Raw genomic sequence first — 225,076 nt, forward strand, 5'->3', positions numbered from 1 at the left:
GAGGGCCGACAGGCTTGCACAAAGGGTGGTGGTCTTAAGCCAGGTCACCGTCGATGCCCTTGCAGGCTTCCAGCAGTTCCTTGACCGCGTCGATCGACACCTGAAGGTTGCCCTTCTCTTCGTCGTTCAGTTCGATCTCGATGACTTCCTCGATGCCGTCGGCACCGATCATCGCGGGAACGCCGACATAGAGACCGTCAACGCCGTACTGGCCCGACAGGTGCGCTGCGCAGGGCAGGATGCGCTTCTGGTCGCCGAGGTAGGCTTCGGCCATCGCGATCGCCGACGTGGCGGGCGCGTAGTAGGCCGAACCGGTCTTGAGCAGGCCGACGATTTCGCCGCCGCCTGAACGGGTGCGCTGAACGATGGCGTCCATGGCTTCCTTGCTCGACTTGCCCATCTTGACGAGGTCGTCGACCGGGATGCCCGAGATCGTGGTGTAGCTGGTGACGGGAACCATCGTGTCGCCGTGGCCGCCAAGGACGAACGCATTCACGTCCTTCACCGAAACGCCGAATTCCCATGCGAGGAACGTGGCGAAACGGGCCGAGTCGAGCACGCCGGCCATGCCGACGACCTTGTTGTGCGGCAGGCCCGAGAATTCGCGCAGCGCCCAGACCATCGCGTCGAGCGGGTTGGTGATGCAGATCACGAACGCGTCGGGACAGTTGTTCTTGATGCCTTCGCCAACCGACTTCATGACCTTGAGGTTGATGCCCAGAAGGTCGTCGCGGCTCATGCCCGGCTTGCGCGGAACGCCGGCGGTGACGATCACGACGTCGGCGCCTGCGATGTCGGCATAGTCGTTGGTGCCGGTGATCTTGGCGTCAAAGCCTTCGACCGGGCCGCACTGCGAAAGGTCCAGAGCTTTGCCCTGCGGCATGCCCTCGGCGATGTCGAACAGGACGACGTCGCCCAATTCCTTTTTGGCGGCGAGATGGGCGAGCGTTCCGCCGATCATGCCGGCGCCGATAAGGGCAATCTTCTTGCGTGCCATTGACTAGGCTCCTCGTATCGCGCTGCGGGCGGCAGTCGAAAACCGATTAAGCGCACGGCGACGGCCCGCATTTCGTCGCTCATCGCGGGTTCGAAAGGCGACCTAGGCCTCTGATGTGGGGATTGCAACCAGCAAAAAGTCGAGGAATCGAACTATCTTTGCAATTGGTTCGCAATATCAAAAGGGCGGTTTCAGCAGTAACTGTTGCCAATGCTGCACTGCCGTTCTAGGGGCGCGGCGACGTTACGGGTTCGCCGATCCCATCCGGGTGAAGCGCTAAGAGGGAAGTCCGGTGCGCATTGTGCTTCATGTGAAGCCTGCCACTCCGGCGCTGCCCCCGCAACTGTAACCGGACAGCGCGCCCTTCACGCGCCACTGGCTGCCGCTTCATCGCGGAACCGGGAAGGCGAAGGGACGTGCGATGACCCGGGAGCCAGGAGACCTGCCCGTAGCTGTCGTTCACGTTTCGGGGCGGGGTGTACCTGGAGCAGCGAGCGGTCTGTCGGTTTTGGTCCGACCGGCTTCCCGTCTGGACGACGTTTCGTTCCATACGGGAGGTTTGATGTACAAGTACCTGTTTCTTTTGAGCTCCGTTTTTGCCGCTCCTGCGCTTGCGCAGGACGTGGATGGTAACGACGCGGTCGAATATGCAACCGCCGCACCGCCGCCGATGATTGAAGAAGTTCCGACCATCACCGTTACCGCGACGGGCCTGCCGCTCGACGTGTCTCAGACCGGTCAGCCGGTCTCGATCATCTCGCGCGACGAGATCGAAGCTATCCAGGGGGCGGATATCACCCGCGTGCTTCAGCGCATGCCCGGCGTTTCGACGACGCGTAATGGCGGCGCTGGCGGTTTTACCGGCGTTCGTGTGCGCGGCGCGGCCTCGGAACAGCTGCTCGTCCTGATCGACGGCGTGAAGGTCAACGACGTTGCCTCTCCAGGCGGCGGCTTCGATTTTGGCAACCTGCTTGCCGGCGAAATCGAGCGGATCGAGCTGCTGCGCGGACCGAACTCGGTCGCATGGGGTGCGGACGCGATGGGCGGGGTCATGAACCTCACCACTCGTGCACCCGATGGCGTGACCGCGAGCGCCGAATATGGCGCGCGCGAGACCGTGTACACGACGCTCGGCGGTGGTGTCCGTACGGACGCTTTCGAACTGGGTCTTACCGGCAGTTATTACGACACCGACGGGTTCAGCGCGGCGGCGGATGGTGCCGAGGACGATGGCTATCGCCAGTACCAGGTCACGGGCCGTGCGCGCTATCGCGTCACTGACCTGTTCAGCATCGTTGCCAATGGGCGCTATGCGGACTCGAAGCTGGAACAGGACGGCTATCCGGCACCGACTTTCATGTTCGGCGATACCGCCGACCTTCAGGACACCAGCGAATGGTCGGGCCGGGTCGGGGCTGAATATCTCGGCGACCGTCTCTCGCTGCGCGCAGGCTATGCACTTTCGGATACCGAACGGACTTACACGGGCGAAAGCTACGGGGAATATCCCTATGCCACGAAGGGGCGCGCGGAACGCGCCGAGATCTTCGGGCAGTACGCGCTTGCAGGCCCGGTGCGTCTCGACTTCGGTGCGGACCGCGAATGGTCCGAGTTCGAGGACAGTGGCACGACCGAGGATGCCTCGATCAACAGCGGCCACGCTATGCTGGGCATCTATCTGCCATTCGCATCGGTCGCGGCTGGCGCGCGCTATGACGATCACTCGACTTTCGGGGACGAATGGACGTTCGGTGCAAACGCAGCCGTCTCTATCGCGTCGGACCTGCGCGTTCGGGCTAGCTATGGCGAGGGTTTCAAGGTTCCCTCGCTCTATCAGCTCTATTCCTTCTACGGCGATACCTCGCTGCAGCCGGAAACCAGCAAGGGCTATGACATCGGGTTGGAGAAAGGTCGCCGCGACGGCGCGTTCTTTGCGGGTGTTTCGCTGTTCCGCCGCGACAGCCGCAACCTGATCGACTTCGATCTGGTGTCTTACGCCTACTACAACATCGGCAAGGCGCGTTCGGAAGGCGTTGAACTGGAACTCGGCGCACGACCGGCGGACAACCTGCGGGCAGGGTTGGTCTATACATACGTCAAGTCGACCGACCGTACGGCGGGCGGCATATACGAAGGTAACGACCTCAACCGCCGTCCGCGCAACACGATCACGGCCAGCCTCGACTGGACCGCTCCGGTGGCGGGCATTGCGCTTGGCGGAGACATTCGCATGGTCGGCGACAGCTTCGACGATCGCGGCGAATGGACGCGGCTCGATGGGTATCAGACCGTCGATCTGCGCGCCTCGGTGCCGCTTGGCGAGGTCGAGGTGTTCGGGCGTGTCGAGAATGTCTTCGACGATGGTTACGAGACCGTGGCCGGTTACAACACTGCCGGACGCAGCGCCTATGTCGGCGCGCGGCTGAGCATCTGATCCGTGCGGCGCGGCGCGCATATCGCGGTGCTGGCGAGTCTGCTCGCCGCCGCGTGTGCACCCGCGCCGGACAGCACTGCCGCCAAGGCTCCGCGCATCGTCTCGCTGAACCCCTGCGCCGATGCTATCCTTGCCGAAGTCGCGCCCGATCACTTGGTCGCGGTTTCGCATTACAGCCACGATCCGGCGTCGAGTTCGATGGGCGTGGCACAAGCCGGGCGTTTTGCCGCGACAGCGGGCAGCGCCGAGGAAATCGCAAAGCTCGACCCCGACATCGTCGTTGCGGGCACTTTCCTGCCGCCCGCTACCGAACGGGCACTCTCCGCGATGGGCTACCGCGTCGTGAAGACCGGATCGATTGCCTCTCTCGACGATGCGCGGCAACAAGTGCGCGACCTTGCTGCCCTTGCCGGCGAGCAGAAGGCGGGAGAGCGGCTGGTGACGGAAATCGAGGTGAGCGTACTGGCCGCCATGCCGCTGGAGCAGGAGCCGGTTTCGGCGCTCGTCTGGCAGTCTGGCGGTCTGGTGCCGGGTGAACAGACGCTGGTTTCCGATCTCCTCCACCACGCCGGATTCACCAATTTCTCGGCAGGTCGCGGGCTGGGGCAGGGGGCGGTCGTCCCGCTGGAAGACGTGCTTGCCGATCCGCCGCAAGTCATTCTCAATGCAGGAAGCGGGCGGATGCAGAACCATCCTGCGCTGGGCGCGCTCGCCGATCGGACTGCTCAATTCGACACGAAGCTGACGTGGTGCGGCGGACCGACGATCATCGCCGCTGCCGCAAGGCTTGCCGAAATTCGCGAAGGCGCCGTGCGGTGAAGCGGCTCTCGCTCCTACTTCTGGTCGCGCTGGCGATTGCGCTGCCGCTCTCACTTCTGGCGGGCCGCGTCTGGATCGCGCCTTGGGCAGAGCCAGTACCCCACGCGACGACAATCCTCATGGAGCTTCGCCTGCCGCGCGGGTTTTTGGCCGTGGTGATCGGTGCGGGCCTTGGCGGGGCGGGTGCGGCGATGCAGGGTTACTTGCGTAATCCTCTGGCCGATCCGGGACTGTTCGGCATCGCTCCCGGCGCTGCGCTGGGGGCGGTCATGGCGCTTTTCCTAGGGCTGGCCGCGATCCCGTTCGTCCTTCCGGCCTTCGCCCTGATCGGCGCTGGCGGCGCGATGGCACTGCTTGCCCTGATCGCGGGGCGCACCGGAGGAATCGCACTGTTCACGCTGGCGGGCCTGATGATCGCCAGCCTTGCCGGCACCCTCACCAGCCTAGCCATTTCGCTTTCGCCAAATCCCTTCGCCACCAGCGAGATCGTCACCTGGCTGATGGGCGCGCTGACCGATCGCAGCTGGACAGACCTCTGGATCGCAGCACCGCTGACGCTGGCGGGCCTCGTCGTTCTCTGGTTCACTGGCCCCTCACTCGACGCGCTGACGCTGGGCGAGCAGGCTGCGGTTTCGCTGGGGGTCGAGGCAAAACGGCTGCAATGGTGGATCGTGCTGGGCATCGGCCTTGTCATCGGGGCAGGTGTCGCGGCGGCGGGCATTATCGGCTTCGTGGGCCTGATGGTGCCGCACCTCGTTCGGCCGTTCACCGATCGCCGCCCGTCCAGCCTCATCGTGCCGAGCGCGCTTGCGGGCGGGCTTCTGGTGCTGGTCGCCGACACGGTCTGCCGCGTGCTGCCGATGGCGAGCGAACTGCGGCTGGGCATTGCACTCTCGCTGCTGGGCGCACCGTTCTTCCTCGCGCTGCTATTGCGACTTCGCAGGGAACTGGCCTGATGCTCTCCGCACGGGATCTGGTGGTGAAACGGTCAGGCCGCACAGTGGTGGAGAGCGCTTCGCTTGTGCTCGAGCCCGGTGTGCTGACCGCGATTTGCGGTCCGAACGGTGCCGGAAAGTCGAGCCTTTTGGCGGCGCTCGCCGGGCTTTTGCCGATTGCGTCCGGCGAGGTGGCGCTCGGCGATCGGCAGGTCGCTGCAATTCCGGCGCGGGAAAAGGCTCGAATGATCGGTTTCCTGCCGCAACAGGCCGATGTCGCATGGGACATCTCTGTCGAGACGCTCGTGGCGCTGGGCAGGCTCCCATGGCGCTCTGTACCTGGGCGGCCTGCACGGGCGAGCCGGGAAGCAGATAGTAAGGCCGTAGCGTCTGCCATGGCCGCGATGGAACTGGAGGCGCTTGCCCATCGTCCCGTCTCGCAGTTGTCTGGCGGTGAAAAGGCTCGGGCAGCCATGGGGCGCGTTCTGGCCGGAGAGCCGGACTGGATTCTCGCCGACGAACCGCTCGCCAATCTGGACCTCTCGCACCAGCAGGCGCTGTCAGCATCGCTCAAGCGAGAGGCCGGCAAGGGGCGCGGGGTCGTCGTCGTCATGCACGACTTGGCCGCGGCGATGAACCATGCCGAACGCGTGATCGTGATCGAAAACGGGCATATCGTTGCGGACGGAGCGCCGGAGCAGGCGCTGTCGCGCGAAGTTATCGAAGCGGTGTGGCAAGTGCCTTGCCGATGGCTGGGCAAAGCGGGAGCGCGCGCGCTCGCTATGGGACCGGCGGACGCAGAAACTTGACTGCTACCCTTGTTACGGCATGAATTGAGTCATGAAGCGCGCAGCACCCTATATTGCCGTCCTTGTCCTCGGCCTCGTTACCATGCCGGTCGTGCCCGCTGCGGCCGAAGAGTTGCGCGATCCGCGTGCAATCCGTCAGCTTCAGACGCTAGACTGTACCTTCCGGCTGACCAACGATCACGTGAAAGACGTCATCATGATGCAGGATGCGACGCTCTCGCCCGATGCCTGCGTCGCAGCTTGCGCAAAGTTTGCCGAAGAGTCCGTCGTGTCGATGCGCGATGCGGTCACTATTCTTCGCTACACCTGCGAATACCGAGGAAAACGGGTCGCGGACGTCAACCTTAAGGTCACTTGAGGTTTTCTTTTTTGCCCAGCGGAAACCTGACGACGGGGTCGTAATGCGACCCGTTCGGCGTCAGCGTGCTTTCATAGAGCAGGAAGTTGTCGACGCGCATCGGCCCTGCGTGAAAATCTCCGAAACGCGCCATCCAGTCGCCGATCGGACCGCTTGACCGGTTGAGCCTAGCGAGGGTCACATGCGGCAGGAAACGACGCGTCTCCGCCTCGCAACCCGCAGTGACGACCGCACGCTCAACCTTTTTCTGCAAGACCAGCAGTTCCGGCGAATGTGCCACGCCCGTCCAGACCGCGTGGGGCCAGTGCGACTTCGAGAAATGCCCGAGCCCGCGCAGTTCCAGATTGAAGGCCGGCGCTTCGATGCGCGACAGGGCATCGGCAATGTCGTTGGCCAGTGGCGTGTCGACCTCGCCGATATAGCGTAGGGTCAGGTGAAGCTGCGTCTCGTCCTGCCAGCGCGCGTCCTCGATATCGTCCATCACATCGAACATGGCGTCCATTGCGTCCTCACTGGGACGGATGGCGACGAATAGGCGGTGGCTCATGAGCTTTGTTCGATAGCGCGGAAAGGAGTTCCCTCCACGAGCAGCCAGCTTGCGATTGAAAACAAAGGCTGTGGCGCATTGGTTTTCGCGATCCACTCTAAACATTCAAAGGGAAGGTTCATGTGGTCGTGTTAGCAGGCGCTCTTGCCGGACGAAACTACCGGGGCGCGGAGCACCAAGAGGCCGCATTCTCGCTAATTCAGCCAGCCCCTCTGGTCTGACCGGCGTTGCAATCGGGCGGGGCGTTACCACATCGACCGTAACTGGCCACGCGCCATGGGCCCAGAGGTCTTGACGGCGCGGAACATTTGCGGAACATCATTCTCCCATGAGTCTTACCAAGATTTCCGTGCGCGGCGCGCGCGAGCACAACCTGAAGGGTATCGACATCGATCTGCCGCGTGACGCGCTGATCGTGATCACGGGCCTGTCAGGTTCGGGCAAGTCGAGCCTCGCCTTCGACACGATCTATGCCGAAGGGCAGCGCCGCTATGTCGAGAGCCTGTCAGCCTATGCGCGCCAGTTCCTCGAGATGATGCAGAAGCCGGACGTCGAACATATCGACGGACTCTCGCCCGCGATCTCGATCGAGCAGAAGACGACGAGCCGCAACCCGCGCTCGACCGTGGCGACCGTGACCGAGATTTACGACTATATGCGCCTGCTCTGGGCGCGTGTCGGCGTTCCCTACAGCCCCGCAACTGGCTTGCCGATCGAGGCGCAGACCGTGTCGAATATGGTCGACCGGGTGATGACCCTGCCCGAAGGCACACGCGCCTACCTGCTCGCGCCGGTCGTGCGCGGCCGCAAGGGTGAGTACCGCAAGGAACTGGCAGAGTGGCAGAAGGCGGGCTTCACACGCGTGCGCATCGATGGCGAGATGTACGCGATCGAGGAAGCGCCCGCGCTCGACAAGAAGTACAAGCACGACATCGAAGTCGTGGTCGACCGTATCGCTGTGCGCGAAGGGATCGAGACGCGGCTGGCCGACAGTTTTGAGACCGCGCTGAAGCTGGCCGAGGGGCTGGCTTACATCGACCTTGCCGACGGCGTGGTGCCGGGGCGCGAAGACGAGGAAAAGTCGGCCAACGTCACTGGCGGGCAGATGAAAGGCGCGGGTCTTCCCGCCAACCGGATCGTCTTTTCCGAGAAGTTCGCCTGCCCGGTTTCTGGCTTCACGATCGAGGAAGTCGAGCCGCGCCTGTTCTCGTTCAACGCGCCGCAGGGTGCCTGCGCGGCCTGTGACGGGCTGGGCGAGAAGCTGCTGTTCGATCCGCAACTCGTCGTCCCGAACGAGGGGCTCAGCCTCAAGAAGGGCGCCATCGTGCCCTGGGCCAAGTCCAACCCTCCGTCGCCCTATTACATGCAAGTGCTGGCCAGCCTTGCGCGGGAATACGAATTCGACCTGACGACCCCTTGGGAGGAGTTCGACAAGGAAATTCGCGGCATCATTCTTTACGGCACCAGGGGGCGCGCGATCCCGCTGACGTTCAAGGACGGGCGCAAGGAATATACGGTAAAGAAACCGTTCGAAGGCGTGATCGGCAACCTCAATCGCCGCATGCTCCAGACCGAAAGCGCGTGGATGCGCGAGGAACTGGGCAAGTACCAGACCGCGCAGCCGTGCGAGGTTTGTGACGGCAAGAGGTTGAACGAGAAGGCGCTGGCGGTGAAGATCGCGGCAACCGACATTGCCGAACCGACCAAGATGAGCGTCTCGGATGCAAAGGACTGGTTCCTAGCATTGCCGGAAAAGCTCAACGAAACGCAGAACCAGATTGCCAAGGCGATCCTGAAGGAAATCAACGAGCGGCTGGGTTTCCTCGACAATGTCGGGCTCGACTACCTCAACCTCGACCGTACCAGCGGCACGCTGTCTGGTGGTGAGAGCCAGCGTATCCGCCTTGCCAGCCAGATTGGGTCGGGCCTTTCGGGCGTGCTCTACGTTTTGGACGAACCGTCGATCGGACTGCATCAGCGCGACAACGACCGCCTGCTGGAAACGCTGAAGCGGCTGCGCGATCTCGGTAACACGGTCATCGTGGTCGAGCATGACGAGGATGCGATCCGTACCGCCGACCACGTCGTAGACCTGGGCCCCGGCGCGGGCGTCCATGGCGGCGAAGTCGTGGCGCAGGGCACGCTGAAGCAGGTCCTGAAGTCGAAGACATCGCTGACCGCGGCCTATCTCAACGGAACGCGCGAAATCGCGGTGCCGGACAAGCGTCGCAAGGGTAACGGCAAGAAGATCACGGTCCACGGCGCGCGGGCAAACAACCTGCGTAACGTTACAGCCGCGATCCCGCTCGGCACGTTTACCTGCATCACGGGCGTGTCGGGTTCGGGCAAGTCGAGCTTTACCATCGACACACTTCATGCGGGAGCCGCGCGTACGCTCAATGGCGCACGCATTGTGGCGGGCGCACATGACAAGATCACCGGCCTCGAACACTGCGACAAGGTGATCGAGATCGACCAGTCCCCGATCGGTCGCACGCCGCGTTCGAACCCGGCGACTTATACGGGCGCCTTCACCAATATCCGTGACTGGTTCGCGGGCCTGCCCGAGGCTCAGGCGCGCGGCTATAAGCCGGGGCGCTTCAGCTTCAACGTTAAGGGCGGCCGCTGTGAGGCGTGCCAAGGTGACGGTCTTATCAAGATCGAAATGCACTTCCTGCCCGACGTTTATGTCACGTGCGAGGAATGCCACGGCAAGCGATACAACCGCGAAACTCTGGAGGTGAAGTTCAAGGGGCACTCGATCGCTGACGTGCTCGACATGACGATCGAGGACGCGGAAGAGTTCTTCAAGGCTGTCCCGCCGATCCGCGACAAGATGCACATGCTGAACGAGGTCGGCCTCGGCTACGTAAAGGTTGGCCAGCAGGCGACGACGCTCTCTGGCGGCGAGGCGCAGCGTGTGAAGCTCGCCAAGGAGCTGTCGCGTCGGTCGACCGGACAGACGCTGTACATTCTCGACGAGCCGACGACCGGCCTGCACTTCGAAGACGTGCGCAAGTTGCTCGAAGTGCTGCACAGGCTGGTCGAACAAGGCAACAGCGTCGTCGTGATCGAACACAATCTCGACGTCATCAAGACGGCCGACTGGATCGTCGACCTCGGTCCCGAAGGCGGCGTGCGCGGTGGCGAGATCGTTGCCGAAGGCACGCCCGAAAAGGTGGCGGAGAACCCGCGCAGCTTTACGGGCCAATACCTCGCCCCGATGCTTGGCAAGCCTGTCCTTGGGCGCGAGGCGGCGGAGTAGAGGTACGCTGCCCGTCGTGCTAAGCCTGTCGGCAGGAGAAGGAGTCGCGAAGTCATGAAAAAGCTCATCGCCCTTGCTGCCATCGCTGCAGCCACCCCGGCCATTGCCGGACACCATGAAGAGAAGGCCAACGGCCATTCCAAGATGCTGATGGCGGGCCTGCTTGGCACAAACCAGGTCAACGGCGGAGACGAGGATGGCCGCGGTCAGTTCATGGCCTGGCCCGATGCCGAAGGGCAGCTTTGCTATCGTCTCATGGTTTCGAACATCGCGGCTCCGACCGCTGCGCACATCCACAGCGGTGCTGCGGGCGTGAACGGCGGCGTCGTGGTTGGCCTGTCGGCTCCCACCGACGGCAAGGTCGAAGGCTGCGCCACGGTCGATGCCGAAACGATGGCGGCGCTCTGGGCAGAACCGGGCGCATACTATGTCAACGTGCACAATGGCGAACATCCCGCCGGCGCCGTGCGCGGCCAGTTGATGAGCCACTGACCCGGCTTGCGGCTGCCCGAACAGCCTTAGCGACCAATTAACCAATGGCGTGCCATGCAACCCCCTGAATCCAGGGGGTCTGCATGAGCAACGGTGCCAAGAAGCTGATTATCTTCCTCGTCCTCGCTGTGATCGCGACGGTCGTCTCGTTCTTCTTCGCCGAGGATATCCGCACCTGGCTCAACCAGCGGGGCGGGGGGCAGAACGATGAAGTGCGCACCCAGTGCATCGCCGAATACACGCAGGTGCCACTGACCGAACGGCGCGCAGGACTGGTTTGCGACTGCCTGATCGTCGAGACGAAGCGGCAAAAGCTGCAACTCGAGGACCTGCTCGGCACGGACGCGCCCGAGATGCAGTCGATCTCGAGCGCATGCATGCAGATGCATGCCGGCTGAGGCGCCAGCCCGCTAACGAGCGTTTCGCAGTCGCAGGATCGTCTGCTCAGCCGCGGAAAGCGCGTGCTCGGATCGATCATGATCGTCCACGTGCAGTTATTTGGTCGGTAAGATTAACAACGCAGGTGCCAAGGCTGCTCGATCACAGGGCGACGCTTCATCGCGTGTCTTCATCGCTCGGCGCCCGTGGACGGCGACAAGCCGCCTCTTGCGGGTGGGGGGCAATCGGGTGACTATGCCCTTGGCCGACCCTGTGGCCGATGAAGAGGTAACCTGCTCTTCACCATCAGGGTTTAGGGATCGGGCCGGACGGACAGAATACGGAGGCGGTTGATGACGGCGGTCAGGCTTGCAGGCGCGATGGCGCTGGCGACATTGGCACTTGCGGGGTGCGAGGATCCCAAGCCGGGTCTGCAGGACGAACAGCGTGTCGAGAAGGTGAGCGACTGCAAGGCGGTCGTCGGTCACTTCGCGCCGACTGAACGCAAGAAGGACCAGCTTTGCGAATGTCTGACCGGCAGGCTGGCGCAGCAGCAATTGACCGTTGACGACCTGCGCGGTGCCAAGCGCGACCGCGCGATGGAGCAACTGCGCTGGTGCGGTCAGCAGGTCGGTATTTTCAGCAAGAGCACGGCGCCCGCGCCCAGGCCTTCGGCGAGCGAGCCCGAAGTCGAAGGTCCCGGCGATGCCGAGCCGATCATGGATGAACCGGCAGCGGAAGCTCCGGCTGCCGAATAATCAAATTCTAAAAAATCAGTCCTGAAGCAGGCTGAGGGCGACGCGGTCCTGGCCGCGAGCCTTCATGCCGATCGCGTCGGCGGCGGCTTCGGAAAGGTCGATCACGCGTTTGCCGTGGAACGGGCCGCGATCGTTGATGCGTACGATGATCGACTTGCCAGTGCGCTGCGAGGTCACGCGGACCTTGCTGCCGAACGGTAGAGTGCGATGCGCGGCGGTATATTCGGTGGGGTCGAACCGTTCGCCATTGGCCGTCGGGCGCCCGGCAAAGCGCGGACCGTACCAGCTGGCAAGACCGATACCGAGTTCTTCGGCTACATCGGACAGTTCGGAAATGACGGGTTCCGGCTCCGCAAAACCGGGATCGTCAGTCCCCATGCCGGGCAGTTCGGGCAGGGCATCGTCGGGCGTGGCCGTATCGATTTCGAAGCCCGGTGCGGTCACCTGGATGTCTTCCGACACGGCGAGCGCAGCTCCGGGAACGAGCGAGGCGAGGGCGAAGCCCACGGCCAGGCGCGATACGCGGCGGCGGCGATCCGTCACACGATGGCGGCGGATGAAGCGGTGCAAAGTAGTCCCGTCCATGGCGTGGCTTATACCATGGAAAAGTAGCCCAAAGGTTTCGACCCGTCTCAATTCGGCCACAATCGGGCCGGGATCGGGGAACGCTGAAACGATTCAGGGGAGGGTGCGACTCGACGCTTGAAGCAATTTTGCCGGGCCCGAACGCAAATGGGGCCAGCATCGCTGCTGGCCCCACTCTCACCGACGCGTGGTCCACTGGGGAACTTGGCGCCTGGCGTTTCGGCTTCCTTTCCCGAAGGTCGGGAGGCCTATGTCGCCCGGCGCTCGCGCCGGCATCCGGTTCCTGGCGGGGGTTCGGTTCGGTTCAGAAGAGCGTTCTCTTCTCCCGTTCCGTTCTCACCCGGATCCGAAGCCTTCCTTCCATGATGGTCCGTCGCTTCAACCGATCCAGCATTTCCGCAAGGGATTTGCCATTTCGTCCACGCCGGTCCGGAATTCCGGCCATGCTGATGCGCCTTTCGCGTCTATCCGGTCTTTCCTCATCCGCGGCCTTCGAGAGGCCTGCCGGACGCTGGTCCGTCCATCTGTCGCGCGGCTTTCGCCAGCATATCGATCGGTTCGATTTCCTTTACGTTTCAGAGCCTTGCGGCCCGATCCGAGAGGGCTTCATCCCCGTTCGACAAGTTCAAGGTGACTCTGATGACCGAGTCGTTCAAGCAGGCAAGCGGCGATTTATCCACAGAACGCGATCTTCGTGGTGGACAAGAGTGGATAAACCCGTCATTTGGCGCGGTTCGCCGCGATCGCGAGCGAATCTCGCGACTGCGGCACGCCCGCGAAGGCGTTTAGCGGCCCTGCTTGGCCAGCAGCTTCAGACGAAGCGCATTCAGCTTGATGAAGCCTTCCGCGTCCTTCTGGTCATAGGCACCGGCATCGTCCTCGAACGTCACGTGGCGTTCGGAATAGAGCGAGTTCGGCGACTTGCGCCCGACGACCGAGACCGAGCCTTTGTAGAGTTTCAGGCGAACGGTGCCGTTCACGCTAACCTGCGAGTGGTCGATCGCGGCCTGAAGCATCTCGCGCTCGGGCGCGAACCAGAAGCCGTTGTAGATGAGCTCTGCGTACTTGGGCATCAGCTCGTCCTTGAGGTGCGCTGCGCCGCGGTCGAGCGTGATCTGTTCGATCCCGCGATGTGCCGCCGCATAGATCGTGCCGCCCGGGGTTTCGTACATGCCGCGCGACTTCATGCCGACAAAGCGGTTCTCGACGAGATCGAGGCGGCCGATGCCGTGCTTGCGGCCCAGCTCGTTGAGCTCGGTCAGCAGCGTGGCGGGCGAAGTTGCCTTGCCGTTCAGCGAAACGCCATCACCCTTTTCGAACCCAATTTCGATATATTCGGGCGTGTCGGGCGCGTCCTCGGGGTTCACCGTGCGCGAATAGACGTAGTCGGGGGTCTCTTCCCAAGGATCTTCCAGCACCTTGCCCTCGGATGAGGTGTGCAGGAGGTTCGCGTCGGTCGAGAACGGGCTTTCGCCACGCTTGTCCTTGGGAACCGGGATCTGGTGCTGTTCAGCCCATGCGATCAGCGCGGTGCGGGAATTGAGGTCCCACTCACGCCACGGAGCGATAACCTTGATGTCGGGGTCGAGCGCATAGGCCGACAGTTCGAAGCGGACCTGGTCGTTGCCTTTGCCGGTCGCGCCGTGGGCGACGGCGTCGGCGCCGGTTTCGTGCGCGATCTCGATCAGGCGCTTGGAGATGAGCGGGCGGGCGATCGACGTGCCGAGCAAGTAATCGCCTTCGTACTTCGCATTGGCGCGCATCATCGGGAAGACGAAGTCGCGCACGAATTCCTCGCGCAGGTCGTCGATGTAGATGTGCTCGTCCGGAATACCCATCAGCTTCGCCTTGGCGCGCGCGGGTTCGAGTTCCTCGCCTTGGCCGAGGTCAGCCGTGAAAGTCACGACTTCGCAGTTGTAGGTGACCTGCAGCCACTTCAGGATGACCGAGGTGTCGAGGCCGCCCGAATAGGCCAGCACAACTTTCTTGATGGAATCGCTCATGCGCGCCGGTTAGGCGGGACTTGCGCCGCCTGCAAGTGTCTCTGCGGGTTTGATCGATCTGAGGAGACCCGGAAGGTACGCGCCAAGGGTCACTGCGCGCAGGATATAGGTGGCCGTAAAGGCGATCCAGACGCCCAAGTTGCCGTAAGGCCGCAGCAGAAGGTCGAGCGCGATATAGAGCGCTGTGGTAGCCACGGCGGCATTGCGCAGGGCCTTGCCGCGCGTTGCGCCGATGAAAACCCCGTCGAGCATCCACGAAGGGGCGCCCAGCAGAGGGACAAGGGCGGCAAAGGGCAGGAAGATCACTGCCGTCTTGTAGGTCGCATCGTCGGTGATCATCGCGTCGATGATGCCCGGCCCGACCAGCCAGTAAGCCAGCGAGATCAACGCACCGCCCAGAAGCGCGAATTCGCTGGTGAGGCGGATCGCGCGCAGGAACCTCGGGCGCGATCCCGCACCCAAAGCCTGCCCGACGCGGGCTTCGGCGGTAAAAGCGAAGGCGTCGAGCACGAAGGCGGCGACCGAAATGAACTGCAAGAGCACGTGATTCGCCGCCAGCGTCGTCGCGCCGAGCCTTGCGCCGGAACTTGCCAGCCATGTGAAAACCAGCAGCAGCGCGATGGTGCGGATCATCAGGTCGCGGTTGACGGCGAAGAGTTTGGCCAGTTCCTCGCGGTCGAGCAGGTGCGACTTCGGAACGCGCTTCAGCATGGCAAGCGGGCTTGCCCCTGCCACGCGTGCGCAGATGACGAGGCCGGTGACGAGCGCGATCCATTCCGCCCCCGCCGTGCCCGCACCGATGCCGCCCGCGCCCATTCCCGCGCCCCAAACTAGCCCGACATCGAGCAGGGCGTTCGACGCGTTCATCACGATCTGCAAAACGAGCGCCGCCCGCGTGCGGCCAAGGCCCAGCAGCCAGCCGGTGATCGCAAAGACCGCCAATGCGGCAGGCGCGCCGAAGAATCGGGCCGAGACATAGGCGTCGGCTTCGGCGCTGACCTGTTCCCCGCCCGACATCACGGCAAGCGCGAGGGCGGTGAGCGGGATTTGCAGGGCCAGCAGGACGAGCCCCAGTACCACACCGATGCCGATCCCGCGCAGGAACAGCGCCTCGACCTCGCGCCGCCGCTCTGCCCCGTGGGCCTGTGCCGTAAGGCCGGTCAGGCCCATACGCAGGAAGCCGAAGCTCCAGAAGACAAGATTGATGATCGTCGCGCCCAAAGCCACGCCGGCCAGCGCGCCTGCATCGCCGGTGCGGCCAACGACGACAGTATCGACAATGCCGACCAGCGGCACAGAGGCCTGACCCAGCATGATCGGCCATGCCTGCGCAAGGATGGCTTTTCGGGTGAGTGGGGCGGCTTCAGTCACTCTTGCGCCCATGCCCCGCCGCCGTGGGCAGGGCAAGCCGCGTCAGGCGAGCAGCTTTGCCTCTGCCTCTCCCATGTAGTCGCGCGACAGCGGCAGGGCGCGGCGGTCGCGGATGTACTGAATCTGGAAATTGCACATCCCGCCGTTTTCGAACGCGGCGGTCGCACCGGAGAGGTAGAACGTCCACATCCGGAAGAAGCGGGGGGCGTACATCGCTTCGATCTCGGACTGGTGCGCCATGCAGCGGTCGTACCAGCGGCGCAGGGTCCTGGCGTAGTGAATGCGCAGGTTCTCGACGTCGCTGGCGATCAGGCGGACCTTCTCGCTCGCCGCGATCGTTTCGGATAGGGCCGGAATATAGCCGCCGGGGAAGATGTACTTGCGCGTGAAGGCGTCGGTCATGCCCGGCTGGCCCATGCGCCCGATCGTGTGGATCAGTGCCACGCCGTCCTGGTGCATGAGATTGCCGACCGAGCGGAAATAGGTCTCGAACTGCGGCTGCCCGACGTGTTCGAACATGCCGACTGATACGATCCGGTCGAACTGGCGGCCCGATGAGGCAAGCTCGCGATAGTCGACAAGCTCGAAGCTGACCTTGTCGGCAACGCCTGCCGCCTCCGCCCGTTTGCGGGCGAGGGCCAGCTGTTCTTCGGACAGCGTGATGCCGGTGACGTGAACGCCTGCCTTCTGCGCAAGGAAGATCGCCATCCCGCCCCACCCGCAACCGATGTCGAGCACTTCCTGCCCCGGTTCGAGCGCGAGCTTGGCCGCGATGTGGGCCAGTTTTTCATGCTGCGCTTCCTCCAGCGTCATGTCCTCGCGCGGCCAGTAGGCGCACGAATACTGCATGTGCGGGCTATCGAGCATTAGTTCGTAGAGATCGTTGCCGATGTCGTAGTGATGCGCGACGTTGCTCTTGGAACTCGATGCCCGGTTGGTTGCGGCGCGCAAGTGGGCCACGCGGTCCTTCAGCCGGCGCAGAAACGTGGGCGGGCGCAGGCGCTGTCCCTTGTCCCACGGCTGATTGGCGCGCAGCAGGTGGATCAGTTCCATGATCCCGCCGCCTTCGATGGTCAGCTTGCCGTCCATGAAAGCCTCTGCCGCCCCCAGACGCGGGTCGGTCAGGATTTGGCGGGTCGCGCCGTCGCGCAGATTTACGGAAAGATCCTCGAAACCCGGGGCAGGAGTACCAAAAGTCTCAGTGCCGCCACCTTCGAAGTGAACCTTCAGCGTTCCATGTTTGACAGTGCTTGCGAAGAAGCGGGCGATGATCCGGTCGGAAGCGCTCATGTGGCTGAATGTAGAAGCATATCGGTTGCAGGAAGCAAGCTACAATCTTCGTCTATTTCAGCTTTCCTCGCGTGCCAGAAACAGCACGTCGCGATCCTGCTGCATGAGGTGCTGGCCCGAATCGACGTAGAGCACTTGTCCGTTGGCCGCCGCGCCACTGGCGAGGAATAGCGCTGCATCGGCCAGTTCGGCAGGATCTGTCAGACGCTGCATCAGGTTCATGCGTCCGCTCGCTTCGTGCTCTGTTTCAGCTTGGTCAAAGCTGGGCAGCATTGCGCCGGGGCACAGGCCATAGATGCGGTCGGCGGTCGTTTGCCGATCCATCGCGAGCATTTCGGTCGCTGACGCAAGCGCGGCTTTCGACATGGTGTAACTGAAGAAATCCGGGTTCATGTTCGCCAGCTTCTGGTCGAGCACGTTGATGACGCGGCGACCCGAAGTTGCGCGGGCATGGGCGAGGTAGGCCTGCGTAAGAAGGGCTGGCCCTTCGGCATTGGCCTGAAGTGCACGGGTAAAGGTCGCGTGGTCTAGCGCCTCGGCCGTGTCGAGTTCGAAAAGAGAGGCGCAGTTGACGAGTGCGCGCCAGTCTAGCAGGCGCGCGCCCAGTTCACGCACGGTCCCGACGATTTCGTTGCTGCAGGCGAGATCGAACCGCACCGTCTCAGCGCTCTCGAGGCCTGAGGCCAGCGCCTCCGCCTCGTCAGCGGAACTGCGGTAGTGGACAACGACGTGCCAGCCATCGGCGGCAAATCGGCGCGCCATTTCAGCGCCAAGGCGGCGGGCGGCACCGGTTATGAGAACGGCGGGACGATCGGTTCCGGACATGGCAGGGCTTGGACCACAAATCCCCCGCACTCGCAAATCGTTGGCCGATAAAAACGACGAGGGCCGGACACCACATTCGGTGCCCGGCCCCGGCTGGCATTCGGATCAAGTGATCAATTGCAGCGGGCGTCGCCCTTGTCGATCGCACGGCCGATGATCGCACCGGCTGCTGCGCCGAGGATCGTGCCGGTCGTGCGGTCGCGGCCGCCGTCGATTTCGCGGCCGAGCAGCGCACCGCCGGCAGCGCCGATGATAAGGCCCGTCGTGCCGTCATTGCGCTTGCAATAGTAGCGGCCATCGTCGCCGCGCCAGTAACGGTCACCGCGGCGCATGACGCGCGGTTCGTAATGATGGCCACCCTTGTGCTTCGCACGCGCGCCGTGCGCGGGCGCCCAAGGCGGCGGGTCGGCGAGAACCGGGGCGGGAATGGCTACGCTTGCTGCCACGAGGGCCCCCATCAGCGTCTTTTTCATGGTTCGTCCTTTCTTCAGTCCGACTGGTCAATCGGTCAGATCGCTCAGCACTTACCCTCGTGAGTGCAATCCGATCCCGGAACGGGAGATGAACCGCCTCTTCAGATTTTAGCTTATGGACGAACTGTTTCCGAGAAACGACGAAACGCGATTAACTTGGAATTAGGCACGTTTCGCCGATCTCGATTCAAGGCGCTTAAAGCTTGGCGATTTCCTCTTTGGCCTTCTCGATCGCGCCTTCGGGGCCGGTCATGCCGACACCAGTCGCGCGCACGAAGGTCATGTCGGTAATGCCGATGAAGCCGAACATCGTCGTCAGGAAATCCTCGATCAGGCTCAGCGGCTGTGTACCGGGTTCGTAAGGGCCCCCAGCTGCGATGGCGAAGATCACGCGGCGACCGCCGGCAAGGCCTTCGGGGCCCTCTTCGGTATAGCGGAACGTGGTGCGCGGCACGCCGAGACGGTCGATCCAGCTCTTGAGGTTCGAGGGAATCGCGAAATTGTACATCGGCACGCCGATGACGACGGTGTCGGCGGCAAGGAATTCGTCGAGGATCGCGCGTTCGGTCGCGGCGGCGGCCTTCATGTCGTCGGTCTGGTGCTCTTCCGGGGTGCGGATAGCGCCTGTCGTAACAGGATTGAGGTGGGCGACCGGTTCGGTGCCCAGATCGCGATAATTGACGCTGGCGTCCGGATTATCGGCGGTCAGCTTGTCTACGACGGCCTTGGTGACAGCGCGGCTGACCGAGTCGGCACCCGATGTCGAACTGTCGATGTGCAGGATATTCACGTTGCTATACTCCGGTATCAAATGATAACCGGGTCCATATGGAAATGATCGACCCCGACCTTCAAGAAGGCACAGAAACGTCTGCTGGTCACATGGGTGTGACCGCCGCCATCGAGGCGATCGGCGCATGTCCGGCGGTAACCGACATGATGTCGCGCGTGGGCGACAAGTGGTCGATGCAGGTCGTTATGAAACTGGGCGAGGAGCCGCGCCGCTTCAACGAATTGCGCCGCGCGGTCGACGGCATTTCACAGCGGATGCTGACCCGCACGCTGCGCAATCTTGAACGCGACGGGCTGGTCAGCCGCAAGGTCACGCCCTCGGTCCCGCCAAGGGTGGACTATTCGCTGACGGCGCTTGGCAAGTCGCTGTGGGACCCGGTGACGATGCTCAGCCGCTGGGTCATGGACAACCGGATCCAGATCGAAAGCGCGCGCGCCGAATACGACGCGCGCGACGACGAGGACTGATCAGTCCTCCAGCGCCGCCTGCTTTTCGGCGGCGATCCGGTCCAGTTCGGCCCGGCTCTTCTTTTCCGCAGCTGTCTTGAGCTGGCCGCAGGCCGCATCGATGTCGCGCCCGCGCGGGGTGCGCACCGGCGCGCTGATGCCGGCCTCGAAGACGATGTTCGAGAACGCGCGGATACGGTCCGGCGTCGAACATTCGTAAGCGGCGCCCGGCCAGGGGTTGAACGGGATGAGGTTCACCTTGGCGGGAAGCTTGTACTTCTTGATCAGGCGAACAAGCTCGCGCGCATCTTCGTCGCTGTCGTTCTTGTCCTTCAGCATCACGTATTCGAATGTGATACGCCGCGCATTCGATGCGCCCGGATAGTCGGCGCAGGCCTGCAGCAGTTCCTCGATGCCGTACTTCTTGTTGATCGGCACGATTTCGTCGCGAATGTCCTTGGTGACTGCGTGGAGCGAGACGGCAAGGTTCACGCCGATCTCTTCGCCGCACTTGTCCATCATCGGCACGACGCCGCTGGTCGACAGCGTGATGCGGCGCTTCGACAGGGCAAGGCCATCGCCGTCCATCACGATCTTCAGCGCATCGCGCACGTTGTCGAAATTGTAGAGCGGTTCGCCCATGCCCATCATCACGATATTGGTCAGCAGGCGTCCGTCGGCGGAGTAGTCGCCTTCGCTTTCCGCATCGTCGAGGCCGTCCATCCGGCCCTTCGGCCATTCGCCCAGCGCGTCGCGGGCCAGCATGACCTGTCCCACGATCTCGCCCGGCGTCAGGTTGCGGACAAGGCGCATCGTGCCGGTGTGGCAGAACCGGCAGTTGAGCGTGCAGCCGACCTGGCTCGACACGCAAAGCGTGCCACGGTCCGCGTCGGGGATGAAGACCATCTCGAAATCGTGCTTGTCCGCCGTGCGCAGCAGCCACTTGCGGGTGCCGTCGCTCGAATGCTGGGCCTCGACCACTTCGGGGCGGGCGATGACGAAACGTTCGGCCAGCCACGGGCGCATGGTCTTGGCGATGTCGGTCATCGCCTCGAAGTCGGACACGCCGCGATGGTAGATCCAGTGGAACACCTGCTTGCCGCGCAGCTTCGCCTGGCGCGCGTCGAGGCCCGCCTGTTCGAACAGGGCGGCAATCTGCTTTTTCGGCAGGCCGAGGAGGTCGATGCGACCGTCTTCGCGCGGGGTGACCTCCCGCGGAACGGGAACGGGATCGATGTGACCGGGAATTTGCATGGCGCGCCATATAGAGACGAAGCGCACGCACGCAAAGGGCGCGCGAACCCCGCTTTCAAGATGCGGTTCCGCATCGAAGTGTATCTCCTTGGTGTTCATCGCAAAATCCGCACGACGAACCGTCCAGATGTGACAGATTTTCGACCAGCCGCATTGTTGTCTGGCGTTCATGAAACAAGGGTCGCTGGCCGATCATTTCCGTGGTCCAAGCCCCGCCGCGGGGCATCGCACCTCACGAGAGGGCGAATGAGGGAAATGATTGGAGTTACTATGAAAAAGATCGTTGCAATTCTCGCCGCAGGCACCGCGTTTGGTGCGGTTGCCATGCCCGCCGCTGCAGAGGACTTCAGTGGTCCGCGCGTCGAAGCCATCGTCGGTTACGACGTTTCGCAGGCAGGTTCGGACGCCGATAATGACTTAAATGACATGGACGACCAGGACATCGACGGCCTGCTCTATGGTGTTGGCATCGGCTACGACTACGACATGGGCAACGTCGTGCTCGGCATCGAGGGTGAATATACCGACTCGACCGCGAAGACCGAGTACAGCGATGGCATGGACTATGAAGGCTTCGGCCTTGGCCGCGTCGATACCGGTCGCGATCTTTACATCGGCGCCCGTGTCGGTGCGAAGGTAGCGCCCGACTTGCTGGCATACGTGAAGGGCGGTTACACCAACGCGAAGTTCAACGTGCTGGCCGCAGATGGTGTCAGCGAACTGAAGCAGGACATCAACGCAGACGGCTGGCGCGCAGGTGCAGGCCTTGAGTATGCGCTTTCGGACAACACCTTCACGAAGATCGAATATCGCTATTCGAACTACAGCGAGGCCGAGTTCGAGAACGGCGACCTGCCCGACAGTGACCGTTTCGACATCGATACGGACCGTCACCAGGTCGTGGCATCGGTCGGTATGCGCTTCTAAGCGCTGGCCGAAGCGAAAGCATGAAAGCGCGGGTCGGGGAACCGGCCCGCGTTTTTCTATGGACGACAGGCGATGATGGCTGCGTCCATCGCGGTTGGCGCGCCAGCCAGCTTGTAGGCATCGCGAAAGAAGCGACCTTTGGCATCTCGAGCACCAACGGTCATTGTGTCGCGGCTGCGTATTGCGGCGAGCACCGCGGCATGGCCTGCCGCATCGCGTGTCCAGGCGCTGTCTCCACCACCGGCGAGCCGGAAGCGTTTGTTCCCGACATCAAGAGTGACGACGGCATCGCGGGCCAACGTTCGCGACAGGCGCAATGTCAGGCGCGGCTCTCCGGGAGAGACGATGACACTGGCGAAGGGCTGTCTTTCGCGTGAGAACGGCGAAGGTTCTGCCTGCGCAATGGCATAGCAGCGTACCCCGTCACGAAATGCACCCCAGCCCGAATGCACCGAAACAGCCTCTGGCGCGGCCTGTAACGGCACGGCGAGTGTGGCGAGCAGTGCAAGCGGGACAAGCGACCATTTAGCCATAGGTGATCTCGATCACTTCCCACTCCTTGTCGCCCGCAGGAAGCCGCACCGTGCGCAAGTCGCCGACACTGGCCCCGCGCAGCGCACGGGCGAGGGGGGAGCCCCAGCCGATGAGACCCGCACCAGCGTCCGCTTCGTCGTCGCCGACGATGGTGACAGTGCGGTGCTCGTCCTCCTCGTCCGCGATCGTGACGCGGGCCCCGAAGAAGACCTTGTCCTTGCTGGGCTGTTCTGCCGGATCGACGACGCGCGCTGCCTTCATCCGGCGGGAGAGGTGTCCCAGTTCGCGATCGATCTCGCGCAGGCGTTTGCGACCATAGATATAGTCGCCGTTCTCGCTGCGATCGCCATTGCCAGCGGCCCAGCTGACGATGTCCACTATTTTCGGGCGTTCTTCGCCCAGCAGCACATCGTAACGCGCCCGCAGGGCGGCAAACCCTGCGGGCGTGATGGGATTACCCTTTACCTTTACCGGCTCGCTCATGCCCCTCTCTTAGCGAGAGGACGGGGCCGGGGCCATTACTGCCCCGGACGTTTCCCGAGATAATAGCTGAGCGGATAGTCGCCGCTGCGGTTGCCGGCATCGGGGTACAGCGCGTCGTAATAGGCCGCGTTTTCCAGAACGCGCGCGACATAGCGGCGGGTTTCGGTGAACGGAATATCCTCGATCCATTCGACCCAACCGATCTCGCCCTTGCGCGGATCGCCATTGGCGCGCAGCCACTTGCCGACATTGCCGGGGCCTGCGTTGTAGGCAGCGACGGCCAGCGGATAGCTGCCGCCGAACACGTCCATCATGCGCGAGAAGTACCCTGCGCCCAGCCGCATATTGTACTGCGGATCGTCGATCAGCGAGCTGCGGTTGTAGCTCATGTACATCTTGCCCGCCTGTTCCTGCGCGGTACCGGGCATGAGCTGCATGAGTCCGCGCGCACCAGCATGGCTTACCGCGTCGGTGGCGAACTGGCTTTCCTGGCGGCTGATCGCGTGAATCATCGACCAGGTGTTGTCGGTTCCGGCCGGAACGTCGATGCGCGGGAATGCATAGGGCGCAAAGGCATGGACCTGCGAAGTCGAAGCTTCGCGCCCGGTGATCACGCCAAGGTCGCGGCGGCCCGTTTCGCGGGCAAGTTCGGCTATCAGGGCCCAGTCCTCGGGCGTTTCGGCTTGGTAGCCCAGTTCGCGGAAGAAATAGACCGCCGTACGCCAGTCCCCCATGCGGCCAACCTCGCGGGCGGCCTGAACGATGGGCTTTGCGTTGAACTCGGTCCGCGCCGCGATCGAGGGCATCGGCAGAACGCCTGCCGGCACTTCGAGCGCGCGGCCCAGCTTTTCATGCGCAAGCTGGCCGTAGAACTGGTCGGGATAAGCAGCCGCAGCCTCGTAATTGCGGCGGGCGACATCGCGTAAATTGGCGCGGTCGGCGGCGAGGCCTGCGAAATAGAAACCCTTGGTGCGGGCAGGGGCCGTGCGCTGGCTCTTGCCGTAGATCTCGAACATTTCCGCCGCGCTGCGTGCATCCCCGCGCGACAGGGCTGCTTCGCCCACGTTATAGAAAAGCTTCTCGTATTCGTCGCGGATGCCGCTCGACAGCTTGGAAACGTCGGTATCGGGCGTGAAGGCCTGCGTTGCGAGGCGTCCGATGCGAACCGCCGTGCCGATGTCGCCCATGGCGACGGCATCGGTTGCCTGCTGACGCATTTCGGTGACGAACGCCTCGGCATCGGTCGGGCGGTGCGAAAGTGCCGGCGCATTCATCAGCAATCCGCGCGCGGCCATGCCCTGACCGCTAGTGCGAAGCTGTCGGGCGCGGTTGTAGAGATAGCCCGGATCGCCCGTCGCCTCAGTGGGCACGGTAAGGCCGATCGAGGCCGGGTTCTGCCCTTGTGCCGCGGCAAGGCGGGCCATCAGAAGCGGGCGCGCTGCGCCGCGAATGTAGCTGATCTGGCGCTGTGCGGCGGTAAGATCGGCCTGCCAAAGCAGTTCGTCCATGCGCGCGACGTGATCTTCTTCGGAGAAGGTCGCGCCGAACATCGAATAGATCGTGGCCTCTGCCACCGGCGACATCGTGCCGCCGCGCCATGCCTCGTGCGCGATTTTTGCGGCTTCGGGGCGACCGACGGCCTTCAGGGCAAGCGCATACTGCGCCCGTGCCGTGTTCGACAGCGGCGGGTTGCGGTCGAAAAAGGCGACGATGCGTCCTGGTTCGACATACGAATCGGCCAGTGCCTTTTCGGCCTTGCCCTGCAGGTAGTCCTGCCGCGGGAAGCCGGGATACTGGTTGATGAAGCCGGCGAATTCCTCGAACGAGCCGTTGTTCTGCGAAATAAGCTGGTTCCAGCGCGTGACCGCGTAAGTCATCGGGCCCGGACGGGATGCAAGGCTGCGCATCCGCGCCTTGTCCCAGTCGGAAGGGTTCCACTGGATATTGCCGAAACTTTCGGTTTTCGAAGCCTGCTGCGCGGCGGCGGGCATGGCCCAAAGTCCGCCAGAAGCGAGGCCAAAAACAGAGGTTGCGACAACACCGGCCCTGAAAAGGGGCGCGGAACGGATCAGTGATCGACGTTTGCCCATGCTGGACATAATAGGTGGTCCCTCCTTATCAGGCGGTGAACGGTTAACCTGCGAGTATTGTTCCTTCTTAATCAATCGCGGGTTTCCCACTGCAAAATTGTATCAATCCGGAGCCTTATCGATGTTTTCTGGGTCAATTCCTGCCCTTGTCACCCCGTTTCGCGACGGCAGCGTCGACGAGGAAGCCTTTCGCCGACTCATCGACTGGCAGATCGAGAACGGCTCCAAGGCGCTGGTTCCGTGCGGCACCACGGGCGAAGCGTCCACGCTCACCAATGCCGAACACCACCGTGTAATCGAAATTTGTGTCGAACATACGGCAGGTCGCGTCCCTGTCATCGCTGGCTGCGGGTCCAACGATACCGCAAATGCGCTGATGCACATGACCTTTTCGAAGCGTTACGGCGCATCGGCGGCACTGGTCGTCGCGCCCTATTACAATCGGCCCAGCCAGGACGGCTTGATCGCCCACTTTTCGCACCTTGCCGAGAACTGCGACCTTCCCATCATCCTTTACAACGTGCCGGGCCGCACGGTGACCGACATCGAGCCCGAAACGGTATGCGAACTGGCCAAGCGTTTCCCCGGTGCCATCGTCGGTATCAAGGATGCCAGTGGCGACTTGTCGCGTGTCGTCGATCACCGGATGGGTATCGGTGCAGACTTCTGCCAGCTTTCGGGCGACGACGAACTGTCGCTGCCCGCTAATGCGGCCGGCGCTTCGGGGTGCATCTCGGTCACCGCGAATGTCGCGCCCAAGCTTTGCGCGGAATTCCAGCAGGCCTGCGTCGACAACGATTTCGCCAAGGCGCGCGAGATCAACGACAAGCTCTATCCGCTGCACTACGCCATGTTCGAGGATGCGAGCCCTGCGCCGTGCAAGTACGCCCTGTCGCGCGTGCACGAATGGATGACCGACGACCTGCGCCTGCCGCTGGTCAAGGCATCGGAAAAGGCGCGCAAGGCCGTGGACGAGGCGCTGGAGCACGCAGGCCTCGTCTGACTGTGCAGGTCGCGCAGTAGGGAAATACGCAGGAAGGGGATACGGCGCGCGCTGCCCCTTCCGTTTTCGGCGCGTCATCCCTACATGCGCGTCCCATGGCACGACCGAAGCCCTCTACTTTCGACAAGGTGAAGACCGTCGCCGAGAACCGGCGCGCGCGGTTCGACTATTTTATCGAGGACACGTTCGAGGCCGGCATTGCTTTGACGGGCACCGAGGTGAAGTCGCTGCGCTTTGGCGAGGGTTCGATTACCGAGGCTTACGCCGAAATCCGCGACGGCGAGGCCTGGCTGGTCAATGCCAACGTCCCCGAATTCACACACGGGAACCGCTACAACCATGAGCCGAAGCGCCCGCGCAAGTTGTTGCTGCATTCGCGCGAGATCGAGCGTCTTCTTGGCGCGGTTGAGCGCAAGGGCATGACGCTGGTTCCCCTGTCGGTTTATTTCAATTCCAAGGGACGCGCGAAAGTCGAACTCGCGCTGGCCAAGGGCAAGCAGGCTCACGACAAGCGCGCGACGATCAAGGAGCGTGATTGGAAGCGGGACAAGGCGCGCGTCATGCGCGAGCACGGGTAATTTTTCGGCAGGAAACGTGACAATTCGTGAAACAATGCGCCGAAAAGATGACCTCGTTCACGGCTTGTGTATCTAGTTCGGTCTAATGGGGGTGCCGAGGGCCCGGGCACGGGCGTCGGCTGGTTTTTGGAAAGAGTTTATGGCTGAGCGGATGGCACGGCGGTTGGCGGGCTGGACGAAGTCCAAGATGCCGACGCGTGAGCAGATGGAGCGTAATCGCTTCATCCGCCCTTTCGCGCACCGTGTACTTCGCTCCGAACTCTGGCGCTTTACACGCCGGTCCGTGCCGCGCGGCGTCGCGCTGGGGATCGCGGCTGGCATCATCATTCCGCTTGGCCAGATTTTCGTCGCTGCGCTGCTGGCATTGCCCTTTCGTGCCAATGTTCCCGTAGCGGCTGTCACGACCTTCATCACCAATCCTGCGACGATCCCCTTCGTCTGGTGGTTTGCGAACTGGCTCGGCGGCTGGCTGCTAAAGGTTGATCAGAACACATTCATCGCCCCGGTCAGCACAGCCATGCAGCAGACCGAGTTTGACCGTTTTCTTGAATGGCTGACGGGCGAAACCCTTGTCACGGCCTTCGGTCTTGTCACGCTGGCTTCCGTTTGCGCGTCGCTCGGGTATCTCTTGTCCTCATGGTTCTGGCGCTGGTGGGTCGCGCGTAAGCGGCTGCGCGTGATACGCTTGCGGCGTGAGCGGATGGAAAAGGCGCGCAAGGCGGAGGCTGACTAAGTGGATTTCGCAAGGCTGAAGGACTCGCGAAGCAAGGCGCTACCCGATTGGGCGCTGATCGGCCTCGCGGTGCTTGCTTCGGTTGTCGCGATCCAGATCGTAGCCGGTCTCTGGCAATTGACCGTTGCCTATGCCGGCGCACTACTAGTTTTCGCGGTCGCGCTTCACAATCTGACCCGCCGGATGCCGCAGGAAGTGGAAGCGACGCTCGCCCCGCCGGACTGGTCGGTCACGGTCGCCGCGATCGAGCGGCCAGATGTGGCTACTGTCATTACAGAGCGTTCTGGACGCGTCGTCTGCGCAAACGGTCGCTACGGCGAATGGTTCGGGTTCTACAATACACCGCCCGAACTCGCGTTGGACGAGGATTCGCAGGAAACCCTTCGTGAGGCCGAGCGTGAGGCATGGCGTTCGGGCGAGGCCACTGTCGGTCCGCTTGTCGGCACCAGCGGGCGCTGGCACGCGGTATTGCGCCGGGCTGGGCGCGGGCAGAACCACCTCGTATGGGAACTGGCGCCGGTTGAAATGGTCGACCTTGGCGCGCGTGTTGTGCGCCAGCTGGATGACAAGCTTGGCCGCGCGCTTGGTATTGCGGGCATTCAGGCCGTTGCCGTCAGCGCGAAGGGCGAAATCCTCGGTTCGAACGGAGAGTTTGCACGGCGCGCGGCAAGCGAAATCCCGGCCAACCTCGTCGGGCGGGAGTTCGTCGAATACCTGACCGCCGACGAATACGACCGCATCTATTACGCGCGCGAAGGTACGAGCGGTGAGGACTTGCGCCTCGTTCACATGCCGATCAGTGACCCCGACGTGATCGCGGGCGGGGAAGGGCAGCCGCCGGTGCTGTTCCTCATCCTCGAAGGTGGCCTTCACGCGGGCAACGCGGCCGCCTTGCCCGAGATCGAGAGCTTGCTGGCCCTGCTTCCCCTTGGGCTTGCGATGACAGATCGCGACGGGCGTTTCCTCTTCGCGAACAAGGCTTTCCGCCGTGCCGCTGGTCTCGAAGTGCTGGGCGAAATTCCGCCGTTCCCGTCCGATCTCGTCGTGCGTGAAGACAAGGGCGCGCTTGCAGATTCGATCCGTCGCCATGCGGCCGGAACGCCCAGTTCGGGGGCCATGCCGATCCGCCTGCATGCGAGCCCCGAAGAGCCGGTAACGCTCAGCCTTGCTGGTGTGCGCGGGCTTGGCGATGCGGCGGTTCTGCTCAGCCTCAAGGACACGACCGAGGAAACGCGCCTCAAGCGCCAGGTCGCGCAGGCAACGAAGATGCAGGCCGTGGGTCAGTTGGCCGGCGGCGTCGCGCATGACTTCAACAATGTGCTCACCGCGATCATCGGTTATTGCGATCTCATGCTGCTGCGCCACGCGCCGGGTGACAGCGATTACGACGATATTCAGCAGATCAAGGCGAACTCTAACCGTGCGGCCTCGCTGACGCGTCAGCTGCTGGCGTTTTCACGCCAGCAGACGCTGCGGCCCCAGGTGCTACAGCTGCCCGACGTCATCTCAGAGGTTTCGGCGCTCTTGAAGCGGCTCATCGGCGAGAAGATCAAGCTGGAGGTCAAGCACGACCGGGCTTTGGGCGCTGTCCGCGCCGATCCGAGCCAGCTTGAGCAGGTGATCGTCAATCTCGCGGTCAACGCGCGTGACGCCATGCTCAGCAAGGGTGAGGCGGGCACGTTGACGATCTCGACCCAGAAGATCACCCCGCGCGAAGTCCGCGCGCTGAAGAATGAAATCCTGCCTCCGGGCAATTACACCGCGCTGATCGTGGAGGACACGGGCGAGGGAATCTCGACCGACAAGCTCGGCAAGATTTTCGAGCCGTTCTACACGACCAAGGAAACCGGCAAGGGAACGGGTCTCGGGCTGTCGACCGTGTACGGCATCGTCAAGCAGTCAGACGGCTTCATCTTCTGCGACAGCGAACCGGGCGAGGGTGCGCGCTTCAGCGTCTACCTGCCGGTCCACGTTCAGATGGCGGGCGAAGTCGTGGCCGAGCCGAAAAAGGAGCCTGAGCCGCGCGCTGCCTTTGGCGGCACGGGACGGATCCTGCTGGTCGAAGATGAGGACACCGTCCGCGCCGTCGCAGAGCGCGCGTTGGTGCGACAGGGCTACAAGGTCACGGTTGCGTCGGATGGCGAGGAAGGGCTGGAGATCGTGCGCGCGGGGGCGGATTTCGACCTCGTCATTTCGGACGTCGTGATGCCAACGATGGATGGCCCTGCCATGGCGAGGGAGATTCGCAAGCTGAAACCGGACCTGCCCGTCCTGTTCATGTCGGGCTATGCCGAGGAACAGCTGCGCCGCGAAATCGACATCGCCTCCATGTATTTCCTGCCAAAGCCTTTTTCTGTCGCACAGATCGGGGAAAAGGTAGTTTCGGTGCTGGGCGCGACGCGCGAATAGACCTATCTCTGACCTTGCCTTCCGCGGCTTGTTCGCGGAAAGTTCGTTCCCCTCTTGTTCCATGAGAACAAATGGGATACATGACTGTCATTGCCGATCACCCGATCGGGGGCAATCATGATGTGGAGGCCGGAACGATGGCAGCAAATCTGAAGCTGGTGGACAAGGAAAACAACGTGGATCGGCAAAAGGCGCTCGACGCCGCCCTGGCCCAGATCGATCGGGCATTCGGCAAGGGTTCGGCTATGAAGCTGGGCTCGAAGGAAGCGATGAACGTGGAGGCTATCTCCACCGGTTCGCTCGGTCTCGACATCGCGCTCGGCGTGGGCGGTCTGCCCAAGGGCCGCGTGATCGAGGTTTACGGCCCCGAAAGCTCCGGCAAGACGACGCTCGCCCTGCACGTCATTGCAGAGGCGCAGAAGAACGGCGGCACGGCGGCTTTCGTCGACGCGGAGCACGCGCTCGACCCGGTCTATGCCAAGAAGCTGGGCGTCGACATCGACGAACTGATTGTCTCGCAGCCGGATACCGGTGAACAGGCGCTGGAAATCACCGACACGCTGGTCCGCTCGAACGCGATCGACGTGCTTGTGGTCGATTCGGTCGCCGCTCTCGTCCCCCGCGCCGAGATCGAGGGCGAGATGGGCGACAGCCACGTCGGCCTGCAGGCCCGTCTGATGAGTCAGTCGCTGCGCAAGCTGACTGGTTCGATCAACCGTTCGAAGTGCATGGTGATCTTCATCAACCAGCTGCGCATGAAGATCGGCGTGATGTACGGTAACCCGGAAACGACCACGGGCGGCAACGCTCTCAAGTTCTACGCCTCGGTCCGCCTCGACATCCGTCGTACCGGCCAGATCAAGGACCGCGACGAAGTCGTCGGCAACGCGACCCGCGTTAAGGTCGTGAAGAACAAGGTCGCACCGCCGTTCAAGCAGGTCGAATTCGACATCATGTACGGCGAAGGCATCTCCAAGATCGGTGAAATCCTCGATCTGGGCGTGAAGGCCGGCATCGTGGAGAAGTCGGGCGCCTGGTTCAGCTACGATTCGATCCGCATCGGTCAGGGACGCGAGAATGCTAAGAACTTCCTCAAGGAAAATCCGGAAGTTTGCGAACGTCTCGAAAACGCGATCCGCGGCAAGACTGATGAGGTCGCTGAAGAGATGATGGTCGGACCTGGCGAAGACGACTGATCTTTCGATAGGTTTGTGCCTTGAAGGGGCGGACACGGCACAGGCCGCGTCCGCCCTTTTCATATTCTGGCCTGATCGAGTTATCGCTTGATCGAGCGGGGCGATCTTCGTGACGGGGAATAGTGCGCACGTTCGATCTTGCTGGAAAAGCGCGGGTCGCCTAACTGGCTTTTCATGAGTTCGACCAACGATATCCGCGCCTCCTTCCTCGACTATTTCGGCAAGGCTGGGCACGCCAAAGTCCATTCGGCGCCACTGGTGCCGTACAACGACCCGACCCTGATGTTCGTGAACGCGGGCATGGTGCCGTTCAAGAACGTGTTCACGGGTCTTGAAACGCGCGATCCGCCGCGGGCAACGTCATCGCAGAAGTGCGTGCGCGCAGGCGGCAAGCACAACGATCTCGACAACGTCGGCTATACCGCGCGCCACCACACGTTCTTCGAGATGCTCGGCAATTTCTCGTTCGGTGACTACTTCAAGGAACAGGCGATCGAACACGCCTGGACCTTGCTGACCAAAGAATGGGGCATTCCGGCGGACAAGCTGATCACGACGGTCTATCACACCGATGACGAGGCGTTCGATCTCTGGAAGAAGATCGCGGGCCTCTCCGATGATCGCATCATCCGTATTCCGACCTCGGACAATTTCTGGTCGATGGGTGATACCGGTCCGTGCGGCCCGTGCAGCGAAATCTTCTACGACCATGGCGAAGATATCTGGGGCGGACCTCCCGGATCTCCGGAAGAGGACGGTGATCGCTTCATCGAAATCTGGAACCTGGTCTTCATGCAGTTCGAGCAGAAGGCCGACGGTTCACGTGATCCGCTGCCGAAGCCCTCGATCGATACCGGCATGGGCCTCGAACGCATCGCTGCGGTCATGCAGGGCGTGCATGACAACTACGACATCGACACGTTCAAGGCGCTGATCGCAGCATCGGAAAGCCTGACGGGCGTGAAGGCAGAGGGCGCGACGCAGGCAAGCCACCGCGTTATCGCCGACCATCTGCGTTCGACGAGCTTCCTGCTTGCCGACGGCGTACTGCCTTCCAACGAAGGTCGCGGCTATGTCCTGCGCCGCATAATGCGCCGCGCGATGCGCCACGCACACCTTCTGGGTGCGAGTGAGCCGCTCATGCATCGCCTCGTACCCTCGCTGGTAACCGAGATGGGGCAGGCCTATCCCGAACTCGCCCGTGCACAGGCGCTTATCAGCGAAGTTCTTGAGCGTGAGGAAACCCGTTTCCGCCAGACGCTCGACAAGGGTTTGCGGCTGCTGGACGACGCCACCGGCGACATGGGCGAAGGCGACGAACTGCCCGGCGAAACCGCATTCAAGCTCTACGACACTTATGGTTTCCCCTACGACTTGACCGAAGACGCGCTGCGTTCGCGCGGTATCGGCGTCGACCGCGAAGGGTTCGACGCAGCAATGGCGCAGCAAAAAGCTGCTGCGCGCGCTGCATGGAAGGGTAGCGGCGACGCGGCTTCGGGCGAAGTCTGGTTCGACATTGCAGAGCGTGAGGGCGCGACCGAATTTACCGGCTACACCTCCACCGATGGTGAGGGCCGCGTTGTCGCGCTGCTGGTCGACGGTGCGGAAACCCAGATGGCGGAGGCAGGGCAGGACGTTCTGGTCCTGACCAACCAGACCCCGTTTTATGGTGAGAGCGGCGGCCAGGCGGGCGACGCGGGCACAATCACCGGTTCCAATGATCTGATCCTGAAGGTCAGCGATACGTCGAAGCCGCTCGGTCGGCTGCATGTCCATCATGCGAGGGTCGAGAACGGGACGATCGAGGTTGGCCAGACTGTCCATCTGACCGTCGATGCTGATCGCCGCGATGCGATCCGCGCCAACCACTCTGCAACGCACTTGTTGCACGCGGCGCTGCGCAACCGGCTTGGTGAGCATGTCACGCAGAAGGGCTCACTTGTCGCGGCCGATCGCCTGCGTTTCGACTTCTCGCATCCCACCGCTCTGACAACCGACGACATCGAGGCGATCGAAGCGGAAGTGAACGCTGAAATTCGCCACAACGAGGCCGTCACGACGCGTCTGATGAGCCCCGATGATGCGATCGAGGCCGGAGCGATGGCGCTTTTCGGCGAAAAGTATGGCGAAGAAGTGCGCGTGCTTTCAATGGGCCGCGCAGGTTCGGATACGAAGCCTTATTCGGTCGAGCTATGCGGCGGCACGCACGTCAAGGCGCTGGGCGACATTGCCGTGTTCCGCATTGTTGGCGAGAGCGCGGTGTCCTCTGGTGTGCGCCGTGTCGAGGCATTGACTGGCGAGGCGGCCCGCAAGTGGCTGGTCGGCCGCGAGAATGCGCTGAAGGCGATTGCCGGTGCGATGAAGGCGGCACCAGACGAGGTCGCGGGGCGCGTGTCTGCCCTGATCGACGAGCGTAAGCGTCTTGAGCGTGAACTGGCCGAGGCCAAGAAGGCTCTCGCATTGGCAGAGGCTACGGGCGGAGGTGCGGCATCCGCGCCTGCTGACGAGGATGTCGGCGGTGTGGCGTTCGCTGGTCAGGTGCTGGAAGGCATGGACCCCAAGGAACTTCGCGGCCTGCTTGACGAAGCGAAGAAGCGGCTCGGTTCGGGCGTCGCAGCCATTGCGGCCGTGAATGATGGGCGCGCGGCATTCGCGGTTGCCGTCACCGATGACCTGACCGAGCGATTCAGTGCCGTCGATCTTGTCCGCAAAGGCGTAGAGGCGCTGGGCGGCAAGGGCGGCGGTGGCCGTCCCGATATGGCGCAGGGCGGCGGTCCCGATGGCGGCAAGGCCGATGAAGCGATTGCGGCAGTGAAGGAAGCGCTGGCGGTTTAAACTGCCATTCGCCAAAGCGGCTCAGGCCGCTTCGGCGTCGCCTTTCTTCCCGCTGGCACGATCTGCCAGACTGGTCTTCAGCTTTGGTTTGCGGCTGAGTTCGCCTTCGCGCATGATCTGTTCGCGGTATTCGTCGCGCTTTTCATGGATCGAGGCGATGACGGGGCCCATGGCTACGCCGATATTCACGAGCACCGCTTCCGAGAGCTGCAGGGAGCTCTCAAGCGTTTCCGGCACGGCTTCCGTTGCGCCGGCGCGATAGAGTTCTGCCGCGTGCTCTGTATCACGCGCGCGGGCGATGATCGGCATGTCCGGATAGGAACTGCGCAGCTTGCGCAGCAGGCGGGCGGCCAACACCGGTTCGTCCATTGTCAGAATGATCGCGGATGCCTTCGACAGGTCGATGCGGTCGAGCGCCGGGCCGCGAGCATCGGCGAACATCAGCGGATGTTTGCGAAGGCGTGCGATGTCGACCATTTCGGGATCGGCGTCGATGGCGAGAAAACGCTGACCATGCTTTTGCATCATGTCGGCGATCAGTCGGCCAACGCGGCCATATCCGATGATGATCGCGCGCCCTTCGGACGGATCGCTATCATCGTCCAGCGCAGGAGCCGGCGCAGCATCCACATGACGTGCAACCTTGCGCCCCAGAAGTGCAAGGATCGGCGTGATCGTGAGGCCGATGGCAGTGACGATCTGCCAGAACTGCGCGGTCTGGGGCTGTATCAGCTGCGCCGTGGCAGCCGCCGAAAGTACGATCAGTGTCGTTTCCGAAGGGCTGGACATCGTAATGCCGGTTTCGACCGCAGTGCCCCGCCGCGCGCCCATCATCCGTAGAAGTCCGCCGGTGACCAAGGCTTTGACCAGCAAGACACCGGACACGGCCAAGGCGATCGGCCAGGCATTTGCCGCGATCACGCTGAGGTCCACGCCCATCCCGACGGTGATGAGGAAGATGCCGAGGGCAAGGCCCTTGAACGGGGCGGTGATGCCTTCGACTTCGGTGTGGTACTCGGTCTCTGCAATCAGCAGACCCGCGATCAGTGCGCCGACGATGGGCGAGAGGCCGACCGCGGCAGTTGCCAGCGCCGAGACGATTACCACCAACAGACTTGCCGCAAGGAACAGCTCGGGGCTCTTGGTCCGCGCGGCCTGTGCGAACAGGCGGGGAAGCATGAAACGCCCGCCGATCATCAGGACGATGACGGTAAGGCCGCCCGTCCAGATCGTATGCCAGAGACCTTCCATCCCGTCGCTGGCCGCATAAGGAGCCATTGCGCCCAAGAGGAAGATGATCGGGACAATGGCGATATCCTCGAAGAGGAGCATCGACAGTGCGGCCTTGCCCACCGGGCTCTTGGTACCGGAAATCGGCAGAACCAGCGCGGTCGAGGACAGCGCGAGCGCGAGGCCGAGGCCCATTGCGCCGGTCCAGTACTGTCCCATCGTCATCAATGCGAATGCGATCAGCGCGGCTGATATCGTCAGTTCCAGTGCGCCGAGGCCGAACACCATGCGCCGCAATTGCCAGAGGCGGTTGAACGACAGTTCCAGTCCGATCGTGAACAGCAGCAGGATGATGCCGAACTCGGCAAAAGGCTCCAGCCCCTGTGGATCGGTGATCGTTATGTATTGCAGCCAGGGATAGTCGAAGACCAGCCTGCCAAGCCCGAACGGGCCGACCAGCATGCCGACGAGGATGAACCCGATGATCGGGGTGATCCGGAACCTGGCGAAGACCGGGATGACGATGCCCGCCGATCCCAGAATGACCAGTGCGTCGGACAGGACGGGTGAGAAATGCAGTTCGCTTGCCATCTGCAGCAAGTCCTACGTTGCAATGCGGCGATTGGCCAGAGGGCGGGGCAGGGTGCGCTCGCTTTGACGGCAAAAAACCTCTTCGCAAGGCAAGAGCATTTGCACACAGCGCCGAACGCGGTCATCTTCCCACGCAAAGACAAGAACATGGGTGAGAGGAGCAAGGATGCTGGGCCTGATGCAGGACTGGCCGCTCACGGTCGACAAGATCCTCGACCGCGCGGCGAGCTATTTCGGCGATACCGAGATCGTTACGCGCCGGACCGACGGGGCGATACACCGATCGAATTACGCCGAAGTCCACACAAGGGCACGGCAGGTTTCAGGTGCGCTGAAGGCGCTGGGCATTGAGGCCGGGGACAGGATCGGGACGCTGGCGTGGAACAGCGAACGGCACATGGAAAGCTGGTATGGCGCGATGGGCATCGGGGCGGTGCTGCATACGCTGAACCCGCGGCTACACCCGCAGCAGCTGGCCTGGATCATCAACCATGCGGCCGATCGGGTGCTGATCTTCGACACCACGTTCCTGCCGCTGGTCGAGGCGGTGCAAGAGCACATCGCGGTCGAGCATTACGTGATCATCGCCGATCCGTCCGAAATGCCGGAAAATCAGCTTGGCGCGATCTGCTACGAAGAGTGGATTGCCGCGGCGAATACCGGCACGCCGTGGGGCGGTTTCGATGAGAACAGCGCCTGCGGGCTTTGCTATACCTCGGGTACGACGGGCAATCCCAAGGGCGTGCTCTATTCGCATCGGTCCAACGTGATTCACGCGATGATGTCGCTGAACAAGGACTGCTTCGATCTGGGCAGCCACGATACGGTGATGCCGGTCGTTCCGATGTTCCATGCCAATGCCTGGGCGCTGGCGTTCGCGGGGCCCATGGCCGGCGCGAAGATGGTGATGCCGGGGCCGGGGCTTGATGGCCGGTCGATCCACGAGATGCTGACCGACGAGCGCGTGACCCTGACGGCTGCGGTGCCGACGCTTTGGCTGGGGCTGATGGAATATATGCGGGGGAATGGCCTCGACCTGCCGTGGCTCATTCGAGTGTGCATCGGGGGCTCGGCGTTGCCTGAGCGTATTCTGCGGGCGTTCGAAGAGGAATACGGGGTCGAAGTGGGCCATGCGTGGGGCATGACCGAATGTTCGCCCATCGGGTCAGTTTCGCATGTCCCTCGCCAGAAGGTCGATGCGCCGCTGGACGAAATACTTCCGCACAAGCTGGCGCAGGGCATTCCCCTGTTCGGCACGGAACTGCGCGTCGTGAACGGCGAAGGCGCGCCGGTAGAAAGGGGTAGCGGGGATTCGGGAAACCTGCAGATTCGCGGGGTCGCCGTAGTCAGCAGCTATTTCGGCGGCGAGGGCGGCGAGATTCTCGACAAGAACAACTGGTTCGACACTGGCGACCTTGCCTCTGTCGACGCAGAAGGCGCTATCCACCTCACCGACCGATCCAAGGATGTCATCAAGTCGGGCGGAGAGTGGATCAGTTCGATCGACCTGGAGAATGCGGTTCTATCACACCCGCAGGTCGCCAATGCGGCCGCTATCGCGATTCCCCACGAGAAGTGGGGCGAGAGGCCGCTGCTTATCGTTCAGCCCGAAGCCGGCCCCGCGCCGAGCGAGGAGGACCTGCGCAGCTTCCTTGACGGGCGCATCGCCAGTTGGTGGATGCCCGATCAGTTTCGTTTCGTCGAAGCGATCCCGCTGGGCGCGACCGGCAAAGTCAACAAGCTGAAGCTGCGCCAGATGTACGCCGACGGCGAGCTCGCCGCCGGCTAACCGTTCAGCCGCCGCCCATCGTTCTGGTGCCGAGCGGGCGGCCACCAGCATCTTCGGCAACGCCTGCCGCATCGCCAGGCTTGCCCACGCGGCCGTCCCATTCGATGCGGTAGAGATCGAAGCGCCGATCGCCCAGGTTGCGCACGGTGCCTTCCGCACGCGCCCATGACAGGTCGGCAAGGTTCACGTCGCTGATCGTCAGGGTCTCGACGTTTTCGCTCGCCTCTGCCGCGATGCCGTCGCGGGCGAAGGGGAAGTCGCAGGGCGTGAGGATGCAGGACTGGGCGTACTGGATGTCCATGTTGCCCACGTTCGGCAGGTTGCCGACATTGCCGCTCATCACCACGAAGCACTGGTTCTCGATCGCGCGGGCCTGCGCGCAGTACCGCACGCGCATATAGCCCTGGCGGCTGTCGGTGCAGAACGGCACGAAGATAATGCGCGCGCCTTCGTCGACGAGGCGTCGGGCGAGTTCCGGGAATTCGCTGTCATAGCAGATGAGCACGCCGATCGGGCCGCAGTCGGTCTGGATCGCGTCGATGCTGTCACCGCCCTTGATGTTCCACCAATAGGCCTCGTTCGGCGTGGCGTGGATCTTCTCCTGCTCGTGGATCGAACCGTCGCGCAGGCAGATATAGGCCACGTTGTGAATGTCGCCATCCTCCATCCGCGTCGGGTGCGAACCGCCGATGATGTTGATGTTGTATTCGAGCGCCATCTTGGACAGCGCCGTGCGGATACGCGGCGTATAGGCGGAAAGCGCCTCGATCGACTCCTGGCTGCTGAGTTCCTGGTCCGCGAAGGACAGTAGGGGCAGAGTGAATAACTCGGGGAAGAGGATGAAGTCCGCTTCGTAATCGGCGGCGACGTCGACGAAATATTCGACCCCGCGCATGAATTCCTCGTAATCCTTCACCGCGCGGGCCTGCATCTGGCAAGTCGCGATGCGCACGGATTCCACGTCGCGCGGAAGGCGGAATTTCTTCGGCTGCTCGCTGTCGACGTAGGGGTTGCGCCAGACCATGTGGACGGCGTTCGCCTTCGATTTCTTGTCCTCGGGCAGATAGCCTTCGAGGATGCCAATCGGCTCGAACCCGTTGGCCAGCTGGAAGCGCAGGACAGGGTCGTGGATCTTACCTTCGACCACCTTGTTCAGGTAATCTTGGGGGTCGGTCACCTTGCGGCGGTTGCGGGTGTAGTTCGGCATGCGGCCGCCGAAGACGATGCCCGAAAGTTCGAGCCATTCGGCCAGCGCGCGGCGTTCCTCGTAAAGGCGGCGCCCGATGCGCGTACCGCGCACCTTGGGGTCGACGCACATTTCGTAGCCGTAGAGCCAGTCGCCGTTCGGAATATGCCGTGAACCGAAACCGTTACCGGTGATCTCGTCCCAGGTATGCGCCCGCATGGCCATCGCCTTGGTGACACGCATCGTGGCGCAATAGCCGACCAGCTTGCCGTCGAGCTTCGCGACGAAGCAGCCTTCGGGATAGTTGTTCATCTGGCCGCGAATTTCGCCAAACGTATAGGCGGGCAGATCCTCGTAGGCGCGGCGGACGAGGGCGGCGATGGCGGATACGTCCCGGGCCTCGGCTTGACGGACTTCGAGGCGTGCTCGCGTATTGGCCATGTGTGATCGGCTCCCGATTAGCAAAAGTTAAGATGGTCCCCAGCCTTCCGAACGTGCGGGCGGCTGGGCCGTTCCGCGCATCGCACCAAAGTTGCAGGCCGCGGATACGAAAACACCGGCAACGCCATTGGCGCGCCGGTGCTTTCTCGATGTCAGATCGACGTCGTCAGGATCAGGCCCAGGCCTGCATTTCCTTCTCGAGGCCTTCGACGATGGCTTCGAAGAACTGCTCGGTAGTCATCCAGTCCTGCGAGGGGCCGATGAGCAGCGCGAGGTCCTTGGTCATCTTGCCGTCCTCGACGCACTTCACGCAGACGCGCTCAAGCGTTTCGGCGAACTTCACGACGTCCGGCGTGTTGTCGAACTTGCCGCGGTACATGAGGCCGCGGGTCCATGCGAAGATCGAGGCGATCGGGTTGGTCGAAGTCGCCTTGCCCTGCTGGTGCTGGCGATAGTGGCGGGTGACGGTGCCGTGGGCCGCTTCTGCTTCGACGGTCTTGCCGTCGGGCGCCATGAGGACCGAAGTCATCAGACCGAGCGAGCCGTAGCCCTGTGCAACCGTGTCCGACTGAACGTCGCCGTCGTAGTTCTTGCAGGCCCAGACGAACTTGCCCGACCACTTGAGCGCCGATGCGACCATGTCGTCGATCAGTCGGTGTTCGTAGTGGATGCCGGCTTCCTTGAACTTTTCGGCAAAGCCTTCGGTGTCGAACACTTCTTGGAACAGGTCCTTGAAGCGGCCGTCGTAGGCCTTCATGATCGTGTTCTTGGTCGACAGATAGACCGGCCAACCGAGGCCGAGGCCGTAGTTGAACGATGCGCGTGCGAAGTCGCGGATCGATTCGTCGAGGTTGTACATCGCCATCGCGACGCCCGAGCTTTCGAACTTGTAGACTTCGAGGTCGAGATCGCCCTTGCCGTCTGCGCTGTCGAAGACGAGGCGCAGGGTGCCGGCGCCCGGGATCAGGGTGTCGGTTGCGCGATACTGGTCACCGAAGGCGTGACGGCCCACGACGATGGGGTCGGTCCAGCCGGGAACGAGGCGCGGCACGTTGTCGATGACGATCGGTTCGCGGAAGACGACGCCGCCAAGGATGTTGCGGATCGTGCCGTTGGGCGAACGCCACATCTTCTTGAGATTGAACTCTTCCACGCGGGCTTCATCCGGCGTGATCGTGGCGCACTTCACGCCGACGCCGTGTTCCTTGATCGCGTTGGCGGCATCGACAGTGATCTGGTCGTCCGTCTCGTCACGCTTTTCGACCGAGAGATCGTAATACTTCAGGTCGATATCGAGATAAGGCAGGATCAGACGCTCGCGAATCCACTGCCAGATGATGCGGGTCATTTCGTCGCCGTCGATCTCGACGACCGGGTTCGCTACCTTGATCTTCTGCATAGAGCTCGTTCTCTCGATTGTTTTCTAGAGGGAGAGCGCGCTTGGTCGGCGCGCAGGAACTTTCGCGCGCCTCTTAGCAAAGCAAGAGGCGAGCGCAAGGCGCGACGACGAGTTCTAGCGGAATGTCGAGGGTATCAGGCGCGGTTTGAAGAGGCGCGCCGGGAACCGATGGTGGGCGTAGCAAGGATTGAACTTGCGACCCCTACGATGTCAACATAGTGCTCTACCACTGAGCTATACGCCCACACCATCGGTTCCACGCGGGCCGGAAATCAACGCTTCCGGCTGGCAGGCGCTGCCCAATAGCGATCACTTCGCGCGGGGGCAACCCTGTTTGAGCAGCCTTCGAAAAAATGTTTCGTTACAGGTTCGCGTTCACCATCGAACCGTCGAACAGACGCTCCACTTCCAGCACGAGATCGCGCAGGTGGAAAGGCTTTGACAGGACCTTGGCCTGCGGCGCTTCGCGGCTGGCCTTCATCGTGACGGCGGCAAAGCCGGTGATGAACATGACTTTCGTGGTCGGCGATACTTGCGCGCAGCGCTGTGCCAGTTCGATTCCGTCCATCTCCGGCATGACGATGTCGGAAAGCAGAAGGTCGAAATGTTCCTCGGTCAGAAGGGGAAGGGCGTGCGTGCCCCGGTCGACAGCCACGACTTCATACCCGGCGTTTTCCAGCGCGCGGGCAAGATACGTGCGCATCGAATCTTCGTCTTCGGCAAGCAGGATGCGAATCATGATGCTATCGATAACCCCGTCTATTCCGGCGCGTAAAACCCGGTCCGGCAGCCCTGTGGATTGGTCCGATCAATCTGACAAAGGCGGCGCCGGCTGGCAAAGCGTCGTCCAACAGGGGCAACTGTATAACAAAATGGTTTAATTTTTTCACGTTTTCCAAGCCTGTTCGGGTTTGAAACAGGGGAAATCGGTCGCGACGCGGGCAAATGGGCTGCGGCGGCATTGACGGCGGGGGCGCGGGTGGTCAGCCTGCCTTGCGATGGATGACCCGCGCTCGACCCCGCCTGCCGCAATGCCGATAAAGGGCGTTGTCAGTGGCGGATCGATTCCCGGAAGTTCTCGTCCGGCCTTTACGCTCAGCCGTGCAGAAACGGTATTGCCGGTGCTGATCGCAGTGCCCCACGCGGGGCGGGCTTATCCGTCCGACCTGATCGAGAAGATGCGAGATGCCGGAGAGGCGCAGCGAAGACTGGAAGACCGCTTCGTCGATCTCGTCGCGCGCGAGGCTGCGGCGGCCTGTTCCACGTCCCTGCTGATTGCCCATGCGCCGCGGGCGATGCTTGATCTCAACCGGGATCCGGACGACCTCGACCTCTCGATGTTCACTGCCAGCGAGGCGGAGAAGGCGGTCATGCGGCGCAAGTTGCCGCGCGGGTTGGGGCAGACTTCGCGTTCCTTGCGCGGTCTTGGCCTGTTTCCGCGTCGTTTGCCCGGCGTTGGTGAATTGTGGCGCGGGCCGATGGTGCCGCAGGACGCGAACCGGCGAGTCGCGGCAATCCACGCGCCTTATCACGACGTGCTCGGCCAGACGCTGGCGCAAATGCAGGAGGCGTGGGGCGAGGTGCTTCTGCTGGACTTGCACTCGATGCCCGATCTTCCCGCCCGGACGTCAGGTGCGCCGCCAGCGACTCATGTTGTCGGTGACAGGTTCGGCGCTAGCTGCCGCCGTGATCTGGTTGCGACTGCGATCGACGCACTGGATCGGTCAGGCCTGCAGGTAGCTTACAACCGGCCCTATGCGGGTGGATACGTGCTCGACCGGCACGGGAATCCGCGCAAGGGCGTCCATGCCATCCAGCTCGAGATTGCACGCGGCGAATATCTCGATTCGGATATGCAGCCAGATGCTGCACGGGTTTCCGTTCAGGCAGGTATTGTCGCAGAAGTCGTCAGTGCCTGCGCGGCGGTTCTGACCGGACGGGCAGACTGGCCGCTCGCCGCAGAGTAGCGCACATAAAAAACCACCCCGTGATGAACACGGGGTGGTCAAGGTTCAGGGAGGTTGACGCACGCTAATGCGTCAGTCCGGTGGGCCATGAGGGAAGCCTCACCAGAACTACCTTCAAACTAGGGGATTCTGTTGCCTGTTGCAAGAGTGCATCACGCAAGAAATATTTTTGCAGTGCGGTAAATGTCCGGCGAATCGAGGGATTCGCCGGACAGAATTTTACACGTTGGCCGTTTCGGCTTCCTGCGAGACCGGGCCCTGACCCATGCCGACCTGGCGCGAGAAGATTTCGCGCATGAGGTCGAGCGAGAGCAGGTGGCAGGTGACGAGGGTCAGCAGACCGCTCTGGTTCCACTGGCGCAGGACGTCGCCGCGCACTTCCTTCAGCTTCTCCTGGTTCACCATCGAGAAACCGCGGTAGATGAAGGGCTGCTGGCCTTCGCGGCTGATCGACACTTCGCCGTCCATCAGCAGGTCATGCTTTTTCAATTCGTCGATGAAGGCCTTCGTCTTCATGCCGGCCTGTTCAAAGTTCTCGTTGAACTTCAGAACGTTCTGCGTCGCTTCGCTCGGCTGACCGTCAGTGAAGAGAGCCTGGCCGTCCTCGAACTCGCCGACAAGACCGCTCGATGGGTCGAAGCACAGCGAGAGCTGTTCGCTGTCGGGCTGCAGCTTGGCAAGGAGGAACGGATAGCGGCGGGCATAGGCCGGGACGTAGCAATCGCGCGTCATCGTGCCTTCGGAATCGAAGAACGTGTTCACGCCTTCGTTAAGGCCCATGAGAGCGAGCGGAACGGGGTTGTCGCCCGACGAGAAGATGATCGGGAAGTAACGCTGTGCGAGCGGGAATTCCTCGACCGTCAGGGGAACCGCGTGCTCGTTGGCGAGCCACGGAGCCTTGTCGGTGGTGCGGGCGCTGAAGTTGCCGTGCTGGTTGCTGTTCAGCGGCTGCAGCGACTTGTAGAAAAGCGGAAGATTGGCGTTCGGCGCGCTGGCCATGGTCTCTCTCCGGAAAAGGAAATCTGTAAAAATCGGGTGATGGGTGTTCGCCGCCCCCCAACGGCAATCAGGGGCGCTTTAAGCCCTCGCGCACGCGGGCGCAAGGCGCGCTACGGGCGAAATGCGGCACACCGGTGCCTGGATCACACCAGCTTTCCGGGATTGAGCAATCCATCGGGATCGAGCGCCGCTTTCACCTTGCGCATCACGGACAGTGCGACCGGATCATGCGTGTCGCGCAGCGTCTGCAACTTGTCCTGTCCGATGCCATGTTCGGCCGAGATCGAGCCGCCCCATTCCGTGACGGTGCGATAGACACGCATGCTCAAATCCTTGCCGGTCTCTCGCTCCCAAGTCGGGCCGTCTGCACCGGCAGGCGCGATGACGTGAAGATGCACGTTGCCGTCGCCAAGATGACCGAAGGCGGCGACCTCGTGGTCGGGATGCGTGGCGTGGACCGATTCGCTGATCGCGTCGATGAATTCAGGCATCTTGGAAACAGGCACCGAAATGTCGTGCTGCATCGCCGGACCCTTGGCGCGTTCGGCGGGAGAGATCGTCTCGCGAAGCTGCCAGAACGCTTCGGCCTGCGTTTCGTTGGCGGCAATCACCGCGTCGCTGACGAGTTCCGCCTCGAACGCGTCCATCAGGACCTTCTCGACCTCCTCGCCCAGGGCGTCGGCACCTTCCTTGTCGGCCACGAATTCCATGAGCGCGTACCACGGGTGCTGCCCTTCCAGCGGGGCCTGCGCGTCGGGTATGTAGGCCAGCACAGCGTCGAGACACGACTGCGGCATGATTTCGAATCCTTCGAGGGCACCTGCCATCGCGCCTTGGCAATGTTGCATCAGGCGGCGCGCATCCTGTGTTGACGCGATGCCCGCGATCACGACTCGGCGGTCCGCGATGCCGGGTGAAAGCTGGACGACGACGCGTGAGACGATGCCGAGTGTTCCCTCGGATCCGATAAACATCTGCTTCAGGTCGAAGCCACGGTTGTCCTTCTTGAGATGCGAGGTGAGGTCGAGAACCTCGCCGCTCGCCAGCACGACTTCCAGTCCCGCGACCAGCGCGCGCATCACGCCATGGCGCAGCACTTGCGTACCGCCCGCATTGGTCGCGACCAGCCCGCCTACCGTGGCAGAGCCTTTGCCGCCAAGCGAAAGCGGAAAGCGCATGTCCTGCGCTTCGGCCGCCTCGTGCAAGGTCTGCAGCACTGCACCTGCGCCGCAGGTTGCCGTCATCGCATCGGCATCAATCGCGATGTCGTTCATACGCCGCGTCGAGAGCAGAATCGCAGTACCGCTGTCATCCGGCGTTGCGCCGCCGACCATGCCGCTGTTGCCGCCCTGCGCGACGATCGGCACGCCATGCTGCGCGCATAGTGCGACAATTCCGGCAAGCTCTTCTGTCGTCGCAGGTTGCGCCAGGGCGCGCGCCGCGCCGTGGTAACGCCCGCGCCAGTCCGTAAGCCAGGGCTCCATGTCGTCAGCTCCGGTGACGAGGCCCTTTTGGCCAAGGATTCGCTGTGCCTCTGTCAGGAATTCGTTCTGCGCGTTTTCGCGCTCGATCGTGCTGTCTTCAGTCATGTCGCTCCTGTGCCACAGCGCGCGTGCTTTGTCTGCGTCCAGTGCGTGCTGTTGGCGGTTCACCACTTATTCAAGCTCGCAGCCTCAATACGGGGCAGGGACAATTCGCGGGCTTGCGAGGGCGGGGGACATTCCCCTACCCAGACCTCATCCGCATCAGGGCAGGAGCACGCGCATTGGGACTGGGCCTGGCTTCATCTTTGGGAGCTTTCTGGCTTGTGCCGCTCGCCTTCGCGAGCGCGTCGACCGATGCGGACTTGCCCGAAGAAGCTGAAATTCCCTTCGAGATGGTGCAGCGCCAGGTGGAAGCACAGGTTCGCCAGCGCGTCATCATTCGCATAACTCCGCTCAGCCGCATGAGCCCACCGCCCGCTGCCGATGTCATGGTCGAACGGCCCCGCCAGCGTGCGAGCAAGGACATGGAGCGCTGTATCCCGATCAAGGATATCGCAGGCGTCAGGCTGGGGCAGGGGCGGCAGTTGTTGCTCTACATGCGCGACCGCCGCGTCGTCGGCACCAGCCTTGACCGATCATGCCAAGTGAGCAGCTTTTACTCCGGATTTTATGTCGAGCGGCCTGACGACGGGATGCTTTGCGCTGGGCGTGAGGCGCTTCACGCCCGTTCGGGTGCCGACTGTATGCTCGGCTCATTCCACGAGGTACAGCCCGGCGAGGACGATTGACGCGGCAATGTAATGCCGTTTTCCCGGTGCAAACCTTGACTTTTTCCGCTTTCTCGCCATAGCGGCCCCTTGGTTCGCGCCATGGCGGTTCGGACCTTGCGCCGGACAGTCCCGGCCCGCCACCGCACCGGCCCTGCCGCGCGGTATCGGACCAACGGGATCGCTGGCGGATTTCCGTTAGAATACCACCAGATTTGAAGGGGCGTTCACGGCTTGTCGAAGCCCCGTACAGGATGATTGCATGAAGTTTGCCGATCTCGGCCTTTCTCAAGAACTGCTGCAGTCGGTCGAAGCGGCCGGCTATGACGAACCGACCCCGATCCAGGCGCAGGCGATTCCCAGCGTGCTGATGATGCGCGACCTTATCGGTATCGCGCAGACGGGCACCGGCAAGACGGCCAGCTTCGTGCTCCCGATGATCGACATTCTCGCGCATGGCCGCCGCCGCGCGCGCATGCCGCGCTCGCTCATCCTCGAACCGACACGCGAACTGGCCGCGCAGGTTGCCGAGAACTTCGAGAAGTACGGCACCAACCACGACCTCAAGATGGCGCTGCTCATCGGCGGCGTGCAGATGGCCGACCAGGTCAAGGCGCTGGACGAAGGCGTCGACGTGCTGATCGCGACGCCGGGCCGCCTGATGGACCTGTTCGAGTGGGGCAAGATCCTGCTGACCGGTTGCGACCTGCTGGTCATCGACGAAGCGGACCGCATGCTCGACATGGGCTTCATCCCAGACATCGAGACGATCTGCGAGAAGCTTCCGCCCCAGCGCCAGACGCTGTTGTTTTCAGCCACGATGCCGCCGCCGATCAAGAAGCTGGCCGACCGGTTCCTGACGAACCCGAAGAACATCGAGGTTTCGCGCGCCGCATCGACGAACGAGAATATCGAGCAGTTCAAGATCAACGTCCCCGCGCGCAAGAAGCGTGAGGCGCTGCGCTGGATTCTCGAGAACGACAACGTCAACACCGCGATCATTTTCGCAAACCGCAAGACGACCGTGCGCGAGCTCAACAAGAGCCTGCAGCGCCACGGCTTCAAGACCGGCGAGATTCACGGCGACATGGACCAGCCCGCGCGCCTTGCCGAACTGGCCCTGTTCAAGGAAGGCAAGATCAACATTCTTGCCGCCAGCGACGTCGCCGCACGCGGGCTCGACATCAAGGGCGTGAGCCATGTCGTGAACTTCGACTGCCCGTGGCACCCGGACGACTACGTCCACCGGATCGGCCGTACGGGTCGTGCAGGGGCCAAAGGTCGCGCCTTCACGCTGATCGCGCCGGACGATGCCGAGGCGCTGGAAAATGTCGAGAAGCTGACGGGTTCGAAACTGCCCGACTTCGATTTCAAGGCGCACTTTGAAAAGCACGGATACCCGGAAGCCGAAGAGCAGCAGGAAGAAAAGCCTGCCCGCCGTTCGCGCAGCCGCCGCGATGACGACGAGCGTGAGGAGCGTGGAGATCGTCCGAAGCGGGACCGCAAGCCGCGCCGCGAACGGGCAGAGAAGAAGCCGGAACGTCAGCCGCGCCAGCGCCGTGACGAACCGGTGGAGCCGAGCGAGCCGGGCGTGTGGAACGGACCGGTGCCCGAATTCCTCGGCGTCAGCGCGCTCTGATTTTCATATTTGCCGGCAGCGGCAGGGCTAAGGTGCCCCGCCGCCGCAAGCTGATTGCCGCGATCAGGCGGCGTCCTTGATCTCTGCCAGTGTCAGGTCGAACGTCAGGTCCTGACCCGCGAGCGGGTGGTTGCCATCGGCAGTCACGCTTTCGGGGCCGACCTGCGTAATCACGAGATTAACGGTCTGTCCGTCCTGCTGCTGCGCGGCGAGCGACATGCCCGGCTGCGGCTCGGGTTCTGCCGGCAGGTTCGCGCGCGGGATTTCGACGACCATTTCCTCGCGGTGCGGGCCGAAAGCGTTCTCGGCATCGATCTTGACCGAAGTTTCTCCGCCAACTTCCATGCCGGTCAGCGCAGCTTCGATCTGCGGGAAGATCTGGTCAGCCCCGATCTTCAGCGTCTGGGGACCTTCGGCCTCGGTGCTGCCCACGACGTTCCCGTCATTGGTGCGCACGGTATAGGTGATGAGCACGGTGTCACCGCTCTTTGCAGTCGTCATGGTATTTCCTTGAATTGGATGGTTCGGCGCACGACGCGCCGTCTGGTCCGGCACCCGTAGTGGCGCCGCATTTGCCCTTAGAGTCGCAAGCGTAGGCCGCGATGTCAAACGCAGCGCGGGCTGCAAGTGCCCGCGTCCACAGCAGTTAGATGAGGCAGCTTGATCAGGCCGGGCGAACGAAACTGTCGATCACGCGCTTGGTCGACCCGCTTTCGAAGTCGATCTCCAGCTTGTTGCCTTCCTGTCCCTTGACCTCGCCATAGCCGAACTTGTCGTGGAACACGCGGTCGCCGATCGCGATGTCGGTGCGGGCCTTGGCGGCGAAACTGGCCGCGCTGCGCCGCGCTTCGGGGATGCGCTTGGGCGTGGCGTCGTATTCGGACTTTGCCGCGCGCTGCCAGCCGGGGCCGCGGGTCATCGTGCGGGCGGGTTGGGCCTTGGCGACATGGGCGAAGGGATCGGAGCGTTCGGACCATTGCGCGCGCCACATCGATGCACCGCCGGTCATGGTCGATTCGGTCTCGATCATGTTGTCGGGCAGTTCCTCGACAAAGCGCGAGGGGATCGCGCTCGACCACTGGCCGTAGATCCGCCGGTTCGCGGCGTGGAGGATCGTGCATTCGCGGCGCGCACGCGTGATTGCGACATAGGCGAGGCGGCGCTCTTCCTCGAGACTGCGCAGGCCGCCTTCGTCGATCGCGCGTTGTGACGGGAACACACCTTCCTCCCAGCCGGGCAGGAAGACGTGGTCGAACTCCAGCCCCTTTGCCGCGTGCATCGTCATGATCGTGATCGTCGCCTCGGCATCTGCGGCATCGTTGTCCATGACGAGGCTGACGTGTTCGAGAAATGCGCCAAGCGTTTCGTAGTCTTCCATCGCGCGGGCGAGTTCGGACAGGTTCTCCAGCCGGCCCGCTGCCTCGGCGCTCTTTTCGGCCTGGAGCATCGCGGTATAGCCGCTTTCGTCCAGCACCATGCGGGCCAGTTCCGCCGGGCTAAGCGTTTGCGCCTCTTCGCGCCAGCGCTTGAAGTCCTTCATCAGCGACAGCAGCGTGTTGCGCGCGCGGGCAGGAAGCTCGTCGGTATCGCAGATATCGATCGCGGCAGCGGCCAGCGGAATGTTCTGTGACCGAGCGTGAACGTGCAGCTTTTCCAGCGCCTTCTGGCCAAGCCCGCGCTTCGGCGTGTTGTAGATCCGCTCGAATGCAAGGTCGTCGGCAGGCTGCGCGATCACGCGCAAGTAGGCCATCGCATCGCGGATTTCGGCGCGTTCGTAGAAGCGGAATCCGCCGATGATCTTGTAGGGCAGGCCGATCTGGATGAACCGGTCCTCGAACTCGCGCGTCTGGAATTGCGCGCGGACTAGGATTGCCGCCTTGCTGAGCGGGATGCCGCGGCGTGACAGGTTTTCCGCCTCGTCGCCGACGCGGCGCGCTTCTTCGGGGCCGTCCCAGACGCCGATGATGCGGACTTTTTCGCCCGGCTCGATCTCGGTCCACAATGTCTTGCCGAGCCGTTCACTGTTGGCATCGATCAGGCCAGATGCAGCCGCAAGGATTTCGGGCGTTGAGCGGTAGTTCTGTTCCAGCCGGATGACTTTCGCGCCGGGAAAATCCTTTTCAAACCGCAGGATATTGGCGACTTCCGCACCGCGCCACGAATAGATTGACTGGTCGTCGTCGCCCACCACGCAGATGTTGTGGCGCGGCTGAGCCAGCAGGCGCAGCCAAAGGTACTGAACCGAGTTCGTGTCCTGATACTCGTCCACCATGATGTACTTGAACCGCTGGCGATAGCTTTCCAGCACGTCCTTCTCACGCCGGAAGATGTTCAGCATGTGCAGCAGCAGGTCGCCGAAGTCGCAGGCGTTCAGCGCCTTCAACCGGTCCTGATAGAGCCGGTAGAACTGCGCGCCCTTGCCGTTTGCATAGGCCTCGTTCTCTGCCGCATCGAGATCGGCGGGATTGAGCCCACGGTTCTTCCAGCGGTCGATCAGCCCTGCAAGCTGCCGCGCGGGCCAGCGTTTCTCGTCCAGATTTTCCGCCTGGATGAGTTGCTTGAGAAGGCGCAGCTGATCGTCGGTATCGATAATCGTATAGTTCGACTGGAGCCCGACCAGTTCCGCATGGCGGCGCAGCATCTTGGCCGCGACTGCGTGGAACGTGCCGAGCCACGGCATACCCTCAACCGCAGGGCCGACCATGCGGCCAACGCGCTCGCGCATTTCGCGGGCTGCCTTGTTGGTGAAAGTGACGCACAGGATTTCACTTGGCCACGCCCTGCGCGTTGCGACGAGGTGTGCGAGCCTTGCGGTAAGCGCCGCTGTCTTGCCAGTACCCGCTCCGGCCAGCATCAGAACCGGCCCTTCAGTCGTCAAAACAGCTTCCCGCTGCGGCGGATTTAGCCCGGAAAGCCAAGGTTCCTGCGGGTTAGCGGCGCTTTCGGCCAGTTCTGCGGAGAGGGGGGATTCGTTGTCGCTCACGGGTGAACATCTAGGGAACGAGCCTTAAGCGCGCAAGGCCGTCGGTTCGGAACCGGAGCGCGGTTTCCTGCGTAGAATTGGGCAAAAGCAATCGAATTACAGGAGTTTTTCCATGAAGACCTTTCTGAAGGCCAGCGCTGCCCTGATGCTTGGCGCAGCCACCGTCGCCGCCCCGACCATTGCGACCGCCCAGGACGTGATCGGCGGCACGAATTCCGTTCAGGACAAGCGCGGCTATGACGCGCTGGATGAAGCGCAGAAGGCCGAATATGACGCATGGCCCGCAGAATACCAGACGGCCTATCTTGGCTGGCCGATGGATTACCAGACCAGCTATTGGGGCTGGCCGGCAGATTATCGCACCGCCTATTGGGCATGGCCGAACGACTACCAGACCTACTACTGGGATCTCGAGCCCAGCCAGCAGGAAGCCTGGTGGGCCCTGACCCCGGAACAGCGCGGTCAGATCCTGGCCATGACGCCGGAACAGCAGCTGGCGGCATGGGAATCGATCAATGCCCAGATCGCCGCTTCGGAAGAACCGGAAACGGTGATGGCATCGGACACGACCGTGATGGACGCCCCAGCACCGCGTACGGGTGAATATCCGATCTGTGGTGGCGACGTTCAGGATAGCTGCATCCAGCCGCGCGCTGCCGGTCTCAACCGCGGTAACGTCCCGCTCGACTACTGGCCGGGTCAGCCCGCCAGCTCGATGTAAGCTGACGCAATAAGACTACGCCGCAGTTCGCGATCATTGCGGCGGGGATGGGGCGGTGCGTGCCTAGGCGCCACCGCCCTATTTGCGTGTCCAGCGCGCGCCACAACCCCTTGGTGGTTGCATGTTCGTAACGATTGGGGCCTAATCCGATGTGCTCTTTGGGAAAAAGGGGAGCCCGATACATGAAGAAGATCATCGTACCCGCCCTGGCCGCTGGCCTTTCGCTGGCCGTCGCCGCACCCGCACTTGCCGAACATCACGAAGAGATGAAGGCCGAAGTCGTCGAGCGCGACGCCAAGGGCAAGGCCACCAAAGTCAAGGTTGGCGAGACCGTCTATGCGGTTTGCACGCCCGAAATGTCCGACGGCTGCATCAATCCGCGCGCCGCTGGCCTCAACTTCGGCAACGTGCCGCTGGACCACTGGCCGGGCGCACCTGCCAGCGGCCTGACGGCTGCCGAGAAGATGAAGAAGCCCGAATCCGCGGCTGAATGATTTTGCTATCCGGCAGGGCGCAGCAGGTGAAGCCGCGCCTTGCCGGAATCGCGCACGGCATCGACTTCGAAGCCCTTGACCTCGATGGTTTCGGCTCGCGATGTCTCGATGCTGATCCACGCTGACGGCGCAATCCAACCCAGCCGGTTCAGCTTGTCCAGCGCGACCGATCCCGCCCCGGTGTCATAGGGCGGGTCCATAAAAATCAGATCCGGCTGGTCCTTTGCAGGGCCCAGTCCCATGACCGACGATGCACGCACGTCGCTGCGATCCTTGGCATCGAAGGTCGCAATATTGGTGCGCAGCGCCTTTACCGCGGTCGCATCCTGCTCGACGAACATTGCCCGCGCCGCGCCGCGCGACAGGGCTTCGAGCCCGAGCGCGCCGGAACCGGCAAACAGGTCGGCGACATAGAGCCCCTCGAACGAACCGAGCCTGCTGACCAGCATCGAGAACAGCGTTTCGCGGGTGCGGTCCGCCGTCGGCCGCGTCGTGTCGCCTTGCGGGGCAACCAGCTTCCGCCCGCGCCAATCACCGGCAATGATCCTCACTTCGCGCGTTCCCGGGCCAGAGCCTTGCGGAAGCGTTCGACATCGCCTTGCTTGACCTCGAATGCAGCCCCGCGGCCAAGATCGCCCAATTCGAACGGGCCGTAAGCGACGCGAAGCAGGCGCGAGACCTGCAGGCCGAGGTGTTCGAGAACGTTGCGGACTTCGCGGTTCTTGCCTTCGGTCAGCGTCAGCTCGATCCAGTTCTGCAGGCCGTTGCGGCGTTCGAGGTTCGCCTCAATCTGGCCGTAGTGCACGCCGTCGACGGTGACGCCTTCGAACAGGGCTTCCAGATCGTTCTGCCCGACCTTGCCCATGGCCTTGGCGCGGTAGGTGCGCGGAATGCCGGACGAGGGCAGTTCCAGCGCACGCTTGAACTCGCCATCGTTGGTCAGCAGCAGCAGCCCCTCGGTGTTGTAGTCGAGGCGGCCCACCGGCATCAGGCGCGGCGTATCTGCGGGAAGCGCGTTGCGCAGCGCGGTGTAGATCGTCGGGCGACCCTTGGGATCGCGCTCCGCCGTCAAAAGGCCCGCCGGCTTGTTGAAGAGGAACAGGCGTGTTCGTTCGGGTGCGGCGACGGGATTGCCGTCGACGGTCACGCCTTTCAGCGAAGTCAGCACGGTCGCGGGCGTTTCGACGACTTCGCCGTTAATCGCGACGCGGCCGTCCTCGATCATGCGCTCTACCTCGCGGCGGCTGGCGATGCCGGCGCGGGCCAGCAGCTTGGCGATCCGGTCGCCGTCGCGCTTGGGCAGGTTGGGGTCGGGCGCCTGCGTATCGCGCCCTTGCGGTTTGCGTGGTCCGCGCCTGCCGCCAGCGTTCTTGAAGCCGCCCTTTGCGGGCGCACTTTTGGTTCCGCCGGTCTTGCGCGGCGGACCACTTCGCGCCCCGGGGCGCCTGTCGTTCGGATTCTTCGGCCTGTTCACGCGAGCGCCATGCGCCATCAGGTGAAATCATACAAGTCGGGGATAGGGGCAAGGTGCGATTGCATGTGCCTCGCAAGCGCCTAGTCTCCGCCCCAACGCATTCTGGAGCACGCATGACGAGCACGATAAACGAAACTGCCAGCAACCCGGACGAAGCCTCGCCCGGACCGCACGAGAAAGTGCCGGGCTGGCGTAAGCTCCTGTCTGCGTTGGGCAATCGCAAGACTGCCTACATGCTGCTGTTCGGGTTTGCCTCGGGGCTTCCCTATACGCTGCTGCTCTCGACGCTTTACGCGTGGATGAGCGATGCGAAGGTCGATCTCGAAACGATGGGCGTGTTCTCGCTGATCGGTCTGGCGTTCGCGTTCAAGTTCCTGTGGTCACCGCTGCTCGACCGGATCGACCTGCCGGTGATCAAGAAGCTGGGGCACCGCAAACAATGGATCGTGACCGCGCAGTTCGCGCTGGCGGTGATCCTGATGATCGTCTCGCGGCTAGATCCGGGCGGTGCGATCGGGCTGCTTTCGCTGCTTGCCGGCATTGGCGCTTTTGCCAGCGCGACGCAGGACGTGGTGATGGACGCATGGCGTGTCGACGTTGCCGATGAGGTGGCGACTATCGACATGCTTTCGACCGTGTACCAGCTCGGCTGGCGCACTGCGGTGCTGGTCGGCGGCGCACTGGCGCTATTTTTGGCGGAGCGGACGAGCTGGCCGACCGTCTATGCGCTTCTGGGCGTACTGATGGGTGTGATCGCGTTTGCCGCGATCTTCGCGCCGGAGCCTGAGCGTACCAGCGCCTCGCTCACCGCGGATGACGACGCGCTGCGCGAGCTGCGCCATCCGGGACAGCTCAGCCCCAAGGTGCGCGGCATCGCGCTCGCCATCGTCGGTGTGCTCTGGGCATGGGCGCTCGTCACGGTCGGCGTCTTCATGGTGCAATCGCTGTCGAGCGATCCCGAAGCGCGGCCCGATTCGGTGAAGTTCATCCAGAACATGGGGCCGATCATCGTCATCGCGACTGTCGTCGTGCCGGTGATCATCGCGGCGGTGCTCGAAAACTGGCGGCGCAAGGGCAAGCATGTCCTGACGGTCGCGGCGGAAAAGAAGGATGCGCTCGACGGGTTTGTCGACCAGGGTTACCGCGCGCTGATCCTGCCGCTGGCGGAATTCGTCGGGCGGCTGGGCTGGGCGGTCATCATTGTGCTTACGCTGGTGCTGTCCTACCGCTTCACCGACACGGTCTGGGGCAGCTTTGCCTATCCGTTCTACCTCGGCGAATTGCAGTACACCAAGGACGAGGTCGCGATTGCCTCGAAGTTCTTCGGCGTCGGCGCGCTGATGGCGGGGATTGCGCTGGGCGGCGCCTTGTTCAGCTTCATCGGGCGCATGGCGGTGCTTTTCCTCGGCGCTCTGACGGCGGCGCTGTCGAACCTGCTCTATGCCGACCTCGCGCTGGGCGGACACACGATGGAGGTGGTGTCGAACTTCACCGGGTTCACCACGCTGGTCGAATGGATGGGCGGTGACGGAAGGCTGGCCAAGCTGATGGTCGCCATTGCGGGCGAGAACCTTGCCGGCGGCCTCGCCGGTGCGGCGCTTGTGGCCTATCTGTCGTCGATCACGGCGAAGGGATATTCGGCGGTGCAGTATGCGCTGCTGTCCTCGCTGACGTTCCTGGTCGGCACGCTGGGGCGCGGCGCGCTGGGCCAGATGATCGACGAGCAGGGCTATTATCCGGTCTTCATCCTGACCACGCTGCTCGGCTTCATAGCCGTCGTGGCCTGCATCATCGAATGGGTGCGCCAGTCGCGCCTTGGCGCGAAGGCGGGCGTCGTCGCGGCGGAAGCCTAGTCCGGCAACTCGCCGTTGGCGCGCAGGACTTCGCCTGCGAGGTAGAGCGAACCGCCGATGAGGACGGGCTCGCCCTCGGGCAGGTTTGCGAGTGCTTCGCCCAGCGTTCCTGCATGGCGCGATTCGATGCCAAGTTTCGCTGCAATGGCGGCGAGAGCTTCAGGCTGGTGCCCTTCGTGCCCGTCCGGCACGGGTATGGCGGTCAGGCTGGCAAGATGCGGGGCGAGCGGGCCGAGGTAGCCCCTGGCATCCTTGGCCGCCAGCATCGCGACGACGGCATGAACTGGCTCGCCAAGCCCTGCGAGGTAGTCCGCAATCACCCGCGCCGCATCGGGGTTGTGCCCGCCGTCCAGCAGCAGCCTTGCGCCACCGGCCGTCAGCGGTCCTTCGCCCAACCACTGCAGACGCGCAGGCCAGTGCGCAGCGCGGATCCCCTGCGCCATTGCCTCGGACGTTACCGAAATCCGGTCCTGATGGCGGATCATCGCCACGGCCAGCGAGGCATTGAGCGCCTGGAATGCGCCGGGAAGCGTCGGCAGCGGCAGCGTCAGTTCGCCGTGCCGGTCGCGATAGGCGATGAAATCCGCCGCAGTCGCGTCCCAGTCCGCCCCGCGCATATGCAGCGGCGCGCCAGCGACCATCGCAGCTCGCTCGATCTCGCTCTGTGCTTCGGGCGGATAGGCCTGCGTGACGACCGAACTGCCGGGCTTCACGATACCCGCCTTTTCGAACGCGATGCGGGCGAGGGGATGCGTCGGTGCGCCGTTCTCCGGCGCCAGCAGAAAGCGTTCGTGGTCCATACCGAGCGAGGCGATCGCGCAGCAGGCCGGATGCTCGATCACGTTCGTCGCGTCGAAACGCCCGCCAAGGCCGACTTCGATCACGCAGGCATCGGCAGGCGTGCGCGCGAAGGCGAGGAAGGCGGCGGCGGTCGTGATCTCGAAGAAGCTCGCCCCGATATCCTCACCCACGTCCAGCACTTCGCGTAGCACGTTGGCAAGGTCCGCGTCAGGTATCAGCGATCCCGCCAGCCGGATCCGCTCGTTATACCGGACAAGGTGCGGGCTGGTGAACTGGTGAACGCGCAGGCCGCCTGCTTCCAGCATCGCGCGCAGGAACGCGCTCGTCGATCCCTTGCCGTTGGTGCCCGCGATATGAAACACCGGTGGCAACGACAGGTGCGGATCGCCCAGCCGCGACAGCAGTTCGCGCACCGGGCCAAGCCCGATCCGCCCTTGCGGCAGGCTCAGCGCCGCCAGCCGGTCCAGCTGTTGCTGGACGGCGGGCGAATCCGATACGGCAAAGTCGCGCATGGCGGGCAGCGCAGAAAGCCGGTCAGGCCGCCTGCTTGGCCGCCATCAGGTAGTCGATCACGCTGGCAAGCCGGTCGCGCAGGTCCTTGCGGTGCACGACCATGTCGATCATCCCGTGCGCCAGCAGGTATTCGGCGCGCTGGAACCCTTCGGGCAGCTTTTCGCGGATCGTGTCCTGGATAACGCGCTGTCCGGCAAAGCCGATAAGCGCATCGGGCTCTGCGATCTGGACATCGCCCAGCATGGCATAGCTTGCCGTGACGCCGCCCGTGGTCGGGTCGGTCAGGACGACGATATAGGGCAGGCCCGCCGCCTTCAGCCGCTGGATCGCGACCGTCGTGCGCGGCATCTGCATCAGCGACAGGATGCCTTCCTGCATGCGCGCACCACCGGCTGCGGTGAAGATGATGTAGGGGCAACCTTCGGCCACGGCGCGGTCGACACCGGCGATGAACGCCTCGCCCACGGCCATGCCCATCGATCCGCCCATGAAGCCGAAGTCCTGCACGCCGACGACAGCCTTGCGGCCCTCGATCGTACCGGCAGCATTTGTCAGCGCATCGGGATGCGGCGCGTTGTTGCGCGCAGCCTTCAGGCGGTCGGTGTACCGCTTGGAGTCCTTGAACTTCAGCGGGTCTTCTTTCACCGTCGGGCTGGGCAGGACCTGATACCCGTCGTCCAGCACCTGCCCAAGGCGGCAATCGGCGCCGATGCGGCCGTGGTCGTCACAGCGCGGGCAGACCCAGAGGTTTTCCTCGTAGTCCTTGCTGAAAAGCATTTCGTGGCACTTGCGGCACTTCTGCCAGAGGTTGTCCGGCGTATCGCGCTTGGCGACGAAAGGGATGCGTTGACGGACGCGGTTGAGCCAGCTCATGCGGCGGTCTCCTTCGCTGAATGTACGGCATTGGCCAGAGCGGCGGTCAGTTCGCGCACCTTTGCGGGCGCGTCATCACCATGCTGGCCGACGAGTTCGACAAGCGCCGAACCGACAACGACGCCATCGGCGACCTTGGCAATGGCACCGGCCTGTTCGGGGGTGCGGACGCCAAAGCCGACGGCGACGGGAAGATCGGTCCCGGCCTTGAGGCGCGAGACGGCCTCTTCGATCGAGGCGGTCGCGGCCTGCTGCAGGCCGGTGATGCCCGCGACCGAGACGTAATATAGGAACCCGGTCGCGGTCTCGAGCACTTGCGGCAAACGTGCCGCGTCGGTGGTCGGCGTGGCGAGGCGGATTGTGGCGATCCCGGCATCGCGCAGAAAGGGGCCAAGCTCGGCATCTTCCTCGGGCGGCGTATCGACGCAGATCACCCCGTCGACACCGGCCTTGGCGCACTGATCGGCGAACCAGTCGGCGCCGCGGTGGATCATCGGGTTGGCATAGCCCATCAGGACCAGCGGAACCTCGGGATGCCGTGCGCGGAATTCGGTGGCGATGCGGAAAACGTCAGCGGTTTTCGTGCCCTTGCCCAGCGCGCGCAAGTTGGCGAGCTGGATCGCGGGACCGTCGGCCATCGGATCGGTGAAGGGCATGCCCAGTTCGATCACGTCGGCACCGCCTTCGACCAGCGCGTCGAGAACGGCATCGGTAGGCCCGTCACCGGCAGTGACGAAGCAGACGAGGGCGGGGTGGGGCTTGCCGAAGGCGTTGGCGAGGCGGGTCATATTTTTCGTTTCTCTGAACCTGAGAGGGCAATCAAAAGAGCGAGCATCTTCCGAATGAAAAAGGCTATGCCTGTGAGGATTGCCGCTATGCCCATTGTCTTCGGGATTTCGTTTGGAGCCCAGACTATTTCTTTGCCGTCGAGGATATAATGATACTTCGCCACCAAGATGGTGGCAGCAATCCAAAATGCGTAGGTCAGAAGGATGGGCAAAAGCCTCCGCTTCACAACTCTACCCCCAGCGCATCGGCGACTGTAAAGATATCCTTGTCCCCACGTCCGCACAGGTTGGCGCAGATGATCGCGTCTCGCGGCATTTCCCGCGCGACCTTCACGACCGCCGCGATGGCGTGGCTGGGTTCGAGCGCAGGGATGATGCCTTCGGTACGGCAGAGCAACTGGAAGGCATCTAGCGCTTCCTTGTCCGTCGCCGAAGTATAGTCGACGCGGCCGGTTTCCTTCAGCCACGAGTGTTCAGGCCCGATGCCGGGATAGTCGAGGCCCGCCGAGATCGAGTGACCTTCGACGATCTGGCCGTCCTCGTCCTGCAGCAGGTAGGTCTTGTTGCCGTGGAGCACGCCCGGCGAACCGCCGGCAAGCGATGCGGCGTGGTCCTTGTCCAGCCCGTGTCCTGCCGCTTCCACGCCCAGCATCTTCACGCTGGGATCGTCGAGGAACGGGTGGAACAGGCCGATGGCGTTCGAACCGCCGCCGATGGCTGCGACCAGCAGGTCGGGCAGGCGTCCGGTGCGCTCCAGCAGCTGTTCGCGTGCTTCCTTGCCGATCACCGACTGGAAGTCGCGGACAAGTTCCGGATAGGGGTGCGGGCCTGCCGCGGTACCGATGATGTAGAACGTGTCGTGGACGTTCGCGACCCAGTCGCGCAGCGCCTCGTTCATCGCGTCCTTCAGCGTTGCGGCACCGGCCTTCACGGCCTTCACCTCGGCACCCAGCAAGCGCATTCGGAACACGTTGGGCTGCTGCCGCTCAACGTCCTTTGCGCCCATGTAGACGACGCAGGGCAGGCCGAAACGCGCCGCCACCGTCGCCGTCGCAACACCATGCTGGCCCGCGCCGGTTTCCGCGATGATGCGGGTCTTGCCCATGCGCACGGCGAGCAGGATCTGCCCGATGCAATTGTTGATCTTGTGCGCGCCGGTGTGATTGAGCTCGTCGCGCTTGAACCAGACCTGCGCCCCCATTCCCTCGGGCGCGTCCTTGCGCAGTTCCTCGGTCAGACGCTCTGCATAATAGAGCGGGCTGGGACGGCCTACGTAGTTCGCCAGCAGGTCCTCGAACTCTTCCTTGAACGCCGGATCTGACTTGGCCTTCACGTACTCCTTCTCGAGATCGAGAATGAGCGGCATCAGCGTTTCCGACACATAGCGTCCGCCGAACTGGCCGAAGTGGCCGCGATCGTCGGGCTGGTTGCGGAAGGAGTTGGGGTGGGCTGTCTCGTTCATGGCTCGCGCTTGGCAGAAGGGTTGAAGGCTGTCCAGATCAGGCGGCACGCACGGCCCGGCAGAATGCGGCGATTTTGTCCGCGTCCTTCACGCCGGGCTCGCTTTCCACGCCCGATGATACGTCGACCAGCGGTGCGCCGGTAGAGGCGATCGCCTCTGCCACGTTGGCCGCGTCGATCCCGCCGGCAAGGCCCCATTCGACAGGGCCGCGATATCCGGCAAGCAGGCTCCAGTCGAAGCGGACGCCCATGCCGCCGGGCAGCGTGCCCTTGGGAGTCTTGGCATCGAACAGGACAAGGTCGGCCGCGTCGCGATATTCGCTGGCGCGGGTAATGTCGGCGGCGGATGCAATGGAAAGCGCTTTCCAGACCGGCAAGCCGAAGCGCGATCGCAGCGCTGCGGCCCGGTTGGGCGTTTCCTGGCCGTGAAGTTGCAGGACGTCGAGCTTTCCGGCCTCGACCGCTTCGCCCAGTTCCTCGTCCGTCGCGTTGACGAACAGGCCGACGCGTTGGATGCGGCCATCGGCACGGGCGGCGAGTTCGGCGGCTTCACGCGGCGACACGGCGCGCGGGCTGGGCGGGTAGAACACGAAGCCCGCGTAATCGGCACGCGCCTCGATCGCCGCGTCCAGTGCGCGGGCATCGCGGATGCCGCAGATCTTGATGCGAGTCGCCATGCGGGCGGGTTAGGCGCTGGGCGGTGTCTTTTCCAGCACCACAAAGAACAGGGGTTTTTCCTGCGGCACGGGGAAGGGGCGCCGCTCTCCGCTGCGCACGTATCCTGCGCGTTCGTACCATGCGATCAGCGGCTCGCGGTCCTCGATCACGGTCATTTCCATCTTTTCGACTTCAAGCGCGGCGCAAAGCCGCTCTGCCGTGATGAGCAGGCGTGAGCCGAGGCCGGAGGACTGGAACGGTGGATCGACGCACAGCAGGCCGATATAGGCACGCCCGTCGCCCTTGTCGGTCACGGAGACGCAGCCGACGATATCATCGCCCGAACGCGCGACGAAGATCGCGATGTCGGGGTTGAGAAACAGTTCGACCACTTCGCGCACGGTGATGCGTTCGCCCTGAACGATGTCCGCTTCATGCGTCCAGCCAAGGCGGGCATGATCGCCGCGATAGGCGCCTTCGATCATGACTTTCAGTGCGGGAAGGTCGTCCTTCTGCGCAGGCTCGATCACCGGCGCGCTCATGGTGCGTAAACCGGCCAGAAGGGGCCGCCCAAGGCCCCGTTGAAGGCGATGTGGGCTATGGCTTTTGCATCGACATCGTATTCGACGCCGAAGAACACCGGGCCGCCATCGCATACACCGGTCGGCATGTGCTGCGGATTCGGCGTGACCGTCGCGGGCAGGTAGTTGCCATAGACGATCCGCCGCCCACCGCGAATGATGCCGAACACCTCCCGGCTCCAGCGCGGATCGTTGGCGACATAGGTTAGCGGATCGGGCGTTTCGGTGCCGGCGTTATAGCCATCCTTGTCCGCGAGCGAGCGAAGCACGGGCGCCAGCGCGCTTTCCATCGCGGCAATGTCGCTGTCCGCCACTTCCCAGCCGCCTTCCACGGGGCCGGCGGTGGCGCGCGAACACGCGGGCAGGGCAAAGCCTGCATCGGGAGCGCCGAGAACGGTGGTTTCGGGCGGCAGCGTTACTGCTTCTTCGCCAGTGCCGGAATTTGCGCCCGCCAGCGCGAGCGCCAGCAGCGCGGCCTTCATGGTCAGAGCGTGGCCTCGATCGCGCGGGCGGCGGCCAGCGGGTCTTCGGCCTTGGAGATCGGGCGGCCGATTACCAGCACGCTCGCCCCGTCATCGCGGGCCTGACGCGGGGTGACGACGCGCTTCTGGTCGCCAACCTTGCTGCCTGCAGGGCGCAGGCCGGGGACGACAAAATAGCCGTTCTTCCACTGCTTATGCACCGCGCCGACTTCCTGACCGGAACAGACGATCCCGTCGAGGCCAGCTGCCTCGGCCAGTTCAGCCAGCCGCATGACCTGGTCGTGCGCGCTGCCGCCGATGCCGGTTTTCGCCATGTCGGTTTCATCGAGGCTGGTCAGCATGGTGACGGCCACGACCTTCGTGTTTTCACCCGCCGCGGCCTTGGCGTCTTCCATCATGGCACGCCCGCCGCTGGCGTGGACGGTGACGATGGCCGGTTCCAGCACGTGGATCGACTGCATCGCGCCAGCAACCGTATTCGGAATGTCGTGAAGCTTGAGATCGAGGAAGATCGGCAGGCCGACCTGCGCCATTTCCAGCACGCCGTGATGGCCGTGCGCGCAAAAGAATTCGAGGCCCAGCTTGATGCCGCCGACATGGCCCTTCACCTTTTCGGCAAGCGCTTTTGCCCCGTCGAGACGGGGGACGTCGATGGCGATGAAAACCGGATTGCTCATGGCAGGGTGGGACGCTCTTCCTCGGGCACGAAGCGAGACTGCTCTTCTTCGCGCGCGGCGATCAGTGAACGCTGCGAACTTTCAAGCGCAGCGATGCGGCGCTTCAGGCGCCAGCGGGCCGTGCGGTGGAACAGCCACATTGGCGCAAAGCCAAGCAGGAACGAGGACAGGATAATCATCGGTAGCGGCGTGTTCAGCACCACGTCGCTCCAGATCATGACGTCGATCCGGAACCAGTTAGCATAGGCGAATACCGCGAGACCCGCGACAATGACCGCCCAAACGATGGTCCTCAATACCTGCAAACTTTAATCCTCCAGTCCCTGTGTCCGGGGCCGAAACTAGGACGAATGCGCGGGTTTGGCCAGCCTGAGCCGGCAAACGCCGCGCACTTATCCTGAACGATCAGCCGAAGACGCGGGCGAAAATCGTGTCGACGTTCTTGAAGTGATAGTCGAGGTCGAACTTCTCCTCGATCTGTTCGTCGGTCAGCGCTGCTGTCACTTCATCGTCCGCCTTGAGAAGTTCGAGCAGTGACAGGGTGCCGTCCGATTCCCACACCTTCATCGCGTTGCGCTGAACCAGGCGATAGGCATCTTCGCGGCTGACACCGGCCTGCGTCAGAGCCAGCAGCACGCGCTGCGAGTGAACGAGGCCGCCCATGCGGTCGAGGTTCTTCTGCATGCGCTCGGGGTAGACGAGCAGCTTCTCGATCACGCCGGTCAGGCGGGCGAGCGCGAAGTCGAGCGTGATGGTCGCATCCGGTCCGATGAAACGTTCGACCGAGGAATGGGAAATATCGCGTTCATGCCAGAGCGCGACGTTCTCCATCGCCGGAACCGTCGCGCCGCGTACGACGCGGGCGAGGCCGGTGAGGTTCTCGGTCAGGATCGGGTTGCGCTTGTGCGGCATGGCCGACGAACCCTTCTGGCCGGGCGAGAAGTATTCCTCCGCCTCAAGGACTTCGGTGCGCTGCAGGTGGCGGACTTCGACGGCAAGACGCTCGATCGATGATGCGATTACGCCCAGCACGGCAAAGAACATGGCGTGACGGTCGCGCGGGATGACCTGCGTCGAGACTGGCTCTACCGAAAGGCCCATCTTTTCGGCGACATATTCCTCGACGCTCGGGTCGATGTTGGCGAAAGTGCCGACCGCGCCGGAGATCGCGCACGTCGCGATTTCCTTGCGCGCGAATTCAAGGCGCTCCTTGCAGCGCGAGAACTCGGCATAGGCTTCGGCCATCTTCAGGCCGAATGTGACGGGTTCGGCGTGGATGCCGTGGCTGCGGCCGATGGTCGGCGTGTACTTGTGCTCTTCGGCGCGGGTCTTGATCGCAGCCAGCAGCTTGTCGAGATCTTCGAGCAGGATCACGGCGGCGCGGTCGAGCTGGACGGCAAGCGTGGTGTCCAGAACGTCCGAGCTGGTCATGCCCTGGTGCATGAAGCGGGCTTCATCGCCGACGTTCTCGGCAACCCAGGTCAGGAAGGCGATGACGTCGTGCTTGGTCACGGCCTCGATCGCGTCGATGGCTTCGACGTCGATCTTGGGGTTCGTCGCCCACCAGTCCCAAAGGGCCTTGCCGGCGCTGGCCGGGACGACGCCCAGTTCGCCCAGCTTCTCTGTCGCGTGTGCCTCGATCTCGAACCAGATGGCGTATTTCATCTCCGGTTCCCAGATCGCGGTCATCGCGGGGCGGGCATAACGTGGGACCATTTTCGACTCCGTCGGGAAATTCGGTTGCGCTTTCGTCCGCGCGGCTAGGGGGAGGGGGCCCGATTGGCAAGGGGCCTTGGGGATCGCGGCGTTACGCGTTCCACAGGAGACAGCCAGAAAAAGCGCTGCTAGGGGCGCGCCTGCCTTCCGATCTTGGGACGAGTGACGCGATGAATAGCCGGCGCGGCGATTGGCTGACTTACGTGATGCTGGGATGCACGATCGCGTTCTGGGCGGGCAATGCCATCGTTGGCCGCGCGGTACGCGATGACATCGATCCGGTCATCCTGGCGCTGCTGCGCTGGATTGGCGCGACGATCGTGGTGGCGCCGCTGGCATGGCGGGGATTGCGTGAGGACTGGCCCGTGATCCGCGCGGCATGGAAACCGACACTGGCGCTGTGCCTGACGGGCATCGCGGGCTTCAACACCGTGCTCTATGCAGGGCTTCAATACACGACCGCGACGAACACGTTGCTGATGCAGGCGAGCATTCCCGGATTGGTCCTGCTGATCGCTGCACTCGCGTTCTCTCAGCGCGAACCGATGGTGAAGGTCTTCGGCATCCTGTTGTCCGTGTTCGGGGCTGCCTTCACGATTTTTCGCGGCAGCATGGAGGCTGTTCTGTCCCTGCAGTTGGGCAAGGGCGACCTTGTCATTTTCAGCGCCTGCCTGATCTGGGCGATCTATACCGTCCTGTTGCGGATGGCGCCGAAAGTCCGGCCCACCAGCTTCCTGTTCGTGACGTTCGCGGGAGGGGCACTGGTGTTGCTACCGATTGCGCTGCTGACACCGGGGCATCACCTTGCCTTCACGGCGAATTCGATCGGAGCGATCGCCTATGTCTCGATCTTCCCGTCGGTCATTGCCTATTTCCTGTTCAATGCGTCTGTGGCGCGGGCAGGGTCGGCCATAGCGGGACAAGGCATCGCGATGATGCCGATTATCGGGGCCTTGCTGGCTGCTCTTTTGCTGGGCGAGAAGCTCTACTGGTATCACGGTGTGGGGATGGCGATCATCCTTGCCGGTATCGTCATCGCCGCGCCCAGAGGCGCTCAACCGCGATAGGAAAGCTCGATCCGGTCCATGCCGGATAGCGATCCGTCAGGCGCGAAACGGCGCTCCGCGATTGAACTGGTGCCGTCCTTGCCGATCATAACCACCGTGCTGCACCGCGTGCCGTAATCGGGATCGTGGATGAACACCGGTGCTTCCTCGCTCTCGGCCTCTGCCGCCGGACCGCTCTTGGCGAGCATGGCGAAAAATGCATCCTCGTCCGGCGGACCGTCGTCGAGCACGCCGCGCATGTCGCCGACCAGCCGGTCCACCTTGGGCCAAGGATCAGCAAAAGCCCCGTTCGAGAGTCCGTAAAAACCGCCCGTGTCCATCTCGTGCGGCTCGCTCATCGTTCGGTTGTCGACGATCCAGCCTTTCGGTCCGTCGATCAGGATCAGGCTCAAACCGTTATAGTCCGCCAGTCGGTCAAAACGGTCTTCGACACGGTGCCAGTCGCCGGTCAGCCAGTCTGTAACCAAGGCCCCGCGCGACGGTGCATCGGCGCGAAAGTTCACCGGATCGCGAAAATTGGTAATGAGCGCCAGCCGCCCGGCCTCTTCCGAAACGCCAAGCCACGTTCCACCCGAACGCAAGTCGCGCCCAGCGATGATCCCGCTGCCATCGTCCCATCGGGCGAGGCCCGCCGTTGGTCTTTCGTGAAATTCGTCGCGGTTTGCGATGACAACCAGCGGCCAGTCGGGACCACAATGCCACGCAGCGACGGCGATGCACATCAGATCAGGCCCTTCGACCGCAGCGAGACATGGCCCGAGCGTCCGATGATGACATGATCGTGCACGGTGATGTTGAGCAGGCGTCCTGCCTCGGCAATGCGGTTGGTGATCTGGATGTCGGCGCGGCTGGGTTCGGGGTTTCCGCTGGGGTGGTTGTGGACGAGGATCATTGCTGCTGCGCCCAGTTCCATCGCCCTGCGGATAACCTCGCGCGGGTGGATCGATGCCTCGTCCAGGGAACCGTCGCCGATATGCTCGTCCTGGATCAGCCTGTTCTGCGCATTAAGATAGAGCACCCGCACGCGCTCGACCGTCAGATGCGCCATGTCGATGGTGAGATAGTCGATCAGCGCCTGCCAAGACCCCAGTACCGGCTTGTCCTGCACTTCGGCGCGGGCAAGGCGGCGGGCGGCGATCGAGACGATCTTCAATGCCGCCGCACTCGTTTCGCCCATGCCGGGGTGCGTTTCCAGCGCCTTGCGATCGGCATTGAAGACGCCAGCCAGTCCGCCGAAGCGCTGGATGAGTGTGCGGGCCAGCGGCTTGACGTCGCGGCGGGGAATCGCGGTCATCAAGAGGTATTCCACGATCTCGTGATCACCCAGCGCGTCCGCCCCGCCGTCGAGCATCCGCGCACGAAGACGGGCGCGGTGGCCCTTCGGATCGTGCCCCTCTGCCTTTTTCCCGGGCACTGCGGGCACCTCGTTCATCGGCAGTTCGTCCTGCCTGCTGTTCACTGCGACCTGCTCCTCGCCGGGACCCCCCGACGTAAAATTGCGTTTCGAACCATTGCCTTTGCCTCGCAGCCCGCGCAAGTTCCGCCCGCCTGCGAACCGTGGATCGATTATCCGGTCGCGGCCTACTAGAAAGAAGCATGAACGAACCCGCCGACATCGATGAAGAGCCCACGCTGCCGCCCCGGCGGCGCAAGCGGCTCGCCAGGGTCGCGCTGGGCGGAGTGGCTGCGTTGGCGCTTGTCGTTGGCGGGGTGTGGACCGCGCGCAAGGATATCGCGGACGGTCTGATCGCCGATACGCTGGAAAGTTACGACCTTCCCGCGACTTACGACATCGCGTCGATCGGGCCGTCGATACAGGTGATCGAGAATGTCGTGATCGGCGATCCGGCCAATCCCGACATGACGATAGAGCGGGCGGAGATCACGATACGCTATCGCTTCGGCTCGCCTGAAATCGCCTCGGTCCGGCTGGTGAAGCCGCGCCTTTATGGCAAGCTGGTCGACGGACAGATGAGCTTCGGCGCGCTCGACCGCGTCATCTATACCGGCCCTTCGGACGAGCCGTTCCAGCTTCCCGACATGCGTGTCACGATCGACGACGGGCGGGCGCTGCTGGGTTCGGAATACGGCAATGTCGGGGTGAAGCTGGCAGGGTCCGGCCCCTTGCGCGGCGGTTTCACCGGCGTCGTCGGCGCGGTTGCGCCCAGCCTTTCGGACGGCGATTGCATGGTCAGTGACGCGACGCTTTACGGCACGATCGCGATCACCCGCGAGAAGCCGCGCTTCGAAGGCCCGCTGCGTATTTCCGGCGTGGAGTGCGAGGATACCGATTTCTCGTTGGGTCAGGCGATGCTGGCGCTCGACCTCACCGGCACGCAGCAGTTCGACGGGTTCGACGGCAAGGCCGACGTGCTGAGCGGCAGGATGGCCGCTGGCGGACAGTCGGTCGGCAGCATCGCGGGCGAGATCGCGATCGCCATGAACGAAAGCGGGCTGACCAGCGACCTCGACCTCACCGCCGCTGATGCGCGGCTGGCCGGCGCGGACATGACGCGATTCGGTGTCGAGGGCACCGTGCGGGCGCGTGACGGGTTCGCCAATGTCGCTTTCGACGGCAGCTTCAGGGGAGCGGGATTGCGGCCGGGGCAGGGGCTCGACGGTCAGCTTGCCGGATACCAGCAGGTGGCCGAGGGCACGCTCGGCGCACCGCTTCTGGCCAAGCTGCGCAACGCGCTGGCCAGCGAAGGGCGGCGCAGCACGTTCGACGGCGATATCCAGGCGCGTATCGGGCCAGAGAATCGCACCGTGATCGTGCCCAATGCGGCATGGCGCGGGCAAAGCGGTGAGACGCTGCTCTCGATTTCTCGCGGCCAGCTTTCGATGACCGAAGCGGGACAGGCGCGATTCGCAGGCGCCTTCGAAAGCGGCGGGCGAGGTTTGCCGCGAATTTCGGGCCGGATGGAGCAGGGCGGTCGCGGTGACCTCACGATGCAGCTTTCGATGGCCGAATATGCCGCTGACGATGCAAAGCTTGCGATCCCCGCGCTGGAGATCAGGCAGAACGCTTCGGGCTTCCTGCAATTGTCGGGCACGGTCGAGGCATCGGGTGCGATCCCGGGCGGTCGGGTCGAGGCGCTGGAACTGCCGGTCAGCGGCGGATGGAAGCCCGATGGCGGTCTCGCGCTTTGGCCCGGCTGCATCACGCCGCGTTTCGCACGCCTCGAACTGGCGAGCCTGACGCTGCAGGACCAGTCGCTCATGCTCTGCTCGCCCGAGAATAGCGCCATCCTGCGCAGCGATTCGGCAGGGACGCGCTTTGCAGCCGGCGTTCCCTCGCTCGACCTTGCCGGCATGCTGGGCGACACGCCTGCAACGATTCGCGGCGGTCCGGTGAGGCTCGGCATTCCCGGCAAGCTCGTCGCGCATGATCTCGATATCGCGCTTGGCCCTGACGAGAGCGCAACCCGCTTCCGGTTGAGCGAACTGACCGCCGATATCGGAGATGAGATCGCGGGTACGTTTGCCGATGCCGAGTTCCGGCTCGCCGATGTCCCGCTCGATATCACGCAGGCATCGGGCAATTGGGCATGGCGCGATGATTCGCTGATCGTCGAGAACGGCGCGCTGCGCGTGACCGACCGGCAGGCCGATGCACGGTTCCAGCCGATGATCGCGCGCGATGCCGAACTGGTCTTTGCCGACAACACGATCCTTGCAGAGGCGCTGCTGCGCGAGGAAACGACCGACCGCGCCATCGTGGACGTCGATATCGTCCATGCGCTCGGCACCGGAACCGGGCACGCAGACCTTAGCGTCGACGGCATTACTTTTGACGACGGCTTGCAGCCCGACACCGTCACCCGCCTTGCGCTGGGCACGATCGCCAATGCTTATGGCACGGTGACCGGCACGGGCCGGATCGACTGGAACGAGGCGGGCGTGACCTCTACGGGCTCGTTCTCGACCGATTCGCTCGACTTTGCCGCAGCTTTCGGGCCGGTGCGCGGACTTTCGGGAACGGTCGAATTCACCGATCTCCTCGCGCTGGAGACCGCGCCGAATCAGCGGGTCATGATCGCCGAAGTGAACCCGGGCATCGTGGCGGAAAACGGCGTTGTCGAATTCGCGATCGAGCCGGACCTCGCGCTCCAGCTCAACGGCGCGACATTCCCGTTCCTTGGCGGCACCCTCATGATGCGGCCCACGCGCATGAATCTCGGCATGACCGAGGTACGCAGCTACGTCTTCGAGATCGAGGGCCTGGATGCGGCCCGTTTCGTCGAGAGGATGGAACTGGCGAACCTGTCGGCTACTGGCACCTTTGACGGCACGATCCCGCTCATCTTCGACGAGAACGGTGGGCGTATTGAAGGGGGCGTGCTGACGTCGCGCCCGCCGGGCGGCAATGTCTCCTACGTCGGCGCGCTGACTTACGAGGATATCAACCCGATCGCCAACTTCGCTTTCGATGCGCTCAAGTCGCTCGACTACACGGCGATGCGGATCGGTCTCGACGGGAATCTCGATGGCGAGATCGTGACCCGTGTGAAGATCGACGGCGTCAGCCAGGGCGAGGGCGCGAAGAAAAACATCATCACCCGGCGCCTTGCGTCGCTGCCGATACGTTTCGACGTGAACGTGCGCGCGCCATTCTATCAGCTCCTGTCCAGCTTCAAGTCGCTCTACGACCCGGCCTCGGTACGCGATCCGCGCGAACTGGGCCTGATCGACGTCAGCGGCAATTCGCTCGTCCCTTCGGGCGAAGCTGTGCTGGGCGAGGATATCACCCCGGTTGAAGAAGACATTCAGCCTCCGGAAAGCGAGAGAATGCAATGAGTGGAGCACGATGGAAGGCTCGATTGACGCCGGCTGCCGCCGGTGCGAACACGGCCCCGATGGAAATCCAAAGGGGCATCGCGCCGGGCTGGCAACGCCTGATCGCCTGCGGCACGATGGCCGCGGGCCTTTCGGCGTTGGGGGCCTGCGTGAACGTGAATGCCCCGGCAGAGCCGATCGTGATCGAGCTCAACGTGAACATCAAACAGGAAGTGCTCTACCGCCTCGTGGATTCCGCGGAAGAGAACATCGAGGAAAACCCGGAGATTTTCTGATGGCCGCAACCGGCAAGACCATTCGCAATATCGCTACCGCGCTGCTTGCTGCAGGCGCGCTGGCGACTTTCGCAACGCCTGCATTCGCGCAGCGCGACCCGGCCTATGCCGCCGCACGCGCCAATGGCACGATCGGCGAGAAGATGGACGGCTACCTCGGCTTCGTCGGCAGCCCGTCGGGCGATCTGAAAAAGCTGGTCGACGATCTCAACATCCGCCGCAAGGCGAGCTACGCCGACCGCGCGCGTTCGCAGGGCGTCACGATCGAGGAATTCGCCTTTACGCAGGGCTGCCTCCTGATCGCGCGCACCGTTGCCGGAGAGAAGTATCAGGCCCCCGACGGCAGCTGGCAGACCCGCGGCAGCGGTCCGGCCCGCGTCGACCCGCGCTGCCCCGCCGCGGGCTGATTCGCACGGGGGTTTTGCGACCCTCGTTTCCGACCAATTTACGTCAACGCCTGAGAGGGCAGATTCCTGCCCGTTTTGCAGTGCCGCAAAATAGCTGGAATACGACCATTGGGCCATGTTGACTTGAGGAGACCCCTTTCCTAAAGGGTCCGCGCCCTCGACGGGCAGCTTGTCGTGCTTGCCGGGCCTTTCAACGGGAGGAACCAGCATGAACGATGATCAGTCCGATCGGGAACCCATTGGTGAGGATGCTCGCATCGATTCGCTCGAAGCCCGGCTCAAGGCCGCGCGAGAGCGGGAAGATACGCGCATCAAGTCGCAGGTACAGGCTCCCGACGCGAATTATCGCCTGGGGTCCAAGGTGCTGGCGGAACTCATCGGTGGTCTCGCAGGTGGCGCGCTGATCGGTTGGGTTATCGACCGGTTTGCTGGCACGTCGCCCTGGGGTCTGTTGGTGATGCTGTTCCTCGGAATGGTCGTTGCTTTCAGGAACATTATACGAATTTCGAACCGGCGCCCCGACTGACAGTCAGTAAGGGCGCTGTCGTTCATAAGGCGACAGGGAAACACGCGTGGCAACCGAAGCCAAAGTCGACCCGATGCATCAGTTCACGATCCAGCCGATGTTCGGTACGGATCAGCTGGAACTGCTGGGCTATAATATCGCCATCACCAATTCGACGGTGTGGATGGCGATCTCGGCGATCGCGCTGTGGGTCTTCGTGGCCGGCGGCATGAAGCGTCAGCTGGTGCCCGGCCGCTGGCAGATGGCGGTGGAAAGTTTCACCGGCCTGATCGACGACATGCTGGAAGCGAACATCGGCAAGAACGGGCGCAAATACGTGCCCTATATCTTCTCGCTGTTCATGTTCATCCTGTTCGGCAACGTGCTGGGCCTGCTGCCGCTGGGCGTCATCGGTCTTCACCCGTTCACCTTCACCAGCCACTTCACCGTGACCGGCATTCTCGCGATCATCTCGTTCGGCATCGTGCTGATCGTCGGCTTCGCGAAGCACAAGCTGCACTTCTTCTCGCTCTTCGTGCCGCACGGCACGCCCGTTCCGATGATCCCGATCATCTTCGTGGTCGAGATGATCAGCTTCATGGTCCGCCCCTTCAGCCTTGGCCTGCGTCTTTTCGTCGCGATGATGGCCGGGCACGTCCTGCTGGAAGTGCTGTCGAGCTTCGTGATCGGCTCCAGCAACGCAGGCATGCAGTATTTCGCGATCGCCGGTATCCCGAGCTTCCTGCTCATGGTCGGTATCTGCGCGCTCGAAATCCTGGTCGCGGGCATTCAGGCCTACGTCTTCGCTTTGCTTACCAGCGTCTATCTCAACGACGCTGAAAACCTTCACTGATCTGTTCAACACGACAAGTTTTCCAAAGGAGTTTTTACAATGGACGCAGAAGCCGCAAAGCTGCTCGGTGCCGGTCTCGCCGCTCTCGGTGCGGGCCTCGCCTCGCTCGGCGTTGGTAACGTTTTCGCCAAGTTCCTCGAAGGCGCGCTCCGTAATCCGGGTGCTGCCGACGGCCAGCAGGGCCGCCTGTTCATCGGCTTCGCCGCTGCTGAACTTCTCGGCCTGCTCTCGTTCGTCGTCGCGATGATCCTGATCTTCGTCGCCTGATCGAACGTTTTCCTTTCCCGGTCCGTCCGATTGGCGGGCGGGCCGGAAAAGGGATACCTTAGAATTTTAGCTGCTTGATCCCGTAACAGGACGCCATTTGCGATGCCTCAGATAGAACAGTTGGCCGCGACCTACTCCAGTCAGATCTTCTGGCTGCTGCTGATCTTCGGTCTGGTCTTCTTCGTCATCGGCAAGGGCATGGTCCCCAAGGTGATGGACACCGTCTCCTTGCGTGACAAGCAGATCTCGGACGACCTCGCCGCTGCCGAAGCTGCCCGTAACAAGGCCGATGCGGAAGAAGCCGCTTGGCGTGAGCGTGAAAACGCAAACCGCGCAGAGGCCCAGGCCCTTGTCGCCAAGGCCAAGGCCGAGGCTGCTGCCAGCACCGAAAAGAAGCTGGCTGCCGCGCAGACCGGCATCGACGCCAAGTTGGCCGAAGCTGAAGCCCGCATCGCCGATGCCCGTGCTTCGGCTGCCGCCGAGATCGAGGAAGTGGCCAGCGAGGCTGCTGCCGACATCGTGAAGCGTCTTGCCGGTATCGAGGTCTCTGCCGCCGAGGCCCGTCCCGCCGTGAAGGAGGCGATGTGATGAGCACACTGACCGTCGTTCTTGCCGCGGATGGTTCGGCCATGGTCGAGGAAAACCTCGAACACGCCGCTGAACTGCAGGGCATGGAAGAAGCTGGCCACGCCGGTACCGAACACGCCGAACCGGTTGCGTTCGGTTTCATCGGTCCCTTCGCGTGGGTCAGCCTCGCGATGCTGTGCTTCATCGCTATCCTTCTGTGGAAGGGCGTGCCGAAGCTGATCGCAGGCGGGCTCGACAAGAAGATCGCCGAGATCAAGTCGCAGCTCGACGAAGCCAAGGCCCTTCGTGCCGAGGCTGAGGCGCTCCGCAAGGAATATGCCGACAAGATCGCCAACGCCGAAAAGGACGCGGCGTCGATGCTGGAGCATGCCAAGCACGAGGCCGACAACATCGTCGCCAAGGCTGAAAGCGACAGCACTGCAATGGTTGCCCGCCGTCAGAAGATGGCCGAGGAAAAGATTGCAGGTGCCGAACGCGCCGCGATCGACGAACTGCGCGCCAAGGCAGCACGCGCTTCGGCAGCAGGTGCCGCCGCGATCATTGCGCAAAAGCACGACTCGGGTGCGGACAGCGCGCTCGTGGATCAGACGATCGCCAGCCTTTGATCAGCGATCATTGGCAGAAAACAGGCGGGCCTTCGGGTCCGCCTTTTTTTTGCTCGACGCAATTTATCCGCTAGGCGGTGAATCGACATTTTGAGCAGAGGTTGATAAGCCCTCGGATGCGGGGGACGCAGCCTCTGCGCCAATGGGGTCGGTAACGTGAGGGATGTTGTTCGTCTTAAGCGCGCGGGGGTCGATGACCAGGAGCTTGTCTGGGCGATTCTCGATCAGAGTCCGGACTGCATCAAGGTCCTGAGCCTCGATGGCGAGCTTGAGTACATGAATCCCAACGGCCGCCATGCCATGCAAATCGACGATTTCTCGGCCGTGGCGGGGCGCAAGCTTGTGACCTTGTGGCCTGAAGAAAGCCAGATTGCGCTGACCGGGGCGATTACCGAAAGTGCCAAGGGCCGCAAAACCCGTTTCGAAGCATACTGTCCGACCGCCAAGGGCGAAGACCGCTGGTGGGAGGTTCTCGTCAGCCCGATCCGCGATGCGCATGGCTGGCCTTCCCATATCCTGTGCACGTCACGCGATGTCACGCAGTATCGCCGACGCGACGGACGCACCGATGAAGCCGAACTCATTCACAAGGCTTCGAACCAGCTGGCGCTGATCGGCGCGCTGTCGCGCATATCGCTTGGCAACGATCCGCTGGGTCGCGCCCGTTCGGAGCGTCTGATGGAACGCCTCGACCGGCTGAACGTCGCACTGGGCCTGTCAGCAGGTTCTGGCTCGAAGATGCTGGCGCTGTCGGATTTGCTCGACCGGATTCTTGCTGCACCACGCAAGTCAGAGCGTTTCTCCATGTCCAAGGGGCAACGCGGCCAGATTGATGCCGAGACGGCGCGTACGGTCGCCATGGTGCTTGGCGAACTGGAGTCGAACGCCAATGTGTACGGCGCGCTTTCGGGGAAGGGTGGCAAGATCGACCTGCGCATCACCGAAAGCGGTGACGAGGCCGAGTTCATCTGGCGTGAATGGCTGGATACGGCCCCTGCGGGGGACATGGTCCCCGGCACGGGTCTGCGCCTCATCATGCGCATGTCGGCTGCGCTGCCGGGCCCGGCGACGCATACCTGGGATGCGGAGGGCCTGACGGTCACTTTCCGCATTCCGCTCGTACCCGCCGCCTGATCAGTCCTAGAAGCTGTCCTTCGCACTCCTGAGCGCGGCGAAGGTTTGCACCGCATTGCCGCCGCCCCAGCGCGCCTGCATGTCGGGATCGTCTGCACGCAGGAACGGGTTCGTCGCGATTTCGCGGCTGAGGCGGGCAGGGACCGTCGGGATGCCGCGGCTGCGTCGCTCCACGATCTCCTGCGCATAGTCCTGCAAGGCGGCATTTTCGGGGTCTGCGTGCAGGGCAAATCCCGCATTCGCCTCGGTATATTCGTGCGCGCAGTAAAGCAGCGTTTCGTCCGGAAGTTCGCGGATGCGCTTCAGGCTTTGCCAGAATTGTTCCGGATTGCCTTCGAACATGCGTCCACAGCCGAGGGCGAAAATAGAATCACCGACGAACGCGACCCCGGCTTCGGGAAGGTAGTAGGCGATGTGGCCATGCGTATGGCCGCCAACGTCGATCACATAGGCCTCATGATCGCCGAAATGCACGACATTGCCTCCTTCAACCGTCGTATCAATCGCCGCGATCTTTTCCGCGTCGCCAACGGGCGCAGTTACCTTGCAGCCTGTCGCAGCCTTGATCGCCTCGTTCCCGCCGGCGTGGTCGGGGTGCCAGTGCGTGTTCCAGATCTGCGTGATCTGCCAGCCGCGCGCCGCCGCCTCGTGCATGTAGGCTGCCGCGTCGGGCGTATCGATGCACACGGTCTCGTTGCTGTCGGTGTCATGCAGCAGATAGCCATAGTTGTCCGACAGGCAGGGGAACTGGTGGACTTCGATCATCGGGTGCTCCTCTTCCGTACCTCCAGATAGGGACGCGGGAGGCACAAAGCAAAAGGCCCGCCGGCAAAATGCGCGGCGGGCCTTTCGTTTTTACCGGGGCCGGGAAGCCGTCACGGGAGTAAATCCCGTGACGTCAGACGGGCTGCGCCCGCTGGCCGGCCTCGTGGCTGGTCGGCGCAGGCATTCGCCTGCACCGCCGCCATTTCGGCTCAGTTCTTGCCCTTGAGGGCTTCGCCGAGGATGTCGCCGAGCGAAGCGCCCGAGTCCGACGAACCGTACTGTTCGACAGCCTGCTTCTCTTCGGCGATCTGACGCGCCTTGATCGAGAAGTTGGGCTTCTTGGTGCGGTCGAAACCGGTGACCATCGCGTCGACCTTCTGGCCGGTCTGGAAGCGGTCGGGACGCTGTTCGTCACGATCGCGGCCGAGGTCCGAACGCTTGATGAAGCCGGTTGCGCCATCGTCGCCGACTTGGACTTCGAGACCGCCATCGCGGACTTCGAGAACGGTGACGGTGACGACTTCGCCGCGACGCAGGCCCGTGCCGCCCGGAGCCGCGCCGACTGCCGGTGCGCCCTTTTCGAGCTGCTTCATGCCGAGGCTGATGCGTTCCTTGTCGACATCGACGTCGAGAACGACGGCTTCGACTTCTTCACCCTTGCGGTGCAGGGCAAGCGCGTCTTCGCCCGAGATGCCCCATGCGATGTCCGACATGTGAACCATGCCGTCGACGTCGCCCGGAAGGCCGATGAACAGGCCGAATTCGGTCGCGTTCTTGACTTCACCGGTGACGGTCGAGCCGACGGGGTGCTTCTCTGCGAAGTCGTCCCACGGGTTCGACTGGGCCTGCTTGAGGCCGAGCGAGATGCGGCGCTTGTCGGCGTCGACCTCGAGGACCATGACTTCGACTTCCTGCGAGGTCGAGACGATCTTGCCCGGGTGGACGTTCTTCTTGGTCCAGCTCATTTCCGAAACGTGGACGAGGCCTTCGATGCCCGCTTCCAGTTCGACGAATGCGCCGTATTCGGTGATGTTGGTGACGGTGCCCGTCAGCTTCGCGCCGACCGGGTACTTCACGCCAACGCCATCCCACGGATCGCTTTCAAGCTGCTTCATGCCCAGCGAGATGCGCTGCGTGTCCGAGTTGATGCGGACGATCTGGACAGTGACGGTGTCGCCGATGTTCACCACCTCGTTCGGGTGGTTGACGCGCTTGTAGCTCATGTCGGTGACGTGGAGCAGGCCGTCGATGCCGCCGAGGTCGACGAACGCACCGTAGTCGGTGATGTTCTTGACGACGCCGTCGATGACCTGGCCTTCTTCCAGGTTGCCGATGAGTTCGCTGCGCTGTTCGGCGCGGGTTTCTTCAAGGACGGCGCGACGCGAGACAACGATGTTGCCGCGGCGACGGTCCATCTTGAGGATCTGGAACGGCTGCGGAATGCCCATCAGCGGGGCAATGTCGCGGACCGGACGGATGTCGACCTGCGAGCCGGGCAGGAAGGCCACGGCGCCGTCGAGGTCGACGGTGAAGCCGCCCTTCACGCGGCCGAAGATCTGGCCTTCGACGCGCTTGCCTTCGCCGAACTCGTTCTCGAGGCGGTCCCAGGCAGCTTCGCGGCGGGCGCGGTCGCGCGACAGCATCGCTTCGCCGTCGGCGTTTTCGACGCGGTCGACATAGACTTCGACTTCGTCGCCGACCTTCAGGCCGTGCTCTTCACCCTGGCGGGCGAATTCGGCGAGGCGGACGCGGCCTTCGCTCTTCAGACCGACGTCGATGACGGCCTTGTCGTTTTCAATTGCGGTGACGGTGCCCTTGACGACGCGGCCTTCGAAGCCGCCATCGGCCTCGTTACCAAGCATGTCGTCGAGCATTTTCGCGAAATCATCGCGAGTCGGGTTTGCCGAAGTGGCCATTGTTTGGGGTATTCCCGTTTATCGATTTTTCCGGCCAGGCGGTTTTTCCGCCGGTCTTTCCTCCGCCATAAGCACCATTGCCTTGGCGGGCCAAAAGGGCCGAACTGCCGAGGGCGCCGAATGCGGTCCACGGCATCCGTCAAGCCACAAGGGCTTTCGGGACCGCGCGCCGTTACGCCCATCGGGCGCAGAAGGCAAGGTAAAAGGCGGTTTTGCGCGATTATCGCGGTGTCGCTGCGACGTTACCTTTTCGCAGCCAGCGCTTCTTCGACCAGCCGGATCGCTTCGGCGACCGAGGCCTTGGCGTTGAGGTCCGAATTGTCGAGCAGGATCGCATCCGCGGCTTCGACCAGTGGCGCCTCGGCGCGGTTGCGGTCGCGTTCATCACGAGCAGCAAGGTCGGCGCGGATTTCTTCAAGCGTGACTTCGTGGCCGCGCGACAGGCTCTCGGCATAGCGGCGGTCGGCGCGAGCGGCGACGCTGGCGGTGACGAACAATTTCACGTCGGCATCGGGCGCGATCACCGTGCCGATGTCGCGGCCGTCGAGAACCGCGCCGCCGGGCTGCGCGGCAAAGGCGCGCTGGCGTTCGAGCAGCGCGGCACGCACACCCTTGTGGACCGAGACACGGCTGGCCAGCGCGCCGCTGGCTTCGCTGCGGAGGTCGGGATCATCGAGCAGGCTGTCAGGAAACTCGACCGCGCGAACGGCATCGAGTGGATCGTCGGGATTGCCGCTGTTCAGCGCGGTTTGCTTTCCCACGGCGCGATAGAGCAGGCCAGTATCGAGATGCGGCAGGCCGAAATGCGCGGCCAGCGCCTTGGCGATCGTGCCCTTGCCCGATGCGGTCGGTCCGTCGACGGCGATGATCATGCGGTTCTCCGCGCCTTGAGTGCCTTGGCGATGCCCCAGATGGCAATCGCGGCCCAGAACCCTTCGAGCACCATCGAGGGCAGGTTGGGGTGATAGTAGAGTGAAATCGCCAGCAGGATCGCGCCGGTAAGGTTGACGCCGTGCTGCACGAACGGGTTCGGGTCCGCCTTTCCGGTCATGTAGGCATAGGCGAAGATAATGCAGGCCATGCCGACGAAGCCGATCAGGGTCGGGATGTCGAGCGCGGTCATGCCGCCGAAGCCTGCGCCAGAAGCGCCTCGAACGTCGGGAAGCTGGTGGCGATGGGCGAGGTGTCGTCGATCTCCACCCCGTCACGGCTGGCAAGCCCTGCGACCGCCATGCTCATCGCGATGCGGTGGTCGAGGTGCGTGGTCACGCGATCGCCCGAAGTGCCGGGCAGAGGTTCGCCGCCGGTGCCTTCGATGACGAGGCCGTCCTCGCGCTCCTCGATCTTCGCGCCGGCCAGCGTCAGCGCCTCGGCCATCGCGGTCAGGCGATCCGATTCCTTGACGCGCAGTTCGTCGAGCCCCGTCGTGACGGTGCGGCCCTTGGCCAGCGAGGCGGCGACGAAGAGCACGGGGAACTCGTCGATCATCGACGGTGCGACTGCGGGATCGACTTCGATGCCGGAAAGATCGGAGTGACGGACACGAAGGTCGGCAACCGGCTCGCCGCCGACATCGCGGCGGTCCAGTTCTTCGATCGAGCCGCCCATGGCGCGCAGCACGTCGAACAGCGCGGCACGAGTGGGGTTGAGACCGACATTGGCGACGACAAGATCCGATCCCGGCACGAGCAGCGCGGCGACGACGAAGAATGCGGCGGACGAAGGATCGCCCGGCACGATGATGTCTTGCGGTTTCAGCTCTGCCTCGCCGCGGATGTCGATGATTCGCGTGCCGTCGACTTCCTCGACAGTCAGTTCGGCGCCGAATCCGGTCAGCATGCGTTCTGTGTGATCGCGGGTGGCGACCGGTTCGATAACGCGGGTCACGCCAGGCGTGTTGAGCCCTGCCAGAAGCACCGCGCTTTTTACCTGGGCGCTGGCGACGGGCAGGCGGTATTCGATTGCGACGGCAGGGTGCGCGCCGCGCATGGTGAGCGGCAGGCGGCCGCCGGGGCTCGACGTGAAATCGGCACCCATTAGCGAAAGCGGTTCGATCACGCGGCCCATCGGACGCTTTGAAAGACTGGCATCGCCGGTGAAGGTCGCGGTGATGCCGTGGCTTGCGACAAGACCCATCAAGAGCCGCGTGGAAGTGCCGGAATTGCCCATTTCAAGCGCGGTTTCGGGCTGAAGCAGTCCGCCCACGCCAACGCCGTCGATGGTCCATGTGCCATCGTCGCTGCGCACGATCGTCGCACCCATGGCCCGCAGCGCACCGGCCGTGGCCATCACGTCCTCACCTTCCAGCAGGCCCTTTGCCGTCGTGCGGCCGACTGCCAGAGCGCCGAACATGAGCGAACGGTGGCTGATCGACTTGTCGCCCGGAACGGCGATGCGTCCCGTCAGCGGCGCGCCCGGCAGGAAACGGCGCGGGGTAGGGGTATTTGCGTGGCTCATGGCTGTCCGTCGGTCGCGGGTATGGCGGCGGCTTTTGACAGGGGCGCGCCCCTATGGCAAGGCGCGCGCTTCCCGGTGGGGACAGGGCGCTTGAAGCCCCGGCTCCGCCTGCCCAGATTATTGCAGCAATCAAGGCGCCGCCGAAGCGGGGGCGCGGTTTCGAACGAGGATATTCATGGTCAAGCCCGAATGGGGTGCGAAGCACACCTGCCCGAAGTGCGGCACCCGCTTCTACGATCTCGGCAAGGACGATCCGGTTACCTGCATCGAGTGCGGTAACGAGTGGACGCCCGAACCCGTGCTGAAGTCGAAGCAGCCGATTCCCTTCGAGGAACAGAAGGACGAATCGAAGCAGAACGACGACGATCTGGCGGATGACGATCTCGACATCGACGAGGATGACGATTCGCCCGACAACGACGTCGATCTTGGCGGTGACGACGATCTTGGCGTTGCCAAGGCCAAGGACGACGACGACGACGAAACGTGATTGTCTGGCGCGCGGTCGGGCCAGTTGCGCCCGATTGCGCGCCGGCTTTTTCCGGCAGGGCGAATTTTCCTCTTGCCAGCGAAAAAGGCTCTCCCTAAAGAGCCGCTTCCCGACGCGGTCGGGATCGCGATGCCTCCCAGGGCACTCGCAAATCGATGGAAAAATGGGGCCGTAGCTCAGCTGGGAGAGCGCTACAATGGCATTGTAGAGGTCAGGGGTTCGATCCCCCTCGGCTCCACCATCGACCTTCCTTCCGAAACAATTTGACCGCTCGTGCGCTGATGCTTCCGAAAGGAACATTCGTATGGCCGCACGCGCATATTGGCAGGGTCAGATCAGGCTGGCGCTCGTCTCGATTCCGGTGGAGGCCTATGCCGCCACGAAATCGGGCGCGAAGATCAGTTTCAATCAGATCCACGAACCTTCGGGCAAGCGCATCGCCTATGAAAAAGTCGTGCCCGGCATAGGCCCGGTGGACCGCGACGACATCATCAAGGGCTACGAGATTTCCAAGGGCAACTACGTGTTGCTGGATCAGGAGGAGATCGAGGCGGTCAAGATCGAGAGCAAGAAGACGCTGGAACTCGTCCAGTTCGTCGATTCGTGCGAGATCGATCCGCTCTATTTCGAAAAGCCCTATTATGTCGCACCTGCCGACGACTTGGCCGAGGAAGCTTTCGTCGTCCTGCGCGAAGCATTGCGCAAGGCGAAGAAGGTCGGGCTGGGGCAGCTTTCGGTGCGCGGTCGCGAAGTGCTGGTGGCGATCAAGCCGTGCGGCAAAGGGCTGCTGATGGAGACGCTTCGCTATGCCGACGAGGTCCGGCAGGGACAGGCGTTCTTTGCCGATATCGAAGAGAGCAAGCCGAAGAAGGAACTGCTCGACCTTGCCACCACGCTGATCGACCAGCGCAGCGCGCCCTTCGATGCGAGCGAATTTCACGACCGCTATGCCGATGCGCTCAGGAAGCTGATCGACAAGAAGGCGAAATCGAAGTCGGGCAAGAAGATTATCGAGGACGTGGACGAGCCATCGGGCAAGTCGGGCTCCAACGTGATCGACCTGATGGCCGCGCTCAAGCAGTCGGTGGGTGACGAAAAGCCCGCCAAGAAGACGACGAGCCGCCGCAAGAGCGCCTGATGGCTGCGTCCGATCTCCTCAAGGACTACAACGCCAAGCGCGACTTCGCGAAGACGGCGGAGCCCAAGGGCGAACGTGCGGCAAAGCCTGTCGATCCCGACAAGGGCGGGGCGCGCTTCATCGTGCAAAAGCATGATGCGACGAGGCTTCACTGGGACTTGCGGCTGGAGGCGGACGGGGTCCTGAAAAGCTGGGCCGTCACCAAGGGGCCGTCGCCCGATCCCGACATCAAGCGGCTCGCCGTCCGGACAGAGGATCACCCCATGTCCTATGCCGAGTTCGAGGGGGTGATCCCCAAGGACGAATATGGCGGCGGTACGGTGATGCTGTGGGACACGGGCACGTGGCAGCCGATTTCGGGCAAGAGCTGGAAGGACATCGACAAGGGCCACCTGCACTTCATTCTCGACGGTGAGCGGATGAAGGGTGAGTGGCTGCTGATCCGCCTGAAGCCGCGCAAGGGCGAGAAGCGCGAGAACTGGCTGCTACGCAAGCTGCAGGACGAATATGCCGAGGACGGCGACCCGCTGATCGAGCGCGAGTTGACGAGCGTGCTCACCGGCCGCTCGATGGCCGAGATCGCGGCGGACAAGGGCGGTGCCTATTCGCTGGAAGGCAAGAAGGGCGCGGATTTCGCGGCCCAGATGCAGAAGGCGGCCAGCCGGAACGAAAGCAAGGTTAAGCGGCCTGCGAAGAAACGCGGACCGGCCAAGCCGCCGAAGTATCGCAAGCCGCAGCTGGCGACGCTCGTCGATGCGGTGCCTTCGGGCAATAGCTGGATGCACGAGATCAAGTTCGACGGATATCGCGCGATGGTCGCCGTGGCGGGGGACAAGGTCACGGTCTGGACCCGCAACGGCAAGGACTGGACCGACAAGTTTGGCCCGCTGGTCGAGGCGATCGCTGCGCTGGACCTGCCGCCATGCCTGATCGATGGAGAGATCGTCGCGCACGACAAGGACGGCAATCCCGATTTCTCGACCCTGCAGGCGGTGCTGAAACGCGGGCACGGTTCGCAGGGGAAGGACGATGCGTTGGCCTTCCATGCCTTCGACCTAGTCGAACTCGAAGGCGAGGACCTGGCCCCGCGCACCAATATCGAGCGCAAGGAGCGGCTGGAGGCCCTGCTGGCCGATGCCGCCCCGCCGATCCACGTTGCCGACCATGTCATCGGTGCGGGCGAGAAGCTTTATGAAGCGATGTGCGGCGCGGGGCAGGAAGGGATCATTTCGAAGAAAATCGACGCGCCCTATCGCTCATCCCGCACCAAGGCGTGGGTGAAAGTCAAATGCACGAGGCGGCAGGAATTCGTCGTCATCGGCTGGAAGAAGTCGAGCGCCAAGGGCCGCCCGTTCGCCTCGCTGCTGCTGGCGCAGCACGAGGGCGAGGTGCTCGTCTACAAGGGCAATGTCGGCACCGGCTTCACGATGGATGCGATGGACGATCTGGCCGCGAAGATGAAGCGGCTGGAGCGCAAGACGCCGCCTGCCGAAGTCGACAAGGTCAGCGCGCGGGGCGTGACTTGGCTGACCCCGAAGCTGGTCGCCGAGATCGCCTTTGCCGAGTTCACCGCTAACGGCAACGTGCGCCATGCAAGCTACCTCGGCCTGCGCGGGGACAAGGCGGCAAAGGACATCGTGCCCGAACAGGCATCTAGCGCTCCCGATGAAGGCGATACGGTCGAGATCTCCAGCCGCGACCGGGTCGTCTTTCCCGACAGCGGGCAGACCAAGGGCGACCTTGCCGACTATTACGCCGCGATCGCGCCCCTGATGCTGCCCTTTGCGGGTCAGCGGCCCGTAAGCCTGGTGCGCTGTCCTCAGGGTCGGGCGAAGAAGTGTTTCTTCCAGAAGCACGACAGCGGCTCGTTCGGGCCGCACGTCCACCACGTCCCGATTACCGAGAAGGACGGCGGGGCCGAGGACTATCTCTATGTCGAAGACGCGCAGGGCATGCTTGCCTGCGTACAGATGGGGACGATCGAGTTCCACGGCTGGTGCGCGCGGACCGACGATGTCGAAGCGCCGGACAAGCTGGTGTTTGATCTCGACCCTGACGAGGGCTTGGACTTTGCCGACGTGAAGAAAGCCGCGAAAGACATTCACGACCGGCTGGCAGACCTAGGCCTGACGAGCTTTGCCATGCTGTCGGGTGGGAAGGGCGTGCATGTCATCGTGCCGCTGCGCACCGGCCATTCTTGGGAGGCGCACAAGGATTTCGCCCGCCGCTTTGCCGAAGCGCTGTCGCTGGCCGAGCCCGACCGCTTCGTCGCGACGATGAGCAAGGCCAAGCGCAAGGGAAAAATCTTCATCGACTGGCTGCGCAACCAGCGCGGTTCTACCTCGGTCCTGCCCTTTTCGGCCCGTGCGCGCAGCGGTGCGCCGGTCGCGGTGCCGGTGTCATGGCGCGAGCTGGGAGACATGCCCGATGCGCAGCAGTTCTCGATCTCGGATGCGAAGAAGCTGATCGAACGATCCCGCCACAAGGCGCTGCAGGGCTGGGGCTTTGCCGACCAGGCGCTGCCCGACGTCTGACTTGCACAGGTTTGCGCCCCCGCACGGTTGCGCCCCGCGACCTGCTGCCTAGAAGGCACCTAACACGAAATAACCCAAGGAGACCCCCGCGATGGCCAAGCGCTACTGGCTGATGAAATCGGAACCCGACGTCTATTCGTGGGACGATCTCGTCGAGGAAGGCGAAGGCACGTGGGACGGGGTTCGCAACTATCGCGCGCGCAACAACCTTGCCGCGATGAAAAAGGGTGAGAAGGCGTTCTTCTACCACTCTAACAAGGGGCTGGAGATCGTCGGCATCGTCGAGATCAGCGTCGACGGCATCACCGACCCGACGGACGAGACCGGCAAGTGGGCCGCAGTAAAGGTCAAGCCGGTCGAGAAGCTCAAACACCCGGTCACCCTGAAACAGGTGAAGGCCGAGCCTTCGCTGGAAGAGATGGAGCTGGTAAAGCTCATGCGTCTTTCCGTGTCCGAGGTCATGCCGGACGAATGGAAAAAAATTCTGTCGATGTCGAAAAAAGGCTGAGATCTGCGCGGGTCTGCGCAGGCCGCGCATGACAATGGTTAACCCGCCTGTCCCAAGGCGGGGCGACAGGCGCAAGGGCCCTGTTTTTAAGGGGTAAAGGCGAGTAGTTAAAGAAACGTTATCGCCGAAAGGGCGTTCTAATGGGTGAAGCCGCCACGTTGCGGCAAGCCACGAAGGACTAGGACGAAAGACGAACCTGACCATGCAGAACGCCGCCATCCAGATGCCTGCCCGCGCCACGCGCATGAAGTTCCGCCCCGCGATGATCCGCCGGCCGGTCTTCGGTCGCCGCCGGGAAAGCGCGCTGCCGGTGGATGGCGAAGCTGAAGGCGGTCTGCTGTCGAAGTTCTCGTCAAAGGACGTGAAGGACTTCCTGATGGCCTACAGCGCGTGCTTCATCGCCGTCATGTGCATGATCGCCTGATCGCGGCGACTTATTCGGCCAGCGCAGGCTCTGCCAGTTCGGCGCGGTAGAGGATCCATCCCAGCCACGCCGCCCCGATCGACATCGCAGCCGCCAACAGCAACTGGTCAACGATCAGGACACCGCCTTCTGTCAGTCCCATCGCGATGATCGCACCGGCGGCCATCGCACCCGAATTGACGATGTTGTTTGCCGCCACCGTGCGCGCCGTCTGCGACTTGTCGACCACGGTGGTCAGAAAGGCATAGAGCGGCACGACGAACATGCCGCCCGCAATGGCCACGCCCAAGAGGCAAAGCATCAGCGGAATGGCCAGCGGGAGCGTTGCGAACTCCATCACCGTATAGAGCCCGCCTTCATGGGGGACCCATGCCTTGCACACGAGGTGGAAGGCCACGATGAACAGCCCCATGACGACGACCGAGATGGGCGCATAGCGGGCTGAAACCTCGCCCTTCAGGAGCAGGTTGATCGCCATGGACCCGATCGCCACACCGACCGAGAAAATCACCAGGAACAGGCTGGCGACTTCCTTGCCCGCGGAAAGCACGTTCTTGGCCAAGGGCGGGAATTCGATGAACAGCACCGCGCCGATGGTCCAGAAGAAGCTGATCGCCATGATCGCGTAGAACACGCGCTTTTCGTCCATCGTCGCTTTCACGACGCGGATGGAGGAGCGGATGATGTTGTAATCGACCTTCTCATCGACGGCCTGCGCTGGCGCGTCGGGAATCTCGCGCCCTGCGAACCAGCCGATACCGGCCAGGACTAGGATAAGCGCGGCAGCAGCCTCGACCGGAATCCAGCCGGCAAGGATCGTACCTGCAAGGACGGCAAGATAAGTGCCCGCCTCGACGAGGCCGGTGCCCGACAGCACTTCTTCCTTTTTAAGATGCTGCGGCAGGATCGCGTACTTGATCGGCCCGAAAAACGTGGAATGCGCGCCAAGCCCGGTCAGTGCCGCCAGCATCAGCGGGATGGCCAGCGTTTCGACCATGATCCCCTGCCACGCCAGCACAAGACCAGTGGCACCGACGAACATGATGCCGATTTCGGCCAGCTTCACGATCCGGACGATGGCCGCCTTGTCGCGCATGTCGGCAAGTTGGCCCGCCAGCGCGGAGAACAGCACGTAGGGCAAGGTGAACAGGCCCGACGCGATCGCGGAGAACCGCGCTTCTTCGGCAGTCGAGTTGTACACCTGGTACACCACGAACAGGACCATCGCGTTCTTGTAGAGGTTGTCGTTGAACGCGCCCAGCAGCTGGGTGGCGAACAAGGGCGCAAAACGTCTACGCGACAGGAGTTTGGTGGATATCATCATGCCGGGGGAGTTCTGTAGTCCTTAAACGGTACGGCTTCTGGCACAAGTCCCGGATACGCTTTTGCGCGCGGCACTTTCACGCTATGCGCTTCTATCGGACATAGCTTGAGATAATGCTGACACTTCCCAACCTTCTGACGCTGTCGCGCATTTTTGCGGTGCCCCTGCTGGTCTTTTTCCTGTGGTGGCCGGACTGGATCGTGGGCCACTGGCTGGCCTTCGCGCTCTATTGTGTCGCTGGTATTACCGATTTCTTCGACGGAATGCTGGCGCGTGCCAGCGGCAAGGTCAGCCGGCTTGGCATCTTTCTCGATCCGATCGCGGACAAGATCATGGTGGCGGCCACAATCCTCGTGCTTGTCCACACCGGCATCATTCCATCGATCCATGTTCTTGCCGCTCTCGTCATCTTGCTCAGAGAGATAATGGTCTCGGGGCTAAGGGAGTTCCTTGCAGGGGTGCAGGTTTCCGTTCCGGTCTCGCGACTGGCGAAATGGAAGACGACGTTCCAGATGGTCGCGCTGGGCGCGCTGATCCTTTCGGGCGCTCTGCCAAGCCTCGATTTCGTGTACTGGACGGGTATCGGTTCGCTCTGGGCCGCGGCCGTGCTGACGGTGCTGACTGGTTGGGATTACCTGCGCATCGGCCTTCGCCATATGGACTGAGCGGGGCGAAGGCTTCGGAAATGAAAAAAGGGCGGCAGCTTCGCAGCTACCGCCCTTTCTTGTTTCATTCAGCGCCGATCAGCGTGCGCGAACCGCGTTCTTGTGCGCGCCGACGCCCTTCGGACCCTTGGGCTTGAAGCGGCGCTTGCGGCCCATGTCGTCACGCGGCTGGCCGTCGCCGCGGTTTTCCTTGGCCTTGCGGGCCTTGCGCTGTTCAAAATCGCGGTTGTTGCCGCCCTTCTTGGGGCCGCGCGGCTTGCGATTGCCGCGGTCCTGACGCTCGCCATATTCGGCACCTGCTGGCTTGCGACTGGGCTTGGGCAGGCTCTCGGCGCGCTTGGTGAAGTTGTCGACCAGCGGCATCGGCGTCAGGCGAACGCCTGTCAGCTTCTCGATGTCGCGGATGTAGTTCTTCTCGTCCGGCGCGATGTAGCTGATCGCCACGCCATCTGCGCCTGCACGGGCGGTGCGTCCGATGCGGTGGACGTACTGTTCGGGCACGTTCGGGATCTCGAAATTGAAGACGTGCGAGACGCCCGTCACATCAATGCCGCGTGCCGCGATATCGGTCGCGACCAGCACGGGGACGTTGCCGGCACGGAAACCATCAAGCGCGCGGGTGCGCTGGGCCTGCGTCTTGTTGCCGTGGATCGCGGCCGCCGTGATACCGGCTGCGGCAAGGTGGCGCACGACGCGGTCGGCACCGTGCTTGGTGCGGGTGAAGACCAGCGTCTTCTCGATCTCGCCGCTGGCAAGACCGGCCTGTAGCGACAGGGTGAGCAGCGCCTGCTTTTCGGCTTGGTTCACAAAGGTGCCGTACTGTTCGACGCGTTCAGCCGTCGTCGCCTGCGGGGCGACTTCGACCTTGACCGGATCGTTGATGAAGCGGCGCGACAGGTCGGCGATGTCCTTGGGCATCGTCGCGCTGAAAAACAGCGACTGGCGATCCTTGGGCAGCAGGTTGGCGACGCGGGTCAGCGGCTTGATGAAGCCGAGGTCCATCATCTGGTCAGCCTCGTCGAGCACGAAGATCTCGACGTGCTTGAGCGTCAGCGCGCGCTGGTCGATGAGGTCGAGCAGGCGGCCCGGCGTTGCCACCAGCACGTCTGTGCCCGGGACGAGGCGGCGGGCCTGCTTGCCCACCGGAACGCCGCCGAAAACGCATTCGACGTTGATCGGCAGGTGCTTGGCATAGCGGCGCATATTCTCGGCGATCTGGGCCGCCAGTTCGCGGGTCGGCGACAGGACAAGCATACGGCACGATGCCGGATTGGGCTTGTAGCCGTCAGCAGCAAGGCGATGGAGCGAAGGCAGCGAGAACGCGGCCGTTTTGCCGGTGCCGGTCTGCGCGATGCCAAGAAGATCGCGCCCTTCCATGAGGGCGGGAATGGCCTGGCGCTGGATCGGCGAAGGCTCGGAATAGCCTTTTGCCTCAAGCGCGCGGAGAATGGGCTCGGCAAGGCCGAGTTCCTGGAAATAGGACATGAAAATACTCGCATTGGCGCTGCCGCCAAAGTCGGCGGCGCGCGGGGGTCCACAAAGGCGACCCGTGCGTGATTGGGGAAGCTTTACGACAGCGACCGTCGATCTGCCGCGGGCCACTCCGCTATTTTGAGGTGCGGGCGCTCACGCTGGCGGCTGATGGCAATATTCTGCCGTCGCTGGCGGGCCAGATAGTTGCTGCGCCTGCGAAATGCAATGATTTTCAGTTTTGCCCGCTATCCGACGCCGGGACGAGGATCAACGTGCCGTCTTCCACGCTCCATTTCTGGAGGCGCGAGAGGAAGTTCATGCCCAGCACGTTCATGCCGTTCATCGACGGCGCGATGACCGCGCGCAGGTCGTCGGCGCGGATCGTGCCGGTCTCCAGCCTCTCGATACTGGTCAGGTGTGCAGGCGCGGTCCCGTTGGCGGTTTCCAGCCGCACGGTGCCCAGGACCGAACTGGCGGTAAGCCCTGCGGCCTGCGCCGTGTCGGGCGAGATCGCGGTCAGGCTGGCGCCGGTATCGACGAGGAAACGGGTGGGGTGGCCGTTGACTTGCGCCTCTATCCAGTAGTGCCCGTCGCGTGAAAGGGGGATGTGCGTTTCCTGCCCCTGCACGACCTGTTCGGGCACGCCCAGCTGCGGCATGGCGAGATCGGGGTTGAGGCGCGCGATGTCGATGACGGTCATGACCAGCACGGCGACAAGCGCAAAGCTGCCGAAGCCCCGCATCAGGCCGCCGGTCTTCGGCATCGACTTTACCAGCGCGCCGCCAACCATGGATACGCAAAGCGCGATCAGGGCGATCGCCAATAGCGGATAGCTGGCGAAGACTTCGCCATAGGGCAGGCTTTCCAGAAAGGTCACGAACCGATCCATACCGCTGTCATAGCGACCCATGCCTTTCGCCAGCCTGACCGTTTCTCAGGCGAGATTGGCGACTTCCTCGGCCATGATTTCGCGGGTGCGCGCCTCGTCGGGGAAGCCTTCGTCGACCCAGCGGGTTTCGACCGTGCGCAGGACTTTCGCGACTTGCGGACCGGCACCGACACCGGCCGCGACGATCTCGCCGCCCTTGATGGGAAGCGCGGGCACTTCCCATCCCGCAAGGTCGCTGACCGATGCATCGAGCAGCAGGAGCCGGTCACGCGCGATTTCCAGACCTTCGCGATAGGCCAGAGCGCGCGGGTTCGCGGTATCCGCCTCTGTCCGCGCGGCGCCCACCTTGATGCGCTTTTTCTGCGCGTTCGAGAGACGCAGGCGTGACGCGACCTGTTCGGCACATGACGGATCGGGCGGCAGCAACGAGGCAAGGCGGCGGATGGCGTCTGGTTCGATCCCCGCTTCCCGCTCCGCCGTGACAAGCCGCGCCAGCCGGTTCACCTGTACGCCGCCCGTTTCGGGAAGGACGACGGCAAGAACGCCGAGTTCGGCCATGCGGGCGATCGTGGGCGAGGGGTCGGGCAGGGCGAGCAGGTTCTGCAATTCCCAGCCCACACGCTCACGCGAAAGGCCCTTCAGCGTCGGGGCGAGTTCGCGGCAGGCGGCAACGGCTTCCTCGTTCGCCGGCTCGCTGCCGAAACGGGCGTGGAAGCGAAAGTAGCGCAGGATGCGCAAGTGATCCTCGCGGATGCGTTCGTGCGCGTCGCCGATGAAACGGACGCGGCGCTCAGCCAGATCGTCCAGCCCGCCGAAATAGTCCGAAACCTCGAAAGTCTCGGGATGGGCGTAGAGGGCGTTGATCGTGAAATCGCGGCGCGCGGCATCATCCTTCCACTCGGTCGCGAACGCCACGGTGGCGCGGCGGCCATCGGTGGCGATGTCGCGCCGCAAGGTCGTGACTTCGACCGGACCGCTGTCGAGGACGGCAGTGACTGTGCCATGTTCGATACCGGTAGGCACGGTGCGGATGCCCGCGTCCTTCAGGCGCAGGACGACTTCGGCAGGTTCGTGGCGAGTGGCAAGGTCGACGTCATGTGCGTCGATCCCCATCAGCGCGTCGCGCACGCAGCCACCGACATAGCGGCACTCGTCCGCGCCCAGCGCTGCGATCAGCGTCGGGAGGTCGGGCCGCTTCGTCCATTCGGCTTCGGTGATCGGCTTCATCGCGCCGCTGCCTGCCAGTGGAGGCGTTTCGACAGGTTTGCGAGGATTGCCCCCGTGACGCCCCAGATGCGGTGCCCGTCCCACTCCATGTCGATGAAACTGCGGTCGCGGCCTTTCCAGTGGATATGGTTTTCCTTGTGGTTCGCCGGATCGAGCACGAACGAGAGCGGAACCTCAAACCATTCGTCCACTTCGGCCGGATTGGCGCGCAGATGCAGGTTTGGTGAAACCGTGGCGAGGACCGGCGTGATGGAATAGCCGCTTGCCGAATTGAAGATGTCGGTCGTGCCGATGACATGCACGGCGGACAGGGGGAGGGCGATCTCCTCGTGCGCTTCGCGCAGGGCAGCCTGAACCGGCGTTTCGCCCGGATCGATCGCGCCACCCGGGAATGCGACCTGGCCGCCGTGATTGCGCATCTTCGCTGGCCGCTCGATCAGCAAAACGCCCGGATTCTCGCGGCGTTCGGTGACCGCGATCAGGACCGCGGCATCGCGCGGATCGCCTTCGGCCAGTTCGCCTTCGTCGCGCAAATCGTGGATCCGCCGGCGATGGCCGGATCGATGCATCGCGGTGAGCCGCTGACGTATCGCGCTCATCCCTCGCCCTCTGGCAGCAAGGCAAATCGCTCACCGCAGCTTGTCACGGCAAGCGGGTCGTGCCCCTCGGCAATCGCGATTTCGGCCAGTTGCGCATAAGTCGACCGGTCGAGCCTCGCTTCCAGTCCGTCGCGCACTGTTGCGTATATCGCGGGCGTTTCCGCATCGCCGCGCGCGACGATCGGGTGGTCGGCATCGGCGGTGACGAATTCGTCGGTGTTGAGCCGGAACGTGATTGCCCGCGTGCCATCCTCGTCATGGACGCGCACGTCGGTGGCGACAAAGGGGGCATCCTCCACTTCGATCGACAGCTTCTGGTAGGGGACGACCAGCCAGTATCCGTCTTCCTCGCGCCGCAGCAGGCCCGAAAAGGCGCGCACCATCGCGTCGCGGGTGATCGGTGCGCCGTCGTGATACCAGCGCCCGTCGGCAGCGATCCGCATGCCGCTTTCGCCGGTATTTTCCGGGTTCCACTGGGACACGGGTGGTAACTTGCGCGCAGCGACCGCCTCGGCCACTTCGGCAAGTGTCATTCCGGCAAGATCGGGGGGAACGTCGTATGGCATCTTTCAGTGAAAGCGATGCCAGATCGGTTCAGTTCCGCCAAGGCCCCAACATCCCCTTTTCGGGGAGGATGGCCGGATTGGCACAGCGGACGAGCAGGCGCGAAGGCTCCCATGGGCCCGGCGCGGCCCAGCCGCCAGTGTGTTCGGCGCTGAACCCGAAGAACCGGCCATAGTAATCCGCGTCTCCGATCAGGACCTGCGGCAGCGGGCCGGCTTTTGCCTTCGTATCGTCGAGCGCGGCCAATGAGGCCAGCGTCAGCGCCTTGCCATAGCCCATGTCCTGATGGCCCGGCAGGACCGCGACGGGTCCCACCATCACCATCGGGTGCGCGCGACCATCGGGATCGGTCAGTGCGATCGGCCAGCACTGGATCGTGCCGACAAGATAATCGTCATCGTCGAGCGCGGCGAAGGACAGACCGGGCAGCCAGTCCATCCCGTCGCGCACCTTGTAGGCGGTGCGCTTCTGCCGCTCCGGCTCGAAAGCACGGTCGAGCAGTTCCTCGATCAATGCGGGATCGACCTGGTCGAGAGGGATGATCGTGGCCATGCGCGAAGTGGTTGCCCCAAGTTGTGCGAACGGGGCGCGCGGATAGGGCGGGGGGCGTCCCTTGTCGAGTACTATCGCCGCAAGGGCCGCGCCCACCTCGCCAGATGATCAGGGCCAAATGATCAGGATTTTGGCGTCAGCCGCCAGAGCTTCGCGCCCGAACCGTCTTCTGCAACCCAGATCGCGCCGTCGGGCGCTTCCTCGATCGCTCGCAGGCGATTGTCGAATTCGTAGCGCGCAGCCTCGACCGGCTTTTCGCCGTCCATGGCGATGTCGATGATGGCCTGTGTCGAAAGCCCTGCGACAAGCGCGTGCCCTTCGAGCGAGGGGAACAGCTTGCCCGAATAGAACAGCATCCCGCCCGGCGCGATCACCGGGTCCCAGCTGATCGCAGGTGCCGTGAATTCGGGCCGCGTCGCATGGTCGGGGATCGGATCGCCGTTGTAGTGGATGCCGTTCGACACGACGGGCCAGCCGTAGTTTTGACCCGGCTCGACCTTGTTCAGTTCGTCCCCGCCGCGTGGGCCGTGCTCGATGTCCCAGAGCTGTCCGTCCGCGTCGAATTCCAGCCCCAGCAGGTTACGGTGGCCCCACGACCAGATCGCCGGATCGCCGTCCTTGTCGGCCAGCGGATTGCCGGGGGCTGGGGTGCCGTCGAGAAGGAGGCGGACGACAGTGCCAATGACGTTGGATGTATCCTGCGCCGGATCCATCTTCTGACGATCGCCCGAGGAGATGAAGAGATATTCGCCGTCGGGCGAGAAGGCGAAGCGGTGCGAATAGTGGCCGCGGCCCGTCACTTTCGGTTGGCGCCAGAAGACGTCGAAGCCGGTGATGGTGCAGTTCGTTGCGGTTTCGCACGAAAGCGTGCCGCGCCCTGCCGCAGCGCCGCGCGTGTCGCCTTCACCCGGCTCTGCATAGGACAGGTAGATCGTGCGCCCGTCGAGCGTGTCGGAGCTTTCGGATGGCAGGAAGGCAATGTCGCCCAGCCCGCCCTGACCGCCATAGGCGACCTCGGGCACACCGCCGACCGTAATGCGCGCGCCGGTCTTCGTGTCGAGCCCGACCACAGTGCCAGCCTTCTGCGTCAGCAGGACCATGTCTGTTCCAGCGGCGAAGGCCATGGCCCAGGGCTCGTCGAACGTGCCCATGTCCTCGATCACGAAAGCATCGTCGGCGGGGCCGGGTTCGAGCTGGACGGCATTTTCGACAGCCTGTCCACCATCGCTGGCAGTCGAAGGCATGCCGCAGCTTGCAAGGGCGGCCGCGGCGGGCAAGAAGGCGATCCTGATGTGCATTTGCGAACCTGTTTTCTTTCTGGTGCCCGGCAAGTCCTGCAAGGCGATGTTCCGTTGAGCATGGACCGCATCATCATCGGTGTCGACGAAGCGGGGCGCGGTCCGCTGGCTGGCCCTGTGGTGGCCGCTGCGGTCGTGCTGTGCAAGCCCCGACCGGCGGGCCTTGGCGATTCCAAGGTGTTGAGCGCGAAGAAGCGCGCCGAGCTGGAGGAAATGATCCTGCGCCGTTGTCACTGGGGCATCGGCGTGGTGGAGGTCGAGGATATCGACCGGCTCAACATATTCGGCGCGACAATGCTGGCGATGACACTGGCGACAGAGGCGGTCTGCGCCAAGATCGGCTGCGATCCGATTGAAGTGCTGATCGACGGCAACCTGACCCCACAGGGCCGTCGCCCCGAGTGGCGCTGGCCGGCCCGCGCCATCGTCAAGGGCGATGCGAAGGAACCGTGCATTTCCGCCGCCTCGATCATTGCCAAGGAGCACCGCGACCGGTTGATGCGAGAGGCTGCGAAGGCACATCCGCACTATGGCTGGGAACGGAATGCGGGTTACGGCACTTCCGAACACATGGAAGCGCTGCGCGTCCATGGGCCGACCCCGCTGCACCGTCGCAGCTTTGCGCCTGTCGCGCAGATGGAAATGCCGCTGTAACGATAAGAGGATAGCCCATGCCCGGATTTACCGCTGCCGATGTTCCCGACCTTTCGGGCCGGACTTATGTCGTAACGGGGGCGAACACGGGGCTGGGCTTCGAAGCGGCCCGCGTTTTGGCGGGCAGAGGCGGCGAAGTCGTGCTTGCCTGTCGCAGCGAGGACAAGGCCCGCGCGGCCATGGCGAAAATACTCGAGGAAACGCCGGGCGCGAAGCTGGATTTCGCCGAACTCGACCTGGGCGATCTGGAAGCGGTTAAACAGGCCGCCGAAAGCCTGTCGCAGCGCGAGAATCTCGATGTTCTGGTCAACAACGCTGGCGTGATGATCCCGCCGCTGTCGCACACGGAACAGGGGTTCGAATTGCAGTTCGGCGTGAACCATCTAGGTACATTTGCACTGACCTCGCTGCTCCTTCCCAAGTTGGCCGAGGGCAAGGACCCGCGTGTCGTCGTCACTTCCAGCATCGCGCACCGCAGCGGACAGGCCGTGTGGAGCGACCCGAAAGCGGAAGAAGACTATGCCCGCGGTCAGCGTTATTCGGACAGCAAGCTCGCCAATGCGCTGTTCTTCGTGGAACTGGCGCGGCGGCTGTCGGCCATCGGTTCTCCGGTTATGTCGGTCGGATGCCATCCCGGTGTCGCCTCGACCGAACTGGGCCGCCATGTCGGCATAGCGAACCTCGCGATGAAGTTCGTGGGAATGGTGCTGAACACCGCAGAGCAGGGAGCATGGCCGACGCTTCAGGCGGCGACAGGGCCGGAGGTGGCGAACGGCGACTATTACGGTCCGCGCGGCCTTCGTGAGATGAGCGGGCCATCAGGCCGCGCCTTCCTGACGCGGCTGGCGCGAGATCCGGGTGCGGGTGAATGGCTGTGGAAGCGATCGGTCGAACTGACCGGCGTCGATCCGGAACTCCTGCCAGCCTGACCTGGTCGCCCCGGCTACCTAGCCAAACGCCTTGGCTTTGAGCGAGGCTATATAGCCGCCCGCGAAAGCTTCCAGCTCCGCCGGATCGGACGGCAACCCGCCTTTCTCATCCGATGCTGCGCCCAGCTCGTCACGGCTGTTGACGCGGGGGAAGGGCTTGTCCGGTATGTCCGCGCCCAAGAACGAACAGAGCGGTTCCCAACCTTCCTTCGGGTGAAAAACCAGCAGCCGCTCATCGGAAATCGTGGCAATCACTTCGTCGTTCCGGCGTTTGTACCAGTCCGTCATGAATGCGCGATCGCGGACCTTGTCGCCAAACGGCGCGAAGATCGTGCCGGCCATAAACCTCTCGACCGGAGAGCCTTTCAGGCTGTCCATCATGCGCGGGGCGAAGATCGTCTCGCTCACGCTGTCGAACCAGCTGTCGGGATCGCGCACAGTCAGCACGACTTTCGCATCGGGATAGAAGTCCGCCAGTTCGCGCCAGTAGCTGCAGGCGGGATAGTCGGTGGTGGAGCGGTACCCGTCGAAGATCGCGTCCCAGTCGGGCTTGCCATCGACGACGTCCTGCCACAGCCCGATCGAGCGGCTGGCCGTCCGGAATACCTCGACCATGTGGTAGCATGGCCCGAAGCCGATCTCTTCCAGTGCGAACTTCGTCGAGAAGGTGGCGTTGCGGCCAAGGCCTGCGCCGATCACTTCCAGTGCCATGCATACCCCCCGTTCGGCGCAGCAGTGCGCCCGCCACCGAAGATGCGGGGCAGGGCACATCGCGGCAAGCGAATAATCAGCAGGGCGAGTCTTCGATGTCACACCACACGATCTTGAGTCTGCGATTCTGGCCAAGACTCAACATGATGTGCCCGACTGTTGCGACACGGACTCACCTGGCCCGCCAAACCGACCCGACCGCCGCAATCGGTGCTTGACCGCGAGTCCCACAGGAATCACCATGGGTTTTCCACAGGGGGTTCCACATGGCGACGGTTCTGCTGAACACACCCTCGCGCGTCGAAGAAAAGAAGCGCGAGACCAAGATCGAAGTGCGCAAGGACCTGCCCATCGGGCAGATCCTCGATGGCGACTGCATTGCCGCCATGCGCACTATTCCGGCCAATTCCATTGACATGATCTTTGCCGATCCGCCCTACAACTTGCAGTTGGGCGGCGACCTGTCACGCCCTGATGGCAGCGCGGTCGACGCGGTGACGGACGACTGGGACAAGTTCGACAGCTTTGCCGCCTACGACGCCTTCACCAAGGGCTGGCTGGCAGAGGCGCGCCGCATCCTGAAGCCGAACGGCTCGCTCTGGGTGATCGGCAGCTATCACAACATCTTCCGCGTCGGCACGGCGATGCAGGACGCAGGGTTCTGGGTTCTCAACGACATCATCTGGCGCAAGTCGAACCCGATGCCCAACTTCAAGGGCACGCGCTTCACCAATGCGCACGAAACGCTGATCTGGGCAAGCATGGGGGAGAAGGCGAAGTACACCTTCAACTACCGTGCGATGAAGACGCTGAACGATGAACTGCAGATGCGTTCGGACTGGGTCCTGCCGATCTGCAACGGACAGGAACGGCTGAAAAAGGGCGGCACCAAGGTTCACCCGACGCAGAAGCCGGAAAGCCTGCTCTATCGCGTCATGCTGGCGACGACCAATCCGGGTGACGTCGTGCTCGACCCGTTCTTCGGTACCGGCACCACCGGCGCTGTCGCCAAGCGCCTTGGCCGCGACTGGATCGGGTGCGAGCGTGAAGGCAATTACCGCGAAGCCGCGCTGGAACGTATCGAGATGGCCCTGCCGCTCGACGAATCCGCGCTCAAGACGATGCAGTCGAAGCGCCAGGCCCCGCGGGTTGCCTTCGGCTCGTTGGTCGAAAACGGCTATGTCCCCGCAGGTACCAAGCTGTTCGACAAGAAGCGGCGCTATTCCGCCGAAGTGCGTGCCGACGGTTCGCTGGTTTCGGGCAAGGAAACGGGTTCGATCCACGGGCTGGGCGCATCGCTTCAGGGCGCGCCTTCGTGCAACGGGTGGACCTTCTGGCACATGGAAGCGGGCGGGCAGGTTCAGCCGATCGACGCGCAGCGCCAGCTTTACATCCTCGCCACCGAGGACTGACGCCAAAGGCAGGGGATATGGGCCGATCTTCATTGGCCTGAAGCAATTGGCCCGTTATTGGGCTTTGCCATGCCCAAGCTTTACATCCAGCCGCTGACGTTCGCTCCCTCGCCGCAGGCAATCGAGGGTGCGGACGACATGCCCGGCGCGATCCGGCTGGCCGGCACGATGTGCTATGCCCGCGATTTCGCGCTGATCGTCCGCTCCGAAGCGGGCCACGTGCAGAGCCGCGACATCGTGCAGGCGCCCGACGTGGCCGCAGCGCTCGCCAAGCTGCCTCCCGCCCTGGTCGAGGATGGCGAGCGGCAGTGGTCGAACCTGCGCATGGCGCATCCGGCGATCGAGCTGCAATTCTCCGATGGAAGCGGCCGTACGATCCGGCTGGACCAGCCGCAGGTCATGGGCATCCTCAATGTCACGCCCGACAGCTTTTCGGATGGCGGCAGCTTCGACGACGATGTCGATACGGCGGTCGGACGCGGCGTCGATATGCTGGAGGCAGGCGCCGCGATCATCGATGTCGGTGGGGAATCGACCCGTCCCGGTGCTTCGACGATCTGGGAAGGCGACGAGATCCGCCGCGTGATCCCCGCGATCGAACGGCTCGCCAATGGCGGAGCGGCGGTGTCCATTGACACCCGCAAGGCTGCGGTGATGGAAGCTGCGCTTGAGGCAGGGGCGCGTATCATCAACGACGTGTCGGGCCTTCAGTACGACAAGCGCAGCGCCGAAGTCGCGGCGGGGTCAGGCTGTCCGGTCGTCATCATGCACGCACCGGGCAAGGGCGATGATCTGCACGCGGGCGCGAAGTACCAGAATGTCGTGCTCGACGTGTTCGACGATCTTCGCGCGCGCCGCGATGCCGCGTTGAAGGCGGGCGTGAAGCGCGACAACATCATCCTCGATCCGGGCGTCGGCTTCGGCAAGACGCTGGCCGAGAACCTTGCCATCATCAATTCGCTGCCGCTGTTCCATGCGCTGGGCCATCCGTTGCTGCTGGGTGTCAGCCGCAAGCGGTTCATCGGCGCGCTGTCGAACGAGGCTCCTGCGGAAAAGCGTCTGGCAGGCTCGCTTGCGGTGGCGACGATGGCGCTCGACATGGGCGTGCAGATCCTGCGTGTCCATGATGCGGCAGAGACGGTGCAGGCGATGCATGTCTGGCGCGGTCTTCGCGACGGGGCTCTGACGGATTTCTCCCAGCTTCCGCGATGAGCGGGACTATCGACGCGGCCAGCGCGGTTCGCCGGATCGCGGACTGGGCCGCCGCGTGCGAGCTCGATTTCCGGCATGATAACGAGATCGGCCACGGCGCGGTGTTCAGCCGGTGCGGGCGCTACCGCTATCTTCTCTGGCGCGATGCTTCGTCAGACCGCGAGATGCTCGCCATCGCCATGCTCAACCCGTCGAAGGCCGATCACCTTGCCAACGACCCGACCATCGCGCGCTGCCATTCGCGGGCGCGGGAGGCGGGGGCGTCGCTGCTGGTCTGGAACCTGTTCGCCATGCGCGAAACTGATCCGCTGCGCCTGAAGAAGCGGCGCGGGCCGGTGGGCAGGCACAATGACGCGGCGACGCAGCTGGCTCTGGAAATCGCGGGCACGACCATCGCGGCCTGGGGCGTGTATGGCGCGCATCGCGGGCGGGATCGCGATGTCGCGAAGCTATGCGGCGATGCGGCGCTCGATTGCTATGGCACGACCAAGGAAGGCCATCCGCGCCACCCACTCTATCTGCGCAAGGACGTAACGGCGCAGCGCTGGACAGTCAGACCCTGAGGCTGGCTCCGCCGTCGCTAAGCAGGGCGATGCCAGTGACATTGACGGCAAGGTCGGACAGCAGGAAACCGATGGAAGCGGCGATCTCGTCCGTATCGGGCACTCGCTTCAGCAGCGTTCCTTTCGCCAGTTCGCCCATCATTGCGGCGCGTGCATCGTCGTCTCCGTGCAGCGATCCGGTAATGTCCGCCTTGTCCCAGATGGGCGTATCGACCGGACCGGGCGCGATGGCGTTGACCCGGATGCCTTGCGAGGCGCCCTCTGCCGCCGCAACGCGCATCAATTGCAGGACGGCGGCCTTGCTGGTCGCGTAGGCCGCTGTGCCCGGATAGGGCTTGGTGCCGGAAACGGAACTCGTCACCACGACAGAGCCGCCCTTGGCCGCCATCGCCTTCATCACGCGGCGCAGGCCAAGGAACACACCGTCCACGTTGACGGCCATGCATTTTTTCCATTCGGCCAGATCGCTGTCGACGATGGACTTGCCGCCCGGCGCAATCCCTGCGTTCAGCAGCGCGCAGTCGATCTCGCCCAGATCGCGCATGCCGGTCGTCCAGAGCTCGACATCGGAAACGTCGCCGCCGATGCGCACGACCTCGCAGGACAGGTCCATCGCGTCGAGCGCAGGGCGGTCCATGTCGACCAGCACCAACTTTGCCACGCCATGCGCGTCCAGCCAGCGAGCCGTCGCCGCGCCAATGCCCGATGCTGCGCCGGTGATCAGCGCGGTCTTGCCCGAAAAGTCGAAATCAGAAGCCATGCGCGGCAGCTAGCCGCGATCAGGTAGCCCCATCAAGCCGCATTATCGATGCCGAGGTCGCCCAGCTTGCGGTAGAGCGTCGAACGCCCGATGCCGAGGCGGCGTGCCACCTCGCTCATCCGGCCGCGATAATGGCCGATGGCGAGGCGGATGACATCGGCCTCGATGTCTTCCAGCGTGCGTAAGTGCCCGTCGGGGCCGAACAGCGTCACGCCGCCGCCGTGAGCCGGAACAGGGGCGGCTGCATGTTCGCCGACGATGTCGAACAATTGCGGGAAATCCTGCACGGTCAGCGCGTCGCGGTCGCAGAAGACGGCGGCGCGGAACAGGACGGCCTGAAGCTGGCGCAAGTTGCCCGGCCACTCGTATCCTTCGAGAAGGGCCAGTGCCTCGTCCGTCACGCCAAGCCAGCGCAAGCCCGGCTGTTCACCGATCAGCGCAAGAAAATGGCGCGTCAGCGGCGCGACGTCGCCGGTCCGTTCACGCAGTGGCGGGAGCGCGATGGTAGCAGTGCCGAAGGCGTCGGCCAGCGCAGGCGCGATGACGCCCTGTGCGGCCAGAAGCTGCGGATCGTCGGCGGAGGTCGCGATGACGCGGACGTCGAGGCGGAAGCTGTGCGATGCGCCTAATGGCTTGGCTTCGCCTGACGAGATCGTGCGGGCGAGCCGTTCCTGCAGGGCGGGAGGCAGGCGTTCGATATCGTCGATCAGCAGCGTGCCGCCGTCGGCATCCTGCAGCGCGCCGGATTTGCGGTCGAACGCGCCGGGGAAGGCACCTTTTTCATGCCCGTAAAGTGCCGATTCAAGGTTGCCGGGGCTCATCCCCGCAGTGTGCAGCACCACGAAGGGTGCCTTCGCACGCGGGCTGGCCGAGCGCATGGCGCGGGCGAGCAGTTCCTTGCCGGTACCTGCCTCACCGGCCACGATCACCGGGCCATGGCCGCGCGCAGCCTTGGCCGCGCGGGCAAGCGCCGCTCGGAAATTGGGGGCCGATCCGATCATCATGTCGAAATCGAGCGATGCCTCGATCTTTTCGGCAAGCGGGGCCAGTTCGTCGCGGATGACGTCCGACTGGGTCGAACTTTCGAGCGCGTAGAGCAGGCGTTCCGACGCGATCGGCTTCATCAGGTAATCGGTCGCGCCAGCGCGCATCGCCTCCACCGCCAGCAGGGGCGAGGCGCTTTGCGTCAGGAACAGGATGGGAAGCGCCGGGGCCGCTTCGCGAATCGTGCCGATGACGTGGCAGCTTTCATCACGCGCAACTTCGCTGTCGAGAAGAAGCGCGCAGACGCGGCCGTCATCGGTGCGGGCAAGGCGCGTAATGGCCGCACCGACATCGGCGACGGACTGCGTGCGCCATCCGGCGCGTGCCGCGATGGAGCTTACGAGACGCACTTGCGCAGGGTCGCGATCGACCACTAGCAGCAGGCGCAGTTCGTCCTCTTCCATGCCGGTTCCCTCATTCCGCGAGGCAGGATGCCCGCAGTGTTCGGAGGAAATGAATAAACGGACATCGTAAACAATGCCTTTAAAAGATGGGAAGATATTGCCGGATGTCCAGTTGGAACCGGCGTCGCCCCGGCCTGTCCGGGCACCTGCACGGCAGGTCGCGGTGGCCAACCTGATACTATTGGCAGGGCTTGTGCGCGTAACACATGCGGGATAGAGCCAAGCGCCCCGCGGGTTCCAAGGCCTGCGCGGGACTGGTTATCGCCCGGCCGCACGCGGAACGGGCGCAATAGCGAAGGGGAATACGGACAGCCATGGCTACCAAGGACAACATGAAGGCCGCGCGCTCGACTTACGAGGGTTTCATTTCGATGACCAAGTGGGGCACCATTGCGTGCGCCATCATCGCTGCCATCGTCGTGATGATCATCGCCTGATTGGCTGCTGACCCATGGAGGGAACGGGGCAGGGGCCAATCATCGCCGTCGTGGCGGAACGCGGTGTCGGAGAGACCCGCGTTGCCGCGACACCGGAAACCGTTAAGAAACTTGCGAAACTTGGCGCGACGCTGAAAGTCGAAAGCGGTGCGGGGCGTCATGCCTCGATCTCCGATGCCGACTATGTCGACGCCGGCGCAACTGTGGGCGACCTTGCCGCGACCGTTAAGGATGCGGACTGGGTGCTGGGCGTTCAGGCGCCTGCCGTGCTCGACCTTGCAGGGGCGAAGCCGGGCGCGAAAGTCGCCGCGATCTTCGATCCGTTCCGCAATCGCGATCTCGTCGACGCCTACTCGGCCGCCGGGTTCGAGGCATTGTCGATGGAATTCATGCCGCGCATCACGCGCGCGCAGTCGATGGACGTCCTGTCCAGCCAATCGAACCTTGCCGGATACAAGGCCGTTCTGGTCGCTGCCGATACCTATGGCCGCGCTTTCCCTATGATGATGACCGCAGCCGGTACGATTACCGCTGCCAAGGCCTTCGTCATGGGTGTGGGTGTCGCAGGACTTCAGGCGATCGCAACGGCCCGCCGTCTCGGTGCGCAGGTTTCGGCCACCGACGTCCGCTCAGCCACGAAAGAGCAGATCAAGTCGCTGGGCGCGAAGCCGATCTTCGTCGAAAGCGTCGAAGGGATCGAGGGCGAAGGCTCGGGCGGCTATGCCACCGAGATGAGCGACGAGTACAAGAAGGCTCAGGCCGAGCTTGTCTCCAGCCACATCGCCAAGCAGGACATCGTCATCACCACCGCGCTGATCCCGGGGCGGCCTGCGCCGCGCCTGATCACCGACGAACAGATCGCTTCGATGCGGCCCGGTTCGGTCATCTTCGACCTTGCTGTCGCACAGGGCGGCAACGTCGAAGGCAGCGTGCCTGACGAAGTGGTCGAAAAGCATGGCGTGAAGATCGTCGGTTTCTCGAACACGCCCGCGCATCTCGCCGCCGACGCATCGGCGCTCCTTGCCCGCAACTTCTTTAACTTCCTGTCGGCCTTCTGGGACGCAGAGAAGAACGAAGTCGTGCTCGACGAGGAGATCGGCGACGCCATCCGGCTGACCAAGGACGGGAAAGTCGTCAACGAGCGGCTGACTGCATGATCCGCAGCGGTCTGCCGGGGCGGGATTTTGTTTCCGCCGCGCAGGTCGCCGGATCGTCGGGCTACAATATAAGGCAGGTGCAGCCAGGGCGCTGACCGGCCAAGGGGGAAATCATGGATTTCATCGCTATCCTCTCGATTTTCGTGCTGGCGTGCTTCGTCGGCTATTACGTCGTCTGGTCGGTTACGCCGGCGCTTCACACGCCGCTCATGGCAGTGACCAACGCGATTTCGTCGGTCATCATCGTCGGCGCGCTGATCGCGGCTGCCGAAGCCGGTAGCCCCGCTGCCAAGTGGCTGGGCCTTGTCGGCATCGTGCTTGCCAGCGTGAACATCTTCGGCGGCTTTGCTGTCACCGAACGCATGCTCGCCATGTACAAGAAGAAGGAGCGTCCTGCTCCGAAGAAGGAGGCGAACTGATGGGTCTGTTCTCCTTCCTCGCCGCCGCGACCGACGCGGTGATCATGAACGATTACGTAGCAGGACCGACCAGTCTGGCCGTTCCGGCAGAAGCGGCGGCACACGCGGTGAACCCGTGGGTGGCGTTTGCCTACCTCGTCGCGGGCGTTTGCTTCATCCTCGCACTGCGCGGCCTGTCGCATCCCACGACTTCGCGTCAGGGCAACCGGTACGGCATGATCGGCATGACGATCGCGGTCGTCACCACGTTGGTCACGCATGACATTGCCAGCCTGCCGGAAATCGGCATTGCCATCTTCCTGGGCGGCACGATCGGCTGGGTCATCGCGCGCAAGATCGCGATGACCGACATGCCGCAACTTGTTGCGGCCTTCCACTCGCTCGTCGGTCTTGCCGCCGTGCTCGTGGGCTGGGCGGCCTATCTCAACCCCGGTGCTTTCGGCATTTTGGGCGAGGGCGGGGCGATCAGCCCGGTCAGCCGCGTGGAAATGGGTCTTGGCATCGCCATCGGTGCGATCACGTTCTCGGGCTCGATCATCGCGTTCCTCAAGCTTGCCGGCAAGATGAGCGGTGCGCCGATCATGCTGCCGGGCCGCCACTTCATCAATCTCGGCACGCTTGCCGCGATTCTTGGTCTGACGGTCTATTTCACGCAGGACCAGTCGTTCTGGATCATCGCGGTGATCACGGTGCTGGCCTTCATCATCGGCTTCCTGCTGATCATCCCGATCGGCGGCGCGGACATGCCGGTCGTCGTCTCGATGCTCAACTCGTACTCGGGCTGGGCGGCTGCGGCGATGGGCTTCACGCTGCACAACACGGCAATGATCATCACCGGCGCGCTGGTCGGCGCATCGGGTGCGATCCTGTCGTACATCATGTGCAAGGCGATGAACCGCGGGTTCCTTTCGGTCATAGCGGGTGGCTTTGGCGCGGATGCCGGCGGCGGTGGCGGCGGTGCTGCCCAGACCGATCGTCCGTGGAAGCGCGGCAGCGCCGAGGACGCGGCCTTCATGATGAGCCAGGCCGAACAGGTCATCATCATCCCCGGCTACGGCATGGCCGTCGCGCAGGCACAGCACGTGCTTCGCGAGATGACCGACCTGCTGAAGGAAAAGGGCGTCACCGTGAAGTTCGCGATCCACCCGGTCGCGGGCCGCATGCCCGGTCACATGAACGTCCTGCTCGCCGAAGCGAACGTTCCTTATGACGAGGTCTTCGAGCTTGAGGACATCAATGGCGAGTTCGCACAGACCGACGTTGCCTTCATCATCGGTGCAAACGACGTCGTGAACCCGGCGGCCAAGACCGACAAGTCCTCGCCGATCTACGGCATGCCCGTGTTCGAGGTGGACAAGGCCAAGCAGGTCTTCTTCATCAAGCGTTCCATGGGCGGCGTGGGCTATGCCGGCGTCGACAACGACGTCTTCTACATGGACCAGACGATGATGCTTCTCTCCGACGCGAAGAAGATGGTTGAGGAGATCAACAAGTCGCTCGCTGATTAAGCGTGCTCGACCGGCAGAAAAATGCATTTGCCGGTTAACCATTCATCGCCGCCGGAGAGGGACAGAACGTTTCTCTCCGGCGGCGAATTTAGTTTCATATGATGCTAAATGGCATTGCGTCCGTGAAATGACCGGTTAGTCTGATCGCATCCCCGGGGGTCGGGGATACATCAGGGAGACTATCAGGGTCATGCATTCCAAGGGACTGATTTTCGCGGCACTTGCAGGCGCAAGCCTCATTGCCATGCCGGCAGCTGCAAAGCCGACTGAAGAACGCGGCGCAAAGCCGATCGCCAACCAGTACATCTGCGTCTTCCACAAGGGCGCGGTCTCCAAGAACCTCGTGAAGGTCGCTGCCGAAGGTGCCGTTCGCGGCAACGGCGGCCGTGTCATGCACACGTACAAGAACACCATTCGCGGTTTCTCTACCTACATGCCTGCACAGGCTGTCGAACGGATGAAGGCCAAGAACCCGGGCATCGCCTATTGCGAGCAGGACCAGGTCTTCTCGCTCGGCCCGATCGAAGTCACGCCGATGGCGCCTCCTCCGGGCAAGGGACCGGGTGGCGGTGGCGGCGACGGCGGTGGTGACACCACGCTGACCCACGACGATGGCGATGCGGAAACGCCCTACGGCATCGACCGCGTGCACGGCGGCGAAGCCTACACCGGCAATCATGTCGCCTACGTCATCGATTCGGGTATCGATCTCGATCACCCCGATCTCAACGTCGACGTCGCCAAGAGCCGCGATTTCACCGGCGAAAACAACGGCGGCGAAGACACGAACGGCCACGGCACGCACGTTGCCGGTACGATCGCCGCCAAGAAGGACGGCACGGGCGTCGCCGGTGTCGCAGCCGGCGCCAAGGTCATCGCCGTCCGCGTCCTCGATTCGAGCGGTTCGGGCAGCTACTCGGCTGTTATCGCCGGCGTCGACTATGCCGGTCAGGGCAATGCGGGCGACGTCGCCAACATGAGCCTTGGCGGCGGTTTCTCGCAGGTCCTGAACGATGCGGTGATCGCCGCGTCGGAGAACGGCATCCTCTTCGCGCTGGCTGCCGGTAACGAACGTGCCGACACCTCGCGCAAGTCGCCGGCCAGCGCCGAAGGCCCGAACATCTACACGATCGCGGCCATCGACGATGCCGACGGCTGGGCGAGCTTCTCGAACTACGGTCTCGAAGTCGACTTCGCAGAGCCGGGCGTGGCCATCGCCTCGACCTATCTCGGCGGCCAGTATGCGTCGATGAGCGGAACCTCGATGGCTTCGCCGCATGCGGCAGGCATCCTGCTGTGGGGCGAAGGCATCACTGCCGAAGGTGGTGTGACGCGCCGCAAGGACAGCTACTCGATCGGTATCCTCGGTTCGGGTCCCGCACCGCACAACTGATCGTACCGTGTCTTGCCCCTTTGATCTAAAAAGGGGAGGAGACCGGCAAAACGGGGCGGCGCGTCGCTGGACGCGCCGCCTCATTTGTTCCTAGAAGTGCACTGCTACATGAAGAATGAGGGAATCGGACATTTGCGCAAATTGGGCGTAATCGGCGGGATGAGTTGGGTTTCGACCCGCGACTACTACGAAGACATCAATCGCATCGTCCAGCGGAAGGTCGGCGCGCAATCTTCCGCCCCCCTGATCATCGACAGCCTGGATTTCGCGCCCCTCTACCGGCTTTCCAGCCGCGAGGACTGGGACCGGGCAGCAGAGGCGCTGGCCGCATCAGCAAAGCGGCTGGAGGCGGCAGGCGCAGAGGCGCTGGTGATCGCGGCGAATTCGATGCACTGCGTCTATGACCGCGTGGCAGAGGCTGTCTCGATCCCGATCCTGCACATTGCTGACTGCGTTGCCGATGCGATGATCGCGGACGGCAAGACCAAGGCCGCGGTGCTTGGCACGCGCAATGTCATGATGGAAGAATTCTACCGTCGCCGCCTCGTCGCGCGCGACATCGAACTGCTTCCGCCCGAAATGGACACGGTCGAGACGGTGGACCGCATCGTTTACGAAGAAGTCATGCTGGGCAAGGTCCGCCGGCAGAGCGAGCGGGCCCTGCGCACGATCATCACCAACCTCGAAAAGGACGGGGCAGAGGCGATCGTCCTGGCGTGCACCGAACTCAATCTCATCGTCCATACCGAGGCGAACGTCCTGCCGATCTTCGACGGCGCGGCCATCCACGCGAAGGCCGCGGCGAACTGGATTCTCGGCGAGAGTTGATCGGCTCTTCAAGTCGTGAGGCATTTGGCCTAGGGCGCGCGGATGGAAACGCTGGCCGCTCCTGAACACCAAGGCGAAGCCATTGGCTATCGCGCGCGCTATGCCGCCGATCCCGTGCAGTCGCGCGGGCGCGAATTCGGCGAGCCGGGCGGCGGCGTGCGCGGCCCGCGCAGCGCCTTCCAGCGCGACCGCGACCGCATCATCCACTCGATCGCGTTCCGCCGGATGAAGCACAAGGCGCAGGTTTTCGTCGCGCCCTATGGCGACCATTACCGCACGCGCCTGACCCATAGCCTCGAGGTCGCGCAAGTCGGCCGCGTCATCGCGCGCAGCCTCGGCCTCGACGAGGATCTGACCGAGGCGCTGTGCCTTGCCCACGACATCGGCCATGCGCCGTTCGGTCACGCAGGCGAAACCGCGCTCGACCATGCCCTCGAAGGGCAGGGCGGGTTCGACCACAACGCGCATACCTTGCGCACGCTGATGCGGCTCGAAAGCCCGTATTGCACGCACGAAGGGTTGAACCTGTCGTGGGAAGCGCTCGAAGGGCTGGCCAAGCACAACGGGCCGGTGCCGGGCGACAAGCCGCTGCCCTGGGCGCTGGACGAATTGAACACCGCGTTCCCGTTCGACCTCGGTCGCTGGTCCTCGCTGGAGGCGCAAGTCGCGGCGGTGGCTGACGACATCGCCTATGACAATCACGACATCGAGGATGGCCTGCGCGCAGGGTTCATCGATCTCGACCAGTTGCTCGCCATGGACTTCATCGCCGATCAGTGGCGCGCGATCGAACGCCGTTTTCCCGGCACTTCGCGCGAAAGGCTTCAGCGCGAACTTGTGCGCAGCCAGATTGGCTGGATGGTCAACGACGTGATCGCCGAGACCAAGGGCCGCATCGCCGATGCCGGTGTCGAGACCGCAATCGACGTGCGCAAGGCGGGCCGGGCGCTGGCCGGGTTCTCGCGCGGGGTCGGGGCCGCGGAGCGTGTGCTCAAGCGGTTCATGTACGACAACGTCTATTACCACCCCGCGCAGAAGCGCACCGCCGACCTTGCCGTCGACCTTTTGAAGAAACTGCATGAGGCCTACAGCGCCGATCCGTCTCTTTTGCCGGACGACTGGCAGGCCGCCTTGCCCGAGGCGCAGCCCGCCCGTGCGCGCCACATCGCGGACTTCATCGCCGGCATGACCGATCGTTACGCCATCCGCCGCTACACCGACCTGTTCGGCGCTCCGCCGGAGGAGCTCAGCAATGTCTGAACGCATGGTGCTGATCGGCGCGACGGGCCTTGTCGGCATGAGCCTGATCGGAGAGGCGCGCAATTTCACCAATGTCCGGCTGACCGCGCTGTCGCGGCGCGAGGCTCCGCTGCCGTCCGGCGCGCGGATGGAGATGATCATCGCCGACCCTGCTAACTGGCCGGGCGCAATCGCGGACATGAAGCCTGATGTGCTCGCCTGCGCGCTGGGTACGACGTGGAAGCTGGCGGGCAAGGACGAACAGGCGTTCCGTGCGGTTGATTACGGCCTCGTCGTGCAATGCGCGAAGGCCGCGGCCCATGCCGGAACGCGCCAGATGGTCGCGGTCAGCTCGGTGGGTGCCGATGCCAATGTCAAGGCGTTCTACCTGCGCGTGAAGGGCGAGATGGAGAACGCGCTGAAGAAGATGGACTTCGCCCGCGTCGATATCCTGCGCCCCGGCCTGCTGCGCGGTCCGCGCGGGGGTGAGCGGCGCACCGGCGAACGGATCGCCATGATGGCAAGCCCGGTCACCGACCTCATGCTCCACGGCCAGTATCGCCGCTTCCGCTCAATCAAGGCCGAAGACGTCGCGCGCGCGATGCTGGCGCTGGCTGGAGAGAAGGCGGAGGGCCGTTTCGTTCACGACAACGACGGTATCTTGCGCGCACCGGCGCTCACGCTGGCAAAGCGGCGGATTAAGCCCGTCCACGGCGCATTGGCCGATTGACTCAGGGCCGCTGCGAATCCAAAGCCGAACCAGTCGCTGACCGCGCGGGAGAGCGCTTCGTGATTCGCCTTGTCGGGGGAATGACGGGGCCGCCGAAGGAGCAACCGCCCCGGAATCTCTCAGGCACAAGGGACCGTGCCGGTCGATAGCGACGCTCTGGAAAGAGCTCCATCTGGAGCCACCGAAGGGGTAACCTCGCGCCTTTTTTTGGGAACGGGGGAAAGCTCTCAGGTTTCCGTGACAGAGGGGGCCGCGGGTTCGCATTTTGCGGCCCGATGGCCTGCCGATTGCAAACGGAGCTGTACCTTGAGCGATACCGAAGCCGAAATCGAAACGATCGAGAGCCTGCCGCTCGACGCGTGGCACCGCGAACGCGGCGCGCGCATGGTGCCGTTTGCGGGCTATTCGATGCCGATCCAGTACGAGGGCATCCTCGCCGAACACACTTGGACGCGCGAGAACGCGGGGCTGTTCGACGTGTCGCACATGGGCCAGCTTTCGGTCTCGGGCGAAGGCGTGGCAGAAGCGCTCGAGGCATTGATGCCCGGCGACTTCTCGGCGCTGAAGACGGGCCGGATGCGCTATTCGATGCTGCTCGACGAAGAGGGCGGCATTCTCGACGATCTCATGGTGACGAATGCGGGCGATCACTACGCGCTCGTCGTTAACGGTGCGGTGAAGTGGGACGACATCGGTCACCTTCGCGAACATCTGCCCGACGAGATCACGCTGACCCACCATGACGAGCAGGCGCTGCTCGCGCTGCAGGGGCCCAAGGCCGCCGATGCGCTGGGCCGTCTCGTGCCGCTCGCCAACGACCTGTCATTCATGCAGGGCACTTTCGCGATGTGGGGCGACGTGCCGCTCTACATCACGCGCAGCGGCTATACCGGCGAGGACGGGTTCGAGATCTCGGTCCCCGCCGACAAGGTCGCCATGCTGGCCGATGCGCTGGTGGCGATGGATGAGGTAAAGCCCATCGGCCTCGGCGCGCGCGACAGCCTGCGGCTTGAGGCGGGCCTGCCGCTCTATGGCCACGACATTACCGAACAGACCGATCCGGTCAGCGCCGATCTGACTTTCGCGATCTCGAAGAAGCGGCGCGAGCAGGGCGGTTTTCCGGCTGCCGGCAAGATCCTCGAAATTCTCGCCAAGGGGCCGAGCTCGAAGCGTGTCGGCATGACGATCGAAGGCCGCATGGCCGCGCGCGAAGGTGCACCGATCTTCGCAGGCGACGCGCGCATCGGCACCGTCACCAGCGGCGGCTTTGCCCCCACGGTCGGCGGCCCCATCGCCATGGGCTATGTCGAGGCTGGCCACGCGCTTTCGGGCACGAAGCTTCAGATCGAGGTCCGCGGCAAGATGCTGGACGCGACCGTGACCGACATGCCCTTTGTCCCTCATCGTTATCATCGCAAGAAAAAGGCCTGATCCGACATGACGACCTATTTCACCAAGGACCACGAATGGATTTCGGTCGACGGCCCGATGGGCACCGTCGGCATCACCGATTACGCGCAGGAACAGCTTGGCGACATCACCTTTGTCGAGCTTCCGGGCGAAGGCGACAGTGTTTCGAAGGGCGATTCCGTGTCGGTCGTCGATTCGGTCAAGGCCGCTTCGGACGTCTACACCCCGGTTTCGGGCGAAGTGCGCGAAGCCAATGGCGCGCTGGCCGATGAACCGGAACTGGTGAACACCAAGCCGGAAAGCGACGGCTGGCTGTTCAAGGTCCTGCTGTCGGACGCCTCCGAACTGGAAGGCCTGATGGACGAGGCCGCTTACAAGGCATACGTCGACAGCCTCTGATGGCCGTAACGGGCACCCCGCAGGCATGGGATGCCAAGGCGTACGGGACGACGGGTTCGTTCGTTCCGGCGCTCGGACAGGCCGTGCTCGACCTGCTGGGGCCGAGGGAAGGGGAACGTATCCTCGACCTCGGCTCCGGCGACGGGGTGCTGACTGCGCGGATTGCCGAAAGCGGGGCCGAAGTGCTCGGCTTTGACGCCGATGCGGGCCTTCTGGACGGAGCCCGGGCGCGTGGGCTGACCGTGCGGCAGGGCGACGGGCAGGCGCTCGATTATGACGGCGAATTCGATGCCGTCTTCTCTAACGCGGCGCTGCACTGGATGCCCGATCATCCGACGGTCTATGCGGGTGTCCATCGCGCGCTGAAGCCCGGCGGGCGCTTTGCCTGCGAATGCGGCGGCTTCGGCAATATCGCCGCCATCCGCACTGCGATCCGCGCCGTTGCCGAAAAGCATGGTCAGGATCCGGTCGACCGCCAGAACTATCCGAGCGTTGCCCGCGCGACCCGCGAACTCGAAGCGGCCGGTTTCCGCGTCGATGCCATCGCGCTCGTGCCGCGCCCGACGCCATTGCCTGATGGCATGGCCGCCTGGCTGAATACCTTCCGCCACGGCTTCTTCGATCAGCAGGACGGCGAGGCGATGATCGCCGAGACCGTCCGCCTGCTCGCCCCGCAATTGCAGGACCCGGACGGCAACTGGACCGCCGATTACGTCCGCCTGCGATTCCTCGCCTTCAAGGACTGAGACCCGAAAATGAGATATCTCCCTCTCACTCCCAACGACCGCAGCGAGATGCTGGCCACGATCGGCGCCGACACGGTCGACGACCTGTTCCGCGACGTGCCCGATGGCGTCCTCAACGCCGAGATCTCAGGCCTGCCCGCTCATGCCAGCGAGATGGCGGTCGAGCGCCACATGAAGAAGCTGGCGGCCAAGAACCTGTCGGCGGCTGACGCTCCCTTCTTCCTGGGCGCGGGTGCCTATCGCCACCATGTCCCTGCCAGCGTCGATCACCTGATCCAGCGCGGCGAGTTCCTGACCGCCTACACACCCTATCAGCCTGAAATCGCGCAGGGCACGCTGCAGGTCCTGTTCGAGTTCCAGACGCAGGTCGCGCGCCTGTTCGGCACCGACATCGCCAATGCCTCGATGTACGACGGGTCTACCGCGTGCTGGGAAGCGATCGCGATGGCCGCGCGCATCACGCGCCGCGACGGCGTGGTGATCGGCCCGATCCACCCGCACTACCTGTCGACCGCAAAGACCATGGCGAAGTTCACCAAGGACGAGATCCGCGAGCTTTCGCCCGCGCTGATCGCAGATGCCGGTGACGACGCGATGATCGACATGATCGACGACAAGACCTCGTGCGTCGTCGTCCAATATCCTGACATCCTCGGCCGTATCCCCGATCTGGCGAAAATCGCCGACGCCGCGCACGACAAGGGCGCGCTGCTGGTCGCCGTCGTGACCGAGCCGGTCGCACTGGGCCTGCTCGAAAGCCCCGGTTCGCTGGGTGCGGACATCGTCGTGGGTGAGGGGCAGTCGCTGGGCGTCGGCCTCAACTTCGGCGGGCCGTACCTCGGCCTGTTCGGTGCTCGTGAAAAGTACGCCCGCCAGATGCCGGGCCGCCTTTGCGGTGAGACCGTGGACGCCGACGGCAAGCGCGGTTTCGTGCTGACGCTTTCTACGCGCGAGCAGCATATCCGCCGCGAAAAGGCGACGAGCAACATCTGCACGAACTCCGGTCTCTGCGCGCTGGCGTTCTCGATCCACATGACGCTGCTGGGCGGTGAAGGGCTCGACAAGCTTTCGCGCATCAACCACGCCCGTGCGGTCAAGGCGGCGGGCAAGCTGGCCGCGATCGACGGGGTCGAACTGGTCAACGAAGGCGGGTTCTTCAACGAGTTCACCCTGCGCCTTGTCGGCCACGATGCACGTGAAGTTGCGCTGCGCATGGCGAAGCGCGGCATCCTGTCGGGCGTGGCCTTGAGCCGCCTCTATCCCGACTCGCTCGACTTGTCCGAAGGGCTGGTCGTCTGCGTCACCGAAACCTGCAGCGACGAGGATGTCGACGCCCTCGTTGCCGCTCTTGCGGAGGAACTCGCATGAACGCCCCGAACAAGAGTGGTTGGAAGCCTGAAATGGGCGAAGCTGGCAGTGGTCCCGTAGCCAAGACCGCCAGCGGCGATGCTGGGCTTGCGCTGGAAGAAGCGCTGATCTTCGAACTGGGCGGTACCGGAAAGTGCGGCGTCGATTTCGACGAGGAACCGGGCGACGTCAGCCCCGCGCTGGCGAAATTCGCGCGCAAGGCACCGGTCGATCTGCCCGCGCTGACCGAACCGGAAGCGGTGCGGCACTACACGCGCCTGTCGCGTCAGAACTATGCCATCGACCTTGGCCCGTTCCCGCTGGGGTCGTGCACGATGAAGCACAATCCGCGTCTGAACGAGGCGATGGCCCGTCTGCCCGGTTTTGCCGACATCCATCCGCTTCAGCCGATGGACACGGTGCAGGGCGCCTACGAAGTGATCGAACAGCTGGCCGACTGGCTCTGCAAGCTGACCGGCATGGAAGCCGTCGCCATGAGCCCGAAGGCAGGCGCGCATGGCGAGCTTTGCGGCATCCTTGCGATCCGCGCCGCGCTCGAAGCGCGGGGCGATGCGCGCGAGGTGATCCTCGTGCCCGAATCCGCGCATGGTACCAATCCGGCGACCGCGGCCTTCGCTGGCTACAGGGTCGAGAACATCCCGGCGACGAAGGACGGACGTGTCGATCTTCAGGCGCTGAAGGACAGGCTTGGTCCCGACGTTGCGGGCGTGATGATCACCAACCCCAACACCTGCGGCCTGTTCGAGCGCGACATGAAGGCCATTTCCGACGCGGTCCACGCCGCGGGCGGGTTGGTCTATTGCGATGGCGCGAACTTCAACGCCATCGTCGGCAAGGTGCGCCCCGGCGACCTTGGCGTCGATGCGATGCACATCAACCTGCACAAGACGTTCTCCACCCCGCACGGCGGCGGCGGTCCGGGTTCTGGGCCGGTTGTCCTGTCCGAACTGCTCGCGCCTTTCGCGCCAATCCCCTTCGTCCGCCGCGACGAAAAGGGCCGGCTGCGGATGGTGGAAGAGCGCGGCGCCAAGGATCACCTGCCGCAGACGTTCGGCCGCATGACCGCGTTCCACGGCCAGATGGGCATGTTCACCCGCGCGCTGACCTACATGCTCAGCCACGGTGTCGATGGCCTTCGCCAGGTGGCGGAAGACGCGGTACTGAACGCGAACTATGTCCTGCGCAGCCTTGAAGGCGATCTCGACGCGCCGTTCGGCGATGCCGGTCCCTGCATGCACGAGGCTCTGTTCAGCGACGAGAACCTGCCTGACGGGTTCTCCACGCTCGACATCGCGAAGGGCCTGATCGACGAGGGTTTCCACCCGATGACGGTCTATTTCCCGCTCGTCGTTCACGGCGCGATGCTGGTCGAACCGACCGAGACCGAGAGCAAGGCCGGGCTCGACCGCTTCATCGCTTCGATGAAGAGCCTGACCGCCCGCGCCAAGGCCGAGGACGAAAGCCTGAAGAGCGCGCCGCACTATGCGCCGCGCCGCCGGCTCGACGAAACGCGCGCTGCGCGCAAGCCGGTGCTGACCTACAAGGGTGAAGGTGTCCCGCCCGGGACGCCCAGCCTATCGGAAATCGGCGGAAGCTGAACGATTGCCGCCACCCGCGCGGCTTGGCATAAGCCGCGCGGGAAGGGGCCGGACTTGATACAGCGGATCACGAACCTGTTTGCCGTGTGGACCGTGCTGGGCGTTGCCTGGGCGTGGTTCTCTCCGGCTGATTTCGCGTGGGTCACGGACGGTTCGATCCGCCCGCTGGGCCAGCCGCTGATCCCGGTGATGCTGGGCGTCATCATGCTGGGCATGGGGCTGACGCTTACGGTGGCCGACTTCCGCCGCGTCGCGAAGATGCCCCGCGCGGTGATCGCGGGCGTAGTGCTGCAATTCACGGTTATGCCGCTTTCGGGTGCGGTTCTGGCGGGGCTTTTCGGGCTTTCCAACGGCCTTGCGGTCGGCCTGATCCTCGTCGCCTGTTGTCCGGGCGGCACGGCGAGCAATGTCATCGCCTATATGGCGCGGGCCAATGTCGCGCTGTCGGTGTCGATGACGATGGCTTCGACGCTGGTGGCGATTGCGCTGACGCCGCTGCTGACCGGCTGGCTGGCGGGCGTCTATATCGAGATCGACCGCTGGAACCTGTTTCTCGACATGGTCTCGGTCGTGCTGGTGCCGGTGATCGTGGGCGTGGCGCTGGCGCGTTACCTGCCGGGTCTTACGCGGCGGATCGTGCCGGTCGCGCCGATCGTATCGATCGTCTTCGTGGTCCTGATCGTCGCCGGAATTGTCGCGAAATCGAAGCCGCTGATTGAAGCTAATGCTGGTGTCCTGCTGGTCGCCTTGCTCGCTCTTCATGCCCTGGGTTTCGGGCTGGGCTGGTTGATGGCGCGGGTACTGGGTTTCATGCGCGACGATCTGCGGACCATTTCGATAGAGGTGGGCATGCAGAACTCCGGCCTTGGCGCGAGCCTTGCCTCGACCCCCGCATTCGCCCGCCAGTTCGTCGATCCGATGCAGGCCGCGCTGGCCCCTGTTCCCGCAGCGATCTCGGCCGTCTATCACGTCGTCATCGGCAGCCTTCTCGCAGCCCTGTGGCGCAGGGAAGTGAAGGCGACCACACAAGAGGTGATCACGGCATGAGCATTTTCAGCGTCGACAAGGACAGCGCACAGGTCCGCTTCCCTCCGCCGCTGGTGTTCTTCGGGTTCCTGATGATCGGGCGGGTCATCAACGACTGGTTCGGCCTCAATCCGGCGATTCCCGGCATCGTTCGCTGGGTGCTGGGCGGCGGAGCGATAATGGCGGGCCTCGTCGTGATCGTGCTTGCCCTGCTGCGGTTTCGGCGGTCGGGCAACAATCCGGAACCGTGGAAGACCGACACCGTCTTCGTGGCCGAGGGCATATATCGGCTGACGCGCAACCCCATGTATCTCGGCATGGCGCTGGTCTGCTTCGGCATCTCGGTGGCCATGAATTGCCTTGGGGGGCTGTTGACGCTCCCGCTCTCGATCATCGCGGTTCAGACGTTCGTGATCCGGCGCGAGGAGGCTTGGTTGTCGCAGCGCTTCGGAAAGACATACGAGGAGTATCGCCGCCGTGTCCGACGCTGGATCTGATCCGAAGCCGTTCGAGCTGACCGACGGGGCGGCAAAGCAATACGCCCCTGCGACCGAACGTAACAGCGAACCTATTGCCAGTGTCTTGCGCACGATCCTGCCTGAACGCGGTGTCGTGCTCGAAATCGCGAGCGGGACGGGCGAACACGCGGTCCATTTCGCACGCGCCTTTCCTGCGCTTGAATGGCAGCCGACCGACGTATCCGATGCGGCGCTCGCCTCAATCGCTGCTTGGCGTGCGGAAAGCGGTCTGGCGAATGTCCGGGAGCCGCTGCCTCTCGATCTCATCGACGGCAGCTGGCCGGTCGATCATGCCGACGCGATCTTTTGCGCGAACATGGCGCATATCGCTCCGTGGGAAGCGACTGTCGGGCTGTTTGCAGGGGCAGGCGAAGTTCTGGCTGATGGTGCGCCGCTGGCGATCTACGGACCTTTTATCGAGCGGGACCGCCCGACCGCCCCGTCGAACCTTGCCTTCGATGCCAATCTCAAGGCGCGCAACGCGAGCTGGGGCCTTCGAGAAATCGCGAGGCTGGATGAACTTGCCTCCGCAAATGGCCTCACTCGCGCCAGCCGCATCGAGATGCCCGCGAATAACCTCATGCTCGTCTATCGCCGCCAATAGAAAACGCCCGCCGGACCGGAGTCCGACGGGCGTTCGGCTAGCAACTTTTGCGCGCGATCAGTTGATCGCGTCTTCACCCGCTTCGCCAACGGACTCGATGTCCTGACCTGCACCCTTGACGGTGTTGCAAGCGGCGGCGGAGAGAGCGAGCGAACCAATAGCGGCGGCCATAGCGATACGACGGATCATGTAATTGTCCTTTCCAAGTGACTTGGAACCCAGAACGCCGTCCTTTCACATTGGTTCCATCAACGTGCTGCCGCCTCGTTACGCTGCTTGGCCAGTTTCTGTTCGCGCCAGACGATGATGCCGCCGGCAAGGATAACGATCGGTGCGCCCAGCCAAAGGCTTGCAGGGGGCAGGTTTTCGAAAATCAGCCAGCCGTAGGTCGTTGCCCAGATCAGCGCCATGTAATCCATGATGATCACGGTCGACACCGGCCCGAAACGCAGCGATGCGGTGAGCAGGAGCTGCCCGGCCACGCCAGACACGCCGATGCCGAGAAGGACGAGGATATCGCCTGCATCTACGTTCCAGTCGTAAAAGAGCGAAACGATGAAAAGGACCGGCGTTCCGAAGATCGCGAACCATGTCACGATGGCGACCGAATCCTCGGTCTTCGTGAGGTCGCGGATCTGGATGGAGATCAAGGCCACCATGAATGCGCCGCCGATTGCGACCAGCGCGCCGAACATTGGGACGGTCGCATGAAACGGATCGGCGACGAGCGCCACGCCCACAAAGCCCAGCGTCGCCGCCAGCCAGCGCCACTTGCCGACGTGTTCGCGCAGCAGCAACGCCGACAGGACAACCGCGAACATCGGGCTGGTAAAGCTCAGCGTGGTCGCCACGGCGAGCGGCAGAAGGGTAGGGGCGGCAAAATTGAGGACCATCCCGATCGTGCCCGTACCCGCGCGGAATGCATGACTGCCGATGCGGTCGGTGCGCATGATGTGCAGCTTACCCCGCATTGCGAGCCAGCCGAGAAGGATCGGAATAGTCAGAGCCTGACGCGCCAGCAGCATGTGCGGCAAATCGATCCCGCGCGTTTTTCCCAGCTTCACCAGCATGAGCATGGTGGCCAGCGCGAGCCCCGCAAAGAAGCGTATCGCCAGCGCAAGAACGGGGCGATGCTGTGCTTCCGGCAACGGCAAGGTCGGGTTTGCGCTTTGCGGCATGTCGCGGCTATTGGGCGCGCACAGGGCCGCGATCAAGCGGCAATTCGCACTTGCGGCATCAGGTTATGAGCTTTGACTACCTTGTGAGCAGCGACGCCGGTCGCTGGACGATAATCGCGGTATCGGCGCTGCTCGTTGCCGCGCTCGCCTTGTTTGGCGATCGCCGGCGCATGAAGCGCAAGGCACCCGACAGCGTCGGCTGGGTGCCATGGACGCCGGTGTTCTTCGTGGCGCTTCTGGTCGCGGTGGTGACCGGTAGCCTTGCCCTCAAAACATGGATCGCGCCGGTCTGACCGACGCGATCCCAATGTTTCCAGACCTGAGAAAGCCTTACAGGCAGGACTGCAGGTAGGCCTTGTCGAAGCCGAACTGGCGCGCCTTTTCCAGCGTGTAGGGGCGCAGACCCGACGGGCGATGCTCGCCGATGATCTTGCCGTCCTCGCCTTCGTCCAGATATTCGTAGGTGAAGAGTTCCTGCGTGACGATGACGTCGCCTTCCATGCCGATAACTTCGGTGATGTTGGTCGTGCGGCGCGAACCGTCGCGGAGGCGCTTCACCTGAACGATCAGGTCGACCGAGTCGGCGATCTGCTTGGAAATCGCGGCCTTCGGGATCTTGATGTCGCCCATCAGGATCATGTTTTCCATACGGCCAAGGCATTCGCGCGGGCTGTTGGCGTGAAGCGTACACATCGAACCGTCGTGGCCCGTGTTCATGGCAGCCAGAAGGTCGAAACATTCCGCGCCACGAATTTCGCCCAGGATGATGCGGTCAGGACGCATACGCAGGGCGTTCTTCACAAGGTCGCCGATGGTGATGGCGCCTTGGCCTTCAAGGTTCGGCGGACGCGTTTCGAGCGGCAGCCAGTGCGGCTGCTGCAGACGAAGTTCGGCCGCGTCTTCGATGGTCAGAACGCGCTCGCCCGGGTCGATCATTTTCGACAAGGCGTTGAGCATCGTCGTCTTACCCGAACCGGTACCGCCAGAGATGACGATGTTCATGCGGCTGGCGCCCGCAATCTTGAGGCAGGTCGCCATCTTGTCGCTCATCGAACCGAAGTCGCGGAGCATGTCGATCGTGATCGGCTTTTCCGAGAACTTACGAATCGAGATCGCCGTGCCCTTGAGGCTGAGCGGCGGGACGATGACGTTGACACGTGAACCGTCCTTGAGACGGGCGTCGGCAAGCGGCGTGGTCTGGTCGACGCGGCGGCCGACCTGGTTCACGATGCGCTGCGCGATCTGGAACAGGTGCTGTTCGTCGCGGAACTTAATCTTGGCGAGCTGCAGCTTGCCGCCCTTTTCCACGTAGGTCTGGTTCGGGCCGTTGACCATGATGTCCGACACGTCAGGGTCGTGGAGCAGCTCTTCGAGCGGACCGAAGCCCAGCAATTCGTCGACCAGCACCTTTTCCAGCGCGAACTGTTCGCGGCGGTTCAGCGTGATCTTCAGCTCGGCCAGCACCTCGAGGATGATGGGGCGGAATTCTTCGGAAAGCTCGTCCTTCGTCAGCGTCGCGGCCGCTTCGGGGTCGACACGTTCGAGAAGGCGGGGAAGGACCTGTTCCTTGATGCGGTGAACGCTGGCCTCGAATCCTTCGACGACGGCTTCACCGGCATGTTCGGCGGCCGCACGCTCTGCAAGACGGGCAAGCGCCTCTTCTTCCGGGGTGGATGCAGTCGGCGGCGGCGGCGGGAACTGGTCGTCATCCATCGGCGGCGGCGCCGGCGGCTGCGTACGCAGCGGCTCTGCCCCCTTCATCGGCCTAGCGACACCGAAGGCGGGGCGTCCTCCCCCGTTTCCGTTCATTCCGTTACGACGGCCGAAAGCGTTCATTCCAAGTCCTCGATCAGCGTTCCGCAACCCTTCAGGGCAGCGGGCGAACTGGACTATCGCTACATAGGGCAAATTTTTGGTTAACATTCTGGCGGATCGCCAGGCTTGAATTTTTGAAGTGCTCTCGCGTCTCTAGGGTCGTGCCGAGCTGAAAACGCGCTTCGCCCGGCTGAGGCGCTGTATCAACGGATAAAGCGATTTCGACGCGCGTTCGAGGGTGCGGACCAGTAGCCAGTTCGGCGCCCTATCAAGTTTTTCGTAGATCTCGGCATGTGGAGCGCCCTCGATTTGCCCAACAAAGCGGCAACCCAGTAATGGAGCGATTTTACGAAACGTAAAATGCAAGTGAAGCGCACCCGGGTAATGACAGGCGATCATCGGAAGAAAACAATTTGCGGTGATGATGTGGTTGCCCGGCTTGAGCTTCGACAGCAGTTCCCCAAAGAGGCCGAGGGGATCGGTAACGTGTTCAAGAACGTCCTGCGCCAAGATCAAATCGGCATCTTCGGATACCTGTGAAGCGTAGGAAATACCTGATTTTTTGGCGAGAGCGCGTGCTAGCTCGCTGGGAAACGGTTCGATCACTTCAATCTCCGCCCCCGGTACAGAATTCTTGATCGATCGTGCCAGTGATCCGAACCCGCCGCCAAAGTCGGCAATACGCTTTGCTCGAAGATCCTTTGTTGTGGCAGCGATCGCTAGGCGGTGTTGGCGTGATTCTGGATCGATCTCCGTAAAAATACCGTTCAACAGCCAGACCGGCGATGAGTAGAAACGACCCATCTGCTCAGACTGGTCAGGGCGATAGCCAGCGCCAGTCCGCTGCCATTCGCTATCCATAAGCAGCCAGACCTGTTCGACTTCTTCGAGTGCGGCCCAGTTATGGGCGAGAAAGTCGTGCTGATCGTCGGTGAGCGCGCCGCGCACTTCGAATTCGTCGATCTTGTTGGCGAGCGCATTGGAAATCAGTCGCGCAACGTTCGGGTCATAGAGCATTTCGAAAGTACCTGATAATCCTTCTCAGCGCGCGGCGATGGAAAGAAATGCGCAGATGTTGCTTGATACGCGCTAACGCCAATTCATTCTCACGAATTTCGTCCGGCAGCGTCAGCGCCGAACCCTGATCGCATAGCGTCGCCTGTTCAATCCCGATGCCGCAGTTTTCGCCGGTTCCATCGTGTCCGATGTTTTCAACCAGACTGCGTGCAGGGTTCAGGCAAAGCCCGCCACGGCGAAAGATGGTTGCGTACCAGAAGATGGCCCAAGTCCGTCGGCGCTCGGCCAGATTGTCCCTTATCTGCTCATGAAAGTCGTGAAAACCATCCAGATTAAAAGCCTTTTTCTGTGCTGCACTGAAGGGCTTGCGCAATTCGGCAGACCTGTCGAAAGCGCTCCAGCGGTCAGCCCAGGTGGCCCAGCCCCAACAGTTCATGACCCGGTAAAAGAACGCATCTTCAAGACCATCGGTTTCGATCGGGTAGGTCCATCCGCTGATATGCCAGACCTGCGGGGAATTTTCATAGCGGTTCAGGGCAGCATTCATGAAGCTGAGGAAATGAGGCGCTGTGACCAGATCATCTTCGACCACGATCACTTTGCCGTTCTGTGAAACGACCTCGCCAACGCCGGAGATGATGTTGTCTGCAAGGCCGATATTACTTTCACGGCGGATAAGCCGAACGGAGCGAAAACCTTTTGTGTCGGCAACCACCTCGGCAGTCGCATCGCAAGCCGCCTCATCGATTTCGGTGCGCGGGCCGTCTTGAAAGACGATCAGGTCGGTGTCGCATGCAAGATTGTTGGCCGCCAGCGCATCGAGTGTGCGCTGCGTATGTTCGGGCCGGGAGTATGCGAACATGGCGACAGGCGCATATCGCGTTCGATCGTCCCGTTCGGTCACGCCTCCGCGCTCCGCAAACCGTTCCAGAGGTCAATGCTCCGGCGCAAGAGATAGAGCGGATTGGCAGACGCGATCATGATCCAGCCTGCCTCACGGAGCCACGGGAACAGAAAGCATGTACCTACTCCGGCGACGAAATAGGAAACAAGCGTCGCCACTGCGGCGCCAACGCCGCCAAACGGCGGTATCAGCGTTAGGTTAAGACCAATGTTCAGGACAGCTCCAGTGGCAGTGCCAAGCGGGGCGGTCCAGAACCAGCCGTGCAAGGTCAGGTAACCCGTTCGCGCGACGCCAAGCCCCACACTGGGGAGGGCGAGAGCAAGAAGAGCGATCATGGGAATGGCATCGTTGTAGGAGGGGCCAAGAAACAGCTCGGTGACGAGTGCTCCGAACGCTGTCACTCCGATAGCGGCCAGGGACATAGCAGCTATCATAAAACCGAATAACGATTTTAGGCTCGCCGCGAACCGGGCCTGGTCTTGGGTCTGGTACGCCCTGACAACGGCCGGAAAGAAAGCGGCCTGAATTGCCATCGGTATGAAAAGCGCACTGTCCGAAATTCGCACCGCGACCGTATATGAACCCAGTTCCGTCAAGTCCGCCATCTGGCCCAGCATGACCTGATCGATCCGCATGTAGATTGCCGAAGCGATACTGGCCAATAGGAGCGGGAAACTCGATTTCAGGAAATAGCGAAAAAGATCCGGGTCGAAGCGGAGAGCCCCGGTCCCGCGGGTTACGACTAGAAACAGGATGACTGCGGCGGCACCCAAAGCGAGCGCTTCGCCCGAGCGGACCAGTATGAACGCCCCCATAGGCTGCCGAGAAGCTATGCAGCTAAGGATAACAAAAGTGGCGATAAGCGTCACGATCGCACCCGCTGTAACGATTAGTTTTGGTCGCTCGATCGCATTGAAAAACACACTCAAACTCTGAAAGGGCAGGGCAAGTACGGAAAGCAAGGCAATGGCAACGAGTTCGACGCTGGTCCCTTCCGGGTTTGGAAGAACCGACATCGTCACGATGCAGGCTGCTACAGCTAGGATCGCGCCTGGCACACGCAAAGCGAGCACCGTGGTTAATAGTTGTCTTGCCTTGGCTCGATCCTCGACGATCTTTTGCGTTACCGCCTGATCTAGACACGTCAGCGCCAGGGGCGCAAAGACCGCAACAAGGCCAAGAATATAGCCGTAGGCCCCGAATTGATCGGCACCAAGATAGCGGGCGAGGAGGATCGTCACCACGAATCCGGCCGCTAGCCGGAATACTCGCTCTCCACCCAGCCAACCAAAATTCGTGAACTGCTGCTTCAAGACATTTCCTGAACAAGTCTGGTGATCATCGTTTGGCGCAATATTGGTGCAGGAATAAATTATAGTTAAGATTTTGGTTATAAGGCTGCCCAAGGCCCAAAAACCGATAGGGAAACGCGCGTGAATTTGAATCCAGTGTATCGGCTCTATGGTGCAGTTTTTGCAAGACCTGCGCTCTATAAGCTGAATCGTTTTCTCTATAATCTTTCGCTGAGGGGACTGGGCATCCTCAACTGGGAGAACGAGAATCTACAGGGCGAAGTTGCGGTTTTGCGCCGGGTTCTTTCGCATGCGCCAAGCGGGGCCGTAGTATTCGACGTCGGCGCAAACGTGGGGAAGTATTCCGAGAAAGTGCTGGAAGCCGCTCCTCATGTTAACCTCCACGCGTTTGAGCCTTCGCCCACTGCGTTCAACGCGCTACAAACGAGGCTTGAGGGAAAGAAGCTCGAATGCGTCCAGTCGGCAGTTGGTCTCACTAATGGAACAGCAAAACTTTACGACTATGCTTCCGGCGATGGCTCTGGGCACGCCACTTTGCAGGACAATGTAATCGAGCGTGTCCACGGTGGAGTTTCTCAAGCCGTAGAGGTGCCACTTCTCCGTCTCGATACGTACATCGCTGCAAACGACATAGAGTCGATCTATTGGATGAAGATCGATGTTGAAGGCAGGGAAATGGACGTGCTCGATGGCTTGGGTTCGCTGATCGAGGACGGATTTCCGATAAGGTTCGTGCAGATAGAATTCAATGAAATGAATGTACTGAGTGGGACGTTCATGGAAGCGTTCTGCAACAAGCTGAAGGGGTATAGGGTCTTTAGGATCCTTCCCGGTGGAAGGTTGCTCGAAATCTCGGAAGAGATCGTCACGCTCCGCGAAATTTTTGCGTTTCAGAATCTTCTGTTCTGTTGTGAAGAAAACGCAATCGACCTTTGGTGATTTCGGTGCCGAAGGTTCTTCACGTCTGCCAATCGGATCGCATGGGAGGGGCGGCAATCGCTGCCCGTCGCCTAGTTAAAGCACAGCGAGATGCTGGCATCGACGCGCGCATGCTTGTCTTGGCAAAAACCGGTGTTGAGCCTTGGATCGAGCAGGTGGGTCTTCTTGGCAGAATCAAGGCGAGGCTGGCTCGCGTCGTGGCAAAACGAGTGCTGCAGCGGGATAGTTCACCTGCTGCCGGTTCCATGCGGACACTGGCGGTACTATCTACCGGCATTGGGGCCGCCGCCAACGCACTTGGACCGGACATCGTTCATTTGCACTGGCTGGGTGGCGAGGCCATGTCCCTGGCTGAATTTGCGGAGCTGACAGCGCCAGTTGTCTGGACCTGCCATGACCAGTGGGCCTTTTGTGGCGGAGAGCACTACACGCCAGACGACGCTTTCGTGACTGGCTATACCGATCGGAAGCGTGGTGACCTGGATGCCGTTACATTCACTCGCAAGAAACGCCTCTGGTCGAATTTTCGTCCGAGACTTGTCTGTCCAAGCGAATGGATGGCCGGTGAGGCGCAGCGGAGCAAGTTGGCTAAAGACTGGCCGGTAATCACGATTCCGAACACGCTCGATGTTGACGTTTTTTCGCCGGCGGATCGCGATGCTTCGCGCAGATCGTTGAGGCTGCCGGGCGGTAAGATATTGCTTTTCGGTGCGCAGGCGGGGGATGTCGATCCGCGCAAGGGATTTGATCTCCTAGAGATCGCGCTCGAGCAGATCGGTGAGAACCAGAATGTATCGCTAGTGACGTTCGGAGGTGCGGAAAGGCGGCAATCAATGGTCGCTGGGAAGACATGCTACGAGCTGGGGAGGTTGACGGATCAGCATGCGCTTGCGGCGCTTTACAGCGCGGCCGATCTTTTCGTGATTCCCTCCCGCGCTGACAATCTGCCAAACACGATGCTGGAGGCGCAGGCATGTGGACTGCGCTGTGTGGGCTTCGACCTTGGTGGCCTCGGAGATATCGTGACCGACCCGCGGCACGGAAAACTCGTTCCCCCGTTCGACACGGAGGCCTTGGCGCAGGCCATCGTGGGTAACCTTCAAAAATCTGATCGGATGGCGATCCGGCGGGATGCACTCGCCCGTTTCGGACCCGAGAAGGTCGTTGGGGAGCATCTGTATCTCTACCGAACATTGATGGAAGAGACTTGGTCGAATGCTCGATGAACCAGTAATTCCCTCGATTACCGTCGTAACGGCCGCCTACAACGCGATCGACGGGCTTCGCAAAACAACCGCTACCGTTGCCAAGCAGCATTCTGCCATGATCGAACACGTCGTCGTGGACGGTGGCTCGAGCGACGGGAGCCCGGCCTTCCTGGCTTCGCTCTCCTCGTCGGTCATCTATGTCAGCGAACCTGATCAAGGCATAGCCGATGCAATGAACAAAGGCATTGCAATGTCTAGCGGCGAATATGTCCTGATCCTGCAGGCTGGCGACATTCTGGCGCCCGGGACCCAAATCGATACAATAGTAGATGAACTGGACGGTAGCGACATCATCAGCTTCGACGTCCTGGTTACACATGCCGACGGCGACGTTCACTATCGTTCGCACGGGCTAGGTCCGAAGCTGGAAAGGTCGATGTCGGTACCCCACCAAGGCGCATTTGTGCGCCGTGATCTGTACGGGAGAATTGGTGGTTTCGATGCCAGCTACAGGGTTGGTATGGATTATGAATTTATGCTGCGCGCCAAACGCGCTGGGGCCTCCTGCAAGATTGTGAACCGCATCGTGGCAATTATGCCGGCAGACGGGATCAGCGCGCGTAGAGATTGGCCGAGTCTTTCGAGGCGGCTTGCTGAAAACCGGCGGATCCAGTCGCTCCATGCGCGCGGACTGAGGGACCGGATAATGCAGAAGGCATACTGGGCTTTATATCCGTTTTACAAGCGATTGCGTCATCTCGGCGGGGTGAGATGACTTCGCGGATTGCGTGATAGCTTTTACCCACTAAGAGAGGTCGCGCTGCGCGCTACCGTCGTCTCGAAGATGCGTTCCATTTCATCAAGCCAACGGCTCTCACTCAACGCTTCGACAGCACGTTCGCGGGCGGCTTTTCTCATATTCTCCAACTCGCCAGTCCCGGCTGCCTCCAGCATTCGAGAGCAGATGCTTTGGACATCTTCCGATCCATCGATCGGCAGAAAGGCATTTCCCGCACAGACTTCGCTAACAGCGCCGGCCCTTGCCCCGACTACAGGCGTTCCGCACGACAGGGCTTCTGCCGCCGAATAGCCGAAACCTTCCAGCTTCGATGGCATCAGGAGAAAGTCCGCATCCTGATATGCTGAGCGCAGTTCCTCTTTGGAGACACGCCCGCGATAGTCGCCATCGGGATAGGCGAGCCCCGCCTCTCCACCCGACCCTATGCATGTAAATCTGCAGCGATCGCCTAAGGTCGAAACGATCTTGTCGACGATCTCAAAACCTTTGCGACGAGAGGGCTTTCCCACGAACAGGAGGTTTAGCGGATCGTTCACCGAGCGCGCCGATCGGGTTGCAGGGGGTGTAAAATATTGAGTGTCGATGCCGTTGAATACGACATCCACGCCGCTGACTCCAAAGCACGCCTCGATGTCCAGGGCCGTACTTTTGCTTACGGCGACGTTGCGTGCTGATTGCCGCAGGGCGGACGATTCCATGGGCCAGACGAATGCGCGATGAAACAACTTTTGGGCAAACGTTTTGTCTTTTGAGAGCGACGGTGAATGAACGACGTGGTGATAGACTGTCACTATCGGTGCCTTGGCGCGTATCGCAGGAGAGTTCCAGCTATTTGCCAGGACTACGTCGCAGCCTTCTGGCTCCCTAAAGGGAGCCAGCCATGGGAAATATTGAAAGGCATGTGGGGCCAGATCGAGGTGAACATCATGACCTCGCTGCTCAAGTCCTGCTGCAAGCCGCCTGACGTAGACTTCCGCTCCCGTCCTAGTTGTTATGTATGGGAGCCAGATCTTCATGGGTGAATGCCGTAAGCGTCAGTTGTTTCTCGTGCGACGCGATCCCACGAATAAACCTGGCGCGCTGTCTCCACGCTTTGAGTGAGGAAATCAATGCGATCGCCCTTCGCCAAGGCAGTACAATTCATGATTGCCTCGGCCCATGCTTTCGAGTCACCGGCTTCGACGAGGTGGCCTGTCTTTCCCGCGATAATCGCATCGCGCAGTCCGTCGCGGTTTGCAGTAAGGACATAAGCGCCGCACGCCGCCGCTTCGGGTGCCACTAGGCCGAAGCCTTCGTATTCGCCGCTTTGGGTGGCTATATTCGGCACGATCACGCACATCGCATTGCGATAGGCGTCAATCAGGTCCTCGCCGTGCAGGCTGCCGAGGAAATTGACCCGCGGGTGATCGATTGCCGATTGCTCGCCCGTGTCCCAGCCAGTGCCAGCCACGTCCAGAATGACGCCCTCATCTATCAGAGGCAGCACCTCGCGCACGAACCAGCCGCAACCCTTTCGCTCGACCAGACGGCCGACAAACAGGATCCGCCCATTGTGCGACCCATCGGGGGCAGGGCCGGCAAGATCGGTGGCGAGAGGGACAACCACAGACCGGTCCCAACCGGTTTCGCGTAAAACTTCAGATGTCGCATGAGAGTTCGCGATCACAGTCGCCTTGCCCAGCAGTTTTGCGCCGAGCCGGAGATAGGCACCGTAGAGAGCTCCCTTCAGTCCGCCGCGCCGATGGTAGGCAACGTCGGTTCCGTGGGCCGACAAAGCGACCTTGGTACGAACGCCAAGAAGGGCCAGCAAACCGACGGGCCACAGCGCCATATCGCCAACATGCAGGATGTCAGGCGCTATCTTGCGCGAAAGAAAACGGGTCAGGACGCGGAAAGGAAAAGTCAGCAGAGCAATGACACCCGGCGGCATGCCATTGGCTTTGCCGCGGAGAGCAACGACCTCGACGGGTTCGATTGCAGCCAAAGCCTCGGTCAGGCGGAGCGAATAAGTCTCCATGCCGCCGACCGCTGGTGCCCACTTGCGGGTCACGAACATGATGCGTGGTTCGCTGCCGGGCACAGCTATCGCCTCAATACTGCGTGAACATTGCGCCTTCCGGCTCCGGTATGGCCGGAACCGGGAGGTTTACGCCCCAGCGCAAGAGGACCTGCCTTGTCGGATCGCGTTCGACAGTGTGCTCACCGCGGCTTAGCGTGACGACTTCACCCAAGGCGGCCGACTTTCCATCGATTGCCGTGCCTGAACCTTCGACCGTGTAGCGACCGGGCACCAGGACATCGATGGTCTCGAGCCCGCGTCCCGCCTCGACCGTCTTGCCCGCGACGAAGATGCCGCTCCAGTGCGGAATGTAGTTTTCGCGCAGGGCCGCCACGTCTTCGGGCAGCAGCTCTTCCTCACTCGGCATGTCGAGCAGCGCGTGGGCCAGCGTTGCGCTGTTGGCGATCACCATCGGGACGACGTGCGTTTCCATCGCGCGTTTGTAGCGCGGTTTCCCTTGCGCGTAATAGCCGGCAAGGCCCCAACCGGTGGAGAACGTGGGCACGGCGCGATCGAACCGCCCGACCATGCCGCTATTGTCGATGTAGGTCACCGGCTCTGCAAAGATCTCGTAAGCTCCGCGTTCGAGCGCGATCTGGTTCTTCGCAGGCTGGCGATCTTCGTTCAGCAGGACCAGCCCGATGCTGGCGCCGATGACGATCATGACCAGCTTCATGCCGTAACGCTCGACGAACCAGGCCAGGCCCAGCGCGATCACGGGCATGGCAGGGGCCAGCGTGAAGACGAAGTTGTAGGGATAGGAATTGCGATAGATCGCCGCGGTCAGGAATGGCACCATCAGCAGGACGATAGCGACCCGCGCTTCCCACGCCTTTTCTCGGCCAAACCATTGCCACAGGCCGACCCCGATCGCGATCGGTACGTATGGGGCCTTGCCGAGCTGCGAGAGCAGGTATCCGCCTTCGGGAAAGAGCCCGGAACCGAACATCCGGTCGAGGGATGCAAGGGCAAGCCGCTGGAGCGGTGCGGCCTTGGTCAGAATGCCGGTCTCGCCCAGCGGCGAGGCAAGGAACAGCGAGCCCCCGACAAGCGCGGCACCCAGCCCGCAGAATATCGCGAGACGCAAGGGGCGGGCGATCTCGGCATGACGCCACATCAGCGCGCCGAGTATCGGGAAGCCGTAGAACACCGACTTGATGGTGCAGGCCAGCGCAAGGATCAGCAGGGCCGCAGACAGCAGCAACCAGCCAAGGCGCAGCGGCCTTGCCAGTACGACCCACAGTGCGCCCATGCCCAGCGCCGTCGCCAGCGGGTCTGCACGCAGGACCAGCATGTTGGTCATGACATAACCGGCACCGGCATAGGCGAGCACGGTCAGCAGCGCCTGTGGACGCAGTACGAAAGCGCGAGCGCAGCCATAGACCGCAAGCAGGATCGCGATCTCGCACGGCACCACCAGCAAGCGGATGACGCGAATGTCGCTGGTCGCAAGCTCGGTCGTGCCCGGAACCCATGAGAACAGGGGAAGGAACGGCGACTGGAGCAGCGACACATTCTCGCCGCCCGTGTACCGGACGATCTGGCTGAAGTGGAAGAACTCGTCCCAGTTGATCGCACGCGTGAAGATCATCGCGATCTGCAGCGCGACAAGGGCGAGGACCGCGATCAGCGGCCAGGTGCTGCACGCTTCGGTATCGCGTGTGGGCGGGGGAGCAGCGACCGGTTGTGCCGGCATGGCGGCGCTCGCCATCAACGGCCCCGGTGGCTCGTCAGCGAGACGACGTCGGCGCTTTCGCCCTCGTCATGGCCTGGGCGTTCGCCGCCCTTGGCTAGCTGCTCTTCCAGCTTCCGCAGCTTGAAGAGCGTGGCCTCCATCAACTTGCGGTTGGTGGCGATGAGGTCGGCCAGAATGCCCATCACCGCGACCAGCGTGCCCAGCATCAGCAGCGATCCGCCGATGATCAGCGACTGGACATGCCCGTTGCCGTCCCCCGCAAGGTAGAACCACACGAAGCGCATGATCGGCAGCAGGCCGACGAAGGCGAGCATCAGGCCAAGCCCGACGAAAACGCGCAGGGCGTTGTGCGTGGTATAGGCCCGCGTGATGGTGACACCGGTCTGCGAGATAAAGCGCGGGATGGACTTGAACAGGCGCGAGGGGCGCGGTGTGCGGTGCGTGCGCACAGGCACGCTCTTTACCGCCATGCGCTTGCGACCCGCCTGGATCAGCATGTCGGTGGTATAGCTGAACTCGGTCGTGATCGTCAGCTTCTGCGCAGCCTCGCGGCTGATGGCGCGAAAGCCGCTGACGGCATCGGTGATCGTCGTACCCGAAGCGCGGCGCACGACGGCACTGCCGAGGCGCTGGAGACGGCGCTTGAAGGGACCGAAATGCGCATTGTCGGCAACGCCGCGGTCGCCGATCACGATGTCGGCTTCGCCGCGCAGGACCGGCTGGACCAGTTCGGCGATATCCGCGCCTTCGTACTGGCCGTCGGCGTCGGTGTTGACGATGATGTCGGCGCCGGCCTTCAGCGCGGCGTCGATGCCGGTCTGGAATGCGGCGGCAAGCCCGCGGTTGCGGCGGTGGCTGACGACGTGGTGCACGCCCCACTGGCGGGCGACGCCTGCGGTATTGTCGCTGCTGCCGTCGTCGATCACGAGGATCTCGATCTCGTCGATGCCGGGGATCGAACGCGGCAGCGCGGCCAGCGTTTCCGGCAGGTGATCCGCCTCGTTCAGGCAGGGAATCTGGATGATGAGCCGCAAGGTGTTCTCGCCCCCGAAAATTGCGCGCAATCAGAACTCTTGCAGCCGTGATCGGACAATTGCCTTAAGAAATGGCTAACCACGATGGGTCGCAGCTGACTGGAAAGCGCTTTTTCATGGCGCTAGAAGTGGATCGCCCCTTGGCGCTCAACGAAAAGGCACCTTCGCTTGCAATACGACGAACGACGCGGAGTGCTGCTCGCGGTCTTCGGATATGTCCTGCTGTCGCTTGGCGACGGCGTGCTCAAGTCAGTGGCTGGCGCATGGGCGACGACTGCGATCGGGGCCCTGCGCTATGCGATGGGGGCGATCTTTCTTGGTATCGCGCTCTGTTCGCGGGAGGGCATCTTGGGGTTTCGGCCGAAAAGACCATGGGTTCATCTGATGCGCGGGGGCGGGGTGGCGTTGGCGATGGCCTGTTTCGTCACTTCGTTGCGTTTCATGCCGTTGATCGACGCGACGGCGATCGGCTTTACGAGCCCGATCATTACTGCACTGCTTGCCGCGCTGTTCCTGCGCGAGAAGGTTACCCCGATGACCTGGTTCGCGACGTTTCTGGGCTTTGCGGGCGTACTCATCGTGTTGCGGCCCAGCCTGCTGGATCTGGGTTTTCTCGCTCTCCTTCCGCTTTTCGCGGCATTCGGCATGAGCACATTGGTGATCGGAAACCGCATGGCTGCAGGGGAGGGGAGTGCTCTTTCCATGCAGTTTCATGTCGCGGCACCAGCGGCCGTGTTCCTGACGCTGTTCGCTGCGCTCGGGCATTGGTCTGGCGTGACATTCCTGCATGTCGATGGCCTGCCGGGGGCGGATGTCGTTACAGCGGTGCTGATTGTGACGTGCACGGCAACGATGGCCCACTGGCTGATCTATCTTGCCACGACGAAGTCGGACGCCTCGACCGTTGCCCCTTTGACTTACGTGCAGGTCCTCGTTGCCGGGCTCATCGGCTGGATAGTTTTTGAGCATCGTCCCGATCTGGCGGCAATTCTTGGCATCGCGATCATCATTCTTTCGGGGCTGATCGTTTGGAACTCACGCGGGGCCAGGTCGCTGGCGGATGAGGCGGGATGAGCTAGCCAGGATGAGCGAGAGCGTCCACTGCTGGCTGTGTGAGCGGCCGATCGGAAGTCGCTACGAACTGCACCACCCGGTCCCGAAAAGCCGCGGCGGGCGAGAGATCGTGCCGCTGCATCGCATCTGCCACCGTACGCTCCACGCGCGGTTCACGAATGCGGAACTGGCACGGATCGGGGCGGACGTTGCGGCGCTGCGCGCCGATGAAGAGATTGCTCGCTTCATCCGCTGGGTCGCGGACAAGCCGCCCGACTTTCACGCGCCGACCCGTAAGCCTAAACGTTAGAGTCGAATAGCAGAAGGCCCGGCATCCCATGGGGGAGCCGGGCCTTCGGATTTCGGCAGAGCCGTCAGGGTCTGAAATCAGCCCTCGACGTGCTCGGCAAGGACCGTCAGGCCAGCATCGCCGACTTCGGCAAAGCCACCCTGAATCATGATCGTTTCCGGAGCGGCGCCCGCGGTCTTGAAGACCTGCAGCGCGCCGTCGCGGATCGTCGACATGAAGGGCGAGTGCCCTTCAAGCACGCCGAACTCGCCTTCCGACCCGGGGACGACCACCATGTGGACTTCCTCGGAGCGGACTAGCTTGGCTGGCGTGACGAGTTCGAAGTGCAGCGCCATGATCAGGCGTCCTCGGCCAGCTTCTTGGCCTTTTCGATGGCCTCGTCGATGCCGCCCACCATATAGAATGCCGCTTCCGGCAGGTGGTCGTACTCACCGTCGACGACGGCCTTGAACGACTTGATGGTGTCTTCGATCTGCACGAACTTGCCCGGGATGCCGGTGAAGACTTCGGCAACGTGGAACGGCTGCGAAAGGAACTTCTGGATCTTGCGGGCGCGAGCGACGGTGAGCTTATCCTCTTCCGAAAGCTCGTCCATGCCGAGAATGGCGATGATGTCCTGAAGCGACTTGTACTTCTGGAGGGTCTCTTGGACCTTGCGAGCCGTGTCGTAGTGCTCCTGGCCGACGACGCGCGGTTCGAGAACGCGGCTGGTCGAGTCCAGCGGGTCGACCGCCGGGTAGATGCCGAGTTCGGAAATCGCACGGTTCAGCGTGGTCGTCGCGTCAAGGTGAGCGAACGAGGTAGCAGGGGCCGGGTCGGTAAGGTCGTCGGCGGGAACGTAGATGGCTTGGACCGAGGTGATCGAGCCCTTGGTCGTCGAGGTAATGCGTTCCTGCAGCTGGCCCATGTCGGTCGACAGGGTCGGCTGATAGCCCACGGCCGAAGGAATACGGCCGAGGAGCGCCGACACTTCTGCACCTGCCTGCGTGAAGCGGAAGATGTTGTCGACGAAGAACAGGACGTCCTGGCCTTCCTGGTCGCGGAAGTATTCGGCCATCGTCAGACCCGACAGGGCGACGCGGGCACGTGCGCCCGGGGGCTCGTTCATCTGGCCGAAGACGAGAGCAACCTTCGAACCGTCCGAAGTGGCGTTGCCGTCGGCGTCCTTGGCGATAACGCCTGCGTCGAGGAACTCGTGGTAAAGGTCGTTACCTTCGCGGGTGCGTTCACCAACGCCTGCGAACACGGACACGCCGCCGTGGCCCTTCGCGATGTTGTTGATCAGTTCCTGGATGAGAACGGTCTTACCGACGCCGGCGCCGCCGAACAGGCCGATCTTGCCGCCCTTTGCGTAAGGCGCGAGAAGGTCGATGACCTTGATGCCCGTGACGAGGATGGCGGCTTCGGTCGACTGGTCGATGAATTCCGGTGCCTCGGCGTGGATCGGTGCGGTCATGTCCGCGCCGACGGGGCCCATTTCGTCGATCGGCTCGCCGACGACGTTCATGATGCGGCCAAGGGTCTTGGGACCGACGGGGACCGAGATCTGCGAGCCGGTGTTGCGCACGGCCTGGCCGCGGGTCAGACCGTCGGTGCCGTCCATCGCGATGGTACGGACAGTGTTTTCACCGAGGTGCTGCGCGACTTCGAGAACGAGCGTGTTGTCGCCGTTCTGCGTTTCGAGCGCGGTAAGGATCGCGGGCAGTTCGCCTTCGAAGGTCACGTCGACGACGGCGCCGATGACCTGGCTGATCTTGCCCTGGGCGGGAATGTTGCTGGTGCTGTCGAGCACGGGTGCTGCGGTGGCCATGGTTGTTTCCTTGCCTGTATCTTACAGCGCTTCTGCGCCGAAGGTCCTTCGGTTGATGCTACAGCGCTTCCGCGCCAGCAATAATTTCAACGAGTTCGGTGGTGATCGCGGCCTGGCGGCTGCGGTTGTACTGGATGGTCAGCTTCTGGATCAGGTCGCCCGCATTGCGCGTCGCGTTGTCCATCGCGGTCATCGATGCGCCCTGTTCGGAGGCCGCGATTTCCAGCAGAGCGCCGAAAACCTGCGTCTTCACATAGCGGGGCAGCAGTTCCTCGAGGATTTCCTCTTCGCCCGGTTCATATTCCACGACCGCGCCGGCATCATCCGACGGGGCCGTTTCGGGAGCGGGGACGGGGACGATCTGCTGAACCGTCGGGTCCTGCGCCAGGGCCGACTTGAAAACCGGATAGACGAGGTGGGCGACGTCGAACTTGCCGTCTTCGAACATGCCGATGACTTCCGACGCGATCTGCTCGGCCTCTTCGAAGCCGGGTTCACGCACCTGCGAGGTGTCGAACTGGTTGCCGATCCGCTCGGGGAAGTTGCGCTTCAGCGGCGCACGACCCTTGCGGCCGACGAGGTACAGTTCGACGTCCTTGCCGTCGGCGATCAGCTGACGGGCCTTCTGGCTGGCAGCACGAACGATGTTCGCGTTGAGACCGCCGCACAGGCCCTTGTCAGTGTTGACGACGACGAGCATGTGGCGCTGGTCAGAGCCGGTGCCGGCCAGCAGCTTGGGGGCGTTGTCGCCGCCCACCTTGCTGGCAAGGCTGGCCATGACCGAGGTCAGACGCTCGGCATAGGGGCGGGCGGCTTCGGCCCGCGCCTGTGCCTTGCGCAGCTTGGCCGCGGCGACCATCTGCTTGGCCTTCGTGATCTTCTGGGTCGACTTGACCGAGGTGATCCGGCCCTTGAGTTCTTTCAAAGAGGCCATGACGGCTCCCTAGTTAAGTGTCTCGCGGGGTTCAGGCGAACTGCTTGGCGAACTTGTCGAGTGCGGCGACGGTCTTGTCCTTCGTCTCACCCTCGAACTTCTGCGTCGAGCGGATGTCACCGAGGACATCGGCATGCTCCGAACGCATGTAGCTCAGCATCTCGGCTTCGTAGCGGGTTACGGCGTCGACGGCGATGCTGTCGAGGTAGCCGTTGGTGCCGGCGAAGATCGAGACGACCTGTTCCTCGAACGGCAGCGGCGAGAACTGCGGCTGCTTGAGGAGTTCGGTCAGGCGCGCACCGCGGTTCAGCAGCTTCTGCGTTGCGGCGTCGAGGTCCGAGCCGAACTGCGCGAAGGCAGCCATTTCGCGGTACTGGGCAAGCTCCAGCTTGATCGAGCCGGCGACCTTCTTCATCGCCTTCGTCTGGGCCGAGCCGCCGACGCGCGAAACCGAGAGGCCGACGTTAATTGCCGGACGCACGCCCTGGTAGAACAGGCCGGTTTCGAGGAAGATCTGGCCGTCGGTGATCGAGATCACATTGGTCGGAATGTAGGCCGACACGTCGCCTGCCTGCGTTTCGATGATCGGGAGAGCGGTCAGCGAGCCTGCGCCGTTTTCCTCGTTCAGCTTTGCCGCACGCTCGAGCAGGCGGCTGTGCAGGTAGAAAACGTCGCCCGGGTAAGCTTCGCGGCCCGGCGGGCGGCGGAGGAGGAGCGACATCTGGCGGTAGGCGACGGCCTGCTTGGAAAGGTCGTCGTAAACGATGACGGCGTGCATGCCGTTGTCGCGGAAGAATTCGCCCATCGCGGCGCCGGTGTAGGGCGCGAGGTACTGCAGCGGAGCGGGCTCCGAAGCGGTTGCGGCGACGACGATCGAGTACTCCATCGCGCCGTTTTCTTCGAGCTGACGCACGATCTGCGCGACGGTCGAACGCTTCTGGCCGACGGCGACGTAGATGCAGTAGAGCTTCTTGCCCTCGTCGTCGCCCTGGTTGACTTCCTTCTGGTTGATGAAGGTGTCGATGGCGACGGCGGTCTTGCCGGTCTGACGGTCACCGATGATCAGCTCGCGCTGACCGCGGCCGATCGGAACCAGTGCGTCGATGGCCTTGAGGCCGGTCTGGACGGGTTCGTGAACCGATTTGCGCGGGATGATGCCCGGAGCCTTCGTTTCGACGCGGGCGCGGGTGACGTCGGTCAGCGGGCCCTTGCCGTCGATCGGGTTGCCGAGCGAGTCGACCACGCGGCCCAGCAGGCCCTTGCCGACGGGAACGTCGACGATGGTGCCGGTACGCTTGACCTGGTCGCCTTCCTTGATGGTGGCGTCCGAACCGAAGATCACGGCACCGACGTTGTCGGCTTCGAGGTTCAGGGCCATGCCCTGGATGCCGCCGGTGAATTCGACCATCTCGCCGGCCTGGACCTTGTCGAGGCCGTGGATGCGGGCGATGCCGTCACCGACCGACAGCACGCTGCCGACTTCGCTGACCTGGGCCTCGGTGCCGAAATTGGCGATCTGGTCCTTGATGACCTTCGAGATTTCTGCGGCGCGGATATCCATTTAAATAGCCTTTCGTCGAAGCCTTGCGGGCTTAGCCCTTCATCGCCTGGGCGAGAGAATTGATACGGGTGCGGATCGAACCGTCGATCTGCTGCGAGCCGATCTTGACGACCAGCCCACCGAGGATCGCGGGATCGACCGTGGTACGGACCTTGACGTCGCGTCCCTCGCGAGCGGTGAGCTTCGCGGTGAGAGCGGCGATCTGGGTATCGTTGAGCGCGTGGGCACTGGTGACTTCGGCAGTCACTTCGCCGCGCTGTGCAGCGGCGATGGCGTTGAACGCGCGGATCATGTCGGGAAGAGCGGCAAGGCGGCGGTTTTCCGCCAGCGTGCCGAGGAACTTGCGGGTCAGGTCCGAAGTGCCAAGGTGCTTCGCGACGGCGTCGATCGCCTCGCCCGCTGCCTTGCGCGAGATTTCAGGGTCGGTCAGCAGGGCCGACAGGTCGTCCGATGCCGTGATGGCCTGGCGCAGGTTGTCGAGGTCGCCCTCAACCGCCGTCACCTGGTTCTGGTCGACCGCAAGGTCGAACAGGGCCGCTGCATAGCGTCCTGCGAGACTGGCCGTAATGCCGCCGGAAATATCCACGCGAGTCACTTCCCTCTTCGTTATCGCGAACCACCTGACGAATCGCGCCGTGGCCGGATGGCCTTGCAGATTCGCAATCTGGCGGGTGAGCCAGACAGGGGTATCTTCTCGGCGGCGCGCCTAGCAACGAAACCCGCAAATGACAACTACGCTTATCGGCTAATATTCCACCGGTGCGATATCGCCCATCGGGTGGGACTGAATCGCTTCGCTCCAGACAGGCGTTTCAGCCTTCCGAGCCCGCGGTTTTCTTGGCCGCCGCCGCGTTCGCCGCGCTGTCGTTCGGGGCCGGTTCGCACGAATAGACAAGACGTTCGTTCGGCATCTTTGGCAAAAGCGCACGGATCGCCTGTTGCGCGTCGCCCAGTTCGCGCGCTGCATCTTCGCCCGCACCGCAGGCCGGGGCCTGGAAGTCGGCCCGTGCTTTGCGCGCTGCGTCCATCGTTTGCAGATCAACGAGATAGCGGTCGACGCTATAGACGCGGCCCTGCGGGTCATAGCGGTTGAGCGAGACCGTCTGATCGCCGCCATTGATCGAGATGCGGGTCCAGTCGCCGTCCATCAGGCCGTACTGCGTCTTTTCGTTGACGCATCCGTCTGGCGACCAATCGAGACGGACTTCATTCGTGCTCGATACCGTCACGCGGCTGCGTTCGGGGCGGAACCGGCAAACGAAGCGCCCCTTGTCGACCAGCGAATCCGGCGGCGTGACTTCGGGCACTTCGGCCATGGCGGCGCGTTCGGCCTGCGCTGCGCGTTCCACGATGTCGTCGACACTGGGGCGCGAGAACCACGCGGCCAGCGCGCCGACCAGGCACAGAAGCGCGAAGACCGCACTGGCCATGCCCTGTTCCTGTTCCTGCCGGGCATAGAACCGCATCGAAACCGCCGCGCCGAGCACCATGAGCGCAAGCATGAGGCCGGCGAGCGCCATCAGCGTTTCGCGATCGTCGATGGTTTCAAGTTCGGCGCGGCGCGATGCACGCTCGGCCTTGAACCGGCGTTCGGCTGCGGCAGCTTCCAGTCGCGCCTGCTGTGCCGCGGATTCGCGAAGGGCGCGGGCGCTCTCGTCGGCGTCGAAAGCGGCGAGGCTTTGGCAGGGCAGGGCATTGGTATGCGCCGAAACGCCTGCCTTGCGCAGGAACGGCGCCAGCTCGCGCATGGAGACCGCGAAGTAGAACTCCGAATCGGAGCCGTTGTCGCTGATCGTGCCAAAGCTGTTCACGCCGACGACGCGGCCACAGGCATCGAGCAGCGGGCCGCCCGAGTTACCCGTTCCGATCGGCGCGGTGTGGAGCAGCGTGTCGAACTGGCTGGAACTGCGTCCGCCCGAAACCTGTCCGCGCGACTTTACCGGGGCCTGCGGCGAGACGAGCCCGTTGAGGCCGAGGCCCAGTGCCTCATCGACATTGGCGGGATAGCCGACTGCAAAAACGTCCGCCCCGTCCTCGACCGCGCCGGTATAAAGCGTGGCGACCGGCAGGCTGGCGTCTTCGGTCAGTTCGATCAGGGCGAGGTCCACATCGCTCGACACCCTCACGATTCGCGCGAAATAGCCGGTGCGGCCCTGCGCGGGCACGACGCCAAGGCGCAGACGATCATCCTCCAGCAACGGGGCAAGGACGTGGGCGTTGGTGACGATGAGCTTCGAGGTGACGGCAAAGCCGGTGCCGTGGCCGATGACATCGTAGCCCGACGAATCGCGCAGGACGATGACAACGCGCACGACACTGCGCGCAGCGGCGTTGATATCGGCGCTGTCGGCGCGGGCGGGGGAGGGCGCAGCAAGGTTCATCGTGCAGGCGAGCAGCAGCGCGCACAGCACGAGGCGAATGGCCTGCAAGGCCTTGGCGGGGTGGGGGAACCGCGAACCCATAGGCGCGCTGTTACCCGATCCAGCGCGCGATGGCAGGGGGATTATATCTTTTGCCCGCAGGTTTCGGGATGCGCGTTGCATCGCTGCCGCGTTAAGAGGGTGTCATGACGACTACCGCGGACACTTTGCCGGTTGATAGGGCCGAAGCGCTCGACGCCTTCGAACGGCGCGATCGTGCCTATGACGGGCGCTTCGTGGTCTGCGTGACGACGACGCAGATCTACTGCCGCCCGTCATGCCCCGCACGGCGCCCGCGGCCCGAGAACGTGCGGCTCGCTGCGTCGAACCTTGCTGCCGAGGCGATGGGGTTCCGCCCGTGCCTGCGCTGCAAGCCGGACGAGGCGGCGCGCGATTCGCAGGCGGTGGAACAGGCCATCGCGCTGATCCGCAATGCGGGTGAGCGATTGGCTCTGGCCGACCTTGCCGCAGCGGTGGGGTACTCGCCCGATCACTTCTCCCGCGTGTTTTCGCGCACCACCGGCATGACGCCAGCCGCCTATGGCAGGGCGCTCCGGCTGGAGAAGGCGCAGGAAGCGCTTGGAAGCGGCGATGTAACTGGCGCGATCAACGAGGCGGGTTATGGCGCGGCATCGCGGTTCTACGAAAAGGCGAAAGAGAGAATGGGCATGGCACCTTCGGCATGGGCCGACGGCGGGAAGGGCGTGACGATCCGCTGGGCAGTGGCCGAAACGAGCCTTGGCCCGATGCTCGCCGCAGCGACCGACAAGGGGGTCTGCCGCCTGTCCTTCGATGAAGGCGAGGCGGACTTGCGCGCCCGTTTTCCCAAGGCCGACCTAGTCGAGGGCGGGGCCGGTTTCGCCGACCTTATCGCGCGCGTCGTTGCTGCCGTCGAACAACCGGGTGCGGCGACCGACATCCCGCTCGACGTTCAGGGCACCGCGTTCCAGGAGCGGATCTGGGCCGAATTGCGCAAGATTCCGGCAGGCGAGACGAGGACTTACGCCCAGCTGGCCGCCGCGGCCGGAAACCCCAAAGCCGTTCGCGCGGCGGGCAGCGCCAACGGGGCGAACAACGTCGCGGTCCTGATCCCGTGTCACCGCGTGATCCGGTCCGACGGTTCGATCGGCGGCTATGCCTATGGCGAGGCGATCAAGCGCGAGCTGCTGAAGCGCGAAAGCGGGGGCTGATCAGCCTTCGTCCGCGGGCAGCCCCGCCATCTCGCGGATGTCTTTCAAAAGCTTGCGGTCCGTCGTCCATGCGTGGGGCGAATAGGCCGAAATCTTGGCAATCGCGATCGCAGGCTCGAACTGGCCGAGTTTCGCCATGTCGAGGGCCAGCGCGTTGCGTATCTTCTTGCTTTCGGGCGCGAGGACATAGGCCTTGCGCAGACCCATGTGCGCGACTTCGGGCATGGCGTCGCCGGATTCGAGATAGGCCTTGTGCCAAAGGTAGAGTGGCAGCGGGTCTTCCGGCGCAAGGCGATTGGCTTTCACGAGATAACCGCGCGCCTCGCGCCACAGGTCATCCTCGCCCGTGGCGGCCTTGTGCATCAGGATCTCGCCCTTCAGTGCATTGGCGCGCGCATGGTCTGGCGCGGCTGCCAGGACGAGGTCCACTTCGCGTTCCGCATCGGCAAAGGCCTGCGCCTGCTCTGCGCGCAGGCGGGGCTCTTCGTCGAGGTCATATTCCTTCAGGTTGTAGGCGATCGCTTTTTCGAGGCCCTCCCTCTTCTTTGAGCCGGGCTCCTCCTCGGTCAAGGTGCGGCGCAGTTCCTCGACATAGTCGTAGATGGAATCGATGAAGGTCGCGTCATCGTGGTGCGCCTTGGCGAGAGCGAAATGCACGCGCGGCTCGTTCGGATACTTTGCCTCGAGCTTCTTCAGCAGCCGGATCGGCTCGTCCTGCAGGCCCTCCGACCGGCGCAAAAGGTCGATCGAGATAAGTTCTTGCTCGACCGGATCGGGCACCGAAGTGGTGATCTTCGGCGCGGGCATGTCGGCGATGTCGATGATGCTGAATTGCAGCTTGCCCTTGCCATACTGCCCGACCGCGTAAGTCAGGTGGTCAAGATCGCCCAGCGACTGAGCCGCTTCTTTCAGCGACTTTCCGTTTCGGAAATCGTCGAGATAGCGGGCGAGCCTTTGTGCATAGGCCGGGTCCGATTGCAGCATGTGGAGCAGCAGCCAGCCGCGCGAATAGGAGGAGGAGTCTCCCCGCTCGGCCAGCAGGAAATCGGCGACCGAATCGCGGTCGTAGTACTGCAGGCTCTCGGTCCGGTGGTTGGCGGGGCGACCGATCTCGATCGTGTCGTCCTCGATCACGGTGGTCGAGTAGAATTCCGCGAAGGCTTCGGAATACCATGCAGGGACCGCACTGTTGAAGTTGCGGTACATGAAATGGTGCGCATACTCGTGATAGAGGATGGAGTTGCCGTTCAGGTAATAGCCGGTCTTGATCCGCGAATTCTGGCCCACGGCGTAAGTGCCGTATTCGTTCGCGGTGTAGAACCCGCCGACCCCGCGCCACGAAAGCTTTTGTACATCGCGATAACTGTCGACGAGGTAGATCGTCGGGCGGTTCGGATTGCCAGACTGTTCGATCCCGTGAAGCTGGTGCAGCAGCGCGTCGTAGAGTTCGAGCTCGCGCGCAAAGGCCCGGACGCGGTCTTCCTTGCCTTCGGAGTAGATGACGAAATTCTCGGTCTCTGCCTTGTGCCATTCGGCAGCGGCAGGTGAAGCGAGGCCAAGCGCGGCCGTCGCCGCGAGAAGAAATCCCTGAATTTGATGCATTTTTGCGACCCTCAATTCCCTCGGGACATCTTGCCGATCAGGCCCAGGGGATCAAGAACTAGTCGCGCGCCCATCCACCGCTGGCTGGTTTCAGGCCGTCCAGCACCGCCTTCGCGCTGTCGAGATAGGCTTGCTGCTTGTCGGGCTTCATCCGGTCCCACGTCGCATAGGCCCGCCCGATGCGGTGGTTCGATTCCAGCACCTTGCGATTGCGGATAAGGAAGTCCCAGTAGAGCGGGTTGAACGGGCATGCGCCTTCGCCGGTTTTCTTCGAAACCGAGTAGGCGCAGTCGCCGCAGTAATTGCTCATCTTGTTGATGTAGTTGCCGCTCGCCGCATAGGGCTTGGAGGCAAGGCGACCCTTGTCTGCCCATAGCGCCATGGCCGCGACGTTGGGCAATTCGACCCATTCGTAAGCATCGGCATAGACGACGAGGAACCAGTCCTCGACCTCTTGGGGCCTTACACCTGCGATCAGCGCGAAATTGCCCAGCACCATCAGCCGCTGGATGTGATGCGCGTGCGAGTTGTCGCGGGTGGATCGCACGCAGTCGGCCATACAGCGCATCTCTGTCTCACCGGTCCAGAAGAACTCGGGCAGGGGGCGCGTGGCATTCAGCGCATTGGCCTCTGCCAGTTCGGGCATCTCCAGCCAGTACATGCCGCGGATATATTCGCGCCAGCCGATGATCTGTCGGATGAAGCCCTCGACCGCGTTGATCGGGGCCTTGCCATCGCGGAACGCCTGCTCGGCGCGGCGGCAGCATTCGACCGGGTCCAGAATGCCGAGGTTGATCGAGGTCGAAAGCAGCGAATGGAACAGGTCGTCGGACCCGTGGACCATCGCGTCCTGATAGGTGCCGAAGTCGGGCAAGCGCTGTGTAATGAAAGCATCCAGCGCCGCTTCCGCCTGATCCGACGTTACCGGCCAGCAGAACTTGTCGAGGCTGCCGAAGTGGTCGGCGAAACGGCGCTCGACCATCCCGATGACTTCGCAGGTCACATCGTCGGGTGCGAATTTGGGCGCGGGCGGCGGGTCCATGTCCTTGTCGGGCGAGGCGCGGTTGTCGTGGTCGTAGTTCCACTGGCCGCCTTCGGGTTCGTCTCCGTCCATCAGCAGGCCGGTCTTGCGCCGCATCTCGCGGTAGAAGTTCTCCATCCGCAGCGTGTCGCGCGATTGCGCCCATGTATAGAATTCGTTGAGCGAACAGACGAAACGGTCGTCTGGCAGGATCTCGAGTGGGACCGGCAGCGGTCCTTTCAGCCCCTCCAGCGCTTTCAGCACGCGCCACTCGCCCGGCTCAACCACGCGGACTTCGCTGGCGCCGTGACGGTCGACGGCGCGGGAAATCTCGCTGGTGAAAGATCCGGAATTGCCGTCGTCTTCCAGAGCTATGTAATCGACCGTCCAGCCCGCCTTGCGCAGTTCGGCGGCGAAGTGGCGCATGGCCGACAGGATCAGGACGATCTTGGTCTTGTGGTGTTTGACGTAAGTCGTCTCGTCCGCGACCTCCATCATCAGGATGACCGTGTCCTTTTTCGTCCGCCCTCTCAGGCTGGCAAGGTCACGGGTCAGCTGATCGCCAAGGACGGGTACAAGAACGGGGCCGGGCATGACCTTGGCAACGCACGAGCGTGCCCAAGGTGTCCCGGCCCCGTCAAAGGGCGTTCAGTATGCTGTCAGCGGATCAGGTTTCCTTGGCCTTCTTTTCGGCCTCGTCCATGATCTCGATGAGCTTGTCGCGCGCTTCCTCGGTCTTCTGCTCGTCGATCAGGTCGATGACCTGGCCCAGCTTGTTGTTTTCTTGGTCGCCGTGGAAGCTGAAGGCGATCGGGGCCAGCACCGTCTTGGCAAGCGGGCCCTTCAGTTCGATCAGCAGCTGGCGGGCAAGGATCATGCGGTACGTCGCATCGAAAGCGGCATCCTCGAACACCGATTCCAGCGCGATGATCGCGTTCTCGCTAGGTGCTTCGCCGGCGCGGCGATAGGTCTCGTAATAGAGGATCAGCGGTTCCGGGTTCTGCGGATCGAGATCGGTTGCCTTGGCCAGCGGTGCGCGGGCATCGGCGTACATAGCCATGTCCTTCGCCTCGTACTCGGCACGGCCCATGATCGACTTGGCCTTGAACAGCCACGCCTGCGACGAGTTCGGATCGATCGCGAGCGCGCGTTCAACGGCGCGGTCGGCATCGTCATAGCGGCGCGCGTCGACGAACGCTTCGGCAGCGGCAAGCTGCACGAAAAGGCTGTTCGGGAACTCGGCGGCCTTGGCCTCGATGCTGTTGGCGACGTCCTTGGCGTCTTTCTGGTCCACGCCGCGCTTTGAACGCATGTAGAGGTTCATTACCGATTCTTCCGCATCGGTCAGCTCGCGCATCGCGACGGCGGGGGCGACATAGTCCGCAGGCTTGATGTCGAAGCCCGGCAGCTTGCCCAGCTTGGCCTGGCGCTTGTACGAATCGACCTCGTCCTGAAGCTTGTCGAGATCGCCGAATGCAGCCTTTGCCGCGGTCAGGCCGTCCTGCCCTTCGCCGATGGCCTTCAGGTACTGGAACAGCTGCGGACGACGCTCTGCATTGAAGCTGAGATAGTGGGCGACCATCCAGCCGGTGCCATAGAACTGGAACCGGTCGAGGCCGGAACGTTCGTGGTTCTGGTCGAACATCTGCTTCAGCGGGAAGCTGCGCATGTTGTAGATCTGGAAGGAACGGTACTGCGGCGGATTGCCGAGATGGAAGGTGCCGTCCTCGTAAAGCTCGATCGTGGCGTAAAGCTCGGCGAATGCCTCGATATACCAATCCGGGTAGGTCGCCGGGAACGTCTGCAGCATGAAGTGGTGGACATATTCATGCTGAAGAATGGAGCGCGGATCCAGTTCCGCCTCGGAATTGCGGGCGCGCTGACGGATCGAGCGGATGTCAGCGATGTTTTCCTGCACCGGCGTGAAGGCGACAGGAGCACCTGCGCGCGGGATGTAGAAGCCCGCTACGCCCGAACCGGGCGCACCGGCCAGCTTGGCGATGCCAGATACGCGGCCTTCGCGGAAGATCGTGACCTTGTTCGCGTCGCTCAGCTCCTCTTCCGGCTTGACCGGAAGTGCCTGAATCGTGCGCAGCGCGTTGTCGAAGCGTTCAAGCTCGCGGGCGAATTCCTCGGTATCTTCCTTCGAATCCTCGGAATAGATGATGAAGTGATCGGTTTCGGCCTTCCACCATTCGGCATGCGCAGGCGATGCGGCCAGCGCGGCGATGGCGGCCGTTGCGGCCAGAGTGTTGCGAATACGACCCAGAACTTTGCTCATGAACCCCTCTCTAGGCCCGCCGGTCCCTTCCGGCCAAAGCCTACCCACGTTGCACAAATCCCCTTGTCGCCGGGCCATGGCCCAAGTGCCCTGTACCGGCGATGAAGCGATTTCATACGAAACTGTATGGATCGATGTCGACCCCTATGCGCACCCCCGGTGCAAACTCCATCGGATCGAGCCATTCGCGGATCGTCTGCTGCAGCGCCGCGCTGCGCCGCGCATTGATGAGAAGGCGATAGCGATAGCGCCCGCGCAGCAGCGATAGCGGGGCGGGCGCGGGCCCGAATACAGCAAGATCGTCAAGACGCGGCGCGGCGCGGCCGATGTTCTGCGCAGCCTCGCGCGCTTCGGCCTCGTCCTCGCTCGACACGATGATCGCGGCCCAGCGTCCGAACGGCGGCGCACCTGCGTGGCGGCGGGCGTCGGTTTCGGCGGCATAGAAGGCATCGCGGTCGCCCGCGGCCAGTGCGGCGATGACGGCCGCATCGGGATGGCGCGTCTGGATCAGGACTTCGCCGGGTTTGGAGGCACGGCCCGCGCGGCCCGCGACTTGCGCGATCTGCTGATAGCTGCGTTCCGCCGCGCGCAAGTCGCCGCCCTCGAGCCCGAGATCGGCATCGACCACGCCGACCAGCGTCAGTTCGGGGAAGTGATAGCCCTTGGTGACAAGCTGGGTCCCCACGATCACGTCGATCGCCCCGCTTTCGGCTGCATCGACGAAGGCGGCGATCTTTTCGGGGTTCGAAAGGGTGTCGCTGGTGACTACGGCAGTGCGCGCATCGGGAAAGATCTGCGCGACTTCGTCCGCGATGCGTTCGACGCCGGGGCCGCAGGCGGTCAGGCAGTCGGCCTCGCCGCATTCGGGGCACTGCGAGGGCGAGGGGACTTCATGGCCGCAGTGGTGGCAGGCCAGCCGCTTCGACAGGCGGTGCTCGACCAGCCAGGCCGAACAGTTGGGGCACTGGAAGCGGAACCCGCAATTGCGGCACAGCGTCAGCGGGGCATAGCCGCGCCGGTTCAGGAACAGCAGTGACTGCTCGCCGCGCTCCAGCCGTTCCTCGATCCCCGCCACCAGCGGAGGGGCCAGCCAGCGCCCGCGCGGAGGGACCTGTTCGCGAAGGTCAACGACCGCGATTTCGGGCAGCGATGCCTCGCCAAAGCGGCTGGGCAGGTCGACTTTCTCGTAGATACCCGCCTCGGCCATCTGCAGGCTTTCGAGCGCAGGCGTGGCCGATGCCAGCACGACCGGGATCTGTTCGAACCGCCCGCGCATGACGGCCACGTCGCGGGCGTTGTAGCGCACGCCGTCGTCTTGCTTGAAGCTGACCTCGTGCGCTTCGTCGACGATGATGAGGCCAAGGTTCGCATAAGGCAGGAACAGCGCCGATCTTGCGCCCACCACGACTTGCGCGCCGCCTTCGGCCACTTGCCGCCATGCGCGGCGGCGTTCGGATTGCTTCTGGCTTGAATGCCAGACGACGGGCGGCACGCCGAAGCGGCTTTCGAAGCGCTTGAGGAAATTCTCGGTCAGCGCGATTTCGGGCAGCAGGACCAGCACCTGCCGCCCCATGCGCAGCGCCTCGGCCACGGCTTCGAAATATGTCTCGGTCTTGCCCGAACCGGTCACCCCATCGAGCAGGAAAGGCGCGAACTTGCGCGCCTTCACCGCATCCACGAAACGGTCCGCAGCGCCCGTCTGCAGGTCCGAGAGGGTCGGTACCGCGTGGTCGGGATCGGCAGGGGGATAGGCGCGGTCGATATCGACGACGACAGGCTCCATCACGCCTGTATTGACCAGCCCGCGCAGCACGGCCTCGGACACGCCAGCAAGGTCCGCCAGTTCGCGGATCGTGCCCTGCTCGCCGTCCAGCGCCGAGATCGCCGCATCGCGCTGCGGGGTGAGGCGGGAAGGCATCACACCGGTCAGCCGGTATTCGGTGATCGTGCCCCCGCCGCGCAGCGCAGCGCTCGACGACAGGCTCATGCGCGCAACGCTTGCCATCGCGGCGCAGTAGTAGTCCGCCGTCCACTCGATCAGCCGACGCAAGGGGGCGGGCAGCGGCGGTACCGGCAGGACATCGAGGATTGGCCGCAGCCGCGCATCCGGAACTTCGGTGCCCGGCAACCGTTCGCTTTCCCAAGCAATCCCGAGCACTTGCCTCGGCCCAAGCGGCGCTACGACGACGCTGCCGGGTTCGACGTGCAGGTCATCGGGCACGCGATAGTCGAGCGGGCCGAGCGCTGCATTGAGTACGAGGAGTCGGACACGGTTCATGAGGTGCCTTCTATATGGGCGCTGCCGTGGCTTGCGACACCCCGGCGCGTCCCGCCAACAGGAGTTGTCGTCATGAATCTGCCCCCCGCCACCAACCGCCGCGCTTTGCTTGGCGGTCTTGGCCTGTCCGCCGCCGCCCTGACCCTGCCGGGCTGCGCCTCCTACGGCGGCTTCAGCTTTACCGAGGCGATCCGCCGCTTGCTGACCCTGTCGTCGACCCGCGCGTTCGACCGCTTGCTGGCCGAAAACGGCTTTTACGAAAGCCAGGTCGCACGGCTTCAGCTTGACCAGTTCCTTGGCGCACGCGGCGGCATCCTGTCCTCGATCCTGACATCGGGCATCGTGAAGGACCGCCTGTTCCGTGGCCTGGCCGACGTTGCCGCCACCGGCGCAGAGCGTGCAGCGCCTGTCGTTGCGGACACGATCCGCATGGTCGGCATCCAGAATGCCGCCGCGCTCATCTCCGGCCAACCGACTGCGGCGACAAGCTTCCTGCGAAACAACATGGGCCAGCGGCTGGTCGAGGTCATGGTGCCCGAAATCGGCGATGCGCTCGATCTCGTGTCCGATCCCGTCGTCGGCCCCGCGCTGTCGGCGCTGGCGGGTACGAACCTGCAGAATGTCGTCTATGGACTGACCGATGTTGCCGAAGAGACGATCTGGACCGAGATGGGCAACGAGGAAGCCTATATCCGCGAAAACCCGCGCTCGACCAACGATCCGGTCCTGATCGGTGTCTTCGGCATCGCCTGACCGGGTTTACCCCGCGTAATCTTCGAAATCTGGCACGCTTGCCGGTTGCAATGTCGCCCTCGCGACGGCAAGGCAGGCCACAATCAATCGGGTCATTGCGTCCGCCCGGCTTACCCCAGCCGGACGGGCCGCGATGACAGCCAGAACAGTAGCGAGCGCACCCATGAAATTCTTCGCCGACACCGCCGAAATCGCCGACATCAAGGACCTGGCCGCGACCGGCCTGCTCGATGGCGTCACCACCAACCCCTCGCTCATCGCGAAGTCGGGCCGTGACTTCATGGAAGTGACGAAGGAAATCTGCGACCTCGTCGACGGTCCGGTCAGCGCCGAAGTCGTCGCTCTCGATCACGAGACGATGATGAAGGAAGCCGAAGTCCTGCGTAAGATCGCGGACAACGTTTGCATCAAGGTTCCGCTCACGATCGACGGCCTGAAGACCTGCAAGGCGCTGACTTCGGATGGCACGATGGTCAACGTGACGCTCTGCTTCTCGGCCAATCAGGCGCTGCTTGCCGCGAAGGCCGGCGCGACGTTCGTGTCGCCTTTCGTCGGCCGCCATGACGACAACGGCGTCGATGGCATGGATCTTATCCGCGACATCCGCCTGATCTACGACAACTACGCGTTCGAGACCGAAATCCTCGTCGCTTCGGTGCGTCACGTCACGCACGTGCTTGAATCGGCGCGCATCGGCGCCGACGTGATGACCGCGCCGCCCGCCGTCATCAAGAACCTCGTCAAGCACGTCCTGACCGACAAGGGTATCGAAGGCTTCATGGCCGACTGGGCCAAGACGGGCCAGTCGATCCTGTAAGCAACTGACGAAGCGCACGATTTGGCCGACCAGTCTCCTCTCGACAAGTTCCGCTCCGCGCTGACCGCCGCGTCGCGCGCCGTTTCGCGTGAGGCGGAGCTTGAGATCAACTGGACTTCGGAAACGCCGAACCAGGCAGGCAACGTCGTGCGCGTGCCGATGCCGGGCCGCAAGCTGGAAGCAGGCCCCGTCGCCGCCGCACGCGGGGTGGCGGACAGCTTTGCGCTCAAGACCCGGCATCACAACGCGGCACTGCACCGCAAGTCGCGGCCCGTCGAACCGATCGCAGGGCAGGTTTACGACACGCTCGAACAGGTCCGCTACGAGGCGCTGGGCGCGAATGCGATGCAGGGCACACGCGCCAATCTTGCAGCCGCGCTCGACCGTCGTCTCGCCAGCGACCCGATCCTGCGCGCCGACAACCGCGAGGACGTGCCGCTCGCCACCGCGCTGGCCCTGCTGGCGCGCGAAGCGCTGACCGGCGAGGCTCCGCCTGAAAACACGCAGGCCGGTCTCGAACTCCGCCGCGCGGGAATCGAAAGCGCTATCGGCGACGATTTCGCGCAGCTTGCCGAAGTGCTGGAGGATCAGAAGGCTTTCTCTCAGAAGATGCTCGGCCTTCTCGAACACCTTGAGCTCGTGGCGAGCGAGCCTGAGGACGCGTCCGAGGACGACAGCGGCGACGAACCCGAAGGCGAGGACGAGACTGAGAGCGAGCAGGAGGAAGAGCAGCCCAGCGATTCGGATGGCCGCATGGAAGCCGCGCCGACCGAAAATCCCGACGGCGAAAGCGAGAGCGAGGAAGGCGAGGCCGAGGGCGAGGACGGCGACAGCGACTACGAACCGGGTGAGGGCGACCAGGAAGGCATGATGCCGGTCCGGCCCAACCGTCCGTGGACCGAGATTCCCGACGACTTCGACTATCGCGCCTTCACCACCGATTTCGACGAGATTATCGGCGCGCAGGACCTGTGCGACGAGGAGGAGCTGACCCGCCTGCGCACTTATCTGGATGCGCAGTTGAAGGGGCTTCAGGGTGTCGTGACCAAGCTCGCCAACCGGCTGCAGCGCCGCTTGATGGCGCAACAGAATCGGTCGTGGGACTTCGACCAGGAAGAAGGTCTGCTCGACGCCGCGCGTCTGGCCCGCGTCGTGATCTCGCCCGGCCACTCGCTGTCCTACAAGATCGAGCGGGACCAGGAATTCAAGGACACGATCGTCACGCTGCTGATCGACAACTCGGGCTCTATGCGCGGGCGGCCGATCTCGATCGCGGCGATCAGTGCGGATGTTCTGGCCCGGACGCTGGAACGTTGCGGCGTGAAGACCGAGATCCTCGGCTTTACCACCCGCGCATGGAAGGGCGGCCAAAGCCGCGAGCAGTGGCTGTCGAAGGGCAAGCCGCAGAACCCGGGCCGCCTCAACGACCTGCGTCACATCGTCTACAAGCAGGCGGACGAGCCCTGGCGCCGTGCGCGCCGCAATCTCGGCCTGATGATGCGCGAAGGGCTGTTGAAGGAAAACATCGACGGCGAGGCGCTGATGTGGGCGCATTCGCGGATGCTGGCGCGGCCAGAGGATCGCCGCATCCTGATGGTCATATCCGACGGCGCGCCGGTCGACGATTCGACCCTGTCGGTGAACAACGCGGGCTATCTTGAACAGCACCTTCGCAAGGTGATCGAATGGATCGAGAAGAAGAGCCCGGTGCAGCTTGTCGCCATCGGCATCGGCCATGACGTGACCCGCTATTATCGCCGCGCGGTGACGATCATGGATGTCGAGCAGCTTGGCGGCACGATGATCGAACAGCTTGCCGGACTATTCGAGGACGACACCAAATGAATGTGAGTGAAGCCGTCGCCAGCCGCCGGTCCGTCCGTGCGTTTCTGGACAAGCCGGTCGATCTCGAATTGGTTCGCTCGATTTTGGATCGCGCCCGCATGGCGCCGTCGGGCTGCAACTTCCAGCCGTGGCGCGGCACCGTGCTGTCGGGCGCGAAGCTGCGCGAAGTGCAGGAGGCGATGGCGGCAAGCGAGCCGCAGGACCCGATCGAATATTCGTGGTCGGAACCGGAAAAGTCCGAAATCCACTTGAAGCGCCTGCAGGAACTGGGCGCGCAGTTCTATGGCGCGATGGAAATCGAGCGGGCCAACAAGACCGCCCGTGCCGATTTCGCCCGCCAGAACATCTATTCTTTCGGCGCGCCGGTCGTTTTGATGGTCCATTTCGAACGCCTGATGGGCCCACCGCAGTGGTCCGATGTCGGCATGTGGCTGCAGGCGATCATGCTGCTGTGCCGGGAAGAAGGGCTAGATACCTGTCCGCAGGAATGGATGGCGCTCTATGCTCGGCTCATCAAGCAGCACATCGGCATTGCGGACGAGGAGCAGATCCTGTTCTGCGGCATCGCCATCGGATACGGTGACCACTCGGTCCCGCTCAACCAGTTCGAGCGTACCCGCGTGCCGCTCGACGAGCAGATCCGCTTCCTTAGCGAATAAGCACTGTTTGGCATCGACAGCTACGTGCGGGTGTCGATTGCCGGTGCTTGAAATCGGCGTCCGGTGACAGGCGAGCCCCGCTCGGTGCTTGACCGGGATCGCCTTTCATGGGCACAGGCGCGCCCATGACCGAGACTGCCGATCACCCGCTGACCCTGTTCAATTCGCTGACGCGCAGCGCCGAGCCTTTCGTGCCTGTGCACGCGGACGAGGCGCGGGTCTATTCCTGCGGGCCGACGGTCTACAACTACCCCCACATCGGCAACATGCGCGCCTATGTCTTTGCCGACACGCTGGGCCGCGTGTTGACGTGGAAGGGTTACGACCTGACCCATGTTATCAACATCACCGACGTCGGCCACCTGACCGACGATGCCGATGCGGGCGAGGACAAGATGGAGAAGATGGCGGCGGCCAAGGCCCAGTCCATCTGGGACATCGCGCGCCATTATACCGAGGCGTACTGGGCCGACGTGAAGGCGCTGAACATCCGTCAGCCTGCCAAGTGGACGATCGCAACCGACTACATCGACGAGATGCTGGAGTTCGCGAAGCAGATCGCGCCCAAGCACTGCTACGAACTCGATAGCGGGCTCTATTTCGATGTTTCGACCGTGGCCGATTACGGCAGGCTGGCGCGTGCGGTGACCGAAGAGGGCCCAGAGAATGAACACGCCCGGATCGAGGCGGTGGACGGCAAGCGCAATGCCGCCGACTTCGCGATCTGGCGCAAGACGCCCGTGGGCGAGAAGCGCCAGATGGAATGGGACAGCCCCTGGGGCAAGGGCGCGCCGGGCTGGCATCTCGAATGCTCTGTCATGAGCGGCAAGGTGCTGGGCTTTCCTTTCGACATCCACACCGGCGGCATCGACCACCGCGAGATCCACCACCCGAACGAGATCGCCCAGAACCAGGCGTTCTGCGAATGCGGTGCGCTTTCCGACGCGGCCAATTCGGGCGCGAACGTCTGGATGCACAACAACTTCCTCGTCGAGCGTTCCGGCAAGATGAGCAAGTCGAGCGGCGAGTTCCTTCGCCTGCAATTGCTGATCGACAAGGGCTATCACCCGCTCGCCTACCGGATGCTGTGCCTTCAGGCGCATTATCGCAGCGAGCTGGAATTCAGCTGGGAAGGGCTAGGCGCGGCGCTGGTGCGGTTGAAGCGGCTTCTGGGTTCGGCGCGGAACCTGCTCGAACTGGTGACCGATGGGGCGACGCTGGATTCGGTGCGGGCGACGGTCACGCACCAGAAGCTCACGCCGCTGGTCGACAAGTTCGATGCGGCGCTGTCGGACGATCTCAACACCGCCGTCGCGCTGACCGTGCTGGAAGAGGCGGTCGCGGTGAAGAAGGTCGATCAGGAGCAGAAGGCGTCGCTTGTCGGCGCGATGCTCTCGGCGCTCGGCCTGCCTCTGGTACCGCGAGAGGAGTTCCGCATCCGGCCCAAGGGCGCGGTTGTCGAGGAAAGCGAGATCGAGGACGCGATGGAGCGGCGAAAGGCTGCCCGCGCGGAAAAGGATTTTGCCGCCTCGGACGCGATCCGCGACGAACTTGCCGCCAAGGGTGTCGAGGTGATGGACGGCGATCCGCTGGGTTGGGAGTGGCGCTTGAGCTGACCGCGCCGAAGTAAGGGGCGCACCGCGACCCGCAGCTTCGAAGCGAGATCAGCCACGGCCGGCCGGCGGGCCGCAAGGTCCGTTCGACGTCACGGGATTTACTCCCGCGACGGCCTCGCCTTGGCTTAAACCGTGGGAAGATCAGGCGTATCGGCGCGTTCGATAAGAGTGACGTCCGTCTCCGCTCCGATCAGGATCACGTAGCTCGTCAGCCAGAGCCACGTCAGCAGCACCACGACACCGCCCAGCGCACCGTAAGTCGCGTTGTAGCTGCCGAAATTCGACACGTAGAAGCTGAAGGCCAGCGTCAGAAGCGCCGCCATGACGGCAGCGAAAATCGAACCGGGCGAAAGCCAGCGTAGCGGCGGTGTCTCTGCCGCCGGGCCGTAGCGGAACAGCAGGGCAATCGCACTGGCCATAACGACGATCAGCACAACCCACGTCGCCAGTTGGCCGAACAGCGCCACGACGGCATTGTCGGGGGCGACCAGCGATTGAAGCGCACCGAACGCGGCCATGCCGGCGAACAGCACGACCGATGCGATCGCACCGCCGACCGTGATCGCAAGCGCGACGAGGTTCTTGCCCAGAAAGCCGCGGCCTTCCGGGCACCCGAATGCGACGTTTAGTGCGATGATCATCGATCCTGCCCCGTTGCGCGCACCGAACAGCGCAAGGGCAAGCGATACCAGCAGGCCGATGCCTTTCGAACTGTCGGATCCTTCGACCAGCGATTCAAGCTGGCCCTTGATGATTTCGGCGGCAGAGGCGGGAAGGCTGCTCGACAATTCGGCGACGTGGCGCGCGACGGTCGCCGGATCGGCCAGCAGGCCGTACATCATAACCACCGCACCCAATAGCGGCACCATCGCAAGGAACAGGTAGAACGCGACGCCGGCCGCGATCAGTCCCATGTTGTGCTCGCTGGCCCGCGCCCAGCCGCCCTTGATCACCGAAATCCAGTCTTTCGGCGATAGCCCCGTGGGCGAACTCTTGCGGTTCAGCCCCATGTCCCATGTGCGCTCTGTCATCGTCCTATCAAAAGCGTGCATTGACGATCAGTTCCGCGATTGTCGTTATGCGCACGCGGACGGAGGCCCTCAATCCAGTGCCTTCACGACAGTGTCCACGGTGAGAGGGGAGTGCCAGGTGGCAGCCGAAAAGAAGAAAGCATCCGATCTGTTCATCGAGTGTCTCGAGAACGAGGGCGTCGAATATATCTTCGGCGTGCCGGGGGAAGAGAATCTCGATTTCCTCGATTCCCTGTCGCGGTCCAAACAGATCAAGCTGGTGCTGACCCGGCATGAACAGGGCGCAGGGTTCATGGCTGCGACTTATGGCCGCCACACCGGCAAGACCGGCGTTTGCCTTGCAACGCTTGGCCCGGGGGCCACGAACTTCGTGACGGCGGCTGCCTATGCCCAGCTTGGCGGCATGCCGATGATGATGATCACCGGGCAAAAGCCGATCAAGAAATCGAAGCAGGGCCGTTTCCAGATCCTCGACGTCGTGGCCATGATGGGCCCGATCACGAAATACGCCCACCAGCTGGCCAGCAGCGACAATATCCCCAGCCGCGTGCGTGAAGCCTTCCGTCTTGCCGAGGAGGAAAAGCCCGGCGCGGTGCACCTCGAACTGCCCGAAGATATCGCGGAGGAGCAAACCGAGAGCCGCCCGATCAAACCCAGCGTCGCCCGCCGCCCGAGTGCGGAGCCCAAGGCCGTGCGCCTTGCCGTCGCGGCACTGGAAAAGGCCAAGGCCCCGGTTTTGGTGATCGGTGCCGGCGCCAACCGGAAGATGACCGGGCGGATGCTGCGCCAGTTCGTGGAAAAGACCGGCATCCCGTTCCTGACCACGCAGCTTGGCAAGGGCGTGATCGACGAACGTCACCCACTGTTCCTTGGCTGTGCGGCGCTGTCGGCGGGTGACTTCGTGCACCGCGCGGTCGAGGATTCGGACTGCATCATCAACGTCGGGCATGACGTGATCGAAAAGCCGCCGTTCTTCATGAAGGACGACGGTGTCACGGTCATCCACGTTTCGACCAAGACGGCCGAAGTGGACCCGGTCTATTTCCCGCAGATCGAGGTGATCGGAGACATCGCCAACGCGATTTGGCAGATGAAGGAAGACATCGTGCCGTCTGGCGCTTGGAACTTCGATCACATGCTCGCATACCGCCGGGCGGAGGTCGAACATAACCAGCCGCTCGCCAATGACACCCGCTTCCCCATCTTTCCGCCCCACCTTGTCCAACAGGTGCGCGCAGCGATGCCGGAAAACGGGATCATCTGCCTCGACAACGGCATCTACAAGATCTGGTTCGCCCGTGGGTACACGGCCTATCTTCCCAACACCGTCCTTCTGGACAATGCGCTTGCATCAATGGGCGCAGGGCTGCCCAGCGCGATGATGAGCGCGATGCTCTATCCCGAACGCAAGGTCATGGCGATCTGCGGCGATGGCGGATTCATGATGAACAGCCAGGAGATGGAGACCGCTGTGCGGTTAGGGCTCGACCTCACGGTTCTGATCCTTCGAGACGATTCCTACGGCATGATCCGCTGGAAACAGACGAACATGGGTTTCGAGGACTGGGGCCTGACTTACGGCAATCCCGATTTCGTGACTTATGCCGAGAGCTACGGCGCGAAGGGTCACCGTGTCGAAAGCTCCGACCATCTGAAGGAAGTGCTGGCCCACTGCCGCGACACGCCGGGCGTGCACGTCATCGACTGCCCGGTCGACTATAACGAGAACGACCAGATCCTGAACCACGATATCAAGGAACTCAGCGCGAAGCTGTGACTTTGTTCAGGACCGGAGGAACACGTGACCAAACTCAAAGACACTTATCCGCTCTACCTCAACAACAAGGCGGTGCAGCCCAACACCGACCTGGCCGTGACCGACAAGTTCACTGGCGAGGTTGCATTCCGCACTGCACTGGCGACGCCCGACATCATTGACGAGGCGATCGCCGGCGCGACCCGCGCGGCACCGGCCATGGCCAAGCTTGCCAGTTACGAGCGACAGGGCATTCTCGACCACTGTGTCGCGCGGTTCCGCGAACGGTTCGATGAACTGGCCTATGCGCTGTGCATCGAGGCGGGCAAGCCGATCAAGGACGCCGAGGGTGAAGTCACGCGCCTGATCGACACCTTCCGCATCGCGAGCGAGGAATCGACACGCAACTACGGCGAAGTCCAGCCGCTGGACATCTCGGCCCGTGCCAAGGGGTACCTCGGTATCTGGAAGCGCGTTCCGATCGGTCCGTGCAGCTTCATCAGCCCGTTCAACTTCCCGCTCAACCTTGCCGCGCACAAGGTCGCGCCGGCTATCGCCATGGGCTGTCCCTTCGTGATGAAGCCGGCCAGCATGACCCCGCTGGGCGCGATCATCATGGGTGAAGTGCTGGCTGAGTGCGACGTCCTTCCCGAAGGCGCGTTCTCGATCCTTCCGGCCAGCCGCGACGGCGCGGACCTGTTCACGACGGATGACCGCCTGAAGCTGCTGTCCTTCACCGGCAGCCCCGAAGTGGGCTGGGCGCTGAAGGCGAAGAGCGGGAAGAAGAAGGTCGTGCTCGAACTCGGCGGTAATGCGGCGGTGATCGTCGACCACGACGCCGATCTCGACCATGCGCTTGAACGGATCATCTTCGGGGCGTTCTATCAGTCCGGCCAGTCGTGCATCGGCGTGCAGCGCATCGTCATCCACGAAAGCATCTATGACGAGTTCCGCGAGATGCTGGTCGCCAAGACCAAGACGCTGGTCGCAGGCGATCCCAAGGACCGCGATACCTTCATCGGCCCGATGATCTCGGAAAAAGAGGCCAAGCGCCTCGACGACTGGATCCAGTCTGCGGTCGAAGCTGGCGGCAAGCTGCTCGTTGGCGGCAAGCGCGATGGCGCGATGCTGGAAGCGACGCTGCTGGAAGACGTACCCGAAAATTGCGAAGCCGTGCGCGAGGAGGCTTTCGGACCGCTCGCGATCCTTTCCAAGTTCAGCGATTGGGACAAGGCGCTGGCCGAAGTCAACGACAGCAAGTTCGGCCTTCAGGCAGGGCTGTTCACGCGCGACATCCACAAAGTTCTGGACGCGTGGGACGAACTGGACGTCGGGGGCATCGTTGTGAACGACGTTTCGTCTTACCGTGTCGACAACATGCCCTATGGCGGCGTGAAGGATTCCGGCCTTGGCCGCGAGGGCATCCGCTTCGCGATGGAAGACATGAGCGAAATCCGCAACATGGTCATCCGGCGCGCCTGAAGCGTGCCATGCACTGAGGTCCGCCAAAAAAGGACCGAGTAAACCCAGATGCAGGCGGTGGGGGCACGTACCCCCACCGTCCCTTGCATCAGCCTTCTTCCAGCAACAACAGCTCGACCTCGACCCGCATGACGGGTTCGGGCAGCATCGCGTGATCGACCGACAGGACCTGCGCATCGGCGACGAGCTGGCCGGGGATGACGAACTCGTGATCGGGAAGCTCGGCGATCATGCGCTCTCCCGCCTCGACCGCGGCGCTACCCGAAAATGCCAGCGACAGCGTGTGACGCGCCCCCGCAAACGTGATGCTGGCCCAAGGCACTTCGCGGTGGATGACGACTTGCCCGTGTCCCGATGCCAGCGCACGCAGGGCGCCTTCGATGCGTTCGGCGGGGTAGCGGCGGGCGCTGCGGTTGCCGCGGATGGACGGGGCGGCGGCGGTGGACTGGTCAGCGAACATTGATCGGCTCCTGCTGGCTGGGAAGTGTCGGGGCATAATTGTTCATGAAATGTTCCACCCGTATCACCATGCGGCGACGGGGTTCGCGGCCATTGCGCATGTCGAGCACAAGGCGCGGATCACGCACAGCCAGACGTCCGAACTTGGTTGCCGGCATGCCCGTCCGGCGAAGGAATTTCTCTATTTCCCGAAGCAACAAGGCGACCCTCCTGTTTGATTCGCTGTAGGAATAATCCTTAGCTGCCGGTCCAAATCCTACTTATCTAGGAAAAATACATCGTGTAGGAACTGGCGCATGGTTAATGATCCGGCACGAAACAGACTGGTCGAACTGGCAGAGCAGCGGGGCACTTCGCTTTCTGCGCTGTCGAAGCTCATCGGCAGGAATACGACCTACCTTCAACAATTTATAAAGAAGGGCAGCCCGCGAAAGCTGGAAGAGAACGACCGCCGCACGCTGGCCCAGTTCTTCGGCGTGGACGAATCGGAACTGGGCGCGCCGGACGGTGCGGATAATTCCTACGTTGCTGCAAAAACCCCGCGAAAGAGCTGGATCGCGATACCCCGGCTGGCGCTGGGCGCATCGGCTGGGCCGGGGGCACTGGCAGAAGACGACGCGCCGGTCGGCCACCTCGGCTTTTCCGAAGGCTGGCTGCGCGAAATGGGCCTGACCCCCAATGCCCTGACCGCGCTGTCGGTGGCGGGAGATTCGATGGACCCGACCCTATCGGACGGCGACGAAATCCTCGTCGCCCGCGCCGAGGCTCAGTACGGCGGCCGCCTGCGCGACGGCATCCACGTCATCCGCCGCGACGGCACCTTGATGGTCAAACGCTTACTTTTTGAACGCGAAGGCCAAGTCTCGGTGATCTCGGACAACAAAGCGTATCCCTCGGACGCGAATGTCCCGCTGGAAGAGGTCGAGGTGCTGGGCCGCGTCGTGTGGAAGGGCGGGCGGATCTAGTAGCGCCGGCCAGCACCGCTTGCATTCCCCCGCCGCGCCCGCCACATCCTTTCGCATGAGCGAAATGACCAACGAACCTTTGATGCGGGCCGCTATCGTGCCCGTGACGCCGCTTCAGCAGAACTGTTCGCTGATCTGGTGCACGAAGACGATGAAGGGCGCCGTCATCGATCCGGGGGGCGATCTGCCGCGGATCAAGGATGCCATCGCCAAGGCGGGGATCACACTGGAAAAGGTGCTCGTCACGCACGGGCATCTCGATCACTGCGGCAATGCGGGGGTTTTCGCCAGGGACATGGGCGTTCCGATCGAGGGGCCGGAGGAGGCTGACCGGTTCTGGATCGCGCGGCTGGACGATGATGGTCCGCGCTGGGGGATGGAGGCGAGCAGCTTCGAGCCTGATCGCTGGCTCAAGAACGGGGACAAGGTCACGGTGGGCGAGCTGGAGCTCGATGTCGTGCATTGCCCCGGCCACACGCCCGGCCACGTCGTGTTCTATCACGCGCCCAGCCAGTTCGCGGTTGTCGGCGATGTCCTGTTCAAGGGGTCGATCGGGCGCACCGATTTTCCCATGAGCAATCACCAGGACCTTATCGATTCGATCACGCAGCGCCTGTGGCCGCTGGGCGATGATGTCACTTTCATTCCGGGTCACGGGCCGATCAGCACCTTCGGGGCAGAGCGGCAGACGAACCCGTTTGTCGCGGATATGGCACTCAAACAGTAGACTGCCCTTGCGCTAATCCGAAAAAACGCTATAGCGCGCGCCTTCGCCGCACCCCCCGTGCCGCAAAGCGCGCGCCCCGGTCCGCAGTGGGAAAGAACTTCCCGATGTGGGCTTGTGCCGTGCCGGAGGCTGGACTAGGGCGGCACGCAAAGATCGTCGTTATTGATTGAACAGGTGCCGAAATGGCTGTCCCCAAGAGAAAAGTTTCGCCGTCCCGTCGCGGTATGCGTCGCGCACATGATGCCCTCAAGGTCGAGGCGTTCCACGAATGCCCGAACTGTGGTGAGCTCAAGCGCCCGCACAACCTTTGCGACGCTTGCGGCCATTACAACGGGCGCGAGATCGTTTCCGTCGGGCTCTGATCGCCCGAGAAGACACTTGCTAGGACGTAGACCATGAGCTTGCCGCGTATCGCAATCGACGCGATGGGCGGCGATCATGGCGTTCGTGTCATGATCGAGGGTGCCGCGCTTGCGCGTCGGCGCCACGATCGCTTCAAGTTCCTCCTCGTCGGTGACGAGGAGCGGATCAAGCGTGCGCTCGACAATCACCCGAACATGCGCGGCGCGTCGGAGATTCTCCACGCGCCCGAAGCCGTCTCGGGTGATGAAAAGCCGACACAGGCCCTGCGCCGTGCCCGCAAGACCAGCATGGGCCTTGCGATCGACGCGGTGAAGAAGGGTGAGGCCGGTGCTGCCGTTTCGGGCGGCAATACCGGCGCGCTGATGGCGATGGCCAAGCTTTCGCTGCGCACGATGCCCGGCATCGACCGACCGGCTCTGGCCGCACTGATGCCCACGTTGGGCGATACCGACATGGTCATGCTCGACCTTGGCGCGAACACCGATTGCGATGCCCGCAACCTGGTGCAGTTCGCGATCATGGGCGCGGCCTATTCGCGCATCGCCACGGGCCTTCCGGAACCGCGCGTCGCACTGCTCAACATCGGGACCGAGGAAATCAAGGGCACCGATGTCCTGCGCGTCGCATCCGAAAAGCTGCGCGCGGCAGACCAGCGGCTGGCGATGAGCTTCGAAGGCTTCGTCGAGGCCGACAAGATCAACCGCGGCAGCGTCGACGTTGTCGTGACCGACGGATTTTCGGGCAACATCGCCCTGAAGGCCGTCGAAGGCGCGGCGCGTTTCGTGACGGACCTGCTGAAAAGCGCGTTCCAGTCCTCGCTGCGTTCCAAGGTGGGCTTCCTGGTCAGCCGTCCGGCGACCGAATTGCTGAAGCACCATCTCGACCCGAACAATCATAATGGCGCGGTCTTTCTCGGCCTCAACGGGGTCGTGGTGAAGAGCCACGGGAGCGCCAATGCCAAGGGCGTTGCCAATGCCGTTGCGGTAACGGCGCGCCTGCTGGAGGAAGACCTGATCGAGCGTATTTCTGCCGACCTTGCACGCGGCACCGAAGACAAGACAGCGGACACCGCCGCGTGAGCGACATGATCCGCCGTTCGGTGGTGCTCGGCTCCGGCTCGGCACTTCCCAAGCGCTGCGTGACGAACGCCGATCTGGCAGAGCAGGTCGAGACGAGCGACGACTGGATCGTCGAGCGGACCGGCATTCGTCAGCGCTATATCGCGGGTGAGGGGGAGACGACCTCGACGCTCGCCGCCGATGCATCGCGCAAGGCGATGGAGGCGGCTGGCCTGACTGCCGACGACATCGACATTATCGTGCTGGCGACCGCCACGCCGGACCAGACTTTCCCGTCCACTGCCAGCAAGGTCCAGCATGACCTCGGCTGCAAGAACGCCTTTGCCTTCGACGTCGCGGCGGTCTGCTCGGGCTTTCTCTATGCGCTCGGCACAGCGGATTCGCTGCTGCACCGGGGCATGGGCAAGCGCGCGCTGGTTATCGGGTCGGAGACGTTCAGCCGCATTCTCGACTGGGAAGACCGTACGACTTGCGTCCTGTTCGGTGACGGTGCGGGTGCGATGGTGCTCGAACTTCAGGAATTTCCCGCAAGCGAAGCGGCAACCGCGCGCGGCGTGATCGATACCAAATTGCACACCGATGGGGAGCATAACTGCCTGCTTTACGTCGATGGCGGTCCGTCGACGACGCAGACCGTAGGCAAGCTGCGCATGAAGGGCCGTGAGGTGTTCCGTCATGCCGTGGTCAACCTCGCCAACGTGCTGACCGAAGTGCTGGAAGGCACCGGTTACGAAGCGTCGCAGATCGACTGGGTCGTGCCGCACCAGGCCAATGCTCGCATTCTCGACGCCACGGCGAAGAAGCTGGGCCTGCCCGCCGAGCGCATGGTCAAGACCGTCGAAATGCACGCCAACACTTCGGCGGCATCGGTGCCGCTCGCTTATGACGTGGCGGTGCGCGACGGGCGAATCCGGCCCGGCGATCTCGTCATGCTCGAGGCGATGGGCGGCGGGTTTACCTGGGGCGCGAGCCTGCTGCGCGCCTGATCAGGGCCGCAAATCAGCCCCATTCTGGCGCGAAATACCCCGAAAGGGGTGGAATGTGCCTGTTTTTGCCCGATTTTCATTTGTTACTGCGGCGATGCTGTGAAATAGTACCTGTCTGGGTCGCAGCTCTGGGGGCAATAAGGGGGATAGGACAAAATGCGTTCTGTCGGAACTCTCACGCGTGCGGATCTTGCCGATGCCGTCCACCACAAGGTGGGCCTCAGTCGGTCCGATTCACTGACTATGGTGGAATCGATTCTGCGCCTGATGTGCGATGCCATGTCTGATGGCGAAAACGTCAAAATTTCCGGTTTCGGAACGTTCCTCTTGCGCGACAAGGGCGAACGGATCGGCCGCAATCCCAAGACCGGCGTAGAAGTGCCGATCACGCCGCGCCGCGTGATGACCTTCCGCGCCAGCCAGATGCTGAAGGACCGCGTCAGCGGGGTCTAAGCGATGAGTGACGGAACGCAGACGCAGGACAGTCTTTTCGAGGACGGGAAAGACCCGCAGGCGTTCCGCACGATCGGCGAGGTATCGGCCGCTCTCGACATAAAGCCGCATGTGCTGCGCTATTGGGAAGAACAGTTCCCGATGCTGCGCCCCGTAAAGCGTAGCGGCGGGCGGCGTTACTACCGCCCCGGTGATGTCGAACTTCTGCAGAAGATCGATCGCCTGCTCAATCAGGACGGCTACACGATCCGCGGCGCGGTGAAGGCGATCGAGGACGAGGGCAAGGCCCCGCCGAAACCCGCCGCTGCCCCTGCGCCCTCTGCCGAGATGGTCGAGAAGCTGCGCGGCGCCGTCCGCACGCTGGAGGAAAGCACCAGCGAAACCGCTCCCGCCGCTTCGGAGCCGGAGCCTGCGCAAAGCCGGACGGAGGACGTCCTGCTTCATGCAAGGCTGCGTTCTATCAGGGAAAAGCTGGCCTCGGCCCTGATCGAAGGCTGATCAGTTCGCCATTTCCGGGCCCAGCGTCGGGTCCAGGTCGCGCGGACGCTTGAGGTCGACCAGACGGGCCTTGGCTCCGTCGATCTCCGACCAGTCGTCGATATCGAATTCGAGCACCGCGAAAGCGCCGGTGGGAAACTTCACCGCCACCGCATCGCGCAGCGGCGAGGAACCGTCGTCGGGCACGTGGTCCAGCACCGCGTCCTCAAGCCCCGGATTGTGTGCGACGAGCAGGATGCTGTCCTCGTCCCCTGCAAGATCGGTCAGGACGTCGAGGATCGAATCCGCCGTGGCGAGATAGAGGCGGCGGTCCTCCACCCTGTCCACCGGCGCGGCCTTGCCCATGGCGTCGAGCGCAATGGCCAGCGTTTCCTGAACGCGGACGGCGGGGCTGGCGAGGATGCGGTCGAATGGTGCGACCTTGGTGCCGATATAGCGGCCCATCGCCTCTGCCGCCCGGCGGCCCTTGGCGTTGATACCGCGATCGAAGTCATAGCCTGCGGGCTGATGCTCTTCCGATTTCGCATGGCGCAGGAGACCCAGGCGTTTCAAACGTCGCTTTCCCTTACGTCTTGTTGATCTTGAGGCACGGAACAGGAAACACCCCGCTGCAACATTTGTAAAGCATCGGCAAGTGTCGTGCGCGTGACAGGTGTCCCATCGGGGAACGCGGAGAGCAGGCGCGAGGGGAAGGCGGCGGACAGCACGACGAAGGCGCCGCTGTCCCCGCGCGACCGGATCAGCCGCCCGAAAGCCTGCGCCAGACGTGCACGCACGATGGCATCGTCATGCGCCTGCCGGTCGGCCCGCTCCCCCCCCGATGCCGCGCGGCGGGCGCGGTGCAGGATCGACGGCTTGGGCCAGGGAACCTGCTCCATGACCACGAGGCGGAGAGAATCACCCGGCACGTCCACCCCGTCGCGCAAGGCATCGGTGCCGAGCAATGATGCGCGCGGATCGTCGCGGAAGATATCGACCAGCGTACCGGTGTCGATCGGGTCGACGTGCTGCGCAAACAGCGGCAGGCCCGAACGCGCCAGCCGGTCGGCAATGCGGGCATGAACCGCGCGCAGGCGGCGGATCGCGGTGAACAGCCCCAGCACGCCTCCGTCGCTCGCCTCGATCAGCTGGCCATATGCGGCGGCAAGGCCCGCGATGTCGCCCTTCTTCACGTCGGTCACGATGATGACTTGCGCCTGATTGGCATAGTCGAACGGACTGGCCGCTTCGGAAATGCGCGGGTTAAGCCCGATGACCGACGCGCCCGAACGCGCGACGGCGCGGTCCCAGTCGGGGCCTTCGGGCGAACGGTCGCACAAGGTCGCGCTGGTCTGCAGGACGCCGTGGGCGGGTTCCAGAACGGTCGCGGCAAAGGGGCGCATCGGGTCGAGCCAGCGGCGGTGGATGGCTATGTCGAACTCGCGCGCCTCGGCCCGTTCGACCGAGAGCCAGTCGACGAAATCGGGATCTGCCGGCCCGCCGAGGCGCGCCAGCAGCGCTTCCCACGCGGTCAGCGCATCGATGCGCCACGACAGCGAATGACGCGCGCCTTCGACGCGCTGACGGCCCTGTGGGTCCAGCCAGTCCGGCGGGTCTTCAAGGATTGCTTCAAGCCGGGTGCCAAGCTTCATCAACGGCTGTCGCAGCGCGGCAAGCGCGTCGCGGGCTTCGGATGCGGCCTCGATGAAGGGGCCGTCGAGGTCGACTGCCTCGGTCTCCAGCCCGTAACCTGCCTCGCTCCCCGCTTCGTCGCGGGCGTAAGTCATGCGGCGGACGGAGGCGAAAAGCTGTTCGAGCGGGCCCCACGGCTCGCCCTCGTTGATGCGCCCCAGCCAGCCGTCCGATGGCAGGCCAGAAGCAGCCTCGCGCGCGGCGGTGATCGCCTGTTCGCCCGCTTCGTCATAGCTTGCGACATCGGCAAGACGCGCAGCAAGTCCGCGCCTGCGGCCCTTGGACTTGCCTTCGGGGCCGATGACCCAGCGGCGCATCTCGATCGCCTCGCTGCCCGACAGGGCGACGGCGAATGTCGAATCGGCGGCGTCGAACAAGTGGTGCCCTTCGTCGAAAACGATCCGGCTGGGGCGTTGCTGGCCGTCGCGTTCGCCACCCCGCGCGGCATGGACCATGACGAGCGCGTGGTTCGCAATGACCAGATCGGCATGGGCCGACTGGCGCGCGGCGCGTTCGATGAAACACTTCTTGTAATGCGGGCAGGCGGCATAGACGCATTCGCCGCGCCGGTCGGTCAGCGCGGCAAGCCCGCGCCTGCGGAACAGCGTCGGCAGCCAGCCGGGCAAGTCGCCGCCGACCATGTCGCCATCCTCGCTATAGGCCGCCCATCGCGCCACCAGCTGCGCGAAGATGCCCGCGCGGTTCTGGAAACCACCTTGCAGCGCGTCTTCAAGGTTCAGCAGGCAGAGGTAGTTCTCACGCCCCTTCCGCACGACTACGGCAGGCGTCTGGCGTTCCGCGCCTTCTGTATCCGGCCACGCACGGCGGCTTTCGCGGCGAAGCTGGCGTTGCAGCGCCTTGGTGTAAGTCGAGACCCAGACCGTCCCTTCGGCCGCCTGCGACCAGAGCGAGGCGGGGGCGAGGTAGCCCAGCGTCTTGCCGACGCCCGTCCCTGCCTGTGCCAGCACCATGTTCGGGCGGCCCTTTTCGGGGCGCGGGGCGAAGACGTGGGCGGCTTCCTGCGCATAGTCGCGCTGACCATCGCGCTTTTCGGACCCCTCGCCGGTCAGCGTGTCGAGGCGGGTGACAACATCTTCGGGATCGAGCGCAACGTGTTTCGGCTGGGCGCGGGGCGGGAGTTCTTCCCACTCGGGCAGCTTGGCGAAGAGCCAGCGTTCGGCCCGCTCCGGCTTGCGCACATGGGGCGCGAGGATGCCCGACCATGGCCACTTCTGCCGGGCGAGCGATTGCAGCACCGACCAGGCGCCTTCGCGTTCGGGCCAGCCCTCGGCCTCGCACCGCTCGAACAGGCGCGCGGCGGCGCGGGCGAGCAGGATGGGCACTTCGCCTTCGTGTTCGGGCAAGGGCAGGTCGAGCGCCTGTGCCAGCCCCTTGGGCGTAGGCACCACGAAGCGCGCCGGATGGACGAAAGCATAGAGTTCGAGAAGGTCGAGCCCCGACAGTTCTGGATAGCCGAGGCGGCTGGCCACCAGCGGCGCGTTCAGCATCAGAAGCGGGGTTTCCGCCGCCGCCATAATCGCTTCCCCGCGCGACAGGGCGCGCACATTACCTGCAGCATCTGACAGCCAGCAGCCGGAATGGCTGGCATGCAGTGCGGGAAGCGGCACGGGTTGGGGAAGGGGGGCAGACGCCATGCTTCCCAGATAGGGAAGCGAAGCTGCAAGGCCAATGAGCGCGTCCGGCTTAACCCCCGACGATCAGGCCTTATGCGGCGCGAGCAGGCGTAGGTTCGGGCGCGTCGGCACCGACGCAGCAATCGCAGTCCGACACGTCGAGCGTCAGGTGCGCGGTGACCTGTGCGTCGATCTCGTCACCAAAGTCCGATTCGAGCGAGCGGCGGACAAGCTTGGCAACGACTGCCGGGGCGTCGTGGCCGGTGTGGTCCTTGCCGTGGACGAAGCCCGACACGTGCATCCACTGGTGCATCAGGTGCGCGGCCATGTTCACGCGGTCGCCCGCGCCCATGCACAGGGCCACGAACCAGCGCGCGGTGCGAATGGGAAGCGTGCCGAGGCGCGTGCGTCCGATGACGGGATGGGCACTTTCAGGGCCGTCCATGTCTTCGACCGAGATCGCGATGTCGAGCGTATGGTCTGCCGTCTTGCCGCATTCGCGGCCATGAACGATGCGGTCCCAGATCTGGTCGCCGTCCATGTCCTTCACGCCGCCATGCAGGCTCTGCCAGCCGGTAAAGCCGTATTCGGCCTGGCGGACGGAACCGCCGAAGCCGGGGCTACTGACGGCCTTGCGCAAAAGGATCACGCTGTCCTTGATGAAGCGTTCCTCGGCGTCGGTCGCGCCGGTGATCTCGTGTAGTTGAACATCCACAGTCATGATAGGCCAACGCCTCTTCCGCGTCAGGGGTTCCACCCGACTCACAAGATTTACAGTAGCGAAGAATGGAAAACGGCCGATTAACACCAGCCGCTACGTCTGCCTTGCCAGTTTTCAGCCAATCCCTCGGCCACGAGAATATCGCCAAGCGACTGACCACCGCGCGTGATGCGGCGCAGTTTGCGGCCATATCGGTCGGTTTCTTCCGGTCCGGCCTCAAGGCTGAAGGGGCCGTCATTCAAAAGCTGAAGCATGCGCTGCGTTGCCGCCCGGCCCAGCGCGAGTTCGCGGTCGCACTGCGGGTTCGAAATTTCCGGCGTGTTGATGTCCAGCACGCGGATCTTGTCGCCTGCGAACCAGATAGTATCACCGTCGACGACGCAGTTCTGCCGGTTGCCGCCATCGCAAATCCCGAAGCTGGCCGAGAGGGTGTCTTCCGGCCCCGCGACGGGGGCGGTGGTCGGCGCCGTGTCCGTCTGGATAGCGATGGGACCGTAGCGCATAGTTAGTCCGGTACCGATCAGAATCACCGACACGAAAGCAAGCGCGACGGCCCACCAGTTGACCTTTCGCTTGGGTTTCGGATCATTCCAGAACTTGAGCGTCGGACCCTTGGACTTCGGTCTTCGAAACGGGATCGTTTTGCCTCGCCTGTCCTTCAGCGGCGTCGACCGGAACGGCTTCTTGAAACTCACGCCCCTGGCCTCATCGGGCAGCCTTTCGGGCGCGCTCCTCGAAGTCGCGGCGGGTGAGGGGGCGTTCCTTCGCTTCTTCGGCGCACGACGCGGGCGGGGCACGAAGGCTGGCGGCGCCTGCTCCGAAAACGTGGCCCAGTTTTTCGAAGCGGCTGGTGAAGGCGCGGTGGTCCCAGCCGTGGACACCGGCCTTTTCCACTTTGCGCGCGATTGAACCGTAGATGCCCGTCGCCGACAGGATCGCCCAGCGGCTGCGCAGCGGCAGGCGGGCGGCACCGATGCGCGCCGACGCTTCATAGGCGCGGGCCATCAGGCAGGCATCGTGGACCATGGCGACGAGTTCGGCGCGGTACATCGGCTTCATGTGCTGGCCGGGTGCAATGTCGGCCTCGACCAGCCATTCGACCGGCAGGTAGCAGCGGCCCGCCGCGTCATCTTCCCACAAGTCGCGCACGATATTGGCGAGCTGGAACGCGATGCCGAGATCGCATGCCCGGTCGAGCGTATCCGCGTCATCATCGGGCACACCCATGACCTTGGCCATCATCACCCCGACTGCGCCTGCCACATGGTAGCAGTATTGCAGCATGTCGGCCTCGCTACGCGGCCGCCAGTCGTCGGCGTCCAGTGCAAAACCTGCGATCACGTCGTCGCACATCTCGGCGGTGAGGCCGCATTCGCGTGCAACCACAGCCAGCCCGTCGAACGAGGCATCGCCCGTTTCAGAGCCCGCCAGCGCCAGCGCGGTGCGTTCGCGGATCGTTGAAAGGCGCGCCGCCGCGTCCGACTGGTCGCCCAGTTCGCCGCCCATGTCCTGCGCATCGGCAAGGTCGTCCGCCGCGCGGCACCAGGCATAGAGCAGCCAGACGCGTTCGCGCGTCACGCGGTCGAACAGCATCGATGCGGCGGCAAAGCTTTTCGATCCGCGCGCGATCGTATTGCGGGCGTGGGCAACCAGTTCGTCGCGATTTTTCGGCAAGTGGATCAGCCCTTCGAAAGATCGGAAATCATCAGCCGCGCAGTCGCCCGTGCAGAGCCAACGACGCCGGGAATACCCGCGCCCGGATGGGTGCCCGCGCCGACGAAATAGAGATTGCCGATCTCGTCATCGCGGTTGTGCGCGCGGAACCATGCCGACTGCGTCAGGACGGGTTCGAGGCTGAAGGCGGAGCCCATGTGTGCCGACAGGTCGGTGCCGAAGTCGGCGGGCGTGTAGTGGAACTTCGTCACGATCCGCGAATGGATGTCGGGGATCAGGCGGCGGCCCACTTCGTCCAGCACCCGCTTTTCAAGCTCCGGCCCGACCGTGTCCCAATCGACACGAAGCTTGCCCATGTGCGCCACGGGGACGAGGGCATAGAACGTGCTCATCCCCTCGGGCCCCATCGACGGGTCGGTGACGGTGGGATGGTGCAGGTAGATCGAGAAGTCGCGCGGCAGGACGCCGGACTTGTAGATGTCGTTCAGCAGCCCTTCGTAGCGCGGGCCGAACAGGATCATGTGGTGCGGAATGCCGGGCCATGCGCCCTCGACCCCGAAATGCACGACGAAGAGCGACGGGCTCCACCGCTTGCGCGACAGGGACTTTGCGACCTTGCCCCCGCGCCGGTTGGTCGAGAGCAGGTCGCGGTAAGTGTGCATGAGATCGGAATTGGCGGCGACCGCGTCGAACCGCTCGCTCCACCCGCTTTTCGTCGTCACGCCCTTGGCGCGGTTTCCGACGGTGTCGATGCTGACCACCGGATCGCCCAGCCGGACCGTGCCGCCAAGGCGTTCGAAGTGCTTCACCATCGCCGCGATCAGCTTGTTCGTGCCGCCCTTCGCCCACCAGACGCCGCCGTCCTTCTCCAGCTTGTGGATGAGGGCATAGATCGCGCTGGTCGACATCGGGTTGCCGCCGACGAGCAGCGTGTGGAACGACAGAGCCTCGCGCAGTTTCTCGTTCTTCACGAACTTGGACACGATCGAATAGACCGAACGCCACGCCTGGTATTTGGCGAGCGCCGGGGCGGCCTTGATCATGTCGGAGAAGTTGAGGAACGGCTTGTGCCCCAGCTTCAGGTAGCCTTCGGTATAGACCCCTTCGGAATAGGCGGAAAATTCCTCGTATCCGGCCACGTCGTCGGGGTTCAGCTTGCTGATCTCTGCGGCAAGCTGCTGAAGGTCGTTCGAATAGTCGAACGTCGTCCCGTCGTCCCACTGCAGGCGGTAGAAGGGCTTTACCTCCATCAGTTCGATGTCGTCCGACATCTCGTGATCGGTCAGCCGCCAGAGCTGTTCCAGGCAGTCGGGATCGGTGATGACGGTGGGGCCAGCATCGAAAGTGAAGCCGTCCTTTTCCCAGACGTAGGCGCGGCCGCCGGGCTTGTCGCGGGCTTCGATCACCGTGGTGTCGATGCCCGCCGACTGCAGGCGGATGGCAAGCGCGAGGCCGCCGAAGCCTGCGCCGATAACGGCGGCGCGGCGGGTGGGCTGGCTATTTTCTGTCATTTCTTACCTCTAAGCGGCCCCGGGGCACCGTAACCGGCGAGCACCGAAGCGGCTTTCAGAACGGGAACGGGGGGCTTCCCGGCCAGCACGCGCAACTTGTCGAAGAGCGTGCTTTCACCAGCGTAGAAGCGTTCCACCAGCGCTTCGTCAAGTGCGTAGAACCGCTGCAGTACCTTGTACCTGTCGCGCGGCTGGGCCGCACCGAACAGCATACGGGCCAGCAGGCGATAGAACCCCCCGCTGCGCCAGTGGGCGGCGGCATGGGCATCGGTCAGCGCGGCAAGGCTGGCACTGTCATGCGCCTCCGCCCCTGCGATCAGGCTGGCAAGGCGCACCGCGTCAGGCAGGGAATAGCTGGTCAGTGGCTGGAACAGTCCGGCGCGAACGCCTGCCTGCGCGACACCCGGAACGGCATGGGCGCGGAACTTTGTAAAATCGCCGCCGGTCACCACAGGCAGGACGCCCGTTTCCTTGCGGGTCTTTTCGACCACGGTCCATCCGCGCCCCTCGGCATAGTCGTCGATCCGCCCGAACAGAGTTTCAGCGTCGAGCGAGCGGCTATCGCTGTAATAGGTGTCCTCGACGAAAACCTCATCGGCGGAGAAGGGCAGGACATAGACGAAGCGGTAGCCGTCCTTCTGCTTCACCGTTGCGTCCATCACGATCGGGCGCGTCATCTTGTGCGGGGCGGCGAGGCGCAGCGTCACGCCTGCAAACTTCTGCCAGCCGCCGTGAAGCTCTGCCAGCATATCGCGGTTCAATCCGCGCGCGTCGATCACGCCGTCCGCATCTATTCGCGTACCGTCGGCCAGCGCGATGCCTTGCGGGTCGAGCGCGGTGACGGCGGTACCGGTAAAGACGGCTTCTGCCGGAAGCGCTTTTGCCACGGCAGCGGCAAGGTTTTCCGACGGGATCGACCGGTATGGGGTCGCCAGCGTCCGGCGATAGGCGGGAAAGCGCACGTCATAGCCGTCGTTCCAGCGCGCGGCGGCCAGCCCTTCGACCAGTTCGCGGTTTTCTTCTGCGATGTCGGTGGCGAAAAAGGACCAGACGTGATTGCCGCCGATGACGGGGCCTGCCTCTACCAGCGCGACGGACAAGTCGGGCCGCCGATCGGCCAGCATCAGCGCGATCAGCGATCCGGACAGGCCTCCGCCCGCAATCGCGATGTCGTATCGATTGGCCATTCCCGTCTCGTTTGCATGGGTCTGCGGACCTGCGCAAGGTTCCTGCAAGTGCTGTCCATACCTAGTAGCAAGCGGAACCGGCGGCATGGCGGTGCGTTCCCGAACGAACAAGACCATTCTCAGGATCACACGCACTTGAACCAGATCGCGCCGACCCGCACCCTTTTGACCGCCGCTGCCATTGCCGCAGCGTGCGCCTTTTCCGGCAACGCGCACGCCAATGTCGCCGCGATCGACCGGCAGCCGCTTCGCCTGGAACAGCCGGACCTCGAAGAGGTGTATGACGGCGACTACGTGATCGTTGCGTTGGGCGCTGGCTATGTCCCCGACTACGAGGGCGCGGACGAATATGGTGTCCAGATCGGCGGTGCGGTGCGCGGCTCTGTCGAAGGGATTGCTTTCAAGACCAGCGGCATCGGTCTTGAACTCGACCTCATTCCGAACCTGCCCGGCGATGTCGAACTCAGCTTCGGACCCGAAATCCAGTATAGCGCGGTGCGCACCGGATCGGTGAAGGACGAGATCGTCGACATGCTGCCCGAACTCGACAGCACGATCGAACTGGGGTTCAGCGCCGGTATCTCGAAAAAGAACCTTATCACGCCGGTAGACTCGCTCGCGCTAAGCTATGGTATGCGCTGGGATGTTTCCGGCAAGGGAGCAGGGCGGCAGAGCCGTGTCTCGCTGTCCTACTTTACCGCCCTGTCGAAAGGCATGGGCGCAGGCGTATCGGTCGGCGCAAGCTGGCACGACGACAAGTGGGCCGACTATTACTACACGATCACGCCCGAAGGCAGTGCGGCCACCGATGGCGCGCTTCCTGTCTATGAAGCGGAAAGCGGCATGAAGGACTGGGACGTAAAGGCCTATTGGGGCATGGATCTCGACGGGGACTTCCGCAACGGCGGCTTCGGCATTGCGACTTCGGTCGTCTACGAACGCCTTCAGGGCAGCGCGGCGGAAACGCCGATCGTGTCGATGCGCGGCGACCGTGACCAGTTCATGTTTCTGGCCGGCGTCGGTTATGCTTTCTGAGATGAATTGGGCGTTCTGACGACAACGCACTGATCGCGCTGGACCAAGGCGCGGTGACCTTTTAGATATCGGGACAGAACGGGCCGCTTACCCCCTCGAGCGACCCACACGATAATGCCCCGATTGTCGGGAAGTAGAGGGACGTTTCACATGCCTGTTGTCGACGCCACTGCCTGGACGGCCATGCTGTTGGGCCTGTTCGCCATGTCTGCCGCCATCGGCGCGTTGCGCAGGCCGGGGATATGGCAGACCCTTGTCAAAGAGGTCGAGGACAGCCCCGCGCTGCAGATGATTTCGGGCGTTGCCGAACTGGCGGCTGGCGCTGCGATCTATCTGGTCAATCCGTGGGTCCCGGCGGACTTGCTGGCCTGCGTGATGAAAGCCATCGGCGGACTGATGATACTCGAGGCGCTGGTCGTCGTCGGGTTCTCGGACATCTATTTCCATTTCTGGCTGAAGAACCTGTCCTTCATGCACAAGGGCTGGGCGATGGTGAGCCTGTTGACCGGCCTTGCCCTGACCGTGGCAGGCGCGTTCCACTTCGGCTGAGGGGCGCGCTTCCCACAACAACTTCGCCCCCGCGGCCCACGCAGCATTTGCGTTGCGGGGCGAGGGCGATTACATCGGTGCCATACCCCGGGGAGCGAGCTTTCCCACTTCGATGTTTCGAAAGTGGGCAATTCCGCTGAGAGGGACAGGTAGCGCTGTCCGACCCGTTGAACCTGAACCGACTAGCATCGGCGGAGGGAGCGGTCTGTCGCACGTCAAGGCAGCCGGTCCGTCTTTCGCCACTTGGGAGACTGTAATGGCCGACATCAACTCGAAGCTCGAAATCGGCGTGACCACCGGGCCTATTCGCGGTTCGAAGAAGATCTACGTCGGGGACCGCCGCGTCGCCATGCGCGAGATCAGCCTCGAACCTTCGAGCGGTGAGGATCCGGTCCGCGTCTACGACACCAGCGGCCCCTACACCGATCCCGATGCGAACATCGACATCGCGGCAGGCCTGCCCGCGCTGCGCCGCCAGTGGATCATGGAACGCGGCGACGTCGAGGAATACGACGCGCGCATGGTGAAGCCGGAAGACAACGGCCAGCTCGGCCCCGACCGCAGCGGCGGCGTGCCGGCGTTCCCCAACGTCGTGAAGCGTCCCCTGCGCGCCAAGGCGGGCATGAACGTGTCGCAGATGCACTACGCCAAGCAGGGCATCATCACGCCCGAAATGGAATACGTGGCAGAGCGTGAGAACCTGGGCCGCGCCATGATGAAGGACCACATCCGAGACGGTCAGGACTGGGGCGCGGAAATTCCCGAATACGTGACGCCCGAATTCGTCCGCAGCGAAATCGCGCGGGGCCGTGCGATCATCCCGAACAACATCAACCACCCTGAATCCGAACCGATGGCCATCGGTCGCAACTTCCTCGTCAAGATCAACGCCAACATCGGCAACTCTGCCGTGGCGTCGGACGTGGCCAGCGAAGTCGACAAGATGGTCTGGTCGATCCGCTGGGGTGCGGATACCGTGATGGATCTGTCGACGGGCCGCAACATCCACGACACCCGCGAATGGATCCTGCGCAACAGCCCCGTTCCGATCGGCACCGTTCCGATCTACCAGGCGCTGGAAAAGGTCGGCGGCATTGCCGAGGACCTGACGTGGGAGGTCTTCCGCGACACGCTGATTGAGCAGGCGGAGCAGGGCGTCGACTACTTCACGATCCACGCGGGCGTGCGCCTGCCCTATGTGCCGCTGGCCGCCAAGCGTGTGACCGGCATCGTCAGCCGCGGCGGCTCGATCATGGCGAAGTGGTGCCTTGCCCATCATAAGGAGAGCTTCCTTTACGAGCACTTCGACGAGATCACCGAGATCATGAAGGCCTATGACATCGCCTACTCGCTCGGCGATGGCCTGCGCCCCGGCTCGATCGCCGACGCGAACGACGAGGCGCAGTTTGCCGAGCTTTACACGCTGGGCGAGCTGACCAAGCGCGCCTGGAAGGAAGACGTTCAGGTCATGATCGAAGGCCCCGGCCACGTGCCGATGCACAAGATCAAGGAGAACATGGACAAGCAGCTCGAGGCGTGCGGCGAGGCTCCGTTCTATACGCTCGGGCCCCTCGTCACCGACATCGCGCCGGGTTACGACCACATCACCAGCGGCATCGGCGCGGCGCAGATCGGCTGGTACGGCACGGCGATGCTTTGCTACGTCACGCCCAAGGAACACCTTGGCCTGCCCGACCGTGACGACGTTAAGGTCGGCGTGGTGACCTACAAGCTGGCCGCCCACGCGGCCGACCTTGCCAAGGGGCATCCGGCCGCCAAGGTGCGCGACGACGCGCTGAGCCGCGCGCGCTTCGAATTCCGCTGGCGCGACCAGTTCAACCTGTCGCTCGACCCCGACACGGCAGAGCAGTACCACGACCAGACGCTTCCCGCCGAAGGCGCGAAGACCGCGCACTTCTGCTCGATGTGCGGTCCGAAGTTCTGCTCGATGAAGATCAGCCAGGAAGTCCGCGAATTCGCCGCCAAGCAGAACCAGCCGTCAGACCAGTTCATCGCGGCGGAAGACGCGGAAAAGGGCATGGAAGAGATGAGCAAGGTCTTCAAGGAAACCGGCTCGGAACTCTACATGGGATCGAATGGGCGCGAACACGATTGAGGGGGTATGACCTACCCCTTGCGTTCCCCCGCTCTCGCCCTCGTTTCCGCTTTCGCGCTTGCCGTCGCCGCCTGTTCATCGGGCGGTGACGGAGAGGCCGCGCAGGAACAGTCCTTCGGCCCTCCCGGACCTGCGGGCGGAGGGGGCAGCATCGACAAGAGCGGGGACGCGCAGCTCCAATCGCTGATCGCCGACGTAAAGCCGAAGTTCGCGCAGTTCGCGTACGAGGACGCGGAAACGGGCCTCACGCTGCCCTACAACCTCTACACGCCCGCGGATGCAGAGACGGCGGGCCCGCTGCCGCTGGTCTTCTTCATCGCCGACGCCAGCGTGGTGGGCAAGGACGTGACCGCGCCGCTGGAACAGGGGCTGGGCGGCCTCATCTGGGCCTCTGACGAGGAACAGGCCAAGCACCCCGCCTATGTGCTGGTGCCCGAGTTTCCGAACGTCGTCATCGACGATCATGGCGCGCTTACCGTCAACGAATACCAGGACGTGGCGCGCCGCCTCGTGCTGGACGTTGCCGCGAAAGTGGGGGCGGACAAGGACCGGCTCTACGCCACGGGGCAGTCGATGGGCTGCATGATGCTCCTGTTGATGAGCGCCAATTACCCCGACCTCTTCGCGCGCGAACTCTTCGTTTCGGGCCAGTGGGACGTGTCGAAGCTATCCGCGCTGGGTGACCAGGATTTCTTCTATGTCGTTGCCGAGGGCGATCCCAAGGCCTCTGCCGGGCAGGACGAGCTTTACGAGGCGCTGACCTCCGAAGGCGTGACGATCCCCCGCGCGACGTTCGACGCAGGGTGGAGCGAGGCCGAAGTGGCCGAGGCCGTCTCTGCGCTGACCGAGAAGACGAGCGGCCCGAAATTCGTGATGTTCAAGGAAGACACCGTCCTCCCGGAAGGCACGAGCGCCCCCGGCGGCGCGGGCGAACACATGTATTCGTTCGACCCGGCCTACAGGCTGACGGCAGTCAGGGACTGGTTGTTCGGGGGGTGATGGCCACGCCTAGGCGGTCGGCGCTCTCGCAGTCAGTTTCCGCACCATCTCTCGCACTTCCGCGGGTGTGTCGCCACTCACAACTTCGACGTAACCAATCCCGGCGCGCCTTAACGCTTCCTTCTTAACTGCGTCACGAGCCGCAGTCTCGGCGCTGCTGTGGTGCCCCGTGCCTTGAAATTCCACCGCATGGAGCGGGCGGCAGTCACTATCGACGATCAGTAGATCAACCCGCTTGGCATTGATCGCCCAGAACGCGTCCTTGTCTGGACTGTAGAGAATTTCGCCTAACGAAACCTGACCCATGGTGCGCCAGCCGGGACTGTGTTCGGCAAGAGCTTGATCAATTACCCCGAGTAGCCGCCGCTCCGGCTTGTTCAGCAGGGGGCGTGCCTTGAACGATGCGTTCATCACGCGCATCAATTGCTCCCCCGCCGTTTCGGTAGTGCTGGCGGGTGTCTCTTTCCGTGGAGAAATCTTGACGACTTTTTTGTCGCCCGACTTTCGGCCACGCCAATAGGCACGGCGCTTTTCGCGTTCGATGCCGTTGAAGAACTTTTCAACGCCGATGCCGATCCCTGCCCCTATCAACAGGACGAAGATAAGTAGCAGTGGCTGGTCAAGTAATACGTTAATTGCGTAGTTCATGGCGCTGGATTACCGTATCATTATTTAAGGTTGGTCAATATCCGGGTTCATTTGTTTCGGCCCCTCAAACGCCGGGCGCGGGCCATCCGGCCCGCTTGGCTTCGCCGCATAAGCGGCGGCGCGCGTTCGCGCTTGCGGGTGTCGCTGACGCGCCCCGAAATTTCGCCAATGCTCTCGGTTCGCATTCTGCCGCTTGGTGCCAGTTAGCTTGGTAGCGCTGACACGGGGCACCGAAGGTGACTCCCGCAAGGCCGAACGGCCGCCCGAGCTTATGCGAGGAAGCCAAGGCCCCCGGATGGGGGCCGCCCGGCGTTTGAGGGCCCTAACAAATAATCCAGCGCCACTCACCAACCTCCCACGGGCCACAAGGCCCGCGCTCAACTGGCGGAGCCACCAAGCCCGATTTTATTTTCCTACACTCCACCCGCCATGGCTCATCCTCACGGATGACAGACACAACCCGCACCCCACCCGAACCTGAATACCCACCCATCGGCCGCCAGGGACCGCAATGGGATCGGCAGAAGATGGCCGATTTCCTGCGGATGTTGGCTGCGACGCATTCCGTTTCGGAGGCGGCGCGGTCGGTGGGGATGAGCCGGCAGAGCGCCTATCGCCTGCGCTCGCGATTAAAGGGCACGCCTTTCGACATCGCCTGGGAAACCGCCTTTCGGCACGGTTATGACAATCTCGCCCATGCCGCGCTGGAAAGGGCGCTGAACGGTGTTGAAGTCCCGCACTACCACGGGGGCGAATTGGTCGGCACGTCGCGCCGCTATGACGAGCGGCTGACCGTGGCGCTGCTGAACATGCGCAACCGCTTCGGATCGCCGATGATGGGCCGCTATGGCGCGATGGCCGAATATATGTCCGAACGCTGGGACGAACTGCTGGACCGCGTGGAGTGCGGCTCGCTCGACTGGGAGGGGCCGGGCTTTGCGATGGACAGCGAAAAGGACATCAAGAACCTGATCGAGCGGTTCACGATCGACGAGCGTCCTTCAGGCCGTTGATGCGTTTTTCCGGCAACCTGTCACCCGACGCGGCGGCTCGCTGACGCGCGGAAATGCGCAGGGCGCGGGTTGTTGGTCGCGGGTGACAGGGTGTCGCTTTTGTCACCCGCGGCAATTGGCGAAAGCGGCGGGAAGGGCGGGAACCGGCCCGCGTCGTCGCGGTTCAGGATAGTATGAGGAACCTGATAGGCCTAACGGCACTCGCCCCATGTCTTGCGCTGGCGCTTTCCGCCTGCTCGTCCAACGCGCCCGATGATGCGGGCACTGCGCCAGAGGCGACCGGCTCGGCCACGGCGGAGGCGGTGGACACGACGCTGACGCTGAACGGGCTGGGCATGGTGACGATCGGAGAGCCGGTGCCGGTCGACAGCAGCTTTGCGCTGCGCGGGGCGCAGGCTTCGGAAACGTGCCTTGTCTATACCTCGCCCGATTACGACGGGGTCTATGCCATCGTGGAAGACGGCGCGGTTCGCCGGATCACGGTTGGCGAGGGATCGGAGGGTGAGGGACCGGGCGTGACCTTCGTCGAAGGCGTAGGCGTCGGGTCGACCCGCGCCGATGTCGACGCGGCGTTCCCCGGCTTTCGCGAAGCTCCGGCAAAGTACGTGGAAGGCGGCAAAGACCTGATCGCCCCCGGCGCAGACAGCGGCGATCCGGCGGTGCGTCTGGAAATGAGCCCGGAAGGCTCCGTTTCGGTCATGCACGTCGGCACGATGCCGGTGCTGGGCTATGTCGAGGGGTGCGGCTGAGCGCCTAGCGCTTCTTCACGAACTCGGCACGCAGGACGAGGCCCTTGATGCCGGGGTACTTGCAGTCGATCTCCTGCGGGTCGCCGGTAAGGCGGATCGACTTGATGAGCGTGCCCTGCTTCAGCGTCTGGCCAGCGCCCTTGACGGTAAGGTCCTTGATCAGCGTGACCTGATCGCCATCGGCCAGCAAGTTGCCGACAGCGTCGCGAACCTCGACCGTATCCGCCGCCGCCTGCTTGGCCGCCAGTTCGGAAGCGGGCATCCATTCGCCGCTTTCCTCGTCGTAAACGTATTCGTCGTCGCTCATCGGGTGCTCCTTTGACGGGCGAATGGCAGGAGATCGGGCGGAAAGCCAGAGGCTGGATCAGGCGGTGCAGCCGTCGTCGGTGCCCATGCTGGCCCAGATGCGGTCGATGTCGGCGACGGAGCAGAGATCGGTGCCGGGGGTCAGGACGGCAGCAGTCCCTGCGGCCATGCCTCGGCGGAAGGCGCTGGCCGTGTCCATCCCGCTGGCAAGGCCGTGGACCATGCCGGCAACGAAACTGTCGCCAGCGCCGGTCGCGCTTTGCACCGGAACGTCGAGGCCCGGACGGCAGAGTGAGCCATTCACATCGGCCAGCACTGCGCCGCGATGGCCCAGCGTGACGGCGACGATGTCGGCCTTGCCCGCCAGCACCAAGGCATGGGCCGCAGCGCCGATTTCCTGCGGGCTGGCGTAAGTGGCGCCGGTCAGTGCCTCGAACTCGCCAAGGCTGGGTTTGACGAGGGCAAGCCCGCCAGCCTCGACCGCAGCGGCGAGGGGAGGGCCGGAGCTGTCGAGGACCATGCGGATGTCCCGTTCCCGGCAAGTCGCGGCAAGGCGGGCATAGAAGTCGACAGGAACGCCGCGAGGCAGCGATCCGCTTGCCACCAGCCAGCCGCAGCGGGCCGAGTAGACATGGTCGATCACGCCCTGCCACTCGGCATCGGAAAGGATCGGCCCTTGCGGCACGAAGCGATATTCCTGCCCCGTGCTGCGTTCGAAGACCGAGAGGCTCATCCGCGTCTGGCCTTCGACCGGGATGCAATGGCGGGCAAGGCCGATGCGGTCGATCAGGTCGTCGAGCAGGCCTCCGCTTGCCCCGCCTGCGCAATAGGCAGCCGTGACAGGCGCGCCGAGACGATCGAGCACACGGGCAACGTTGATACCACCGCCGCCCGGATCGTAACGTTCCTCGCTCGTCCGGATCTTGTGGGTGGGGCGGACTTCGTCAGCCTCGCAGGCGCCGTCGATGGCGGGGTTCAGGGTAAGAGTGAGGATCGGCTCCATAAGCCCCTCATGCCGCCCCGAAAGCCTATCGATCAAGCGCTGGTTGCATCCGGTTTCCAGCGATCAGTGCCACTGTCACTCTTCACGCCGCTGGGGAAAGAGATGATTTCGAGCCAGGTGCCCCATGGGAAGCGACCGAACCAGCACTGGTTGCCTTCGCCCCCTTCTTGCCGGAACAGATCGACCGGACCATCAGTCATGATCCCTCCGGCATCGGTGAACGCCTTGGCGGCCGCTTCGATGTCGTCGACATAGATGCTGAAGTGGTGGAGCCCGCGATCGTTTATTCCGGCGGCTTCCTTGCGGCCTTCGCCATTGTCCGAAATCTCGAACAGTTCGATGTTCGGGCCATTCCCTAACCGCATCATTCGCATCGAGATCATCGCCGTACCGGGCAGCAGACCGTTTACCTGGTGCATGTCGGCAGGCCCTTGCGGTTCCTCGCCCTTCGTGACGAGCGAATAAAGAGTCTCGGCTCCGAAAGCGTCGATGAAGAACCGTTCTGCCTGCTCGATGTCAGGGACGGTAATGCCGATGTGCTCGATACCGCGTGGCTGGTACAATTTATTCCTTTCCGTGGGGGCAGGTCTTCAATGAACGGATCGCCCGCACTGTTCCGCCGTCCTGCCGCAAACCGTGTCCGGTCCGTCCTTTTGCTGCAGCATTCAAGGGAGCCAAGCCTGGGCCCGGGCGTTGGGTTGCCCATGAAGAGGATGATAACACTGGCCCTGTGCTGCACAGCGCTTGCCGCCTGCGATGCTGCGCCCGATGCTGCGCAAACCGGAACCGAGGCGCCCGACACGCCGCAAGCTCCGATCAGCCCGCCGCCTCATGTCGATCCCGACTCGCTTCACGCTGCTGCACCAGAGCCGCTGGCGGTCGACCTTACGCGGAACGAGTGGAAGACGGCTGCGAACCGCCAAGACTGCGCCCCGTTGGTTTTGACGAGTGACGGCGGCGCACCCGCAGAACCGCGCAGGGCCAATTTCTCGGGCGGCTGGGGGGTGGCGTTCGATACTGACGAGGTGCGAAGCGCTTATGGCGTGGCGGGGCCGGGTGTCGTCGATAGCGATCAAGCTGGCGCGCAGGAAAGCCGTCTGCGCAGCCAGTGGCCCTATTTCACCGTGCTTGACGACCTGCCGCAGCCCGCGTTTGCCGGTTACGGTCTGGAAGGTGCGCAGCCCTATCGCAGCGAAGTGCCGGACGGTGTCGGCGACAACTCGCTCGCCTATGTCCGTGTCGGCGGGCAGACCTGCACGTACAACGTGTGGAGCAGGCTTGGCCGGGCGCATCTGGAAGTTTTGCTGCAGTCCCTCCGTCCCGGTGTGACCGAATAGAAAAAGGGCCGGAAAGCGCGAACGCTTCCGGCCCGATTTCAATCAGTGATCAGCAAGCGATCAGCGCGAAGCCATCGGGATGCCGAGCGATTCGACGTCCGAACGTTCGAACGAAACGCGCGAACCGTTGTAGGTGCCGCGAACCCGCGAATCCGTGACGTAGAGGCGGAAAGCCTTGCCGCGGTCATCGGTGCCGATAACCAGCGTGGCGTCGCCAACGGTCTTGGTCGAATATTCGTATTCAACGCCGTCGTGGGAGAAAGTCTTCTCTTCCTGAGCGAGTGCCGGAGCGGCGACTGCGGTGGAAACGAGAGCGAGCGAAATAGCAATTTTACGCATGAAGCAATTCCTTCTGGGGAGTAGGGATCGCCTCGAGACATCCATATGTTGTGCATTGCAGCATACGAATCTGCTGCGCCGCATCAAATGCATTATGAACGATACAATTGCGAAAAATGCAATCGTGCCGGGAACTGTCTGGTAACGTTCAGAACCTTCGCGTCAGAAAAGTCCCGGAACTTCCCTTTGCGCCGTGCTGGGCCGCGTAGGCATAAGCAGGCGGCGCTGGCCCGATACCGACTGAGTCGTCTGTCCGCCGCTGATAGCGGTGCACGAACGGCCGGCCAGGAAGTCGAGCGCACCGGCAATCGATGCCTCGTCCGGATCGCCAAGCTGCGTGAAGATGTCGTCGTCTGCACGGCAGGTCACCGGAACCGACGAGGCCAGACCGGTGAAATAGTCCGCGTTGCCGTCCGCATTTTCCGTACGGAAGGTAACGACGCGCATACGATCGTCGCAGTCTTCGTTGTCGAAGCCGTACTGGCCCACGGGCTTGCCGTACGTGTTGGTGCCAACCAGCGCCATGTCGTTGCCGAGGTAAGGGATCATAGAATTGATGATAAGCTCACTGGCCGAAGCCGTACCGCCGCGGCCGATGAAGGCGATCTTCATCGGGGTGATCGACTGCGGCTGGCTGGCGAACAGGTAGCGTTCGTTATATTCCGACTTGCTGTCGCGCAGCGTCGTGCGGCTGAACACCTGGCCGACCTTGTCGCGGCCCATCAGGTCGCCCATCAATTCGGCAATGCGGACAAGCCCGCCACCGTTGTAGCGCAAGTCGACGATGACCTTGTCGATGCCCTGTGCGCGGAAATCGGCAAAGGCAGCACGCAAGTCAGGATCGGCAGTATCGATAAAGGTGCGCAGGTTCACGTAACCGACATTGATGCCGTTATCATTGATGACCTTGGCGCCGTAACGGTCGGAAACGGGATCGAGCGCGTAATCCTCTTTCGAAATGGTCACGACGCGCGTGGTGCCATCCGTGTCGCGCAGGCGGAACGAGCGCGTAACGCCGACATCTGATGAGCCCAGCGCGTCGGAGAAACCGGCCCAGCCTTCTGCGGCAACAATGTCGCTGACATTTCGAAGCGTACCTTCGGTGTTGCCGACGGCGAGGATTTCGACGCCGCGGTCCATGCCGACGGCAAGTGCCGGTGCATCCTCGAAAGCCTCGATCACGAAAACGCTGTCGGTGCCATAACCGAGACGGATGCCGAAGCCGGCGGTCGACCCGCTGTTGTAATAGGCGTTCTCTTCCTCGATCGAGGTCATGTACGTGAAATAGCGATCCTTCGACTGCGCCCGCGCAGGTGCGACCAGTGCGTCGATATAGTCCTGCACGCTGTCGTAGTTCGATGCCCGAACGCTCGTATCAACCAGATCGGGGAACAGGTACCATTCATCGATGACTTCGCGTGCGAACTGCTGGCGGTTCGAAAGCGAACAGGCCGAAGTCGTCGAGGTTGGCGTGGGTGTCGGCGTGCCGCCGATGGTACCGCCGGACGTGCCAGAACTGCTTCCGCCACCGCCGCCACAGGCGGACAAGAGTGCGCAGGCCGCAAGGGCGAGGGGGAATTTACTGGCTTTCACGGGCGTCCCAATCCGTTGGCGCGGGCCGTGGATGCCCGCTAATTGTCGTTTCATATGCAAGGATCATCCTTAATTTGCGATGACCATTCTTGCGATAATCCCCATACCTTTTTGCATGTCTTTGAGTGACATCGTTCCTGCCGCCGTTTCTGCGAGGGGCGTGCCGGGCAGGGCGGGGATGTGAACGAAAAGGCCGGGAATGCCATCCGAATGGCAGGGGCCGCTGAGAGCTGCGTGATACACGTGGTTGCACACGTAGCTGCCGGCATCGTCCGAGATTTCAGCATCGAGCCCCTCGGCGGTTAGCGCGGCGACCATGGAGCCAAGGTCGAGCCGAGTGTCGTGCACTGCGATGGGAGCATCGCTGGGCAAGGGGCAGTAGCCGGCGGAATCGGGCCTGTCGGGGAGGGAGGCGCTGGTCGAACGGCTTTCAAGGGTCAGCGCAGTCGCACGGTTGCTGTATCCGGTCATGATCACGGCTGACGCCTCGAAATTCAGCGCCTCAAGCATACGCGCGGGCGCGACGTCATAACGGGTGGGCAAGATGACGTGGCGTGCGGTCGACAGGACATCGTCATCCATCTGCGCGAAAGAGCGTAGCAGCGTCTCTGTCGGATTGTCCGGAACGCCGGGGAAAGGTTCGAATGCCGTGATGAGGAGGGGCTTTGCCATGGTTCAGGATATCGAACCGAGCGGGAAAATCGTCAAGATGGCCGGCCGCTGCAGATGAATGGCAAGTTAACTGGATGGTATTGTCAATGAACTTCAGATTAACGTAAATACAGAGTTCAGTTCGTAATAGTTTTAGTCGTTTTGTGGAAAACTCTACTTGACGATTAAATCGGTTCGTCTTGCCGCAAAATTGCCATGTTTGCGGATCGCGGAATGACAATCGTTGTTACTCCCAGTGCCATGAAGACGAATCTCGAACTCATCCGCCCCGCCGGCAGCGCCATTGCAGCTGTCCTGGCACTGACTGCAACCAACGCGCTGGCCCAGGACGCCACGTCGCCGGATATCGTGGTGCCGACTGTTCCCACAGTCACCGAGGCCGCGCCCACGACGACAGCGACCACGCCGCAGATCGTGATCCCCGATCCGACCCCGTCGCAGGCCGCGGCTATTGCACCGACTGTCCAGGCCGAGCCAGAGCCGACAGTCGTTGCAGCGCCTGTTGAGCCGGTCGAAGCTGCGCCGGTCGCGGATGCGCCTGCTGCGGTCACAGCCGTGCCCAGCGAACCTTCGACCCGCGTTGCTAGTGTTGCTGCGGCAGATCCTTCGCCGATCCAGCAGGCTGACATTGCCGCAGAGGCAGAAAGCGCCGGAGTGCCGGTCGTCGACGATGCCGTCGAAAGCGATCCTGCGCTCGCCGCCACCAGCAGCGCGACCGCTGCGCCGCTCAGCGATCCGGCCGCAGGTGACGATACGAACGCCACTCTGACAATGGCGGGTGGTGCTGCGGCTCTTGGTCTCGGATTCGTCGGACTGTTCATGGCGGGATCGGCGCGTCGCAGGCGCCGTGATCGTCACGGGACGACGGCGGCAATGACGGACGAACGCAAGACCCTGCCCCTGCGGAAGGAACCTGCCACCGTCCCTGCTGCCGCCGTCGCCCCGACTGCTGCCATTCCGGCAGAGCCGGAGCCTGCAATTGCGCAGCGTCGTCAGCCTAATGTCACGTATGGTGGCAGCAAGTGGGACGATGCCGGCTACGTCAATGCTTCGCCTGCATCGGCGGTCCTGCCGGCAGGTGAAGTGCCGCGCAGCGCCGAAGGTCGTCGCGCCTTGCTGGAACGTCTGGTCCGCGCCAAGCCTGACGAAGCGATCCCGTTCCGTTCGCCCAAGGCGCGCCGTCGTCGTGCACGCCTGATCGTTCAGAGCCTGACCCAGCGCCTGCGGGAGCAGCCGAATCTCGACTTCCGCCGCTTCTACCAAGGCTTCGCACAGCGCCGTCATGCGCCCGCCTGAGCGCTTCGGCGGCCCCGTCAAGTCCTGCGGGGCCGCCAGATGCATCTAAACCGGGCAAAACGCCGGGAGCGCCCCTCGCAAGGGGGGCGCTTTTCCCATAAGCCCGAGAGTGAAGTCGTGCCGCCCGCGCCCGCAAGGCTCGTTCGGCACCTATCTTGAAGACACGAATTGCAAGAGTTGCCCATGTCCGAGTGCCCCGCCTGGCTCGAAGCCGCCCTGAACGATGCAGCAGATGGTTCGCTTACCGTCGCTTCGCTGGGGAGCGCGTCGCTGCTCGGCGCCGGTGGCCTCAAGCTGACGAGCGCCGCATTCGAAGACGGCGAGGAACTCGACCCCTCGTTCACCGCGGACGAGGAAGACGCCGTCGCGCCGCCGATGGAATGGAACCAGCCGCCCGAAGGCACCATGGAAATGGCGATCGTCGTCGAGGACGCGACTGCCGGGGCAAAGTGCCACTGGCTCGTCTGGGGTATCGCGCCCCAGCGCGGCAAGCTGATGGAAGGCGAAGTTCCGCCGCGCACCGGCAAAAATGGCGCGGGAAATTCCGACTGGCTACTCCCCGCGCTCGCCGACGATGAGGAACACTCGTTCGTGTTCCAGCTCTACGCGCTGGACGCACCGCTGAATCTCGCACCGGGCGCTTCGCGAAAGGCGCTGGTCGAGGCAATGCAGGGACACGTCATTTCCGTGTCGCTGCTGACGGGTACTTATGCCCGTGAAAAGGAAATCGAGGATTGGGACGACATCGACGTGGAATAGTCCACTTCGATCAATCGATCCCCATTTTGAAGGGAGCCTAGGAAATGGCCGCCAAGAACAATGCGATCAACAAGCCCGTCGCCGTTTCGCCGACGCTCGAGACTATCGTCGGCAAGGGCCCGATGTCGCGCGGCGAAGTGACCAAGAAGGTCTGGGAATACATCAAGAAGAACGACCTTCAGGACGCGAACGACAAGCGCACGATCGTGCCCGACGCCAAGCTGGGCGCTGTCATCGGTAACGAGAAGATCTCGATGTTCAAGATGACCGCTGCGGTTTCGAAGCACCTCGGCTAAGCGAGGTTACGAGCGCAAGCTCACCTCTTCCGGCGGGGCCAGTCGATGACCCCGCCGGTCCAGAGGGCCAACCAGATCAGCACCGGCTGCAGCGCCATGCGCGGCAGGTGATAGGCAAGGCCCCATCCATGGTCCGGCGCGGCCATGTCCATTATCATGTGATTTATGTTCGCTGGCCATACGCATAGCGCGTAGAGGGCAAGGCCAATCCCTGCTGCCTGGCGCAGCCTGAGATTGGAGGGCTGCGCCAGCGCGGCAGCGCCTGCCAGTTCGGCGATGCCTGTCCAGAAAATAATTGTCTCCGGCATTGGTACCCAATTCGGCGTGATTTTCAGGAAAGTCTGCGGATTGGCCAGATGGGCATAACCGGCAAACAGATAGAGCAGCGCGAGCACGATACGCAGGACCGTGCGGGTCGGGCTGGATCGGGGCGCGGTTTCGGAACTGGTATTGGTCTGGCTCATTCCGACCTCATGCACAGAGCAGACCCCATCCCGCAATGACCATCCGCACCGGCATTGGCGGCTGGACGTATGAGCCGTGGCGCGGATTGTTCTATCCGGATGACCTGCGGCAGAAGGACGAGCTTGCATACGCCGCGTCCCGCTTGGGCGCGATCGAGGTGAATGGCACATTCTATCGCTTGCAGAAGCCGGAGACTTTTGCCCGTTGGCATGACGAAACGCCTGACGGGTTCGTGTTCGCTCTCAAAGGGTCGCGCTATGTCATGACACGCAAGAAGCTGGCTGACGCTGGTGAAGCAGTCGAGCGTTTTGTGGGGCAGGGCATCGCCGAACTTGGCGACAAGTTGGGACCCGTGTTGTGGCAGATGCCCAAGACGCGCAGCTTCGATCGCGATGACATGGCCGCATTCCTGGAATTGCTGCCCCGTGAAGTGGACGGACTTCCCTTAAGGCATGCGATCGAGGTGCAGCATCACAGCTTCGGCTGCGACGAGTTCATTGAGATAGCGACAAGGGCCGGCGTCGCGATCGCCTATATCGACGCGGAGGATGTTCCCGCTATCGATCGACAGACAGCAGACTTTTCCTATGCCCGCCTGAAAAGGGCGCAATCGCGGCTAAAGCGCGGTTATCCGCCTGCCGCGCTCGATCAGTTTGTGGCGAAGGCGCAGGCGTGGGAAGAGGAGGGGGAGGAGGACGAGGAGGGGGAAGGTCGCGACGTCTTCATGTTCTGCATCAATGGCGCGAAAGAGCGCGCGCCTGCCGCAGCCATGGCTTTGGCGCGTAAGATCGCGGCTAGTGCTTCTTGATGTCGAGACGCCCGAGGATGCGGACGAAATAGGCGGTGGACCACCCCAGCAGGATTATCCCGCAAATCCCTTCCAGCGCGCCGACGATCCGCCAGTCGCTCGCCATCGCGACGTCGTCGTACCCGATCGCGCCGTAGGAAATGGTCGAATAGTAGATCGCCGATTCCAGCGTCGGCAACGCGCCCACCGCACGGAAGAACAGCGCGAACATCCAGATTTCGATCCCATGCAGGATGAAGAGGCCATAGACGATGGCGAGCGTGATCATGATGCCGTGAAACGACACAGGCGGGAGGTGCGTCACGCGCTGGTCCGATTCCGACGGGTTCACGAAATGTGTCAGCAGCGCGAGACCAAGGCCGTGCACGGTGACGCACGCCATGATCATCGCGGTCGACGAGGCGAGCTGCGGCATCAGGATATGTATTGATTGAACGGTATGTTCGTCCACGCTCGCCTCCCTGCCGCCAAGTTCGCCAGCGGGAGGCTTCAGGTCAAGAGTTCGAGCGTCCGCGTATCCCGCTTACCGTCGTAGAAAGCCTCGATAATCGCGTCGAAAGGCGCGGCGTCGGTTGCAACGGCGGCGAACAGTGTCATCGAGCTGTTTAGCTTCATCGCGTCGATCGTCCCGAGGATGGCGACGGCGCTGCGTTTACCCGCCCATGCGGAAACGGCTTCGCAGCATTCGCAAAGCCGTTGTCCCAGTAAGTCGTGGCTCAAGAACGCGACGGCTTCGTCGCGGTCCTTGATTGCGTAAAAACGAGCCATATCACTGTGGCCGAGGCCTGCGATCTGGGGAAAGATGAACCACATCCAGTGGCTTTGTTTTCGCCCGGCGCGAAGTTCGGAAAGCGCTTTGGGGTAGATACCCGCTTGCGCTTCGACGAACCGCTCCAGTGCGGACATCGGGATCAATCCTTGTGGTCGGGCAGGTCCTTGGTGCTGGTTGAGGCCATGTCGTCCAATTCCTCTTCGGTCATGGAATCGTACATGTCCTTCGACGCGCCCTGCAGGTCGCCGACTTTCGTATCGCCGCGCTTGGCGGAAAGCGCGGCACCGGCAGCGCGCTGCTGCGCTTTCGATTCCGCCTTCATCAGTTTGCCGCTTCCAGTTCCGAGCCGAGCTTCAGAACTTCGTCGCCGTCTTCCTGCTTGATCAGATAGGCGGGATTGTCCTCGGTTCCGTTTTTCGAAACCTTGCTGCCTTGAAGAGTGCGTTCGACATCACGCTCGAACCTTTCCTGAACTTGCCCGGTGCCGGTGCCATTGCCCCAGTTCCACTTTACGTGCTGGTTCTTCTGGAACTTGTTCTCGGCCATTATTGGGCCGCCTCGGTCATGGGCTGTGTCGTCTCGTCGACTTCGTCCGCTGCGCCGTCGATGGGTTCACCTGCGGCGGTGTAGGGATCGGTAGTGCGTTCCGATCCGCTTTCGATCGGATCGTCGGCTGTGGCAGCGCCCGTGATCCATACGATCGTCATGGCAGCGGCCGCCAGAACGAGGCTGATGATGAGGACGTAACGCACGATATGAGGCGTGCTGCCCGCACGCGCTTCGTTGGTGGTGACGTCTACTTCGTCGCCGTGTCGTTCCATCAAATACTCCTGTGTTTCGCGATCTTGTGACGCCGGCCCTTCGAAAAGAGCCGGCCTTTCACCACACAGAACGCACTTTCGCGCAGAAATGTTCCGCCCGAACCATGCAGGAGCGAGTATCTAAGGGGCCGCGAAACCCGCAGCCCCGTGCCGTTTTACGGACGAAGCAGTTCGTTGATCGAGGTCTTCGAACGGGTCTGCGCGTCGACCGTCTTCACGATCACGGCGCAGTACAGCGACGGGCCGGGCGTGCCGTCGGGAAGCGGCTTGCCGGGCATCGAGCCGGGGACCACGACCGAGTAGGGCGGAACCTTGCCCATGTGGACTTCGCCGGTCGCACGGTCGACGATGCGGGTCGACGCACCGAGGTACACGCCCATCGAAAGCACTGCGCCTTCGCCGACATGGACGCCTTCGGCCACTTCGGCACGGGCACCGATGAAGCAGTTGTCTTCGATGATGACAGGTTCGGCCTGCAGCGGTTCGAGAACGCCGCCGATGCCCGCGCCGCCCGAAAGGTGCACGTTCTTGCCGATCTGCGCGCACGAGCCGACCGTAGCCCAGGTGTCGACCATCGTGCCTTCATCGACAAACGCGCCGATGTTGACGAAGCTGGGCATCAGGACGACGCCCTTGGCGATGTAAGAACCGCGCCGGGCTACTGCGCCCGGTACAACGCGGAAACCGGCTTCGGCAAAGCGCGTGTCGCTCCAGCCCGAAAACTTCGAAGGCACCTTGTCATAGGCCGGCGCGCCTGCCGAACCCTCGGGCACGATCTCGTTCTCGTTCAGGCGGAAGGAAAGCAGCACGGCCTTCTTCAGCCACTGGTTCACGACCCACTCGCCGTCCTTCTTCTCGGCCACGCGGGCCTCGCCGCTATCGAGCATGGCCAGTGCCTTTTCGACGTTCGCGCGCACTTCGGTGCTTTCGGGCGTGACGCTGGCGCGATCTTCGAAAGCGGCGTCGATTGCGGCGATCAGGGCGGCGTTGTCGGACATGGCATTTCCTTGGCAATGGGCTGCCTGCAAGCACTGCGGGCACGGATGTGACGAACTCACCGGGCCGCCTATCGCCAGAAATGCGCGCGGGCAACCGGGATTAGAGGACGAGAAGCGTACGGTCGGTGGCACGTAGCACATACCGTGGGTCATTCACCGATCATCCATACCCTTGCCGATATGGTCCGAAATGGCGCAAGCATCGGGCAGTTATCGGGACGGATCCTGCTAAAACATTGCGATGCAAGGATGGACGGGACTGAATGGCCGATAAGCAAACCCCTGATGCAACAACGGTAATCATGCACGCACTTGCCGGTGCGTCGCTTGCCGTCCTTTCGGCGTGTGGCGGCGGCGGAGGAGGTGGCGGAGGCGTGATTTCGACGCCGGCACCGACCCCTGCGCCCAGTCCGACACCATCCCCTTCGCCGACGCCGACTTCGTCCGCGAACTTCGATACTGCCGAATATCGCCAGTCGGATGGCCCGCGACAGCACAATGCCGTGACCGCCTGGCAACAAGGCGCAACGGGTGAGGGCGTGTCGATCGCCGTAATCGACACCGGCATCGACAGTGACAGCCCGGAATTTGCTGGCCGCATCGCCCCGGAATCGCAGGATGTCGCCGGCAATCGCGGTATCGAAAGTCCCGATGGGCATGGCACGCAGGTTGCTCTCGTCGCGGCGGCTGCGCGCAACAACGAAGGCGTGATGGGCATCGCCTTCGATGCGACTGTCCTTGCGCTGCGGGCCGATGAACCGGGAACTTGCGCCAGTTTCGATCCAACGGATTCGTCCACTGGTTGCAGCTTTCTGGACAGCGACATTGCTCGCGGGGTGGATGTGGCGATCGCGACTGGCGCGAAAGTCGTGAACCTTTCCCTTGGTGGCTCTCTTCCGACTGCCGAACTCGTGAACGCGATCAACCGCGCAGCGCAGGCAGGCATCGTTGTCGTCGTTTCGGCAGGGAATGACGGGGAATCGACCGATCCGGGGATCGATCCGGCACAGCCCGATCCTTTCGCTTCGGGCGTGCTGTTCGCAGCGCCACAGAACGTGATCATCGTCGGCTCGGTCGATGCGGCGAATACGATTTCAAGCTTCAGCAATCGTGCCGGATCGCAGGCGAATTCGTTCATCACCGCCCGCGGTGAAGACGTGTGCTGCGTCTATGAAAACGGCGAGATCTATACCGAGGTCGAAGGCGGCATCGAATATATCTACGTCAACAACGGGACTAGCTTTTCGGCCCCACAGGTCGCGGGCGCAGCGGCGCTTCTGGCGCAGGCTTTTCCGAACCTGAGCGGAGCGGAAATTGTTGAACTGATCCTTGGCGGCGCGGCCGACCTTGGCGATGCTGGCGTCGATGCGGTTTATGGCGTCGGCCTGCTGGACATCGCGGGCGCCTTTGCCCCTCAGGGTCGGACCGCGCTGGCGGGGACTTCGACCGCCGTGGCGCTGGGTGATGGATCGGGCGTCACCAGCCCCGCGATGGGTGACGCGGCCCGGCGGGCAAGCATCGGAACCGTCGTTCTCGACGAGTACGACCGTGCCTATGGCGCGGACCTCGGCGCGCGGTTGGCTTCCGCTAGCGTAGAGCCTCGGCTCTATCGGGCGATGTCGGGTAGGGCGGAGGGTCTTTCCGTCACTAGCGGGACGACGTCGCTGGCCTTCACGGTTGATCCCGGAAGCGTCAATGCGGCTTCTCCGGTGCCGCTGCGTCTCGATGACGAGAATGCGCAAAAAGCCCGCCTGCTCGCCGCGCGGATCGGGGCCATAATTGCGCCCGATACGAAATTTGCTTTTGCCCTTCGTGAAGGGGCACAGGGCCTGGAAGCGGGCCTTGCAGGGCACGCACGGCCTGCCTTCCTTGTCGCCGGCGAAAGCGCAGGTGAACTCGGCTTCGTCGCCCGTCGTGACGGGGCGGTGGCCGTGCGTCACGGGTTTGGCGACTTGGGCGTTACGGGCAGTGTGGAAACCGGCAAAGCTTGGAGCGATAGCTTTGAAGGCGGTTTGCGCTCTCGCGGCAAGCAAGATGATTTCACGCGCTACGGCGCAACGGTTGACTGGGCTGATGGCGATGTATCCGCCTCGTTTGGGACGAGCCTACTGACAGAAAACCGCACCGTGCTGGGTGCGCGGTTTTCCGACGCCATCGGGGCGGGCGGGGCGGACAGCGTCTTTTTGGATGCCGTACTGGGATGGAAACCGGCGGCTGGCTGGTCTCTCGGCGCGGATTACCGGCGCGGTATCACCAGTCCGCGTGTCGCCGGCCTTATCGAGGGCGCTTCGGGCTTTCAGACCAACGCGTGGAGCGTTGATGCGCAGCGGCAGGACGTCTTGGCCAGCGGCGATGCGCTGGGCGTGCGGATCGCGCAGCCCCTTCGGGTCGAAGGGGGCGGGCTGTCCCTGAACGTGCCAACGGCTTGGGATTATTCCACCGAAACGGCGACTTTCGGACAACGCAGTTTCTCGCTCGAACCTTCAGGGCGCGAGATGACCGGTGAAGTGCGCTGGATAGGCCCGTGGATGGGCGGCAGCCTGACGGCCAGCCTGTTTTACCGCCGCGATCCGGGGCACATCGCCGACCTGCCTGACGACAAGGGTGCGGCGCTGCGCTGGTCGGCGAGATTCTAGCCGCTCAGGCGCCCGGCGGGGGGCCTGCCATCAGTTCACGCACGAAGTTGACGAGGCCGGTCTGGCGCTCGCGCCTCATGCGCTCGGCGTGCAGGATCTCTCGCACTTGCGCAAAGCAGCTTTCGACATCGTCGTTGACGACGACATAGCGATATTCGGACCAGTGGCTGATTTCCGCCCGCGCGCGTTCCATGCGGGCCTCGATCACTTTCGGATCGTCGGTGCCGCGCGCGATGAGGCGGCGGCGCAGTTCGTCGATGCTGGGCGGAAGGATGAAGACGGGGACGACATCTTCGCTGGCGCGCTGGTTCAGCTGCTGCGTGCCTTGCCAGTCGATGTCGAACAGGAAGTCGCGGCCTTCTTTCATGCCGTTCCAGATCTGTGCCTTTGGCGTGCCGTAGCTGTGCCCGAAGACATGCGCCCATTCCAAGAAGGCGTGATCGTCGACCATCGCGTCGAAATGCGGCTTGTCGACGAAGTGATAGTCCTTCCCCTCGACCTCGCCGGGGCGCATCGGACGCGTGGTGGCAGAGACCGAGAGATTGATCTCGTCATCAGCGGCCAGCAGCTTGCGCGCGATCGTTGTCTTACCCGCGCCAGAGGGCGAGGACAGGATGAACATCAACCCGCGACGCTTGAGCGCGGTCTTCTCTTCGGAATTCTGGTCTTCAGCCATGCGCGCTGATGGCCGCGACAAGGTGCCGCGGTCAAGCGCCGTAACCGTGTTTGTCCAGATTTGAGGGGGAACGCCTTACTTGTCGGCGTTTTCCATGCGGTCCTGCATCTGCTTGCGCCCCTCGATGCGTGCGCCGCGCTTGCCCTTCGAACGGTCCCAAAGCGTCTTACCGAGAATTCCGGTGCCGACGATCAGCGCGCCGGGAACGGATCGTGTCGCAACGCGAGCGATGGCAACTGAGACAAGCGTCTGCGCCATGGAACGACCATCGACCACGGCATTTGCGTCGTCCGCACTGTAGCGGGTGCGAAGAAGTGCTTTTTCGGTCATGCGCCGGGTCAGGCGGCCCACGCCGCGCAGGGCGATATCGGCGACGATCAGGTTCGTCATCGGATTGGGGCTGAGACCGGGGATTTTGCGGCGCTTGGGCATTGAGACCTCTTCTTCGATCACGGCCCGCGCAGCTATTTCAGGCGATCGGGCCTTATTTCTTCTTCCCGAAATCAACGGTCACGACGTTGGAGCCGTCTTCCGGGGGCGTCACTGAAGGAACGCCTTCGCCGTCACCCTGTTCCATGTCGTTTTCCGCATCGTCGTGTGGTTCGGGTTCGTCGTCCACTTCGACGGCCTGGAACTGCAGGCCGAAATCAACGGCAGGATCGACGAAGGCGGTGATCGCCGCGAAGGGGATGACCAATTTCGCCGGAACCTGGTTGAAGCTGAGCCCGACCGAGAACAGCGTGTCCTCGACCGAGAGGTCCCAGAACTTGTTCTGCAGCACGATCGTCATCTCGTCCGGGAAGCGGGCGCGAAGGTCCGCCGGGATAGAGACACCGGGCGCGCCGGTCTTGAAGGTGATGTAGAAGTGGTGCGATCCGGGCAGTTCGCTGCCCGATGCTTCCACTTCGCGCAGCACGCGGCCGACGACTGCGCGCAAGGCCTCCTGCACGATTTCGTCGTAGGGGATCAGGCTATCGGGCGGTGCTTCGCTCATGCGGACGGCTTGGCCGTATCAAGCCGCGCGGTCAAGCGGGAAAAGCGGTCATCAACGGCTTATCCAAGCCATGATCGATTAAGGTGGTGTGGTGACAAGAAGTCGAACGTATTGCCATTAAATCACTGATAAAAAGAGAATATCCTGTCAGGCCTCGTTCTGGATTATCGAAGAGTACGTGATCGCGTCTTGCACAGCGCTTTCGCAGGCGTATAGCGGCCCTCATGCGCACCGGATCGATCTCTCGTAAGACCAAGGAAACCGCCATCGAAGTGGCGGTGAACCTCGATGGCACTGGCGAATATGACGTCGCCACCGGCATCGGCTTTCTCGATCACATGATCGAGCAGTTCTCCCGCCACTCGCTCATCGACGTGACCTTAAAAGTCGACGGCGACCTGCACGTCGACCAGCATCACACCGTAGAAGACAGCGCCATTGCGCTGGGTGAGGCGCTGCTTCAGGCGCTGGGTGAAAAGCGGGGCATCTCGCGCTACGGCCAGGCCTATTCGCCGATGGACGAAACGCTATCGCGCGTTGCGCTGGATATCTCGGGCCGGCCTTGGCTGGTCTGGAAGGCTGGTTTCTCGCAGCCGCGTCTGGGCGAGATGGATACCGAGCTGTTCGAGCACTGGTTCCACTCGGTCGCGCAGGCCGCGGGCATCACGCTGCACATCGAACTGCTTTACGGCCAGAACAACCACCACATCATTGAATCGATCTACAAGGGCTTTGCCCGGTCGATGCGGATGGCGGTGGAGTTGGACCCGCGCAAGGGCGACGCGATTCCGTCGACCAAGGGTCTGCTCGGCAAAGGGACGATCGAGGCCTGAGCCATGCCATCTCACGTCGCCCTTATCGACTACGGCGCAGGCAACCTGCAGTCGGTCGCCAATGCGCTGAAAGCCGCTGGGGCGGATCAGGTTAAGGTTTCGGGTGATCCCGAGGTCGTGCTGGCAGCCGAACGTGTCGTGCTCCCCGGTGTCGGTGCTTATGCCAATTGTATCAAGGCCTTGCGTGCCATTCCTGGCATGATTTCTGCGATGGAGAAGCGCGTTCTGGAACAGGGTGCGCCGTTCCTCGGCATCTGTGTCGGGATGCAGCTTCTGGCGACCCGCGGTGTCGAACACGGGGTCCACAAGGGGCTGGGCTGGATCGCAGGTGAAGTCCTGCCGATCGAAGTGACAGACCCTGCGATCAAGATCCCGCACATGGGCTGGAACGACGTGGCGCCCATGAAGCATCATGACGGCGCCGAACTGATCGATCGGGGCGAGGCCTACTTCCTCCACTCCTACCACTTCGTGACTGACGAAGGCCGCGACATCGCCGCCATCACCGATCACGGCGGCGCGATCACGGCAGCGGTGGCGCGCGATAATATCCTTGGCGTCCAGTTCCATCCGGAAAAGAGCCAGCGTTACGGCATCGACTTGCTGGAACGCTTTCTCGAGTGGAAGCCTTGACGACAGGCATTCGCCACGTAGGCACTTCGGCCCAGCATAGAAAAACAGGCTTTTGCGCGGGCGCTCGCGGTGTATAGGCGCGAGCCATGATCGTATTTCCCGCAATCGACCTCAAGGGCGGCCAGGTCGTCCGTCTCGCCGAAGGCGACATGGACCGCGCCACTGTCTACGGCGACAACCCCGCAGCACAGGCAAAGCTTTTCGCTGAGGCGGGGGCGATGCACTTGCACGTCGTTGATCTCGACGGATCGTTCGCAGGCGAGGCGCGCAACCGCGAGGCGGTTGAAGCCATCGTCGATGCCTTCGAAGGTTACGTACAGCTTGGCGGCGGCATTCGAACGCCGGAGGTTGTCGAGGCGTGGTTCGATGCAGGCGTTGCCCGCATCGTCATGGGCACGGCTGCGCTTAAGGACCCACAGTTCGTCAAGGACATGGCCAAGGAATATCCCGGCGGCATCGTCGTTGCCGTCGACGCGAAGGACGGCATGGTCGCAACTGCCGGCTGGGCCGATGTTTCGGACGTGCCGGTCGTCGACATGGCCCGCCGGTTCGAGGACGCGGGCGTTGCCTCGCTGCTGTTCACCGACATCGGGCGGGACGGGCTGCTGAAAGGCTGCAACATCGACGCGACCGTCGATCTGGCGCGCTCGGTCGATATTCCGGTCATCGCAAGCGGGGGCGTAAAGGGGCTGGATGACATCCATATCCTGTCGCTCCACGCGGACGAGGGGATCGAGGGCGTCATTACCGGCCGCGCGATCTACGACGGGAGGCTCGACCTTGCCACTGCGCTGGCGATGGCCAACCGCGACTGATTTTCTGGAAGTGACGCGCCGCAAGGTGTAGTCACTGTGGCTTGCCGCAACCTGCCGGAGCGCTTGTTTCATGACTGTCCGTGTCCGCGTCATCCCCTGCCTCGACGTTGCCGAAGGGCGCGTGGTGAAGGGCGTGAATTTCGTCGACCTGATCGACGCGGGCGATCCGGTGGAACAGGCTCAGGCCTATGACGCCGCCGGCGCGGACGAGCTTTGCTTTCTGGACATTTCGGCCAGCCACGAAGGCCGTGGCACCCTGATCGATGTCGTGCGCCGCACGGCAGAAGTATGCTTCATGCCGCTGACCGTTGGTGGCGGCGTGCGCAGCGCGGACGATGCGCGGGCGCTGCTGCTTGCAGGGGCTGACAAGGTTGCGGTCAATTCCGCCGCCGTTTCCCGCCCCGAGGTCGTCGCCGAGATTGCCGAACGTTTCGGCAGCCAGTGCGTCGTCGCCAGCGTCGATGCGCGGCGCGTCTGTGGACCGGGTGTGGATAAGTCGGGGGATAGCTCCGGGGAAAGCCGGTGGGAAATCTTCACGCACGGCGGGCGCAAGGAAACCGGCATCGATGCGCTGGAGCATGCACGGCGGCTGGCTGAGCTGGGCGCGGGCGAACTTCTCGTCACCTCGATGGACGGCGACGGGACGAAGAAGGGCTATGACCTTGAACTGACCCGCGCGATTGCCGATGCAGTCGGCATTCCCGTGATCGCCAGCGGCGGGGTCGGAACGCTCGATCACCTCGTCGAGGGGGTCACCCACGGTCATGCCAGTGCCGTGCTTGCCGCAAGTATTTTTCACTTCGGTCAGCACACCCTCGCAGAGGCCCACGATGCCTTGCGCGCCGCGGGTTTACCGGCCCGAAGCTAAGGCTGCGTCTGAACCGGAAACACGGTTAACAGCCATTTTTCGTGTTTGATAACGTTTTCAAACCCGGATTTCTTGGTTACATGCGCAACCATCCGAATCAGACCCAAGGCTTAGTTATGCGGATTGCCCTCCTGCTGACCGCGTCGTTTGCGCTCGCTTCCTGCGCGACGACCGACACGAACGTCGCGACTGCCCCGAGCGAACGCTCGATCGAGGCGGACGTGCGCTATCTCGCGTCGGACGAACTCGAAGGTCGTGAGGCAGGGCAGCCGGGCTATCAACTGGCATCGCAGTACATGGCCGATCGTTTCGCATCGGTCGGTGTTCAGCCGGGTGCGGCAGACGGTACCCATTTCCAGCCCGTGGGCCTTCGCATCATGCGTCCGGGCCCGATGGAAAAGAACACGATGGTCCTGTCGGGTGACAAGGCTCCTGACCTTGAACTGGGCACTGACTACGCCGTCGACGGAATGATCGGTCTTGAAAGCGGCGTGATCGAGGCTCCGCTCGTCTTCGTCGGGCAGGGCTATGTCGATCCGCGCAATGGTCGCGATGATTTCGCAGGCGTTGATCTCAAGGGCAAGATCGCCGTCGCCATCACCGGTGCGCCGGAATTCCTCAACACCGAGGAACGCGCCTATTTCAGCGGCCAACGTTCGCGCGAAATGGCAAAGCGCGGCGCGGTGGGCGTCATCTCGCTGCTGACTGACAAGTCGCTGGAGCGTTATGACTGGCAAAAGCGGCTTGAGTTCCGCGACCAGTCGACCAGCGCGACGTGGATCGGTGAAGATGGCCAGGCCTACGATTCACGCGAAGGCATGGTCGCTGCCGCAGTTCTGAACCCTGCCGCTGCGGCAAAGCTGCTCGACGGGCAGCCGATCAGCTATGCCGATGCGGTCGCCAAGATTGACGAACCCGGCGCTACTTTGCCTGCATTCGACATGGGTATCACGGCGAAGATCGCATTCGAGCAGAAGTTCGAAAACGCCACGAGCCGGAATGTCGTGGGCATCGTTCCCGGCACCGACCCCGAACTCAAGGACGAATATGTCGTCCTCACCGCCCACCTCGACCACATCGGCGTGGATGAAGGTGACGATGACGACAAGATCAACAACGGTGCGATGGACAACGCGACCGGCAGCGCGATCATGATCGATGTCGCGCGCCGCTTCGCAATGGCTCCGCCGCGGCGTTCGCTTATGTTCGTGGCACTGACCGCGGAAGAGATGGGCCTGATCGGTTCGTCCTACCACGCCCGCAACACGATCGTTCCGCAGGACAATGTCGTCGCCAACGTCAACCTCGATATGCCGATGCTGACGTACGAGTTCGTCGACGTCATCGCGTTCGGTGCGGAGCGTTCGACGCTTTATGGCGCGGTCGCCAAGGCTGCGAAGGCGGCCGGCATCGGCTTTGCCGAGGACCCGTTCCCCGAAGAGGGCATCTTCACCCGTTCGGACCACTACTCCTACGTTCGGCAGGGCATCCCTGCGATCTACCTCGAACCCGGCCCCGGCAACGGCGGGCTCGAGGCATTCGGCTCGTTCCTGGGCGAGCACTATCACCAGCCTTCGGATGAAGTTGACCTGATCCTGTTCGATCAGGCGGCTCGTTTTGCCGATCTCAACTTCGACATTGCACGCAACATTGCAGATATGGACGAGAGGCCTGTCTGGAAGAAGGACGATTTCTTTGGGACCGTTTTCGACGGCCCCATGAAGGACTGACTCCTCCTCTACTAGATCTTCCGGCACCTTTCGTTCAGCGCGGCGGGGCGGGTCACACCCCCCACCACCGTGACCCGTTCCCGTCGCGCACTTATTCAGGCCGAACTCAAGACTTTCTGCCCTGCCATTGCCCTGACCGCTGGGCGATCCTAACTTGGCGCGATCCGCCGGGCTTCTCCCGGTTCGAAGGGGAAATCGCATGCACGAAGGGGGCGCCGGCTCCATGCTGGTAGAGGGGTTGATCCTCCTCGGTTTCGCGCTCGCCGCCGTGCTTTTGTTCCGTAAGCTCGGGCTGGGCGCGACGCTCGGTTACCTTGTCGCAGGCGCGCTGGTCGGTCCGCAGGCGCTGGGCCTTGTCGGCGGGGCGGAAGCGAAGCTGAATTTTGCCGAACTCGGCATCGTCCTGCTGCTTTTCATTGTCGGGCTGGAACTTGCACCGAGCCGCCTTTGGCGGATGCGCAAGGAGATCTTCGGGCTCGGCTTTGCGCAAGTCGCGCTTTGCGGTCTTGCGGTCAGTGCCGTCATTTACGCTTTCACCGGGTTCAGCCTTGCCGCGTCGCTTGCACTGGGCTTGCCGCTGGGGCTTTCCTCGACTGCGCAGGTCCTGCCGATGCTGCAAAGCGCGGGGCGCCTGCGCACGCCGGTGGGCGAGCGGTCCTTCGCGATCCTGCTGTTTCAGGACCTCTCGCTGATCCCGCTGATCACGATCATCGCCGCGCTTAGCCGCAATCCGGAGCAGGAGGCCGGTCATCCGGGCTGGCAGCTGGCTCTGATCTCTGCAGCGGCCATCGTCGGCCTGATCATCGCGGGCCGCTACCTGATCCGTCCGCTGTTCCGACTGATCGGCGTTCTGGGCGAGCGGGAGATGTTCATCGTCGCGGCGCTGTTCACTATCGTTGGAGCCGCGGCGCTTATGCAGGCGCTGGGCCTCTCGACCGCTCTCGGCGCTTTTATTGCGGGCGTCATGCTGGCCAGCTCGCCCTATCGGCATGAGCTTGAGGCAGACGTCGAGCCCTTCCGCTCAATCCTGCTGGGCCTGTTCTTCCTGTCGATCGGCATGATGCTGGACCTGTCGGCCATTGCCGAACGTCCGGTCTTCGTCGTCCTGATGGCGATTGCGCTGATCGTGACCAAGGCCACGGTCATTTCGGGGCTGGGGCTGCTCATCAAGATGCCATGGCGCAAGGCGCTGGCGATGGGCCTTCTGCTCAGCCAGGGCGGCGAATTCGGCTTTGTCCTTTTCGCCGAGGCGCAGGACGGCCTATTGATCGCGCCTGAGGCGGCGAGCCTGTTCGGGGCGGTCGTGACGCTGTCGATGGCGACTACTCCTTTCCTGATGATGTTGACGGCCGGAATCCGCAGCGACCCGGTGCGCGAAGGCGAAACGCGGCCCGGTCCGGAGCCTGAGGGTGCGAGCGCGCTGGTCGTCGGCTATGGCCGCTTTGGCCAGACCGTCACCCAGATGCTGATCGCGGGCGGTATTCGCGTGACGATTATCGACCGCGATGTCGAGATGATTGACCGTGCTGCGGACTTCGGCGCGCAAGTCTATTTCGGTGACGGCACGCGCGTCGACTTGCTGCGGCAGGCAGGCGGGATGGAGGCCAAGGCCATCGTCTTCTGCCTCGACGGCGATCAGGTTGACCCCGAATTGATTCAAGCGGTGCGTGACCAGTTCCCGGACACCGGCATCTACGTGCGCGTCTTCGACCGGCGCAGCGTCATGAAACTGGCCAAGGCACCTGTCGACTTCCTTGCGCGAGAGGTGTTCGATTCCGCGATCCTGCTTGCCCGCAAGGCACTGGAAGGATTGGGCGAGAACGCCGAGGCGGTTGACCGGGCAGAGCAGGCCTACCGCGAAAGCGACGAAGAACGGCTGACCGAGCAGATCGACAGCGGCGACCTCAAGGCTGCGCGCGACCGCATCTTCACGCAGCCGCACTGATCGTGACCCGTTGATCTTTGGCCGCGCGCGGGCCAAGGCTGCGCCGATGACCGAACTCACCACGCTGGAGCGGCTTGCCGCCACGATCGAGAGCCGCAAGGGCGGCAACCCGAACGAGAGCTATGTCGCCAAGCTCTTTGATCGCGGACCCGACTATGCCGCGCGCAAGCTGGGCGAGGAAGCGATCGAGACTGTCGTCGCCGCGCTGGCCGGATCGGACGAGGAACTGGTTGGCGAAGCGGCAGACGTGATGTTCCATCTCGCGGTGCTGCTCTCTGCCCGTGACCTGTCGATTCACGACGTCATGGCCGAACTCGACCGCCGCGAAGGCGTTTCGGGCATCGCCGAAAAAGCATCGAGGACCAGCGAATGAGCCCCGTCGACCCGACCGCGCCTTACGACGACAACAATATTTTCGCGAAAATTCTGCGCGGCGAACTGCCTTGCACCAAAGTATACGAGGACGAATGGGCCTTCGCTTTCGAGGATATCGCCCCGGTTGCGCCGATTCACATCCTCGTCGTGCCGAAGGGAAAGTACGTCAGCTGGGACGACTTCTCGGTGAACGCGCCTGCCGATGAGATCGCTGGTTTCGTACGTGCTGTCGGCAAGATCGCGCGGGAAAAGAACCTTGTCGAAGTGGGTTACCGACTGATCAACAACATCGGCCCGAACGGCGGGCAGATCGTCCCGCACCTGCACGTCCACCTGATGGGCGGGCGGGTCATGGGGCCGATGCTGACCTCGGCCTGATACAAAGCGATTTCCGCGAAGGTGAATTGCCGATGAATCGGGCTTCCACAGGCGAAAAATAAGCCGCTTGTGCCCCGAATCGCGGCGCGGCTATGACGCCATACCAATGGCAGACGTGCTTCCTTCTCCGGCTACCGGATCAATCATCGACGGCGTGCATTATTATGCCGTGCGCGCGTTCTACGAAGATACCGACCTGTCCGGCATCGTTTATCATGCCAACTACCTGCGCTGGTTCGAGCGGGCGCGTTCGGACCTGCTCGACTGCATCGGCGTTGACCAGCGCGCCGCGATGGAAGCGGGCGAGGGCGTCTATTCCGTTGCTGACCTTTCAATTCGTTACAAGGCACCGGCCAAGCTTGCCGATGCCGTCACGCTGGAAACCCGCGTAAAGCGGATCGGCAAGGCATCTTGCGAACTGAACCAGCGCGCCATGCGCGGCGATACCCTGCTGGCCGAAATGGATGTGCGTGTCGGATTCGTATCGCCCGACGGACGCCCGCGCCGCCAGCCTGATGCGTGGCTTGCCGCGTTCGAAACCGTTACTCCCACTCTTCAGACCGAGAGCTAGAGCCTTGCCCCTATCCCAGATCGTTACCCAGATTGCTTCCGTCGCGGTCCCCGCATCGACCGCGACTGGCGCGCCCACGCGGCTCGATCCCGTCGAACTGTTCCTGCAGGCCGACATCGTCGTGCAGGCGGTGATGGCCGGCCTCATCCTCGCCTCGATCTGGGTCTGGGCTATCATCGTCTCGTTCTCGATGAAGATGGGCCGTCTTGATCGTCAGAACCGCGATTTCGAGAACCGTTTCTGGCAGGCCGACGATGTCGAGCCGATGATCCGTTCGAACGAAGACCTGCCCTCGCGCCGCGTGGCTGCTGCGGGCATTGCCGAGTGGCAGACCTCAACCCGCCGCGGCCTTCGCGACAAGGAAGGCCTGCGCCAGCGTCTGGCATCCTCGATGGAAGCGGCCGTGACGTCGGAAAGCGATTCCATCGCGGAGAAGCTGAACTTCCTCGCCACCGTCGGTTCGGTCGCGCCATTCGTGGGCCTGTTCGGCACCGTCTGGGGCATCATGAACAGCTTCTTTCAGATCGGCGCGCAGTCGAACACCTCGCTGGCTGTCGTCGCTCCGGGTATTTCAGAGGCGCTGTTCGCCACGGCCATCGGCCTTTTCGCCGCTATCCCCGCGGTCATCGCCTACAACCGCTTTTCGCACCGGGTGAATGCGTTCGAGACGAAGCTCTACCGTTTCTCCGACCGCTTCCACGCCTCGCTCAGCCGCGAACTGGAGACGATGTAAGTGGCCGTAAAGCTCGCTTCACGAGGCGGCGGACGCGGCAGGCGCGGGCGGGGCGGACGCACGCCCATGGCCGAGATCAACGTGACGCCGATGGTCGACGTCATGCTGGTGCTGCTGATCATCTTCATGGTCGCCGCGCCGCTTCTGGTTGCAGGCGTACCCGTCGACCTTCCCGACAGCCAGGCCGAGGCGCTCGACAACCAGGACCAGACGCTGACGGTTTCGCTCGACGAACAGGGCCTGATCTACATCGACGAACAGCGCATTCCCGCAGGCGCCTTTGCCGAACGACTGGCCGTCATTTCGCCCACCGGACAGGGCGCGCCGCCGGTCGTTCTGCGCGCGGACAAGGCGCTCGATTATGGCCGCGTCGTCGCTGTCATGGGGGCACTGAATCGCGCAGGTTTCCGGCAGATCTCGCTGGTCACCCACGGTTCAGACGCCAGCCCATAGGCCTTGACCACGATGCGCCTTGCAACACCATCGGGGGACCTGTTCGAAACAGCCCGCTTCGGGCGTGACGATCGGCTGGGTCTTGCCGTTGCCGTCGCCTTCCACGTGGTACTCGTTCTCGTGCTCGTCGCATGGGACAAGGAAGCGCCTTCGATGCCGCTGCCTGAACGGGTCGTGGTGACAGTGTCCGACGAAGTGGCGCTGGAATCGATCTCCCCCAATCCTTCTGCCGATCCTGCGCCGTCAGTCGGACAGGAGCTGGGCGATCCTGAACCGCCTGCACAGGCCAGTGTTGCCGATGCGGTAAACGATGCGGCTGACGATGCCGTCGCCGCCGCGCCGCGTCCGTCGCCGATCGCGCGTCAGCAGCAGCAACAGACCCCGCGGCCCCAGGCAAAGCCTGTCGAGCGGTCCGAAAGCCGCCGATCCGAAGCGCCTTCGCGGGGCAGCAGGCTTGGCAATGATTTCCTGTCCGGCACCGGCGGTTCTGGCAGCGATGCCGATCAGCCGGCCGAAAAGGTCGGACCGCTGACTGCATCGTCGCTGTCTTCCGCGATCAGCCGCCAGTTGCGCCCGCACTGGACCGCGCCGCAGGGCATCGATGCCGAAAAGCTGGTGACTGTGCTGGCTTGGGAAATGGATCGTAACGGCAATCTCAGGGGCCGCCCACGCGTCGTTTCGCAAAGCGGGGTGACCGAAGCGAACGCCGCGCAGAAGGACCGCCACGCTGAACTCGCGATCCGCGCGGTTCAGCTCGCGGCGCCTTTCGATTTGCCTGATGAATATTACGACACGTGGAAGAACGTGCGCGAATTCCGATTCGACCGGAGACTGTAAGGATGAAGACCAAAGCCCTCATCGCCGCCGCTTTCGTTGCTTTTGCCGCGCAGCCCGCGCTTGCCCAGGAAGGGGGCCTCGTCGGCTCCGTCTCGGACGAGAGCGAGTGGCAGGACCTCGGCATCGCGATCCCCGCCTTCCCGGCACAGCAGGACGTGCCGACTGCCGCTGCGCCGAAGACTACCGGTGCGCTGGGTGTCGCGCTGGCCCAGATCATTACCGATGATCTTCAGAACAATGGCCTGTTTCGCCCGGTCGGGCCTTCTGCCTTGCCGCGTATCGCGTTTGGGGAAGCGACCAATCCGCAGTTCGGACGCTGGACGCCGCTGGGTACCGAAATGCTGGTTCACGGCTTCGTGCGCGCCGCGGCTGACGGGCAACTGACGGTCGGGTGTTATCTCTACGACGTGCAGCTTCAGTCCGAACTGGTCCGCGAAGGGTACGTCGTCGCGCCGTCGGACTGGCGCCGCGCCGCGCACAAGTGTGCCGACCTGATCTATTCGCGACTGTCGGGCGAGGATCCGTTCTTTGATTCCAAGATCGCCTACATCGCCGAAACAGGGCCCAAGGATAACCGTCGCAAGCGTCTGGCGATCATGGACAGCGATGGCGCAAACCACCGGTTCATCACCAGCGGATCCAGCACTGCGCTGACCCCGCGCTATTCGCCTGACTATTCGAAGATTGCCTACCTTTCGTACAATGACGGAAACCCGCGCATCTATGTCTATGACATTGCATCGGGCAGGCAGACGCTGGTCACCGAAAGCTCCAACGCGACCTTTGCGCCGCGCTGGTCGCCTGATGGCCGCTACATCCTCTATTCGATGGCGATCGCCGGCAACACCGACATCTACCGAGTGTCGAGCGCGGGCGGTGGCCGTCCGGTCAAGCTGACGAGCAGCCCGGGTATCGATGTCGGCGGGTCCTATTCGCCCGACGGCTCGAAGATCGTCTTCGAAAGCGACCGTTCGGGCAGCCAGCAGATATATGTCATGGATGCCGACGGTTCTAACCAGCGCCGCATCAGCTTCTTCGGGGGCCGTGCCGCGACACCGGAATGGAGCCCGCGCGGTGACCAGATCGCGTTCACGCATATCTCTGGAAACTTCCGCATCGCGGTGATGAGCCCGGGCGGCGGAAGCCTGCGCCATCTGACCAATGCCTGGCAGGACGAGGCACCCACGTGGAGCCCGAATGGCCGCATCGTCCAGTTCTTCCGGACCGAGCGGAATTCGGGCAATACCAGCCTCTGGCAGGTCGACCTCACGGGGCGCCATTTGCGCAAGCTGGACACCCCCGAGGATGCTTCTGATCCTTCTTGGGGACCGGTTCGGCCCTAACTGCGTTAGTAGTGTAATCGCCAGCGCGGACGACATGGGTCGCACCGTCTGTCGCGCCCGAAATCCGCAAGAGACGGGATCAACCCGCCTTGCATGAAGAGAAGGAGCTTGCCCCAATGTCCATTCTGCGCACCCGTATGGTTGCACCCGTCGCCCTGATCGCGGCCGGTTCGCTCGCCCTCGGCGCCTGCAAGACCACTCCGGACGAACTTCCCCCCGAACCGACCCCGACGCCGGTTGCCACCAGCACCCCGACGCCGAGCGGCCCGGTCCCCGGTAGCCAGGAAGACTTCCTCGCCACCGTTTCGTCGGATCGTGTCTACTTCGACACCGACCGCTACAACATCGACAGCGCCGACATGGCAACGCTGCAGAGCCAGGCCCAGTGGTTGATGCAGTATCCGAACGTGCGCGTGACGATTGAAGGCCACGCCGACGAACGCGGCACCCGCGACTACAACCTCGCTCTGGGTGAGCGTCGTGCGAACTCGGCCAAGAACTATCTGGTCAGCCTCGGCATCCCATCGACCCGCATCACGACCGTCAGCTACGGCAAGGAACGTCCGGTCGCGATGGGCTCTAACGAGAGTGCATGGGCCCAGAACCGCCGCGCCGTTACCGTCACGGTGCAGTAAAAGCACGCCAAAGCGAGGTTTCCCCCGACACCGGATCGGGCTATTCGACAACTAACATGGCTCGATCCGGACGTTCGATAGACTGGGGGTTTCCCCGCTGGCGCGGTTACGAAGCCGGTCGCGAGGCGCAGAACGTGCGCCTTTGCGACCGGGTCGGCTGTGAGGAAGTGGGCGATTGCCCCGCTCCCAAAAGCCCGAACAGCCCGGAACGCTGGTATTTCTGCCAGAAGCACGCGGCGGAATATAACAAGGGCTGGGACTATTTCGCCGGCCTCGATGCCGAGGAAGCGGCGGCGCGCGCAGCCGATGAACAGCGCGACAATTCAGGATACCGCGAATCCGCCCATTACGGCTGGACCGGATCGGGCGACGGATCGCGCAGCCGCGACGAGATCAACGCGCTCGACGCGCTTGATCTCGAATACGATGTCGATTTCGCGACCATCAAGAAAGCGTGGCGCACCAAGGCCAAGGAAGTGCACCCCGACGTGAAACCGGGTGACGATGAGGCCGCCAAGGAATTCCACAAGCTGCAACTGGCCTACGAAGTCCTCCGCGCTGCGGAAGAGCGTCGCCAGTGGGCAGGCCCTGCTCAAGACTGAGCGTTAGTCCTCCGTCCAGACCGGCGGCGGCGGGCCGAGTACCTTCTCGTTCCACAGACCTGCGATCACCAGCAGCCTGTCGTAGAGCGGGTTCGGAAAATCGGGTGTCTTGGGTAGTGGCACACCCGGCGCGACTTCGCCTTCCATCGTTGCGCGTTTCAGCGCTTTCTTTGCCGCGCGGCGCGCCCTGATTCTGTGCCCGCGATCGTGGTGGATGAAAGCCAGCGCGACTTGCCCCGCGAACGACAGTTCAGAGATCGGCCATCCCATCAACTTCAAGGCCTCGTCGTAACGGTCACGGTGGCGTCCCGTCGCGACGAGCGCTGCATATTCCCAGCGAGCGGGGGTGTGGAGGCCCAGAACCTTGCCTCGTTCCGTTCGCGCGGCTTCGGCCAGATCATCCAGCGTTCCGCCGGTTCGGCCACGCACGGCGCGTGCTTTCGCGCGGGCATTCAGGGCACGGGATCTTTCGAAATCGTCGTCACACGCAAGTGATCGTTCGAACAGCGCCTCGGCATCGTCCGGGTGTTCCGGGGCAATGGCCGCAGCCTTCACCCAAAGATAGAAAGGCTTCTGTTTCCGCGCGCGGGCTATCTTCTTTTCAAAAAGCGCCTGCGTTTCGGCATCCCAGTCCGGTCCGCGATACCAGTCCTCACTGCTCACTCGCCTCTCCGTCGATCCATTCTTCGACCACCGCCGCGAACAGTTCGGCGTTAGTTTCGGGAAGAAAGTGATCGGCGTTGGCGACGATGTCCAGCGTCGCGTTTGGCAGGTGTCTCGCGAGCGCGCGGCTCGGCAGTTCGAAACAGGGGCGCGTTTTTCCGCCCATTGCCACAAGCGTTGGCGTCTCGATCCCGGCAAGTTCGGCGGGCCCGATCTTCGCCGGAGCCTCGCCGCCGCCCATCAGCAGCGGCATCATGCGGGCGTTGGATAGGTACATGTCCTGCCGGTCCTGCGGCAGCGAGCCAAACCCCTGTCCGACCAGCTGGCGAACGGCAGCCTCGTTGCCTTCCTTTTCCAGCTTTGCGCCGACCGCGCCGAAGCACGATCCGAAGTCCTTGCCGAATACCTCCTGCTCGCCTTCGTCGGAGATGTAGTGCGGCAGCGCGGCTTCGTAGAACAGCGCGGAGCGGAACAGGCCCGGCGCATCGAGCAGCGCCTGCAGCCCGACGTGGACCGAGTAGGACCAGCAGACGATATCGACATCGCCGCCCATCTCGGCCGCCATGTGGCGCAGTTCCTGTGCGTGGAGGCGCGTGCCGAACTGGCTACCGTCATCGGGCCATTCGGTGTCGCCGAAATAGGTCAGCGTGATCGCCTGTGCGTCCCATTCGGGCGGAAGCTTGCTGATGACGGGCGACCAGAGCCGCGCATCGGCGGCGGCACCGTGGACGAAAATAAGGCGCGGGCTGACCATTCAGGTATCCAGTGAAACTATATTATTGCGCCAAGGCATAGTCCGCGATCCGCATTCGGGGCAAGGTTCGGAACAAGGTCATGCACGCGGCGGTTCGCATGGATGAGACCGGAGAGCATATTTCCCAGATGAACACCCGACCGATCATCGTCACGGCCACTCTGCCGCAGGACCTGTTCGCCTATGCCGACAGGCTGAGGCAGGCACATTTCCCGCCCGAGCGGAACTTCCTCTCGGCGCACGTCACGCTGTTCCACGCGATCCCGCCTTCGTGTGAGGCCGAACTTCGCGGGTTGCTCGCCGACCTGACCCGCGAATTCCCGCCGCCGCCTGCGCGGCTTCTCGGCATTCGATCGCTGGGGAGGGGAACCGCGCTCGATATCGAGAGCCCTGCGCTGCTGACTGTCCGGGACCTGATCGCAGACCGTTTCGCCGGCTCGCTGACCGCGCAGGACGATCACCGGCCCAAGCTGCATGTCACGGTCCAGAACAAGGTCGATCCCAAGGAGGCCAAGGCGCTGCAGGCCGAACTGGCGCCGCAAGTCCGCCCGCGCGACTTCGCCTTCGCGGGGCTGGAGATGCATTTCTACGATGGCGGCCCCTGGGAAGAGGCGGGCCGCTGGAAATTTCGCGGGAAGGGCTGACCGCTCAGCGGTGGATGTGGACGTAGTCCAGCTTGCGCATTTCGGCCATAAGCGGGCCCTCGTAGCGTTCGGGCGTTGCTTCGGTGCCGAGGGCCCAGGCCATGATGTGGACGTCGTCTTCTTCAAGCAGAGCCTCGAACCAGTCGGCGTCGGCCTCGCTCCACGAAGCGTGGTGCTTGTCGAAGAAGCCGCCGATCATGAAGTCGGCTTCACGCGTGCCGCGATGCCATGCGCGGAACTTGAGACGGCCAAGACGAGCGTTATCAACCATGCACGCGCGCTTAGCCCTTGCAGACGGCCCCGCGCAAGGCGCTATTAGGGCCGCGATGCGTCCCGAAGTCCTCAATCCGCTTTTTGCCAGTGCCGACAGCCTCAAAGGCGTCGGGCCGAAGCTGGAAAAACCGCTCGAAAAGCTGGGTCTTACGCGGGTCAAGGACTTCGCCTACCACTTGCCCGACCGTTTCATCGACCGCCGCGCGGTTGCCAACCTCGACGACGCGGGCATTGGCGAAAACGTCATCGTGCCACTGACCCCGACGCAATATCGCGCCAGCCGCAGCGGGCGCGGGCCGTTCAACGTCATGGCGACGGACGACATCGGCAATGTCGTCTCGCTGACCTATTTCGGGCGCGCGTCCTATACCGCGAAAAAGCAGCTGCCCTTGAACGAGCGGCGCTGGGTCGCGGGCAAGCTCGACCAGTATGGCGACGCCTTGCAGATCGTGCACCCCGATCACGTAAGCGAAGAGGGCGGCGCGGCATTCGGTGCGACTTGCGAGCCGGTTTATGCGCTCTCCGATGGTTTGACGCAGGGGCGCTTACAGGCCCTGATCGAGCAGGCACTGGGCGATTTGCCCGAGCTTCCCGAATGGATCGAGCCGGGGCAACTGGCAAAGCGCGAATGGCCCGAATGGCGCGAGGCGCTGATCGCGGCGCACAAGGGCGCGAACAAGGCGGCGCGGGACCGGTTGGCCTATGACGAACTTTTCGCCTCGGCGCTGGCGCTGATGCTGGTGCGGGCGGACAACCGGCGGCGCAAGGGCGTGCCGCTCAAGGGCGACGGACGCTTGCGAGACAAGTTGCGCCTGCCATTCGATCTGACCGGCGCGCAGAAGCGTTCTGTCGGCGAGGTCGAGGGCGACATGGCGCAGCAGCACCCGATGCTCCGGCTGCTGCAGGGCGATGTAGGTTCGGGCAAGACGGCGGTGGCGCTTCACGCCATGCTCATCGCGGTCGAGGGCGGGGCGCAGGCGGCGCTGCTTGCGCCGACCGAGATTCTTGCGCGCCAGCACCACGAAACTCTGATCGAAATGGCCCGCGGCACGGGGGTCGAGATCGCGATCCTGACCGGGCGCGACAAAGGGCGGGCGCGGGAATCGATCCTGATGGGGCTGCTCGATGGCAGCATCGACATTATCGTCGGCACCCACGCGATTTTTCAGGAGGCGGTGAACTACCGCAATCTCGGCCTTGTCGTGATCGACGAACAGCACAGGTTCGGCGTGGGGCAGCGCCTGATGCTGCAGCAGAAGGCCAAGGGCACCGCGCACTGCCTTGCCATGACGGCAACGCCGATCCCGCGCACGCTGACCCTTGCGCAATATGGCGAGATGGAAGTTTCGCGCCTCGACGAGATGCCGCCGGGGCGCAAGCCGATCGATACGCGCGTGATCGCGACCGAACGGATGGACGATGTCGTCGCAGGGCTGCAGCGCCACGTGGCCGAGGGCAAGCAGGCCTATTGGGTCTGCCCCATGGTCCGTGAACATGAGACAGAGGATATCGCAGCGGCAGAGGAACGGTTCGACGCGCTGCGGCAGGTGCTGGGCGAGAACGCCGTCACGCTTGTTCACGGACAGCTTCGGCCCGAGATCAAGGACGCGAACATGGCGCGCTTTGCCTCGGGCGAAGTCGCGGTGCTGGTCGCCACCACGGTGATCGAGGTCGGCGTCAACGTGCCCAATGCTTCGCTGATGGTGATCGAACAGGCCGAACGGTTTGGCCTGGCCCAGCTTCACCAGTTGCGTGGCCGGGTCGGACGCGGGGCGGAAAAGTCGGTCTGCCTGCTGCTGCGCGGCAATACGCTGTCCGAAACGGGGCGCGAGCGGCTGGCGCTGATGCGCGAGACGCAGGACGGGTTCCGGCTGGCTGAGGAGGACCTCAGACTACGCGGCGGGGGCGAAATCCTTGGTACGCGGCAGTCGGGCGAACAGGCTTTCGTGGTCGCGACGCCCGAACAGATCACCGAACTGCTCGAAGTTGCGCATGACGATGCCCGCGTGCTGATGGAGCGGGACGGCGGGCTGACCGGCACGCGCGGGGAAGCGGCACGCACCGCGCTCTACCTGTTCGAACGCGATTACGGGGTGCAACTGCTGCGCGGCGGTTAGGCCGCGGCGACAGTCATCCGCACGCGGTCGAAATTGCGGGCTGTAAGGTCGTCAGGTGCGATCGTGAACTGCAGGACGCCCGTGCCGAAAAAGTGGCCCAGCGTGTCGTTGCCGCCGATTTCGAGCAGCAGGACTTCGTCTTCCACGAACTGGCCGACTTCGCCCTGCACATAGCTCGGCGTGCCGAACATGCGGTTGGGGACCGATGCCTGCGGGTTGGCCGAGAGGCGGTGGACGCCTGCTTCGGCGGCGATGCGCTCTGCTGGGATGGCTTCCATCGCCTTGCCTTTCGCGCCGATGGTCGTGTTGACGGCGGCGGAGACGAGGCTCTGGAACACCGGTTCCAGCGGTTCCCGGACCTGTTCCATCCAGCCCCACATCTCGTTCGCCGAAAGTTGCGGGATGGGATCGAACGGCTCTTCACGCGATGCGACGGCATAAAGCATGCGGGTCTCGTCCAGCCAGCGGGTCAGTTCCGCGGGCTGTTCGGGCTGGCGCATCTGGCCCAGCAGCCATGCGCAAACGGTGCGGACGGCCGACCAGTCGTGCGGGAACGCGGGGTAGGGGCGTTCGAACCCGCGCGGCAGCGGGGCCGGTGCAGGCGCGAGGTCGAGGCGCGAAAGCGCGGTATGGGTCGCGTCGTCGGCCTGCCAGAACTTGGTTTCATTGGTGCCGAGCGTCATGCCGACCGGCTCGAACGGCCAGTGCGGCAGGCGGCGCGGGATGATGCCGCGTGCGTCGTGATCTTCGCCCGCGCAGATCGGCCAGGCCCAGATCGCCTGCGAACCATAGGCCGGGGCGAGGTCCCCGGGCGTTGCCACTTCGCCCCAGCCGTCACCGTTTCCGGCAACGTGAATGAAGCGGTAGGCCATCGGCCTGCTCCAATCGAGGTCCATGAACAGGTACATGGCACCGTCGCGGGGCAGCAGGTCGGTCGGGTCGGTGACGGCAAGCTTCGCGCAGTCCCACTGCATCACGAATGTCAGCGGAATGTCACCTGCCTCGGTCATGGCGCGCGGCCATGCGAAATCGGCCGGTGCAACGGGCGAACCGCCGTAGAAGGAAAGGCCAGCGGGACCTGCGGGCGGGAACGCCTCGCGGAAGACGATGGCATGGCCGCGCGCCGCCTCGATGGGAGAGGAGGCGGGCGCGGTTTCCGGTGTGGGCGTGAAGGTCGGGGCGGCCTCTGCGGCTTCCTCGACCACTTCGTCCTCGCTGGGCACGAGGCTCATCGGCTTGGCCGGGCCGGTCGCAGCGAAGTCCTCGAAATTGCTCCAGTCGAGGCCGTGCGAGACCGGTTCTTCGGTCGCTTCGGGCTCGGGGCTTTCGAACGATACGAGTTTGGGGTCTTCGTCGTCGTATGAGAAATTCACCGGCTTGTAAGTCGGGTATTCCGGCTCCGCCGGCGTTTCGACAGGCGCTTCGAAGCTGGCGAGGTCGAGCACGTCTTCGGCGGGCTCTTCGGTGACGAGATCGACAGGTTCGGCTTCCGGCTCTTCGAAGCTCGAGAGGTCGAGAATTTCCTCTTTCGGCTCGTCTTCGCTCGAGAAATCGAGCGGTTCGTACGCCGGATAGACAGGCTCTACCGGCTCGGCTTCAGGCTCGCTGAAATCGGCGAGGTCGAGGACCTCTTCGGCTTCGTCCGCTTCTTCGTCGTCAGCGAAGCCGACTGGCTCGTATGTCGGATATTCCGGCGCGGGTTCGACTTCGCCGGGCTCTTCGAAGGTTCCGAGGTCGAGCGCTTCCTCGACAGGCTCTTCCACTTCGACAGCTTCGACGACCGGCTCCTGCGGGGTCTCCTCTACGAAGGCGATCGGCTCTACCTCGCCCTCTTCCTCGCCATAGTCGTTAAGGTCGAGGACATCTGCGTCATCGTCCTCGACCACTTCGTCAAACGGCGAGAGTTCGAGAACCGGAGCTTCAGCTTCGGCGACCGGCTCTTCCTCGGCCGCGAAATCGCCCACCAACTCGAGAACCGGCGGTTCGGGCGGACGGGTCGAATAGGCGGGCTGGGGTGCAGGCGAGGCGTAAGCGGGTGGCTCCATCGCGCCCTGCATGTCGCGCGCCATCGGCGGCGGGCTGACTTGAGGCAGGGGACGGTTTTCGAGCCGCTCTCGGATCGAGGCGGGGTTGAGGTCGCGCATGGGCGCGCTTGCCGTCTGCAGGGTGCTATCCGCTTCTTCGCGTCGGCGCTGCTGTTCCGAGCGATAGAGCAGGAAGATCAGCGCAAGGCCGATGCAAGACGCAAGGATCGTCGTCGAGAGTGGTATCTGCGGCAAAGCCGTTTTCAACGCCACGATCGATCCCGCGACGATCGTCGCGATCAGAATGATCCGTACAGAACCTGCCTGCTTCATCGTATCCTCCGCGCAGCCCGCATGAATGCGCGGGCTGACAGGGGATCGTAGCGCCAATGGTTTACGAAAGACTTTAGGCGCGATCTTTCGCGATTTCGGCGGTCCGGAAGGTTAATCGCGGGCCCGAAGGTGCGAATTACTCCGCCGGTTCGGTGTGCGGCGTTTCCTCGATCAGGTTCACGAATTTCTCGCGCCACCAGTGGACGTCCTGCGTCCTCACGCCTTCGAGCAGCGCCTGATGCCGCCGCTTGCGCTCTGCCAGCGGCATGGTCATCGCCTTCTGGATCGCGTCGGCCACTTCCTCGGGCGCATAGGGGTTCACGATCAGCGCTTCCTTCATCTGCGCAGCCGCACCGGCAAATCGTGAAAGCACGAGGACGCCGGGATCTTCGGGATCCTGCGCCGCAACGAATTCCTTGGCGACGAGGTTCATCCCGTCGCGAAGGGGCGTGACGAGCCCGACCTTCGCCGCGCTGTAGAGCGCGGTGAGTTCGTCCCGTGAATAGCCGCGGTTGACGTAGCGGATCGGGGTCCAATCGACTTCGGCGAAAGCGCCGTTGATGCGGCCTGCCATCTCGTTCAGCTTTTCGCGGACGTGCTGGTATTGCTCGACCTGTCCGCGCGATGGCGGAGCGACCTGGATCAGCACGACCGAGCGGTGCGCTTCCTCGTGCGTGTTGAGATAATGCTCGAAACTGTTGAGGCGTTCTTCCAGCCCCTTGGAATAGTCGAGCCGGTCGACGCCCACGATCATGCTGAGCTGGCGTAGCGAGACGCGCATGCGTTCCGACAGGTCCTGCGCCGCCTTGGTCTTGCTGGCCTGCAGGAAGTTCTTGAAGTCGATGCCGATGGGGCAGACGACCGCGCGCAAGGTCATGTCGTCGACGGTCACATATTCGCCGTCGACCGATCCACCCAATTCATTGACGCAGTAGTGGAGGAAGCTTTCCAGCCACTCCTCTGTCTGGAAACCGATAACGTCGTAGGCGAATATCGTGCGGACCAGCCGCTCGTGATAAGGCAGCGAGACCAACAGGCGCGTCGGCGGCCAGGGCGTGTGCAGGAAGAACCCGATGCGGTTCTTCACGCCGTGTTCGCGCAGCTGCGAGGCGATCGGGATCAGGTGATAGTCGTTGATCCAGACGGTATCGCCCGGCTCGATCATGACGTGCAGCGGTTCGGCGAAGCGCTTGTTCACGCGCTCATACCCGCTGCCGAAGCTGCGGTTATATTTCGCCAGATCGATGCGGTAGTGAAACAGCGGCCAGAGCGTGCGGTTGGCAAAGCCGTTGTAGTATTCGTCGACGTCCTGCGGTTCGAGATCGACGACGGCAGAGCGCACCCCGTCGATTTCCTCGAACGAGACCGAGCCATTGAATTCCTCGACCGTTCGGCCCGACCATCCGAACCAGAGGCCACCGGATTCGCGCAGCGCGGCCTGAAGCGCGACGGCAAGGCCGCCTTGCGCTGCGTCGGGTGTCGGCATGGACACGCGGTTCGATACGACGATCAGGCGGCTCATGCGGTCATTCCCCCGGTAAGGCAGGTCTTGGCGGTCATCCCGCAGGTTCCAACGCGCGGGCGAGCCAGGCGTTCACGGCATTCGGATCGGAAAGATGATAGCTGGCCCGCGTGTCACGAATGCGGCCGACGAGAACACCGTGCCCGCCATGGTCGCCGACGCGGTCGAAACCGTCTTCGTCGGTGACGTCATCACCCAGAAATACGGGGCGGAAACCCGCAAACGGTGCGTGGCTCATCAGTTCGGAAATGGCCGTGCCCTTGTTTACGCCTGCGACGCGAACCTCGATCATGTCGTGTCCGTGCTGAAGGTGCAGGCCACCGGCCATTTCTTTTGCCAGGTCAATCGACGCGTCGGCAAAAGAGGGCGCGAGGCGGAAGTGGAGCGCTGCGCCCAGAGGCTTGTCTTCAAACAGCACGCCGTCCTTGCCCTCTGCAAAGGCGATGAAAGCCGCCTTGGCCTCGTCCAGAGCGTCGGGGCGGTCGAGGCCATCGCGGCTGCCGTCGGGAAGGCGCCATTCCGCGCCGTGGCTGCCCGCGATGGAAAGCCCCGCAAAGCCGAAATCGTCCAGAACTTCGATCGCGCGTCCGCTGACCAGCGCGAGGCGGCCTTCGAAAAGATCGGAAAGCTGGTTCAGGCGGGTAATGAGATCGCGCGTCACGACCACGCCTTCGGGCCGTTCGGCTAGCGGCACCAGCGTGCCGTCGAAGTCGAGCAGCAGCACGTCCCGTGAGGGATCGGGCGGGGGCGGCGATGGAAGCTGTCCGGTCACGTCATGACCTATGTGGCCCGGGGCAGGTGCGGGTCAAGGTTCATCTCGCACTTGCAGCACGATAAATGGCGGTTTCGTGGGACTTTCCTTGTGCACCAGTGCCCCCATATCGATTGCTCCGGCCCCGATGATATGCGACGGGGCGGGCAGTCAGAAACACGCCTGCGGGGCGGCGCGAACCGATACGGCCGGGAGGAAGGTCGCCGGTTCGTCACGAACAGAAGCCATAATCCGGAACAAGGCCCGCAAAGGGCGGTTCCATCAGGTACGACCGACCCCGTTTTACGGCACAAGAATGAATTGCGAGGGGAACTTGACCGAAATCGCAGACAAGCCGGGCATCGATATGAAGAAGCTCGCGCCCGAACTCGTCCGACACATCGTGGACTCCGAACTTCCGGGCGATGAGCCGCTGCCCAAGGACAGGCGAGAGGAAATCGCGCAGTTCCTGCTCGAATCCGCCACCGTTCGCGAAAATGGCGAGGTCATTATCGCCATCGCCTCGGTGCCCGAAGGGCGTCGCGGTACGCGGATCGCGATCGTGAACGACGATATGCCGTTCCTGGTCGATTCCATTGCATCGACGCTCGCCGATTTCGGCCTGGTCGCTGATACTCTGATCCACCCGGTCGTTCCGGTCGAGCGTGACGACGCCGGCAAGCTGCTTGCCATAAAGGGCGAGAATAGCGATGCGCCCGAAGAATCGCTGATCTATGTCGAGGCTCCGCGCGTCGATGGCGCGCATCGCCGACAGATCGAACAGGCGCTCAAGGCGACGCTGGCCGACGTACGCGCCGCGGTCGAGGACTGGCAGAAACTGGTCGCCGCGATGGAAAAGGACGCGCGTAGCGTCACCGATCCCGAAGGGCGCGCGCTGCTGGACTGGTTTGCTGGCGGCATGCTGACGCAGCTTGGTCACGTGACGCGCAAGCGCGACGGATCTAACAGCCAGCGCCTTGGCGTCTGTCGCAAAAGCGCGAAGGACATCCTTGCCGACGCATCGTGGGACCGTGCTTTCGCGTGGTTCGACGATCTTGGCGACAAGGCGCTTTCGAAGGCACCGCTGGTCGTAAAGGCCAACCAGATTTCCAAGGTCCACCGCTCGGTCCCGCTCGACCTCTTCCTCGTCCCGGTCATGGAGAAGGGCAAGGTCGCCGCGATTTCTGCGCATGCAGGCGTCTGGACCAGTGCCGCGCTGAATACGCCGCCTGACGAGGTGCCGCGCATGCGCCGCGAGTTCGGTGAGCTCACGGTGCGGCTCGGGTTTGACCCGCGTGGCCACACCGGCAAGGCGGTCCTTCACGCGCTGACTGTCCTGCCGCATGACTTGCTGATCGGGTTGCAGGACCACGCCATCGCGCGCCTTGCGACGATGATGTCGGGGCTGGTCGACCGTCCGAAACCGCGTCTTGCGCTGGTCGAAGCCCCGCTTTCGCGTCACCTTTTCGCTTTCGTTTGGCTGCCGCGCGACCTGATGAGCACGCAGACCCGCGTTCGCATCATGGATATGCTGGAGAGCGAGTCGAAGGCCGATATTCTCGATTGGTCGTTGCAGATCGAGGGTGGAAAGCTGGCACGCCTGCATTTCGTCCTCGACATTCGCGGCGGGCAGCACATCCCCGATGAAGGCGCGCTCGATGCACGGCTGCAGACGATGTTGCGCGGCTGGGAAGAGGCGGTCGAGCACGAGCTGTCCGCTTTCGAAGAAGCCGGTCGTGCCGCGGCCCTCGCGCTGCGGTTTGCCGATGCGTTTCCCGTGTCTTATCGTGCCGATTATGGCGCACAGGAAGCTGCACTGGATATCCTGCGCATCAAGGGGCTGGCGAACCTGCCCGAGGACACGACCTCGCTTCGCCGTGATGCGCGCCTCTACCGGCTCGACAGCGATCCGGAAAACCAGCTTCGCCTGAAAGTCTACCAGTACGAAGGCACGCTGCCTTTGTCGGACGCGGTTCCGGCGCTTGAGAACTTCGGTTTCCGCGTTCTCGCAGAGATGCCGACGCGTCTGGACGAAAACCGGATCGGCACGATCCACGATTTCGTCCTGGGCCTTGGCGACGGCGATCCCGTCGACGAAGTGCTGACGCGAGCCGCCGATATCGAATCCGCGATCGCAGCCGTGCTCAACAATCGGGCCGAGAACGACGTGTTCAACCGTCTGGTCGTTGCGACCGGTCTCGGGCACCAGGAGGCCGAGTGGCTTCGCGCGCTCTATCGCTATCTGCGTCAGGGCGGTCTGGGCTTCACGATCTACACCGTGGTCGACGCTTTGGTCGGTGCGCCTGACGTGACCCGCGGGCTGATCGACCTGTTCCGGTCACGCCACGATCCCGCGATGGCCAAGGCCGATGCGGCAGCCGAAAAGGCGCGCAAGGCGATTGTCGACGGGCTGGCCAAGGTCAATGCCATCAACGACGACCGCCTGCTGCGCCAGTACAACGCCACGATCGAGGCGATCCTGCGCACCAACGCCTTCGCCCCTGCCTCGGAAGAGGCGCTGGCGATGAAGCTCGACAGCGCGGGCGTTCCCGGCCTGCCCAAGCCGCTGCCCTGGCGCGAGATCTTCGTCTATTCGCGCCGTGTCGAAGGCATCCACCTTCGTGCAGGGCCCGTCGCGCGTGGCGGCTTGCGCTGGTCCGACCGGCGCGACGACTATCGTACCGAGATTCTCGGCCTGATGAAGGCGCAGCGCGTGAAGAACGCGGTAATCGTGCCGACAGGCGCGAAGGGCGGCTTCTATCCCAAGCAGCTTCCCGACCCGTCGAAGGACCGCGACAGCTGGGCCGCCGAGGGTAAGGCCAGCTACGAGATTTTCATCCGCGCGCTGCTTTCGGTCACCGACAATATCGTCGACGACAAGGTCGTGCATCCCGATGGCGTGAAGATCCTCGACGGCGACGATCCCTATTTCGTGGTCGCCGCCGACAAGGGCACGGCAAGCTTCTCCGACATCGCCAATGCCATCGCTCAGGCCGAAGGCTTCTGGCTGGGCGATGCTTTCGCCAGCGGCGGGTCCAATGGCTATGACCACAAGGCCATGGGCATCACTGCCCGCGGCGCGTGGATTTCGGTGCAGCGCCACTTCCTCGAAATGGGCGTCGACGTTCAGTCCGACACGATCAGCGTCGTGGGCTGCGGCGACATGTCGGGCGACGTGTTCGGCAACGGCATGCTGCTGTCCAAGGCGATCAAGCTGGTCGCCGCGTTCGACCATCGCCACATCTTCATCGATCCCGATCCCGATCCGGCGGCAAGCTGGAAGGAACGCAAGCGCATGTTCGAACTGCCGCGTTCAAGCTGGGAGGATTACGACGAAAAGCTGATCAGCAAGGGCGGCGGCGTCTTCCCGCGCACGATGAAGCGAATCCCGCTGTCGAAACAGGCGCGTGAAGTGCTGGGCATCGAGGACAAGGAGATCGAGCCCGATGCGCTGATTTCCGCCGTGCTCAAGGCCCCGGCGGACCTGCTGTGGTTCGGCGGCATCGGCACTTACGTGAAGTCGACCGCGCAGAACCACGTCGACGTGGGTGATCCGGCGAACGACCGCCTGCGCGTCGATGCGGGCGATCTTCGTGTGAAAGCCATCGGCGAGGGCGCGAACCTTGGCATCACGCAGGCCGGGCGTATCGAGTTTGCCCTGTCCGGCGGGCGCATCAACACCGACTTTATCGACAATTCGGCAGGCGTCGATTGTTCGGACAACGAGGTGAACATCAAGATCGCGCTCGAAGCGGCGCGCAAGGCCGGTCGCCTGTCCGAAGAACGGCGCAATGCGCTGCTCGAGGAAATGACCGACGAGGTCGCGGCCATCGTGCTTGAGGACAACCGTCTCCAGACGCTGGCGCTGTCGGTGGCAGAGCAGGGCGGTTCGCCCGCCACGGCCTCGCAGATCCGCCTGATCGAACAGCTCGAGGATGGCGGCAATCTCGATCGCCGGACCGAAGGCCTTGCCGCAAGCGACGTATTCACCCGCCGCGCGGCCGAAGGGCACGGGCTGACCCGTCCCGAACTGGCAGTACTGTTGTCGAGTTCGAAGCTGGTCCTGCAGGATTCGATCGAGAACTCGAAGCTTCCCGACGATGCCGCGATGGAGAAGACGCTCGTCACCTCCTTCCCGGAACAGTTGCAGGACAAGTTCCGCAAGTATCTCGAAGGGCATCGCCTGCGGCGCGAGATCATCGCGACCGAACTTGCCAACCGCATCGTCAACCGGCTCGGCATGGTCCTGCCGTTCGAACTGGCCGAGGAAGAGAACGCGCTTCTCTCCGAGATTTCGGCCGCTTTCGTTGCTGTCGATCGCCTGTTCGACTTGCGCGACCTGTGGGAGAAGATCGAGAGCGCGAAGATGCCCGAAGAGGCGCGTCTCCTGCTTCTCGACCGGACGGCAGGCGCCGTGCGCAGCCACATGGCCGACGTGTTGCGGCTGGGTGCGGGCGAGATTTCGCCTTCGGAGATTCACGACCTGCTGCGTCCGCAAGTGGACCTGCTGGCTGCCGAAACGTCAAAGCTGCTGGAAACAGCCGCAAAGACCCATTCCGATCGCCTGCGTACCGAACTGACGGGCAAGGGCGCTCCGGCGGCGCTGGCCGATGCGGTCGTCCACCTTTACCAGATGGACGGTGCAATCGGCCTTGCTCAGCTTTCGGCCGACAGTGGCATCAAGGCCCGCACGGTCGCGGCGACGTTCACAGAACTGGGTGCAAAGCTCGGCATCGACTGGGCCCAGCAGACCGCAGCGGTGATGAGCCCGTCGGATCCGTGGGAACGCCTGCTGGTTGCTGGCCTGTCGCGCGATCTTCAGCAGATGCGCCTGCAGTTCCTCAACAAACTGCTGCGAAGCGAAAAGGCCAAGGCCGATCCGGCAGAGGCGCTGGCGAACTGGATCGAGAGCCGTCAGGCGGCGATCCGCCAGTTCCGTTCGATGGTGGGTCGTGCCGAAAACTCGGTCCCGGTCTCACCGGCCATGCTGGCGCATATCGCGGGGCAGGGACGCACGCTTTTCGCAAGCTGATGGATTAAAACCCGTATCGGGCTCGTTCCTGTGGTCGAAGGCCGGTTCACACCGGCGCGATTACAGGAACGAGTACCGCATGAATTACCGCATCATCCTTGCCCTTGGCGCATTCATCCCCGCAGTCGCCTCGGGAACCGCCATGGCGCAGGAACAGCCTGCCGAGACACGCGACAAGACCGCCGCCGAATTCAGCGTCGGCGTCGATTACGAAGAGGGCAGCTACGGCACCGATCAGGACATCCGGTCATGGTCCGTGCCCGCGACGGTGAAGGTCCAGCACGACCGCCTGACTTTTGCCGCTAGCGTGCCCTGGCGCCGGATCGAGGCCGAAGGCACGGGCACGATTGTCACCCCTGACGGCCCGCTTGGCCTGCCGCTGTTTCCCGGCGAAACGCAGGTCGATCAGCGCATCGTGCGCGAAGGGTTGGGCGACGTGACGCTGGCTGCGGCCTATGCGCTGCCGGTCAAGGTCGTGAACCTGTCGGTCAACGGTACGGTGAAGCTGCCGACGGCTGACGAAGGATTGGGAACGGGCGAGACCGACTATGCCGTGGGCGCGGACATTTCCAAGACCATCGGCGCGGGCATCACGCCGTTCGCGGGGCTGACCTATACGATGCCGGGAAGCCCCGAAGGCTACGAACGCAATAACGGTGTCGCCGTGAATGCCGGTTTCGCCGCGCAGATCGGCAAGCGCGCCACGGGCTTCGTCGCCTATCAGGATTCGGCCAGCACCAGCGACGGCCTGCCCGATGGGCAGCGCGTGGCGACCGGCGTGAATGTCGGGCTCGGCGGTGGCCTGTCGCTCGGTGCCTACGGTTCGGCGGGGCTGAGCGCGGGTGCACCTGACCTCACGACCGGACTTCGGCTGGGTTTCCTGATCCCGTAAGGCGGCAGTGATCCTTTGTGCGAACAGGCGAAATGCCTTATGCATCAGCGTGTTCGATCCGCCGCGAAGGAAGCCGTCTTGGCAGAATACAGCGTTTCCACCGGGTCCACCCTTCACCGGTTCGCGGATCTGAAGACGCTGCTCGCCGCCGCGAGCCCGCCGCGTTCCGGCGACGAACTGGCAGGGATCGCGGCAGGCTCTGCCGAAGAACGCGTGGCGGCGCGGATGGTGCTTGCCGACCTTCCGCTGACGACGTTCCTCGAAGATCTCGTCATCCCTTACGAGGACGACGAAATTACCCGCCTGATCGTCGATGACCGCGATGGCGATGCCTTTGCTCCGGTTGCGGCGATGACCGTTGGCGAGTTTCGCGAATGGCTGCTCGACAATGCGACGACCGGCGAGATGATCGCTTCCGTCTCACGCGGGCTGATGCCGGAAATGGCGGCGGCTGTCGCCAAGCTCATGCGCAATCAGGACCTTGTCCTCGCCGCACGCAAAGTCCGCGTCGTAACGGCGTTCCGCAACACGCTGGGCCTGCCGGGGCGCTTCTCGACCCGGCTTCAGCCCAACCACCCGCGCGACGACACGATGGGCATTGCCGCCTCGACGGTCGACGGCATTCTCATGGGGGCGGGCGACGCAGTCATCGGCATCAATCCGGTCAGCGAAAACGTCGGCACGACCGGCGACCTGCTGCGCCTTCTTGACGATATTCGCGAAGGTCTGGCGATCCCGACACAGACCTGCGTGCTGGCCCATGCGACGACCACGCTCGACCTCGTGCGCCGCGGCGCGCCGGTTGACCTGTGTTTCCAGTCCATCGCCGGAACGGAGGGCGCCAATCGCGGCTTCGGCATCAATCTTGCCCTGCTGCGAGAGGCGCAGGACGCGACGATGTCGCTCAAACGCGGGACGGTCGGGCAGGACTGCATGTATTTCGAAACCGGCCAAGGATCCTGCCTTTCCGCCGACGCACATCACGGGGTGGATCAACAGACGCTGGAGGCCCGCGCCTATGGCGTGGCGCGCCATTTCAAACCGCTGCTGGTCAATTCGGTCGTCGGCTTTATCGGGCCCGAATACCTCTACGACGGAAAGCAAATCACGCGCGCTGCGCTGGAGGATCACTTCTGCGGCAAGCTGCTCGGCCTGCCGATGGGGTTGGACATCTGCTACACCAACCATGCCGAGGCGGACGGTGACGACATGGATGCGGCGCTGACGATGACCGCGCTGGCGGGCGTGAATTTCATCATGGGCGTGCCGGGCGCGGACGATGTGATGCTCGGCTATCAGTCGACCTCGTTTCATGATGCGCTCTACGTGCGGGAGGCGCTTGGCCTCGCGCCTGCGCCGGAATTCGAGGAATGGCTGACCGAGCAGGGATTATGGCGCGACGGAAAGTCGGTCGAACCCGAAGGGCTGGCCTTGCCAGACCGGATGCTGGCACTGGCGAACGGTCATGGCTGATCGCGATCTCTCGAAAGTCCTATCGGACCTCACCCCTGCGCGACTTCGACTGGGGAGGGCAGGGGCAGCGTTGCCGACGGGGGCCGCACTAGCATTCCAGCTCGACCATGCGCGGGCGCGGGACGCGGTTAACGCGGTGTTCGAGCCTGATGGACTGGCCGAGGCGATAGGCCGCGAAGTGATCGTCGTGCGCAGTCAGGCGGCGGATCGGGAGGAATATTTGCGTCGCCCAAATCTCGGGCGCAGGCTTCACCCGGATGACGGCGCCATGCTTCCGACCGATGGTTGCGACTTGGCCATCGTCATTGCCGACGGCTTGTCCGCGGCTGCCGTTCACGGCCATGCCGCTTCGCTGGCGCTGGCGATAATCGGGCGGCTAGAGGGCTGGCGCATCGGTCCGGTCATCGCCACGCAACAGGCGCGGGTGGCAATCGGCGATCCCGTTGGCGAGATCATGAAGGCCGAACTCGTCTGCGTGCTCATCGGTGAACGTCCGGGTCTCAGCTCGCCCGACAGCCTAGGGGCCTACCTCACGTGGCAGCCGCGCACCGGACGCAAGGACAGCGAGCGTAATTGCGTCTCAAACATCCGCCCGCCGCATGGCCTGTCCTACGACGATGCCGCCGACACCATAGTCCGGTTGTTGAAGGCAGCGCGGGCGCGGCAGATTACCGGCGTTGCCCTGAAGGACGGGGAAGACCTGATCGGAGGCGGTGAACAATAGGACTGCCGACCTTGCCCGCGCTTGCGAACGGGCGCAGTCAGGGATTGGGTCGTCTTGCTGGATGGGAAAGCCTTGTCGGTTCAGTACCCTTACCTCGATGCCGAACTAACCCTGCCGCTACTTTCCGCGCTTGCCGCGGGCCTGCTGATCGGGATCGAGCGCGGCTGGCACCAGCGCGAACAGGCCAGCGGGTCGCGCGTAGCGGGCATCCGCACCTTTACCCTGATCGGCGGGATGGGGGCGCTGGTTTCGCTAATCGCGGTCCACGTTTCGCAGGCGGTTGCTGCGGTTCTGCTGGCCGCCTTGCTCGTCGTCCTCGTTACCCTGTTCCTGCGGGCCATTATCGGCAGCGGCAGCCGCGATGCGACGACGATGGTCGCCGCTCTCGTCGCGCTGGGTCTGGGGCTGCTGGGCGGAGCAGGCTATCCGGCTTTCGCGATTGCAGGGGCTGCGGTGACGAGCTTCATCCTCGCCATGCGGCGGCAGAGCCATGCTTTCGTCAAACGCCTCACGCGCGAGGAAATGCAGGCCATAGCCCGCTATGCCGTGCTGTCGGTGGCGATCCTGCCGTTCCTGCCCGATGCGCAGTACGGACCTTATGACGCATGGAACCCGTTCAAGCTCTGGCTGGTCGTCCTGCTCATCACCGGTTTTTCGATCGCAGGCTATGTCGCCAACCGACTTGTCGGAGAACGGCGCGGAACGATCGTGACGGCCATGATCGGCGGAGCCTATTCGTCGACGGCGGTCACTGCCTCGCTGGCAGAGCGTCTGCGGGAAGGGGGCGGCGGGCCGCTATCGACCGGCATCGCGCTCGCTAGCTCAATCATGTACCTGCGGGTCATCGCCCTGACCGCTCTGCTTGCGCCTGTCATCACCGTGCCGATCGCCCTGTTGCTTGGCGCACCGACGCTGATGGCATTCGTCGCAACCGCAGTGGCCTGGCGTTTCGAGACCGGACAGGAAGCTTCCGACGCACCGAAAGTCACGCGCAAGCCGTTTGCTCTGCTGCCTGCGTTCATTTTCCTCGCCGCAGTCGCAGCCGCCTCGCTGCTCGTGAACTGGGCCCAGGCCGAGTTCGGGGAGGCCGGCGGTGGCCTGTCGCTCTTCATCGCGGGCAGTTTCGATGTCGACGCCGCCATCGTCGCCTTTTCCGCCTTGCCCGAAGGCGCGGTCGCCCCGCGTATCGCAGCGCTCGCACTGGCCGGGACGGTGGCGGTGAACATGGCGTTCAAGACCGGCATCGTGCTGGCCAACGCGCGCTGGCGGTCGGGCCGGACGGCGGCGCTGGCCTTGATGTCGAGCCTCGTGCTGCTCATCGCCATCGTGCTTTGGGATTTTGTCGCGCTGGTCGCATGACGCATCGGGGCTGACGGGCGGCGGGCTTGGCGCTATGGGCCGCGCATGAGCAATCCGAATTCCGATACCGGCGAAGTCCTCGTCGCCGCGCTTTACCGCTTCACGGCGCTGGACGACTTTGCATCGTTGCGTGAATCGCTTCAGGCGCTGTGCGATGATCAGGGCGTTCGCGGCACGCTGCTGCTCGCCCGCGAAGGGGTGAACGGCACGATCGCGGGCCCGCCCAGCGGGATTGAGATCGTGCTCGAACACATCCGCGCCTTTCCCGATTGCGCCGACCTCGATGTAAAGTTCTCATCTGCCTCGTCGATGCCCTTCAACCGCATGAAAGTGCGCCTGAAGCGCGAAATCGTGACGATGGGCGAGGAAGGGATCGACCCGCGCCGAAGCGTTGGTACTTATGTCGATCCGCAGGACTGGAACGAGTTGATTGCCGATCCCGACACGATCGTGATCGACACGCGAAACGACTACGAAGTCGCAGTCGGCACCTTTCAGCGCGCCATCGATCCCAGGACGGCAAGCTTCCGCGAATTCCCCGGCTGGTTCCGCGAGCAGCGGGAGCGCTTGCTCGGCGAAGGCCGCCAGCCCAAGGTCGCCATGTTCTGCACCGGCGGTATCCGCTGCGAGAAATCGACCGCATTCCTGAAGCAGGAAGGCGTCGAGGATGTATTCCACCTCAAGGGCGGCATCCTCAAATATCTCGAAACCGTGCCCGAGGCCGAGAGCTTGTGGGAAGGCGAATGCTTTGTCTTCGACAACCGCGTCACGGTGGGCCACGGCCTTGTCGAGGGCAGCTACGGCCTCTGCCACGCCTGTCGCAATCCGATCACGGAGGATGACCGCGCCTCCGATCTCTACGAAGAGGGCGTGAGCTGCCCACACTGCCATGCCGAGCGGACCGAGGAGCAGCGCGCCTCCTATCGCGAACGCAACAAGCAGCAGCGCCTTGCGGCCGAGCGCGGTGAGCAGCATGTCGGGGCCAAGCTGGTCAGGCGC

223 protein-coding genes, 2 tRNA genes and 3 riboswitches (2 of these 228 running past the window's edge) are annotated in these 225,076 nt (G+C 63.4%); of the genes, 119 read left to right on the forward strand and 106 right to left on the reverse strand.

Going from position 1 to position 225,076, the window contains the following annotated elements:
* On the reverse strand, positions 1-48 hold the 5' portion of the coding sequence (locus tag KIH45_RS01255; protein ID WP_213174189.1) for a hypothetical protein. It extends 456 nt beyond the left edge of the window; the window shows 48 of its 504 coding nt (coding positions 1-48); the start codon lies at positions 46-48; its stop codon lies off the left edge, out of view.
* The gene (gene mdh, locus KIH45_RS01260; RefSeq protein ID WP_213174190.1) at positions 35-997 is read right to left on the reverse strand and encodes a malate dehydrogenase; all 963 of its coding nucleotides are present in this window, start codon (positions 995-997) and stop codon (positions 35-37) included. Before mdh ends, KIH45_RS01255 begins: the two co-directional genes overlap by 14 nt.
* 230 nt (positions 998-1,227) lie before the next feature.
* A riboswitch (cobalamin riboswitch) is annotated at positions 1,228-1,462 on the forward strand.
* Between the two features lie 97 nt (positions 1,463-1,559).
* Here mdh and KIH45_RS01265 point away from each other — a divergent pair.
* From KIH45_RS01265 to KIH45_RS01285, 5 genes are read left to right on the forward strand one after another with little or no spacing between them, the layout of a single operon-like run.
* Positions 1,560-3,431 (forward strand): TonB-dependent receptor plug domain-containing protein, encoded by a 1,872-nt coding sequence (locus KIH45_RS01265; protein ID WP_213174191.1) that lies wholly within the window; start codon positions 1,560-1,562, stop codon positions 3,429-3,431.
* Positions 3,432-3,434: 3 nt separating this feature from the next.
* Positions 3,435-4,250, forward strand: a complete 816-nt coding sequence (locus KIH45_RS01270; protein WP_337925375.1) for an ABC transporter substrate-binding protein — start codon at positions 3,435-3,437, stop codon at positions 4,248-4,250.
* Entirely contained in the window at positions 4,247-5,206 is a 960-nt protein-coding gene (locus KIH45_RS01275) for a FecCD family ABC transporter permease (RefSeq protein ID WP_213174192.1), read from the forward strand. The genes KIH45_RS01270 and KIH45_RS01275 overlap by 4 nt, the downstream gene beginning before the upstream one ends.
* Positions 5,206-5,994 (forward strand): ABC transporter ATP-binding protein, encoded by a 789-nt coding sequence (locus KIH45_RS01280; protein ID WP_213174193.1) that lies wholly within the window; start codon positions 5,206-5,208, stop codon positions 5,992-5,994. The genes KIH45_RS01275 and KIH45_RS01280 overlap by 1 nt, the downstream gene beginning before the upstream one ends.
* A 31-nt stretch (positions 5,995-6,025) precedes the next feature.
* Entirely contained in the window at positions 6,026-6,352 is a 327-nt protein-coding gene (locus tag KIH45_RS01285) for a hypothetical protein (RefSeq protein WP_213174194.1), read from the forward strand.
* On the opposite strand, the gene thpR is transcribed toward KIH45_RS01285, so the two are convergent.
* Entirely contained in the window at positions 6,345-6,899 is a 555-nt protein-coding gene (gene thpR, locus KIH45_RS01290) for an RNA 2',3'-cyclic phosphodiesterase (protein ID WP_213174195.1), read from the reverse strand. The two genes, KIH45_RS01285 and thpR, sit on opposite strands and share 8 nt — an antisense overlap.
* 328 nt (positions 6,900-7,227) lie before the next feature.
* On the opposite strand from thpR, the gene uvrA reads away from it, so the two are divergent.
* From uvrA to KIH45_RS01310, 4 genes are all read left to right on the forward strand, one after another.
* Complete coding sequence (gene uvrA / locus KIH45_RS01295; RefSeq protein ID WP_213174196.1) at positions 7,228-10,164, forward strand: excinuclease ABC subunit UvrA; 2,937 nt, start codon at positions 7,228-7,230, stop codon at positions 10,162-10,164.
* A 54-nt stretch (positions 10,165-10,218) separates the two neighbouring features.
* Positions 10,219-10,656 carry a CHRD domain-containing protein gene (locus KIH45_RS01300; protein WP_213174197.1) on the forward strand — a complete coding sequence of 146 codons (438 nt, stop codon included), beginning with the start codon at positions 10,219-10,221 and terminating at the stop codon, positions 10,654-10,656.
* Positions 10,657-10,739: 83 nt separating this feature from the next.
* Positions 10,740-11,054, forward strand: coding sequence for a hypothetical protein (locus KIH45_RS01305; protein WP_213174198.1), 315 nt, complete (start codon positions 10,740-10,742; stop codon positions 11,052-11,054).
* 333 nt (positions 11,055-11,387) lie between these two features.
* Positions 11,388-11,792, forward strand: coding sequence for a hypothetical protein (locus KIH45_RS01310; protein ID WP_213174199.1), 405 nt, complete (start codon positions 11,388-11,390; stop codon positions 11,790-11,792).
* Between the two features lie 15 nt (positions 11,793-11,807).
* On the opposite strand, the gene KIH45_RS01315 is transcribed toward KIH45_RS01310, so the two are convergent.
* A complete protein-coding gene (locus KIH45_RS01315; RefSeq protein ID WP_213174200.1) occupies positions 11,808-12,377 on the reverse strand; it encodes a septal ring lytic transglycosylase RlpA family protein in 570 nt (189 codons plus the stop codon).
* 639 nt (positions 12,378-13,016) lie between these two features.
* Between KIH45_RS01315 and KIH45_RS01320 the strand changes: the two genes are divergently transcribed.
* Positions 13,017-13,166 (forward strand): hypothetical protein, encoded by a 150-nt coding sequence (locus KIH45_RS01320; protein WP_213174201.1) that lies wholly within the window; start codon positions 13,017-13,019, stop codon positions 13,164-13,166.
* Here the strand turns inward: KIH45_RS01320 and KIH45_RS01325 are convergent.
* The 6 genes from KIH45_RS01325 to KIH45_RS01350 form a co-directional block, all read right to left on the reverse strand.
* A complete protein-coding gene (locus KIH45_RS01325) occupies positions 13,163-14,380 on the reverse strand; it encodes an argininosuccinate synthase (protein WP_213174202.1) in 1,218 nt (405 codons plus the stop codon). The genes KIH45_RS01320 and KIH45_RS01325 overlap by 4 nt on opposite strands.
* A gap of 9 nt (positions 14,381-14,389) precedes the next feature.
* The gene (locus KIH45_RS01330; protein WP_337925376.1) at positions 14,390-15,751 is read right to left on the reverse strand and encodes an MATE family efflux transporter; all 1,362 of its coding nucleotides are present in this window, start codon (positions 15,749-15,751) and stop codon (positions 14,390-14,392) included.
* Positions 15,752-15,793: 42 nt separating this feature from the next.
* Positions 15,794-17,041: an SAM-dependent methyltransferase gene (locus tag KIH45_RS01335; protein ID WP_213174203.1), complete on the reverse strand. Its 1,248-nt coding sequence runs from the start codon at positions 17,039-17,041 to the stop codon at positions 15,794-15,796.
* A 57-nt stretch (positions 17,042-17,098) separates the two neighbouring features.
* Positions 17,099-17,866 (reverse strand): SDR family oxidoreductase, encoded by a 768-nt coding sequence (locus KIH45_RS01340; protein ID WP_213174204.1) that lies wholly within the window; start codon positions 17,864-17,866, stop codon positions 17,099-17,101.
* 113 nt (positions 17,867-17,979) lie between these two features.
* A complete protein-coding gene (locus KIH45_RS01345) occupies positions 17,980-18,339 on the reverse strand; it encodes a glycine zipper 2TM domain-containing protein (RefSeq protein WP_213174205.1) in 360 nt (119 codons plus the stop codon).
* Between the two features lie 196 nt (positions 18,340-18,535).
* Positions 18,536-19,129 (reverse strand): FMN-dependent NADH-azoreductase, encoded by a 594-nt coding sequence (locus tag KIH45_RS01350; protein WP_213174206.1) that lies wholly within the window; start codon positions 19,127-19,129, stop codon positions 18,536-18,538.
* A 38-nt stretch (positions 19,130-19,167) separates the two neighbouring features.
* On the opposite strand from KIH45_RS01350, the gene KIH45_RS01355 reads away from it, so the two are divergent.
* Positions 19,168-19,599 (forward strand): winged helix-turn-helix transcriptional regulator, encoded by a 432-nt coding sequence (locus KIH45_RS01355; RefSeq protein ID WP_225899574.1) that lies wholly within the window; start codon positions 19,168-19,170, stop codon positions 19,597-19,599.
* Here KIH45_RS01355 and rlmN read toward each other — a convergent pair whose 3' ends face one another.
* Complete coding sequence (rlmN, locus tag KIH45_RS01360) at positions 19,600-20,832, reverse strand: dual-specificity RNA methyltransferase RlmN (RefSeq protein ID WP_213174207.1); 1,233 nt, start codon at positions 20,830-20,832, stop codon at positions 19,600-19,602.
* A gap of 270 nt (positions 20,833-21,102) precedes the next feature.
* Here rlmN and KIH45_RS01365 point away from each other — a divergent pair, with 270 nt between their 5' ends.
* Positions 21,103-21,759, forward strand: a complete 657-nt coding sequence (locus KIH45_RS01365) for an outer membrane protein (protein WP_144095537.1) — start codon at positions 21,103-21,105, stop codon at positions 21,757-21,759.
* 56 nt (positions 21,760-21,815) lie between these two features.
* On the opposite strand, the gene KIH45_RS01370 is transcribed toward KIH45_RS01365, so the two are convergent.
* The 3 genes from KIH45_RS01370 to KIH45_RS01380 are packed head-to-tail and all read right to left on the reverse strand — an operon-like array spanning position 21,816 to position 24,767.
* On the reverse strand, positions 21,816-22,292 hold the full coding sequence (locus tag KIH45_RS01370) for a hypothetical protein (protein ID WP_213174208.1): 477 nt from the start codon (positions 22,290-22,292) through the stop codon (positions 21,816-21,818).
* Positions 22,285-22,776, reverse strand: coding sequence for a transcription elongation factor GreB (greB, locus tag KIH45_RS01375; protein ID WP_213174209.1), 492 nt, complete (start codon positions 22,774-22,776; stop codon positions 22,285-22,287). Before greB ends, KIH45_RS01370 begins: the two co-directional genes overlap by 8 nt.
* A 35-nt stretch (positions 22,777-22,811) precedes the next feature.
* Positions 22,812-24,767 carry a lytic transglycosylase domain-containing protein gene (locus KIH45_RS01380; RefSeq protein WP_225899575.1) on the reverse strand — a complete coding sequence of 652 codons (1,956 nt, stop codon included), beginning with the start codon at positions 24,765-24,767 and terminating at the stop codon, positions 22,812-22,814.
* Between the two features lie 220 nt (positions 24,768-24,987).
* Here KIH45_RS01380 and dapA point away from each other — a divergent pair, with 220 nt between their 5' ends.
* The 6 genes from dapA to alaS all read left to right on the forward strand — a co-directional run bounded on the left by dapA (position 24,988) and on the right by alaS (position 33,620).
* A complete protein-coding gene (gene dapA, locus KIH45_RS01385) occupies positions 24,988-25,869 on the forward strand; it encodes a 4-hydroxy-tetrahydrodipicolinate synthase (protein WP_213174210.1) in 882 nt (293 codons plus the stop codon).
* Between the two features lie 95 nt (positions 25,870-25,964).
* Positions 25,965-26,447 carry an SsrA-binding protein SmpB gene (gene smpB, locus KIH45_RS01390; RefSeq protein WP_213174211.1) on the forward strand — a complete coding sequence of 161 codons (483 nt, stop codon included), beginning with the start codon at positions 25,965-25,967 and terminating at the stop codon, positions 26,445-26,447.
* 139 nt (positions 26,448-26,586) lie between these two features.
* Positions 26,587-27,180 carry a DUF2062 domain-containing protein gene (locus tag KIH45_RS01395; protein ID WP_225899576.1) on the forward strand — a complete coding sequence of 198 codons (594 nt, stop codon included), beginning with the start codon at positions 26,587-26,589 and terminating at the stop codon, positions 27,178-27,180.
* Complete coding sequence (locus tag KIH45_RS01400; protein WP_337925377.1) at positions 27,181-29,589, forward strand: hybrid sensor histidine kinase/response regulator; 2,409 nt, start codon at positions 27,181-27,183, stop codon at positions 29,587-29,589.
* Between the two features lie 137 nt (positions 29,590-29,726).
* Positions 29,727-30,785 carry a recombinase RecA gene (gene recA, locus KIH45_RS01405; RefSeq protein WP_213174650.1) on the forward strand — a complete coding sequence of 353 codons (1,059 nt, stop codon included), beginning with the start codon at positions 29,727-29,729 and terminating at the stop codon, positions 30,783-30,785.
* A 174-nt stretch (positions 30,786-30,959) separates the two neighbouring features.
* Complete coding sequence (alaS, locus tag KIH45_RS01410) at positions 30,960-33,620, forward strand: alanine--tRNA ligase (protein ID WP_213174212.1); 2,661 nt, start codon at positions 30,960-30,962, stop codon at positions 33,618-33,620.
* A 21-nt stretch (positions 33,621-33,641) separates the two neighbouring features.
* Here the strand turns inward: alaS and KIH45_RS01415 are convergent, their stop codons facing one another.
* Complete coding sequence (locus tag KIH45_RS01415) at positions 33,642-35,441, reverse strand: cation:proton antiporter domain-containing protein (RefSeq protein ID WP_213174213.1); 1,800 nt, start codon at positions 35,439-35,441, stop codon at positions 33,642-33,644.
* A 166-nt stretch (positions 35,442-35,607) separates the two neighbouring features.
* On the opposite strand from KIH45_RS01415, the gene KIH45_RS01420 reads away from it, so the two are divergent.
* Entirely contained in the window at positions 35,608-37,230 is a 1,623-nt protein-coding gene (locus KIH45_RS01420) for a long-chain-fatty-acid--CoA ligase (protein ID WP_213174214.1), read from the forward strand.
* Positions 37,231-37,234: 4 nt separating this feature from the next.
* Here the strand turns inward: KIH45_RS01420 and KIH45_RS01425 are convergent, their stop codons facing one another.
* From KIH45_RS01425 to cpdR, 4 genes are all read right to left on the reverse strand, one after another.
* Positions 37,235-38,857 carry a bifunctional GNAT family N-acetyltransferase/carbon-nitrogen hydrolase family protein gene (locus KIH45_RS01425; protein ID WP_213174215.1) on the reverse strand — a complete coding sequence of 541 codons (1,623 nt, stop codon included), beginning with the start codon at positions 38,855-38,857 and terminating at the stop codon, positions 37,235-37,237.
* A gap of 172 nt (positions 38,858-39,029) precedes the next feature.
* Positions 39,030-40,256: an NADP-dependent isocitrate dehydrogenase gene (locus KIH45_RS01430; protein WP_213174216.1), complete on the reverse strand. Its 1,227-nt coding sequence runs from the start codon at positions 40,254-40,256 to the stop codon at positions 39,030-39,032.
* Positions 40,257-40,425: 169 nt separating this feature from the next.
* Positions 40,426-40,500: transfer RNA gene (locus tag KIH45_RS01435), tRNA-Val, on the reverse strand.
* 117 nt (positions 40,501-40,617) lie between these two features.
* Positions 40,618-40,995, reverse strand: a complete 378-nt coding sequence (gene cpdR, locus KIH45_RS01440; RefSeq protein ID WP_213174217.1) for a cell cycle two-component system response regulator CpdR — start codon at positions 40,993-40,995, stop codon at positions 40,618-40,620.
* A 259-nt stretch (positions 40,996-41,254) separates the two neighbouring features.
* Between cpdR and KIH45_RS01445 the strand changes: the two genes are divergently transcribed.
* Positions 41,255-42,223, forward strand: coding sequence for an N-formylglutamate amidohydrolase (locus tag KIH45_RS01445; protein ID WP_213174218.1), 969 nt, complete (start codon positions 41,255-41,257; stop codon positions 42,221-42,223).
* 219 nt (positions 42,224-42,442) lie between these two features.
* Here KIH45_RS01445 and KIH45_RS01450 read toward each other — a convergent pair whose 3' ends face one another.
* Together KIH45_RS01450 and KIH45_RS01455 are read right to left on the reverse strand one after the other, a co-directional pair.
* Positions 42,443-43,222 (reverse strand): SapC family protein, encoded by a 780-nt coding sequence (locus KIH45_RS01450; protein WP_213174219.1) that lies wholly within the window; start codon positions 43,220-43,222, stop codon positions 42,443-42,445.
* Between the two features lie 143 nt (positions 43,223-43,365).
* Positions 43,366-44,811 (reverse strand): FAD-binding oxidoreductase, encoded by a 1,446-nt coding sequence (locus tag KIH45_RS01455; RefSeq protein WP_213174220.1) that lies wholly within the window; start codon positions 44,809-44,811, stop codon positions 43,366-43,368.
* Positions 44,812-45,029: 218 nt separating this feature from the next.
* Between KIH45_RS01455 and KIH45_RS01460 the strand changes: the two genes are divergently transcribed.
* Positions 45,030-45,494 (forward strand): hypothetical protein, encoded by a 465-nt coding sequence (locus KIH45_RS01460; protein WP_213174221.1) that lies wholly within the window; start codon positions 45,030-45,032, stop codon positions 45,492-45,494.
* A 241-nt stretch (positions 45,495-45,735) separates the two neighbouring features.
* Entirely contained in the window at positions 45,736-47,112 is a 1,377-nt protein-coding gene (locus KIH45_RS01465) for a DEAD/DEAH box helicase (protein WP_213174222.1), read from the forward strand.
* 63 nt (positions 47,113-47,175) lie between these two features.
* Here KIH45_RS01465 and KIH45_RS01470 read toward each other — a convergent pair whose 3' ends face one another.
* Positions 47,176-47,613 (reverse strand): FKBP-type peptidyl-prolyl cis-trans isomerase, encoded by a 438-nt coding sequence (locus KIH45_RS01470; RefSeq protein WP_213174223.1) that lies wholly within the window; start codon positions 47,611-47,613, stop codon positions 47,176-47,178.
* Between the two features lie 163 nt (positions 47,614-47,776).
* A complete protein-coding gene (locus KIH45_RS01475) occupies positions 47,777-50,062 on the reverse strand; it encodes an ATP-dependent helicase (protein WP_213174651.1) in 2,286 nt (761 codons plus the stop codon).
* A gap of 145 nt (positions 50,063-50,207) precedes the next feature.
* Here KIH45_RS01475 and KIH45_RS01480 point away from each other — a divergent pair, with 145 nt between their 5' ends.
* Positions 50,208-50,816: a hypothetical protein gene (locus tag KIH45_RS01480; RefSeq protein WP_213174224.1), complete on the forward strand. Its 609-nt coding sequence runs from the start codon at positions 50,208-50,210 to the stop codon at positions 50,814-50,816.
* A 182-nt stretch (positions 50,817-50,998) separates the two neighbouring features.
* Positions 50,999-51,310 carry a hypothetical protein gene (locus KIH45_RS01485; protein WP_213174225.1) on the forward strand — a complete coding sequence of 104 codons (312 nt, stop codon included), beginning with the start codon at positions 50,999-51,001 and terminating at the stop codon, positions 51,308-51,310.
* Positions 51,311-51,315: 5 nt separating this feature from the next.
* Here KIH45_RS01485 and rsmD read toward each other — a convergent pair whose 3' ends face one another.
* Both rsmD and KIH45_RS01495 read right to left on the reverse strand, forming a co-directional pair.
* Positions 51,316-51,861 (reverse strand): 16S rRNA (guanine(966)-N(2))-methyltransferase RsmD, encoded by a 546-nt coding sequence (gene rsmD, locus KIH45_RS01490; RefSeq protein ID WP_213174226.1) that lies wholly within the window; start codon positions 51,859-51,861, stop codon positions 51,316-51,318.
* Positions 51,858-52,802, reverse strand: a complete 945-nt coding sequence (locus tag KIH45_RS01495) for a pseudouridine synthase (RefSeq protein WP_213174227.1) — start codon at positions 52,800-52,802, stop codon at positions 51,858-51,860. The genes rsmD and KIH45_RS01495 overlap by 4 nt, the downstream gene beginning before the upstream one ends.
* A 95-nt stretch (positions 52,803-52,897) precedes the next feature.
* On the opposite strand from KIH45_RS01495, the gene KIH45_RS01500 reads away from it, so the two are divergent.
* Positions 52,898-54,637, forward strand: a complete 1,740-nt coding sequence (locus tag KIH45_RS01500; RefSeq protein ID WP_213174228.1) for an AmpG family muropeptide MFS transporter — start codon at positions 52,898-52,900, stop codon at positions 54,635-54,637.
* Here the strand turns inward: KIH45_RS01500 and KIH45_RS01505 are convergent.
* The 10 genes from KIH45_RS01505 to purB form a co-directional block, all read right to left on the reverse strand.
* Complete coding sequence (locus KIH45_RS01505) at positions 54,634-55,950, reverse strand: bifunctional folylpolyglutamate synthase/dihydrofolate synthase (protein ID WP_213174229.1); 1,317 nt, start codon at positions 55,948-55,950, stop codon at positions 54,634-54,636. The two genes, KIH45_RS01500 and KIH45_RS01505, sit on opposite strands and share 4 nt — an antisense overlap.
* A gap of 22 nt (positions 55,951-55,972) precedes the next feature.
* On the reverse strand, positions 55,973-56,824 hold the full coding sequence (gene accD, locus KIH45_RS01510) for an acetyl-CoA carboxylase, carboxyltransferase subunit beta (RefSeq protein ID WP_213174230.1): 852 nt from the start codon (positions 56,822-56,824) through the stop codon (positions 55,973-55,975).
* Positions 56,821-57,612 carry a tryptophan synthase subunit alpha gene (gene trpA, locus KIH45_RS01515; RefSeq protein ID WP_213174231.1) on the reverse strand — a complete coding sequence of 264 codons (792 nt, stop codon included), beginning with the start codon at positions 57,610-57,612 and terminating at the stop codon, positions 56,821-56,823. The genes accD and trpA overlap by 4 nt, the downstream gene beginning before the upstream one ends.
* Positions 57,613-57,835: 223 nt before the next feature.
* Positions 57,836-59,074, reverse strand: a complete 1,239-nt coding sequence (gene trpB / locus KIH45_RS01520; protein WP_213174232.1) for a tryptophan synthase subunit beta — start codon at positions 59,072-59,074, stop codon at positions 57,836-57,838.
* A gap of 37 nt (positions 59,075-59,111) precedes the next feature.
* Positions 59,112-59,750 carry a phosphoribosylanthranilate isomerase gene (locus tag KIH45_RS01525; RefSeq protein ID WP_213174233.1) on the reverse strand — a complete coding sequence of 213 codons (639 nt, stop codon included), beginning with the start codon at positions 59,748-59,750 and terminating at the stop codon, positions 59,112-59,114.
* 9 nt (positions 59,751-59,759) lie between these two features.
* Positions 59,760-60,272 (reverse strand): GNAT family N-acetyltransferase, encoded by a 513-nt coding sequence (locus tag KIH45_RS01530; protein WP_213174234.1) that lies wholly within the window; start codon positions 60,270-60,272, stop codon positions 59,760-59,762.
* Entirely contained in the window at positions 60,269-60,793 is a 525-nt protein-coding gene (locus KIH45_RS01535) for a hypothetical protein (protein ID WP_213174235.1), read from the reverse strand. Before KIH45_RS01535 ends, KIH45_RS01530 begins: the two co-directional genes overlap by 4 nt.
* A gap of 2 nt (positions 60,794-60,795) precedes the next feature.
* Positions 60,796-61,470, reverse strand: a complete 675-nt coding sequence (pyrF, locus tag KIH45_RS01540) for an orotidine-5'-phosphate decarboxylase (protein ID WP_213174236.1) — start codon at positions 61,468-61,470, stop codon at positions 60,796-60,798.
* The gene (locus KIH45_RS01545) at positions 61,467-61,766 is read right to left on the reverse strand and encodes a LapA family protein (protein ID WP_213174237.1); all 300 of its coding nucleotides are present in this window, start codon (positions 61,764-61,766) and stop codon (positions 61,467-61,469) included. Before KIH45_RS01545 ends, pyrF begins: the two co-directional genes overlap by 4 nt.
* A 109-nt stretch (positions 61,767-61,875) precedes the next feature.
* Positions 61,876-63,186, reverse strand: coding sequence for an adenylosuccinate lyase (gene purB / locus KIH45_RS01550; protein ID WP_213174238.1), 1,311 nt, complete (start codon positions 63,184-63,186; stop codon positions 61,876-61,878).
* 170 nt (positions 63,187-63,356) lie between these two features.
* Between purB and KIH45_RS01555 the strand changes: the two genes are divergently transcribed.
* Complete coding sequence (locus tag KIH45_RS01555; protein ID WP_213174239.1) at positions 63,357-64,253, forward strand: DMT family transporter; 897 nt, start codon at positions 63,357-63,359, stop codon at positions 64,251-64,253.
* Here the strand turns inward: KIH45_RS01555 and KIH45_RS01560 are convergent.
* Both KIH45_RS01560 and radC read right to left on the reverse strand, forming a co-directional pair.
* Entirely contained in the window at positions 64,241-64,975 is a 735-nt protein-coding gene (locus KIH45_RS01560; protein WP_213174240.1) for an NRDE family protein, read from the reverse strand. The two genes, KIH45_RS01555 and KIH45_RS01560, sit on opposite strands and share 13 nt — an antisense overlap.
* Complete coding sequence (gene radC, locus KIH45_RS01565) at positions 64,975-65,685, reverse strand: RadC family protein (protein WP_213174652.1); 711 nt, start codon at positions 65,683-65,685, stop codon at positions 64,975-64,977. Before radC ends, KIH45_RS01560 begins: the two co-directional genes overlap by 1 nt.
* Positions 65,686-65,849: 164 nt before the next feature.
* On the opposite strand from radC, the gene KIH45_RS01570 reads away from it, so the two are divergent.
* From KIH45_RS01570 to KIH45_RS01610, 9 genes are all read left to right on the forward strand, one after another.
* Positions 65,850-69,050 (forward strand): intermembrane phospholipid transport YdbH family protein, encoded by a 3,201-nt coding sequence (locus tag KIH45_RS01570; protein ID WP_213174241.1) that lies wholly within the window; start codon positions 65,850-65,852, stop codon positions 69,048-69,050.
* Positions 69,051-69,109: 59 nt separating this feature from the next.
* Positions 69,110-69,325 (forward strand): YnbE family lipoprotein, encoded by a 216-nt coding sequence (locus KIH45_RS01575; protein ID WP_225899577.1) that lies wholly within the window; start codon positions 69,110-69,112, stop codon positions 69,323-69,325.
* Complete coding sequence (locus KIH45_RS01580; RefSeq protein WP_213174242.1) at positions 69,325-69,732, forward strand: YdbL family probable chaperone protein; 408 nt, start codon at positions 69,325-69,327, stop codon at positions 69,730-69,732. The genes KIH45_RS01575 and KIH45_RS01580 overlap by 1 nt, the downstream gene beginning before the upstream one ends.
* Before the next feature lie 208 nt (positions 69,733-69,940).
* Positions 69,941-70,258 carry an AtpZ/AtpI family protein gene (locus tag KIH45_RS01585; RefSeq protein WP_213174243.1) on the forward strand — a complete coding sequence of 106 codons (318 nt, stop codon included), beginning with the start codon at positions 69,941-69,943 and terminating at the stop codon, positions 70,256-70,258.
* 73 nt (positions 70,259-70,331) lie between these two features.
* Positions 70,332-71,090 carry a F0F1 ATP synthase subunit A gene (locus KIH45_RS01590; protein WP_225899635.1) on the forward strand — a complete coding sequence of 253 codons (759 nt, stop codon included), beginning with the start codon at positions 70,332-70,334 and terminating at the stop codon, positions 71,088-71,090.
* A 39-nt stretch (positions 71,091-71,129) separates the two neighbouring features.
* Positions 71,130-71,357, forward strand: a complete 228-nt coding sequence (locus KIH45_RS01595; protein ID WP_066552832.1) for a F0F1 ATP synthase subunit C — start codon at positions 71,130-71,132, stop codon at positions 71,355-71,357.
* Positions 71,358-71,459: 102 nt separating this feature from the next.
* Entirely contained in the window at positions 71,460-71,945 is a 486-nt protein-coding gene (locus tag KIH45_RS01600) for a F0F1 ATP synthase subunit B family protein (RefSeq protein ID WP_213174245.1), read from the forward strand.
* On the forward strand, positions 71,945-72,550 hold the full coding sequence (locus KIH45_RS01605; RefSeq protein WP_213174246.1) for a F0F1 ATP synthase subunit B family protein: 606 nt from the start codon (positions 71,945-71,947) through the stop codon (positions 72,548-72,550). Before KIH45_RS01600 ends, KIH45_RS01605 begins: the two co-directional genes overlap by 1 nt.
* A gap of 156 nt (positions 72,551-72,706) precedes the next feature.
* Positions 72,707-73,684: a PAS domain-containing protein gene (locus KIH45_RS01610; protein WP_213174247.1), complete on the forward strand. Its 978-nt coding sequence runs from the start codon at positions 72,707-72,709 to the stop codon at positions 73,682-73,684.
* A 6-nt stretch (positions 73,685-73,690) separates the two neighbouring features.
* On the opposite strand, the gene gloB is transcribed toward KIH45_RS01610, so the two are convergent.
* From gloB to aroA, 5 genes are all read right to left on the reverse strand, one after another.
* Complete coding sequence (gloB, locus tag KIH45_RS01615; protein WP_213174248.1) at positions 73,691-74,449, reverse strand: hydroxyacylglutathione hydrolase; 759 nt, start codon at positions 74,447-74,449, stop codon at positions 73,691-73,693.
* A gap of 209 nt (positions 74,450-74,658) precedes the next feature.
* A complete protein-coding gene (gene rpsA, locus KIH45_RS01620) occupies positions 74,659-76,365 on the reverse strand; it encodes a 30S ribosomal protein S1 (RefSeq protein WP_213174249.1) in 1,707 nt (568 codons plus the stop codon).
* A gap of 242 nt (positions 76,366-76,607) precedes the next feature.
* A complete protein-coding gene (locus tag KIH45_RS01625) occupies positions 76,608-77,237 on the reverse strand; it encodes a (d)CMP kinase (protein WP_213174250.1) in 630 nt (209 codons plus the stop codon).
* Positions 77,234-77,488 (reverse strand): CBU_0592 family membrane protein, encoded by a 255-nt coding sequence (locus tag KIH45_RS01630; protein ID WP_213174251.1) that lies wholly within the window; start codon positions 77,486-77,488, stop codon positions 77,234-77,236. The genes KIH45_RS01625 and KIH45_RS01630 overlap by 4 nt, the downstream gene beginning before the upstream one ends.
* Complete coding sequence (gene aroA, locus KIH45_RS01635; protein ID WP_213174252.1) at positions 77,485-78,822, reverse strand: 3-phosphoshikimate 1-carboxyvinyltransferase; 1,338 nt, start codon at positions 78,820-78,822, stop codon at positions 77,485-77,487. The genes KIH45_RS01630 and aroA overlap by 4 nt, the downstream gene beginning before the upstream one ends.
* 175 nt (positions 78,823-78,997) lie before the next feature.
* On the opposite strand from aroA, the gene KIH45_RS01640 reads away from it, so the two are divergent.
* The 6 genes from KIH45_RS01640 to KIH45_RS01665 all read left to right on the forward strand — a co-directional run bounded on the left by KIH45_RS01640 (position 78,998) and on the right by KIH45_RS01665 (position 83,916).
* Positions 78,998-79,312 carry an FYDLN acid domain-containing protein gene (locus KIH45_RS01640; RefSeq protein ID WP_213174253.1) on the forward strand — a complete coding sequence of 105 codons (315 nt, stop codon included), beginning with the start codon at positions 78,998-79,000 and terminating at the stop codon, positions 79,310-79,312.
* 165 nt (positions 79,313-79,477) lie between these two features.
* Positions 79,478-79,553: transfer RNA gene (locus KIH45_RS01645), tRNA-Ala, on the forward strand.
* Between the two features lie 63 nt (positions 79,554-79,616).
* Entirely contained in the window at positions 79,617-80,450 is an 834-nt protein-coding gene (gene ku, locus KIH45_RS01650) for a non-homologous end joining protein Ku (RefSeq protein ID WP_213174254.1), read from the forward strand.
* Positions 80,450-82,984 (forward strand): DNA ligase D, encoded by a 2,535-nt coding sequence (ligD, locus tag KIH45_RS01655; protein ID WP_213174255.1) that lies wholly within the window; start codon positions 80,450-80,452, stop codon positions 82,982-82,984. Before ku ends, ligD begins: the two co-directional genes overlap by 1 nt.
* A gap of 91 nt (positions 82,985-83,075) precedes the next feature.
* A complete protein-coding gene (locus tag KIH45_RS01660) occupies positions 83,076-83,492 on the forward strand; it encodes an EVE domain-containing protein (RefSeq protein WP_144095437.1) in 417 nt (138 codons plus the stop codon).
* Positions 83,493-83,694: 202 nt separating this feature from the next.
* The gene (locus KIH45_RS01665; protein WP_213174256.1) at positions 83,695-83,916 is read left to right on the forward strand and encodes a hypothetical protein; all 222 of its coding nucleotides are present in this window, start codon (positions 83,695-83,697) and stop codon (positions 83,914-83,916) included.
* 10 nt (positions 83,917-83,926) lie between these two features.
* On the opposite strand, the gene KIH45_RS01670 is transcribed toward KIH45_RS01665, so the two are convergent.
* On the reverse strand, positions 83,927-85,240 hold the full coding sequence (locus KIH45_RS01670) for an MFS transporter (protein ID WP_213174257.1): 1,314 nt from the start codon (positions 85,238-85,240) through the stop codon (positions 83,927-83,929).
* Between the two features lie 113 nt (positions 85,241-85,353).
* Here KIH45_RS01670 and pgsA point away from each other — a divergent pair, with 113 nt between their 5' ends.
* Positions 85,354-85,905 (forward strand): CDP-diacylglycerol--glycerol-3-phosphate 3-phosphatidyltransferase, encoded by a 552-nt coding sequence (pgsA, locus tag KIH45_RS01675; protein WP_213174258.1) that lies wholly within the window; start codon positions 85,354-85,356, stop codon positions 85,903-85,905.
* A 78-nt stretch (positions 85,906-85,983) separates the two neighbouring features.
* On the opposite strand, the gene KIH45_RS01680 is transcribed toward pgsA, so the two are convergent.
* The 7 genes from KIH45_RS01680 to KIH45_RS01710 all read right to left on the reverse strand — a co-directional run bounded on the left by KIH45_RS01680 (position 85,984) and on the right by KIH45_RS01710 (position 92,453).
* The gene (locus tag KIH45_RS01680; RefSeq protein ID WP_213174259.1) at positions 85,984-87,390 is read right to left on the reverse strand and encodes a DEAD/DEAH box helicase; all 1,407 of its coding nucleotides are present in this window, start codon (positions 87,388-87,390) and stop codon (positions 85,984-85,986) included.
* Between the two features lie 220 nt (positions 87,391-87,610).
* Entirely contained in the window at positions 87,611-88,288 is a 678-nt protein-coding gene (locus tag KIH45_RS01685; protein WP_225899578.1) for a retropepsin-like aspartic protease family protein, read from the reverse strand.
* A 24-nt stretch (positions 88,289-88,312) separates the two neighbouring features.
* Complete coding sequence (locus KIH45_RS01690) at positions 88,313-89,494, reverse strand: CCA tRNA nucleotidyltransferase (RefSeq protein ID WP_213174260.1); 1,182 nt, start codon at positions 89,492-89,494, stop codon at positions 88,313-88,315.
* Complete coding sequence (locus KIH45_RS01695; RefSeq protein ID WP_213174261.1) at positions 89,491-90,093, reverse strand: CoA pyrophosphatase; 603 nt, start codon at positions 90,091-90,093, stop codon at positions 89,491-89,493. Before KIH45_RS01695 ends, KIH45_RS01690 begins: the two co-directional genes overlap by 4 nt.
* Positions 90,090-90,659, reverse strand: a complete 570-nt coding sequence (locus KIH45_RS01700) for a DUF1285 domain-containing protein (RefSeq protein WP_213174262.1) — start codon at positions 90,657-90,659, stop codon at positions 90,090-90,092. The genes KIH45_RS01695 and KIH45_RS01700 overlap by 4 nt, the downstream gene beginning before the upstream one ends.
* A gap of 28 nt (positions 90,660-90,687) precedes the next feature.
* A complete protein-coding gene (locus tag KIH45_RS01705) occupies positions 90,688-91,209 on the reverse strand; it encodes a GNAT family N-acetyltransferase (protein WP_213174263.1) in 522 nt (173 codons plus the stop codon).
* A gap of 122 nt (positions 91,210-91,331) precedes the next feature.
* Positions 91,332-92,453: a PQQ-dependent sugar dehydrogenase gene (locus tag KIH45_RS01710; protein ID WP_225899579.1), complete on the reverse strand. Its 1,122-nt coding sequence runs from the start codon at positions 92,451-92,453 to the stop codon at positions 91,332-91,334.
* 114 nt (positions 92,454-92,567) lie between these two features.
* On the opposite strand from KIH45_RS01710, the gene KIH45_RS01715 reads away from it, so the two are divergent.
* Positions 92,568-93,161, forward strand: coding sequence for a ribonuclease HII (locus tag KIH45_RS01715; RefSeq protein WP_213174265.1), 594 nt, complete (start codon positions 92,568-92,570; stop codon positions 93,159-93,161).
* 17 nt (positions 93,162-93,178) lie between these two features.
* A complete protein-coding gene (locus KIH45_RS01720; protein WP_213174266.1) occupies positions 93,179-94,090 on the forward strand; it encodes an oxidoreductase in 912 nt (303 codons plus the stop codon).
* 18 nt (positions 94,091-94,108) lie between these two features.
* On the opposite strand, the gene KIH45_RS01725 is transcribed toward KIH45_RS01720, so the two are convergent.
* Positions 94,109-94,801, reverse strand: coding sequence for a sulfotransferase family protein (locus KIH45_RS01725; protein ID WP_213174267.1), 693 nt, complete (start codon positions 94,799-94,801; stop codon positions 94,109-94,111).
* 266 nt (positions 94,802-95,067) lie between these two features.
* Here KIH45_RS01725 and KIH45_RS01730 point away from each other — a divergent pair, with 266 nt between their 5' ends.
* The 3 genes from KIH45_RS01730 to KIH45_RS01740 all read left to right on the forward strand — a co-directional run bounded on the left by KIH45_RS01730 (position 95,068) and on the right by KIH45_RS01740 (position 97,988).
* Entirely contained in the window at positions 95,068-96,213 is a 1,146-nt protein-coding gene (locus tag KIH45_RS01730; RefSeq protein WP_213174268.1) for a site-specific DNA-methyltransferase, read from the forward strand.
* Between the two features lie 69 nt (positions 96,214-96,282).
* On the forward strand, positions 96,283-97,425 hold the full coding sequence (folP, locus tag KIH45_RS01735; RefSeq protein ID WP_213174269.1) for a dihydropteroate synthase: 1,143 nt from the start codon (positions 96,283-96,285) through the stop codon (positions 97,423-97,425).
* A complete protein-coding gene (locus tag KIH45_RS01740; protein ID WP_213174270.1) occupies positions 97,422-97,988 on the forward strand; it encodes a DUF1643 domain-containing protein in 567 nt (188 codons plus the stop codon). Before folP ends, KIH45_RS01740 begins: the two co-directional genes overlap by 4 nt.
* Here the strand turns inward: KIH45_RS01740 and KIH45_RS01745 are convergent.
* Together KIH45_RS01745 and KIH45_RS01750 are read right to left on the reverse strand one after the other, a co-directional pair.
* A complete protein-coding gene (locus KIH45_RS01745) occupies positions 97,978-98,748 on the reverse strand; it encodes an SDR family NAD(P)-dependent oxidoreductase (protein WP_213174271.1) in 771 nt (256 codons plus the stop codon). The two genes, KIH45_RS01740 and KIH45_RS01745, sit on opposite strands and share 11 nt — an antisense overlap.
* Before the next feature lie 32 nt (positions 98,749-98,780).
* Positions 98,781-100,196: a sigma-54-dependent transcriptional regulator gene (locus KIH45_RS01750; protein ID WP_213174272.1), complete on the reverse strand. Its 1,416-nt coding sequence runs from the start codon at positions 100,194-100,196 to the stop codon at positions 98,781-98,783.
* A gap of 314 nt (positions 100,197-100,510) precedes the next feature.
* Between KIH45_RS01750 and KIH45_RS01755 the strand changes: the two genes are divergently transcribed.
* From KIH45_RS01755 to KIH45_RS01830, 16 genes are all read left to right on the forward strand, one after another.
* Entirely contained in the window at positions 100,511-100,633 is a 123-nt protein-coding gene (locus tag KIH45_RS01755) for an aa3-type cytochrome c oxidase subunit IV (RefSeq protein WP_144095402.1), read from the forward strand.
* A 14-nt stretch (positions 100,634-100,647) separates the two neighbouring features.
* Complete coding sequence (locus tag KIH45_RS01760; protein WP_213174273.1) at positions 100,648-101,790, forward strand: NAD(P) transhydrogenase subunit alpha; 1,143 nt, start codon at positions 100,648-100,650, stop codon at positions 101,788-101,790.
* Positions 101,791-101,903: 113 nt separating this feature from the next.
* On the forward strand, positions 101,904-102,209 hold the full coding sequence (locus tag KIH45_RS01765) for an NAD(P) transhydrogenase subunit alpha part 2 (protein WP_066765803.1): 306 nt from the start codon (positions 101,904-101,906) through the stop codon (positions 102,207-102,209).
* 44 nt (positions 102,210-102,253) lie between these two features.
* The gene (locus KIH45_RS01770) at positions 102,254-103,717 is read left to right on the forward strand and encodes an NAD(P)(+) transhydrogenase (Re/Si-specific) subunit beta (RefSeq protein ID WP_213174655.1); all 1,464 of its coding nucleotides are present in this window, start codon (positions 102,254-102,256) and stop codon (positions 103,715-103,717) included.
* A gap of 190 nt (positions 103,718-103,907) precedes the next feature.
* Entirely contained in the window at positions 103,908-105,110 is a 1,203-nt protein-coding gene (locus KIH45_RS01775) for a S8 family serine peptidase (RefSeq protein WP_225899580.1), read from the forward strand.
* Between the two features lie 108 nt (positions 105,111-105,218).
* On the forward strand, positions 105,219-105,938 hold the full coding sequence (locus tag KIH45_RS01780; protein WP_213174274.1) for an aspartate/glutamate racemase family protein: 720 nt from the start codon (positions 105,219-105,221) through the stop codon (positions 105,936-105,938).
* A 42-nt stretch (positions 105,939-105,980) separates the two neighbouring features.
* Complete coding sequence (locus KIH45_RS01785; RefSeq protein WP_213174275.1) at positions 105,981-107,198, forward strand: deoxyguanosinetriphosphate triphosphohydrolase; 1,218 nt, start codon at positions 105,981-105,983, stop codon at positions 107,196-107,198.
* Positions 107,191-107,907 carry an NAD(P)H-binding protein gene (locus tag KIH45_RS01790; protein WP_213174276.1) on the forward strand — a complete coding sequence of 239 codons (717 nt, stop codon included), beginning with the start codon at positions 107,191-107,193 and terminating at the stop codon, positions 107,905-107,907. Before KIH45_RS01785 ends, KIH45_RS01790 begins: the two co-directional genes overlap by 8 nt.
* Positions 107,908-107,942: 35 nt before the next feature.
* Positions 107,943-108,053, forward strand: a riboswitch (glycine riboswitch).
* A riboswitch (glycine riboswitch) is annotated at positions 108,054-108,161 on the forward strand.
* Positions 108,162-108,213: 52 nt separating this feature from the next.
* Entirely contained in the window at positions 108,214-109,338 is a 1,125-nt protein-coding gene (gene gcvT / locus KIH45_RS01795) for a glycine cleavage system aminomethyltransferase GcvT (RefSeq protein ID WP_213174277.1), read from the forward strand.
* A gap of 6 nt (positions 109,339-109,344) precedes the next feature.
* Positions 109,345-109,716: a glycine cleavage system protein GcvH gene (gene gcvH / locus KIH45_RS01800; protein WP_066552176.1), complete on the forward strand. Its 372-nt coding sequence runs from the start codon at positions 109,345-109,347 to the stop codon at positions 109,714-109,716.
* Positions 109,716-110,462, forward strand: coding sequence for a class I SAM-dependent methyltransferase (locus KIH45_RS01805; protein ID WP_213174278.1), 747 nt, complete (start codon positions 109,716-109,718; stop codon positions 110,460-110,462). Before gcvH ends, KIH45_RS01805 begins: the two co-directional genes overlap by 1 nt.
* A gap of 9 nt (positions 110,463-110,471) precedes the next feature.
* On the forward strand, positions 110,472-111,830 hold the full coding sequence (gene gcvPA, locus KIH45_RS01810) for an aminomethyl-transferring glycine dehydrogenase subunit GcvPA (RefSeq protein WP_213174279.1): 1,359 nt from the start codon (positions 110,472-110,474) through the stop codon (positions 111,828-111,830).
* Positions 111,827-113,428, forward strand: a complete 1,602-nt coding sequence (gene gcvPB / locus KIH45_RS01815) for an aminomethyl-transferring glycine dehydrogenase subunit GcvPB (RefSeq protein ID WP_213174280.1) — start codon at positions 111,827-111,829, stop codon at positions 113,426-113,428. Before gcvPA ends, gcvPB begins: the two co-directional genes overlap by 4 nt.
* Before the next feature lie 54 nt (positions 113,429-113,482).
* Positions 113,483-114,475 (forward strand): bile acid:sodium symporter family protein, encoded by a 993-nt coding sequence (locus KIH45_RS01820; protein ID WP_213174281.1) that lies wholly within the window; start codon positions 113,483-113,485, stop codon positions 114,473-114,475.
* Entirely contained in the window at positions 114,472-114,951 is a 480-nt protein-coding gene (locus tag KIH45_RS01825) for a methyltransferase family protein (protein WP_225899581.1), read from the forward strand. The genes KIH45_RS01820 and KIH45_RS01825 overlap by 4 nt, the downstream gene beginning before the upstream one ends.
* The gene (locus KIH45_RS01830; protein WP_337925379.1) at positions 114,932-115,576 is read left to right on the forward strand and encodes a DUF938 domain-containing protein; all 645 of its coding nucleotides are present in this window, start codon (positions 114,932-114,934) and stop codon (positions 115,574-115,576) included. The genes KIH45_RS01825 and KIH45_RS01830 overlap by 20 nt, the downstream gene beginning before the upstream one ends.
* Positions 115,577-115,633: 57 nt before the next feature.
* Here KIH45_RS01830 and KIH45_RS01835 read toward each other — a convergent pair whose 3' ends face one another.
* Entirely contained in the window at positions 115,634-115,747 is a 114-nt protein-coding gene (locus tag KIH45_RS01835) for an entericidin A/B family lipoprotein (RefSeq protein ID WP_420481921.1), read from the reverse strand.
* Positions 115,748-115,824: 77 nt separating this feature from the next.
* On the reverse strand, positions 115,825-116,754 hold the full coding sequence (locus KIH45_RS01840; protein ID WP_213174283.1) for a DMT family transporter: 930 nt from the start codon (positions 116,752-116,754) through the stop codon (positions 115,825-115,827).
* 65 nt (positions 116,755-116,819) lie between these two features.
* Here KIH45_RS01840 and KIH45_RS01845 point away from each other — a divergent pair, with 65 nt between their 5' ends.
* Positions 116,820-117,047: a hypothetical protein gene (locus KIH45_RS01845; protein ID WP_213174284.1), complete on the forward strand. Its 228-nt coding sequence runs from the start codon at positions 116,820-116,822 to the stop codon at positions 117,045-117,047.
* Positions 117,048-117,084: 37 nt separating this feature from the next.
* Here the strand turns inward: KIH45_RS01845 and KIH45_RS01850 are convergent, their stop codons facing one another.
* The 4 genes from KIH45_RS01850 to KIH45_RS01865 form a co-directional block, all read right to left on the reverse strand.
* Entirely contained in the window at positions 117,085-118,590 is a 1,506-nt protein-coding gene (locus KIH45_RS01850) for a TadA family conjugal transfer-associated ATPase (protein WP_213174285.1), read from the reverse strand.
* Positions 118,591-118,722: 132 nt separating this feature from the next.
* The gene (locus KIH45_RS01855; RefSeq protein WP_213174286.1) at positions 118,723-119,586 is read right to left on the reverse strand and encodes a class I SAM-dependent methyltransferase; all 864 of its coding nucleotides are present in this window, start codon (positions 119,584-119,586) and stop codon (positions 118,723-118,725) included.
* A complete protein-coding gene (locus KIH45_RS01860) occupies positions 119,576-120,490 on the reverse strand; it encodes a glycosyltransferase family protein (RefSeq protein ID WP_213174287.1) in 915 nt (304 codons plus the stop codon). The genes KIH45_RS01855 and KIH45_RS01860 overlap by 11 nt, the downstream gene beginning before the upstream one ends.
* Positions 120,487-121,803, reverse strand: a complete 1,317-nt coding sequence (locus KIH45_RS01865) for a flippase (protein ID WP_213174288.1) — start codon at positions 121,801-121,803, stop codon at positions 120,487-120,489. The genes KIH45_RS01860 and KIH45_RS01865 overlap by 4 nt, the downstream gene beginning before the upstream one ends.
* Positions 121,804-121,923: 120 nt before the next feature.
* On the opposite strand from KIH45_RS01865, the gene KIH45_RS01870 reads away from it, so the two are divergent.
* From KIH45_RS01870 to KIH45_RS01880, 3 genes are read left to right on the forward strand one after another with little or no spacing between them, the layout of a single operon-like run.
* The gene (locus KIH45_RS01870) at positions 121,924-122,742 is read left to right on the forward strand and encodes an FkbM family methyltransferase (protein WP_213174289.1); all 819 of its coding nucleotides are present in this window, start codon (positions 121,924-121,926) and stop codon (positions 122,740-122,742) included.
* Positions 122,743-122,747: 5 nt separating this feature from the next.
* Complete coding sequence (locus tag KIH45_RS01875; protein WP_213174290.1) at positions 122,748-123,968, forward strand: glycosyltransferase; 1,221 nt, start codon at positions 122,748-122,750, stop codon at positions 123,966-123,968.
* Entirely contained in the window at positions 123,958-124,725 is a 768-nt protein-coding gene (locus KIH45_RS01880) for a glycosyltransferase family 2 protein (RefSeq protein ID WP_213174291.1), read from the forward strand. The genes KIH45_RS01875 and KIH45_RS01880 overlap by 11 nt, the downstream gene beginning before the upstream one ends.
* Before the next feature lie 23 nt (positions 124,726-124,748).
* Here the strand turns inward: KIH45_RS01880 and KIH45_RS01885 are convergent, their stop codons facing one another.
* The 4 genes from KIH45_RS01885 to KIH45_RS01900 are packed head-to-tail and all read right to left on the reverse strand — an operon-like array spanning position 124,749 to position 129,568.
* Positions 124,749-125,765, reverse strand: coding sequence for a glycosyltransferase family 4 protein (locus KIH45_RS01885; RefSeq protein WP_213174292.1), 1,017 nt, complete (start codon positions 125,763-125,765; stop codon positions 124,749-124,751).
* The gene (locus KIH45_RS01890; protein WP_213174293.1) at positions 125,762-126,805 is read right to left on the reverse strand and encodes a glycosyltransferase family 4 protein; all 1,044 of its coding nucleotides are present in this window, start codon (positions 126,803-126,805) and stop codon (positions 125,762-125,764) included. Before KIH45_RS01890 ends, KIH45_RS01885 begins: the two co-directional genes overlap by 4 nt.
* A 34-nt stretch (positions 126,806-126,839) precedes the next feature.
* Positions 126,840-128,504, reverse strand: coding sequence for a hypothetical protein (locus tag KIH45_RS01895; RefSeq protein WP_213174294.1), 1,665 nt, complete (start codon positions 128,502-128,504; stop codon positions 126,840-126,842).
* A 14-nt stretch (positions 128,505-128,518) separates the two neighbouring features.
* Positions 128,519-129,568 (reverse strand): glycosyltransferase family 2 protein, encoded by a 1,050-nt coding sequence (locus KIH45_RS01900; protein WP_225899582.1) that lies wholly within the window; start codon positions 129,566-129,568, stop codon positions 128,519-128,521.
* 138 nt (positions 129,569-129,706) lie between these two features.
* On the opposite strand from KIH45_RS01900, the gene KIH45_RS01905 reads away from it, so the two are divergent.
* Positions 129,707-130,612: a DMT family transporter gene (locus KIH45_RS01905; RefSeq protein ID WP_213174295.1), complete on the forward strand. Its 906-nt coding sequence runs from the start codon at positions 129,707-129,709 to the stop codon at positions 130,610-130,612.
* A gap of 10 nt (positions 130,613-130,622) precedes the next feature.
* The gene (locus KIH45_RS01910) at positions 130,623-130,901 is read left to right on the forward strand and encodes an HNH endonuclease family protein (RefSeq protein ID WP_213174296.1); all 279 of its coding nucleotides are present in this window, start codon (positions 130,623-130,625) and stop codon (positions 130,899-130,901) included.
* Between the two features lie 77 nt (positions 130,902-130,978).
* Here KIH45_RS01910 and KIH45_RS01915 read toward each other — a convergent pair whose 3' ends face one another.
* From KIH45_RS01915 to KIH45_RS01940, 6 genes are all read right to left on the reverse strand, one after another.
* Entirely contained in the window at positions 130,979-131,236 is a 258-nt protein-coding gene (locus KIH45_RS01915) for an ATP synthase F1 subunit epsilon (RefSeq protein ID WP_213174297.1), read from the reverse strand.
* Positions 131,237-131,238: 2 nt separating this feature from the next.
* Positions 131,239-132,711, reverse strand: a complete 1,473-nt coding sequence (gene atpD / locus KIH45_RS01920) for a F0F1 ATP synthase subunit beta (protein WP_213174298.1) — start codon at positions 132,709-132,711, stop codon at positions 131,239-131,241.
* A gap of 58 nt (positions 132,712-132,769) precedes the next feature.
* Entirely contained in the window at positions 132,770-133,645 is an 876-nt protein-coding gene (locus tag KIH45_RS01925) for a F0F1 ATP synthase subunit gamma (protein WP_213174299.1), read from the reverse strand.
* Between the two features lie 31 nt (positions 133,646-133,676).
* The gene (gene atpA, locus KIH45_RS01930) at positions 133,677-135,206 is read right to left on the reverse strand and encodes a F0F1 ATP synthase subunit alpha (protein WP_213174300.1); all 1,530 of its coding nucleotides are present in this window, start codon (positions 135,204-135,206) and stop codon (positions 133,677-133,679) included.
* A gap of 31 nt (positions 135,207-135,237) precedes the next feature.
* On the reverse strand, positions 135,238-135,792 hold the full coding sequence (locus KIH45_RS01935) for a F0F1 ATP synthase subunit delta (protein WP_213174301.1): 555 nt from the start codon (positions 135,790-135,792) through the stop codon (positions 135,238-135,240).
* A 226-nt stretch (positions 135,793-136,018) separates the two neighbouring features.
* Positions 136,019-137,668, reverse strand: a complete 1,650-nt coding sequence (locus KIH45_RS01940; protein WP_225899583.1) for a S1C family serine protease — start codon at positions 137,666-137,668, stop codon at positions 136,019-136,021.
* 104 nt (positions 137,669-137,772) lie between these two features.
* On the opposite strand from KIH45_RS01940, the gene KIH45_RS01945 reads away from it, so the two are divergent.
* Positions 137,773-138,816, forward strand: a complete 1,044-nt coding sequence (locus KIH45_RS01945) for a bifunctional transcriptional activator/DNA repair enzyme AdaA (protein WP_213174303.1) — start codon at positions 137,773-137,775, stop codon at positions 138,814-138,816.
* On the opposite strand, the gene KIH45_RS01950 is transcribed toward KIH45_RS01945, so the two are convergent.
* From KIH45_RS01950 to KIH45_RS01965, 4 genes are all read right to left on the reverse strand, one after another.
* On the reverse strand, positions 138,817-140,418 hold the full coding sequence (locus KIH45_RS01950; RefSeq protein ID WP_213174304.1) for a hypothetical protein: 1,602 nt from the start codon (positions 140,416-140,418) through the stop codon (positions 138,817-138,819).
* Positions 140,419-140,476: 58 nt separating this feature from the next.
* Positions 140,477-142,033 carry a cryptochrome/photolyase family protein gene (locus tag KIH45_RS01955; RefSeq protein ID WP_213174305.1) on the reverse strand — a complete coding sequence of 519 codons (1,557 nt, stop codon included), beginning with the start codon at positions 142,031-142,033 and terminating at the stop codon, positions 140,477-140,479.
* 73 nt (positions 142,034-142,106) lie between these two features.
* Positions 142,107-143,720, reverse strand: a complete 1,614-nt coding sequence (locus KIH45_RS01960) for a tetratricopeptide repeat protein (RefSeq protein ID WP_213174306.1) — start codon at positions 143,718-143,720, stop codon at positions 142,107-142,109.
* Between the two features lie 112 nt (positions 143,721-143,832).
* On the reverse strand, positions 143,833-145,998 hold the full coding sequence (locus KIH45_RS01965; RefSeq protein ID WP_213174307.1) for a primosomal protein N': 2,166 nt from the start codon (positions 145,996-145,998) through the stop codon (positions 143,833-143,835).
* A gap of 72 nt (positions 145,999-146,070) precedes the next feature.
* Here KIH45_RS01965 and KIH45_RS01970 point away from each other — a divergent pair, with 72 nt between their 5' ends.
* The 5 genes from KIH45_RS01970 (at position 146,071) to cysS (ending at position 151,688) form a co-directional block, all read left to right on the forward strand.
* A complete protein-coding gene (locus KIH45_RS01970; RefSeq protein WP_213174308.1) occupies positions 146,071-146,751 on the forward strand; it encodes a DUF4197 domain-containing protein in 681 nt (226 codons plus the stop codon).
* A gap of 163 nt (positions 146,752-146,914) precedes the next feature.
* Positions 146,915-147,568 (forward strand): fructose-6-phosphate aldolase, encoded by a 654-nt coding sequence (fsa, locus tag KIH45_RS01975; protein ID WP_213174309.1) that lies wholly within the window; start codon positions 146,915-146,917, stop codon positions 147,566-147,568.
* 21 nt (positions 147,569-147,589) lie between these two features.
* Positions 147,590-149,413, forward strand: coding sequence for a cobaltochelatase subunit CobT (gene cobT, locus KIH45_RS01980; protein WP_213174310.1), 1,824 nt, complete (start codon positions 147,590-147,592; stop codon positions 149,411-149,413).
* Positions 149,410-150,072 (forward strand): nitroreductase, encoded by a 663-nt coding sequence (locus KIH45_RS01985; protein WP_213174311.1) that lies wholly within the window; start codon positions 149,410-149,412, stop codon positions 150,070-150,072. The genes cobT and KIH45_RS01985 overlap by 4 nt, the downstream gene beginning before the upstream one ends.
* A 125-nt stretch (positions 150,073-150,197) precedes the next feature.
* Positions 150,198-151,688: a cysteine--tRNA ligase gene (gene cysS, locus KIH45_RS01990; protein WP_213174312.1), complete on the forward strand. Its 1,491-nt coding sequence runs from the start codon at positions 150,198-150,200 to the stop codon at positions 151,686-151,688.
* Between the two features lie 125 nt (positions 151,689-151,813).
* On the opposite strand, the gene KIH45_RS01995 is transcribed toward cysS, so the two are convergent.
* Positions 151,814-152,719, reverse strand: a complete 906-nt coding sequence (locus KIH45_RS01995; protein WP_225899584.1) for a YihY/virulence factor BrkB family protein — start codon at positions 152,717-152,719, stop codon at positions 151,814-151,816.
* A gap of 118 nt (positions 152,720-152,837) precedes the next feature.
* On the opposite strand from KIH45_RS01995, the gene KIH45_RS02000 reads away from it, so the two are divergent.
* Both KIH45_RS02000 and KIH45_RS02005 read left to right on the forward strand, forming a co-directional pair.
* On the forward strand, positions 152,838-154,496 hold the full coding sequence (locus tag KIH45_RS02000; RefSeq protein ID WP_337925380.1) for an acetolactate synthase large subunit: 1,659 nt from the start codon (positions 152,838-152,840) through the stop codon (positions 154,494-154,496).
* A gap of 24 nt (positions 154,497-154,520) precedes the next feature.
* Positions 154,521-155,957, forward strand: coding sequence for an aldehyde dehydrogenase family protein (locus KIH45_RS02005; RefSeq protein WP_213174314.1), 1,437 nt, complete (start codon positions 154,521-154,523; stop codon positions 155,955-155,957).
* A gap of 88 nt (positions 155,958-156,045) precedes the next feature.
* Here KIH45_RS02005 and KIH45_RS02010 read toward each other — a convergent pair whose 3' ends face one another.
* Both KIH45_RS02010 and KIH45_RS02015 read right to left on the reverse strand, forming a co-directional pair.
* A complete protein-coding gene (locus KIH45_RS02010; RefSeq protein ID WP_213174315.1) occupies positions 156,046-156,417 on the reverse strand; it encodes a hypothetical protein in 372 nt (123 codons plus the stop codon).
* Positions 156,407-156,616, reverse strand: a complete 210-nt coding sequence (locus tag KIH45_RS02015) for a hypothetical protein (RefSeq protein ID WP_213174316.1) — start codon at positions 156,614-156,616, stop codon at positions 156,407-156,409. Before KIH45_RS02015 ends, KIH45_RS02010 begins: the two co-directional genes overlap by 11 nt.
* A gap of 96 nt (positions 156,617-156,712) precedes the next feature.
* Here KIH45_RS02015 and KIH45_RS02020 point away from each other — a divergent pair, with 96 nt between their 5' ends.
* The 7 genes from KIH45_RS02020 (at position 156,713) to KIH45_RS02050 (ending at position 161,487) form a co-directional block, all read left to right on the forward strand.
* Positions 156,713-157,381, forward strand: a complete 669-nt coding sequence (locus KIH45_RS02020) for a S24 family peptidase (RefSeq protein ID WP_213174317.1) — start codon at positions 156,713-156,715, stop codon at positions 157,379-157,381.
* A 55-nt stretch (positions 157,382-157,436) separates the two neighbouring features.
* Complete coding sequence (locus KIH45_RS02025; RefSeq protein ID WP_420481918.1) at positions 157,437-158,108, forward strand: MBL fold metallo-hydrolase; 672 nt, start codon at positions 157,437-157,439, stop codon at positions 158,106-158,108.
* A gap of 182 nt (positions 158,109-158,290) precedes the next feature.
* Positions 158,291-158,470: a 50S ribosomal protein L32 gene (gene rpmF / locus KIH45_RS02030; protein WP_066558963.1), complete on the forward strand. Its 180-nt coding sequence runs from the start codon at positions 158,291-158,293 to the stop codon at positions 158,468-158,470.
* Positions 158,471-158,503: 33 nt separating this feature from the next.
* Complete coding sequence (gene plsX, locus KIH45_RS02035) at positions 158,504-159,550, forward strand: phosphate acyltransferase PlsX (protein ID WP_213174318.1); 1,047 nt, start codon at positions 158,504-158,506, stop codon at positions 159,548-159,550.
* A gap of 5 nt (positions 159,551-159,555) precedes the next feature.
* Positions 159,556-160,536 carry a beta-ketoacyl-ACP synthase III gene (locus KIH45_RS02040; RefSeq protein ID WP_213174662.1) on the forward strand — a complete coding sequence of 327 codons (981 nt, stop codon included), beginning with the start codon at positions 159,556-159,558 and terminating at the stop codon, positions 160,534-160,536.
* A 156-nt stretch (positions 160,537-160,692) separates the two neighbouring features.
* Complete coding sequence (locus KIH45_RS02045; RefSeq protein WP_066765906.1) at positions 160,693-160,989, forward strand: integration host factor subunit alpha; 297 nt, start codon at positions 160,693-160,695, stop codon at positions 160,987-160,989.
* Positions 160,990-160,992: 3 nt separating this feature from the next.
* The gene (locus tag KIH45_RS02050; RefSeq protein ID WP_213174319.1) at positions 160,993-161,487 is read left to right on the forward strand and encodes a MerR family transcriptional regulator; all 495 of its coding nucleotides are present in this window, start codon (positions 160,993-160,995) and stop codon (positions 161,485-161,487) included.
* Here KIH45_RS02050 and KIH45_RS02055 read toward each other — a convergent pair whose 3' ends face one another.
* The 7 genes from KIH45_RS02055 to crtY form a co-directional block, all read right to left on the reverse strand.
* Positions 161,488-162,039: a SixA phosphatase family protein gene (locus KIH45_RS02055; RefSeq protein WP_213174320.1), complete on the reverse strand. Its 552-nt coding sequence runs from the start codon at positions 162,037-162,039 to the stop codon at positions 161,488-161,490.
* On the reverse strand, positions 162,036-164,813 hold the full coding sequence (locus tag KIH45_RS02060) for an ATP-dependent DNA helicase (RefSeq protein WP_213174321.1): 2,778 nt from the start codon (positions 164,811-164,813) through the stop codon (positions 162,036-162,038). The genes KIH45_RS02055 and KIH45_RS02060 overlap by 4 nt, the downstream gene beginning before the upstream one ends.
* Before the next feature lie 70 nt (positions 164,814-164,883).
* Positions 164,884-165,513, reverse strand: coding sequence for a hypothetical protein (locus tag KIH45_RS02065; RefSeq protein WP_213174322.1), 630 nt, complete (start codon positions 165,511-165,513; stop codon positions 164,884-164,886).
* 80 nt (positions 165,514-165,593) lie between these two features.
* A complete protein-coding gene (locus tag KIH45_RS02070; protein ID WP_337925381.1) occupies positions 165,594-166,208 on the reverse strand; it encodes a thermonuclease family protein in 615 nt (204 codons plus the stop codon).
* A gap of 10 nt (positions 166,209-166,218) precedes the next feature.
* Positions 166,219-167,187 carry a phytoene/squalene synthase family protein gene (locus KIH45_RS02075; RefSeq protein WP_213174323.1) on the reverse strand — a complete coding sequence of 323 codons (969 nt, stop codon included), beginning with the start codon at positions 167,185-167,187 and terminating at the stop codon, positions 166,219-166,221.
* A gap of 5 nt (positions 167,188-167,192) precedes the next feature.
* Positions 167,193-168,698 (reverse strand): phytoene desaturase, encoded by a 1,506-nt coding sequence (locus tag KIH45_RS02080; protein ID WP_213174324.1) that lies wholly within the window; start codon positions 168,696-168,698, stop codon positions 167,193-167,195.
* Complete coding sequence (gene crtY / locus KIH45_RS02085) at positions 168,695-169,885, reverse strand: lycopene beta-cyclase CrtY (protein WP_213174325.1); 1,191 nt, start codon at positions 169,883-169,885, stop codon at positions 168,695-168,697. The genes KIH45_RS02080 and crtY overlap by 4 nt, the downstream gene beginning before the upstream one ends.
* A gap of 135 nt (positions 169,886-170,020) precedes the next feature.
* Here crtY and KIH45_RS02090 point away from each other — a divergent pair, with 135 nt between their 5' ends.
* The 4 genes from KIH45_RS02090 to KIH45_RS02105 all read left to right on the forward strand — a co-directional run bounded on the left by KIH45_RS02090 (position 170,021) and on the right by KIH45_RS02105 (position 174,584).
* Entirely contained in the window at positions 170,021-170,920 is a 900-nt protein-coding gene (locus KIH45_RS02090) for a MipA/OmpV family protein (protein ID WP_213174326.1), read from the forward strand.
* 150 nt (positions 170,921-171,070) lie between these two features.
* The gene (locus KIH45_RS02095; protein ID WP_213174327.1) at positions 171,071-171,469 is read left to right on the forward strand and encodes a hypothetical protein; all 399 of its coding nucleotides are present in this window, start codon (positions 171,071-171,073) and stop codon (positions 171,467-171,469) included.
* 256 nt (positions 171,470-171,725) lie between these two features.
* On the forward strand, positions 171,726-173,585 hold the full coding sequence (thiC, locus tag KIH45_RS02100; protein WP_213174328.1) for a phosphomethylpyrimidine synthase ThiC: 1,860 nt from the start codon (positions 171,726-171,728) through the stop codon (positions 173,583-173,585).
* Between the two features lie 6 nt (positions 173,586-173,591).
* Complete coding sequence (locus KIH45_RS02105) at positions 173,592-174,584, forward strand: carboxylesterase family protein (protein ID WP_213174329.1); 993 nt, start codon at positions 173,592-173,594, stop codon at positions 174,582-174,584.
* Between the two features lie 9 nt (positions 174,585-174,593).
* Here the strand turns inward: KIH45_RS02105 and KIH45_RS02110 are convergent, their stop codons facing one another.
* Positions 174,594-175,232 (reverse strand): DUF2726 domain-containing protein, encoded by a 639-nt coding sequence (locus KIH45_RS02110; RefSeq protein WP_213174330.1) that lies wholly within the window; start codon positions 175,230-175,232, stop codon positions 174,594-174,596.
* A 593-nt stretch (positions 175,233-175,825) separates the two neighbouring features.
* On the opposite strand from KIH45_RS02110, the gene KIH45_RS02115 reads away from it, so the two are divergent.
* Together KIH45_RS02115 and KIH45_RS02120 are read left to right on the forward strand one after the other, a co-directional pair.
* On the forward strand, positions 175,826-176,245 hold the full coding sequence (locus KIH45_RS02115; RefSeq protein WP_213174331.1) for a hypothetical protein: 420 nt from the start codon (positions 175,826-175,828) through the stop codon (positions 176,243-176,245).
* Positions 176,246-176,418: 173 nt separating this feature from the next.
* Positions 176,419-176,994 (forward strand): hypothetical protein, encoded by a 576-nt coding sequence (locus tag KIH45_RS02120; protein WP_213174332.1) that lies wholly within the window; start codon positions 176,419-176,421, stop codon positions 176,992-176,994.
* Positions 176,995-176,998: 4 nt separating this feature from the next.
* Here the strand turns inward: KIH45_RS02120 and KIH45_RS02125 are convergent, their stop codons facing one another.
* Genes KIH45_RS02125 through KIH45_RS02135 form a run of 3 tightly spaced genes read right to left on the reverse strand, consistent with a single transcriptional unit; the run spans position 176,999 to position 178,866 of the window.
* Positions 176,999-177,301 (reverse strand): alkylphosphonate utilization protein, encoded by a 303-nt coding sequence (locus KIH45_RS02125; protein ID WP_213174333.1) that lies wholly within the window; start codon positions 177,299-177,301, stop codon positions 176,999-177,001.
* 57 nt (positions 177,302-177,358) lie between these two features.
* Positions 177,359-178,339 (reverse strand): 1-phosphofructokinase family hexose kinase, encoded by a 981-nt coding sequence (locus KIH45_RS02130; RefSeq protein ID WP_337925382.1) that lies wholly within the window; start codon positions 178,337-178,339, stop codon positions 177,359-177,361.
* Positions 178,336-178,866 carry a VOC family protein gene (locus KIH45_RS02135; RefSeq protein ID WP_213174334.1) on the reverse strand — a complete coding sequence of 177 codons (531 nt, stop codon included), beginning with the start codon at positions 178,864-178,866 and terminating at the stop codon, positions 178,336-178,338. Before KIH45_RS02135 ends, KIH45_RS02130 begins: the two co-directional genes overlap by 4 nt.
* 141 nt (positions 178,867-179,007) lie before the next feature.
* On the opposite strand from KIH45_RS02135, the gene KIH45_RS02140 reads away from it, so the two are divergent.
* Positions 179,008-179,640 (forward strand): hypothetical protein, encoded by a 633-nt coding sequence (locus KIH45_RS02140; RefSeq protein ID WP_213174335.1) that lies wholly within the window; start codon positions 179,008-179,010, stop codon positions 179,638-179,640.
* Between the two features lie 60 nt (positions 179,641-179,700).
* On the opposite strand, the gene KIH45_RS02145 is transcribed toward KIH45_RS02140, so the two are convergent.
* From KIH45_RS02145 to KIH45_RS02155, 3 genes are all read right to left on the reverse strand, one after another.
* On the reverse strand, positions 179,701-179,979 hold the full coding sequence (locus KIH45_RS02145) for a hypothetical protein (RefSeq protein WP_213174336.1): 279 nt from the start codon (positions 179,977-179,979) through the stop codon (positions 179,701-179,703).
* A 162-nt stretch (positions 179,980-180,141) separates the two neighbouring features.
* Positions 180,142-181,572: a S41 family peptidase gene (locus KIH45_RS02150; RefSeq protein ID WP_337925383.1), complete on the reverse strand. Its 1,431-nt coding sequence runs from the start codon at positions 181,570-181,572 to the stop codon at positions 180,142-180,144.
* A 69-nt stretch (positions 181,573-181,641) separates the two neighbouring features.
* Positions 181,642-182,244: a pyroglutamyl-peptidase I gene (locus KIH45_RS02155; RefSeq protein ID WP_213174338.1), complete on the reverse strand. Its 603-nt coding sequence runs from the start codon at positions 182,242-182,244 to the stop codon at positions 181,642-181,644.
* 240 nt (positions 182,245-182,484) lie between these two features.
* On the opposite strand from KIH45_RS02155, the gene KIH45_RS02160 reads away from it, so the two are divergent.
* From KIH45_RS02160 to KIH45_RS02170, 3 genes are all read left to right on the forward strand, one after another.
* Complete coding sequence (locus KIH45_RS02160) at positions 182,485-183,540, forward strand: hypothetical protein (RefSeq protein WP_213174339.1); 1,056 nt, start codon at positions 182,485-182,487, stop codon at positions 183,538-183,540.
* A gap of 183 nt (positions 183,541-183,723) precedes the next feature.
* Positions 183,724-184,299, forward strand: coding sequence for a YbhB/YbcL family Raf kinase inhibitor-like protein (locus KIH45_RS02165; RefSeq protein ID WP_213174340.1), 576 nt, complete (start codon positions 183,724-183,726; stop codon positions 184,297-184,299).
* A 44-nt stretch (positions 184,300-184,343) separates the two neighbouring features.
* A complete protein-coding gene (locus KIH45_RS02170; RefSeq protein WP_213174341.1) occupies positions 184,344-184,595 on the forward strand; it encodes an SWIB/MDM2 domain-containing protein in 252 nt (83 codons plus the stop codon).
* Positions 184,596-184,615: 20 nt separating this feature from the next.
* Here KIH45_RS02170 and KIH45_RS02175 read toward each other — a convergent pair whose 3' ends face one another.
* Positions 184,616-185,059, reverse strand: a complete 444-nt coding sequence (locus KIH45_RS02175; RefSeq protein WP_213174342.1) for a DoxX family protein — start codon at positions 185,057-185,059, stop codon at positions 184,616-184,618.
* A gap of 35 nt (positions 185,060-185,094) precedes the next feature.
* Between KIH45_RS02175 and KIH45_RS02180 the strand changes: the two genes are divergently transcribed.
* Entirely contained in the window at positions 185,095-185,868 is a 774-nt protein-coding gene (locus KIH45_RS02180) for a DUF72 domain-containing protein (protein ID WP_213174343.1), read from the forward strand.
* On the opposite strand, the gene KIH45_RS19420 is transcribed toward KIH45_RS02180, so the two are convergent.
* The 6 genes from KIH45_RS19420 to dapD form a co-directional block, all read right to left on the reverse strand.
* Positions 185,855-186,319, reverse strand: a complete 465-nt coding sequence (locus KIH45_RS19420) for an ion channel (RefSeq protein WP_213174344.1) — start codon at positions 186,317-186,319, stop codon at positions 185,855-185,857. The genes KIH45_RS02180 and KIH45_RS19420 overlap by 14 nt on opposite strands.
* A 38-nt stretch (positions 186,320-186,357) precedes the next feature.
* Positions 186,358-186,774 (reverse strand): DUF1810 domain-containing protein, encoded by a 417-nt coding sequence (locus KIH45_RS02190; RefSeq protein ID WP_213174345.1) that lies wholly within the window; start codon positions 186,772-186,774, stop codon positions 186,358-186,360.
* A gap of 5 nt (positions 186,775-186,779) precedes the next feature.
* Positions 186,780-186,962 (reverse strand): DUF3008 family protein, encoded by a 183-nt coding sequence (locus KIH45_RS02195; protein WP_213174346.1) that lies wholly within the window; start codon positions 186,960-186,962, stop codon positions 186,780-186,782.
* Entirely contained in the window at positions 186,962-187,186 is a 225-nt protein-coding gene (locus KIH45_RS02200) for a hypervirulence associated TUDOR domain-containing protein (RefSeq protein ID WP_213174347.1), read from the reverse strand. Before KIH45_RS02200 ends, KIH45_RS02195 begins: the two co-directional genes overlap by 1 nt.
* On the reverse strand, positions 187,186-187,461 hold the full coding sequence (locus KIH45_RS02205) for a hypothetical protein (RefSeq protein WP_213174706.1): 276 nt from the start codon (positions 187,459-187,461) through the stop codon (positions 187,186-187,188). The genes KIH45_RS02200 and KIH45_RS02205 overlap by 1 nt, the downstream gene beginning before the upstream one ends.
* Positions 187,462-187,616: 155 nt before the next feature.
* Positions 187,617-188,459: a 2,3,4,5-tetrahydropyridine-2,6-dicarboxylate N-succinyltransferase gene (dapD, locus tag KIH45_RS02210; RefSeq protein ID WP_213174348.1), complete on the reverse strand. Its 843-nt coding sequence runs from the start codon at positions 188,457-188,459 to the stop codon at positions 187,617-187,619.
* A gap of 263 nt (positions 188,460-188,722) precedes the next feature.
* Between dapD and KIH45_RS02215 the strand changes: the two genes are divergently transcribed.
* Positions 188,723-191,095 carry a S8 family peptidase gene (locus KIH45_RS02215; protein ID WP_273544021.1) on the forward strand — a complete coding sequence of 791 codons (2,373 nt, stop codon included), beginning with the start codon at positions 188,723-188,725 and terminating at the stop codon, positions 191,093-191,095.
* A 4-nt stretch (positions 191,096-191,099) separates the two neighbouring features.
* Here the strand turns inward: KIH45_RS02215 and gmk are convergent, their stop codons facing one another.
* The 3 genes from gmk to KIH45_RS02230 form a co-directional block, all read right to left on the reverse strand.
* The gene (gmk, locus tag KIH45_RS02220) at positions 191,100-191,771 is read right to left on the reverse strand and encodes a guanylate kinase (protein ID WP_213174349.1); all 672 of its coding nucleotides are present in this window, start codon (positions 191,769-191,771) and stop codon (positions 191,100-191,102) included.
* 75 nt (positions 191,772-191,846) lie between these two features.
* Positions 191,847-192,203 (reverse strand): hypothetical protein, encoded by a 357-nt coding sequence (locus KIH45_RS02225; protein ID WP_213174350.1) that lies wholly within the window; start codon positions 192,201-192,203, stop codon positions 191,847-191,849.
* Between the two features lie 52 nt (positions 192,204-192,255).
* On the reverse strand, positions 192,256-192,765 hold the full coding sequence (locus KIH45_RS02230; protein ID WP_213174351.1) for an SspB family protein: 510 nt from the start codon (positions 192,763-192,765) through the stop codon (positions 192,256-192,258).
* A 224-nt stretch (positions 192,766-192,989) separates the two neighbouring features.
* Here KIH45_RS02230 and hisB point away from each other — a divergent pair, with 224 nt between their 5' ends.
* From hisB to KIH45_RS02305, 15 genes are all read left to right on the forward strand, one after another.
* Complete coding sequence (gene hisB, locus KIH45_RS02235) at positions 192,990-193,598, forward strand: imidazoleglycerol-phosphate dehydratase HisB (RefSeq protein ID WP_213174352.1); 609 nt, start codon at positions 192,990-192,992, stop codon at positions 193,596-193,598.
* A 3-nt stretch (positions 193,599-193,601) separates the two neighbouring features.
* Positions 193,602-194,231 carry an imidazole glycerol phosphate synthase subunit HisH gene (gene hisH, locus KIH45_RS02240; protein WP_213174353.1) on the forward strand — a complete coding sequence of 210 codons (630 nt, stop codon included), beginning with the start codon at positions 193,602-193,604 and terminating at the stop codon, positions 194,229-194,231.
* Between the two features lie 86 nt (positions 194,232-194,317).
* Positions 194,318-195,046, forward strand: coding sequence for a 1-(5-phosphoribosyl)-5-[(5-phosphoribosylamino)methylideneamino]imidazole-4-carboxamide isomerase (gene hisA / locus KIH45_RS02245; RefSeq protein ID WP_213174354.1), 729 nt, complete (start codon positions 194,318-194,320; stop codon positions 195,044-195,046).
* 70 nt (positions 195,047-195,116) lie between these two features.
* Positions 195,117-195,914, forward strand: coding sequence for an imidazole glycerol phosphate synthase subunit HisF (gene hisF / locus KIH45_RS02250; protein WP_213174355.1), 798 nt, complete (start codon positions 195,117-195,119; stop codon positions 195,912-195,914).
* Positions 195,915-196,030: 116 nt separating this feature from the next.
* Positions 196,031-197,644: a M28 family metallopeptidase gene (locus tag KIH45_RS02255; protein ID WP_213174356.1), complete on the forward strand. Its 1,614-nt coding sequence runs from the start codon at positions 196,031-196,033 to the stop codon at positions 197,642-197,644.
* Between the two features lie 199 nt (positions 197,645-197,843).
* Positions 197,844-199,589, forward strand: a complete 1,746-nt coding sequence (locus KIH45_RS02260; protein WP_213174357.1) for a cation:proton antiporter domain-containing protein — start codon at positions 197,844-197,846, stop codon at positions 199,587-199,589.
* Positions 199,590-199,635: 46 nt separating this feature from the next.
* Positions 199,636-199,962, forward strand: a complete 327-nt coding sequence (locus tag KIH45_RS02265; RefSeq protein WP_213174358.1) for a phosphoribosyl-ATP diphosphatase — start codon at positions 199,636-199,638, stop codon at positions 199,960-199,962.
* Positions 199,959-200,342, forward strand: coding sequence for a histidine triad nucleotide-binding protein (locus tag KIH45_RS02270; protein ID WP_213174359.1), 384 nt, complete (start codon positions 199,959-199,961; stop codon positions 200,340-200,342). Before KIH45_RS02265 ends, KIH45_RS02270 begins: the two co-directional genes overlap by 4 nt.
* 106 nt (positions 200,343-200,448) lie before the next feature.
* Positions 200,449-200,913: a YbgC/FadM family acyl-CoA thioesterase gene (locus KIH45_RS02275; RefSeq protein WP_213174360.1), complete on the forward strand. Its 465-nt coding sequence runs from the start codon at positions 200,449-200,451 to the stop codon at positions 200,911-200,913.
* Positions 200,914-200,917: 4 nt separating this feature from the next.
* Positions 200,918-201,646, forward strand: coding sequence for a protein TolQ (gene tolQ / locus KIH45_RS02280; RefSeq protein ID WP_225899585.1), 729 nt, complete (start codon positions 200,918-200,920; stop codon positions 201,644-201,646).
* A 66-nt stretch (positions 201,647-201,712) separates the two neighbouring features.
* Complete coding sequence (locus KIH45_RS02285; protein WP_213174361.1) at positions 201,713-202,099, forward strand: ExbD/TolR family protein; 387 nt, start codon at positions 201,713-201,715, stop codon at positions 202,097-202,099.
* 12 nt (positions 202,100-202,111) lie between these two features.
* A complete protein-coding gene (locus KIH45_RS02290) occupies positions 202,112-202,936 on the forward strand; it encodes an energy transducer TonB (RefSeq protein WP_213174667.1) in 825 nt (274 codons plus the stop codon).
* 2 nt (positions 202,937-202,938) lie between these two features.
* On the forward strand, positions 202,939-204,279 hold the full coding sequence (gene tolB, locus KIH45_RS02295; RefSeq protein ID WP_213174362.1) for a Tol-Pal system beta propeller repeat protein TolB: 1,341 nt from the start codon (positions 202,939-202,941) through the stop codon (positions 204,277-204,279).
* Positions 204,280-204,395: 116 nt separating this feature from the next.
* A complete protein-coding gene (gene pal, locus KIH45_RS02300; RefSeq protein WP_225899586.1) occupies positions 204,396-204,914 on the forward strand; it encodes a peptidoglycan-associated lipoprotein Pal in 519 nt (172 codons plus the stop codon).
* A gap of 56 nt (positions 204,915-204,970) precedes the next feature.
* Complete coding sequence (locus tag KIH45_RS02305) at positions 204,971-205,516, forward strand: J domain-containing protein (RefSeq protein ID WP_213174363.1); 546 nt, start codon at positions 204,971-204,973, stop codon at positions 205,514-205,516.
* Positions 205,517-205,519: 3 nt separating this feature from the next.
* On the opposite strand, the gene KIH45_RS02310 is transcribed toward KIH45_RS02305, so the two are convergent.
* Both KIH45_RS02310 and KIH45_RS02315 read right to left on the reverse strand, forming a co-directional pair.
* Positions 205,520-206,179, reverse strand: a complete 660-nt coding sequence (locus tag KIH45_RS02310) for a hypothetical protein (protein WP_213174364.1) — start codon at positions 206,177-206,179, stop codon at positions 205,520-205,522.
* Positions 206,169-206,933: an alpha/beta fold hydrolase gene (locus KIH45_RS02315; protein WP_213174365.1), complete on the reverse strand. Its 765-nt coding sequence runs from the start codon at positions 206,931-206,933 to the stop codon at positions 206,169-206,171. The genes KIH45_RS02310 and KIH45_RS02315 overlap by 11 nt, the downstream gene beginning before the upstream one ends.
* Before the next feature lie 98 nt (positions 206,934-207,031).
* On the opposite strand from KIH45_RS02315, the gene KIH45_RS02320 reads away from it, so the two are divergent.
* Positions 207,032-207,577: a 2'-5' RNA ligase family protein gene (locus tag KIH45_RS02320; protein WP_225899587.1), complete on the forward strand. Its 546-nt coding sequence runs from the start codon at positions 207,032-207,034 to the stop codon at positions 207,575-207,577.
* 4 nt (positions 207,578-207,581) lie between these two features.
* Here KIH45_RS02320 and KIH45_RS02325 read toward each other — a convergent pair whose 3' ends face one another.
* A complete protein-coding gene (locus tag KIH45_RS02325) occupies positions 207,582-207,848 on the reverse strand; it encodes an FAD assembly factor SdhE (protein ID WP_213174366.1) in 267 nt (88 codons plus the stop codon).
* A gap of 55 nt (positions 207,849-207,903) precedes the next feature.
* Here KIH45_RS02325 and recG point away from each other — a divergent pair, with 55 nt between their 5' ends.
* Entirely contained in the window at positions 207,904-209,967 is a 2,064-nt protein-coding gene (gene recG / locus KIH45_RS02330; RefSeq protein ID WP_213174367.1) for an ATP-dependent DNA helicase RecG, read from the forward strand.
* Here the strand turns inward: recG and KIH45_RS02335 are convergent.
* The 3 genes from KIH45_RS02335 to otsB form a co-directional block, all read right to left on the reverse strand.
* Positions 209,964-212,324: a DUF1963 domain-containing protein gene (locus KIH45_RS02335; RefSeq protein ID WP_213174368.1), complete on the reverse strand. Its 2,361-nt coding sequence runs from the start codon at positions 212,322-212,324 to the stop codon at positions 209,964-209,966. The two genes, recG and KIH45_RS02335, sit on opposite strands and share 4 nt — an antisense overlap.
* A 136-nt stretch (positions 212,325-212,460) precedes the next feature.
* Positions 212,461-213,846 (reverse strand): alpha,alpha-trehalose-phosphate synthase (UDP-forming), encoded by a 1,386-nt coding sequence (gene otsA, locus KIH45_RS02340; RefSeq protein WP_213174369.1) that lies wholly within the window; start codon positions 213,844-213,846, stop codon positions 212,461-212,463.
* Between the two features lie 34 nt (positions 213,847-213,880).
* Complete coding sequence (otsB, locus tag KIH45_RS02345; protein ID WP_213174370.1) at positions 213,881-214,618, reverse strand: trehalose-phosphatase; 738 nt, start codon at positions 214,616-214,618, stop codon at positions 213,881-213,883.
* 346 nt (positions 214,619-214,964) lie between these two features.
* On the opposite strand from otsB, the gene KIH45_RS02350 reads away from it, so the two are divergent.
* The 6 genes from KIH45_RS02350 to trhO all read left to right on the forward strand — a co-directional run.
* The gene (locus tag KIH45_RS02350) at positions 214,965-219,629 is read left to right on the forward strand and encodes an NAD-glutamate dehydrogenase (RefSeq protein WP_225899647.1); all 4,665 of its coding nucleotides are present in this window, start codon (positions 214,965-214,967) and stop codon (positions 219,627-219,629) included.
* Between the two features lie 79 nt (positions 219,630-219,708).
* Positions 219,709-220,521: a hypothetical protein gene (locus KIH45_RS02355; protein WP_213174372.1), complete on the forward strand. Its 813-nt coding sequence runs from the start codon at positions 219,709-219,711 to the stop codon at positions 220,519-220,521.
* Between the two features lie 78 nt (positions 220,522-220,599).
* On the forward strand, positions 220,600-221,994 hold the full coding sequence (locus KIH45_RS02360; protein ID WP_225899588.1) for an ethanolamine ammonia-lyase subunit EutB: 1,395 nt from the start codon (positions 220,600-220,602) through the stop codon (positions 221,992-221,994).
* Positions 221,987-222,718 (forward strand): ethanolamine ammonia-lyase subunit EutC, encoded by a 732-nt coding sequence (gene eutC, locus KIH45_RS02365; RefSeq protein ID WP_213174374.1) that lies wholly within the window; start codon positions 221,987-221,989, stop codon positions 222,716-222,718. The genes KIH45_RS02360 and eutC overlap by 8 nt, the downstream gene beginning before the upstream one ends.
* 72 nt (positions 222,719-222,790) lie before the next feature.
* Complete coding sequence (locus tag KIH45_RS02370; RefSeq protein WP_213174375.1) at positions 222,791-224,077, forward strand: MgtC/SapB family protein; 1,287 nt, start codon at positions 222,791-222,793, stop codon at positions 224,075-224,077.
* A 45-nt stretch (positions 224,078-224,122) separates the two neighbouring features.
* Positions 224,123-225,076, forward strand: partial view of an oxygen-dependent tRNA uridine(34) hydroxylase TrhO gene (trhO, locus tag KIH45_RS02375; RefSeq protein ID WP_213174376.1) — the 5' portion only. 12 nt of this gene lie beyond the right edge of the window; only the first 954 of its 966 coding nucleotides appear in the window; it begins with the start codon at positions 224,123-224,125; its stop codon lies off the right edge, out of view.

The organism is Croceicoccus gelatinilyticus, assembly GCF_018398395.1.
Taxonomy (GTDB): Bacteria; Pseudomonadota; Alphaproteobacteria; order Sphingomonadales; family Sphingomonadaceae; genus Croceicoccus; species Croceicoccus gelatinilyticus.

Coding starts and splice junctions, on each gene's coding strand:
- KIH45_RS02350 (WP_225899647.1), top strand. CDS start 214,965: ATGAAGAAGCTCGCGCCCGAACTCGTCCGACACATCGTGGACTCCGAA.
- eutC (WP_213174374.1), top strand. CDS start 221,987: ATGGCTGATCGCGATCTCTCGAAAGTCCTATCGGACCTCACCCCTGCG.
- recA (WP_213174650.1), top strand. CDS start 29,727: ATGGCAGCAAATCTGAAGCTGGTGGACAAGGAAAACAACGTGGATCGG.
- KIH45_RS01825 (WP_225899581.1), top strand. CDS start 114,472: ATGAGCATTTTCAGCGTCGACAAGGACAGCGCACAGGTCCGCTTCCCT.
- KIH45_RS01955 (WP_213174305.1), bottom strand. CDS start 142,033: ATGCCCGGCCCCGTTCTTGTACCCGTCCTTGGCGATCAGCTGACCCGT.
- KIH45_RS02205 (WP_213174706.1), bottom strand. CDS start 187,461: ATGGAACGACACGGCGACGAAGTAGACGTCACCACCAACGAAGCGCGT.
- thiC (WP_213174328.1), top strand. CDS start 171,726: ATGGCCGACATCAACTCGAAGCTCGAAATCGGCGTGACCACCGGGCCT.
- KIH45_RS01345 (WP_213174205.1), bottom strand. CDS start 18,339: ATGAAAAAGACGCTGATGGGGGCCCTCGTGGCAGCAAGCGTAGCCATT.
- recG (WP_213174367.1), top strand. CDS start 207,904: ATGCGTCCCGAAGTCCTCAATCCGCTTTTTGCCAGTGCCGACAGCCTC.
- cysS (WP_213174312.1), top strand. CDS start 150,198: ATGACCGAGACTGCCGATCACCCGCTGACCCTGTTCAATTCGCTGACG.
- KIH45_RS01945 (WP_213174303.1), top strand. CDS start 137,773: ATGACGACTACCGCGGACACTTTGCCGGTTGATAGGGCCGAAGCGCTC.
- KIH45_RS01720 (WP_213174266.1), top strand. CDS start 93,179: ATGCCCGGATTTACCGCTGCCGATGTTCCCGACCTTTCGGGCCGGACT.
- thpR (WP_213174195.1), bottom strand. CDS start 6,899: ATGAGCCACCGCCTATTCGTCGCCATCCGTCCCAGTGAGGACGCAATG.
- KIH45_RS02170 (WP_213174341.1), top strand. CDS start 184,344: ATGGCCGCCAAGAACAATGCGATCAACAAGCCCGTCGCCGTTTCGCCG.
- KIH45_RS01685 (WP_225899578.1), bottom strand. CDS start 88,288: ATGGGTCGCTATGACAGCGGTATGGATCGGTTCGTGACCTTTCTGGAA.
- KIH45_RS01780 (WP_213174274.1), top strand. CDS start 105,219: ATGAAGAATGAGGGAATCGGACATTTGCGCAAATTGGGCGTAATCGGC.
- purB (WP_213174238.1), bottom strand. CDS start 63,186: ATGGTCCCACGTTATGCCCGCCCCGCGATGACCGCGATCTGGGAACCG.
- KIH45_RS01285 (WP_213174194.1), top strand. CDS start 6,026: ATGAAGCGCGCAGCACCCTATATTGCCGTCCTTGTCCTCGGCCTCGTT.
- KIH45_RS02140 (WP_213174335.1), top strand. CDS start 179,008: ATGAAGAGGATGATAACACTGGCCCTGTGCTGCACAGCGCTTGCCGCC.
- KIH45_RS01500 (WP_213174228.1), top strand. CDS start 52,898: ATGACGAGCACGATAAACGAAACTGCCAGCAACCCGGACGAAGCCTCG.
- KIH45_RS02025 (WP_420481918.1), top strand. CDS start 157,437: ATGAGCGAAATGACCAACGAACCTTTGATGCGGGCCGCTATCGTGCCC.
- dapD (WP_213174348.1), bottom strand. CDS start 188,459: ATGTCCGACAACGCCGCCCTGATCGCCGCAATCGACGCCGCTTTCGAA.
- KIH45_RS01335 (WP_213174203.1), bottom strand. CDS start 17,041: ATGAGCGCTTCCGACCGGATCATCGCCCGCTTCTTCGCAAGCACTGTC.
- KIH45_RS02290 (WP_213174667.1), top strand. CDS start 202,112: ATGCGCCTTGCAACACCATCGGGGGACCTGTTCGAAACAGCCCGCTTC.
- rpsA (WP_213174249.1), bottom strand. CDS start 76,365: ATGGCCACTTCGGCAAACCCGACTCGCGATGATTTCGCGAAAATGCTC.
- KIH45_RS02325 (WP_213174366.1), bottom strand. CDS start 207,848: ATGGTTGATAACGCTCGTCTTGGCCGTCTCAAGTTCCGCGCATGGCAT.
- KIH45_RS01755 (WP_144095402.1), top strand. CDS start 100,511: ATGGCTACCAAGGACAACATGAAGGCCGCGCGCTCGACTTACGAGGGT.
- KIH45_RS01750 (WP_213174272.1), bottom strand. CDS start 100,196: ATGGAAGAGGACGAACTGCGCCTGCTGCTAGTGGTCGATCGCGACCCT.
- rpmF (WP_066558963.1), top strand. CDS start 158,291: ATGGCTGTCCCCAAGAGAAAAGTTTCGCCGTCCCGTCGCGGTATGCGT.
- KIH45_RS01775 (WP_225899580.1), top strand. CDS start 103,908: ATGCATTCCAAGGGACTGATTTTCGCGGCACTTGCAGGCGCAAGCCTC.
- KIH45_RS02355 (WP_213174372.1), top strand. CDS start 219,709: ATGAATTACCGCATCATCCTTGCCCTTGGCGCATTCATCCCCGCAGTC.
- gcvH (WP_066552176.1), top strand. CDS start 109,345: ATGACGACCTATTTCACCAAGGACCACGAATGGATTTCGGTCGACGGC.
- KIH45_RS01600 (WP_213174245.1), top strand. CDS start 71,460: ATGCCTCAGATAGAACAGTTGGCCGCGACCTACTCCAGTCAGATCTTC.
- KIH45_RS01530 (WP_213174234.1), bottom strand. CDS start 60,272: ATGAGCGCGCCGGTGATCGAGCCTGCGCAGAAGGACGACCTTCCCGCA.
- KIH45_RS01925 (WP_213174299.1), bottom strand. CDS start 133,645: ATGGCCTCTTTGAAAGAACTCAAGGGCCGGATCACCTCGGTCAAGTCG.
- pgsA (WP_213174258.1), top strand. CDS start 85,354: ATGCTGACACTTCCCAACCTTCTGACGCTGTCGCGCATTTTTGCGGTG.
- uvrA (WP_213174196.1), top strand. CDS start 7,228: ATGAGTCTTACCAAGATTTCCGTGCGCGGCGCGCGCGAGCACAACCTG.
- KIH45_RS02255 (WP_213174356.1), top strand. CDS start 196,031: ATGCGGATTGCCCTCCTGCTGACCGCGTCGTTTGCGCTCGCTTCCTGC.
- KIH45_RS01420 (WP_213174214.1), top strand. CDS start 35,608: ATGCTGGGCCTGATGCAGGACTGGCCGCTCACGGTCGACAAGATCCTC.
- KIH45_RS02045 (WP_066765906.1), top strand. CDS start 160,693: ATGCGTTCTGTCGGAACTCTCACGCGTGCGGATCTTGCCGATGCCGTC.
- KIH45_RS01940 (WP_225899583.1), bottom strand. CDS start 137,668: ATGGGTTCGCGGTTCCCCCACCCCGCCAAGGCCTTGCAGGCCATTCGC.
- KIH45_RS01700 (WP_213174262.1), bottom strand. CDS start 90,659: ATGCCATACGACGTTCCCCCCGATCTTGCCGGAATGACACTTGCCGAA.
- KIH45_RS01300 (WP_213174197.1), top strand. CDS start 10,219: ATGAAAAAGCTCATCGCCCTTGCTGCCATCGCTGCAGCCACCCCGGCC.
- KIH45_RS02065 (WP_213174322.1), bottom strand. CDS start 165,513: ATGACTGTGGATGTTCAACTACACGAGATCACCGGCGCGACCGACGCC.
- KIH45_RS02095 (WP_213174327.1), top strand. CDS start 171,071: ATGCCTGTTGTCGACGCCACTGCCTGGACGGCCATGCTGTTGGGCCTG.
- KIH45_RS02225 (WP_213174350.1), bottom strand. CDS start 192,203: ATGCCCAAGCGCCGCAAAATCCCCGGTCTCAGCCCCAATCCGATGACG.
- KIH45_RS01985 (WP_213174311.1), top strand. CDS start 149,410: ATGAATGTGAGTGAAGCCGTCGCCAGCCGCCGGTCCGTCCGTGCGTTT.
- KIH45_RS02335 (WP_213174368.1), bottom strand. CDS start 212,324: ATGAAGCAGGCAGGTTCTGTACGGATCATTCTGATCGCGACGATCGTC.
- KIH45_RS02215 (WP_273544021.1), top strand. CDS start 188,723: ATGGCCGATAAGCAAACCCCTGATGCAACAACGGTAATCATGCACGCA.
- alaS (WP_213174212.1), top strand. CDS start 30,960: ATGAGTTCGACCAACGATATCCGCGCCTCCTTCCTCGACTATTTCGGC.
- KIH45_RS02270 (WP_213174359.1), top strand. CDS start 199,959: ATGAGCCCCGTCGACCCGACCGCGCCTTACGACGACAACAATATTTTC.
- KIH45_RS02120 (WP_213174332.1), top strand. CDS start 176,419: ATGAGGAACCTGATAGGCCTAACGGCACTCGCCCCATGTCTTGCGCTG.
- trpB (WP_213174232.1), bottom strand. CDS start 59,074: ATGAACGAGACAGCCCACCCCAACTCCTTCCGCAACCAGCCCGACGAT.
- KIH45_RS01715 (WP_213174265.1), top strand. CDS start 92,568: ATGGACCGCATCATCATCGGTGTCGACGAAGCGGGGCGCGGTCCGCTG.
- gcvPA (WP_213174279.1), top strand. CDS start 110,472: ATGAGATATCTCCCTCTCACTCCCAACGACCGCAGCGAGATGCTGGCC.
- KIH45_RS02195 (WP_213174346.1), bottom strand. CDS start 186,962: ATGAAGGCGGAATCGAAAGCGCAGCAGCGCGCTGCCGGTGCCGCGCTT.
- rlmN (WP_213174207.1), bottom strand. CDS start 20,832: ATGCAAATTCCCGGTCACATCGATCCCGTTCCCGTTCCGCGGGAGGTC.
- KIH45_RS01495 (WP_213174227.1), bottom strand. CDS start 52,802: ATGGCGCATGGCGCTCGCGTGAACAGGCCGAAGAATCCGAACGACAGG.
- KIH45_RS01970 (WP_213174308.1), top strand. CDS start 146,071: ATGAATCTGCCCCCCGCCACCAACCGCCGCGCTTTGCTTGGCGGTCTT.
- greB (WP_213174209.1), bottom strand. CDS start 22,776: ATGAGCGAGCCGGTAAAGGTAAAGGGTAATCCCATCACGCCCGCAGGG.
- KIH45_RS01960 (WP_213174306.1), bottom strand. CDS start 143,720: ATGAGCAAAGTTCTGGGTCGTATTCGCAACACTCTGGCCGCAACGGCC.
- tolB (WP_213174362.1), top strand. CDS start 202,939: ATGAAGACCAAAGCCCTCATCGCCGCCGCTTTCGTTGCTTTTGCCGCG.
- KIH45_RS01595 (WP_066552832.1), top strand. CDS start 71,130: ATGGACGCAGAAGCCGCAAAGCTGCTCGGTGCCGGTCTCGCCGCTCTC.
- otsA (WP_213174369.1), bottom strand. CDS start 213,846: ATGAGCCGCCTGATCGTCGTATCGAACCGCGTGTCCATGCCGACACCC.
- KIH45_RS01265 (WP_213174191.1), top strand. CDS start 1,560: ATGTACAAGTACCTGTTTCTTTTGAGCTCCGTTTTTGCCGCTCCTGCG.
- gcvPB (WP_213174280.1), top strand. CDS start 111,827: ATGAACGCCCCGAACAAGAGTGGTTGGAAGCCTGAAATGGGCGAAGCT.
- KIH45_RS01705 (WP_213174263.1), bottom strand. CDS start 91,209: ATGGCCACGATCATCCCTCTCGACCAGGTCGATCCCGCATTGATCGAG.
- aroA (WP_213174252.1), bottom strand. CDS start 78,822: ATGAGCCACGCAAATACCCCTACCCCGCGCCGTTTCCTGCCGGGCGCG.
- hisB (WP_213174352.1), top strand. CDS start 192,990: ATGCGCACCGGATCGATCTCTCGTAAGACCAAGGAAACCGCCATCGAA.
- KIH45_RS01605 (WP_213174246.1), top strand. CDS start 71,945: ATGAGCACACTGACCGTCGTTCTTGCCGCGGATGGTTCGGCCATGGTC.
- KIH45_RS01370 (WP_213174208.1), bottom strand. CDS start 22,292: ATGGCTAAATGGTCGCTTGTCCCGCTTGCACTGCTCGCCACACTCGCC.
- KIH45_RS02275 (WP_213174360.1), top strand. CDS start 200,449: ATGGCAGACGTGCTTCCTTCTCCGGCTACCGGATCAATCATCGACGGC.
- KIH45_RS01880 (WP_213174291.1), top strand. CDS start 123,958: ATGCTCGATGAACCAGTAATTCCCTCGATTACCGTCGTAACGGCCGCC.
- KIH45_RS01850 (WP_213174285.1), bottom strand. CDS start 118,590: ATGAACGCTTTCGGCCGTCGTAACGGAATGAACGGAAACGGGGGAGGA.
- KIH45_RS01395 (WP_225899576.1), top strand. CDS start 26,587: ATGGCTGAGCGGATGGCACGGCGGTTGGCGGGCTGGACGAAGTCCAAG.
- KIH45_RS01505 (WP_213174229.1), bottom strand. CDS start 55,950: ATGCGCGACTTTGCCGTATCGGATTCGCCCGCCGTCCAGCAACAGCTG.
- KIH45_RS01740 (WP_213174270.1), top strand. CDS start 97,422: ATGAGCGGGACTATCGACGCGGCCAGCGCGGTTCGCCGGATCGCGGAC.
- KIH45_RS01580 (WP_213174242.1), top strand. CDS start 69,325: ATGGCCGCAACCGGCAAGACCATTCGCAATATCGCTACCGCGCTGCTT.
- KIH45_RS01340 (WP_213174204.1), bottom strand. CDS start 17,866: ATGTCCGGAACCGATCGTCCCGCCGTTCTCATAACCGGTGCCGCCCGC.
- KIH45_RS01415 (WP_213174213.1), bottom strand. CDS start 35,441: ATGGCAAGCGAACTGCATTTCTCACCCGTCCTGTCCGACGCACTGGTC.
- KIH45_RS01895 (WP_213174294.1), bottom strand. CDS start 128,504: ATGCCGGCACAACCGGTCGCTGCTCCCCCGCCCACACGCGATACCGAA.
- KIH45_RS01690 (WP_213174260.1), bottom strand. CDS start 89,494: ATGAAGCCGATCACCGAAGCCGAATGGACGAAGCGGCCCGACCTCCCG.
- KIH45_RS02175 (WP_213174342.1), bottom strand. CDS start 185,059: ATGAGCCAGACCAATACCAGTTCCGAAACCGCGCCCCGATCCAGCCCG.
- atpA (WP_213174300.1), bottom strand. CDS start 135,206: ATGGATATCCGCGCCGCAGAAATCTCGAAGGTCATCAAGGACCAGATC.
- KIH45_RS01845 (WP_213174284.1), top strand. CDS start 116,820: ATGAGCTTTGACTACCTTGTGAGCAGCGACGCCGGTCGCTGGACGATA.
- fsa (WP_213174309.1), top strand. CDS start 146,915: ATGAAATTCTTCGCCGACACCGCCGAAATCGCCGACATCAAGGACCTG.
- KIH45_RS01695 (WP_213174261.1), bottom strand. CDS start 90,093: ATGAGCGCGATACGTCAGCGGCTCACCGCGATGCATCGATCCGGCCAT.
- KIH45_RS01785 (WP_213174275.1), top strand. CDS start 105,981: ATGGAAACGCTGGCCGCTCCTGAACACCAAGGCGAAGCCATTGGCTAT.
- KIH45_RS02020 (WP_213174317.1), top strand. CDS start 156,713: ATGGTTAATGATCCGGCACGAAACAGACTGGTCGAACTGGCAGAGCAG.
- KIH45_RS01835 (WP_420481921.1), bottom strand. CDS start 115,747: ATGGCCGCCGCTATTGGTTCGCTCGCTCTCTCCGCCGCCGCTTGCAAC.
- KIH45_RS01725 (WP_213174267.1), bottom strand. CDS start 94,801: ATGGCACTGGAAGTGATCGGCGCAGGCCTTGGCCGCAACGCCACCTTC.
- KIH45_RS02060 (WP_213174321.1), bottom strand. CDS start 164,813: ATGGCGTCTGCCCCCCTTCCCCAACCCGTGCCGCTTCCCGCACTGCAT.
- KIH45_RS01680 (WP_213174259.1), bottom strand. CDS start 87,390: ATGTCCTATTTCCAGGAACTCGGCCTTGCCGAGCCCATTCTCCGCGCG.
- KIH45_RS01575 (WP_225899577.1), top strand. CDS start 69,110: ATGGAAATCCAAAGGGGCATCGCGCCGGGCTGGCAACGCCTGATCGCC.
- plsX (WP_213174318.1), top strand. CDS start 158,504: ATGAGCTTGCCGCGTATCGCAATCGACGCGATGGGCGGCGATCATGGC.
- KIH45_RS01840 (WP_213174283.1), bottom strand. CDS start 116,754: ATGCCGCAAAGCGCAAACCCGACCTTGCCGTTGCCGGAAGCACAGCAT.
- KIH45_RS01570 (WP_213174241.1), top strand. CDS start 65,850: ATGAACGAACCCGCCGACATCGATGAAGAGCCCACGCTGCCGCCCCGG.
- ligD (WP_213174255.1), top strand. CDS start 80,450: ATGGCTGCGTCCGATCTCCTCAAGGACTACAACGCCAAGCGCGACTTC.
- KIH45_RS02080 (WP_213174324.1), bottom strand. CDS start 168,698: ATGACAGAAAATAGCCAGCCCACCCGCCGCGCCGCCGTTATCGGCGCA.
- KIH45_RS01380 (WP_225899575.1), bottom strand. CDS start 24,767: ATGCCCGCCGCCGCGCAGCAGGCTTCGAAAACCGAAAGTTTCGGCAAT.
- radC (WP_213174652.1), bottom strand. CDS start 65,685: ATGAACGAGGTGCCCGCAGTGCCCGGGAAAAAGGCAGAGGGGCACGAT.
- KIH45_RS01535 (WP_213174235.1), bottom strand. CDS start 60,793: ATGAAGGCCGCGCTGCTGGCGCTCGCGCTGGCGGGCGCAAATTCCGGC.
- KIH45_RS01560 (WP_213174240.1), bottom strand. CDS start 64,975: ATGTGCATCGCCGTCGCTGCGTGGCATTGTGGTCCCGACTGGCCGCTG.
- KIH45_RS02160 (WP_213174339.1), top strand. CDS start 182,485: ATGAAGACGAATCTCGAACTCATCCGCCCCGCCGGCAGCGCCATTGCA.
- KIH45_RS01305 (WP_213174198.1), top strand. CDS start 10,740: ATGAGCAACGGTGCCAAGAAGCTGATTATCTTCCTCGTCCTCGCTGTG.
- KIH45_RS01770 (WP_213174655.1), top strand. CDS start 102,254: ATGAACGATTACGTAGCAGGACCGACCAGTCTGGCCGTTCCGGCAGAA.
- KIH45_RS01660 (WP_144095437.1), top strand. CDS start 83,076: ATGGCCAAGCGCTACTGGCTGATGAAATCGGAACCCGACGTCTATTCG.
- KIH45_RS01590 (WP_225899635.1), top strand. CDS start 70,332: ATGCATCAGTTCACGATCCAGCCGATGTTCGGTACGGATCAGCTGGAA.
- gmk (WP_213174349.1), bottom strand. CDS start 191,771: ATGGCTGAAGACCAGAATTCCGAAGAGAAGACCGCGCTCAAGCGTCGC.
- KIH45_RS01365 (WP_144095537.1), top strand. CDS start 21,103: ATGAAAAAGATCGTTGCAATTCTCGCCGCAGGCACCGCGTTTGGTGCG.
- KIH45_RS01950 (WP_213174304.1), bottom strand. CDS start 140,418: ATGCATCAAATTCAGGGATTTCTTCTCGCGGCGACGGCCGCGCTTGGC.
- KIH45_RS02190 (WP_213174345.1), bottom strand. CDS start 186,774: ATGTCCGCACTGGAGCGGTTCGTCGAAGCGCAAGCGGGTATCTACCCC.
- crtY (WP_213174325.1), bottom strand. CDS start 169,885: ATGGCCAATCGATACGACATCGCGATTGCGGGCGGAGGCCTGTCCGGA.
- KIH45_RS01465 (WP_213174222.1), top strand. CDS start 45,736: ATGAAGTTTGCCGATCTCGGCCTTTCTCAAGAACTGCTGCAGTCGGTC.
- KIH45_RS02180 (WP_213174343.1), top strand. CDS start 185,095: ATGACCATCCGCACCGGCATTGGCGGCTGGACGTATGAGCCGTGGCGC.
- KIH45_RS02165 (WP_213174340.1), top strand. CDS start 183,724: ATGTCCGAGTGCCCCGCCTGGCTCGAAGCCGCCCTGAACGATGCAGCA.
- KIH45_RS01640 (WP_213174253.1), top strand. CDS start 78,998: ATGGTCAAGCCCGAATGGGGTGCGAAGCACACCTGCCCGAAGTGCGGC.
- KIH45_RS01670 (WP_213174257.1), bottom strand. CDS start 85,240: ATGATGATATCCACCAAACTCCTGTCGCGTAGACGTTTTGCGCCCTTG.
- KIH45_RS01855 (WP_213174286.1), bottom strand. CDS start 119,586: ATGCTCTATGACCCGAACGTTGCGCGACTGATTTCCAATGCGCTCGCC.
- KIH45_RS01630 (WP_213174251.1), bottom strand. CDS start 77,488: ATGACCGCGCTCGACATCCCGACCCTGATCGGCTTCGTCGGCATGGCC.
- KIH45_RS01760 (WP_213174273.1), top strand. CDS start 100,648: ATGGAGGGAACGGGGCAGGGGCCAATCATCGCCGTCGTGGCGGAACGC.
- hisF (WP_213174355.1), top strand. CDS start 195,117: ATGACTGTCCGTGTCCGCGTCATCCCCTGCCTCGACGTTGCCGAAGGG.
- KIH45_RS01790 (WP_213174276.1), top strand. CDS start 107,191: ATGTCTGAACGCATGGTGCTGATCGGCGCGACGGGCCTTGTCGGCATG.
- KIH45_RS02285 (WP_213174361.1), top strand. CDS start 201,713: ATGGCCGAGATCAACGTGACGCCGATGGTCGACGTCATGCTGGTGCTG.
- KIH45_RS01445 (WP_213174218.1), top strand. CDS start 41,255: ATGGATGACCCGCGCTCGACCCCGCCTGCCGCAATGCCGATAAAGGGC.
- KIH45_RS01915 (WP_213174297.1), bottom strand. CDS start 131,236: ATGGCGCTGCACTTCGAACTCGTCACGCCAGCCAAGCTAGTCCGCTCC.
- KIH45_RS01890 (WP_213174293.1), bottom strand. CDS start 126,805: ATGTTCGTGACCCGCAAGTGGGCACCAGCGGTCGGCGGCATGGAGACT.
- KIH45_RS02260 (WP_213174357.1), top strand. CDS start 197,844: ATGCACGAAGGGGGCGCCGGCTCCATGCTGGTAGAGGGGTTGATCCTC.
- KIH45_RS01995 (WP_225899584.1), bottom strand. CDS start 152,719: ATGACAGAGCGCACATGGGACATGGGGCTGAACCGCAAGAGTTCGCCC.
- KIH45_RS01455 (WP_213174220.1), bottom strand. CDS start 44,811: ATGACTGAAGACAGCACGATCGAGCGCGAAAACGCGCAGAACGAATTC.
- KIH45_RS02050 (WP_213174319.1), top strand. CDS start 160,993: ATGAGTGACGGAACGCAGACGCAGGACAGTCTTTTCGAGGACGGGAAA.
- KIH45_RS02320 (WP_225899587.1), top strand. CDS start 207,032: ATGGATGAGACCGGAGAGCATATTTCCCAGATGAACACCCGACCGATC.
- KIH45_RS01625 (WP_213174250.1), bottom strand. CDS start 77,237: ATGATCATCGCCGTCGACGGACCGACCGCATCGGGCAAGGGCACGATC.
- smpB (WP_213174211.1), top strand. CDS start 25,965: ATGGCACGACCGAAGCCCTCTACTTTCGACAAGGTGAAGACCGTCGCC.
- KIH45_RS02315 (WP_213174365.1), bottom strand. CDS start 206,933: ATGGTCAGCCCGCGCCTTATTTTCGTCCACGGTGCCGCCGCCGATGCG.
- KIH45_RS02145 (WP_213174336.1), bottom strand. CDS start 179,979: ATGCGTAAAATTGCTATTTCGCTCGCTCTCGTTTCCACCGCAGTCGCC.
- KIH45_RS01525 (WP_213174233.1), bottom strand. CDS start 59,750: ATGGCGACTCGCATCAAGATCTGCGGCATCCGCGATGCCCGCGCACTG.
- pal (WP_225899586.1), top strand. CDS start 204,396: ATGTCCATTCTGCGCACCCGTATGGTTGCACCCGTCGCCCTGATCGCG.
- KIH45_RS01315 (WP_213174200.1), bottom strand. CDS start 12,377: ATGGACGGGACTACTTTGCACCGCTTCATCCGCCGCCATCGTGTGACG.
- accD (WP_213174230.1), bottom strand. CDS start 56,824: ATGAGCTGGCTCAACCGCGTCCGTCAACGCATCCCTTTCGTCGCCAAG.
- KIH45_RS01310 (WP_213174199.1), top strand. CDS start 11,388: ATGACGGCGGTCAGGCTTGCAGGCGCGATGGCGCTGGCGACATTGGCA.
- mdh (WP_213174190.1), bottom strand. CDS start 997: ATGGCACGCAAGAAGATTGCCCTTATCGGCGCCGGCATGATCGGCGGA.
- KIH45_RS01280 (WP_213174193.1), top strand. CDS start 5,206: ATGCTCTCCGCACGGGATCTGGTGGTGAAACGGTCAGGCCGCACAGTG.
- KIH45_RS02040 (WP_213174662.1), top strand. CDS start 159,556: ATGATCCGCCGTTCGGTGGTGCTCGGCTCCGGCTCGGCACTTCCCAAG.
- KIH45_RS01485 (WP_213174225.1), top strand. CDS start 50,999: ATGAAGAAGATCATCGTACCCGCCCTGGCCGCTGGCCTTTCGCTGGCC.
- hisH (WP_213174353.1), top strand. CDS start 193,602: ATGCCATCTCACGTCGCCCTTATCGACTACGGCGCAGGCAACCTGCAG.
- KIH45_RS01585 (WP_213174243.1), top strand. CDS start 69,941: ATGAACGATGATCAGTCCGATCGGGAACCCATTGGTGAGGATGCTCGC.
- KIH45_RS01430 (WP_213174216.1), bottom strand. CDS start 40,256: ATGCAGAAGATCAAGGTAGCGAACCCGGTCGTCGAGATCGACGGCGAC.
- KIH45_RS02305 (WP_213174363.1), top strand. CDS start 204,971: ATGGCTCGATCCGGACGTTCGATAGACTGGGGGTTTCCCCGCTGGCGC.
- KIH45_RS01450 (WP_213174219.1), bottom strand. CDS start 43,222: ATGGCCAGCGCGCCGAACGCCAATCTTCCGCTTTTCTACAAGTCGCTG.
- dapA (WP_213174210.1), top strand. CDS start 24,988: ATGTTTTCTGGGTCAATTCCTGCCCTTGTCACCCCGTTTCGCGACGGC.
- KIH45_RS02010 (WP_213174315.1), bottom strand. CDS start 156,417: ATGTTCGCTGACCAGTCCACCGCCGCCGCCCCGTCCATCCGCGGCAAC.
- KIH45_RS01710 (WP_225899579.1), bottom strand. CDS start 92,453: ATGCCTTCGACTGCCAGCGATGGTGGACAGGCTGTCGAAAATGCCGTC.
- KIH45_RS01885 (WP_213174292.1), bottom strand. CDS start 125,765: ATGAAGATCTGGCTCCCATACATAACAACTAGGACGGGAGCGGAAGTC.
- KIH45_RS01965 (WP_213174307.1), bottom strand. CDS start 145,998: ATGAACCGTGTCCGACTCCTCGTACTCAATGCAGCGCTCGGCCCGCTC.
- ku (WP_213174254.1), top strand. CDS start 79,617: ATGGCCGCACGCGCATATTGGCAGGGTCAGATCAGGCTGGCGCTCGTC.
- KIH45_RS02110 (WP_213174330.1), bottom strand. CDS start 175,232: ATGAACTACGCAATTAACGTATTACTTGACCAGCCACTGCTACTTATC.
- KIH45_RS01355 (WP_225899574.1), top strand. CDS start 19,168: ATGGAAATGATCGACCCCGACCTTCAAGAAGGCACAGAAACGTCTGCT.
- KIH45_RS02200 (WP_213174347.1), bottom strand. CDS start 187,186: ATGGCCGAGAACAAGTTCCAGAAGAACCAGCACGTAAAGTGGAACTGG.
- KIH45_RS01665 (WP_213174256.1), top strand. CDS start 83,695: ATGCAGAACGCCGCCATCCAGATGCCTGCCCGCGCCACGCGCATGAAG.
- folP (WP_213174269.1), top strand. CDS start 96,283: ATGCCCAAGCTTTACATCCAGCCGCTGACGTTCGCTCCCTCGCCGCAG.
- KIH45_RS02115 (WP_213174331.1), top strand. CDS start 175,826: ATGAGCCGGCAGAGCGCCTATCGCCTGCGCTCGCGATTAAAGGGCACG.
- KIH45_RS01555 (WP_213174239.1), top strand. CDS start 63,357: ATGAATAGCCGGCGCGGCGATTGGCTGACTTACGTGATGCTGGGATGC.
- KIH45_RS02265 (WP_213174358.1), top strand. CDS start 199,636: ATGACCGAACTCACCACGCTGGAGCGGCTTGCCGCCACGATCGAGAGC.
- KIH45_RS01805 (WP_213174278.1), top strand. CDS start 109,716: ATGGCCGTAACGGGCACCCCGCAGGCATGGGATGCCAAGGCGTACGGG.
- KIH45_RS01480 (WP_213174224.1), top strand. CDS start 50,208: ATGAAGACCTTTCTGAAGGCCAGCGCTGCCCTGATGCTTGGCGCAGCC.
- KIH45_RS01730 (WP_213174268.1), top strand. CDS start 95,068: ATGGCGACGGTTCTGCTGAACACACCCTCGCGCGTCGAAGAAAAGAAG.
- KIH45_RS01765 (WP_066765803.1), top strand. CDS start 101,904: ATGGATTTCATCGCTATCCTCTCGATTTTCGTGCTGGCGTGCTTCGTC.
- KIH45_RS02230 (WP_213174351.1), bottom strand. CDS start 192,765: ATGAGCGAAGCACCGCCCGATAGCCTGATCCCCTACGACGAAATCGTG.
- pyrF (WP_213174236.1), bottom strand. CDS start 61,470: ATGAGCAATCCGGTTTTCATCGCCATCGACGTCCCCCGTCTCGACGGG.
- KIH45_RS01470 (WP_213174223.1), bottom strand. CDS start 47,613: ATGACGACTGCAAAGAGCGGTGACACCGTGCTCATCACCTATACCGTG.
- gloB (WP_213174248.1), bottom strand. CDS start 74,449: ATGATCGAAGTCCACCAGTTCCCCTGCCTGTCGGACAACTATGGCTAT.
- KIH45_RS01425 (WP_213174215.1), bottom strand. CDS start 38,857: ATGGCCAATACGCGAGCACGCCTCGAAGTCCGTCAAGCCGAGGCCCGG.
- trpA (WP_213174231.1), bottom strand. CDS start 57,612: ATGACCCGCCTCGCCAACGCCTTCGGCAAGCCCCACCCCGCCCTCGTC.
- atpD (WP_213174298.1), bottom strand. CDS start 132,711: ATGGCCACCGCAGCACCCGTGCTCGACAGCACCAGCAACATTCCCGCC.
- KIH45_RS01320 (WP_213174201.1), top strand. CDS start 13,017: ATGACCGAGTCGTTCAAGCAGGCAAGCGGCGATTTATCCACAGAACGC.
- hisA (WP_213174354.1), top strand. CDS start 194,318: ATGATCGTATTTCCCGCAATCGACCTCAAGGGCGGCCAGGTCGTCCGT.
- KIH45_RS01910 (WP_213174296.1), top strand. CDS start 130,623: ATGAGCGAGAGCGTCCACTGCTGGCTGTGTGAGCGGCCGATCGGAAGT.
- KIH45_RS02155 (WP_213174338.1), bottom strand. CDS start 182,244: ATGGCAAAGCCCCTCCTCATCACGGCATTCGAACCTTTCCCCGGCGTT.
- KIH45_RS02105 (WP_213174329.1), top strand. CDS start 173,592: ATGACCTACCCCTTGCGTTCCCCCGCTCTCGCCCTCGTTTCCGCTTTC.
- KIH45_RS02125 (WP_213174333.1), bottom strand. CDS start 177,301: ATGAGCGACGACGAATACGTTTACGACGAGGAAAGCGGCGAATGGATG.
- KIH45_RS01745 (WP_213174271.1), bottom strand. CDS start 98,748: ATGGCTTCTGATTTCGACTTTTCGGGCAAGACCGCGCTGATCACCGGC.
- cpdR (WP_213174217.1), bottom strand. CDS start 40,995: ATGATTCGCATCCTGCTTGCCGAAGACGAAGATTCGATGCGCACGTAT.
- KIH45_RS01325 (WP_213174202.1), bottom strand. CDS start 14,380: ATGAGCGATTCCATCAAGAAAGTTGTGCTGGCCTATTCGGGCGGCCTC.